Annotated in this window: 222 protein-coding genes, 3 tRNA genes and 1 pseudogene (1 of these 226 only partly in view); 107 read left to right on the top strand and 119 right to left on the bottom strand. The window is 58.6% G+C overall.

The genetic code is table 11. From position 1 onward, the window contains the following. Positions 1 to 1,012, bottom strand: the 5' portion of a protein-coding gene (locus DA915_RS01845; RefSeq protein WP_107674986.1) for a hypothetical protein. Its footprint begins 134 nt before the window's first position; the window shows 1,012 of its 1,146 coding nt (coding positions 1-1,012); its start codon is at positions 1,010 to 1,012; the stop codon falls past the left edge of the window. Between the two features lie 256 nt (positions 1,013 to 1,268). Here DA915_RS01845 and DA915_RS01840 point away from each other — a divergent pair, with 256 nt between their 5' ends. The 5 genes from DA915_RS01840 to DA915_RS01820 all read left to right on the top strand — a co-directional run bounded on the left by DA915_RS01840 (position 1,269) and on the right by DA915_RS01820 (position 4,172). Then, entirely contained in the window at positions 1,269 to 2,231 is a 963-nt protein-coding gene (locus DA915_RS01840) for a nitronate monooxygenase family protein (RefSeq protein ID WP_003503575.1), read from the top strand. 136 nt (positions 2,232 to 2,367) lie between these two features. Continuing rightward, positions 2,368 to 2,443 (top strand) — tRNA-Thr (locus tag DA915_RS01835). A gap of 548 nt (positions 2,444 to 2,991) precedes the next feature. Continuing rightward, positions 2,992 to 3,174 carry a hypothetical protein gene (locus DA915_RS01830; RefSeq protein WP_031234143.1) on the top strand — a complete coding sequence of 61 codons (183 nt, stop codon included), beginning with the start codon at positions 2,992 to 2,994 and terminating at the stop codon, positions 3,172 to 3,174. 279 nt (positions 3,175 to 3,453) lie between these two features. After that, complete coding sequence (locus DA915_RS01825; RefSeq protein ID WP_003503579.1) at positions 3,454 to 3,612, top strand: YqaE/Pmp3 family membrane protein; 159 nt, start codon at positions 3,454 to 3,456, stop codon at positions 3,610 to 3,612. A 317-nt stretch (positions 3,613 to 3,929) separates the two neighbouring features. Next, complete coding sequence (locus tag DA915_RS01820) at positions 3,930 to 4,172, top strand: DUF982 domain-containing protein (protein WP_003503584.1); 243 nt, start codon at positions 3,930 to 3,932, stop codon at positions 4,170 to 4,172. Between the two features lie 94 nt (positions 4,173 to 4,266). Here DA915_RS01820 and DA915_RS01815 read toward each other — a convergent pair whose 3' ends face one another. The 6 genes from DA915_RS01815 to DA915_RS01790 form a co-directional block, all read right to left on the bottom strand. Next, positions 4,267 to 4,659, bottom strand: a complete 393-nt coding sequence (locus DA915_RS01815) for a PRC-barrel domain-containing protein (RefSeq protein ID WP_003503587.1) — start codon at positions 4,657 to 4,659, stop codon at positions 4,267 to 4,269. Between the two features lie 129 nt (positions 4,660 to 4,788). Beyond that, positions 4,789 to 5,670 carry an AraC family transcriptional regulator gene (locus tag DA915_RS01810; RefSeq protein ID WP_162694606.1) on the bottom strand — a complete coding sequence of 294 codons (882 nt, stop codon included), beginning with the start codon at positions 5,668 to 5,670 and terminating at the stop codon, positions 4,789 to 4,791. A gap of 106 nt (positions 5,671 to 5,776) precedes the next feature. Beyond that, on the bottom strand, positions 5,777 to 7,966 hold the full coding sequence (locus tag DA915_RS01805; protein ID WP_107674985.1) for a TonB-dependent siderophore receptor: 2,190 nt from the start codon (positions 7,964 to 7,966) through the stop codon (positions 5,777 to 5,779). Between the two features lie 179 nt (positions 7,967 to 8,145). Next, complete coding sequence (locus tag DA915_RS01800; RefSeq protein WP_107674984.1) at positions 8,146 to 9,822, bottom strand: iron ABC transporter permease; 1,677 nt, start codon at positions 9,820 to 9,822, stop codon at positions 8,146 to 8,148. Positions 9,823 to 9,895: 73 nt separating this feature from the next. After that, positions 9,896 to 10,912 (bottom strand): extracellular solute-binding protein, encoded by a 1,017-nt coding sequence (locus DA915_RS01795; protein WP_003503602.1) that lies wholly within the window; start codon positions 10,910 to 10,912, stop codon positions 9,896 to 9,898. Positions 10,913 to 11,067: 155 nt separating this feature from the next. Next, entirely contained in the window at positions 11,068 to 12,117 is a 1,050-nt protein-coding gene (locus DA915_RS01790; protein WP_003503604.1) for an ABC transporter ATP-binding protein, read from the bottom strand. A gap of 359 nt (positions 12,118 to 12,476) precedes the next feature. On the opposite strand from DA915_RS01790, the gene DA915_RS01785 reads away from it, so the two are divergent. The 3 genes from DA915_RS01785 (at position 12,477) to DA915_RS01775 (ending at position 16,912) form a co-directional block, all read left to right on the top strand. Beyond that, the gene (locus tag DA915_RS01785) at positions 12,477 to 14,189 is read left to right on the top strand and encodes a long-chain fatty acid--CoA ligase (RefSeq protein WP_107674983.1); all 1,713 of its coding nucleotides are present in this window, start codon (positions 12,477 to 12,479) and stop codon (positions 14,187 to 14,189) included. A gap of 139 nt (positions 14,190 to 14,328) precedes the next feature. Next, positions 14,329 to 15,954 (top strand): glucose-6-phosphate isomerase, encoded by a 1,626-nt coding sequence (pgi, locus tag DA915_RS01780; protein WP_107674982.1) that lies wholly within the window; start codon positions 14,329 to 14,331, stop codon positions 15,952 to 15,954. Between the two features lie 88 nt (positions 15,955 to 16,042). Then, complete coding sequence (locus tag DA915_RS01775) at positions 16,043 to 16,912, top strand: ornithine carbamoyltransferase (RefSeq protein WP_107675134.1); 870 nt, start codon at positions 16,043 to 16,045, stop codon at positions 16,910 to 16,912. Positions 16,913 to 16,928: 16 nt separating this feature from the next. Here DA915_RS01775 and DA915_RS01770 read toward each other — a convergent pair whose 3' ends face one another. From DA915_RS01770 to DA915_RS01685, 17 genes are all read right to left on the bottom strand, one after another. After that, positions 16,929 to 17,657, bottom strand: coding sequence for an esterase family protein (locus DA915_RS01770; RefSeq protein ID WP_107674981.1), 729 nt, complete (start codon positions 17,655 to 17,657; stop codon positions 16,929 to 16,931). Then, positions 17,654 to 18,619: an acetylxylan esterase gene (locus DA915_RS01765; RefSeq protein ID WP_107675133.1), complete on the bottom strand. Its 966-nt coding sequence runs from the start codon at positions 18,617 to 18,619 to the stop codon at positions 17,654 to 17,656. The genes DA915_RS01770 and DA915_RS01765 overlap by 4 nt, the downstream gene beginning before the upstream one ends. A 124-nt stretch (positions 18,620 to 18,743) precedes the next feature. Beyond that, a complete protein-coding gene (locus DA915_RS01760; protein WP_107674980.1) occupies positions 18,744 to 19,670 on the bottom strand; it encodes a carbohydrate kinase in 927 nt (308 codons plus the stop codon). 99 nt (positions 19,671 to 19,769) lie between these two features. Then, entirely contained in the window at positions 19,770 to 20,468 is a 699-nt protein-coding gene (locus DA915_RS01755; protein WP_003503621.1) for an orotate phosphoribosyltransferase, read from the bottom strand. Positions 20,469 to 20,639: 171 nt separating this feature from the next. Then, a complete protein-coding gene (gene pyrC / locus DA915_RS01750; RefSeq protein WP_060727137.1) occupies positions 20,640 to 21,677 on the bottom strand; it encodes a dihydroorotase in 1,038 nt (345 codons plus the stop codon). 113 nt (positions 21,678 to 21,790) lie between these two features. Next, positions 21,791 to 22,828, bottom strand: coding sequence for a 4-hydroxyproline epimerase (locus DA915_RS01745; RefSeq protein WP_003503625.1), 1,038 nt, complete (start codon positions 22,826 to 22,828; stop codon positions 21,791 to 21,793). Positions 22,829 to 22,955: 127 nt separating this feature from the next. After that, a complete protein-coding gene (locus DA915_RS01740) occupies positions 22,956 to 24,278 on the bottom strand; it encodes an alpha/beta hydrolase (protein ID WP_003503627.1) in 1,323 nt (440 codons plus the stop codon). Between the two features lie 188 nt (positions 24,279 to 24,466). After that, positions 24,467 to 25,963, bottom strand: a complete 1,497-nt coding sequence (locus DA915_RS01735; protein WP_107674979.1) for an acetyl-CoA hydrolase/transferase family protein — start codon at positions 25,961 to 25,963, stop codon at positions 24,467 to 24,469. 291 nt (positions 25,964 to 26,254) lie between these two features. Continuing rightward, positions 26,255 to 27,055 carry a phosphodiesterase gene (locus DA915_RS01730; protein ID WP_060722845.1) on the bottom strand — a complete coding sequence of 267 codons (801 nt, stop codon included), beginning with the start codon at positions 27,053 to 27,055 and terminating at the stop codon, positions 26,255 to 26,257. 66 nt (positions 27,056 to 27,121) lie between these two features. Then, positions 27,122 to 28,414 carry an ABC transporter substrate-binding protein gene (locus DA915_RS01725; protein WP_003503651.1) on the bottom strand — a complete coding sequence of 431 codons (1,293 nt, stop codon included), beginning with the start codon at positions 28,412 to 28,414 and terminating at the stop codon, positions 27,122 to 27,124. Positions 28,415 to 28,456: 42 nt separating this feature from the next. Further along, a complete protein-coding gene (locus DA915_RS01720) occupies positions 28,457 to 29,278 on the bottom strand; it encodes a carbohydrate ABC transporter permease (protein WP_003503652.1) in 822 nt (273 codons plus the stop codon). Next, on the bottom strand, positions 29,278 to 30,204 hold the full coding sequence (locus tag DA915_RS01715; protein ID WP_003503653.1) for a carbohydrate ABC transporter permease: 927 nt from the start codon (positions 30,202 to 30,204) through the stop codon (positions 29,278 to 29,280). Before DA915_RS01715 ends, DA915_RS01720 begins: the two co-directional genes overlap by 1 nt. Beyond that, a complete protein-coding gene (locus DA915_RS01710; RefSeq protein WP_020811735.1) occupies positions 30,201 to 31,346 on the bottom strand; it encodes an ABC transporter ATP-binding protein in 1,146 nt (381 codons plus the stop codon). Before DA915_RS01710 ends, DA915_RS01715 begins: the two co-directional genes overlap by 4 nt. Positions 31,347 to 31,561: 215 nt before the next feature. Beyond that, positions 31,562 to 32,374, bottom strand: a complete 813-nt coding sequence (locus DA915_RS01705; RefSeq protein ID WP_107674978.1) for a class I SAM-dependent methyltransferase — start codon at positions 32,372 to 32,374, stop codon at positions 31,562 to 31,564. Positions 32,375 to 32,559: 185 nt separating this feature from the next. Then, positions 32,560 to 32,636: transfer RNA gene (locus DA915_RS01700), tRNA-Arg, on the bottom strand. Between the two features lie 217 nt (positions 32,637 to 32,853). After that, positions 32,854 to 34,272 carry an ATP-binding protein gene (locus DA915_RS01690; RefSeq protein ID WP_035212580.1) on the bottom strand — a complete coding sequence of 473 codons (1,419 nt, stop codon included), beginning with the start codon at positions 34,270 to 34,272 and terminating at the stop codon, positions 32,854 to 32,856. Positions 34,273 to 34,522: 250 nt separating this feature from the next. Beyond that, on the bottom strand, positions 34,523 to 36,571 hold the full coding sequence (locus tag DA915_RS01685) for a methyl-accepting chemotaxis protein (RefSeq protein ID WP_003503687.1): 2,049 nt from the start codon (positions 36,569 to 36,571) through the stop codon (positions 34,523 to 34,525). A gap of 351 nt (positions 36,572 to 36,922) precedes the next feature. Between DA915_RS01685 and rpmH the strand changes: the two genes are divergently transcribed. Genes rpmH through yihA form a run of 4 tightly spaced genes read left to right on the top strand, consistent with a single transcriptional unit; the run spans position 36,923 to position 39,941 of the window. Further along, entirely contained in the window at positions 36,923 to 37,060 is a 138-nt protein-coding gene (gene rpmH / locus DA915_RS01680; protein WP_003493611.1) for a 50S ribosomal protein L34, read from the top strand. 36 nt (positions 37,061 to 37,096) lie between these two features. After that, entirely contained in the window at positions 37,097 to 37,480 is a 384-nt protein-coding gene (gene rnpA / locus DA915_RS01675) for a ribonuclease P protein component (protein WP_003503690.1), read from the top strand. Further along, positions 37,480 to 39,291, top strand: coding sequence for a membrane protein insertase YidC (gene yidC / locus DA915_RS01670; protein ID WP_107674977.1), 1,812 nt, complete (start codon positions 37,480 to 37,482; stop codon positions 39,289 to 39,291). Before rnpA ends, yidC begins: the two co-directional genes overlap by 1 nt. Then, a complete protein-coding gene (gene yihA, locus DA915_RS01665; protein WP_003503694.1) occupies positions 39,288 to 39,941 on the top strand; it encodes a ribosome biogenesis GTP-binding protein YihA/YsxC in 654 nt (217 codons plus the stop codon). Before yidC ends, yihA begins: the two co-directional genes overlap by 4 nt. 12 nt (positions 39,942 to 39,953) lie before the next feature. On the opposite strand, the gene DA915_RS01660 is transcribed toward yihA, so the two are convergent. Further along, positions 39,954 to 40,331, bottom strand: a complete 378-nt coding sequence (locus DA915_RS01660; RefSeq protein WP_003503696.1) for a hypothetical protein — start codon at positions 40,329 to 40,331, stop codon at positions 39,954 to 39,956. A gap of 271 nt (positions 40,332 to 40,602) precedes the next feature. On the opposite strand from DA915_RS01660, the gene argB reads away from it, so the two are divergent. Continuing rightward, entirely contained in the window at positions 40,603 to 41,487 is an 885-nt protein-coding gene (gene argB / locus DA915_RS01655) for an acetylglutamate kinase (protein ID WP_003503698.1), read from the top strand. Between the two features lie 46 nt (positions 41,488 to 41,533). Here argB and DA915_RS01650 read toward each other — a convergent pair whose 3' ends face one another. Further along, positions 41,534 to 42,451, bottom strand: a complete 918-nt coding sequence (locus DA915_RS01650; protein WP_107675131.1) for a DMT family transporter — start codon at positions 42,449 to 42,451, stop codon at positions 41,534 to 41,536. A gap of 106 nt (positions 42,452 to 42,557) precedes the next feature. Here DA915_RS01650 and DA915_RS01645 point away from each other — a divergent pair, with 106 nt between their 5' ends. Next, positions 42,558 to 43,271 carry a pyrimidine 5'-nucleotidase gene (locus tag DA915_RS01645; RefSeq protein ID WP_060722841.1) on the top strand — a complete coding sequence of 238 codons (714 nt, stop codon included), beginning with the start codon at positions 42,558 to 42,560 and terminating at the stop codon, positions 43,269 to 43,271. 100 nt (positions 43,272 to 43,371) lie between these two features. Beyond that, positions 43,372 to 43,959, top strand: a complete 588-nt coding sequence (locus DA915_RS01640; protein WP_003503704.1) for an EF-hand domain-containing protein — start codon at positions 43,372 to 43,374, stop codon at positions 43,957 to 43,959. 41 nt (positions 43,960 to 44,000) lie between these two features. Here DA915_RS01640 and DA915_RS01635 read toward each other — a convergent pair whose 3' ends face one another. Beyond that, complete coding sequence (locus DA915_RS01635; RefSeq protein ID WP_003503706.1) at positions 44,001 to 44,258, bottom strand: DUF1150 family protein; 258 nt, start codon at positions 44,256 to 44,258, stop codon at positions 44,001 to 44,003. A gap of 56 nt (positions 44,259 to 44,314) precedes the next feature. Beyond that, on the bottom strand, positions 44,315 to 44,740 hold the full coding sequence (locus DA915_RS01630) for an Hsp20 family protein (protein WP_003503708.1): 426 nt from the start codon (positions 44,738 to 44,740) through the stop codon (positions 44,315 to 44,317). A 206-nt stretch (positions 44,741 to 44,946) separates the two neighbouring features. On the opposite strand from DA915_RS01630, the gene DA915_RS01625 reads away from it, so the two are divergent. After that, positions 44,947 to 45,891, top strand: coding sequence for a nucleoside hydrolase (locus tag DA915_RS01625; protein WP_003503709.1), 945 nt, complete (start codon positions 44,947 to 44,949; stop codon positions 45,889 to 45,891). 71 nt (positions 45,892 to 45,962) lie between these two features. On the opposite strand, the gene DA915_RS01620 is transcribed toward DA915_RS01625, so the two are convergent. Together DA915_RS01620 and DA915_RS01615 are read right to left on the bottom strand one after the other, a co-directional pair. Beyond that, positions 45,963 to 48,296, bottom strand: coding sequence for a methyl-accepting chemotaxis protein (locus DA915_RS01620; protein ID WP_107675130.1), 2,334 nt, complete (start codon positions 48,294 to 48,296; stop codon positions 45,963 to 45,965). A 166-nt stretch (positions 48,297 to 48,462) separates the two neighbouring features. Continuing rightward, positions 48,463 to 49,329: an LOG family protein gene (locus tag DA915_RS01615; protein ID WP_371412704.1), complete on the bottom strand. Its 867-nt coding sequence runs from the start codon at positions 49,327 to 49,329 to the stop codon at positions 48,463 to 48,465. Between the two features lie 138 nt (positions 49,330 to 49,467). Between DA915_RS01615 and dapD the strand changes: the two genes are divergently transcribed. The 3 genes from dapD to DA915_RS01600 are packed head-to-tail and all read left to right on the top strand — an operon-like array spanning position 49,468 to position 52,114. Continuing rightward, positions 49,468 to 50,322 (top strand): 2,3,4,5-tetrahydropyridine-2,6-dicarboxylate N-succinyltransferase, encoded by an 855-nt coding sequence (dapD, locus tag DA915_RS01610; protein WP_107674975.1) that lies wholly within the window; start codon positions 49,468 to 49,470, stop codon positions 50,320 to 50,322. A gap of 15 nt (positions 50,323 to 50,337) precedes the next feature. Continuing rightward, on the top strand, positions 50,338 to 51,534 hold the full coding sequence (gene dapE, locus DA915_RS01605; protein ID WP_107674974.1) for a succinyl-diaminopimelate desuccinylase: 1,197 nt from the start codon (positions 50,338 to 50,340) through the stop codon (positions 51,532 to 51,534). Beyond that, positions 51,518 to 52,114 (top strand): hypothetical protein, encoded by a 597-nt coding sequence (locus tag DA915_RS01600; protein WP_003503718.1) that lies wholly within the window; start codon positions 51,518 to 51,520, stop codon positions 52,112 to 52,114. The genes dapE and DA915_RS01600 overlap by 17 nt, the downstream gene beginning before the upstream one ends. 20 nt (positions 52,115 to 52,134) lie before the next feature. On the opposite strand, the gene truA is transcribed toward DA915_RS01600, so the two are convergent. The 3 genes from truA to def are packed head-to-tail and all read right to left on the bottom strand — an operon-like array spanning position 52,135 to position 54,428. After that, entirely contained in the window at positions 52,135 to 52,935 is an 801-nt protein-coding gene (gene truA / locus DA915_RS01595; protein ID WP_107674973.1) for a tRNA pseudouridine(38-40) synthase TruA, read from the bottom strand. Continuing rightward, complete coding sequence (fmt, locus tag DA915_RS01590; RefSeq protein WP_107674972.1) at positions 52,935 to 53,870, bottom strand: methionyl-tRNA formyltransferase; 936 nt, start codon at positions 53,868 to 53,870, stop codon at positions 52,935 to 52,937. Before fmt ends, truA begins: the two co-directional genes overlap by 1 nt. A 45-nt stretch (positions 53,871 to 53,915) precedes the next feature. After that, entirely contained in the window at positions 53,916 to 54,428 is a 513-nt protein-coding gene (gene def, locus DA915_RS01585; protein WP_003503724.1) for a peptide deformylase, read from the bottom strand. A 148-nt stretch (positions 54,429 to 54,576) separates the two neighbouring features. Here def and DA915_RS01580 point away from each other — a divergent pair, with 148 nt between their 5' ends. Then, positions 54,577 to 55,770, top strand: a complete 1,194-nt coding sequence (locus DA915_RS01580) for a DNA recombination protein RmuC (protein WP_003503726.1) — start codon at positions 54,577 to 54,579, stop codon at positions 55,768 to 55,770. A gap of 54 nt (positions 55,771 to 55,824) precedes the next feature. After that, on the top strand, positions 55,825 to 56,724 hold the full coding sequence (locus tag DA915_RS01575; protein ID WP_003503729.1) for a ribokinase: 900 nt from the start codon (positions 55,825 to 55,827) through the stop codon (positions 56,722 to 56,724). Positions 56,725 to 56,736: 12 nt separating this feature from the next. Here DA915_RS01575 and trmB read toward each other — a convergent pair whose 3' ends face one another. The 27 genes from trmB to sppA form a co-directional block, all read right to left on the bottom strand. Next, positions 56,737 to 57,435 carry a tRNA (guanosine(46)-N7)-methyltransferase TrmB gene (trmB, locus tag DA915_RS01570; RefSeq protein WP_003503731.1) on the bottom strand — a complete coding sequence of 233 codons (699 nt, stop codon included), beginning with the start codon at positions 57,433 to 57,435 and terminating at the stop codon, positions 56,737 to 56,739. Positions 57,436 to 57,545: 110 nt separating this feature from the next. Beyond that, a complete protein-coding gene (gene metK, locus DA915_RS01565) occupies positions 57,546 to 58,808 on the bottom strand; it encodes a methionine adenosyltransferase (RefSeq protein ID WP_003503733.1) in 1,263 nt (420 codons plus the stop codon). A 190-nt stretch (positions 58,809 to 58,998) separates the two neighbouring features. Further along, entirely contained in the window at positions 58,999 to 59,418 is a 420-nt protein-coding gene (locus DA915_RS01560; RefSeq protein WP_003503735.1) for a helix-turn-helix domain-containing protein, read from the bottom strand. A 133-nt stretch (positions 59,419 to 59,551) separates the two neighbouring features. Then, complete coding sequence (lnt, locus tag DA915_RS01555; RefSeq protein WP_107674971.1) at positions 59,552 to 61,141, bottom strand: apolipoprotein N-acyltransferase; 1,590 nt, start codon at positions 61,139 to 61,141, stop codon at positions 59,552 to 59,554. A 187-nt stretch (positions 61,142 to 61,328) separates the two neighbouring features. After that, positions 61,329 to 62,468 carry a hemolysin family protein gene (locus DA915_RS01550; RefSeq protein ID WP_020011047.1) on the bottom strand — a complete coding sequence of 380 codons (1,140 nt, stop codon included), beginning with the start codon at positions 62,466 to 62,468 and terminating at the stop codon, positions 61,329 to 61,331. Positions 62,469 to 62,483: 15 nt separating this feature from the next. Further along, positions 62,484 to 62,990, bottom strand: coding sequence for an rRNA maturation RNase YbeY (ybeY, locus tag DA915_RS01545; protein WP_003503742.1), 507 nt, complete (start codon positions 62,988 to 62,990; stop codon positions 62,484 to 62,486). A gap of 10 nt (positions 62,991 to 63,000) precedes the next feature. Beyond that, positions 63,001 to 64,056: a PhoH family protein gene (locus DA915_RS01540; protein WP_003503744.1), complete on the bottom strand. Its 1,056-nt coding sequence runs from the start codon at positions 64,054 to 64,056 to the stop codon at positions 63,001 to 63,003. A 40-nt stretch (positions 64,057 to 64,096) separates the two neighbouring features. Next, a complete protein-coding gene (gene miaB, locus DA915_RS01535; protein ID WP_192886379.1) occupies positions 64,097 to 65,500 on the bottom strand; it encodes a tRNA (N6-isopentenyl adenosine(37)-C2)-methylthiotransferase MiaB in 1,404 nt (467 codons plus the stop codon). A gap of 62 nt (positions 65,501 to 65,562) precedes the next feature. Then, complete coding sequence (locus DA915_RS01530; RefSeq protein ID WP_087743290.1) at positions 65,563 to 66,360, bottom strand: 1-acyl-sn-glycerol-3-phosphate acyltransferase; 798 nt, start codon at positions 66,358 to 66,360, stop codon at positions 65,563 to 65,565. A gap of 30 nt (positions 66,361 to 66,390) precedes the next feature. After that, positions 66,391 to 66,819, bottom strand: a complete 429-nt coding sequence (locus DA915_RS01525) for a Fur family transcriptional regulator (RefSeq protein ID WP_003503749.1) — start codon at positions 66,817 to 66,819, stop codon at positions 66,391 to 66,393. A 64-nt stretch (positions 66,820 to 66,883) separates the two neighbouring features. Next, the gene (locus tag DA915_RS01520; protein ID WP_003503751.1) at positions 66,884 to 67,378 is read right to left on the bottom strand and encodes a GNAT family N-acetyltransferase; all 495 of its coding nucleotides are present in this window, start codon (positions 67,376 to 67,378) and stop codon (positions 66,884 to 66,886) included. Between the two features lie 68 nt (positions 67,379 to 67,446). Then, positions 67,447 to 68,115, bottom strand: coding sequence for a tRNA (adenosine(37)-N6)-threonylcarbamoyltransferase complex dimerization subunit type 1 TsaB (tsaB, locus tag DA915_RS01515; RefSeq protein WP_107674970.1), 669 nt, complete (start codon positions 68,113 to 68,115; stop codon positions 67,447 to 67,449). A gap of 17 nt (positions 68,116 to 68,132) precedes the next feature. Continuing rightward, positions 68,133 to 68,696, bottom strand: a complete 564-nt coding sequence (locus tag DA915_RS01510) for a NifU family protein (RefSeq protein ID WP_003503755.1) — start codon at positions 68,694 to 68,696, stop codon at positions 68,133 to 68,135. 145 nt (positions 68,697 to 68,841) lie between these two features. Continuing rightward, positions 68,842 to 69,333: a universal stress protein gene (locus DA915_RS01505; protein ID WP_003503758.1), complete on the bottom strand. Its 492-nt coding sequence runs from the start codon at positions 69,331 to 69,333 to the stop codon at positions 68,842 to 68,844. A gap of 114 nt (positions 69,334 to 69,447) precedes the next feature. Further along, entirely contained in the window at positions 69,448 to 70,512 is a 1,065-nt protein-coding gene (trpS, locus tag DA915_RS01500; RefSeq protein ID WP_087743287.1) for a tryptophan--tRNA ligase, read from the bottom strand. Between the two features lie 103 nt (positions 70,513 to 70,615). Next, on the bottom strand, positions 70,616 to 71,020 hold the full coding sequence (locus DA915_RS01495; protein ID WP_020811927.1) for a VOC family protein: 405 nt from the start codon (positions 71,018 to 71,020) through the stop codon (positions 70,616 to 70,618). Then, a complete protein-coding gene (murJ, locus tag DA915_RS01490) occupies positions 71,020 to 72,609 on the bottom strand; it encodes a murein biosynthesis integral membrane protein MurJ (protein ID WP_031234217.1) in 1,590 nt (529 codons plus the stop codon). The genes DA915_RS01495 and murJ overlap by 1 nt, the downstream gene beginning before the upstream one ends. Before the next feature lie 7 nt (positions 72,610 to 72,616). Next, positions 72,617 to 75,445 (bottom strand): [protein-PII] uridylyltransferase, encoded by a 2,829-nt coding sequence (locus DA915_RS01485; RefSeq protein WP_107674969.1) that lies wholly within the window; start codon positions 75,443 to 75,445, stop codon positions 72,617 to 72,619. Between the two features lie 96 nt (positions 75,446 to 75,541). Then, the gene (mutS, locus tag DA915_RS01480) at positions 75,542 to 78,256 is read right to left on the bottom strand and encodes a DNA mismatch repair protein MutS (RefSeq protein ID WP_192886378.1); all 2,715 of its coding nucleotides are present in this window, start codon (positions 78,254 to 78,256) and stop codon (positions 75,542 to 75,544) included. A gap of 128 nt (positions 78,257 to 78,384) precedes the next feature. Beyond that, a complete protein-coding gene (locus DA915_RS01475; RefSeq protein ID WP_003503769.1) occupies positions 78,385 to 79,266 on the bottom strand; it encodes a GNAT family N-acetyltransferase in 882 nt (293 codons plus the stop codon). A gap of 94 nt (positions 79,267 to 79,360) precedes the next feature. Continuing rightward, positions 79,361 to 81,601, bottom strand: coding sequence for a hybrid sensor histidine kinase/response regulator (locus DA915_RS01470; protein ID WP_107674967.1), 2,241 nt, complete (start codon positions 81,599 to 81,601; stop codon positions 79,361 to 79,363). 55 nt (positions 81,602 to 81,656) lie between these two features. Continuing rightward, entirely contained in the window at positions 81,657 to 82,145 is a 489-nt protein-coding gene (lspA, locus tag DA915_RS01465; RefSeq protein ID WP_107674966.1) for a signal peptidase II, read from the bottom strand. After that, entirely contained in the window at positions 82,145 to 83,005 is an 861-nt protein-coding gene (locus tag DA915_RS01460; RefSeq protein ID WP_020011063.1) for an RNA methyltransferase, read from the bottom strand. Before DA915_RS01460 ends, lspA begins: the two co-directional genes overlap by 1 nt. Continuing rightward, positions 83,002 to 84,135, bottom strand: coding sequence for a class I SAM-dependent methyltransferase (locus DA915_RS01455; RefSeq protein WP_107674965.1), 1,134 nt, complete (start codon positions 84,133 to 84,135; stop codon positions 83,002 to 83,004). Before DA915_RS01455 ends, DA915_RS01460 begins: the two co-directional genes overlap by 4 nt. Positions 84,136 to 84,228: 93 nt before the next feature. Next, positions 84,229 to 84,570: a LapA family protein gene (locus tag DA915_RS01450; RefSeq protein WP_060722827.1), complete on the bottom strand. Its 342-nt coding sequence runs from the start codon at positions 84,568 to 84,570 to the stop codon at positions 84,229 to 84,231. 66 nt (positions 84,571 to 84,636) lie between these two features. Continuing rightward, entirely contained in the window at positions 84,637 to 84,963 is a 327-nt protein-coding gene (locus tag DA915_RS01445) for an integration host factor subunit beta (RefSeq protein WP_219256707.1), read from the bottom strand. A gap of 2 nt (positions 84,964 to 84,965) precedes the next feature. Continuing rightward, positions 84,966 to 85,919, bottom strand: a complete 954-nt coding sequence (gene sppA, locus DA915_RS01440; RefSeq protein WP_003503777.1) for a signal peptide peptidase SppA — start codon at positions 85,917 to 85,919, stop codon at positions 84,966 to 84,968. 234 nt (positions 85,920 to 86,153) lie between these two features. Between sppA and lptC the strand changes: the two genes are divergently transcribed. The 6 genes from lptC (at position 86,154) to ptsN (ending at position 91,382) form a co-directional block, all read left to right on the top strand. Next, positions 86,154 to 86,819 carry an LPS export ABC transporter periplasmic protein LptC gene (lptC, locus tag DA915_RS01435; RefSeq protein WP_003503782.1) on the top strand — a complete coding sequence of 222 codons (666 nt, stop codon included), beginning with the start codon at positions 86,154 to 86,156 and terminating at the stop codon, positions 86,817 to 86,819. Between the two features lie 13 nt (positions 86,820 to 86,832). After that, entirely contained in the window at positions 86,833 to 87,396 is a 564-nt protein-coding gene (locus tag DA915_RS01430; protein WP_003503784.1) for an LptA/OstA family protein, read from the top strand. Between the two features lie 9 nt (positions 87,397 to 87,405). After that, a complete protein-coding gene (gene lptB / locus DA915_RS01425) occupies positions 87,406 to 88,215 on the top strand; it encodes an LPS export ABC transporter ATP-binding protein (RefSeq protein ID WP_003503786.1) in 810 nt (269 codons plus the stop codon). Positions 88,216 to 88,480: 265 nt separating this feature from the next. Continuing rightward, entirely contained in the window at positions 88,481 to 90,031 is a 1,551-nt protein-coding gene (gene rpoN / locus DA915_RS01420) for an RNA polymerase factor sigma-54 (protein WP_099085715.1), read from the top strand. 234 nt (positions 90,032 to 90,265) lie between these two features. Next, positions 90,266 to 90,838: a ribosome hibernation-promoting factor, HPF/YfiA family gene (gene hpf / locus DA915_RS01415; protein ID WP_003503790.1), complete on the top strand. Its 573-nt coding sequence runs from the start codon at positions 90,266 to 90,268 to the stop codon at positions 90,836 to 90,838. A gap of 82 nt (positions 90,839 to 90,920) precedes the next feature. Continuing rightward, positions 90,921 to 91,382 (top strand): PTS IIA-like nitrogen regulatory protein PtsN, encoded by a 462-nt coding sequence (gene ptsN, locus DA915_RS01410; RefSeq protein ID WP_003503792.1) that lies wholly within the window; start codon positions 90,921 to 90,923, stop codon positions 91,380 to 91,382. Positions 91,383 to 91,462: 80 nt separating this feature from the next. Here ptsN and grpE read toward each other — a convergent pair whose 3' ends face one another. Continuing rightward, entirely contained in the window at positions 91,463 to 92,098 is a 636-nt protein-coding gene (gene grpE, locus DA915_RS01405) for a nucleotide exchange factor GrpE (RefSeq protein ID WP_107674964.1), read from the bottom strand. Positions 92,099 to 92,212: 114 nt separating this feature from the next. After that, complete coding sequence (gene hrcA, locus DA915_RS01400) at positions 92,213 to 93,304, bottom strand: heat-inducible transcriptional repressor HrcA (RefSeq protein ID WP_003503796.1); 1,092 nt, start codon at positions 93,302 to 93,304, stop codon at positions 92,213 to 92,215. A 135-nt stretch (positions 93,305 to 93,439) separates the two neighbouring features. Here hrcA and rph point away from each other — a divergent pair, with 135 nt between their 5' ends. From rph to hemW, 3 genes are read left to right on the top strand one after another with little or no spacing between them, the layout of a single operon-like run. Beyond that, a complete protein-coding gene (gene rph, locus DA915_RS01395) occupies positions 93,440 to 94,156 on the top strand; it encodes a ribonuclease PH (protein WP_060722824.1) in 717 nt (238 codons plus the stop codon). 17 nt (positions 94,157 to 94,173) lie between these two features. After that, entirely contained in the window at positions 94,174 to 94,818 is a 645-nt protein-coding gene (gene rdgB, locus DA915_RS01390; protein ID WP_003503799.1) for an RdgB/HAM1 family non-canonical purine NTP pyrophosphatase, read from the top strand. A gap of 5 nt (positions 94,819 to 94,823) precedes the next feature. Beyond that, the gene (gene hemW / locus DA915_RS01385) at positions 94,824 to 96,023 is read left to right on the top strand and encodes a radical SAM family heme chaperone HemW (RefSeq protein ID WP_060727139.1); all 1,200 of its coding nucleotides are present in this window, start codon (positions 94,824 to 94,826) and stop codon (positions 96,021 to 96,023) included. 231 nt (positions 96,024 to 96,254) lie between these two features. On the opposite strand, the gene dnaA is transcribed toward hemW, so the two are convergent. The 4 genes from dnaA to mutM form a co-directional block, all read right to left on the bottom strand. Further along, positions 96,255 to 97,715: a chromosomal replication initiator protein DnaA gene (gene dnaA, locus DA915_RS01380; protein ID WP_003503801.1), complete on the bottom strand. Its 1,461-nt coding sequence runs from the start codon at positions 97,713 to 97,715 to the stop codon at positions 96,255 to 96,257. An 871-nt stretch (positions 97,716 to 98,586) separates the two neighbouring features. Beyond that, complete coding sequence (rpsT, locus tag DA915_RS01375) at positions 98,587 to 98,853, bottom strand: 30S ribosomal protein S20 (RefSeq protein WP_003493474.1); 267 nt, start codon at positions 98,851 to 98,853, stop codon at positions 98,587 to 98,589. Between the two features lie 195 nt (positions 98,854 to 99,048). Then, entirely contained in the window at positions 99,049 to 99,822 is a 774-nt protein-coding gene (locus DA915_RS01370) for an enoyl-CoA hydratase (protein ID WP_003503804.1), read from the bottom strand. Between the two features lie 33 nt (positions 99,823 to 99,855). Next, positions 99,856 to 100,752, bottom strand: coding sequence for a bifunctional DNA-formamidopyrimidine glycosylase/DNA-(apurinic or apyrimidinic site) lyase (gene mutM, locus DA915_RS01365; RefSeq protein WP_107674963.1), 897 nt, complete (start codon positions 100,750 to 100,752; stop codon positions 99,856 to 99,858). Between the two features lie 143 nt (positions 100,753 to 100,895). On the opposite strand from mutM, the gene ubiE reads away from it, so the two are divergent. The 3 genes from ubiE (at position 100,896) to DA915_RS01350 (ending at position 104,361) form a co-directional block, all read left to right on the top strand. Then, a complete protein-coding gene (ubiE, locus tag DA915_RS01360; protein WP_003503808.1) occupies positions 100,896 to 101,672 on the top strand; it encodes a bifunctional demethylmenaquinone methyltransferase/2-methoxy-6-polyprenyl-1,4-benzoquinol methylase UbiE in 777 nt (258 codons plus the stop codon). 36 nt (positions 101,673 to 101,708) lie between these two features. Next, a complete protein-coding gene (ubiB, locus tag DA915_RS01355) occupies positions 101,709 to 103,283 on the top strand; it encodes a 2-polyprenylphenol 6-hydroxylase (protein WP_107674962.1) in 1,575 nt (524 codons plus the stop codon). Positions 103,284 to 103,446: 163 nt separating this feature from the next. Next, positions 103,447 to 104,361 (top strand): sterol desaturase family protein, encoded by a 915-nt coding sequence (locus DA915_RS01350; RefSeq protein ID WP_107674961.1) that lies wholly within the window; start codon positions 103,447 to 103,449, stop codon positions 104,359 to 104,361. Between the two features lie 7 nt (positions 104,362 to 104,368). On the opposite strand, the gene DA915_RS01345 is transcribed toward DA915_RS01350, so the two are convergent. The 3 genes from DA915_RS01345 to DA915_RS01335 form a co-directional block, all read right to left on the bottom strand. Beyond that, a complete protein-coding gene (locus tag DA915_RS01345) occupies positions 104,369 to 104,743 on the bottom strand; it encodes an MmcQ/YjbR family DNA-binding protein (protein ID WP_107674960.1) in 375 nt (124 codons plus the stop codon). Next, on the bottom strand, positions 104,740 to 105,945 hold the full coding sequence (coaBC, locus tag DA915_RS01340; protein ID WP_107674959.1) for a bifunctional phosphopantothenoylcysteine decarboxylase/phosphopantothenate--cysteine ligase CoaBC: 1,206 nt from the start codon (positions 105,943 to 105,945) through the stop codon (positions 104,740 to 104,742). The genes DA915_RS01345 and coaBC overlap by 4 nt, the downstream gene beginning before the upstream one ends. Positions 105,946 to 106,014: 69 nt before the next feature. Then, on the bottom strand, positions 106,015 to 107,598 hold the full coding sequence (locus DA915_RS01335; RefSeq protein WP_107674958.1) for a peptide chain release factor 3: 1,584 nt from the start codon (positions 107,596 to 107,598) through the stop codon (positions 106,015 to 106,017). 90 nt (positions 107,599 to 107,688) lie between these two features. Between DA915_RS01335 and dut the strand changes: the two genes are divergently transcribed. From dut to cysK, 3 genes are all read left to right on the top strand, one after another. Then, positions 107,689 to 108,159 carry a dUTP diphosphatase gene (dut, locus tag DA915_RS01330; RefSeq protein ID WP_020812296.1) on the top strand — a complete coding sequence of 157 codons (471 nt, stop codon included), beginning with the start codon at positions 107,689 to 107,691 and terminating at the stop codon, positions 108,157 to 108,159. Between the two features lie 141 nt (positions 108,160 to 108,300). Beyond that, on the top strand, positions 108,301 to 108,918 hold the full coding sequence (locus DA915_RS01325; RefSeq protein ID WP_107675128.1) for a LysE family translocator: 618 nt from the start codon (positions 108,301 to 108,303) through the stop codon (positions 108,916 to 108,918). Between the two features lie 141 nt (positions 108,919 to 109,059). Next, positions 109,060 to 110,028, top strand: a complete 969-nt coding sequence (gene cysK / locus DA915_RS01320) for a cysteine synthase A (RefSeq protein ID WP_107674957.1) — start codon at positions 109,060 to 109,062, stop codon at positions 110,026 to 110,028. 112 nt (positions 110,029 to 110,140) lie between these two features. Here cysK and DA915_RS01315 read toward each other — a convergent pair whose 3' ends face one another. The 10 genes from DA915_RS01315 to rsmI all read right to left on the bottom strand — a co-directional run bounded on the left by DA915_RS01315 (position 110,141) and on the right by rsmI (position 119,975). Continuing rightward, entirely contained in the window at positions 110,141 to 111,673 is a 1,533-nt protein-coding gene (locus DA915_RS01315; protein ID WP_107674956.1) for a YifB family Mg chelatase-like AAA ATPase, read from the bottom strand. Between the two features lie 183 nt (positions 111,674 to 111,856). Beyond that, entirely contained in the window at positions 111,857 to 112,816 is a 960-nt protein-coding gene (gshB, locus tag DA915_RS01310) for a glutathione synthase (protein ID WP_107675127.1), read from the bottom strand. Positions 112,817 to 113,059: 243 nt separating this feature from the next. Then, positions 113,060 to 113,572 carry a cupin domain-containing protein gene (locus DA915_RS01305; protein WP_107674955.1) on the bottom strand — a complete coding sequence of 171 codons (513 nt, stop codon included), beginning with the start codon at positions 113,570 to 113,572 and terminating at the stop codon, positions 113,060 to 113,062. Positions 113,573 to 113,681: 109 nt separating this feature from the next. Continuing rightward, positions 113,682 to 114,782: a sn-glycerol-3-phosphate import ATP-binding protein UgpC gene (locus DA915_RS01300; RefSeq protein ID WP_107674953.1), complete on the bottom strand. Its 1,101-nt coding sequence runs from the start codon at positions 114,780 to 114,782 to the stop codon at positions 113,682 to 113,684. A gap of 10 nt (positions 114,783 to 114,792) precedes the next feature. Continuing rightward, positions 114,793 to 115,635, bottom strand: a complete 843-nt coding sequence (ugpE, locus tag DA915_RS01295) for a sn-glycerol-3-phosphate ABC transporter permease UgpE (RefSeq protein ID WP_003503828.1) — start codon at positions 115,633 to 115,635, stop codon at positions 114,793 to 114,795. Between the two features lie 10 nt (positions 115,636 to 115,645). Beyond that, the gene (locus tag DA915_RS01290; RefSeq protein WP_020011090.1) at positions 115,646 to 116,614 is read right to left on the bottom strand and encodes an ABC transporter permease subunit; all 969 of its coding nucleotides are present in this window, start codon (positions 116,612 to 116,614) and stop codon (positions 115,646 to 115,648) included. Between the two features lie 83 nt (positions 116,615 to 116,697). Next, positions 116,698 to 117,996 carry an extracellular solute-binding protein gene (locus tag DA915_RS01285; RefSeq protein WP_020011091.1) on the bottom strand — a complete coding sequence of 433 codons (1,299 nt, stop codon included), beginning with the start codon at positions 117,994 to 117,996 and terminating at the stop codon, positions 116,698 to 116,700. A gap of 108 nt (positions 117,997 to 118,104) precedes the next feature. Beyond that, positions 118,105 to 118,665, bottom strand: coding sequence for a sugar O-acetyltransferase (locus DA915_RS01280; RefSeq protein ID WP_107674951.1), 561 nt, complete (start codon positions 118,663 to 118,665; stop codon positions 118,105 to 118,107). 13 nt (positions 118,666 to 118,678) lie between these two features. Continuing rightward, positions 118,679 to 119,047: a YraN family protein gene (locus tag DA915_RS01275; protein ID WP_003503837.1), complete on the bottom strand. Its 369-nt coding sequence runs from the start codon at positions 119,045 to 119,047 to the stop codon at positions 118,679 to 118,681. Continuing rightward, positions 119,037 to 119,975: a 16S rRNA (cytidine(1402)-2'-O)-methyltransferase gene (gene rsmI, locus DA915_RS01270; protein ID WP_107674949.1), complete on the bottom strand. Its 939-nt coding sequence runs from the start codon at positions 119,973 to 119,975 to the stop codon at positions 119,037 to 119,039. Before rsmI ends, DA915_RS01275 begins: the two co-directional genes overlap by 11 nt. 267 nt (positions 119,976 to 120,242) lie before the next feature. Between rsmI and dnaN the strand changes: the two genes are divergently transcribed. The 7 genes from dnaN to DA915_RS01230 all read left to right on the top strand — a co-directional run bounded on the left by dnaN (position 120,243) and on the right by DA915_RS01230 (position 125,466). Next, on the top strand, positions 120,243 to 121,361 hold the full coding sequence (gene dnaN / locus DA915_RS01265) for a DNA polymerase III subunit beta (protein WP_031233744.1): 1,119 nt from the start codon (positions 120,243 to 120,245) through the stop codon (positions 121,359 to 121,361). A 194-nt stretch (positions 121,362 to 121,555) separates the two neighbouring features. Beyond that, complete coding sequence (pmtA, locus tag DA915_RS01260; RefSeq protein WP_099085721.1) at positions 121,556 to 122,149, top strand: phospholipid N-methyltransferase PmtA; 594 nt, start codon at positions 121,556 to 121,558, stop codon at positions 122,147 to 122,149. Between the two features lie 96 nt (positions 122,150 to 122,245). Beyond that, a complete protein-coding gene (locus DA915_RS01255; protein WP_107674947.1) occupies positions 122,246 to 122,842 on the top strand; it encodes a histidine phosphatase family protein in 597 nt (198 codons plus the stop codon). 4 nt (positions 122,843 to 122,846) lie between these two features. Beyond that, positions 122,847 to 123,554, top strand: a complete 708-nt coding sequence (gene pyrF, locus DA915_RS01250; protein WP_003503850.1) for an orotidine-5'-phosphate decarboxylase — start codon at positions 122,847 to 122,849, stop codon at positions 123,552 to 123,554. Between the two features lie 17 nt (positions 123,555 to 123,571). Continuing rightward, positions 123,572 to 123,859 (top strand): DUF1330 domain-containing protein, encoded by a 288-nt coding sequence (locus DA915_RS01245; RefSeq protein WP_107674945.1) that lies wholly within the window; start codon positions 123,572 to 123,574, stop codon positions 123,857 to 123,859. A gap of 120 nt (positions 123,860 to 123,979) precedes the next feature. After that, positions 123,980 to 124,960, top strand: a complete 981-nt coding sequence (locus DA915_RS01240) for a complex I NDUFA9 subunit family protein (protein WP_107674937.1) — start codon at positions 123,980 to 123,982, stop codon at positions 124,958 to 124,960. Positions 124,961 to 125,310: 350 nt separating this feature from the next. After that, positions 125,311 to 125,466, top strand: coding sequence for a hypothetical protein (locus DA915_RS01230; RefSeq protein WP_004439462.1), 156 nt, complete (start codon positions 125,311 to 125,313; stop codon positions 125,464 to 125,466). A 102-nt stretch (positions 125,467 to 125,568) separates the two neighbouring features. Here the strand turns inward: DA915_RS01230 and DA915_RS01225 are convergent, their stop codons facing one another. Then, positions 125,569 to 126,375: an undecaprenyl-diphosphate phosphatase gene (locus tag DA915_RS01225; protein ID WP_060727073.1), complete on the bottom strand. Its 807-nt coding sequence runs from the start codon at positions 126,373 to 126,375 to the stop codon at positions 125,569 to 125,571. 158 nt (positions 126,376 to 126,533) lie between these two features. On the opposite strand from DA915_RS01225, the gene DA915_RS01220 reads away from it, so the two are divergent. From DA915_RS01220 to guaA, 13 genes are all read left to right on the top strand, one after another. Next, the gene (locus tag DA915_RS01220) at positions 126,534 to 127,226 is read left to right on the top strand and encodes a glutathione S-transferase family protein (RefSeq protein WP_003503856.1); all 693 of its coding nucleotides are present in this window, start codon (positions 126,534 to 126,536) and stop codon (positions 127,224 to 127,226) included. Between the two features lie 80 nt (positions 127,227 to 127,306). Beyond that, entirely contained in the window at positions 127,307 to 128,458 is a 1,152-nt protein-coding gene (gene queG, locus DA915_RS01215) for a tRNA epoxyqueuosine(34) reductase QueG (protein WP_107674935.1), read from the top strand. A gap of 3 nt (positions 128,459 to 128,461) precedes the next feature. Then, complete coding sequence (locus tag DA915_RS01210; RefSeq protein ID WP_107674933.1) at positions 128,462 to 129,334, top strand: SDR family oxidoreductase; 873 nt, start codon at positions 128,462 to 128,464, stop codon at positions 129,332 to 129,334. Between the two features lie 427 nt (positions 129,335 to 129,761). Then, entirely contained in the window at positions 129,762 to 130,130 is a 369-nt protein-coding gene (locus DA915_RS01205) for a septal ring lytic transglycosylase RlpA family protein (protein WP_003503862.1), read from the top strand. Positions 130,131 to 130,191: 61 nt separating this feature from the next. Continuing rightward, positions 130,192 to 131,481, top strand: a complete 1,290-nt coding sequence (locus DA915_RS01200; RefSeq protein WP_107674930.1) for an RsmB/NOP family class I SAM-dependent RNA methyltransferase — start codon at positions 130,192 to 130,194, stop codon at positions 131,479 to 131,481. A gap of 155 nt (positions 131,482 to 131,636) precedes the next feature. Continuing rightward, positions 131,637 to 132,914, top strand: a complete 1,278-nt coding sequence (locus DA915_RS01195) for an imelysin family protein (protein WP_107674928.1) — start codon at positions 131,637 to 131,639, stop codon at positions 132,912 to 132,914. Between the two features lie 126 nt (positions 132,915 to 133,040). Continuing rightward, positions 133,041 to 134,495 carry a di-heme oxidoredictase family protein gene (locus DA915_RS01190; protein ID WP_244600684.1) on the top strand — a complete coding sequence of 485 codons (1,455 nt, stop codon included), beginning with the start codon at positions 133,041 to 133,043 and terminating at the stop codon, positions 134,493 to 134,495. Beyond that, positions 134,495 to 135,616, top strand: coding sequence for an imelysin family protein (locus DA915_RS01185; protein ID WP_107674926.1), 1,122 nt, complete (start codon positions 134,495 to 134,497; stop codon positions 135,614 to 135,616). Before DA915_RS01190 ends, DA915_RS01185 begins: the two co-directional genes overlap by 1 nt. A 4-nt stretch (positions 135,617 to 135,620) precedes the next feature. Beyond that, a complete protein-coding gene (locus DA915_RS01180) occupies positions 135,621 to 136,715 on the top strand; it encodes a DUF1513 domain-containing protein (protein ID WP_060727077.1) in 1,095 nt (364 codons plus the stop codon). 51 nt (positions 136,716 to 136,766) lie between these two features. Continuing rightward, positions 136,767 to 137,219, top strand: coding sequence for a TspO/MBR family protein (locus DA915_RS01175; protein ID WP_107674919.1), 453 nt, complete (start codon positions 136,767 to 136,769; stop codon positions 137,217 to 137,219). A 79-nt stretch (positions 137,220 to 137,298) separates the two neighbouring features. Beyond that, positions 137,299 to 137,748: a PaaI family thioesterase gene (locus DA915_RS01170; protein ID WP_003503875.1), complete on the top strand. Its 450-nt coding sequence runs from the start codon at positions 137,299 to 137,301 to the stop codon at positions 137,746 to 137,748. After that, the gene (locus DA915_RS01165) at positions 137,745 to 138,383 is read left to right on the top strand and encodes a 5'-methylthioadenosine/S-adenosylhomocysteine nucleosidase (RefSeq protein ID WP_080864327.1); all 639 of its coding nucleotides are present in this window, start codon (positions 137,745 to 137,747) and stop codon (positions 138,381 to 138,383) included. Before DA915_RS01170 ends, DA915_RS01165 begins: the two co-directional genes overlap by 4 nt. 83 nt (positions 138,384 to 138,466) lie before the next feature. Continuing rightward, complete coding sequence (gene guaA, locus DA915_RS01160) at positions 138,467 to 140,044, top strand: glutamine-hydrolyzing GMP synthase (RefSeq protein ID WP_003503879.1); 1,578 nt, start codon at positions 138,467 to 138,469, stop codon at positions 140,042 to 140,044. A gap of 74 nt (positions 140,045 to 140,118) precedes the next feature. Here guaA and DA915_RS01155 read toward each other — a convergent pair whose 3' ends face one another. Beyond that, on the bottom strand, positions 140,119 to 140,607 hold the full coding sequence (locus DA915_RS01155) for a hypothetical protein (protein ID WP_003503881.1): 489 nt from the start codon (positions 140,605 to 140,607) through the stop codon (positions 140,119 to 140,121). A 143-nt stretch (positions 140,608 to 140,750) separates the two neighbouring features. Then, a complete protein-coding gene (locus DA915_RS01150) occupies positions 140,751 to 141,329 on the bottom strand; it encodes a TetR/AcrR family transcriptional regulator (RefSeq protein ID WP_107674917.1) in 579 nt (192 codons plus the stop codon). Positions 141,330 to 141,691: 362 nt separating this feature from the next. Between DA915_RS01150 and DA915_RS01145 the strand changes: the two genes are divergently transcribed. Further along, the gene (locus DA915_RS01145; protein ID WP_174014687.1) at positions 141,692 to 142,393 is read left to right on the top strand and encodes an isoprenylcysteine carboxylmethyltransferase family protein; all 702 of its coding nucleotides are present in this window, start codon (positions 141,692 to 141,694) and stop codon (positions 142,391 to 142,393) included. 91 nt (positions 142,394 to 142,484) lie between these two features. After that, positions 142,485 to 143,201, top strand: coding sequence for a 2'-5' RNA ligase family protein (locus tag DA915_RS01140; protein WP_107674915.1), 717 nt, complete (start codon positions 142,485 to 142,487; stop codon positions 143,199 to 143,201). A gap of 202 nt (positions 143,202 to 143,403) precedes the next feature. Here the strand turns inward: DA915_RS01140 and DA915_RS28780 are convergent, their stop codons facing one another. Beyond that, positions 143,404 to 143,571 carry a hypothetical protein gene (locus DA915_RS28780; protein WP_003503889.1) on the bottom strand — a complete coding sequence of 56 codons (168 nt, stop codon included), beginning with the start codon at positions 143,569 to 143,571 and terminating at the stop codon, positions 143,404 to 143,406. Between the two features lie 234 nt (positions 143,572 to 143,805). Between DA915_RS28780 and DA915_RS01130 the strand changes: the two genes are divergently transcribed. The 3 genes from DA915_RS01130 to DA915_RS01120 all read left to right on the top strand — a co-directional run bounded on the left by DA915_RS01130 (position 143,806) and on the right by DA915_RS01120 (position 145,970). Continuing rightward, positions 143,806 to 144,153 carry an ArsC family reductase gene (locus DA915_RS01130; RefSeq protein WP_003503890.1) on the top strand — a complete coding sequence of 116 codons (348 nt, stop codon included), beginning with the start codon at positions 143,806 to 143,808 and terminating at the stop codon, positions 144,151 to 144,153. A 12-nt stretch (positions 144,154 to 144,165) separates the two neighbouring features. Continuing rightward, positions 144,166 to 144,642, top strand: a complete 477-nt coding sequence (ybaK, locus tag DA915_RS01125; RefSeq protein WP_107674914.1) for a Cys-tRNA(Pro) deacylase — start codon at positions 144,166 to 144,168, stop codon at positions 144,640 to 144,642. 89 nt (positions 144,643 to 144,731) lie between these two features. Then, on the top strand, positions 144,732 to 145,970 hold the full coding sequence (locus DA915_RS01120; protein WP_107674912.1) for an aminopeptidase: 1,239 nt from the start codon (positions 144,732 to 144,734) through the stop codon (positions 145,968 to 145,970). 6 nt (positions 145,971 to 145,976) lie between these two features. On the opposite strand, the gene DA915_RS01115 is transcribed toward DA915_RS01120, so the two are convergent. Next, on the bottom strand, positions 145,977 to 146,840 hold the full coding sequence (locus DA915_RS01115; protein WP_107674910.1) for an EamA family transporter: 864 nt from the start codon (positions 146,838 to 146,840) through the stop codon (positions 145,977 to 145,979). A gap of 81 nt (positions 146,841 to 146,921) precedes the next feature. Here DA915_RS01115 and DA915_RS01110 point away from each other — a divergent pair, with 81 nt between their 5' ends. The 3 genes from DA915_RS01110 (at position 146,922) to DA915_RS01100 (ending at position 149,495) form a co-directional block, all read left to right on the top strand. Next, positions 146,922 to 147,422 carry a MarR family winged helix-turn-helix transcriptional regulator gene (locus tag DA915_RS01110; RefSeq protein WP_003503904.1) on the top strand — a complete coding sequence of 167 codons (501 nt, stop codon included), beginning with the start codon at positions 146,922 to 146,924 and terminating at the stop codon, positions 147,420 to 147,422. 108 nt (positions 147,423 to 147,530) lie between these two features. Beyond that, positions 147,531 to 148,238, top strand: a complete 708-nt coding sequence (locus DA915_RS01105) for a FadR/GntR family transcriptional regulator (protein WP_003503906.1) — start codon at positions 147,531 to 147,533, stop codon at positions 148,236 to 148,238. A 54-nt stretch (positions 148,239 to 148,292) separates the two neighbouring features. Continuing rightward, on the top strand, positions 148,293 to 149,495 hold the full coding sequence (locus DA915_RS01100) for a mandelate racemase/muconate lactonizing enzyme family protein (RefSeq protein WP_060722801.1): 1,203 nt from the start codon (positions 148,293 to 148,295) through the stop codon (positions 149,493 to 149,495). Here DA915_RS01100 and xseA read toward each other — a convergent pair whose 3' ends face one another. Next, the gene (gene xseA, locus DA915_RS01095) at positions 149,496 to 151,094 is read right to left on the bottom strand and encodes an exodeoxyribonuclease VII large subunit (RefSeq protein ID WP_107674908.1); all 1,599 of its coding nucleotides are present in this window, start codon (positions 151,092 to 151,094) and stop codon (positions 149,496 to 149,498) included. Positions 151,095 to 151,282: 188 nt separating this feature from the next. Here xseA and DA915_RS01090 point away from each other — a divergent pair, with 188 nt between their 5' ends. Both DA915_RS01090 and DA915_RS01085 read left to right on the top strand, forming a co-directional pair. Further along, a complete protein-coding gene (locus DA915_RS01090; RefSeq protein ID WP_003507480.1) occupies positions 151,283 to 151,525 on the top strand; it encodes a hypothetical protein in 243 nt (80 codons plus the stop codon). Positions 151,526 to 151,537: 12 nt separating this feature from the next. Beyond that, positions 151,538 to 151,909, top strand: coding sequence for a hypothetical protein (locus DA915_RS01085; protein ID WP_107674906.1), 372 nt, complete (start codon positions 151,538 to 151,540; stop codon positions 151,907 to 151,909). Here DA915_RS01085 and DA915_RS01080 read toward each other — a convergent pair. Beyond that, the gene (locus DA915_RS01080; RefSeq protein WP_107674904.1) at positions 151,906 to 152,889 is read right to left on the bottom strand and encodes a Gfo/Idh/MocA family protein; all 984 of its coding nucleotides are present in this window, start codon (positions 152,887 to 152,889) and stop codon (positions 151,906 to 151,908) included. The two genes, DA915_RS01085 and DA915_RS01080, sit on opposite strands and share 4 nt — an antisense overlap. A gap of 179 nt (positions 152,890 to 153,068) precedes the next feature. Between DA915_RS01080 and DA915_RS01075 the strand changes: the two genes are divergently transcribed. The 4 genes from DA915_RS01075 (at position 153,069) to DA915_RS01060 (ending at position 156,116) form a co-directional block, all read left to right on the top strand. Then, positions 153,069 to 153,629: a cysteine hydrolase family protein gene (locus DA915_RS01075; protein ID WP_107674902.1), complete on the top strand. Its 561-nt coding sequence runs from the start codon at positions 153,069 to 153,071 to the stop codon at positions 153,627 to 153,629. Continuing rightward, positions 153,629 to 154,612 (top strand): GlxA family transcriptional regulator, encoded by a 984-nt coding sequence (locus DA915_RS01070; RefSeq protein ID WP_107674900.1) that lies wholly within the window; start codon positions 153,629 to 153,631, stop codon positions 154,610 to 154,612. Before DA915_RS01075 ends, DA915_RS01070 begins: the two co-directional genes overlap by 1 nt. Before the next feature lie 108 nt (positions 154,613 to 154,720). After that, positions 154,721 to 155,671: an aldo/keto reductase gene (locus DA915_RS01065; protein ID WP_107674898.1), complete on the top strand. Its 951-nt coding sequence runs from the start codon at positions 154,721 to 154,723 to the stop codon at positions 155,669 to 155,671. Between the two features lies 1 nt (position 155,672). Then, complete coding sequence (locus tag DA915_RS01060; RefSeq protein ID WP_107674896.1) at positions 155,673 to 156,116, top strand: GNAT family N-acetyltransferase; 444 nt, start codon at positions 155,673 to 155,675, stop codon at positions 156,114 to 156,116. Here the strand turns inward: DA915_RS01060 and DA915_RS01055 are convergent. Further along, entirely contained in the window at positions 156,098 to 157,006 is a 909-nt protein-coding gene (locus DA915_RS01055) for a LysR family transcriptional regulator (RefSeq protein ID WP_087743223.1), read from the bottom strand. The two genes, DA915_RS01060 and DA915_RS01055, sit on opposite strands and share 19 nt — an antisense overlap. A 173-nt stretch (positions 157,007 to 157,179) precedes the next feature. Between DA915_RS01055 and DA915_RS01050 the strand changes: the two genes are divergently transcribed. After that, positions 157,180 to 158,178 (top strand): aldo/keto reductase, encoded by a 999-nt coding sequence (locus DA915_RS01050; RefSeq protein WP_087743222.1) that lies wholly within the window; start codon positions 157,180 to 157,182, stop codon positions 158,176 to 158,178. 52 nt (positions 158,179 to 158,230) lie between these two features. Here DA915_RS01050 and pheT read toward each other — a convergent pair whose 3' ends face one another. The 6 genes from pheT to infC all read right to left on the bottom strand — a co-directional run bounded on the left by pheT (position 158,231) and on the right by infC (position 164,182). Then, on the bottom strand, positions 158,231 to 160,654 hold the full coding sequence (gene pheT / locus DA915_RS01045; protein ID WP_107674894.1) for a phenylalanine--tRNA ligase subunit beta: 2,424 nt from the start codon (positions 160,652 to 160,654) through the stop codon (positions 158,231 to 158,233). Positions 160,655 to 160,678: 24 nt separating this feature from the next. Beyond that, positions 160,679 to 161,761, bottom strand: a complete 1,083-nt coding sequence (gene pheS / locus DA915_RS01040; protein WP_003507467.1) for a phenylalanine--tRNA ligase subunit alpha — start codon at positions 161,759 to 161,761, stop codon at positions 160,679 to 160,681. After that, positions 161,754 to 162,632 carry a lipopolysaccharide kinase InaA family protein gene (locus DA915_RS01035; RefSeq protein WP_107674892.1) on the bottom strand — a complete coding sequence of 293 codons (879 nt, stop codon included), beginning with the start codon at positions 162,630 to 162,632 and terminating at the stop codon, positions 161,754 to 161,756. Before DA915_RS01035 ends, pheS begins: the two co-directional genes overlap by 8 nt. 174 nt (positions 162,633 to 162,806) lie before the next feature. After that, positions 162,807 to 163,211 carry a 50S ribosomal protein L20 gene (gene rplT / locus DA915_RS01030; protein ID WP_003507464.1) on the bottom strand — a complete coding sequence of 135 codons (405 nt, stop codon included), beginning with the start codon at positions 163,209 to 163,211 and terminating at the stop codon, positions 162,807 to 162,809. Positions 163,212 to 163,251: 40 nt separating this feature from the next. After that, entirely contained in the window at positions 163,252 to 163,455 is a 204-nt protein-coding gene (gene rpmI / locus DA915_RS01025) for a 50S ribosomal protein L35 (protein ID WP_003493355.1), read from the bottom strand. A gap of 190 nt (positions 163,456 to 163,645) precedes the next feature. Next, on the bottom strand, positions 163,646 to 164,182 hold the full coding sequence (gene infC, locus DA915_RS01020) for a translation initiation factor IF-3 (RefSeq protein ID WP_077767695.1): 537 nt from the start codon (positions 164,180 to 164,182) through the stop codon (positions 163,646 to 163,648). Positions 164,183 to 164,369: 187 nt separating this feature from the next. Between infC and DA915_RS01015 the strand changes: the two genes are divergently transcribed. Continuing rightward, complete coding sequence (locus DA915_RS01015) at positions 164,370 to 165,158, top strand: carboxylesterase (RefSeq protein ID WP_107674890.1); 789 nt, start codon at positions 164,370 to 164,372, stop codon at positions 165,156 to 165,158. Positions 165,159 to 165,276: 118 nt separating this feature from the next. Next, positions 165,277 to 165,891 carry a transglutaminase-like cysteine peptidase gene (locus DA915_RS01010; RefSeq protein ID WP_003507458.1) on the top strand — a complete coding sequence of 205 codons (615 nt, stop codon included), beginning with the start codon at positions 165,277 to 165,279 and terminating at the stop codon, positions 165,889 to 165,891. A gap of 55 nt (positions 165,892 to 165,946) precedes the next feature. Here the strand turns inward: DA915_RS01010 and mbfA are convergent, their stop codons facing one another. Further along, the gene (gene mbfA, locus DA915_RS01005) at positions 165,947 to 166,930 is read right to left on the bottom strand and encodes an iron exporter MbfA (RefSeq protein WP_107674888.1); all 984 of its coding nucleotides are present in this window, start codon (positions 166,928 to 166,930) and stop codon (positions 165,947 to 165,949) included. Positions 166,931 to 167,069: 139 nt separating this feature from the next. Here mbfA and DA915_RS01000 point away from each other — a divergent pair, with 139 nt between their 5' ends. Together DA915_RS01000 and DA915_RS00995 are read left to right on the top strand one after the other, a co-directional pair. Beyond that, positions 167,070 to 167,543: a group III truncated hemoglobin gene (locus DA915_RS01000; protein WP_003507455.1), complete on the top strand. Its 474-nt coding sequence runs from the start codon at positions 167,070 to 167,072 to the stop codon at positions 167,541 to 167,543. Positions 167,544 to 167,721: 178 nt separating this feature from the next. Further along, the gene (locus DA915_RS00995; protein ID WP_003507447.1) at positions 167,722 to 168,825 is read left to right on the top strand and encodes a TRAP transporter substrate-binding protein; all 1,104 of its coding nucleotides are present in this window, start codon (positions 167,722 to 167,724) and stop codon (positions 168,823 to 168,825) included. A gap of 6 nt (positions 168,826 to 168,831) precedes the next feature. Here DA915_RS00995 and DA915_RS00990 read toward each other — a convergent pair whose 3' ends face one another. Beyond that, positions 168,832 to 169,926 (bottom strand): AraC family transcriptional regulator, encoded by a 1,095-nt coding sequence (locus DA915_RS00990; protein WP_192886377.1) that lies wholly within the window; start codon positions 169,924 to 169,926, stop codon positions 168,832 to 168,834. A 146-nt stretch (positions 169,927 to 170,072) separates the two neighbouring features. Here DA915_RS00990 and DA915_RS00985 point away from each other — a divergent pair, with 146 nt between their 5' ends. Further along, complete coding sequence (locus DA915_RS00985; RefSeq protein WP_107675124.1) at positions 170,073 to 171,146, top strand: alpha/beta fold hydrolase; 1,074 nt, start codon at positions 170,073 to 170,075, stop codon at positions 171,144 to 171,146. Positions 171,147 to 171,163: 17 nt separating this feature from the next. On the opposite strand, the gene DA915_RS00980 is transcribed toward DA915_RS00985, so the two are convergent. The 3 genes from DA915_RS00980 to DA915_RS00970 form a co-directional block, all read right to left on the bottom strand. After that, entirely contained in the window at positions 171,164 to 171,682 is a 519-nt protein-coding gene (locus DA915_RS00980) for a GNAT family N-acetyltransferase (RefSeq protein ID WP_107674885.1), read from the bottom strand. A gap of 19 nt (positions 171,683 to 171,701) precedes the next feature. Beyond that, positions 171,702 to 172,280, bottom strand: a complete 579-nt coding sequence (locus DA915_RS00975; protein WP_173992185.1) for a helix-turn-helix domain-containing protein — start codon at positions 172,278 to 172,280, stop codon at positions 171,702 to 171,704. 98 nt (positions 172,281 to 172,378) lie between these two features. Continuing rightward, the gene (locus DA915_RS00970; RefSeq protein ID WP_107674882.1) at positions 172,379 to 172,780 is read right to left on the bottom strand and encodes a ketosteroid isomerase-related protein; all 402 of its coding nucleotides are present in this window, start codon (positions 172,778 to 172,780) and stop codon (positions 172,379 to 172,381) included. Between the two features lie 72 nt (positions 172,781 to 172,852). On the opposite strand from DA915_RS00970, the gene DA915_RS00965 reads away from it, so the two are divergent. From DA915_RS00965 to lepA, 3 genes are all read left to right on the top strand, one after another. Beyond that, the gene (locus tag DA915_RS00965) at positions 172,853 to 173,461 is read left to right on the top strand and encodes a GNAT family N-acetyltransferase (RefSeq protein ID WP_192886376.1); all 609 of its coding nucleotides are present in this window, start codon (positions 172,853 to 172,855) and stop codon (positions 173,459 to 173,461) included. Then, positions 173,458 to 174,327, top strand: coding sequence for a carbon-nitrogen hydrolase family protein (locus tag DA915_RS00960; RefSeq protein ID WP_107674880.1), 870 nt, complete (start codon positions 173,458 to 173,460; stop codon positions 174,325 to 174,327). The genes DA915_RS00965 and DA915_RS00960 overlap by 4 nt, the downstream gene beginning before the upstream one ends. Before the next feature lie 61 nt (positions 174,328 to 174,388). Beyond that, positions 174,389 to 176,227, top strand: coding sequence for a translation elongation factor 4 (gene lepA / locus DA915_RS00955; RefSeq protein ID WP_035213098.1), 1,839 nt, complete (start codon positions 174,389 to 174,391; stop codon positions 176,225 to 176,227). A gap of 67 nt (positions 176,228 to 176,294) precedes the next feature. Here the strand turns inward: lepA and DA915_RS00950 are convergent, their stop codons facing one another. Continuing rightward, positions 176,295 to 176,702 carry a DUF2000 family protein gene (locus DA915_RS00950; RefSeq protein WP_107674878.1) on the bottom strand — a complete coding sequence of 136 codons (408 nt, stop codon included), beginning with the start codon at positions 176,700 to 176,702 and terminating at the stop codon, positions 176,295 to 176,297. Positions 176,703 to 176,796: 94 nt separating this feature from the next. Here DA915_RS00950 and DA915_RS00945 point away from each other — a divergent pair, with 94 nt between their 5' ends. Next, positions 176,797 to 177,573 (top strand): AraC family transcriptional regulator, encoded by a 777-nt coding sequence (locus DA915_RS00945; RefSeq protein WP_192886375.1) that lies wholly within the window; start codon positions 176,797 to 176,799, stop codon positions 177,571 to 177,573. Here DA915_RS00945 and DA915_RS00940 read toward each other — a convergent pair. After that, on the bottom strand, positions 177,570 to 178,463 hold the full coding sequence (locus tag DA915_RS00940) for an NAD(P)/FAD-dependent oxidoreductase (RefSeq protein WP_107674874.1): 894 nt from the start codon (positions 178,461 to 178,463) through the stop codon (positions 177,570 to 177,572). The two genes, DA915_RS00945 and DA915_RS00940, sit on opposite strands and share 4 nt — an antisense overlap. 153 nt (positions 178,464 to 178,616) lie before the next feature. Between DA915_RS00940 and DA915_RS00935 the strand changes: the two genes are divergently transcribed. Continuing rightward, complete coding sequence (locus DA915_RS00935; RefSeq protein ID WP_003507420.1) at positions 178,617 to 179,075, top strand: Rrf2 family transcriptional regulator; 459 nt, start codon at positions 178,617 to 178,619, stop codon at positions 179,073 to 179,075. A gap of 76 nt (positions 179,076 to 179,151) precedes the next feature. Here the strand turns inward: DA915_RS00935 and DA915_RS00930 are convergent, their stop codons facing one another. After that, on the bottom strand, positions 179,152 to 179,469 hold the full coding sequence (locus tag DA915_RS00930) for a hypothetical protein (protein WP_003507415.1): 318 nt from the start codon (positions 179,467 to 179,469) through the stop codon (positions 179,152 to 179,154). Positions 179,470 to 179,568: 99 nt separating this feature from the next. After that, on the bottom strand, positions 179,569 to 180,954 hold the full coding sequence (locus DA915_RS00925) for a PLP-dependent aminotransferase family protein (protein ID WP_107674872.1): 1,386 nt from the start codon (positions 180,952 to 180,954) through the stop codon (positions 179,569 to 179,571). A gap of 116 nt (positions 180,955 to 181,070) precedes the next feature. On the opposite strand from DA915_RS00925, the gene DA915_RS00920 reads away from it, so the two are divergent. After that, positions 181,071 to 181,946 carry a DMT family transporter gene (locus DA915_RS00920; RefSeq protein ID WP_107674870.1) on the top strand — a complete coding sequence of 292 codons (876 nt, stop codon included), beginning with the start codon at positions 181,071 to 181,073 and terminating at the stop codon, positions 181,944 to 181,946. 3 nt (positions 181,947 to 181,949) lie between these two features. Here the strand turns inward: DA915_RS00920 and DA915_RS00915 are convergent, their stop codons facing one another. The 4 genes from DA915_RS00915 to DA915_RS00900 all read right to left on the bottom strand — a co-directional run bounded on the left by DA915_RS00915 (position 181,950) and on the right by DA915_RS00900 (position 184,800). After that, a complete protein-coding gene (locus DA915_RS00915; RefSeq protein ID WP_107674868.1) occupies positions 181,950 to 183,062 on the bottom strand; it encodes a GH25 family lysozyme in 1,113 nt (370 codons plus the stop codon). A 178-nt stretch (positions 183,063 to 183,240) separates the two neighbouring features. Further along, positions 183,241 to 183,429 carry a YegP family protein gene (locus tag DA915_RS00910; RefSeq protein WP_003507411.1) on the bottom strand — a complete coding sequence of 63 codons (189 nt, stop codon included), beginning with the start codon at positions 183,427 to 183,429 and terminating at the stop codon, positions 183,241 to 183,243. A 58-nt stretch (positions 183,430 to 183,487) separates the two neighbouring features. Next, a complete protein-coding gene (locus DA915_RS00905; protein ID WP_192886374.1) occupies positions 183,488 to 184,213 on the bottom strand; it encodes a type 1 glutamine amidotransferase in 726 nt (241 codons plus the stop codon). Between the two features lie 137 nt (positions 184,214 to 184,350). Then, the gene (locus tag DA915_RS00900; RefSeq protein ID WP_003524478.1) at positions 184,351 to 184,800 is read right to left on the bottom strand and encodes a DoxX family protein; all 450 of its coding nucleotides are present in this window, start codon (positions 184,798 to 184,800) and stop codon (positions 184,351 to 184,353) included. Between the two features lie 145 nt (positions 184,801 to 184,945). Between DA915_RS00900 and DA915_RS00895 the strand changes: the two genes are divergently transcribed. From DA915_RS00895 to DA915_RS00860, 7 genes are all read left to right on the top strand, one after another. After that, positions 184,946 to 185,251 carry a SelT/SelW/SelH family protein gene (locus tag DA915_RS00895; protein WP_107674866.1) on the top strand — a complete coding sequence of 102 codons (306 nt, stop codon included), beginning with the start codon at positions 184,946 to 184,948 and terminating at the stop codon, positions 185,249 to 185,251. Between the two features lie 119 nt (positions 185,252 to 185,370). Then, a tRNA-Leu gene (locus tag DA915_RS00890) sits at positions 185,371 to 185,457 on the top strand. A gap of 86 nt (positions 185,458 to 185,543) precedes the next feature. Continuing rightward, on the top strand, positions 185,544 to 187,250 hold the full coding sequence (locus DA915_RS00885) for a tyrosine-type recombinase/integrase (protein ID WP_107674864.1): 1,707 nt from the start codon (positions 185,544 to 185,546) through the stop codon (positions 187,248 to 187,250). A gap of 333 nt (positions 187,251 to 187,583) precedes the next feature. Continuing rightward, on the top strand, positions 187,584 to 188,492 hold the full coding sequence (locus DA915_RS00880) for a macro domain-containing protein (protein WP_107674862.1): 909 nt from the start codon (positions 187,584 to 187,586) through the stop codon (positions 188,490 to 188,492). Next, the gene (locus DA915_RS00875; RefSeq protein WP_107674860.1) at positions 188,483 to 189,466 is read left to right on the top strand and encodes a DarT ssDNA thymidine ADP-ribosyltransferase family protein; all 984 of its coding nucleotides are present in this window, start codon (positions 188,483 to 188,485) and stop codon (positions 189,464 to 189,466) included. The genes DA915_RS00880 and DA915_RS00875 overlap by 10 nt, the downstream gene beginning before the upstream one ends. A gap of 562 nt (positions 189,467 to 190,028) precedes the next feature. Beyond that, on the top strand, positions 190,029 to 190,571 hold the full coding sequence (locus DA915_RS00865) for a hypothetical protein (RefSeq protein ID WP_107674856.1): 543 nt from the start codon (positions 190,029 to 190,031) through the stop codon (positions 190,569 to 190,571). Further along, a complete protein-coding gene (locus DA915_RS00860; RefSeq protein WP_107674854.1) occupies positions 190,571 to 190,942 on the top strand; it encodes a hypothetical protein in 372 nt (123 codons plus the stop codon). Before DA915_RS00865 ends, DA915_RS00860 begins: the two co-directional genes overlap by 1 nt. Before the next feature lie 59 nt (positions 190,943 to 191,001). Here the strand turns inward: DA915_RS00860 and DA915_RS00855 are convergent, their stop codons facing one another. Further along, positions 191,002 to 191,547, bottom strand: a complete 546-nt coding sequence (locus DA915_RS00855; protein ID WP_107675121.1) for a recombinase family protein — start codon at positions 191,545 to 191,547, stop codon at positions 191,002 to 191,004. Positions 191,548 to 191,774: 227 nt separating this feature from the next. Here DA915_RS00855 and DA915_RS00850 point away from each other — a divergent pair, with 227 nt between their 5' ends. Next, complete coding sequence (locus DA915_RS00850; protein WP_192886373.1) at positions 191,775 to 192,701, top strand: DUF2971 domain-containing protein; 927 nt, start codon at positions 191,775 to 191,777, stop codon at positions 192,699 to 192,701. A 160-nt stretch (positions 192,702 to 192,861) separates the two neighbouring features. Here DA915_RS00850 and DA915_RS00845 read toward each other — a convergent pair whose 3' ends face one another. From DA915_RS00845 to DA915_RS00835, 3 genes are all read right to left on the bottom strand, one after another. Further along, positions 192,862 to 194,010: an HNH endonuclease signature motif containing protein gene (locus DA915_RS00845; protein ID WP_107674849.1), complete on the bottom strand. Its 1,149-nt coding sequence runs from the start codon at positions 194,008 to 194,010 to the stop codon at positions 192,862 to 192,864. Between the two features lie 460 nt (positions 194,011 to 194,470). After that, positions 194,471 to 196,621: a hypothetical protein gene (locus DA915_RS00840; RefSeq protein WP_153064508.1), complete on the bottom strand. Its 2,151-nt coding sequence runs from the start codon at positions 196,619 to 196,621 to the stop codon at positions 194,471 to 194,473. Positions 196,622 to 198,487: 1,866 nt separating this feature from the next. Beyond that, on the bottom strand, positions 198,488 to 198,898 hold the full coding sequence (locus DA915_RS00835) for a pilus assembly protein N-terminal domain-containing protein (protein ID WP_020812471.1): 411 nt from the start codon (positions 198,896 to 198,898) through the stop codon (positions 198,488 to 198,490). A gap of 413 nt (positions 198,899 to 199,311) precedes the next feature. Here DA915_RS00835 and DA915_RS00825 point away from each other — a divergent pair, with 413 nt between their 5' ends. The 9 genes from DA915_RS00825 (at position 199,312) to DA915_RS00785 (ending at position 208,234) form a co-directional block, all read left to right on the top strand. Further along, entirely contained in the window at positions 199,312 to 199,497 is a 186-nt protein-coding gene (locus DA915_RS00825; RefSeq protein ID WP_003507406.1) for a Flp family type IVb pilin, read from the top strand. A gap of 122 nt (positions 199,498 to 199,619) precedes the next feature. Beyond that, positions 199,620 to 200,132: a prepilin peptidase gene (locus DA915_RS00820; protein ID WP_107674845.1), complete on the top strand. Its 513-nt coding sequence runs from the start codon at positions 199,620 to 199,622 to the stop codon at positions 200,130 to 200,132. Between the two features lie 126 nt (positions 200,133 to 200,258). After that, on the top strand, positions 200,259 to 201,065 hold the full coding sequence (gene cpaB, locus DA915_RS00815; protein WP_003507404.1) for a Flp pilus assembly protein CpaB: 807 nt from the start codon (positions 200,259 to 200,261) through the stop codon (positions 201,063 to 201,065). Continuing rightward, the gene (locus DA915_RS00810) at positions 201,062 to 202,645 is read left to right on the top strand and encodes a type II and III secretion system protein family protein (protein WP_107674843.1); all 1,584 of its coding nucleotides are present in this window, start codon (positions 201,062 to 201,064) and stop codon (positions 202,643 to 202,645) included. The genes cpaB and DA915_RS00810 overlap by 4 nt, the downstream gene beginning before the upstream one ends. A 56-nt stretch (positions 202,646 to 202,701) precedes the next feature. Beyond that, positions 202,702 to 203,394 (top strand): CpaD family pilus assembly protein, encoded by a 693-nt coding sequence (locus tag DA915_RS00805; protein WP_107674841.1) that lies wholly within the window; start codon positions 202,702 to 202,704, stop codon positions 203,392 to 203,394. A 34-nt stretch (positions 203,395 to 203,428) separates the two neighbouring features. Next, positions 203,429 to 204,712, top strand: a complete 1,284-nt coding sequence (locus tag DA915_RS00800) for a CpaE family protein (protein ID WP_107674839.1) — start codon at positions 203,429 to 203,431, stop codon at positions 204,710 to 204,712. 33 nt (positions 204,713 to 204,745) lie between these two features. Next, entirely contained in the window at positions 204,746 to 206,218 is a 1,473-nt protein-coding gene (locus tag DA915_RS00795; protein ID WP_003507399.1) for a CpaF family protein, read from the top strand. Positions 206,219 to 206,233: 15 nt separating this feature from the next. Then, positions 206,234 to 207,238, top strand: a complete 1,005-nt coding sequence (locus DA915_RS00790) for a type II secretion system F family protein (RefSeq protein ID WP_107674837.1) — start codon at positions 206,234 to 206,236, stop codon at positions 207,236 to 207,238. Positions 207,239 to 207,247: 9 nt separating this feature from the next. Continuing rightward, complete coding sequence (locus DA915_RS00785) at positions 207,248 to 208,234, top strand: type II secretion system F family protein (protein ID WP_107674835.1); 987 nt, start codon at positions 207,248 to 207,250, stop codon at positions 208,232 to 208,234. 92 nt (positions 208,235 to 208,326) lie between these two features. On the opposite strand, the gene DA915_RS00780 is transcribed toward DA915_RS00785, so the two are convergent. Then, complete coding sequence (locus DA915_RS00780) at positions 208,327 to 209,037, bottom strand: tetratricopeptide repeat protein (RefSeq protein WP_162709039.1); 711 nt, start codon at positions 209,035 to 209,037, stop codon at positions 208,327 to 208,329. Between the two features lie 256 nt (positions 209,038 to 209,293). Between DA915_RS00780 and DA915_RS00775 the strand changes: the two genes are divergently transcribed. After that, the gene (locus tag DA915_RS00775; RefSeq protein WP_077998532.1) at positions 209,294 to 210,688 is read left to right on the top strand and encodes a M17 family metallopeptidase; all 1,395 of its coding nucleotides are present in this window, start codon (positions 209,294 to 209,296) and stop codon (positions 210,686 to 210,688) included. A 109-nt stretch (positions 210,689 to 210,797) separates the two neighbouring features. Here the strand turns inward: DA915_RS00775 and pncB are convergent, their stop codons facing one another. From pncB to DA915_RS00740, 7 genes are all read right to left on the bottom strand, one after another. Continuing rightward, entirely contained in the window at positions 210,798 to 212,102 is a 1,305-nt protein-coding gene (pncB, locus tag DA915_RS00770) for a nicotinate phosphoribosyltransferase (RefSeq protein ID WP_003507389.1), read from the bottom strand. A gap of 210 nt (positions 212,103 to 212,312) precedes the next feature. After that, positions 212,313 to 212,672, bottom strand: coding sequence for a hypothetical protein (locus DA915_RS00765; protein WP_031233701.1), 360 nt, complete (start codon positions 212,670 to 212,672; stop codon positions 212,313 to 212,315). A gap of 95 nt (positions 212,673 to 212,767) precedes the next feature. Continuing rightward, positions 212,768 to 213,619, bottom strand: a complete 852-nt coding sequence (locus DA915_RS00760; protein ID WP_107674831.1) for a C40 family peptidase — start codon at positions 213,617 to 213,619, stop codon at positions 212,768 to 212,770. Between the two features lie 18 nt (positions 213,620 to 213,637). Beyond that, positions 213,638 to 213,982, bottom strand: a complete 345-nt coding sequence (locus DA915_RS00755; RefSeq protein ID WP_003507384.1) for a helix-turn-helix domain-containing protein — start codon at positions 213,980 to 213,982, stop codon at positions 213,638 to 213,640. A 362-nt stretch (positions 213,983 to 214,344) separates the two neighbouring features. Then, complete coding sequence (locus DA915_RS00750; protein ID WP_003507382.1) at positions 214,345 to 215,451, bottom strand: DUF475 domain-containing protein; 1,107 nt, start codon at positions 215,449 to 215,451, stop codon at positions 214,345 to 214,347. A 280-nt stretch (positions 215,452 to 215,731) separates the two neighbouring features. Continuing rightward, positions 215,732 to 216,658, bottom strand: a complete 927-nt coding sequence (locus DA915_RS00745) for a DMT family transporter (RefSeq protein ID WP_020809677.1) — start codon at positions 216,656 to 216,658, stop codon at positions 215,732 to 215,734. A gap of 113 nt (positions 216,659 to 216,771) precedes the next feature. After that, entirely contained in the window at positions 216,772 to 217,653 is an 882-nt protein-coding gene (locus tag DA915_RS00740) for a LysR family transcriptional regulator (protein WP_026363820.1), read from the bottom strand. 106 nt (positions 217,654 to 217,759) lie between these two features. Between DA915_RS00740 and DA915_RS00735 the strand changes: the two genes are divergently transcribed. The 3 genes from DA915_RS00735 to DA915_RS00725 all read left to right on the top strand — a co-directional run bounded on the left by DA915_RS00735 (position 217,760) and on the right by DA915_RS00725 (position 221,610). Continuing rightward, entirely contained in the window at positions 217,760 to 219,256 is a 1,497-nt protein-coding gene (locus DA915_RS00735) for a CoA-acylating methylmalonate-semialdehyde dehydrogenase (RefSeq protein WP_020809675.1), read from the top strand. Between the two features lie 223 nt (positions 219,257 to 219,479). Continuing rightward, the gene (locus DA915_RS00730) at positions 219,480 to 220,550 is read left to right on the top strand and encodes a YjgN family protein (RefSeq protein WP_060722771.1); all 1,071 of its coding nucleotides are present in this window, start codon (positions 219,480 to 219,482) and stop codon (positions 220,548 to 220,550) included. Continuing rightward, on the top strand, positions 220,540 to 221,610 hold the full coding sequence (locus DA915_RS00725; RefSeq protein WP_107674829.1) for a M48 family metallopeptidase: 1,071 nt from the start codon (positions 220,540 to 220,542) through the stop codon (positions 221,608 to 221,610). The genes DA915_RS00730 and DA915_RS00725 overlap by 11 nt, the downstream gene beginning before the upstream one ends. Before the next feature lie 24 nt (positions 221,611 to 221,634). On the opposite strand, the gene DA915_RS00720 is transcribed toward DA915_RS00725, so the two are convergent. Then, the gene (locus DA915_RS00720; RefSeq protein ID WP_035213122.1) at positions 221,635 to 222,684 is read right to left on the bottom strand and encodes a Fe(3+) ABC transporter substrate-binding protein; all 1,050 of its coding nucleotides are present in this window, start codon (positions 222,682 to 222,684) and stop codon (positions 221,635 to 221,637) included. Between the two features lie 173 nt (positions 222,685 to 222,857). Here DA915_RS00720 and rirA point away from each other — a divergent pair, with 173 nt between their 5' ends. The 4 genes and pseudogenes from rirA to DA915_RS00700 form a co-directional block, all read left to right on the top strand. Next, the gene (rirA, locus tag DA915_RS00715; protein WP_003507367.1) at positions 222,858 to 223,328 is read left to right on the top strand and encodes an iron-responsive transcriptional regulator RirA; all 471 of its coding nucleotides are present in this window, start codon (positions 222,858 to 222,860) and stop codon (positions 223,326 to 223,328) included. A 170-nt stretch (positions 223,329 to 223,498) separates the two neighbouring features. After that, a complete protein-coding gene (locus DA915_RS00710; protein ID WP_107675120.1) occupies positions 223,499 to 224,545 on the top strand; it encodes an AbrB family transcriptional regulator in 1,047 nt (348 codons plus the stop codon). Positions 224,546 to 224,694: 149 nt separating this feature from the next. Beyond that, complete coding sequence (locus DA915_RS00705; protein ID WP_003507364.1) at positions 224,695 to 225,606, top strand: ABC transporter substrate-binding protein; 912 nt, start codon at positions 224,695 to 224,697, stop codon at positions 225,604 to 225,606. Between the two features lie 79 nt (positions 225,607 to 225,685). Then, positions 225,686 to 226,077: pseudogene (locus DA915_RS00700) on the top strand (ABC transporter permease); the annotation flags it as partial.

Genomic DNA, 226,077 nt, shown 5'->3' with positions numbered 1-226,077 from the left:
CCGCGCGCTCGGCCGTGGCGGTGAAGCGGTGGCGGGAGCAATCGCCCAATGTGGCGAAATCGCAGGCGACGGAAACCTGGGTCTGCCGGTCGCTGGAGGATTGCAAAGTGATCGAAATGGTCGAGGACTTGCCCGCCATATCCCGCATCACCTCCACCGGAACCTCGACGCTGACGGCGCCATCCTGCGCCACACTTCTCGAGGTTATCTTTATAGCCTTGCCGGCGGGTGTGGCGATGTTTTCGACATTGGCGCGCTGGCCGGCCGAAACGCCGGAACTGCCACGCTCCGCATTGAAGACCTCAACCCAGTCATCGGAAAAACCCCGGCCGGCGGAAAGGCTCGGCGCAGGCTCCGTCCCGTTGAAATCCTCCGCCTGCACCTGCGCCGGCGGATTGGGTACGCTGGTATCACGTTGCTCCGGAGACAGCAGGAGGCCGGAGGAATAAACCCACCAGGCGCCGAAACCGATAAAAGCCAGAAGCGTCACATAGATAAAAAGCCGGGCAAAAAGCCCCCGGCGCTTGCGGCGGCCAACCGCGCCCTCCGGACGGAAAGCAAGCGAGGAGTCGCTGGCGCGGGAGCCTCTCTTCGGCGGCTTTCCATTGCGCTGCCCCGCATTCAGCGGCGCCGGAGCAACGGCAGCACCCGGTCGCACATCGCGCGTTTCACCGCGCAGTTCCGGCTCAATACCCAAATCGCCGTGGTGAGGCGCCTGCGAAACGGGATCGACCGCGTGATCATCCTGCGCCGGACTTTCCGGTGCTGGTGGGCGCAATTGCTGCTCCACCCTGTCCAGAAGACTGTTGCGCTCTTCATTCTCGATCTGGTGGATCAGGCCTTCAAGCCGCTGCCGCTGCTGGGCGACGACCTGCGGATCGTCTATCCCCTGCTTGCGCAGGCCTGCTTCCAGCGCCTGACGGGACGATTGGTAAATCCGTGCACGAACTTCGGCGTTCGATCTGTCCGATTTTTCCAGAGCATTTCTAATTGCCGTTTCCAGTCCGCTCACGACCGATCCTTGTTCTATTACGCTTTGCAAAAAAATATGCGGCGCTGCGCCATGGGTTCACGATTCGGTAACGGCTATACCGCCCCTCCGCAAGCTTCGTTTATGATAAAGACCGGATTGCTTTCAGGAAAATCGATCCATTGTGGCGCTACGAACGCAGATTCGAGATGCAAGTGCCACGCTGTTTTCGCTTTCAATCTGCTCCCGAACGCGATATTGACTTACGTGCGCGTAAACGTAATTCGTGGGAGGAGACATGCTACCGTCCGTGCTGAAAGACAATCTGCGTCTTCCGGTCATAGCATCACCGCTATTCATTATTTCACATCCGCAACTGACGCTGGCGCAATGCAAGGCCGGCGTCATCGGCGCTTTCCCGGCGCTCAACGCGCGACCCGAAAGCCAGCTCGACGAGTGGCTGGCGATGATCACCGAGGAACTCGACGCGCACAACCGTGCCAATCCCGAGCGCCCGGCCGCACCCTTCGCGGTCAACCAGATCGTGCACATGTCCAACCGGCGGCTGGAACACGATCTCGGCCTTTGTGTGAAATACAAAGTGCCGGTGGTGATTTCTTCGCTTGGCGCGGTGCCAGAGGTCAATGCAGCCGTGCATTCCTATGGCGGCATCGTGCTACATGACGTCATCAACGACCGCCATGCCCGCTCTGCCATCCGCAAGGGTGCGGATGGGCTGATTGCGGTCGCGGCGGGTGCCGGCGGACATGCGGGCACACTTTCGCCCTTCGCCCTCGTTCAGGAAATCCGCGAGTGGTTCGACGGCCCGCTGCTGCTGGCCGGCGCCATCGCCAATGGCGGCTCCATTCTCGCCGCGCAGGCCATGGGTGCTGACATGGCCTATATCGGCACCCCCTTCATCGCCACTCAGGAAGCGCGCGCTTCCGAAGGTTACAAGCAGGCGATTGTGGAAGCCCAGGCCAAGGATATCGTTTATTCGAACTATTTCACGGGCGTGCACGGAAACTACCTGAAAAGCTCGATCGTCGCCTCCGGCATGGACCCCGACAATCTGCCCGAAGCCGACCCCTCGAAGATGGACTTTGAAACCGCCACCGGTGGCGCAAAGGCCTGGAAGGACATCTGGGGCGCTGGGCAAGGCATCGGCGCCGTGAAAACGGTGGAACCCGTGGCAGCACTCGTCGATCGTCTGGCAAATGAATATGAAACGGCCAAAAACCGCATCTGCGGGAAAGGCTGACGCCACCGCCAAACAACGGACAGGCAAAGCTTTTTGCGGAAATTTCAAAACCGGTACATTCAAGGCTTGAAATCCGTCAGCATTGCCTGTATCAGCCCGCAATGAAGCTGATCCGCAACAAACGGGTCACAATCGGGCCGCTTTAGCTCAGTTGGTAGAGCACGTCATTCGTAATGACGGGGTCACGTGTTCGAGTCACGTAAGCGGCACCATTTCCCAGACAAAAGCACATGTCGGTCTTCCCGAATCCTCTACCCCACCTCGATACCCACATTTGTCCATGCGGTCGAAGTGGATATCGTGACATGGGAAGCCGGTGATGGCTGCCGATGAAGGGGCACGCCACCTGGGTCGATGTTCACGGCAATCCGATAGTCATCCCACTTGATAATTGCCAATCGTCCCCTTGGGCGGCTTTGTTTTGAGCCGCGCAGGTCGCAGCTCTATCCTTGCGAATATTGGATCAGACGGCAAATTCGGCTGGGCCGGGTGTTTCCTGCAGCAAGGGTACGCGGGCAGCGGTTCGAAGCCACAGAGCGCGGTCGCAACGTAGTGGCGCTCATATGACCTCTATCTTGCCGCTGAACTGAACCGCTGGTTGCCTGTTCATGCCCTGTTAAGACCGCGTGCACCAGTTTGTTCGCCAATGGAACCGCGGACTTTACCACGCGTTTTAGTCCGTTATTGGGAGTTGAAATCATGAAACTATTGAGCGCAGCAATTTGTCTGGTGTCGCTAGGGGTTCTGACTGGATGCGTCGATGAGCCTGGCTATCGCACTGGCGGCTATTATGCGACCGGTGTGTACTATCGATCCTATGACCGCGACCGTTATTACCGGGATTACGACCGCCGTCACTGGGGTGAACGACGAGAATGGCGAGATCGACGCGACCGAGATCATATCCGAAGCGATTGGCGCGATCGGAGACAGCCCCGGTTAGAGCCCGGCACCGGAAGTCGTCGCGATTCAGGTAGGGCGCCGGTCATATTACCAAACGGTCGGGCAATTTATCCAGACTAATCAAAGCGATTGGTTTTCTCAGCCCATCACAGATTTTGATATTCTGTGTTTCCCTTTGTATTATCAAAGCGTCGGTGCTTTTGCTGCTACGGCAAATTCATCGGCGCTTCCATCGGCTCCTGCGATCATCAAAACATTTGAAACCAAACCACCCACCACACGTTCTTCGGCAAATCAAACAACTGGAAAGCCTGTCACCGTGGACGTCATCCGTATCCTGATCGCCATCATCCTCCCGCCCGTCGGCGTTTTTCTCCAGGTCGGGCTCGGCCTGCATTTCTGGATCAACATTCTCCTGACACTCTGCGGCTATGTTCCCGGCATCATTCACGCCATCTGGGTAATCCTGCGCAGGTGACATAGCCTTTTATCGACAATGAGATGTTCGCAACATTTTAGTACGTGATTAAATTCTCATTAGCCGCTGGAACCTCGTCTTCTCCCTCACGTTATGGTGATGACACCAGCCAAGGAGAAAATCATGAACCAGATCATCTACATCGTCGGCCTCGTCGTCATCGTTCTGGCGATCCTGTCGTTTTTCGGCTTCCGCTGATCCCCGTTGTCAATTCGATCGCTTGCGCATATCCTAAGCAGCAGTGACACACGACTGCGTTCATGGGTTGCTTCGCTGTCAGGTGTATTTCGGGATCGCGTTGCTCTGGGAGGTGCACGATGAAGAACGAGAGATGGACAGAACCTGTAGAGGTCAATCTTGAGGCGAATGGCAAGAGTGTCATCGCCGGCCCCTTCGAAGCACTGACATTGTTGACCGAAGGCTGGCCCAAAATCGGGGGGTTGAGCTTCGTAAGAGCGAGAAGCGCCTGCCGCGCCGCTCTTGACGGGCGCAAATCGCCCGAAGAGGCACGCAAGTGCTTTACCGATGCGGTTTCCGAGATGCAGAACAACACGCATTGACGCGCCAAACGAAAAACGGCTCCTGAAAAGGAGCCGTTCCTTTATGTGAGACACTTCCGGAGATAGAACAGCCGGAAGCGCCTTTTAGCAGATTTTACATCCAGTACGGAGCGACGCCGTAATAGTCGTAGACCTTGCGGTCCCTGGCGTTCAGCAGGTCGTTATCATCCAGATTGGCGAAGTGCGGCGCGTTTTCGATCTCTTCCTTGGTAAGATCGATACGGTAGCCGTCGAGTTCTTCGTCATAATGCAGCTTTTCCCAGGGCAGTGGGTAATAGTCGTCGCCGATTCCGAGAAAGCCACCGAAGCTCAATACCGCATAGGCGACGCGGCCGCCGCGTTTTTCCAGAATGATGCGCTGGATCGAGCCGATATGCTTGCCATCAGCACCATAAACGCGGGTGCCTTCCACCTTGTCGCTGGCGATCAGGCTCGGCGTATCCTTGACATAGGGGTCCTGTCCGGCACGGGGTTCCTGATGCATCATGTGCCTTTCCTCCTTGTTTTTCCTCTTTGATGTCACGTCTGGTAAACCCCGCGACGGACAATTCGTTCCGCCGCGTTTCAGGCGCCTCGGCGGGAATTTTTTTGGAGGAAAATGGAACGAAATCCGTACCTACTGACGGATCTTCTGCCAGGCGGAGGGGGAAACACCGACCATCTTGCGAAAGACGCGGGAGAAATGCGCCTGGTCCGAAAAACCGGCGGCGATGGCGATATCGGTCAACGCCATGTCGGTCCGCATCATCAATTCCTTGACGCGATCAATGCGCGCCTGCATCTGCCACTGGTGTGGGGGCACGCCGGTAGAGGCCTTGAAGGCATGGCTGAAATGGGATTGCGAGAGGTTGGTGAGTTCCGCCAGCTCCTCCAGCCGGATCGACCGCAGGCAATGTTCGCGGATATAGTCCGTCGCCGCCCTTAATTGCCAGGCGGCGAGCTTGCTGCGTTTCTTGACCGGTTCCCGCTTCACTTTCAGGAAATCCGTGAGCAGCGCCAGCACGAGGCTTTCGCCATAGAGGTCGTGCAGCGGATCGGGATTATCGCATTCGGCAGCAATCAGTCGCGCCAGCGCCAGCAGGCGCTCATCCTCGAACATCAGATGCGGATCGAGCAGCCCGTGCGGATCGAAGCCCTGCACCAGCCGGGCACCCAGCAATCCCGCATCGAAATGCAGATCGAGGTGGCGCACGAAGGAGACATTGCTCAGTTCCGCATGAACATCCAGATCGGCGGGAACGAAGGAAATCCGGTTCGCCTTTGACGACCCGTAATTATCGCGGCGGCAGCGGTTCATCATGAAGCGGCCGTCATCCGTCCCATCCATATCGAGCAGGAAAACGAAACGCGGGTCCTTGCCGACATAACGGCCACCCGCCTTCGGGGCGCAGCGCACGTCCCAGAGATCGGCGACGATGCCGTTCCACATCCTCGAGCGCGGGCCGCCAATGACGGCAAAACCCTCGATCTCATTTTCCATCCGCACGCGGAAAGCCATGGCCTCTCGATCCCGCAGGGCGCCATGGCGCCACTATAACATGATAAATCTATTCATGTTATAGTGGCAAACCAATTTTCCCGCAACTACGGCCTTTGGCCGCCCATCACCACTTCTTGGAAAGCTTGAAAGTGATGGTGCGGCTATCGCCCCAGCCGCAGACGGAGACCCCGGCGCAGCTCTTCACATATTCCTTGTCGAAGACGTTGGCGACGTTGAGCGATGCGGTCCAGTCGTTCTTCTCATAACGGATCGCGGCGTCGAAGACGGCGGCATCCGGCACGCGCAGCGTATTGGCCGCATCCGCCCAGGATTTGCCCTGATACCGCACGCCGCCGCCAAGGCTTAGGCCTTCCAGCGCATCATTGGTAAAGGCGTAATCCAGCCACAGCGAGGCGGTGTGGGCGGGCACGATCCATGGTGATTTGCCGATCAGGTTGGGATTGGCATCCTTGGTGATATCCAGATCGGTATAGGAATAGGACGCGATGGTCTTCCAGTTCTCACTGAGATTGGCCTTGGCCTCCAGCTCGAAGCCGGTGGATTCCACCTGCCCGAACTGGCCGCTCGTGGTCACGCCCCCCGCCGTATAGGACACGATGGCATTGTCCTTGACCAGCTTGAAGACGGAGGCGGTGATGCTGCCGTCAAAGAAGGTCGGCTCATATTTGATACCCGCCTCGAACTGGTGTCCCTCCTCCGGTACGGCGGGGGTGCCGTCGGCAAGCGTATCGATGAGGGGATTGAAGAAGGTGGCAGCCGAGACATAGGGCGTCAGGCCATTGTCGAATTCATAGGCGAGACCGGCGCGGCCGCTTAACGCATCGTCATTGGAGCGGCGGGACAGGCCGGCAGGCAGCCTGTTGTTCAGTTCCGTATCGACATAATCGTAACGGCCGTTCAGCGTGACCAGCCAGCCATCGCCGAAACGCAGCTGATCCTGGGCGTAGATGCCGATCTGCTGCTGGGTCACGATATTGTCGGCATAAACGAAATTCGTTCCCTGCGTCGAGCCATAGACCGGGTTGAGCGCGCCGATCGAATTCGATCCGCAGCAGGCCTGCACCTGATCCAGCCGGTAATATTTATAGTCGAGGCCAAAGAGCAGCGAATGGTTGACCGCGCCGGTATCGAACTCGCCTTCAACACGGTTATCCACGCCGAAGCTGTCGACCTTCGACACGCCGTCATAACCGAACCGGGTCAGCATATAGTCGTTGGTGGTGGCATCGAGGATCGGCTGGCCATTGGCGTCCGCATTGGCCCAGCCGCCCGCATAGGGTCCGGTCTCGTGCTTGTAGAGGTGGCCGTAACGGGCGTTCTGGCTGATCTTCCAGCCGTTGTCGAATTCATGGCTGACTTCGTAACCCACCATCGACTGGTAGACACGGCCATTATCGATATCCGGCTCACCATAAAAGGCCTTGCGATCGAGCTTGCCGAAGGGCGCGTCCACGACCGTGCCGACATAGGGCAGGAAGCCGTTGCCGATATGGACCTGATCGAGCGCCGAGAAATAGCCGTAGAGCGTAGCGCTTGTCTGCGCATCCGGCTCGAAGGTGATCTGCGGCATGATGAAGCCGCGCAAATCCTCGGAATAGTCGGTGTAATTGTCGCCGCCGGAGACCTTGCCGGTGACGCGGTATTTCCACACGCCTTGCTCATCGACCTTGTCGCCGAGATCGAAGCCGAAGAAGGCATTGCCGAAATTATTGATGCCGATTTCCGTTTCGCGCACCGGCTCATCCTGCGTGCGCTTGCGGACCATCTGCACGATGCCGCCGGGATTGGCGCCGCCGTAAAGCACCGAGGCGGGGCCTTTCAGGACTTCCACGCGCTCCAGACCGTAGGCATCCATCTGGAAACCGCCGAAACCGTAGCTGAACAGGTTCAGACCATCCAGAAACACGCCGGTCTGGGTGGCCTGAAAACCGCGAATATAAATCCAGTCCGTGTCCGGGTCCGTGCCGAAGGGTTCCGCCGTCACACCGGGGGTGTAACGCAGCACTTCATCGATTTTTGTCACCGCGCCGCGGTCGTTCATTTCCTGGCGGCCGACGACCGATACGGATTGCGGAATATCCTTGGTTTCCGTCTCGGTTTTCGAACCGGTCGCGCTTTTCTTTGCGACATAACCCCGGACCGGACCTGTCGCGTTTTCCGCCCCCTGCCCTTCAACGGTAATCTGCTGCAGAACGGTTGTGTCCTGCGCGTGGCCCATCGCTGGCGCCAACAAAACAATGGCGGCCGTGCCCAAAGCCAGACGGCTCAAAAACATCCCATGCAAATTTTTCAAGATATGCCCCGAAACAGATCGCAGCCGATGTCCCTATCCGACAGGCCGCAGCACCTCAATTAAGATGAGTGTTTACATCAGGATTAAGTGGGGATGCTTGTCGTTTTCGGGGCGGATTTGAATCTTATTGGCTTCTCGCACAGTTTCGGACCCGTCATTTGTGAGGAAGGGCGTGGATGTCAGCCCTTGCGCCGGCCGATCCTCGCAAGCAGCACCACGGGAAGCATGCCGATGACGACAATCGCCAGGGCTGCGATAGACGCCTCCTCATAGGTGCCGCGCGCCGCTTCGCCATAAAGATGGGTGGCGAAGGTCTCAAAATTGAGCGGCCGCAGGAGAAGCGTGGCGGGAAGTTCCTTGACGCAATCGACAAAGATCAGCAGTGCCGCAGCCGCAAGCGACGCCTTGGAAAGTGGCAGATGAATCTGGCGGAATGTCTGCGTCGCGGATCGCCCGAGCGTACGCGCGGCATGATCGAAGGATTGCGGGATGCGGCTGAGGCCGGCATCGACGCCGCCCGCGGCAATGGTGAGGAAACGCGCCGAATAGGCATAGATGAGGGCCGCGCCGCTGCCGATGAAGATCAGGCCGGTGGAGATGCCGAACCAGCCACGCATAGTCTGGTCGACAACCCGGTCGAAACCGCCGAGTGCAATCAGTACCCCGATGGCGATGACCGTGCCGGGGGCAGCATAACCCACTGTCGAAAGACGATAGGACCAGAGCGCGAGACGTCCCGGTGCAAGGCGCATGGCGTAAGCAACGGCAAGGCCCAGGATAAGCGTGATCACCGTCGCCAGCCCGGCAAAGAGGATGGTGTTCAGAGCCTCATCGGCGAAACGGGCCGACAAGCCGCTGAAGAGGAAGCGCTTCCAAGCCTCAATGACGAGATAGCTCGCGGGTGCTACGAAGCCGATCAGGACCGGCAGACTGCCGAGCACGAAGGCGCCCCAGCCTTTCAGGCCGGTGAGCCGCAGCGGTTCCAGTTCCCTGCTTTTCTGTGCAGAAACCGCGTAACGTTGCTTGCGCCGCGCCCAGCGCTCGAGCGCCACAAGGGCGACAACGATGAACAGCATGGAGAGCGCAATCTGCGCCGCACCCGGAAGGTCGGATTTCGTGACCCATGTGGTGTAGACGGAAACGGTGAGGGTGCGGACGCCGAGGAATTCCGATGCGCCGATATCATTCAGCGCTTCCATCAAGGCAAGGCTGATGCCGACCGCGATCGCCGGGCGCGCCAGCGGCACCGCGACCTTGAAAAAAGCCGCGCGTCTTGAAACGCCGAGCGTGCGAGCCGCTTCCAGCAGGTTGCCCGCTTGCGTCAGGAACATGGCGCGCACGGGAATATAGACATAGGGAAACAGCACGAAGCCGAGGAGAACGATGCAGCCCGTCATCGACCTTATGTCCGGCAGGCGGAATTCTCGTGGGCTTGAATAACCGAGCAGCCAGCGGATCGCACCCTGCACCGGCCCGATGGGATGCAGGATATCGAGATAGGCATAGGCAACGATATAGGTGGGCATGGCCAGCGGCAGCAGCAGTGCCCATTCCAATAATCTGCGGCCGGGAAAATCATAGGCGGTGACCAGCCATGCGGCATAGGTTCCAATGACACCGGCCAGCAGCCCGACACCAGCGAGAAGGATCGCCGTATCCGGAAGCGCCGTCCAGAGCACGGTCGAGCCGAGATGCGCCCAAAGGCCTTCAGACCCCTGCAAAGCCTGTGAGACAAGCGCCAGAACCGGCACCATGGAGCCACAGACTGCCAGCACGGAGAGGCACAGCCACCAGAAGGAGGATGAAAACCTGGCTCGGGCACGAGGTGTCAATGGCTGGATGGCGTCTGGATTCATGTGCTTTTGGAAAATACGCGGAAAGGCGCCCGCAGATGCGAACGCCTTCCACCATGTTATCGCTGATTGGCCTTTACTTGTCGAAACCGACCTTGTCGACCAGCTCGCTCGCCTGCTTGCGATGCGAGACGATTTCCGTCAGCGGCTTGTTATCGATCTTCAGCGTGCCGAAGGAAGCGATGATCTCGTTGAGAGCAGCACCCTGCTTGACCGGATATTCGTAGTTGGCTTCAGCATAGATCTTCTGGGCTTCGTCCGAAACGAGATATTCCAGCAGCTTGACGGCTTCCGCCTTGTTCGGAGCATTCTTGGCCACAGCCGCGCCGCTGATATTGACCTGCGTGCCACCGTTCTTGAAGGTCGGCAGAACCACCTTGATGGCGTCGCCCCACTTCACCTGCTCCTCGCCGCCCTTGCCCGAGCGCATCAGGCCGACATAATAGGAGTTGGCGATGCCGATGTCGCAGATGCCACCGAGGATGTCCTTGGCAACGTCGCGGTCGCCGCCACCTGCCTTGCGGGCCAGGTTTTCCTTGACGCCGGCAAGCCACTTCTCGGTGTCCGCAGCGCCGTAATGGGCGATGTAATCGGCAAACAGCGCCGTGTTATAGGGATGCTGGCCGGCGCGAATGCAAACCTTGCCCTTCCACTTTGCATCCGCCAGATCTTCATAGTTGAAAGAGGCGAGATCGACATCCTTCGCCGCGTAGAGAACGCGGGCGCGCATGGAAAGCGCGAACCAATGGCCCTTGGCGTCGCGAAGTTCAGCCGGGATGGCCTTCGTGAGAGTCTCGGATTCAACTGCCTGGGTGACGCCCTTTTCAGCGAGATCAACGAGGTTGCCCGCATCCACCGTCATCAGAACGTCGGCCGGCGAGCTTGCGCCTTCGCTCAGAACGCGCTCCGCAAGACCGTCCTTCAGGAACACGGTGTTGACCTTGACGCCGCTCGAAGCGGTGAAGGATTCCAGCAGGGGCTGGATCAGGCCCGGTTCGCGGGTGGTGTAGATGTTGAGTTCAGCAGCGCTGGCCGTTCCGGCCGCAAAGGCAACCGTGCTGGCAAGCAGGGCAAATCTCGTAAATTTCGTCATGTTTTGTCTCCCTCTCCGATAGCGGCAATATAGGGGGAGCAGACATCATACATGACGGCCCAAATCAAGTTTTATTTCTTGGTTTTTTGAGCCGCTGCGATCACCAAGAGTTGAAAATACACAGGGAATAAAAGCACCAGTCCATTCATTCAACTTCAGGTAAAGATGAGAACCCCTTTGGGGTCTATTCCGAAGCGCACCGCCGTGGTCCGGGCGGGTGTGCGCTGCATCGTCCTGACCCGCAGGTCGGAAGGCAGTCCGGGCACGGCTATGCCAAGCTGCTCGATCTCGCCGAGAAAAACGCGGCTCGATATTTCGCCGGCAATCCCCTCTTTCGCGGCGCCGTCCTCGATGATCGAAATCGCATTGGGGCGAACATAAGCGACGGCGGCGAGACCATCGGGCAGATCGGAGGCGTCACCCAACAGCCCGAGCGGCGTTTCGACGCGACCCTCTCTCACCCGGCCCTCGATCTTGTTGAAGGCACAGAAAAAATCGGCGGCATAGCGGGTTTTGGGATTGTCGTGGATTTCGTAACCCGTGCCGCTCTGCACGATACGTCCGCGCTGCATCAGAACCACACGGTCACCTGCGGAAAGCGCCTCCTCCGGATCATGGGTGACCATGATCGCCGTCGTGCCCAGTTGCCGCAGGAGGCCGAGCGTTTCCTCGCGCACGCTGTCGCGCAATCCCCTGTCCAGATTGGAAAAGGGCTCGTCCATCAACAGCAGGCCGGGCTGCGGTGCAAGCGCACGGGCAAGCGCCACGCGCTGCTGCTCACCGCCCGAAAGCGTATGCGGATAACGTTTTGCCAGCTCCTGCAGGTGAACATGTTCGATCATCTCGGCAGCGCGGCGGCGAGCCTCCACCTTCGGCAAAGTGCGAAGACCGAACATGACATTCTGCTCGACGGTGAGATGCGGAAACAGCGCGTAATCCTGAAAGACAAAACCGATATTGCGCTTTTCCGGCTCCACGAAAACAGCGGGGCCGGCAACGACAGCGCCGTTCAGGGAAACGCTGCCATGATCCGGCGTCTCCACGCCCGCCACAATGCGCAGCAGGGTCGATTTTCCACAGCCGGAGCGCCCCACCAGACAAATGATTTCGCCACGTTCGACGGAAAGATCGATATCGGACAGCACGTCCGTATCGCCGAATCTTTTCCCAACCGATTTCAGTTCAAGCGCTGCCCTGCCTGCCATTTCCAATCCTGCCCTGCTTTGCGAATTATGTTGATCGCTCAAATCAGGATTAAAGTCAAAAAAGCCGGGAAAAATGCATTTCCCTTCACGAGTTGGCGAGATGTGCGGCAGCAATATTGACGTTTACGTTAGAGTTAAATAGGTTTTGCCGACGAGATGGACGCCAAGGGATTACGCGTCTATCATTCGTTACCGGGGAGCGAGAGGAGCGGTCGATCCGGTGACGCCACATGAGGTTTCCTCAACCCGGCCGATTGGGCCGGTTGAATGCGGGAGCCTCGTGAACATCAGGCAGCCGAAAGCGCCGTTAACGTATTTCAATGAATACGCGGCGCAACAAAGACTCTGGGAGGAGAAGCATGAGTGAACTGTCCCTGGGACACCCGGAAAATGTCGGCGCACAGAAGCGCTGGCTGGCATCCTATCCGCCGGGCGTACCTTCCGAAATCCCCGCATCCGCCCATGCATCCCTTGTCGAACTTCTCGAAAAGAGCTGTGCGCAATTTGCCGACCGCAAGGCCTTTTCCAGCATGGGAAAGTCCCTGACCTATCGGGAACTGGACGCTGAAACCCGCGCGGTCGCCGCCTGGCTGCAATCCAGAGGACTGGAAAAAGGCGACCGGGTTGCCGTGATGATGCCGAATATCCTGCAAAATCCCGTCGCCGTATACGGGATCCTGCGAGCTGGCATGGTCGTGGTCAATGTCAATCCGCTCTACACACCGCGCGAACTGGAACATCAGCTTAAGGATTCCGGCGCAAAGGCAATCTTCGTGCTGGAAAACTTCGCCCATGTGGCGCAGCAGGCGGTGCCAAAAACCGCCGTCCGGCATGTGGTCGTCGCGGCGATGGGCGATCTCCTCGGTCTCAAGGGACATATCGTCAATCTGGTGGTTCGCAAGGTCAAGAAACTGGTGCCCGCCTACACCATCCCCGGCTCCATCGGCTTCAAGGCGATGCTGAAGGAAGGTCAGGGATTTTCGTTGAAGCCGGTCAGCCTCACGGCGCAGGACATCGCCTTCCTGCAATATACCGGTGGCACAACGGGCGTATCCAAGGGTGCGGTTCTCACCCATGCCAATCTTCTGGCCAACAAGGTCCAGATCAGCCTGTGGCTGGACGCGGCCTTCAATGGCAAAAAAGATCGCCCGGAGGTTCTCAACTTCATCTGCGCGCTGCCGCTCTGCCACATCTTCGCATTGACGGTGAATTCGCTGATGGGCATTGCGCTCGGCGGCCATAACCTGCTGATCGCCAATCCGCGTGATATTCCCGGCTTCGTGAAGGAGCTGGCGCATTATCAGCCACATGTTTTCCCCGGCATCAACACGCTTTTCAACGCGCTGATGAACAACGAGGATTTCCGCAAGCTCGATCTGTCGTCCCTCATTCTGGTTCTCGGCGGCGGCATGGCGGTGCAAAGGCCCGTTGCGGAGCGCTGGCTTTCCGTCGTCGGCTGCCCGATTGCCGAAGGTTACGGCCTCTCCGAGACATCACCCGTTGCAACGGTCAATCGTCTCGATTCCACGGAATTCAGCGGCACCATCGGCCTGCCGATTTCGTCGACCGAAATCGATATTCGCGATGAGGACGGCAACAGCCTGCCAACAGGGGAAGTCGGCGAGATCTGCATCCGCGGGCCGCAGGTCATGGCCGGTTACTGGCAGCGGCCGGATGAAACCGCAAAGGCCATGACCGCGGACGGCTTCTTCCGATCAGGCGACATGGGTTTCATGGACGAGCGCGGTTACACCAAGATCGTCGATCGCAAGAAGGACATGATCCTCGTTTCCGGCTTCAACGTCTATCCGAACGAGGTGGAAGAAGTGGCGGCCAGCCATCCGGGCGTGCTGGAATGCGCGGCAATCGGTGTTCCGGATGAACATTCCGGCGAAACCGTCAAACTTTTCGTGGTCAAGAAGGATCAGTCCCTGACGGAAGCGGAGCTCAAGGCCTTCTGCGCCAAGAACCTGACGAACTACAAACGGCCGAAAATCATCGAGTTCCGCACCGAGCTGCCGAAATCGAATGTCGGCAAAATCTTGCGGCGCGAATTGCGCAATCTGAACTGATTGTCTCAGCCAATGGGGAGAGCCGGGCGACCGGCTCTTTCTTTCATCCCGGCCCTTTTCTTTTATCAAAGTCGCCTTGATTTGGCCGCCTGAAAAAGAATAGTTTCCTCATCCTTCCACGGAAGCCGAGGAGCACAAGATGCAGGCCACCATCGAAAAACTGAAAGCAACGGCGAGCAGCACAGCCGCAACCGATCTTCGCGCCGCCTTTGCGGCCGACGACAAGAGATTCAGCCGTTTCAGCGCCAAATTCGATGACCTGCTGATGGATTATTCCAAATGCGCCGTGAATGAGGAGATCGTCACGCTTCTCGAACAGCTCGCACGCGAAGGCGGCGTCGAGGCAAAGCGCGAGGAGATGTTCTCCGGCAAGGCAATCAACTTCACCGAAGACCGCGCCGTGCTGCATACCGCGCTGCGCAATCGCTCCAACACGCCGGTTCTCGTTGACGGCAAGGACGTGATGCCTGATGTGAACGCCGTTCTGGCGGCCATGGGCAAGTTTGCCGATGCGATCCGTTCCGGTTCGCTGAAGGGCGCGACTGGCAAGAAGATTACCGACGTCATCAATATCGGCATCGGCGGCTCCGATCTCGGCCCTGTCATGGCAACGCTGGCGCTCGCACCTTTCCATGATGGCCCACGCGCGCATTTCGTTTCCAACATCGATGGCGCGCATATTGCCGACACACTGAAGCTGGTTGACCCCGAGACCTCGCTTTTCATCGTCGCCTCGAAAACCTTCACCACCATCGAAACCATGACGAATGCCGCCACGGCGCGCCGTTTCATCGCCGAAAAGCTGGGTGAAGCAGCCGTCAAGCATCACTTCGCCGCCGTTTCGACCGCGCTCGACAAGGTGGCTGCCTTCGGTATCGAAAGCGACCGCATCTTCGGTTTCTGGGACTGGGTTGGCGGACGTTATTCGATCTGGTCGGCCATCGGCCTGCCACTGATGATCGCCATCGGGTCGGATAATTTCGGCAAGTTTCTGGATGGCGCGCATGCCATGGACAGGCACTTCCGCGAGACGCCGATCCGCGAAAACCTGCCGATGCTGCTCGGCCTCATCGGTTTTTATAACCGCAACGTGCTGAATTATCCAACCCGGGCGATCCTGCCCTATGACCAGCGGCTCTCGCGTTTCCCCGCCTACCTGCAGCAGCTCGACATGGAATCGAACGGCAAGGGTGTGACCATCGACGGCACGCCGGTCGAAGGCCAGTCCGGCCCGGTTGTCTGGGGCGAACCCGGCACCAACGGCCAGCACGCCTTCTATCAGCTCATCCACCAGGGCACGAGCGTCATTCCGGCGGAATTCATGATCGCCGCCAACGGTTTTGAGCCAGAACTGCGCCACCAGCACCAGCTTCTCATCGCCAATTGCCTGGCGCAATCGGAAGCGCTGATGAAGGGCCGCACGCTTGCCGAAGCGAAAGCCCAGCTCACCTCCAAGGGCATGGAAGACAAGCTCGCCGATTTCATCGCGCCGCACCGCGTCTTCACCGGCAACCGCCCCTCCATCACCTTCGTCTACGACAAGCTGACGCCGTTTGCGCTTGGCCGCCTGATCGCGCTCTACGAGCATCGCGTCTTCGTCGAAGGCGTGCTGTTTCGCATCAACTCCTTCGACCAGTGGGGCGTGGAGCTTGGCAAGGAATTGGCGACCGGCCTGCTTCCCGTCGTTGAAGGCAAGGAAAGTGCTGCCGGCCATGACAGCTCGACGCAGGGACTGGTGAAGGCGCTGGCGGGACTGGCGGGATAAACCCCACACGCCGCAATTTACGAAAGCCGGAAGGAGACTTCCGGCTTTTTCAATGCAGCGTTGGTCGAATGTCGTTTTGGAGGCGCATATGCCGTTGCAGCCGGGCAAGGACTTTCTGGAGTTTCACGACCTGCCTGCGGATGCGGTCTTCTCGATCATCGACCGCGCGTGCGCTCTGGCCCAGGACTGGTCAAAGGCCACGATGCCACAGACCCTCAAGGGAAAGCGCATCGGGCTGATCGTTGATGACACCGGCTGGCGCAATACCGCAGCTTTTGATCTTGGCATTCAGGCGATGGGCGGCATTTGCGTCACCGTTCCGATCAGCTTTAACGGCCGCGAAGACATTGCCGATCTGGCGGGCTATCTCGACAACTGGTTCGATCTGCTGATCGTCCGCACGAAAGAACTCTCGACCCTCCGGGCGCTTGCAGCCGAAATGCGCGCGCCTGTCATCAACGCGCGGACAAAGTCCAATCATCCATGCGAAACGCTTGGCGATTTGGCGTATGTCAAAAGCGTGAGAGGCCGGATAGACGGCCTCAAAATCGTCGGTGTGGCACCGGATGCCAATATTTTACGCTCATGGGTCGAAGCCTCGATTTCCCTGCCCATTCAGGTCACGCAGGTTTATCCCGATCAATGGCACGTCACCGATGCCGCCCTCATCAATCCGAACTTCCGGGTAAGCACTGAGATGGCAGAGTTGCTGGATGCGGATGTGGTCATTACCGATTCCTGGCCCACCGGCGCGGATCATCATCTGATGGATTATAGCATATCCGCATCCCTTCTCGACAGGATGCGGCCCGATGCGATCTTTTTGCCCTGCCCGCCAGTCGCGCGTGGTCAGGAGGTGACGACGGACGCCATGGTGCACCCGGCCTGCCAGAGCCGGGCAGCGAAGGCATTTCTCCTACATGCCCAGAATGCCCTGATGGAATTCCTGCTCGCCTGAGAGGTGAGGCCCGGCCTCAAATATAAAGCGCAGCCATCTTGCGCCACGCGCCCGCACGGTGGGCGCGGCCATCCCAGACATGCATCTGATGCCCCACCTGCTTGTCCGACAGAACCCGGCTCAGATGATGATTGTTGTCCAGAAACGGGTCGGCATCGCCGATGACGAAGACCATGTCGATGCGGCGCAGGTGATCAAGCCGCCATGGGCAGGCGAGGCCCGGCAGAAAATGGCTCGGCATGTGAAAATAAACATCGTCGTCGTAATAGCCGTCGAACAGGTCACCGAAAGATTCCACCTTCATCGTCAGATCATAACGACCGGAAAAGGCGACGAGCTTGCGAAAAAGATGCGGGTGGCGAAAGACGAGGCTGGCGGCCTGAAACGCACCGAGACTGCAGCCCTGCACGATCGTGTCACTATTCGGGTTTTTCTCGGCCATCAGCGGCAGCACTTCGTTCAGAATATACTCTTCGAAAGCGGCATGCCTGCGAATGCGATCGGCGGGATGATGCCCGGCCGCATAGAAGGTCTCTCTGGCCAGCCCCTCTATGCAATAGAGCTGAAGGTGGCCCGCCTCCAGCTTGTCGGCCAGACTGCCAACAAGGCCCAGTTCCTCATATTCGAAGAAACGCCCGTCGCGGGTGGGAAACATCAGCACCTTGGCGCCAGAATGTCCGAATATTAACAGCTCCATGTCGCGATGGAGCCTTTGACTATACCAACGGAGATATTCGCGTTTCATGGCACCTTGAAAAACCGTCTGACCTTGTCCTTATGGACCGCATCTTGCGATGCGCTGTCAGGGTAATCGAAATGCCCGGCGTCGAGGATGAAGATTTCATTAAATTTTGATTGTGGCAGAGCATTGGCCACGGCGAACTGGCAAGGTGGCGCCACTGCCGGATCGAAAAGCGCAGGCGCGACCAGCATCGGCACCTTTATGCGGGCGGCAGCACAGGCGGCATCGAACAGACGCAGCGTTTCAAGCACATTGGCATGGGTCTTCTGGTACGTCTGAACCGCATCCGCGCTGCCGACGGTGGGCAGCGTCAGCCAGAACGGCCGGTGGCCGAACGTCGGCACGACAAGATGGCCGCGATCAATGCGCTCGTCGAAAGGGATGGCCATGGCACCGATGCCGCCACCGAAACTGATGCCGCTACAACCCACCTGCCCTTCCAACCAGGGATAAAGGCTTATGAGCGTGGAAACGGCAACCCACAGATCATCGACGCAGCCGCCAATGATGTAGTCGTCTTTCCTGTCTATATTATAGAGAACATGGAGCGCCGGGTCGGACGAGATCGGCGGACAGGCGCTCAGCGAAAGCCCGCGAAAACAGGGAAACAGCACGGCTGTTTCTTCCACCGGCACGTCGAAATCAGGAGCCTCGCGACCGCCATAACCATGGCCCACAACGAGGCCGCGACGCACCTGCCCCTCGCGCGGCAGCAGCATCCACCCGCCGATACGAAAACCGCCGGTGGAGGTGTAGGTCATATCGAGGACATGCCAGCGGGGGTCGCTGAGCCTGCTCTTGCGCAGTACCGGTCGAGGATCCGTGGCGAGCGCGCGGCGATGGCGCTTTTTCCAGAAATCATCGAAGCCCGGCGGCGCCTCGGGCGGGGTGATGGCCAGCAACTGTTCACGCTGCATGCCATAGGTCGGGTCGAAATCAAAAGGATGGGACTTGGGAACGCTCATGCGATGCTTGTTTCGTGAAAAAACAGCGGACACAAGCTTCATAATAGCGAAATAACGGTTTTTTACGGCTTTAGCACCGGGAAGAGTGTTGAACCACCTTTTCAAAATGGTTCAACCAAACCCATCACAAACCGATTTCATGCGCAAAGGGTGGATTCGCGCCGGCCCGCGAGACCGTGACCGCAGCAGCCTTCGCACCTAGCGCCAAAGCCTTCCTGATCTGCTCTTCCGTCAGCGAGGCAACCTGCGTCTTGGTCAGAAGACCCTGCATTTTCAGCGAGGCGAGAATGCCGGCATCGAATGTATCGCCCGCACCGACCGTATCGACCACTTCCACCCGCTCGGAAGCCACTTCCACCTTGAAATTGGCGGAATAACCAACGGCACCCTTGGCGCCCCGGGTGACCACGACGAGTTTTGCGCCATGATGCAGCCAGTGGCGTGCAAGCGTCTCCTCGTCGCCTTCCACTCCGAACCATTCAAGGTCTTCGTCGGAGAATTTTACGATGTCAGACTTCGCCGCCATACGGAGGATGCGAGCCATATGCGCCTGCTTGTCCTTGATGAAACCAGGGCGGATATTCGGATCGAGCGAAATGACGCGGCTTTGGTGCTCGCGCACCAGCAGCGCCTCATAGGTGCTGCCGCAGGGTTCCGGAATGAGGCTGATGGCGCCGAAATGCAGCGCCTCGCAATCCGCACCAAGTGCCGGAAGATCGGCCTCGGTAATCATCCGCCCGGCGGTATTCTCGTCATAAAAGGCGTAGGTTGCGTGACCGTCTACCAGCTTGACGAAAGCGATCGTGGTCGGCCGCGAAAGCATTGCGCAATAGCTGAAATCCACATTGCTCGCCCGCAGGGTTGTCCGCAGGATATCGCCCATCATGTCGTCGGAAAGACCCGTGAAGAACGCGGACGGGACGCCGAGACGCCCCAGCGCAATCGCCGTGTTGAAGACCGCTCCGCCTGCATAGGGGGCAAAACCCGCCTCGCCCAGCGTCGTCTGCCGGGGCAGCATGTCGATCAGGGCTTCACCACAACACAGGATCATTACGGTCCTCCTCAAACAGCAAATCAAATGGACTTAAATCGATTTAGACGAAGATCGATCGGAAGGCCAGCCGCAAAACCGGGCTGGCCGCATCCGAAATCACGATTGCGGCAATTCGCTGACACCGCCGCGCTTTGCCGACCACGGCAGGGGGTTATCGAGGAAGGCCTCGACCTCGGACAGGGTCTCTTCGTCAAACAGTTTTTCAGCGCGGGCGACCGCCAGAACGTCGCGCCAGGTCGTCAGGTAATGCAGCTTGACATTGCCGTTGGCGAAGCGCGCTTCGGCCTCTTCGAAGATGCCGTAATAGAAGAGTGCGATGCCGTGGTCGACGATACCGCCCGCCGCACGGATGGCGTCGATGAAGGTGAACATCGAGCCGCCGGCCGTCGTCAGATCCTCGATGACGAGAACGCGTGCGCCTTCCGGCATATGGCCTTCGATCTGGGCGTTGCGGCCATGGCCTTTCGGCTTCTTGCGGCAATAGATCATCGGCAGGCCAAGGCGCTCGGCAAGGAAAGCCGCAAAAGGAATACCAGCCGTTTCACCGCCCGCGACACAGTCAAATTTCTCGAAACCGGCCTCGCGCATGACAGCCGCCGCCGCAAAATCCATTGCCGCCGAGCGGATGCGCGGGAAGGAGATGAGCTTGCGCATATCGATATAAACCGGGCTCTTCATGCCCGAAGCGAAGGTGTAGGGGCTTTCGGAATTGAAATGGACCGCCTTGATTTCCCACAACATCTTCGCAACCAGTTCCGCAACAACGGTGCGGTCAGTGAATGTGAAATGGTTCATAGGCGTTCTCCTTTTTCGGCCTTGGTTTATCGCTCCGAAAACCCGGATCGGTTTTCGGAAAGCACAGCGTCTCGATTCAGCATTGCAGGCATCCGCAGGCGGCACCGAAATTTATGGGTGGATGCCTGAGGACCATAACAAAACCGCCGGCAGTGCCGGCGGTCAAAAAAATCAGCTTACATCCCAATGAAGCGGGAACATCGGGTCGAATACGGTCACCGGCCCGGCGCCCGTCTCGATCTTGGCGGGAAACGACACCGGCTCCTCGCGTTTGATCAGCGTGATCGTCTCCTCGTTCGGTGCAAGACCATACCAGGCCGGGCCGTTGAGCGAAGCGAAGGCTTCCAGTTTATCGAGGGCGTTTTCATCCTCGAAGACATGGGCAAGGCAGCTCATGGTGTTGATGGAGGTGTAAATGCCGGCGCAGCCGCAGGCGCATTCCTTCAGCGGGTCCACATGCGGGGCGGAATCCGTGCCGAGGAAGAAGCGGGCGTCGCCCGAAGTCGCAGCAGCCCGCAGCGCCAGCCGGTGCTCCTCGCGCTTGGCAACGGGCAGGCAATAATAGTGCGGCTTGATACCGCCAACCAGAATGGCATTGCGGTTGATGATGAGGTGGTGCGTGGTGATCGAGCCGGCCAGATTGGCCTTGGACGACTTGATATAATCCACGCCGTCGCGGGTGGTGATGTGCTCCATCGTCACCTTGAGTTCCGGCAGACGCTGGCGCAGAGGTTCCAGAACCGTATCGATGAAGGCTTTCTCGCGGTCGAAAATATCGACTTCCGGTGTCGTTACCTCGCCATGCACGCAGAGCGGCAGGCCGATCTTCGCCATGCGCTCCAGAACCGGCATGGCCTTGTTGAAATCGCGCACACCCCCGTGGGAGTTGGTGGTCGCGCCAGCCGGATAGAGCTTTACGGCGGTGATGAGGCCGCTTTTTTTGCCCTCTTCCACGTCGTCGGCCTGCGTGTCTTCAGTCAGATAGAGGGTCATCAGCGGCTCGAAACGATCGCCCGCCGGAATGGCCCTGACAATGCGTTCGCGATAGGCGCGGGCATCGGCCGTGGTGACGACCGGGGGCACCAGGTTCGGCATGATGATGGCGCGGGCGAAATGGCGGCTCGTATCCCCGATCACCCCTTCCAGCATTGCCCCGTCACGCAGGTGCAGGTGCCAGTCATCAGGGCGGCGCAGGGTGAGCGACTTCATCGGGATACCTCGGAGCATGACGGAATTGGCGCCCGCTTAGCATCTTTTGCCGCGGGAAAACAGCCGCCAAAGTCCATCAGGCAGCTGTAAATGTCATTTTTTTGAGGCGTGGCTCAGATGTTACCCGCCTCCGGACCCCAGACATCGGTCATCGCGAAACCATCAGCCAGGGGGTCAAAGGGATCGAGACCAACCTGATGCAGACCGAAGGTGAAGCCGCGCCCGGCGATGGTTGGAATGACGGCAGGACGGCCCGCCACCTCGGTGACGGCGGAAAGGCCGACATCGAATTCCGAACCGATGATCGAGCGGGATTTATATTCATCTCCCACCTTCACCTTGCCGCGCGCATAAAGCGTGGCAAGATTGGCGGAGTTGCCGGTTCCGCAGGGCGAACGATCCGCCCGGCCCGGCCACATGGTGGTGCAGGTGCGGATGGAACCATCTGCATCCACATCCCGGAACATCACATAGGCGACGCCTGAGATGGCCGGGATTTCAGGATGGACGACCGTCATTTCGCGGTTGACCAAATCTTTCAGGATCATGCCCGCCGAGACCAGCTTCGCGGCATTGGCCTTTTCGATCGTGAGACCGATCTGGCGGACATCGACCAGCGCATAAAAAATGCCGCCATAGGAGATATCCATCGTCACCTTGCCCCATTCGGGCGTGTCGATGCTGACATCCAGCTCGTGCACGAAGGACGGCACCATGGTCAGCTTGACCTTTTCGCAGCGTCCGTCGCGGCAGGTGGCCGTGGCCTTTACCAGACCGGCCGCCGTTTCCAGAATGATGACGGTTTCCGGCTCCTGCATTTCCACCATGCCGCTTTCCAGAAGCGCCGTCGTTGCGCAGATGGAATTGGAGCCCGAGCTAGCATGCGCCTGATCCGGCTGGAGAATGACGAAAGCCGCATGCGCATCCGGATGTTTCGGCGGCAGGAGAAGATTGACCGAGCCCATGGGCGTGCCGCGCGGTTCCAGTGTCAGGAAGCGGCGCAGAGCCTCTCCCTGCGGATCCGTATTCATCCAGTGAAGCTGTTCAGCCACAGTATTGCCGGGAATTTTCGGCGCACCGCCGGTGACGACACGGCCGATTTCGCCTTCGCAATGGACATCGAGAAGCTGGAGAGTGCGTTTCCAACGCATAGGGTCTTACTCCGGAAGTTGAGCTGTTAACCGGACCATACAGATAAAAATACAAGCTGTATACAAAACTACGGGAGCGTGATGACAAAAACGCTTAGCGTTTCCGCCCCCTCTCTCGCATCGTAGTTTAGCGGTTACGGCATTCCGCCCGGTTTCGGTTGGCAGCAGCATCGCAGTTCACCCTTGACGATTGAAGCGCCTGATCGTCCACCACGGAGCCGGCCGTATCGCCCACCGATCCGACCGTGTTTTCCATGGAGCGACCCAGTCGTTCCACCTGCCTGCCATAATTTTCCCGCGTGCGCGGATCGAAGACTGCAATCGGTGCGCTGACCACCACGCTGGCCGCCGTCCCAACGGTTTGCGCAGCACCAATGCTGACAGCGCCAAGAGCTTCACCGAGACCGACGTCGGAATCCGTTACCGTCTGCCCGGCGATAAGGCGGTCACCAATCAGACGCACGACCTCGGGGCTCTCGGCAAATTTGCCATGGTTCAGTCGGTCGCCGGATTGCAGCTTGGTCAAATCCAGAACGGTGATACCGGCTTTTTCAAGCTCGCTGCGATAGGGCTCGACGGATGGATCGATCTGGCCGAGACGGTCGACATTGCCGGAAATGCGACGCGACAGGCTGAGCGCGCGGTCATCCTGCGAAACGAAAAGCGTGAATTTCGGCGGGGTTTTGCCGAGGCTTGCGAATTGCCGGCTGAATACGTCCACATCCAGATCCGGCGCCGCGAGGATGACATTGCCGATCTTCGGATCGACACGGCCATTGCGGATGGCCATCTGGCGCAGCGCCTCCACCGCAAGCCAGGTGCCCATGGAATGGGCCATGACCGTGACCTCGCCGATGGACCTGTCCTTGGCGAGGCGGGTCAGCATCTCCTCCAGCGCATCGCGCGAATAGTTGGTGCTTTCCTTGTCGTAGTTATAGTCAAAGATGCTCGCTCGCGACGGCCAGGTGAAGACGACGGGCACGACGTCAGTGCCGGAATCATGGACGATCTGCGCGAAGCGATAAACGGATTCCTCGTACCGGTTGTTGAAACCGTGAACGAAGACCAGCACGCGCCGGTCCTTCTGGATGTGTCTGCCGATCCAGCTTCTGGTCTCGGCTTCGGAGCGAATGGGCTCCACCGCCACCGTGGTGAAATCCTTCAGCGGATTGGGCGGCAGCTTCTTCGGCCATTGCACCTGCCCGACCTTGCGGTTGGCGTTGGGCGGAATGGAAACCGTCACCGCATCCACCTTCAGACCCGTTCCACGCTCGCCGCCAAAAAGCACGGCGGCGTTTTCCGATGGCGCACGGGTGGTGGCGACGAGAAGATTGACCGGCGTGGTTCCCGCCACGGTCTGCCCCGTCGGCGTCATGACCCCGATCGGACGCCCCCCGCAACCGGCGAGCAGGGCGACAATGGCGATTACGGCCACGAAGCGAATGGGCATCACATCACTCTCCTACAACCCAGAGGCAGCCGGAAAGCAGCCGGGGGAGAGGATTTTCTACCGGAGGCGGAACCGCCGCGCCAGCAACCTGACCACTAGAGCGGACAATTTCCGCCCCGGTGTGTCCAAACGGACCCAATTGTATGGCGGTTGAGCCGGCAGCGGGGGCACCGTTAAAAAACGACGACCTATTTCTGCGGGAGCATCGTGCCCCTTTCGCGCAGCGCCTCATGCCAGGATAGCGCCTCTTCAATGAGATGCGGCGTGTGCCCTCCCCGCGCCACCGCGCGCTGATAATAATCCGTCAGCGCATCACGATATTGGGGGTGCACACAGTTCGCGATGATAACCGCCGCGCGCTCGCGAGGTGCGAGACCGCGCAGATCGGCAAGCCCGGTCTCGGTGACGAGAATATCGACATCATGTTCGGTATGATCGACATGGCTGACCATGGGCACTACGCTGGAAATGGCTCCGCCCTTGGCGATCGATTTGGTGACGAAGATGGACATATAGGCGTTGCGGGCGAAATCCCCCGAGCCGCCGATGCCGTTCATCATGTGCGTTCCGCCGACATGGGTGGAATTGACGTTTCCGTAAATGTCGAATTCCAGCGCTGTGTTGATGCCGATAATGCCAAGGCGGCGGATGACTTCCGGGTGATTGCTGACCTCCTGCGGACGCAGGATCAATCTGCTCTTATAATCGGCCAATCGCGGCATCACCTGCTCGTTCATGGCGGAAGACAAGGTGATCGATGAACCCGAGGCAAAGGTTAGCTTGCCCGCATCAAACAGTTCGAAAGTCGAATCCTGCAAGACCTCCGAATACATTTTGAGGTCGTGAAACGGCGTATCGATGAAACCATGCATTACGGCATTGGCGATGGTGCCGATGCCGGCCTGAAGCGGCTGGAGTTCATGGGTCATGCGGCCGTGACGCACCTCGTTCAACAGGAACTCGGTGAGATGGCCGGCAATGGCCTTGGTCTCATCGTCAGGCGGCAGCACGGTTGAAAAACTGTCGCTCTTGTCGCTCAGAACGATGGCGGCGATCTTTTCCGGCGGCACCGGAATGAACGGCAGGCCAACACGGCTATCCGTTGCCACCACCGGAATGGGCATGCGGGTCGGGCGCCTGGCGGGAATGAAGATGTCATGCAGCCCCTCCAGCACCTCGGGCTGCGACAGGTTGATCTCGACGATGACCTTGTCGGCCAGAATGGCGAAGCTCGCGGAATTGCCGACGGAGGTGGTAGGAATGATGCCGCCTTCCGCCGTAATCGCCACCGCCTCGACAATGGCGATATCGACCCCGTGAATCTGGCCGCCGCGCAATTGTTCGACCGTTTCGGAAAGATGCTGATCGATGAACATCACCTTGCCGTCATTGATCGCCCTGCGCAAAGCCGGATCGGACTGGAACGGCATGCGGCGCGCCAGCATTCCCGCCTCGACCATGGTCTTGTCGAGATCGTTGCCCAGCGACGCACCGGTCATCAGGGTGATTTTCATGGGATGTGTCTTGGCGCGCTCGGCCAGCGCCAGCGGCACGGCCTTCGCTTCCCCGGCCCGCGTAAAGCCGCTCATGCCTACCGTCATGCCATCCTGAATGAGACTGGCGGCCTCTTCGGCGCTGACGATCCTGTTCAAGAGGGACGCGTTGCGGATACGCTTTTCAAGCATGCACTTCTCCATGATCTGTCATCACGATGGCACGGCATTTGGCTGGCCACCTCACGGCGACTATGGCGTGCAGTTTCATCGATGAAACTGACATAGATCAAGGGTGTGAACGGAACCATGGCTCTCGCGTATCAAATCCGTTCAACAAACCTCAAGTGACGCATCGGCGCGACAGGCCGCGGGGTCTTCTCACCACCGCAGCCTTGTAATCGGCAAAAGACCTCTCCCTCACCACCCGCAACAGGCGACGAGGCGGAGGTCATCTCTCTGCAACACGGAAATCTTCCGGCGTCAGGGGCCTTCGCAGACAGGAGCCTGACCGAGCACGACCTGCCCCACTTCCGCATCATAGGCACGCAGGCCAAATGCGCCGAGGCTTATGACCCGGTAACAGGGATTGCCGCCCGTCCACAGCGGATCGACAACATCGATATCGGTGATGAAACGGTGCGCGCAAGCCTGACCGGAGCTGTAAGCTATACCTTCCGCCGTCGTACCCGCCATCGGCACATGGATGTGGCCAAAAATGATGTGACGTATACCGGCTGGATGGGCGGAGAGGCGGCGCATGACAGCACCGTCATCATGCATGCCGATATGTTCGAAATGGCGGATGCCGCAATCCATCGGCGGATGGTGAATGAAAACCGTCACCGGCAGATCGCCTGCGCCTTCCAGCGCACTCTCCAGCCATGCCAGACGATCCGCGCCATACATGCCGCCTATGACATCGGCTTCGTGGCTGTCGAGAAACAGCAACCGGCCAAAATCCGTATCGATGAAGGACTGGATATAACCGTTATCGTCGCGCGGCTGCTCGGGAAAGGCGGCCACGAATTCCGGTCGACGGTCATGATTTCCGAGCATCAGCCTCACCGGCATGGAGACCGGTGTGAGGATATCGCGAAGCAGCTCATAGGCTTCCGGCTCGCCGTAATTACAAAGATCACCCGTCATGACAAGAAGATCAGCGTCGGCGTGTTTTTCGACAATATCGGCCACCGCCGCGCGCAGCTGCTTTTCCGGGTCGACGCCGTTTACAGCAATGCCGGGCGGTACGAGATGGGTGTCGGTGATCTGGATGATCTTCATAACGGCTCTTTCTGCGCAAAATGGCTGCGGGAACGGATTTCCCCGCAGCCTTTTCAGTCGTTCTGCTTATTTCAGCAGGGCGTTGGTCTGCTCGACGATCTGCTTGAGACCGGCTTCCGGCGTCACCTCACCGCGCATGACCGTGCCGATGATGTCGCGCTGCGTGCGCCAGATGCGGACGGAATCGCCACCCGGATAACCGGCCCAGGGCAGAGAACGGTCAGCCTGAAGCGAAGCAGTCTTCACATTCGGGTTCTCGACATAATAAGGAGCGAGGAAGTCCGGGCCGGTGGCCAGCTTGTTGGTCGGCAGGTAACCGGTGATGCGAACGATGGTGTTCTGCGCTTCCGGACCAGTGATCCACTTCAGGTACTTCCAGGCAGCGTCCTGCTTGGCCTTTTCCTGGGTCAGGATAACAGCCGAGTTGCCGCCGGTCGGAACGCCGCCCTTTTCCTTGTTGTCGAGCGGGAAGGTAGCCGTCTTCAGTTTGAAGCGGTCGCCGACCAGACCCTGGATCGTCTGAACGTGGGCGGGCGTCGAGAAGATGAAGCCGGTAAGGCCTGCACCGAACTGCTGGCGGGACTGATCCCAGTCGAGCAGGTTCTGGCCGCCTTCGGTGACGAACTGGCGGGTCATCTTCAGGGCGTTGAGGCCGATCTCGTTGTCGAAGCCAACGGTCTTGGCCTTCTCGTCAACGAGCTTGCCGCCCTGTTCGACGATGAGCGCCTGCCACAACCAGTCATCCGGCCAGCCGTTGATGTCGTAGCTCATGCCGGCGAACTTGGGGTCGAGAGCCTTGATCTTCTTTGCAAGAGCAATGAGCTCGGCAAAGGTCGTCGGCATCTTGTCCGGATCACCGCCAGCCTTGGTGACGAGGTCGGAGTTGATGTAGATGATCGGCGAGGAGGCGTTGACCGGCAGACCGTACTGCTTGCCGTCGATCTGGCCGAGTGCCGCCATCTTCGGGCTGTAGTTCTTGTCGAGGAAAGCCTGACCGCCTTCAGCCTGAATGAACGGGCCGAGATCGGTGATCTGGTTGCGCGGTGCAAGCGTGTGAACGAGTTCCGCCGTCAGGTTGTAACCCGAGAAATAAACGTCAGGCAGATTGCCAGTGACGGCAGAGCGCAGAACCTGCTGCTGGCCTTCGTTGTAACCGGCAGCCGGAGCGAGGAAGTTGATCTTCACATCAGGGTTCTTCTTCATGAATTCATCGGCCAGCGGCTGATGAAACTTGGTGAAGCCCGGGAGGTTGTAGAGAACGTTGAGCGTGATTTCATTGGCCAGAACCGGCTGAGCGAGGCCCGCAAAAGCCATGCCGAGAGCCAGACCGCCCATCACAGCGCGTCGGTTGAGTTTCATGTCAGTCTCCAGAGAGGTTGGTAGGAGGAAGTCTGAACGGCATCACTTGACGCCGGTCATGGTAATACCGGCGATGAAGTGCCGTCGTGCGAGGAGGAAGCACAGCACCATCGGCGCGGTAATCAGTGTGGCGCCCGCCATCAGCGCACCATAATTCGCGCCGGATTCGACATCCGCGAAAAGCATCATGCCAAGCGGCGGCGGGGCGAGATTGGTGTCGGAGACCACGATCATCGGCCAATACAGGTCGTTCCAGTGGGCAACGAGCGAGAAGATCGAGAAGGCGGCGAGCGAAGGCAGCGACCCGCGAAGGACCAGTCCCCAGCAAATCTCCATTTCCGAGAACCCGTCCATGCGGGCAGCCTCAATGATTTCATTCGGATAGCTGCGGAAGGACTGGTTGAACAGGAAGATGGCGAAGACCGAAAGGAAGAACGGCATCATCATCGCGAAATAGGTATTCAGAAGTTCCGTCTTGGCCAGACCGACGAAAAGCGGCAATGCAAGTGCCTGAATGGGAACGCAGAGCGCCGCAATAACGAGGCCCAGCAGCAGCTTGCGGCCCGGGAACCGGAGCTTTGCCAGCGCATAGGCAGCCGGAACCGATGTCAGCACCTGCACGACGAGAATGCCGACGCAGACAATGACGCCATTCAGCATGAAACGCGCCATCGGCACCTGACCCGCCGCCCGGGCGTAGTTATCGACAGCGTCGAATTTTTGCGGGATCGGCCAGAGCGAGACATCGAAGATTTCCGCCGGCGAGCGGATCGAGGTCAACACCATCCAGTAGAACGGCAGGAGCATCACGAAAGCGCCCAGCGCAAGCACGAGATGCGGGAAATATTTGCGCAATGCGGCCATCAGTAATGCACCTTCCGGTCCATGTGCAGCGTCTGGCCGATAGACAGGACCAGCACGATCGCGAGGAAGATAATCGTCAGCGCGGCGGCATAACCGGTGTTGGAATATTCGAAACCTTCGAGATAAAGATCGAACAGCAGGGTTTCCGATCCGAAACGGCCTTTGGTCAGCACAGCCACCGTCTCGAACACCTTGAAGGCCGAAATGGAGGTGGTGACCACCACGAACATGGTCGTCGGCCCAAGCATCGGCCAGGTCACGGTCAGAAACCGGTCGACCGGGTTCTTGGCGCCATCCAGCCGCGCCGCCTCGTGCAGATCCTTCGAAATGGCCGTGAGGCCGGCAAGGAACAGCACCATGTTGAATCCGAGGATCTGCCAGACGCCCATCAGCGCCATGGTGGGAATGAGGAGGACGGGATTGGAGAGGAAGGCGACCGGTTCGAGACCAAGCCATTTGATCGCCGCATTCACCGGACCAAGCGAAGGGTGCAGCAGGAACTGCCACACGGTCGCCATGGCGACGAGTGTTGCGGTGACGGGGAGAAAATAAGCCACTTCCCAGAAAGCGCGGCTGCGCTTGCGGTTATATACGAGCAAAGCCACGCCGAGCGCCAGAAAGACGCCGAAGGGAATGACGATGAGCGCATAGATGGCGGTGTTGGCCAGGGCGCGCAGAAAAACCGGATCCTGAAACGCCTTGACGAAGTTTCCAAGACCGACAAAGCGGGTGGAGAGCGAACCCAGCTGGTAATCGGTGACGGAAAAACCGGCCAGAACGAGCATCGGAACAATATAGATTGCCAGAAGCAGCAGGCTTGCGGGGGCTGCGAACATCAGGCCGCGCCAGATCATCCGCCGGTCCGCCTTCGACAGCCGCGGGCGAGCCTTCGCCCGTGCAGCCGAGGAGAAATCAACCGCCGTCATGCCGGCACCCGTTCGCGCACCGTCACCTTGCGACGCAGGCCATCGGCCGCGAAGAGATGCGCGCGTTCCGGCGCAAAGCCGAGATTCATGACGCCATTCGCATCGGCACCCAGCGCCTCGCCCGCGACTTGACGCAGGGTGATGGCGACGGTCTCGTCGCTCAGCAGGCGGCAGCTCACGAAACGATCGGCGCCGTGGGTTTCACTGCGCACCACGCGCACGGCAAAACCTTCTTCGCCCGGGCGCAGGTCTTCGGCACGAAGGCCGAGCGTCGCCGGGCCGGCATCACGGCCGGCACCTTCAATAGCAAGATCGCGTCCAAAAGCCGTGATCTTGCCCTGCGCATCGATTTCGACCGGCAGCAGGTTGATCGATGGCGTGCCGATAAAACGCGCGACCGTCAGCGTCGCGGGCTTGCGGTAAAGCTCGTCCGGCGTGCCCAGCTGCTCGATGCGGCCTTCCGACATCAGGGCGATACGGTCGGACATGGTCATGGCTTCGATCTGGTCATGGGTGACGTAGATGAAGGTTGCCCCAAGCCGGCGGTGCAGGCCCGCCAGTTCCTCACGCATATGGGCGCGAAGTTTCGCATCGAGGTTGGAAAGCGGCTCGTCCATCAGGAAGGCTGCAGGCGAACGCACCAGCGCCCGGGCGAGCGCCACACGCTGACGCTGGCCGCCGGAAAGCTGCGCCGGCTTGCGATCCAGCAGATGCGCGATCTGCAGCGTCTCGGCCGCCTGTTCAACGGCGGCATCGATCTGCTTCAATGTTTCAGCAGGCGCTGCAAAACGTCCGATCAGTGGCAGGCGAGCAGCGAAAGGCAGGCGCCGCATCCTGAGCGGCGTCGCGATGTTCTGGCGCACGCTCATATGCGGATAAAGGGCGTAAGACTGGAAAACCATCGCCAGATTGCGATCGCTCGGATCAACCTCTGTCACATCCTGCTCGCCGATCGAAACCGAACCGCGATCCGGCGTTTCCAGGCCCGCAATGATACGCAACAGCGTGGACTTGCCGCAGCCCGACATACCAACGAGGGACAAAAACTCGCCTGGGCGGATTGAGAGATCGATTTCTTTCAGAACATCATCGGCCCCGAAGCCTTTGCCGATGCCCGAAAGTTCAAGTGATTGTGGCGTCATTCTGCGCTCCTTTTCTGGAGCGCATATGCTTTTATTGTATGACAATATGACGAAGGTTCGGGGAAAGTTCGATGACACTCGAAAGCCCGGAAATGTCGGGTGATCGGAAAACCTTGCTGTGTAGGCCTCTACCTAAAACCACTAATATTGGGGGATATTTCCGAATATTCCCGGTGCTTGTTTATAGACTGAGAAACCAGCCTTGAGACACCGATTTATACGGCGGCGAGAATCACATGCGCCTGAATTTTGGCGGCAACCTCACCGCCGCCATGGCGCGCTTCAATGGCCGCGGCGACGTAGTCTGTCGCGGCATCCAGCTTCCCCGGAGCCCTTGCCTCGATCTCCGTCCGCAGAACAGTTCCCTGACAATAAGCGACAGCTGGAATACGCGGCGAAGAGGCGCGGCCTTGCGCCGCCACCGTCTCGATCGTCACGCGCGAAAACCCGGCATCCTCCAGTTCACGGCGGATCACGGCCACATCATGATAACCATGCGGGGTACGGGCCATGAAGCGCGGCGGATCATCGGGGAACAGGCGTGCCAAGGCGTTCGTCACATCATTCGCGAAGTGGTTTTCCTCTATGCGATCCCAGACGTTGAATAAATAATGCCCACCGGGCTTCAGCACCCGCTTTGCCTCTCGATAGGCCGACGGGCGATCACCGAAAAACATCGCACCGAACTGGCAGAAGACGAGGTCGAAAACCGTGTTTTCAAAAGGCAGGGTCTGGGCGTCCGCCTGTTGCCATCTTATGCGGTGATCCGGTGCTTGCTGCGACGCGGCAAAATCGAGCATAGGCTGATTGAGATCGGTCACCACATAGTTTGCGGCAGGCAATAATCGGGGAGCCAGTTCGCGCGTGACGGCACCGGTTCCCGCAGCAATCTCCAGAATATCAATCGGCATCAAAGCCGCCGCCCGTCGCGCCAGATCAGTGGCGAACGGCGCAAAAATCAACGGCACCATATAGCGGTCGTAATTTTCCGGAATCGAACCTGCAAATACCTTGTCCGCTTCCAACATGGCTTTCACCCCGGGCCATCTGATGACCGGATGATTTTAACATATATTCGGAAGGTTCGGAATTCGTTCGGTCCTGCCGGGTGTCGCAGCAGCCGAAGCATCTGGCGGAACGAACTCGCCGTTTCAAGCCACATGGCAAGCGAGAAACATCGCGTGTTTCAGGACCTGTTTTTTAGGAAAGGAAATGGCGCACCCGAAGAGATTCGAACTCCTGACCCCCAGATTCGTAGTCTGGTGCTCTATCCAGCTGAGCTACGGGTGCGTGCCGTTCCGGTCGTTTCCGGTGGCGTGGCGATCCTCTAAAACGTCCTCATTCCGAATGCAAGCGATTTCGTTTGGAAATTGTCATTTTTCCGCAGCAATTCCTGTATCTTATTGATTACATTATAAATTCCATGCGGCTCATTTTCCGCCGGCCTAAGACCATGTCCATTCCGGCGGAAATAATGATTTCGCGGGCCTGTCGCGGCGCGGTTTTTTCAGGCGGTTCTGGCGGCCTGCACGGAGGCGGCGCGGTCGGCGATTTCAATGCGGAACTGCGTGCCGGGACCGGGCTTTTCGACGAGCGCGATGGTGCCGCCATGGGCGAGCACCAGTTCGCGGGCAATGACCAGCCCGAGGCCCGTGCCGCCGGAGCGGGCCGAACCCCGGAAAGCGGAAAACAGGTTCTCCTTGGCCTTGCGCGGCATTCCCGGCCCATTGTCGTCGATGACGATGCTGACGACGCTGCCGGCTCTCTGGGCCAGGATGGAAAGGTGCCTCGGCGCGGCATTTGTGGCATCGGACTGCAGAGCCTGGACGGCATTGCGACAGAGATTATGGATGACCCGGAAAAGCTGTTCGGAATCCGCATCGATCGTGAGATCCGGGGGGACGCTGTCGTGAAACTCGATACCGCTGTCGGGATCGAGCGCCAGAATGTCGCGTACGTCCCGCACCAGAAGGCTCAACTGCACCATCTTGCGTTTCGGCGCGCCTTCGGTCGCCTGGCCATAGGCTAGAACCTCGCCCGTATAGGCCACGGCGCGGTCGATGGTGCGTAGCAGTTTCGGCGCGAAGCTCCTGACCATCGGGTCCTTGGCATCCACAAGCCGGTCGGACATCAGCTGCGCGGAGGAGAGGATGTTGCGCATGTCATGGTTGATCTTCGACACCGCAAGGCCGAGATCCACAAGGTTCTTCTGCTGGCGCAGGGTTTTCTGCAGTTCGGTCTGCATATCCGCAAGATGGCGGCCCGCAACCGACAGTTCGTCCGTCCCCTCCTCGGGCACGAAAATCCGCTCGGGATTGCCTGGATCCTCGGAGAAATTCTGCATGCCGAGCGTCAGCCGGCGTATCGGCCGGATCATGATGCGGTTGATGGAGATGAATATCAGGCCGGCCGTGATCAGCGACAGGACGATGGAAATCAGGAAAACGTTGCGGGCATAGGCAAGCATCGCCGCCCGCAGCTTGTTTTCGCCCAGCACCAGTTCGATGATGGTATCACTGTCGCCCACCACATCGAAGACGCGGATGACGCGGTTGCCGCCGAACAGCAGGGTGGAGAAGGCATCCCGCACCGCCGCCACCTGCGAAACATCGGAAAGATCATATTGCTCGTCGACACCGGGCGGTGTTTCCGCCACTGCGAGCAGGCGCGAGGTGCCGTCCTTTCGCAGCGCGATAAGCTTTGCCCCGGTTGCCATCAGCGTGTCGTTCTGCACGCTTCGCGGCAGTTCGGCCTGCAGGCCATCAATCACCGCGCCGGCGGCGGCAGCCGTATTCAGACGGTCCTGCAGCCAGGAAAGACGCATATTGGCGACGGAAGGCACGAAGATCAGCACTTCGGCGATCATCACGAAAATGACCGTGAGCAGCAGCAGCCGTCCGGAAAGACCGGCGGTCAATCCCGGCATGCAGTGCACCGGATCGTCTTGCGTGCGGTCCAAGCTGTCTACGCCTTTAGAAAACACCGGGCCATGATCCTGTATGCGCGCCGCTGCTTGCGTGGAACGGCTCGGTTTATATGCAGCGACGATAATAGGACCTAATGGATATTTTTCCAATGCGCTGCAAAACAAACGTTTTCATTGCCGGAAAACAAACGCCGCCCGAAAAGGGCGGCGTTCGCAACGTAAGCCTGTTTGAAGCGGAACTGCAGGTCGCCTAGAATTCCTGCCAGTCGCCATGCGCCGGTGCTGCAGCGGGCTGGGCATTGAGCGCACGACTGACGCTGTTCATCAATTTGCGGGCCGGGGACGCCACCGCAGCCGTCCTGCCGGAGACCGCAACCGGTCCGGCGGATGCCGTTACCGGTCTTGCGGGCTGCTCGAAACGGTGGCTGCGCTGCGCATTTTCGGCACCGACATTGAAACGGGTCACCAGCGTCACGAGATGATCCGCCTCGCTGCTCAGCTTGTGGGTTGCGGCCGAGGTCTCCTCCACCATGGCAGCATTGCGCTGCGTCACCTGATCCATCTGGTTGATGGCGGTATTCACCTCGTGCAGACCGGTGGACTGCTCCCTGGCCGCCGTGGCGATCGAATGGATGTGCTCATTGATCGCCAGAACGCGGGTCTCGATCTCGCTCAGTGCGCTGCCGGTTTTCTGCACCAGCGACACGCCGCGTCCGACCTCCTGGCCGGATTTGGTGATCAGCGCCTTGATGTCCTTCGCAGCCGTTGCGGAACGCTGCGCCAGTTCCCGCACTTCCTGCGCGACGACGGCGAAACCCTTGCCGGCCTCGCCGGCACGTGCCGCTTCCACGCCTGCGTTCAGCGCGAGAAGGTTGGTCTGGAAGGCGATCTCGTCAATGACGTTGATGATCTGGCTGATTTCACGCGAGGCATGCTCGATGCGATCCATGGCGGAGACGGCATCGCGCACGACACTGGCGGATTCTTCCGTCTTCTGCTTGGTTTCGGCAACCATGGCGCTGGCTTCCTGCGCACGGTCGGTGGAATTGCGGACGACGGCGGTGATTTCGTCCAGTGCGGCGGAGGTTTCCTCCAGCGCCGCAGCCTGCTGTTCCGTCCGCTTCGACAGGTCGTCGGCCGCCGAGCGCAGTTCGCTTGCGTTGCCGCTGATGCCTTCCGTGCTGCCGCGCACCTCCCTCATTGTCTCGCGCAGCTTGGTCAGCGTCTGGTTGACGTTCTCCTGGAGTTCGCCGAACACGCCGCGGAACTCGCCGTCCATCCTCTCCGTCAGATCACCCCGCGCCAGACCTTCAATGACGCGGCTGGTCTCGGATACGCCGTTATGGACCCCCGTGAGGAGCGAATTGATCGTCGCGGCGAAACGATTGAGGTTTTCGTCGCCATAATCCTTGTTGATGCGGCGGCTGAAATCGCCCTGGGCCGCGGCGTCGACGACGACGGCCATGCCAGCCTGCAGGTCGTCGCTCTTGGCGCGCATGGCGGTCTCCTGCGCATTCATGCGGCGCACCTCGCGGCCGTTGTTCTTGAAGACCTCGACGGCGGCAGCCATTTCGCCGATCTCGTCGTTGCGGCCGAGATAGGGGACTTCCGCGTCCAGATTTCCATCGGCCACCGCATTCATCACCTGCGAAACCCGGCGGATGGGCGCGCTGAGCTGCCGCGTTCCGATGTAGAGACCGAAGGCGGCTCCCGCGCCGACACCTGCAACCGTCACCGCGACGATCGCCCAGAATATGGCGGTGCTGAAAGAATCCATTCCTGCCTTTACGACTTCCAGTTCGGCAATGTCGTTTTTCACGACACCATCGATCTCCGCCTGATAGGCCTTGCGGTTGGCGCGGTTCGCCTCATTGTTGCCCTGCTGGGCGGCTGCCTGCGGCCCGCTCTCCTTCGCCAGTCGGACAGTCTCCAGACGGAAGGTCCGGAATTCCTTGGACCGGCCGACAAGCTTGTCGAAACTCGCCCGCTGTTCCGCCGGCACGAGCGGAGCCCAGCTGGCAATCAGCTTTTCCATGGCATCAAGGTTTTTGACCATGCCGTCGGCGAAGGGGGTGGCTGCGGCCACATCGGCTGCCGCATAGACACCACGCGCCTCCATGACGACCGCCGTCACCAGACGGTTAAGCGCCTCACCCTTGTAGGCCCTTTCAGCAGCCTCCTCGAAATGATGCGACCGGACCCGGAATTCGTTGATCGCATAGATGGACAGCCCGCCGATGGTGCAGGCAACAAGGCTCATAAGCCCGACAAGTAGATTGATACGACCGCGAATTCTCAATTTCGTTCCCCCAACAAAAACCAGCCGCGCAATGAAAATGGGAAGCTGGCATAACTTTTCGCGTCACAAGATTTATCAATGCGGCGTTAAGAAAGAATTTCGGATTTTATCGATTGCGCGTCGGAATCAGCCTCTATCGGCAGTCGGCGAAGGAGATTGCGGTGCGTTTTCCGCAAAAGGTGAACCGCGAAAACCCCTTCGGCAATTGACTTTGCTCGGCCTATGCCCTTATAAGCCGCGCACGCTCGGCCATTGAAAGCTCGCCCAGGCGGGGTTAGCCGTGCAAAAAACGAAACGCTCTTGCAAATAATTGCAAATTCAAGAAGGGCCGCACACCGCGGTATTAAATAAATGTCGAAGCGTACTTACCAACCGTCCAAGCTTGTTCGCAAGCGTCGTCATGGTTTCCGTGCCCGCATGGCTACCGCCGGCGGCCGCAAGGTTCTCGCAGCCCGCCGTGCGCGCGGCCGCGCACGTCTGTCGGCTTAATTGCCGAGCCTGTGGCCCGATGAAAGTCGTGGGCACATGAGCAAGACTGAAAAACACCCCGGCCGGCTTAAAAACCGGTCGGAGTTTCTTGCCGTTCAGGCGGGGGAAAAACGGCGGGGAAGCACCTTTCTTCTGGAAGTGCTTGACCGGAAAGCCCCGGAAACCGAGCCTCGCGTCGGTTTTACCGTAACAAAAAGACAAGGCAACGCGGTCGAGCGAAATCGCATGCGCCGCCGTCTCAGGGAAGCCGTCAGGCTTTCTGCCGGGGTCGCAATGAAGCCCGGTCATGACTATGTGATTGTCGCCCGCAGGGATGTGCTCGATACAGCCTTCCCGAAACTTCAGTCTCTCCTTGCCGAGCGCATTGAAGGAACGGCGAAACCGAAACGGTCCCAGGAGACCCGCTCCAGGAAAGAATGATGGAAAAGAACCGCAATTACTTCATCGCGATAGCCCTTTCGGTTGTCATCGTCCTCGCCTGGCAATTCCTTTACATGAATCCGCGTATCGAGCAGCAGCGCCGCGCCGAAGAGGCCCGCCAGGCGCAGCAGCAGCAGCAGCAGACGACGCAGCAACAGCAGCCGGCACCGGGTGCCGCGCCTGGTGCAGCCGTCGAAGGCACACCGCCCGCCTCTTCGCCGCAGACCGCCGCAACGGCGACCCGTGAAGAGTCGATTGCAAGAACCCAGCGTGTGGCCATCGACACCAACGCCATCGCCGGTTCGATCAATCTCGCCGGCGCCCGTTTCGATGACATCCGGCTCAAGGATTACCATGAGACCGTCGATGACTCGAGCCCGATCATCACGCTGTTCTCGCCCTCCGACACCAAGGACGGCTACTTCACCGAACTCGGTTTTGTTGCTGCACAGGAAGTCGGCGGCGTTCCCGGTCCGACCACCGTCTGGACGCTGGCAAGCGGCGAGAAGCTGACGGAAACCACCCCGGTCACCCTCACCTACACCAATTCCAAGGGCGTGATTTTCTCCCGCACGATTTCGATCGACGAGCATTATATGATCTCGGTCGCCGACAAGGTCGAGAACCCGGGACAGGCTGCGGTCTCCTTCGCCACCTATGGCCGCGTGACGCGCAACAACAAGCCGGCGATCCCGCCCGTCTTCGTCATCCATGAAGGCTTTCTCGGCGTTTCGGGCAAAGACGGCAGCCTGACGGAAGAAAAATACAAGGATGTTGAAGAAGCACCGGTAACTATTGCCAAGGCAACCGGCGGCTGGCTCGGCATTACCGACAAATATTGGGCTGCTGCCATCGTTCCGCCGCAGACAACACCGTTCGAAACCCGCTTTTCGCATATCACCGGCAATCAGCCGAGCTATCAGGCGGATTTCAAGAGCGACACGATGACGGTCGAACCCGGCCAGTCCATCGAGCTGAAGAGCCTTGTCTTCGCCGGCGCCAAGGAAGTGCCGCTGGTCGACCGCTATGAAAAAGAATATTCCATCCCGAAGTTCGACCTTCTGATCGACTGGGGCTGGTTCTACTTCATCACCAAGCCGATGTTCAAAATGATGGATTTCTTCTTCCGTTATTTTGGCAATTTCGGCGTGGCCATCCTGCTCACCACCATCGTCGTCAAGGCGCTCTTCTTCCCGCTCGCCAGCAAGCAATATGCTTCCATGGCGAACATGAAGCGCGTGCAGCCGAAGATGGAGGAGCTGAAGGCCAAGCATGGCGATGACCGCATGGCCATGCAGCAGGCGATGATGCAGCTCTACAAGGAAGAGAAGATCAATCCGGTCGCCGGCTGCTGGCCGATGCTTCTGCAGATTCCGGTCTTCTTCGCGCTCTACAAGGTCATCTACGTCACCATCGAAATGCGGCATGCACCGTTCTTCGGCTGGATCCACGACCTTTCCGCGCCCGATCCGACATCGCTCTTCAACCTGTTCGGCCTTCTGCCTTACGACGTGCCGCATTTCCTGATGATCGGCGTCTGGCCGCTGGTCATGGGCATCACCATGTTCCTGCAGATGCGTATGAACCCGACGCCGCCCGATCCGACGCAGGCAATGATCTTCAACTGGATGCCGCTGATCTTCACCTTCATGCTGGCCTCCTTCCCGGCTGGTCTCGTCATCTACTGGGCATGGAACAATACGCTCTCCATCACCCAGCAGGCCGTCATCATGAAGCGTCAGGGCGCCAAGATCGAGCTGTTCGATAATATCAAGGGGCTGTTCAAGCGAAAGCCGGTGCAATCGAAATGAGTGAAACCGGCACGGCAACCGAAAAGCCCCTGTTCGGGCGACCCTGGATTTTCATTCGCGGCGTTCCCGCAATGAAATTCCTGCCGCCCGAAGGCCCGCCGGAGATTGCCTTCGCCGGTCGTTCGAATGTCGGCAAGTCCTCGCTCATCAATGCGCTGGTGGGCCACAAGGGGCTTGCCCGCACGTCCAACACGCCCGGACGCACGCAGGAACTCAACTATTTCGTTCCGGATGGTTATTCCGGCGAAGCGGGCGATCTGCCGCCGATGGCGCTGGTCGATATGCCCGGTTACGGCTACGCGCAGGCCCCCAAGGATCACGTCGACGCCTGGACGAAGCTCGTCTTCGATTATCTGCGCGGCCGTGCGACGCTGAAGCGTGTTTACGTGCTGATCGATTCCCGCCATGGCGTGAAAAAGAATGACGAGGAAGTTCTGACCCTGCTCGACAAAGCAGCCGTGTCCTACCAGATCGTGCTGACGAAGACGGACAAGATCAAGGATGTCGGCGTTCCGCGGCTGATCGGCGAAACGCTGGAAAAAATCCGCAAGCGCCCTGCCGCCTATCCGGAAGTTCTCGCCACGTCCTCGGAAAAATCATTCGGGCTGGATAGCCTGCGGGCCGAGATCGTCAGAACGATCTCCCTTTGAGAGGTGCGCCCCTCAGGCGATAGTGAAAAGCAGAACGGCGGTCCACAGCATCGCCGTCAATGCCAGAAGACGCCAGAAGCGCACCGAATGCCAGACCTCCGAAAGCATGGCTGCAAACATGCTGCCACCGCGCAGCGGCTGGCTCCTGAATGGCAGGCCGGAGCGGCTTGGATCCCGTTCCAGCAGCGCGGCGACGGTCGCATTTTCGCGGTATTCGGTTTCCGCCAGATTGTCCCGCCAGCGCCTGACCATGGCCGCGAACTGGCGGTCGCGTTTGATGCGTTTGGCAAGCTCCGCCATGCTTTCCGGCGGCAAGGCACCCAGCACATATTCGCCCGCAAGGACTTCGTCCCGCAAACCGCTTTGCTTGTCTCGATCGGGTGCCGTCATGTGGTCTCTCGCTCCTCAGTCGTTCAGGTCAGCATCGCTTGCGCGGCGCGCGACATCTCCTGTCGCCCTGAATTCACCCCTCCCCTTTCCCCTGCAAGGCTGGTCCCATTGGGCCTTTATGTCAATCGCATTACAGGGCCGGGAGCGCCAAAAAAAAGAAATTTGACTGCTGCCGACACAATAAGGCCGGGAGGTTATTTCATCCGTCAAAGACTTGCTTTAGAGCGGTGACAGGCTCTCAACAGCCGCAACCACAGACCGAGGTTTTTAGATGACGTCTTCCGAAAGCGAAACTCAGGCGCGGCTGCTCGCACAGGCTCTGCCTTTTATGCAGAAATACGAGAACAAGACCATCGTGGTGAAATATGGCGGCCACGCCATGGGGGATTCCACACTCGGCAAGGCTTTCGCGGAAGACATCGCGCTGTTGAAGCAATCAGGCATAAACCCGATCGTCGTGCATGGCGGCGGCCCGCAGATCGGCGCGATGCTGACCAAGATGGGCATCGAATCGAAGTTCGAGGGCGGCCTTCGCGTTACCGACGCCAAGACGGTCGAGATCGTCGAAATGGTTCTGGCCGGATCGATCAACAAGGAAATCGTCGCCCTCATCAACCAGACGGGTGAATGGGCGATCGGCCTGTGCGGCAAGGACGGTAACATGGTCTTCGCCGAAAAGGCGAAAAAGACCGTCATCGATCCTGACAGCAATATCGAACGTGTGCTCGATCTCGGCTTCGTCGGCGAAGTCACCGAAGTCGACCGCACCCTGCTCGACCTGCTCGCCAAGTCGGAAATGATCCCGGTCATCGCCCCGGTCGCGCCTGGCCGCGATGGCGCCACCTACAATATCAACGCCGATACCTTCGCCGGCGCGATTGCGGGCGCGCTTCACGCCTCGCGTCTGCTGTTTCTCACCGACGTTCCCGGCGTTCTCGACAAGAACAAGGAACTCATCAAGGAACTCACCGTCTCGCAGGCGCGTGCGCTCATCAAGGACGGCACGATTTCCGGTGGCATGATCCCGAAGGTCGAGACCTGCATCGACGCCATCAAGGCCGGTGTTCAGGGCGTGGTGATCCTCAACGGCAAGACGCCCCATTCCGTCCTTCTGGAAATCTTCACGGAAGGCGCCGGCACGCTCATCGTGCCCTGATGTGCTTCAGGTGGCGGACGGCAAGCCTGTCCGCCACGACAGGCCTTCAACCGAATGCCAGAAGCGACAGCACACCCACCACAATCAGCAGGCAACCGGAGAGTTCGAGCCGGTTGATCTTCTCCTTGAAGAAGAGCATGGTCGAGGCGAAGGCGAAGAGCATCTCCACCTGCGCCAGCGCCTTCACCACGGCGGCCTGCTGCAGGGTCATCGCCGTGAACCAGCCGAATGAGGCCGTGGCGCCCACGAAACCGACTGCAAGCGACGGTTTCCAAACCTTGGCGATACGCCGCAATTCTTCCCGCTCGCGCCAGATGATCCACAGGAACATCGACACCGTCTGCATGACGATCACGACGACGAGCGTGAAGCCCGCCTGCATCATCGCGTCCGGAACGGGAAGGCTCGGCGCAAGCGCGAGCGACGCCGATCGGTAGGCAACCGACGACAGGCCGAAGAAAGCGCCTGAGGCGAAGCCGATGCCCGCCGTCCGGCTGAAGATCGACGTCAGGAAGGAAGCGGGCGTCACTTCCGTGCGTGCCACCGAAATCAGCATGACACCGGCGACCGATATGGCAATAGCCGCCAATGTGCCGCCATTGACGCTTTCACCGATGAAGATAAGCGCGAACAGTGCCGCCTGCGCCGGTTCTGTGCGGGAATAGGCCGTTCCCACTGCAAAGTTGCGGAAGGAGAACAGGTGCACCAGCAGGAACGTGGCGGCAATCTGCGCCATGGCCCCGACCGTCGCCCACAAAGCGAAGGACATGTTGGGCACCGGCAGCGGGCGACCGAGCCCGAAATGCAGAAAAGCGAGATAGGCGAGAGCGAAGGGCATGCCGAACACGAAGCGCACAAAGGTCGCGCCCGTGGTGCCCATCATGCCCTTGAGGTGCTTTTGCAGGGTCGAGCGCAGGTTCTGCAAGAACGCGCTTGCGAAAGTAATGCCTATCCAGAGTTCCATGGCTTTGGCGGTATCATGCGCCGGAGGCCGCAGCCAAGCCCGATTTTCTAACCAATCGTCGTCTTTTCGATTTTCTTCGGCATTCGAAACGGGCATAAAGCAGCCCATGGACACAAAGCCGAAAAACCTGCCCGAAGCCGCCGATTTCGACCATGTGAGCGAATGGGTCTTCGATCTCGACAACACGCTCTATCCGCATCACATCAATCTGTTTTCGCAGATCGATCGAAACATGACGGCCTATGTGGCGGAGCTTCTGAAGCTTGACCCCGAGGAAGCCCGCGCGCTGCAGAAACGGTATTATCACGACCACGGCACCACGCTGCAGGGCCTGATGATCCATTACGGCATCAGCCCGGACGAGTTTCTGGAACGCGCCCATGCCATCGACTATTCGGCATTGAAACCGCATCCGGAACTTGGTGAGGCAATCAAGGCTTTGCCCGGTCGCAAGTTCATCCTCACCAATGGCAGCGTGAAACACGCGCAGGCCGCCGCCGGCGCGCTCGGTGTTCTCGATCACTTCGAGGATATTTTCGATATCGTCGCCGCAGGCTATCTGCCTAAACCAGCTAGCGCGACCTATGAGAAATTCGCCGCACTTGCGAAACTCGACACGAAAAAAGCCGCCATGTTCGAGGATCTGCCGCGCAATCTTGCCGCCCCCAAGGCGCTTGGCATGAAGACCGTGTTGCTCGTGCCTTCAAATCTTGAGGGCGTCATCATGGAACGCTGGGAAATTCCGGCCGTGACGGATGAGCATATCGACTACATCACCGACGACCTGACCGGGTTCCTGACGAAAACCATCACCCGCTGAGCAGCGAACATTACCGAAGCTTCATCCACCTTACGGATGTTTAAGTGGTGAGGCTTGCTGGACGTCACTATCTTTTCTTCAGGGACACCAAAGAAAGGTAATGACGATGACCACACGCAAAATCGCCCTCTCTGCTCTTGGCGCAGCCCTTGTGCTCAGCACGGCCGCAACGGCCAGTTTCGCCGCGCCCGGCAAGGGCCACAAGGATCGCATGCCGATCCGTCCGGAAGCGGCTTTCGTTCACCTGCTGAAGGTGGCCGACGCCAACAAGGACGGCAAGATTTCGAAGGAGGAATTCGCCGCCCGTCAGGACGCGCTCTTCACAGAGATCGACAAGGACAAGGACGGCTCGATTACGCCGAAGGAAATCCGCGAATACCGCCAGGCGAAGATGGAAGCCTTCCGCGCCGCCCATCCGCGTCCGGAGCGGGAGGAAGCCAAGGCGGATGAAGGCAAGGGTCCCGAGGGCAAGCGCGCCGAGCGCGAGCATGGCGGCCGTCAGGGCTGGGGCAAACATGGCGGCAAGGGTGGAGCCTACGCACTGTTCCGCATGGCCGATACCGACGAGAACGGTCAGGTCAGCAAGGCCGAATTCACCGCCGCCGGCGAAAAGATGTTCGAACGGCTGGACAGGAACAAGGACGGCGTCATCTCCATCGACGACATGCCGGACCGCCCGTTCCTTTGATCCACTAAGCATAAAGCCCGCTCAAAAGCGGGCTTTTTTATTCAATGCAGGCTGACGGTCTTGAGATCGTCTTCGGCAGCCTTGAAAAACGTGCTTGAACGATTGTCCGTGAGGAGGATCGGCGTACCATCCGCACCGAACAGTGCCCAAAGATCCAATTGCGGATCGAGATCAGGCGCTTCCGGGAAACAGCGGCTGACGTCTTCCGCCCGGATCTTGCGGATATATCCCACTTCTCCTTCGCCGATATGGGCGAGCTGGGATTGGGTGAGACGCGCATGCGCTTCTTTCAAAAGCATATTTCAGCCTCCTTCTTCACGCCGAGCGATTCGTGTCGGATTCTGGCGTTCACGTTCTACTCTGAGACGGAAATATTAATTTTCTTCACCACGTTTGAAATTTCCGGCCGGACCAGATCGATGGAAAGAAGGCCGTTGCGCAGGCGCGCTTCCCTGACCTGCATGCCATCGGCAAGCACGAAAACCCGCTGGAACTGGCGCGCTGCGATGCCGCGATAGAGAAAATCGCGCTTCTCCTGTTCCTGCTGTCGTCCCCGAATGACGAGCTGGTTATCGGCCGTCGTCACATCCAGATCGTCCTGCGAAAACCCGGCAACTGCGATGGTGATGCGCAGGCGTTCGGGCATATCTTCGCTGCCGGGCAGGCGCTCTATGTTGTAGGGAGGATAGCCGTCATTGGCCTTCGCCATGCGCTCCAGCGTTTTTTCCATGGCATCAAAACCCAGCAGAAGCGGGTGGGTGAATGGCGTCATGCGGCTCATGTCTCTTCTGTCCTTGCAACCAAGCGACGTTTCGCGGTCCCGCTTCCGGCAACCTTGCCGGTCAATCGCACCGGCCCCAGCAATATGGGAAGCCGAACCACGATGCGCAAGACGAAACGCGGGGCAAAGGCAAGCCGCAGGAATGAGACTTGACAAGTGAGCACCCGCCGCTCGAAAAAAGCGCTCATCTCAACGGCGGGCAAGACATGGCAGAACGCAGAAAAATCATCATCGACACCGATCCCGGCCAGGACGACGCGGCGGCAATCATGCTCGCTTTCGCAAGCCCGGAGGAAATCGACATTCTCGGATTGTGCGCCGTCGCCGGCAACGTTCCGCTGAAGCTGACCAGCCGCAACATCCGCATCATCTGCGAACTGTGCGGACGCACCGATATTCCAGTCTACGAAGGCGCCGAGAAGCCACTGGTGCGCAAGCCCATCACCGCCGAACATGTTCACGGCAGCACTGGCCTGGACGGCCCGGTTCTCGACGAACCGACAATGGAGGCGCAAAAGCAGCACGCGGTCGATTTCATCATCGAGACGGTGATGCGCGAGCCCGCCGGCACCGTAACGCTCTGCACGCTCGGCGCACTGACCAATGTGGCTCTGGCGCTCCTGAAGGCGCCGGAAATTGCCGACCGCGTCAAGGAACTGGTGATGATGGGCGGCGGCTTCTTCGAGGGCGGCAACATCACACCGGCGGCGGAATTCAACATCTATGTCGACCCGCAGGCCGCCGACATCGTCTTCCGCTCCGGCATGCCTGTTGTCATGATGCCGCTCGATGTCACCCATCAGTTGCTGACGACCAAGGCTCGGGTCAGCCGCATTCGCGAGATCGGCACAAGGCCGGCCATCGCCATGGCGGAAATGCTGGAATTCTTCGAACGCTTCGACATCGAGAAATACGGTTCGGATGGCGGCCCGCTGCATGATCCGAGCGTCATTGCCTATCTCGTCAAACCCGAACTGTTTCAGGGTCGCGAGTGCAACGTCGAAATCGAGGTCCATTCCGAACTGACCATGGGCATGACCGTGGTGGACTGGTGGAATGTTACCGAACGGCCCGCCAATGCCCGCGTGATGCGCAATGTGGATGCCGACGGCTTCTTCGAGTTGCTGACGGAACGTTTCGCCCGTCTCTAACGGAAGCGGATATGAAAAAAGGGCCGCTGGCGATACCAGCGGCCCTTTTCATTTGAGGCGGAAATGGCGCGTCAGAACTCCGTCCAGTCATCCTGCGCCAGCGCGTTTGCGCCGCTGGTTCTCGGACGGGCGCGTTGCGCGGCCGGGCGGCCCGATGCCTGCGCCGGAGCGGCGGGTGCGCGCATCGCCGCGGCAGTGGCGTGCAATTGCTGGCTGGAATGACCACCGGAAACGGAGAAACCGGCAACGAGCGATTTCAGCGTTTCCGCCTCGCTGTTCAGCGTTACACTCGCCGCGGTAGTTTCTTCCACCATCGCCGCATTCTGCTGGGTAACCTGATCCATCTGGGTAACGGCGGAATTGATCTCCTTCAGACCCACCGCCTGTTCGCTGGCGGAGGCGGAGATCTGCCGTATCAGCTGGTTGATCTGCAGAACCTGATCGGCGATCTTTTTCATCGTCTCACCGGCCTTGCCGACCAGCTGGACGCCCTCGCCCACCTGGGTGGCCGAAGTGTTGATGAGGCCCTTGATCTCCTTGGCGGCGGTGGCGGACCGTTGTGCCAGTTCGCGTACTTCCTGTGCGACGACGGCAAAGCCCTTGCCGGCATCACCCGCGCGGGCAGCTTCGACGCCCGCGTTCAGCGCCAGAAGGTTGGTCTGGAAGGCAATCTCGTCGATAACACCGATGATACGGGAAATTTCGGCCGAGGATTGCGCGATGCCTTCCATGGAGTTCACGGCCTGCTGCACGACCTCGCCCGACTTGCCGGCGTCGTCGCAGGCATGGCTGACGGCGCCGGCCGCCTGTGCGGCGTTTTCCGCACTGGAATTGACCTGTGCGGTCAACTCATTGAGGGCGGCAGCGGTTTCCTCCAGGCTTGCGGCCTGCTGTTCCGTGCGGTGCGAAAGATCGCTGGCGGCGCGGGTGATCTCACCCGTGCCGTTGCCGATGCTGACGACGGTTGCGTTGACCGTGGAAACGGTTTCCTCGAGGCTGGCGAGCGCAGAGTTGAAGTCCTCGCGCAGCTTCGCATATTCGCCCGGGAACTCGTCCTCGATGCGGTAGGTGAGATTGCCCTGCGAAAGCGCATTGAGGCCTGCACCCAGCGCGCCGACAATGTGCTGCTGCATGCGGCTGTTCTCATTGCGCTCGAATTCGGATCGCTGGCGCTCCGTCTCGGCGTGACCACGCTGGGCATCGGCTTCAGCCTCCATCTCGCGGATGCCGGCAAGCTTCGCGCGGAAACCTTCAAGCGCGGTGGCCACGGCGCCCGTTTCATCCCGGCGTTCCTGTCCGGAAACCGGTACATCGTAGCGACCGTCACTCAGCGTCCTGACATCGGAAACCAGCGAGGCAAGCGGATTGCGGACGAAATAACGCACGGCGAAATAAAGCGCGGTGATGACCGCGGCGAGAATGACAATCGCGCCGATGATCATCATGTAGGTCTGTTCCTGAACCGGTGCGTTCAGGGCCTGATGGGGAATATCCACCAGCACCACCCAGGTCGCGTTGAGGCCGGGAACGGCGAAGGGATAAACGAGACGGTTATAGGGCGCGTCCGTATCAACGCCGAGATTTTCGATGAGGCCCTGCTTGCCTGACGTGATTGCCGCCTGAACGGTGCTTGCACCGTCCCCGTCATAGGCTTTCATGTTCTGCTCGGGTGTCGGCGGCACCAGCCACTGGCCGCCCTGCGAAACGAGCGTCACGCGGCCGGTCTCGAAAGGATGCAGCGCCTGCAGCTTCTGCGACAGCGAGGCCAGCGAGATATCAACGCCAGCCACACCGATCATCTTGCCATCGGACATGACGGGATAGGCAAGCGACGTCATCGTCGTCGGCACTTCCGTGCCTTCGGCGAGATAGGGCTGCGTGATCGCGCCCTTGCCGGATTTGGCGGCAAGCGCATACCACTCCGCCGCATAATCATTCTTGAACGTCGAGAACTGGATTTCGCCCTTCTGGGTTTTCGACCAGTAAGGAGCGAAGGCGCCGGTGGCATTGGTGCCGAGATCGAGCCTGTTGGCGATCTCCGTCGTCTGGCCGTCAAAAAGGCCGAGCTGCTCACAGAACCAGCTGCCAAAGGCAAAGGCGTTCTGCTCGACATTGGCCTTCAGGATGTTGACGATGCCGGGGCGATCCATTGATTTCGCCTGATGCGCACGGCCGATGACACCGGCCATGGAGCGTGCGGCGCTGCCGAGTTCACCCACATCAGCGGCGATGACGTTGGCGATGGCGCGCGCTTCGGTATTGGCCTGATCCATGGTCAGCGCGTGCACGCGCTCACTCGTCTGGGAAATGAGGAAGGAATTCGATGCAACGAGAACCGTGGTGATAGCGCAGCCGGTTACGAGGATCAGCTTGGTCGCAAGCGACTTCACTTGGAAATTGAACATTTTGGCCTCGATCAAATCGCCCGCCTGAAAAGGCTGACGTCAACGGATGATAAATCTCCGTCATGGAGGCCCGTCCCCTTGGGACAGTGCGCTGCAGCGCGACGGGGCAAAATTAGAAGAAGATTGCTAATTAAGCCCTAAAATTACTTCGTCGCGCCAAGCATAATCAGTGTTCGTAGTGGGCCGAGATGATTTTCCATGCATCGTCAGCCGTTTCAGCAAAATGCAGAAGATTCATATCTTCAGGTGCAATAGTGCCGAAGTCCGCCAGGAACTCGAAATTGATCACCGATCGCCAGAATTTCTCACCGAACAGGATGAGAGGAATTGGCTCCATGCGCTTCGTCTGGATCAGGGTCAACGCTTCAAACAATTCGTCCAGCGTGCCGAAGCCGCCGGGGAAGATCACCACGGCCTTCGCCCGCATCAGAAAATGCATCTTGCGAATGGCGAAATAGTGGAAGTTGAAGCTCAGCTCCGGTGTCACATAGGGGTTCGGCGCCTGCTCGTGCGGCAGGACGATATTGAGGCCGATGGACGGGCCACCCGCATCGGCCGCACCACGATTGCCCGCTTCCATGACGCCCGGACCGCCGCCGGTGACCACGACATATTCGAGGTGATCCGATTTTGCGGCATAGGCGGTGCAAAGACGGGCAAACTTGCGCGCCTCCTCGTAATAGACGGAGGATTGTTCCAGATTGCGCTTTTGGGTCTCGTTGCGCGCCGCCCAGGCTTCGCCGCCGGGTTCGGGAATGCGCGCGCCGCCGAACATGACGACGGTGGATTTTATGCCGCGCTCGGTGAGCGCCATTTCCGTCTTCAGAAGCTCAAGCTGCAGCCTGACGGGGCGCAATTCCTCGCGGCAGAGAAAATCCATGTCCACATAGGCGAGGCGATAGGACGGGGAGTCCGACTGCGGTGTTTTTTGAACGACCTCGGCCTGCTGCTTGTCCACAGCACTGCGCTTCAACGGGTCCCATACCCCGTCCTTGCGCCGCAACTTGCCGTTTTTCAGTCGTGTCATTTCCATGCCTTTCGTCTGACGCGCCAAATCACCCAAATCACATTGACGCCTTTCCAACACTCCCTTAGATCAAATGACCAAAGCCTTCCAGCGGCGCGGTACCATCCGTGACCATGAACACCACGCGACTTTAAGGAATTTTCCATGAGCCTTACGGATCTCACCTCCCTCGAAACCATCATCGAAACGGCGTTCGACAACCGCGATAGCGTGAACGTATCGACGAAGGGCGAGGTTCGCGACGCCGTGGACACATCTCTTCAACTTCTCGATAGCGGCAAGGTACGCGTTGCTGAGAAGCAGGCGGATGGAAACTGGAAGGTGAACCAGTGGCTGAAAAAGGCCGTGCTCCTCTCCTTCCGTCTGAACGACATGGAGATCGTCACCGGCGGCCCGGGCGAATCCACCTGGTGGGACAAGGTGCCGTCGAAGTTCGAAAACTGGGGTGAAAACCAGTTCCGCGCCGCCGGTTTCCGCGCCGTGCCGAACGCCGTCGTCCGCCGCTCCGCCTATGTGGCCAAGAACGTGGTGCTGATGCCCTCCTTCGTCAATCTCGGCGCCTATGTCGATGAAGGCACGATGGTCGACACCTGGGCGACTGTCGGCTCCTGCGCACAGATCGGCAAGAACGTGCATCTCTCCGGCGGCGTCGGCATTGGCGGCGTTCTGGAGCCGCTGCAGGCAGGCCCGACCATCATCGAGGATAATTGCTTCATCGGCGCCCGTTCGGAAGTCGTGGAAGGCTGCATCGTGCGCGAAGGCGCGGTTCTCGGCATGGGCGTCTTCATCGGCAAGTCCACCAAGATCGTCGATCGCGCCACCGGCGAGATCACCTATGGCGAAGTGCCGCCCTATTCCGTCGTCGTTGCCGGCACCATGCCGGGCAAGCCTTTCCCGAACGGCGAGCCGGGCCCGAGCCTCTATTGCGCCGTGATCGTCAAGCGCGTCGATGAAAAGACCCGCTCCAAGACCGGCATCAACGAGCTTCTGCGCGACTGATATAAAGCGACTGCCATGACCACGACCGATCCCGTTGCCAATCTCGCCGCCCTCATCCGTTGCCCTTCGGTGACGCCTGCCGAAGGCGGCGCGCTTTCCTTGCTCGACACCCTGCTTTCGCCGCTCGGCTTCAAGGTAGACAAGATAGTGGCGAGCGAGGCGGGAACGCCTGACGTGGAAAACCTCTATGCCCGGCTCGGCACCGAGGGTCCGCATCTGATGTTTGCGGGCCATACGGATGTCGTTCCCGTGGGCGACGAGGCGGCGTGGAGCCATCCGCCCTTTTCGGCTGAAATCGCCGGTGGCGAAATGTACGGTCGCGGTGCAGTGGACATGAAAGGCGGCATCGCCTGTTTCGTCGCCGCCATCGCCCGCCATATCGAAAAACATGGCAAGCCGCAGGGTTCCGTTTCCTTCCTGATCACCGGCGACGAGGAAGGTCCGTCTATCAACGGCACCTCCAAACTGCTGGAATGGGCCGCCGCCAACGGCGAGACGTGGGACGCCTGCGTGGTGGGCGAGCCGACCAATCCCGACCAGCTTGGCGACATGATCAAGATCGGTCGCCGGGGTTCGCTTTCCGGCCGCATCACCGTCCATGGCGTTCAGGGCCATGCCGCTTATCCCCATCTCGCCGACAACCCCATTCGCGGCCTGCTGCAGCTGACCCATGCGCTGATGCATCCACCCTTCGATCACGGCACGGATGATTTCCAGCCTTCCAATCTGGAAGTGACGACCGTCGACACCGGCAACGCCGCCACCAATGTGATCCCGGCGCGGGCGACAGCGGCCTTCAACATCCGTTTCAACGACACCTGGACAGCAGAAAGCCTGCGCGCGGAGATCATCCGCCGCCTCGACGCCGCTGCGGCCGAAGGTGAGCTTCGCCCCGACCGCGCGCCGGTGAAATATGAGATCGTCTGGGCCGACCGCCCGTCGCATGTCTTCCTGACGCGGAACAATGCGCTTATCTCGTCGCTCTCAGGCGCGGTTGAAGCCGTTACGGGCAGGGAACCGAAGCTTTCGACCACCGGCGGCACATCCGATGCACGCTTCATCAAGGATTATTGCCCTGTCGTGGAATTCGGCCTCGTCGGGCAGACCATGCATATGGTCGATGAACGCGTGGCCGTTGCCGATCTCGAGACGCTGACGCGCATTTACGAGACCTTTATCGAACGCTGGTTCGCCCATGCCGACGGCAAGTGAAATAAGGCTCTATCTGACCGGCCTGTGGCTTCTGCTGCTGGGTGACCACAATGGTGCGCGTTATCTTGATCTCTCCGAGCGCGGCATGTGGCGATCCTTCTATTCCGCCCTCTGGTGCCTGCCCGCCATGCTGGTTTCCTGGCTGTGGCTGCGCGCTGCCTTCCTCGCCAGCTATCCGCCGGGCACCGGAACGGGGTTCATCTTCTTCTTCCGTCTGGCGATGGTTGAGGCCATCTGCTGGATCGTGCCGCTGCTTTTGATCGGCATGCTACTATACGCCTTCGGCGCTCGGGAAAAATTCGCGCCGCTCGTCACCACCATGAACTGGCTGTCGCTGCCATTTTCCTATGCCTATGCGGTTCTGATCCTGATCGCGTTCTTCCTGCCGCCGCTGCAAGGACTGATCGCCGTTCTCTGGCTGGCACTGCTTCTATCGCTGGTCTTCGCCTTCTCGCGGATCGTGCGGTTCTTCATCCGCGATCAGTCGCTGCTCGTCTCGGCCATCGTCATGACGCTGCTGGTGCCGGGCATGCTTCTATCGGAAGCGCTGCAGCGTTTTCTCGGTGTGTATCCCGCCTGAGAACTGGCACAGCTTAAACGTCAGTCCGCATCCTCGGTCATGTCGACTTCGGGGCGCCGGCGCGGCGGAATGACGTCGGGATAATCGACCTGCATGAAATAAAGACCGTCCGGCGGTGCGACAGGGCCGCATGCCTTGCGGTCCCGTGCCTCCAGTGCGGCACGCACGTCCTCCGGCGTCATCGTGCCCTCGCCCGCCAGTTTCAGCGTGCCGGCGAAAGAGCGGATCTGGTTATGAAGGAAGCTCTGCGCCGTCGCGCGTATCTCGATGAGATCGCCATCGCGCGTCACATCCAGCCGGTCGAGCGTGCGCACGGGGCTGTTCGCCTGGCAATGGACCGAGCGGAAGGTGGTGAAATCATGCCGGCCGACGAGCATCTGGGCGGCTTCATGCATGCGCTCATGGTCGAGGTCCTTCGACACCCACCATGCCCGCTTGTGCTCCAGCGCCAGCCGGGCCTTGCGGCAAATGATGCGGTAGAGATAGTGCCGACGAAGGGCGGAAAAACGGGCGTCGAAATCCTCGGTCACGGAAGCGGCATCGAGAACGGCCACGGCTTCGCCCGCCATGGCGAGATGCGCATTGAGGGCGTTGCGAAGCTTGTAGGGCTCCCAGTCGCGCAAAAGATCGACATGGACAACCTGCCCAACGGCATGCACACCGGAATCGGTGCGGCCGGCGCCGCGAATGGAGACGCTCTCTCCCGTCAGCGAGCGAACCGCAGCCTCCAGCGCACCCTGAACCGAGGGGCCGTTATCCTGTCTCTGCCAGCCATAATAGGGCGTGCCGTCATATTCGACGGTCATGCGGAAACGCGGCATCAGCCGAGCCTCGTTGTGGCCGGAACGGGGGTGCCGCGCACGAAATCGGCCGCCGACATCGGTTTGCCGCCCGCCTTTTGCAGGCGGGTGAGCCGCACGGCCCCGCTGCCGCAGGCAATGGTCAGAGCATCGTCGAGCGCTGCGCCCGCTTCTCCCATGCCGCTAGCCAGTTCGGAGGCGAGAACCTTCACGCGCTCCGTCTTGCCGCCGATGTCCATTTCCAGCCATGCGCCGGGAAACGGCGAAAGGCCGCGAATGTGATTATGCACATCCTGCGAGGGCCGAGAAAAATCGATGCGAGTCTCGCCCTTGTCGATCTTCGCGGCATAGAGAACACCCTCTTCCGCCTGTGTGACGAGCGGCAGGTCATCTGCTTCCAGCTTGTCCATAGCCTGCCGCATCAACCGCGCGCCTGTTAGCATCAGGCTGTCATGCAACTCGCCGGCCGTCATGTTCTCGCCGATCGCGACTTTCGCGGTCAGCGCGACGGGACCGGTATCGAGCCCCTTTTCCATTTTCATGACCATCATGCCGGTTTCGGGGTCGCCGGCCATGATCGCCCGCTGGATGGGAGCAGCACCGCGCCAGCGCGGCAGTAGCGAGGCATGACCATTGTAACAGCCGAGACGCGTACCGGAGAGGATCGCTTCGGGCAGCAGCAGCCCGTAAGCCACGACAACCGCCACATCAGCATTGAATTCCCGGAACTGCTGACGATCTTCCTCAGCCTTGAAATTCACGGGCGTAAACACCGGGAGCCCCAGCAGTTCGGCAGCCTGATGCACCGGTGACTTCTGCAGATCGAGACCTCGGCGGCCGCCGGGGCGCGGCGGCTGGGTGTAGACAGCGACAACCTCGTGGCCCGCCTCCACCAATGCACGCAATGTGGGAACGGAAAAATCCGGTGTGCCCATAAATATGATGCGAAGAGCCATTGTCGCCCCCTGCCCTGTCGTCCATTCCGGTCCAGAGAGGACGGATCAGATCTTTGCGCGGGCCGCTTTCGTGAATTTCTTGATGACCATGTCGCGCTTCAGCCGCGAAATATGGTCGATGAACAGAACACCATTGAGGTGATCGATCTCGTGCTGCAGGCAGGTAGCGAGCAGACCATCCGCCTCGACCGTCTGCTGCTTGCCGTCACGGCCGACATATTGCACCGTGAGCGAGGCGGGACGCTCGACCTCGGCGTAGTAGTCGGGAATGGAGAGGCAGCCTTCCTCATAGGTCGAGACATCGTCCGACACCTTGAGGATTTCCGGGTTGATGAAGACGATCGGGGTCTTTTCCTCGCCTTCACGCGCAACGTCGATCACCAGCATGCGGCGCGCCACGCCGATCTGGATAGCGGCAAGACCGATACCCGGCGCATCGTACATGGTTTCGAGCATGTCGTCGGCAAGACGCAGAACCTCTGCATCCACCTTTTCGATGGGCTTCGATTGCTGGCGCAGCACGGGATCGGGCAAAATGATAAGCGGTTTGATGGTCATGGCTTCCCATAACGTATCTCTTGCGCGGAGGAAATAAAAAACACGAGGTTCAAATCGCCTCGGGCATCCACCCCGCCCGACTCATTTCCGCCACAGGAATGTTCTTGTTTTGATCTTCCGAATCACTGGAAATCTGCTAGATTTAATCATGAGTATAGATTTCTCCGTTCTCCTTGATCCCGCGCTGCGGGCCGGCTCCGTCGATATCAGCTTCGGCGCGCTGCTCGCGGCTCTGGTTTTCGGTCTGGTCACAACCTGGCTGGTCACGACAAACCGCGTGAAAAAAGCGGGAGCCGACGGTGAAATCTCCGATCTTCTGAAAACACAGTCCGAACTGCATGGCCGTATCGCGGCCATGGCGGAAACGCTCGGCACCCGCCAGACCGAGATGAGCCAGACGCTCAACCAGCGCCTCGACGGCATGTCGCAGCGCATTGGCGAAACACTGACGGAACAGACCCGGTCGACCCATGAAAATCTGAGCCGACTGCAGGAGCGCCTCGCGGTCATCGACGCCGCGCAGGGCAATATTCAGGATCTCGCCAAGGACGTAGTCGGACTGCAGGCCATCCTTTCCAACAAGCAGACCCGTGGCGCCTTTGGGCAGGCACGCATGGAAATTCTGATCGCCGATGCCCTTCCCGCCGGCGCTTTCCAGCTTCAGCCGACGCTTTCGAACGGTTACCGGCCGGACTGCACCATCAAGATGCCGAACAATGCGCCGCCGCTCGTCATCGACGCGAAGTTTCCGCTGGAGGCATGGAATGCCATCAAGGCGGATGAGACACCGGAAACCAAACGTGCCGCCGTTCAGCAGTTCCGCCGTGATATGGAAGTGCATATTCGCGATGTGGCCGAGAAATACCTCATCCGTGGCGAAACACAGGATACCGCCTTCATCTTCGTGCCGTCCGAATCGATCTTCGCCGATATCCACCAGCATTTCGAATATCTGGTGCAGCGCGCTCACCGCGCCCGTGTCGTCATCGTTTCGCCGTCGCTTCTGATGCTGTCGGTGCAGGTCATCCAGTCCGTGCTGAAGGATCAGCGCATGCGGGAGCAGGCGCACCTCATCCAGGGTGAAGTTGCCCTTCTGATGGACGATGTGCGGCGGCTGGACGACCGGACGCGCAAGCTGCAGGCCCATTTCGGGCTGGCGCAGAAGGACGTCGACATGATGCTCATCTCCTCGGACAAGGTGCTGGCACGCGGCCAGAAGATCGAAGGACTTGATTTCTCGCCAACGGAAAAAGACGCCCCGCATGGTGAAATCGAGCAGGCGCGCCGCTTTGCCGAAAACAGAGCCGGTGCGGCCAAATTGCGGGTAGTTGACGACGAGTGATCGTCTCGGGCAAAGTCGCCGCCTTGCTCAAATTTCATATGGACCCAGCGCCCCATGATTACTGTTTTCGGCTCCATCAACATGGACCTCGTCGCGACCGCCAAACGCCTGCCCAAGCCCGGTGAAACCGTAACGGGAGAGACATTCTCCACGGCCGCCGGCGGCAAGGGAGCCAATCAGGCGCTGGCCGCACGGCGTGCAGGCGCCGCAGTCAAGATGGCAGGGGCTGCGGGCGATGATACTTTTGCCGCACCGGCGCTGACATTACTGCGTGATGCTGGCACCGACCTGTCTCTGGTCAAGACTGCGCCCGGCCCGACGGGAACGGCGGTGATCCTGATCGGTGAAGGCGGAGAGAACATGATTTCGGTCATTCCCGCCGCCAATGGCGAGGTCTCCGCCTCCGATGCCGCAAAGACCGTATCCGACATGGCCGCTGGCGATATTCTGATGCTGCAGTTCGAGATACCGGCCGCAGCCATCGAAGCGGCGCTGACGGCCGCCAAGGCAAAGCGCATCACCACCGTCATCAACACAGCGCCGCTGACCGCAGACGGTCCGCGTCTTGCTGGCCTTGCCGATATCGTCATCGCCAATGAAACCGAGTTCGAGCTGCTGATCGGCAAGAATGGCCTCTCCAGCGTCGAGCGGGAAAACGAACTCAAGACCCTTCACGACAGGACCGGCCAGACATTGATCGTGACGCTTGGGGCGGACGGCGTGATCGCCATGCGCAACGGCAAGGTCTACAGGGCTTCCGGCCTCAAGATCGAGCCGGTCGATACGGTTGGTGCGGGCGATACCTTCTGCGGTTATCTCGCCGCCAGCCTCGATCAGGGGATGGATTTCGAAAGGGCGCTGAAGCGTGCCGCCGTTGCAGGCTCGCTCGCCTGCACGCGTGCCGGTGCCCAGCCTTCCATTCCGCTGGCAGCGGAAGTGGATGCGGCCCTCTGAGGGCTCAATCGCTCAACGACGGATGAAGGTGAGATAGGCCGAGCTGCGGCCTTCTCTTTTCGCCTTGTTTTCGTAGCGCGTGCCCGGCCAGTTGGCATAGGGCGTACGCCAGTCGTCAGCGCTCGTCGCCGTCCATTCAAAACCGCCATGCCGGGCGCAATGCTGCAGCGTCCAGTTGACGTATGTATCGATATCCGACGCAAAGCAGAATTTGCCGCCGGGTTTCAACACGCGATGGAAACGGGCGAGATTGACGTCCGAGACAAAACGGCGCTTCCAATGCTTCTTCTTTGGCCACGGATCGGGATAAAGCAGATCGATGTGATCGATCGACCCTTCCGGCAGCCAGTCGAGCAGCTGCGTCGCGTCATCGTCATAGAGCCGGATATTCATCAGCTCGCGTTCGCGCACGGTGGCGAGCAGTTTGGCCATGGAGTTAACGAAGGGCTCGACCCCGATGAAACCCGTCTCTGGGTTCTCAACCGCGCGGTGGGCGAGATGTTCGCCGCCGCCGAAACCGATCTCCAGACGGATCGATCGCACATCCGCCGGAAAAAGAGCGGCGAGATTTTGCGGCGGAGCGCTTTCCAGATCGATTTTCAGCAAAGGCAGCAGGTTCTCGATCGTATCGACTTGCTGATTGCGCAGGGGCTTGCCCTTGCGTCTGCCAAAAAACGCTTCCGTTGCGCGCGAACGCCGTTCTTCCGTCATCTCATACTCTCAAGAACAAATAGATTTAACCCGCACAGCGCCACATGAGGCATTGTGCGGGTTACAAAAGTTGGTGACGGTATCTCTCAATCGCCGTCAAATAACAAGTGTTAGGCGCTCAAAGCTTCCTTAAGCGGCTTCACCAGATCGAGCTTCTCCCAGGAGAAAGAGCCGTCACGGCCGGCCTTGCGGCCGAAATGGCCGTATGAGGACGTCTTGGCGTAGATCGGCTTGTTGAGATCGAGATGACGGCGGATACCCGACGGCGAAAGGTCCATGACCTTACGGATCGCGTTCTCGACCTGATCTTCACTGACCTTGCCGGTGCCATGCAGATCGACATAGATCGACAGGGGCTGGGCGATGCCGATCGCGTAGGAAATCTGGATTGTGCAACGCTCGGCAAGGCCGGCAGCCACGACGTTCTTGGCAAGATAGCGGGCGGCATAGGCGGCGGAACGGTCAACCTTGGTCGTGTCCTTGCCGGAGAATGCGCCACCGCCATGGGGGGCAGCGCCGCCATAGGTGTCGACGATGATCTTGCGGCCGGTGAGGCCCGCATCACCATCGGGACCGCCGATGACGAACTTACCAGTCGGATTGATATACCACTGGCAATCGTCGGCGATCTTCAGGTCGCCCAGAGCTTCGCGGATATAGGGCTCGACAACGGCGCGAACCTTCTTCGAATCCCAGCTTGCATCGAGATGCTGCGTGGACAGAACGATGGATACGGCTTCCGAAGCCTTGCCGTCGACGTAGCGAACCGTCACCTGGCTCTTGGCGTCGGGGCCAAGTTTCGCCGCTTCACCTTCGCCGCTCTTGCGGGCGGTGGCGAGCAGCTGGAGGATACGGTGAGAATAATAGATCGGCGCCGGCATCAGATCCGGCGTTTCCTTGCAGGCGTAACCGAACATGATGCCCTGGTCGCCGGCACCCTCGTCGCCCTGCTTGTCGGAAGCATTGTCCACGCCCTGTGCGATATCCGCCGACTGCGGGTGCAGGAGAACGTCGATCTTGGCGGTCTTCCAGTGGAAACCATCCTGCTCGTAGCCGATGTCACGGATCGCCTTGCGGGCGGCGGACTTGAACTTCGAAGGGTTGATGACCGGATGGCCGGCGGCGTCCTTGATGATCTTGCCGTCCTTGTCCTTTTTCAGAAGCGTATCGGGAACCCGAACCTCACCGGCGATAATAACGCGGTTGGTCGTCGCAAGCGTTTCACATGCGATGCGCACGGTCCACGGGTCAACACCCGTCTTGGACGCTTCACGATAAATAAGATCCACGATTTCATCAGAAATACGATCACAAACCTTGTCCGGATGACCCTCGGCCACGGACTCGCTGGTGAACAGGTAATTGGCACGCATGCGGGATTCCCCTCAAAGAACGGTCTTGGAGTTTGTTAGTCATTTCAGCCGCGAAAAACAAGGACACAACCACATAAATATATCTTTATGTGAGAATTCCTTTCCAATCCGGCACAAAAAAACGGTCCTTGCGGACCGTTGAGTGCCCGGCATCCCGTGCCGGAAATTTTCTGCGCTGTGCGGCCAGGCTCTACTCGGCATCGCCCTCGGCGGCGAGCGCCTTGACGAGATCAACGAGGCGACGGCGAACCTTGGGGTCGGCGATCTTCACGAATGCGCGGTTCAGCTGCAAACCTTCAGCCGAGGACAGAAAGTCGACCACGTAGTTGGAGCTCGACGCTTCCGCCATGCCGGTCGTACCGCCGACCTGATCGCCGGGCGCATCTTCGAAAAAAAAGGAAACCGGTACATTGAGGATCCCGGAAATATTCTGCAGGCGGCTGGCGCCGACGCGGTTGGTGCCTTTTTCATATTTCTGGATTTGCTGAAAGGTAATTCCAAGACTTTCACCCAGCTTCTCCTGGCTCATTCCGAGCATGGTTCTGCGAAGGCGAATTCGGCTTCCGACATGAATGTCGATGGGGTTAGGCTTTTTCTTATTCTCGGTCATCATGCGGTCCTGACACTCGGAAAGGGTTGATATCTCGCTTCAGTACTATTCGAAGAAATGAGCCGGTATTTCGACAACGGCTAAACTTGTTTTACGACTGACGTATTCACTATGCAATTGTGGGGGTTCGCGGTCAATTCTGGCGCCGCGCAAAACTCCACGCAGGCAATACCGCGACGATTATCAAGATGGAAAAAATCAACCAGAAATACGTCCGATGTGTGTCGTAGGTAAATGCGTCGTTTGACCCACCACTCAAAGTGGCGTCAACAATTCCGACCCGACCGTAGTCCAGCCCTGCAATAATGCGGCCATAGGGATCGATGATGGCAGAAATTCCGGTATTGGCGCCGCGAATCACCGGCACGCCCGTCTCAACGGCCCGTACTCTCGCCTGCAGAAAATGCTGATAGGGGCCGGGCGTATCACCGAACCAGCCATCATTCGTCACGTTCAGGATGGCGGCCGAGCCGGCCAGCCCGGGCGTCATCTCGCCCGGGAAAATGATCTCGTAACAGATCAATGGATAGAAGGTCTTGCCCGAAGGCAGCGTGAGCGGCGTACGCGAAGAGGCCGCGGAAAAACCTCCCGGCAGGGCAATGACATTGTCGATACCGAATTCCCGCAGGATGCCTTCAAAGGGGACATATTCGCCGAAGGGGGTCAGATGCACCTTGTCGGTCGCACCGATGATCTCGCCCTGGCTGTCGATCGCATAGACCGAATTATAATAACGCGGCGGCCGGCCGGCCCCCTGATCTTCCATTCTGACAGCGCCGGTGAACAGCACCTGTCCATCCTCCAGCGTTCTGGCGATTTCCGCCAGAGCATCCGGGTTTTGCGTCAGGATGAACGGGACGGAGGTTTCCGGCCAGACGATGATATCAGGGCGTTTTTTCCCTGCGCCCGGCGGCAGGGCCGTCAGCCGCAGATGCTCGCTGAAAATCTCGGCGCGGTCGTCGTTCAACATCTTGCGGGACTGATCGATGGAAGGCTGAACGATCCTCACCGTCAGGGCGTCCGCCGGGATCTCCGCCGGCGTCTGCAAGCGATAAAAGCCATAACCGAAGTGGGCGGCCAGCAGCAGACCCGCCAGCGCCAGCCCCGGTCCCATGCCTTTTTTCGTACCGATCAGCGCCGGTGCAGCGAAGATGAAAACCGCCAGCGTCGTGATACTGAAAAGACCGAGCAGATGCGCTGACTGCATCATGATCGGGATGGGCATGATGCCGTAACCGATGGCGTTCCAGGGAAAGCCGGTCGCCAGAAAACTGCGCAGCCACTCCGTAAAACCGAAAGCGGCGGCAAGCGCCGCGATGCGGCCAAGGCCATCCGACCAGAGGAGATTGGCGGCGGCAACCGCAAAACCGTAAAACAGCGCCAGAAACGCCGGCAGACCGAGGATGGCAAGTGGCAGCGCCCAGGCGAATTCATCCGCTTCCAGCAGAAGCGCATTGCCCAACCACCACAGGCCGGCCACGAAATAGCCAAGTCCGAAACACCAGCCGATGCCAAAAGCGGGCAGGATTCGGCTAAAGAGGCCGCCGCCGGGCTTTCCCGTGCAGCCGTCCACGAGCCAGACGAGCAGGGTAAAAGACAGAAATAGCGCCGCAAAAAAGCCGAATGGAGGCAAGGCAAGCGCCCCGACCGCACCTGCAGCAATCGCCATCACTGCGCGGCTCATGCCGCCGGCCAGCATTACCCTGCCTGCAAGACGCTCCATGCCATCTCCGTTTATGCGCGTGTGGAAAAGCCCGCAGCCACGGAATTTCCCCTCAGACTCGACGTAAAGGAAAAAAGATTCGCAGTCCACAGGAGGGATGGCAGCCAGAGCGCCGTGCGGCCTTTTGGCCGCTCCGACCTGTCAAATTGCTGCGTGGCGGAGGTGACGGGGCATCCCGTCACCTTTCCTAATCGGCGTTCTGCTGGTGCGTGATGAGGCGAACATCCGGCGCGGGCAGCGCAATGACCCCGTTGGCTTCGCCCGGAGCGCGGTCATCCTCACCTTCGGAGCCATGATCCCGGGCGATACGAACGCCCTTGATGCGCCGGCTATCCGCATCGAGAATCTGGAACTCGAAACCGGGCACTGCCCGAACCACCTCGCCCTTGGCCGGAATGCGGCCGAGTGCAAAGAAGATGAGGCCGCCAAGCGTGTCGATTTCTTCGAGATGTTCGCGCACGTCGAATTCCGGCCCGATCACCTCGGCAAGTTCGGTGAGTTCCGCACGAGCATCGGCAACAAGCACATCGGCGGAAAGGCGCGAGAACATCGCCTCGTCCTTGTCGTGCTCGTCATCGATATCGCCTACGACCATCTCAACGATATCCTCGTGGCTGACGAGGCCGTCCGTGCCGCCATATTCGTCGATAACAAGTGCAAGCTGTGTTCTCTGCGCCTGCATCGTCTTCAAGAGATCGGAAGCGAGCATCGAGGGCGGTGCGAATAGAATTTTGCGCACCAGCCCGGCATCGGCGACCGTCTGCTCAAGATCCACCCGAGCCAGATCGAAATTGGGCCGCGGTGAGCGCGGCGCCTTCACCTCGCCATAAGCGACGCTTCGCGATCCGGCGCGGCGCTTGTTGCGGGCCTGCTTGGCGACATAGGCCAGCAGATCGCGAATGTGGATCATACCCTTCGGGTTATCCAGCGTCTCATCGTAGACCGGCATCCGGGAACGTCCGGTTTCCTCGAAGAGGATCAGCGCGTCGCCGATCGTCATGTTCTGGTCGAGACCATCGATATCGACCCGCGGGATCATGATATCTTCGACCCTGATCTCACGGAAACGGAGGATATTGTTCAGCATCGCCCGTTCTTCAGGCGAAAAGGCCGCACCGATTTCGGTGTCGTCCATCAGTGCATCGGTCAGATCCTCGCGCAGGCGTTCGCCCTGGGATGGTTTCAGCAACCGTGCGATGCGTGACCAGATGGTCGATTTCGGCTTGGCATTGTAGTCGTGACGTAAGTGACTACTGCCCTCCTCCGAAGAGGACTGCTCGCCGTTTTCTCTGCCCTCATTGGCAGGTCGTGCAGAATGTTCGTTCATGGCTCCAGACAATATTTAAAGCGGTTCCTGACCCGCGTAGGGATCAGATAGGCCAAGCACCGCCAAAATGCGAGTCTCAAGCGACTCCATTTCTTCCGCTTCTTCCTCGTCCATGTGGTCATAACCGAACAAATGGAGGAACCCGTGGACGAGAAGATGGGTCAGATGATCCTCGAAACTCTTCTCAAGTTCAAGAGCCTCGCGTTCAACCGTCTCGCGCGCGATGACGATATCGCCCAGCATCGGGCCCGGCATACCGCCCGGTTCCAGCGGAAAAGCGGGGAAAGACAAGACATTGGTCGCCTTGTCCTTGTCGCGCCACTCGGCGTTGATTTCCCGGATATTTTCATCGTCGGTGAAGACCAGCGAAAGTTCCACGGGCATTTTCGGGAAGGGTTGCTCCTCTTCCCGCTTCAAAAACTCAACCGCCGCATCCAGCACTTTGGTTGCAAAGGCAAGCAGGTCCTCTTCCGAGGACCAGCCTTCGGCCTCGACGCTGATTTGAATATCCAGAGCTGTCATTGTTTTTGCGTCAGTCGCCCTTCACGAGGCTTTCGTCCGGCACGGCCGTGTGGGATTCGTAAGCCCGGACGATGCGCGCCACCATCGGATGACGCACGACGTCGACATCCTTGAAGCGGACGACGGACACGCCTTCGACATCGGTGAGGATTTGCAGGGCCTCGACAAGACCGGATTTTACGCCGCGCGGCAAATCCACCTGGCTCGGGTCACCGGTCACGATCATGCGGCCGTTTTCGCCAAGACGGGTCAGGAACATCTTCATCTGCATCGTCGTGGTGTTTTGGGCTTCGTCCAGAATTACGGCGGCGTTGGCGAGCGTGCGTCCGCGCATGAAGGCCAGCGGCGCGATTTCGATGACGCCCGCCTGAATGGCGCGCTCCACCTTGTCACCCGGCATCATGTCATAAAGCGCGTCATAAAGCGGGCGCAGATACGGATCGACCTTTTCCTTCATGTCGCCGGGCAGGAAGCCCAGACGCTCGCCTGCCTCAACGGCGGGGCGTGAGAGGATGATGCGGTCGACCGCGCCGCGCTCCAGCAGCTGCGCCGCATGCGCCACTGCCAGATAGGTCTTGCCGGTGCCGGCGGGACCGACGCCGAAAACCAGCTCGGACTGTTCCAGTGCCCGCATATAGACATCCTGCGTCGGGGTGCGGGCAGCAATAGTCTTCTTGCGGGTGGAAATCTGCGCCATGGAAATCTTCGCCTTGCGCTCCATGGTCGGCAAGGTCAGCTGGTCGTCTGCGGCCATGGCCATGCGGATCGCGCCTTCCACGTCGGAAACCTCGGCGGTGCCGCCCTTGAGCAGGCGCTCGTAAAGGAAATCCAGCGCCCGGCGGGCCTGGTTGGTAGCAACCATATCGCCGGTGATGGCAACGGAATTGCCGCGCGGGCGGGCGTCGATATTGAGGCGCTGCTCCAGGAGCTTCAGGTTCTGATCGAACTGACCGAATAGCTCTCCCGCTATCCTGTTATTCTCGAACGTGAGGACGAAGTGATTGGCGTCGGTCGCGGCTTGGCGTGGCTGGCGCGATGAATTTGATACCAATTCGTGTGCGTTCAAGCGGTCAGGCTCCTGTCCCAATCAGTGTCGGCTCCCCACTCTAACTCCCTGCCACCTCGGCAAACAAGCTGTTTGGACCCGTTGCGGTGATTCGTACATTAACAATGTCACCGATTTTCAACGTCTTTGCATCAAGATTCACGGATTGCAGCCAAGGAGAGCGACCTATCAACTGCTCATGCATGCGGCCGGGCTTTTCCAGCAGCACATCCATGGTTTTTCCGACCAGCGATTCCGCAAATTCCTTCTGCTGCCGCAGCAACAGCGCCTGCAATCTCTCCAGCCGCTCAGCCTTCACGTCTTCCGCAACCTGATCCGTGAGATCGGCACCCGGCGTGCCGGGACGGGTGGAATATTTGAACGAAAAGGCCTGCGCGTATTTTACCGTCTCGACCATCGCCATCGTATCTTCGAAATCGCGATCCGTCTCACCGGGGAAACCGACAATAAAGTCCCCCGACATGGCAATATCAGGGCGGGCGGCGCGGATTTTTTCGATAAGCTGGATATATTCCTCACCCGTATGGCGGCGGTTCATCGCTTTCAGAATGCGGTCTGAACCGGACTGCACCGGCAGGTGTAGATAGGGCATGAGGATACGCAGATCGCGATGCGCGCCGATCAGGCGGTCATCCATGTCGCGCGGATGGCTGGTGGTATAGCGAAGCCGCGCAAGCCCGGGAATTTCCGCCAGCCGATACAGCAATTCGGCAAGGCCCCATTTCTCGCCCTTCGGGCCTTCGCCCTGCCAGGCATTCACGTTCTGGCCGAGCAGAGTGATTTCGCGCACGCCGGCATCGACGAGCTTCATCGCTTCATCGACGATCTGGCGCACGGGGCGCGAGACTTCCGAACCGCGCGTATAGGGCACGACACAGAAGGTGCAGAACTTGTCGCAGCCTTCCTGCACCGTCAGAAACGCCGTGACACCGCGCGTGCGCAGCGTCGCCTTTTCGGCGACCGGAAGATGCTCGAACTTGTCTTCGACGGCGTATTCGGTTTCGATGACGCGCTCGCCGCCGCGTACGCGCTTCAGCGCATCCGGCAGGCGGTGATAGGTCTGCGGGCCGATGACGACATCGACGGCAGGCGCACGGCGCAGGATTTCCTCGCCTTCCGCCTGTGCCACACAACCGGCAACGCCGATCATGAATTCGCGGCCCTGCTCTTCGCGGGATTTTTTCATGTCACGCAGTCGGCCGAGCGCCGAATAGACCTTTTCAGCCGCCTTTTCGCGGATATGACAGGTGTTCAGTAGAACCAGATCCGCCTCGCCCATATCCTCCGTCTGAACGTAACCATCCTTCGCAAGCGCATCGCTCATGCGGACGGAATCGTAGACATTCATCTGACAGCCATAGGTCTTGATGAAAACCTTACGGTTGTTCGAGCCCTCGCGGGCGATCATGGGTGTGGCGTCAAGGCCAAGCGTTTCCTGGGTCATGGCGGCTATCTAGTGTTTTTCCCGGCCAGATTAAACAGAAAAATGCCGGAAAAGCTACGATCTCACGAATTCCGCCAGCCGCCGCGCAGGCTGAAGGCCAGCATGGAGCGGATAGCGGCGGCAACATCGGTCGCCAGTCGCTTGCGGTTGTCAGCGCTGTGAAACGCAACGCTGTCACCGAATGTCACGTCGACATCAATGGCACCGGCCCTGATGATGCCGAGCAGATGCGGCACGAGCGTGATGCTGCCCGGCCAGGCGGCAATGACGCGGTGGTAACGACCCATGGCCATGCCATGCACCCGCGTATAGGCGATAGCGACCGGCTGCACATACACCAGCTTGCCCGGAACCTGTTCAGCCGCAGTGGAAGCCGCGCCGAACAACGAGGATTTGACGGCGAGCATGCGGTTGCCATCCGAGGTGGTCCCTTCGGGGAACAGGACGACAATCTCGCCATCGGCCATGCGGCTGGCGATCTCGCTCACCTGCGCGCCGGTGCTGCGCTTCTGCTCGCGCTGCACGAAGATGCTTTTCTGCAGCCGGGCAAGCCAGCCGAAAACCGGCCAGTCACGCACCTCCGTCTTGGCGATGAATACCACGTCGGCAATGCTGCCCAAAACGAGGATGTCTTTCCACGAGGCGTGATTGACCGCCAGCATCAACGGTTTCGCGCGCTCCACATCCCCGTGGACGTGAACGCGGATGCCCAGAACATGGCAGGCGATGCGGTGCCAGAGGCGCGGAATGCGGCGGCGAAGCCGCCAGTCGAAGGCAAGGCCCAGCAATTGCAGCGGCAGCAAGACGAGCGTGACGATCAGGAGAACGATCGCAATATAGGCTGTCCGCAGCCACATCATGATGGGAACGCCCGCTTGCTCACCGGCGTCTCAGTGTTCGCCGGGCTTCAATGGCACGCCGTAAAGTTCCAGCCGGTGATCCACGAGCTTGAAGCCGTGTTCGCGGGCGATCTTTTCCTGCAGGGCCTCGATCTCGGCCGAATGAAATTCGATGACCACGCCGTTCTTCAGGTCGATCAGATGATCGTGATGCTCTTCGGGCACGGTCTCATAACGCGAGCGGCCATCGCGAAAATCGTGACGCTCGATGATGCCGGCATCCTCGAACAGCTTCACCGTTCTATAAACGGTGGAAATCGAGATGCGCGGATCCACGGCGGAGGAACGACGGTAAAGCTCCTCGACATCGGGGTGGTCCGCAGATTCCTGAAGGACACGGGCGATGACGCGGCGTTGGTCGGTCATCCGCATGCCGCGCTCGGCACAAAGCTCCTCCAGCGTTTTCGAAAGGTCTGTCACGTCTTCTGGCCTTTTGAGAATTCCGGTTTGCGGCTTTCGCCGAAAAAATGCCTGTCGCAGGGAACTAGCGAAGATCGCGACGCATGACAAGCGCCGTCGACTTCGTTCCATCCTTGGCGGTGTAATAGGCCTTGCGTTCCGCGACGGTTTTGAAGCCGAGCTTCCTGTAGAGCCCGAGAGCGGAAACATTCTTATTGTCCACCTCGAGAAACATGGTTTCAGCGCCACGCATCATCGCCTCGCGGATCGCCGACTGCATCAGACGCCAGCCGAGACCCGCGCGTGCGAACTTGTCGGCCACGGCAACGGTGAGGATTTCCGCCTCGCCCGCCACTTCCCGCGCCAGCACGAAACCGCCAAGCGGCTTGCTGAAAAATGCGTTGGTCTGGCGTGCGACGGCGCCGAAAACCGACCCTTGCGTCAATAGTCCGGAGAACTCCCCGTCGTTCCACGGGCGCGGGAAGCGCAAGGCATGCAAATCCGACACCGCGGCGCAATCCTCATGCTGCATCGGCACGATCTCGAAATAGGGTTTCCAGGTCAGATAATCGTCAAACATCACAAAAATCAGGCATCACAAAAATCGGGCATCACGGGAATCAACGGCATGCATCAAGGCTTGCCCTATCAGGCAACGCCCTGACGTGCCAGCGCAAAACCAGTCTGTGGCCGGGCGTCCGGCCCGCGCAGATAAAGCGGCGCGGGTTTCGGCTGGCCCGCCGGCTTGCGCGCGGCCGCACGCGCCACCGAGGCAATCGGGAAATGATCCGGCCCGGAACCGATCTCCGCACCCGCGAAAAGGGGTGCAGCGGAACCGATGACGGCGCCATCGAAACCTTCGATGACCATCCTGGCGTCTTCAAGCGACAGGAGGCCGGCATCGCGAAGCGGCGATCCGTCAGCCGAAAATGTCTGGAGATAGGTTTCGCCGCGCTTGGCATCCAGCCCGACAGCCACGGGCCGGTCGGGGTTTTCCAGCAGGTGATGCAGGGCAAGCGTCTCGAGCGTGGTCACGCCCATTGCTTCAATGCCGAGCGACAGGGCAAAACCACGCGCAGCAGCAACACCGACACGGATACCGGTGAAAGACCCCGGCCCGATCGTCACGGCAATGCGTTCGACATTCTGGAGCGACAGTTGCGCCTGCTCCAGAGCCCCGTCGATCACGGCCATCAGCCTTTCGGCATGGCCCTTGCCGATCGTTTCGCAGACCTCTCCGAGCACCCTGTCTGAGGTGCTGTCATAGATGCAGGCGGAACAATCCACACCTGAGGTGTCGAGTGCGAGAACAATCATGACCTGGCTTTACAGCATTATACCGCTTCGACTTCGCGCACTTCCGGCACGAAATGGCGAAGCAGGTTCTGAACGCCATGCTTCAGCGTGGCGGTGGAGGACGGGCAGCCCGAGCAGGCACCCTTCATGTTCAGGAACACCGTCCCGTCGCGGAAACCACGGAAGGTGATGTCGCCGCCATCCTGCGCCACGGCGGGGCGAACGCGGGTATCCAGCAGTTCCTTGATGGTCGCGACGATGGTTTCGTCACCCTCTTCGAAGAACTCGCCTTCTTCATCCGACACTTCGGCCGCAATAGCCGTACCCATGATCGGGCGGCCAGACATGAAGTGCTCCATGATCGCGCCCAGAATGGCCGGCTTCAGGTGCTGCCATTCCGCGCCGTCCTTGGTGACGGTGATGAAATCGAAACCGAAATAAACGCCGGTAACCCCCGGAATGGTGAAGAGGCGCTCCGCCAGGGGCGAAGCCTGCGCCTGCGAAGGATTGAGAAACTCCACCGTCCCGCTTTCCAGCACCACCTTGCCCGGCAGGAACTTCAGCGTGGTGGGGTTCGGCGTGGCTTCCGTCTGAATGAACATCGTCTTCTCCTTCGAGGTCGCCGTTCACGCCCCGTAATTTAGAATTCTTCCAAAAAATACGCCCGGCGAAGCTTCACTTCAAGCCCTGACATGATAATTACATTCAAGAAATCGTCAGCCCCTAAATCTTGCCTGAGCCCCGGGGTCAGCAGAGTGCGTCGATTTCCTCGTCCGATAACGTATCCGGCAGCACGGTGACGGGGATCGGGAAGGCTGCCCCTCGCCCGGCAATGGAGGAAACGAGCGGTCCCGGCCCTTCTTTAGTCGATCCCGCCGCCAGAACGAGAATCGCGATATCGCGGTCTTCCTCGATCAGCCCGTGGATCTGCTCGGTGGCGCTGCCTTCACGAATGACAGCTTCGGGCTCGATGCCGATGGTCTCACGAACCTTCTGGGCGATCTTGGCGAGTGTGGCTTCCGCCTCCTCCCGCGCTTCCGCCCGCATGATCTGCTCGACACCAAGCCATTGCTGGAAGTCGCCTTCGGGGATCATGTAGAGCAGCACAAGCCCGCCATTGGAATTCTTGGCGCGACGACCGGCATAGTGCACGGCCCTTTCGCATTCCGGTGTGTCATCGATAACAGCGAGAAACTTGCGACGATGCCCTTCCAGACGCGACAGCCGTTTTGAAACCATTCCGCACTCCCTAGGTCCGCCGTGATCCGAGAAGCCGCCCGACGGTTCGGGCGGAGATTATATCAAATCACGGCAGGCGCAAACCGCCCACCGCATCCGCGCAGCAGCGACCTGTCAGCGCAGGAAGCCGATGATATCGCGCACCTCGTTCATCGTCTTTTCGGCGATGGCACGCGCCCGCTCGCCGCCTTGGCTGAGGATGGCGTCGATATGGGTCGGGTCATCGAGAAGACGGCGCATCTCATTATTGACCGGTGCCAGGACATTGACGGCAAGCTCGACGAGGGCCGGCTTGAAGGCCGAGAACTGCTGTCCGCCGAATTCCGAGAGCACATCGGCCTTGGTTCTGTCGGACAGGGCGGCATAGATGCCGACGAGGTTTTCGGCTTCGGCACGGCCTTTCAGGCCTTCCACTTCGCTCGGCAGCGCGTCCGGATCGGTCTTTGCCTTCCTGATCTTCTTCGAAATCGCATCGACATCATCCATGAGGTTAATGCGCGACAGATCGGAGGGATCGGACTTCGACATCTTCTTGGTGCCGTCCTTCAACGACATCACACGCGGTGCCGGACCGCCGATCAGCGGTTCCACCATCGGGAAATAGGCGTGCACCGGCTCATCGCCGACCGTGATATCGAGCCCAAGCCCCGCCTTGCGGATATGATCGCTGAAATCGATGTTGAATTTCTGGGCGATGTCGCGTGCGAGTTCCAGATGCTGCTTCTGGTCGTCGCCGACCGGAACATGGGTGGCGCGATAGACGAGAATGTCGGCGGCCATCAGGCTCGGATAGGCGAGCAGACCGAGCGAGACCTGCTCGGCATTCTTGCCGGACTTGTCCTTGAACTGCGTCATACGCTCCATCCAGCCGATGCGCGCCACGCAGTTGAACACCCATGCCAGTTCCGCATGTTGCGGCACGGCCGACTGGTTGAAGACGATGTGCTTCACGGGGTCGATACCGGCTGCGATGAAGGCGGCCGCAATCGAGCGGGTCTGCGCCTTCAGGTCGGCGTGAACGAGCTGGGCGGTGATGGCATGCATGTCGACGACGCAATAGATGCAGTCGTTATCTTCCTGCAGCGCCACGAATTTGCGGATCGCGCCGAGATAATTGCCGAGATGCAGATTGCCGGTCGGCTGGACGCCCGAGAAAACCAGCGGCTTGAATGCGTTCATTGTCGTCCTCGAAAAGGCTTGTGGAGGGCCCCGCCCCATGGTTGGAATTGCACGCGCGCTTATGCACCCGCAGCCCCCCGCAATCAAGCGGTTTCAGGGCTTGTCAGCCGCGCGGTTCCAGAAGATCCCAACGATTTCCGTAAGGGTCAACAAAGACCGCAACGGAGCCGTAAACCTCATGGCGCGGCTCCTCCAGAAAGCCCACACCACGGGCAAGCATGGTCTCGTAATCGCGCTGGAAATTGTCGGTATGCAGGAAAAACCCGACACGCCCGCCCGTCTGGTTGCCAATGGCAAGCCTTTGCTGCTCGCCATCCGCCTCGGCAAGCAGCAGGGCGCCGCCCTCGGTCCCTTGCGGCTTCACCACCAGCCACCGTTTGCCGTCGCCAAGCGGCTGATCGGAAAGGCATTCGAACCCGAGAACGTCGCAATAAAACGCCTTCGCCCGGTCGTAGTCATCCACGACAAGCGTGACGAGCGCGATGCGGCGGTTTTCAGCAAAGGACATCAGCCCGCCTCCGTCTCGACGTTCTTTTTGCCGCGCTTGCGAATGGCTCTCTTCACCATGCCGATATCGGCCCCACCCGAAACGAAAGCCAGCACGAAATAAACCAGCATGGCCGCGAAGACGAGAGCCATGATGGTGCCGGCCCGGATGAAAATGGACGAGGCGGAAGACAGCTCGAATGTCAGCCAGGTCAGCGCATAGTGCACGAAACCGGCCATCAGGGCCGCGGCCAGCAGCAAACGCGGAATGCGGGTCAGCAGTGGAATATCCACATGCCAGTGACCGCGCCACAACAACATGCCGAACAGCAGAGCGGCATTGACCCAGCCGGCAGTGATTTCGGCAATGGCGATGCCGGGACCGCCAAGGCGCGGGAAGAGCGTCAGCGCCAGCGAGACATTCACGACAACGGAAATCGCCGCGAAGATCATCGGCGTGCGGGTATCCTCACGAGCGAAGAAACCGGGAATAAAGGCCTTGATCAGAACGAAAGCCGGCAGGCCCAGACCGTAAATGCCGAGAATTTGCGCAACGGTGATGGTGGCCGAGGGCGAGAAATTGCCGCGCTCGTAAAGAAAACGCACGATGGGCTCCGCCATGACGAGAAGGGCCGCGGCGGCGGGCAAGGTCAGAAACAGCACGAATTCCACCGAGCGGTTCTGCAGGCTTCCCGCCTCGACCATATGGCCGCCGCGCAAAGCCCGCGCCAGTTCCGGCAAGAGCACGGTGGCCACCGCAATGCCGACGACGCCGAGCGGCAGCTGGTAAATCCGGTCCGCATAGGCAAGCGAGGAGATCACCCCTTCACCAGCAGAAGCGATATTGGTGTTGATCAGCAGATTGATCTGGGTAATGCCGCCGGTGATCGCGGCGGGCAGGGCAAGAACCAGAAGCCGCTGCACATTTTTGGTCATCCGCGGCCTGCGGAAGCCTATGCGCATGCCGGCATTGCGCACGGCGATCCAGACGATGGCAAGTTGCACCACCCCTGCCACCATAACACCCCAGGACAGGGCGTAACCCACCTGCAGAGGATCGTAATTCTTCCACCACGCCAGAGCGAGAACGCCGATGAGGATGATGTTGAGGAACACAGGCGCGATCGCGGCCGCAAAATAGCGGTGCAGCGAGTTCAGCATACCGCCCATCATCGCCGCCAGAGACATGCAGGCGAGATAGGGGAACATGATGGTCGCGAGCCGGACGGTGTTGTCGAATTTTACCGGATCTTCCAGGAAGCCCGGTGCAATCACGGTGCGCACGATGAACGGCATCGACAGTTCCATCAGGATCGTCAGCGCCAGGAGCACGGTGAAGAGAACACCGAAGACCTCCTCGGAAAAGCGCCTTGCGCCCTCCATGCCATTTGCCTCGATTTCCTTGGCGAAAAGCGGCACGAAGGCCGAATTGAACGCGCCTTCGGCAAAAAGTCGCCTGAAGGTGTTCGGAAAACGGAATGCTGCGTTGAAGGCATCGGCCACCGGCCCGGTGCCGACGGCGGCGGCCATCAGGGTTTCGCGAAGGAAACCGAAGATGCGGCTGCCGAGCGTGGCGGTGCCGACGGTGGCGAACTTGCCGATCAGACTCATGGGCGCTTCAAGCCTTTGCCGTGCGCGCGGCAGGCAGGGCCGCCACGTCTGGATGGGCGATGATGCCGTTCGGCATGCGGTCACGCAATTCGTCTTCCTGTTCGCTCATCACGGCCTTCAGGCGCTGCGCAATGCTGGCCTGGCGATTGTCGTTCGTCACCTTCTGGCCGAAGAGATCGGTCACATAAAAGGTGTCGATGACCTTTTCACCGAAGGTGGTGATGCGGGCGGAGTGAATATCGAGCGACAGATCGGCAATGACAGCCGTCATATCAGCCAGAAGTCCCGGCCGGTCGAGGCACTCGACCTCGATGACGGTGAACTTGTTCGACAGCCCGTTGGAAATGATGACCGAGGGCGGAATGGTGAAAGCGCTTTTCTTCCTGCGGCTCTTGGTCCGCGTGGCGATCATTTCCGGAAGACGCTGCTTGCCGGAGAGAACCTCCTCGATGAGCTTGCCGACATTGTTGCCGCGCCGGGTCTCATCCTCGTCGATCGGAAATTCGCGATTGATCAGGATCGTATCCAGCGCCCGCCCGTCGGAGGTGGTGAAAATCTGCGCATCCGCGATATTGGCGCCAGCCGCCGCACAGGCGCCGGTGATGATCGAAAGCAGGCGCGGATGGTCCGGCGCCAACACGGTGATTTCCGTGATGGCATGGAAGGAATGGGTGCGCACCATGGTCGACAGCGCCTTTTCCTGCTTGTCGGCCTCGCGGATGAAGCGGGTGTGTCGCACCTGGTCTTCCAGCGCCACCGTCAGCAGATAGGGCTCGTAATGCAGCTTGGTGTATTTGCGCCGCGCCTTCTGGCCCCAGTCATCGAGAGCATCGTAAAGCGCCTGCCGGGCAATCTGCGCCCGTTCCTTGCGGGAGACTTCCGAGAAGCCGCCTGACAGAAGCAACTCGGTCTCATAATAGAGCGAGCGCAGCAGCTGCCCCTTCCAGCCGTTCCAGACCCCTGGACCAACAGCGCGAATATCGCAGACCGTCAGGATGAGCAGCATCTTCAGCCGCTCCATGGACTGCACCTTGTCGGCGAAATCGGTGATGGTCTTGCGGTCATGCAGGTCGCGCGTCTGGGCGACCATGGACATCAGAAGATGCTGCTCGATCAGCCAGACGACCATTTCGGTCTGCTTGCCGGTCAGCCGGAAGCGCTGGCAAAGCTTGCGGGCCACGCGCGCGCCAGCAATCGAGTGATCCTCCTGCCGGCCCTTGGCGACATCGTGCAGCAGCACGGCCACATAAAGCGCCTCGCGTTCCTCCACGCTCGGCATCAGCTGGTTGGCGAGCGGGTGGGCGTCGACAGCCGTTCCCTTGTCCACTTCCGACAACACGCCGACGGAGCGGATCAGATGCTCGTCCACCGTATAGTGATGATACATGTTGAACTGCATCATCGCGACGATCTTGCCGAATTCGGGGATGAACTTACCGAGCACGCCGGCCTCGTTCATGCGCCGCAGCGTCAGCGCCGGGTCGCGCCGCGAGGTGAGGATCGACAGAAACAGCCGGTTCGCCTCCTCGTTCTCGCGAAGAGCGTCATTGATGAGCGACAGCGAGCGGGTGACGACGCGCAACGCATCCGGGTGCAGTTCGAGATTATTGATATCGGCGATGTGAAAGAGCCGGATCAGATTGACCGGGTCGTTCTTGAAGACATCAGGCTTGGCGAGCGCAATGCGCCCCCGGTCCTCGACAAATTCCACCGAGCCGGGAATCTTGCGCACACGATGGGCGAAGCGGCTGAGAACGCCGGAAAGGCCCGGCACGTCCTTTGCTTGGCGATCCTCAAGTGCTGCGCAGACAATGCGGGTCAGGTCGCCCACATCTTTCGCCACGAGGAAATAGTGCTTCATGAAACGCTCGACGGCGGAAAGGCCCGGGCGCGGCTGGTAACCCAGCGCATCGGCAATTTCGCGCTGAATGTCGAAAGAAAGGCGCTCTTCCGCCTTGCCGGTGATGAAGTGCATCTGGCAACGGACAGCCCAGAGAAAATCATCGGCCTTTTCGAATAGCCGGAGTTCCGGCCGTGACAGGACGCCGAGCTTGACCAGATCGGCCGTATCACGGACGTGGTAATAATATTTGGCGATCCAGAACAGCGTGTGCAGGTCGCGCAACCCGCCCTTGCCTTCCTTGACGTTCGGTTCCACCAGATAACGCGTATCGCCCGCCTTGCGGTGGCGCTGGTCGCGTTCAGCAAGCTTGGCGGCTATGAATTCCGGGCCGGTGCCGGTGACGACTTCCGACTCGAAACGCTTTTCGAGATCATCGGTCAGGGATTTTTTGCCGCAGATCGCCCGCACTTCCAGAATGGCGGTGCGGATGGTCATGTCGGATTTGGAGAGGCGGATGCATTCATCCACCGTGCGGGTGGCGTGGCCGACCTTGAAGCCGAGATCCCAGAGGAAATAGAGTACGAACTCCACCGCCTTGTGCATATCAGGCGTGTTCTTGGCCGGCAGCAGGAACAGGAGGTCGATATCGGATCCCGGCGCCAGCGTGCCGCGGCCATAACCGCCGACTGCCGCGACCGCGATCTGTGGCGCATCCTTGGGATAGACATATTGGCAGGCGAGATCATAGAGGATTTCGATCAGCCGGTCCTGAAGCCAGGAGATGCGCCGGGCGCAATCAATGCCGCTGCCATCGGCCTTCAGCAGTTCTCTAGCCTTTTCCCGGCCTTCCGTGCTGGCCTTGCGGAAAATCGGCAGCAGGTCGGACCTGATATCGGCGGTGCGTTTGCCGTCTTCCTTAAAGATGATGTCGCATTCGCGCTTCAGCGCCGATACATCGAGAATGTCGGAAAAATCCAGGTCCTTGATGGCCATCTATGCCGGTATCCATGTCCTGTGGGATAATCCCACCGCTTGCGATGGGAGTGTCCTATAGCGAGTTTTAAAGGCGATGGACAGGCAATCTATCCCTTACGCCTTGCCAAGTTCTTTCTTCAACGCATAGAGCGCGTCCAATGCCTCTCGCGGCGTCATTTCGTCGGGGTTGAAGCCCTTCAGAGCCTCCTCCACCTTCGATGGCCCGACCTTGCGACCCTCCTCGCGGCGAACCGCGATCTGGAACAGCGGCAGATCATCGATCAGCTGGCTGGCCGGGTTCTTGCGGTCGGCATCTTCGAGCTTCGTCAGCACCTCGCGGGCGCGCTCCACCACCGATGCAGGCAGGCCCGCAAGCCGCGCCACCTGAATACCATAGGAACGATCCGCAGCGCCCGGCCCGACTTCGTGCAGGAAGATGACATCACCTTCCCACTCCTTCACCCGCATCGTGGCATTGGAAAGGCGGCCGAGCTTTTCCGACAGCACCGTCAGCTCGTGGAAATGGGTGGCGAAGAGGCCACGGCAACGATTGACCTCGTGCAGATGTTCCACCGCCGCCCAGGCGATCGAAAGTCCATCGAAGGTCGCCGTGCCACGGCCGATTTCATCCAGAATGACCAGCGAACGATCCGTCGCCTGATTGAGAATGGCGGCGGTCTCCACCATTTCCACCATGAAGGTCGAGCGGCCGCGCGCCAGATCGTCTGACGCACCAACGCGGGAAAACAGCCGGTCGACGACGCCGATATGCGCGGCTTCCGCCGGAACGAAGGAGCCGATCTGCGCGAGGATGGCGATCAGCGCATTCTGGCGCAGGAAGGTCGATTTACCGCCCATGTTCGGGCCGGTGAGCAGCCAGATCGCACCATTCTTGCCGCCGTTCATGGCCGACAGATCGCAATTATTGGCGATGAAGGGTCCTGCCGACTGCCGCCGCAGCGCCTGCTCCACCACCGGATGACGCCCGCCCTTGATCGCGAAGGTCATGGAGGCATCGACGATCGGACGGCAATAGGCCTGTTCGGTTGCGAGATAAGCAAGGCTTGAGGCGACGTCGATAGTCGCGAGCGCGAAAGCACCGGCCTTGATCGCTTCCGCCTGCTGCACCACAGCCTCGACCATACGCCCGAAGGCTTCCAGCTCCATGGTCAGAGCCTGCGCCGCGGCATTGGCGATGCGGCTTTCGAGATCGGCAAGCTCGGTGGTGGTGAAGCGCATGGCACCCGCCATGGTCTGGCGGTGGATAAAACGCGCCTTGGCCTCATCCGTCGCCATCATCACATCTGCGTTGCCGGCCGTGACCTCGATGAAGTAGCCAAGCACATTGTTGTGCTTGATCTTGAGCGACTTGATGCCGGTCTCATCGGCATATTTCAGCTGCAGCCCGGCAATCACACGGCGCGACTGGTCGCGCAGCGCCCGCACCTCATCGAGTTCGGGATTGGCACCATCGCGCAGGAAACCGCCGTCCCGCTTCAAAAGCGGCAGGTCGTCGGCCAGCATCGAGCCAAGCATGGCTTCCAGCCCACTCGGCAGCGCTTTCAAATCCGCGAGCGCCGTCGCCAGCTCATCCGGCAACAATCCCTGATCGAGAATCGCGGCTATCCTTTCGGCCGAAGCCAGCCCCTGCCTGATGGCGCCCAGATCGCGCGGGCCGCCGCGCTCCAGCGCAAGGCGCGAAAGCGCACGCGGCATATCCGCAACCTGTTTCAGCGCATCGCGCAGGCCATCGCTGAGCGACACGTCATCGATGAGATAGGCCACCGCATCGAGGCGGGCATTGATCTTCTCCGGATCAGTCAAAGGCGACATCAGCCTCTCGGCCAGAAGCCGTGCGCCGCCGCCCGTGACAGTGCGGTTAAGCGCATGCAGCAGCGATCCGTCCCTTTCGCCCGACAGCGTCTTCACCAGTTCCAGATTGGCGCGGGTGGCGGGATCGATGAAAAGGGTGGAGGCCGCACTTTCACGCTCCGGCGCGCCGAGCGGCGGACGTTCCGCGATCTGGGTTTTTTCGACATAAGCGACGGCCGCAGCGGCAGCGGCCATTTCCACCCGCGAAAACGTGCCGAAACCATCGAGCGTCGAGACGTTGAAATAACGGGCGATGCGCCCTTCCGCAGTAGCGCTGTCGAAAAGAATCGCCGGCTGCGGCACGGCCACACGACCGAGCACATCAAACACCGGTCGCAATTCCTCGTCATGGAACAGGCTGTCGGCGACAATCAACTCCCGCGGATCAATGCGCCAGATATCGGCGAGAAGCCGGGTCAGCGTGGTTTCCGCCAGACGGAAGACGCCGGTGGAAATATCGATCCAGGCGAGCGCAAACTGCGCCTCGGCACTGCCGCGAATACGGGCGAGCGCCATCAGATAGTTGGATTCCGTCGGCGACAGCAGTTTTTCTTCGGTCAGCGTGCCGGGGGTGACGAGCCGCACGACATCACGTTTGACCACGGATTTCGATCCGCGCTTCTTCGCCTCGGCCGGGTCTTCCACCTGTTCGCAGACGGCGACGCGATAGCCGCGCAGGATGAGCTTCTGCAGGTAGTCATCCGCCGCATGGACGGGAACGCCGCACATGGGAATATCGTGCCCCATGTGCTGGCCGCGTTTCGTCAGCGTGATGCCGAGCGAACGGGAGGCTTCGACCGCATCGTCAAAGAACAATTCGTAAAAATCGCCCATGCGGTAGAACAGCAGCGAACCGGGATTGTTCGCCTTGATCTCGATATATTGCTCCATCATCGGAGTGGCCGTCGCGCGGCTCTCTTCCGAGATCAGGGAAGCGGTTGTCAGAACGTCCGTCAATGGCCTGCCGATGTCATATCGTGTTGCGGAAAAGGAGCGCCGACACTAGCGGCAATGCCCGCCCCTGCACAACACGCACCGAACAGCTGCCCACAGGAACATCCCGAAAGGTTCCGATCAAAAACCGGTCAGCCGTTGATGCGCTCGGTCTCACCGCCATAATAGCTGATGTAGCGGCCGGCGATGGACGATACGGGCAGGACCACGAGAACGTCCGTCGTGTTGAAGGCATGGTCAACAACCGCGCCGGAGCCGAACATGGCGCCAAGACGCATATAGCCCTTGATCAGCGGCGGCATGGCGTTCAGCGCCTTGCGGGCGTTGAGCGCCTCGGCCGGCACGAGGTCCATCTCATGATAAAGCTCGGGAAGGGCGGAAGCTGCCCACTCGCCCTTGGCCACGCAATTATGATGCAGGAAGGACAAGGCAAGCGCATGGGCCTCCGGCTGCACGCCGGGGAAGGAAGCGCAGCCGATCATGGCATCCATGCGGTGTTTCACGGCATAGGCCCAGTTGCCCTGCCAAAGAAGCTCGACGGTACGCTTGGTGCGATATTCCGGCAGCACGCAGGAGCGGCCAAGCTCCATGAAGCGCTTGCCCGGATGGCGCGCAACGAGCCCGGCAATGTCGAACTCGCTTGCGGAATAGAAGCCGTTATTGGCGAGCGCCGTTTCCTGCCGCAGCAAACGATAGGTGCCGACGATCTGGTCTTCGCTGTCGCCTTCGATCGCCTTGTCGAGCACCAGCAGATGATCGCAGACGCTGTCCCAGGCATCGATGTCGCGCTTGCGGCGCATCGCATCTGCGGGAAGGCGCGCCTTCATTTCCTCGACGAAAACCCGGTAACGCACGGATTGCGCGGCATCAATTTCGCGTTCATTTCTGGCGAGCCGTGTTTCCAGCGTGCCTATACGACCGAAAAGACCCTCATTGTCCTGAGCTGTCTCGGGACGAGGACTAATGACAACATTGCTTTCACAAATGTCGTGATTGAGGATTTCGGCAACCATGGGGAATCGCTCCGCCACCAAAGAATTTTCCTGTCATAAATCACTAATTGACGACAGAATAGTGACAAAATGTCACCAGCGCGAGTCTGTCAAGTTATGATGGCAACAGGCGTTTCGCCTCGAGCAGCCGACGGATTTCCTCTACCAGCCGTCGCGGGTCGGCAGGCTTGGTCAAAACTGCGCCGGCACCGGCCTTCAGCAGGATTTCGGCGGTCGCGTCACTCGTATCTCCGCTGAGCACGATGACGGGAATATTCCTTTCCCCCTTCAGCGTATGGAGAAGGTCGGGAAGCACGTCCAGCCCCTCGCCGCCCGGCATGTTGAGATCGGAGACGATGAGGTCAGGCAAACGGGATGCGCCTGGCTCCAACGATTGCCGCAACGCCTCAAAGTTCTCGACAACACGGACGATAAAGCCGGTTTTCTCCAGAACGGCGCGGACGATGCGCTGATTGACGGCATCGTCTTCGGCCACGAGTATCTCGATACCGCTCGCACCCTCCGCCACCCGCGCCGAAAATCCCACATCCGGATGGTTGTCGTTGATCGCGTCCCGTCGCTCTATGCCGCGCAGACGGCCGCACAGGACGTCGATCAGCGATTTTTCGCGCAGCGGCCGGATCAACCAGGCATCGAAGGAAACATGCATCGTCGACGGCCGTTCTTCCGGGCTGACCAGCAGCGTGCGGCGAACATTCTGTTGCGGCCAATCCTTGAGCGCGTCCCTGAACAGCGCCGAAATGCGTCGGTCGACAATGATATCGGTGAGATCATCCGCCCGGGTGGCAGACTCCTTCCGCAGCTTTTCAAGATCTTCAGGCTGGTGGATGAGAGTACATTGACCGCCGAAGGCTTCGATAGCCTCCATCGTCACCGCCGCCGCCACGCCCTTTGGCGCGATGAGCAGGACATTTGTATGCCGCAGGCAATGACGCCGTCCGGGATCCGCCATTTCGGCGGGTGCGCCGCCCGGCCGGAACGTCAGTTTGAAAGTGCTGCCCTTGCCCTTTCGGCTGGAAACCGTGAGGCTGCCGCCGAATTCCCGCACGATACGGGCGGAAATCGCAAGGCCGAGACCTGTGCCTGCGCTTCGCTGCGACAGCGGGCCTGCCTGTTCGAATTCACCGAAAATACGGGCCTGCTCGGCCTGGCTCATGCCCGGACCGGTATCTTCGACAGTGATGTGCAATTCGCTGTCGACCATGCGCGCCCGGATGACGACGCCGCCTTCCCGCGTGAATTTGACGGCATTGCCGAGGAGATTGAAGAGGACCTGACGCAGCCTTGCCGGATCGAAATCGAGATGATCAGGCACGTCAGGCGTAACGAAGGAGGTGATTTCTATGCCTTTTTCATGGGCCCGATGGGCCAGCATCTCAACGATGCTCTCGATCAGCCGCCGCAGGTTTTCCGCGCGCGGATTGAGCCTGAAGCGACCCGCTTCCATCGTCGAATAATCCAGCAGATCCTCGACCAGCTGCACCAGCGACTGGCCGGACTGCTTCATGCCATCGAGATAATTGCGCTGCTCCTCATTGAGCTTCGTCTGCGACAGAAGATGGTTCATGCCGAGCATGCCGGAAAGCGGCAGGCGGATTTCGTGGCTTACGGTGGCAAGCAGCCTCGCCTTTTCGGCATCGGCCTTTTCGGCCCGCAACCGGGCATCTTCCCGCTCACCGAGCGCAAGTCGCTCTTCGGTCACGTCTCTGGCGATACTGCTGATGAGGAGCCGGCTGCTTGCCAGATCGCGGGTCACGACATCATGCCAGGAAAAAATACGCTGACCGAACGGGGTCGCGATCTCGACATCATAGGCATGGACCTTGTCACCCGGGCGGAAAGCGATGCCGATTTCCTCGCAGCTCAGCCCTTCGGGAGCCGCACAGCCGGTCATTTCACGAAAGACGCGGTTCGCCTCAACGATGCGCCGGTTCATGTCGCGGATCACGACGATATCGCCCATGAATTCCTGCATTTCGGCAATCAGCGAGCGGTTTTGCGTTTGCCGCAGCCGGAGATCGGAATCTGCAACCAGTGCGCCGGGATGCCGGGAGGATTCGCCGAAGAGCGCGTAGAGCAGGACACCGACCAGCACGGCGCCAAAGAAGGTTGCCAGCGCGACGGTAACCGCATAGGGCACCGCAAGCGCGATCAGGGCTGCGGAAAAAGCCCCAACTGATAGTGAAACGGCGACATAAAGCGCAATCGATCTGGCATCGGTCGCATGTTCTTCATCCCCATGGTGCGTTGTCGTATCGACACGATCCGCCGGCTGCGCCGCCGTGGCGGCCAGGCCATCTGAAACTTTCTGTCGAAGTCTTGCCAGTTCGCTCATAGGCAACCGCTACCACGGCAGCGGTTTTGATATGTTTGGCTGAAACCTTAAAATTTTACTTTTTAGCCGCCCGGGCGTGCAAAAACTCGTCGAGAATGACGCAGGCTGCGCCGATGGTTATGAAACTGTCGGCCAGATTGAAAACCGCGAAGGACCATGTCTGCGTGTAAAACAGGATATAGTCGATGACGTGACCGTAGAAAAAGCGATCGAGAAGATTGCCGGCAGCGCCTGCGATGATGAAGGCGAAACCGAGATGGGCAAAGGTGCGGTCCGTCGCCGTCTTGCGCCACAGCCACAGAACGAAGACCACGATGACGAGCCGCATGCTGACGATGAACCAGCCGTGCATATCCTCCAGCATCGAAAAGGCCACGCCGAGATTGTAGGTGCGGTACAGCGCCAGGAACGGAGCAACCGGAACCATCTCCTGCAGCGGCAGATAGGCTTCGACCAGCTGCTTGACGATCTGGTCCAGCACCAGTGCGGCAACGATCAGCGCAAAGGCCGGACCGAATTTCGAGAACAATGCCGCTTTGGCCATTACGTCACCGGTGCGAGTTCGAGGAGATGCCGCCGTGCTTCAAACAGCATGACGGCGGTTGCGATGGCGAGATTGAGGCTGTCGGCGCGGCCCTGTTGGGGAATGCGCGCCAGCTGGTCGGCCTTCCCGGCGAGTTCCGGCGGCAGGCCGGATTGTTCGTTACCCATTAAGATCACGACCGGCTTTCCGGCATAATCGATCTTTCGATAATCAACCGAACCCGCCAGATGGGTGGCGACGACGCTGACCTGCGCCGATTTTTTCCAGGACAGGAATTCTTCGACCGAAGCGCGGGCAACGGGCGTGGCGAAGACCGAACCCATGGTGGCGCGCACCGTTTCCAGCGAAAACGGATCCGTGCAATCACCCACGAGAATGACGCCTGAAGCGCCCGCCGCATCCGCCGTGCGGATAATGGTGCCGAGATTGCCGGGATCACGCACCCGGTCGAGCGCGATATAGGTCTCGCCCTTTTCCGGGCGGATATCCTTCAGCGGCTTCCATTTCTGTTCGAAAATGCCGACAACCATCTGCGGATTATCGCGGCGGGTGATCGAGGCGATGACCTTTTCGCTGACTTCGAGCACGAGCCCGCCCGTGGCGACCGTCTTCACCGCCGCCTGCTCCACCAGCGGCTTGCCCTTGGCGGCCTTGGCATAAACCAGCGTCTTGATCGTCCAGCCGAGTTCGAGCGCGTCGATGACCAGCTTCAGGCCTTCAGCCATGAAGGTGCCGGTCTCTTCCCTGCCCTTTTTCTGGGTGAGCGCCTTGATATCCTTGATGATGGGATTGGCAAGGCTGGTCACTTCCTTGACCTGGCCAACCCGGCGCGCGGTGTTTTCACGCATATCCTTCATCATTTCGGCTCCCAGCGGCTGAACAGCGATGTGGAAAGCACGCGGCCTGGCGTCTTGCCGTCGAGCCCGGCTTCACGAATGACAAGCTCGCCTGACGCGACGACGCCACCGGCGCCGCGCATGGTTTCGCGCATCAGTTCATGCATCGAATAGAAGCTCGCCCGGATCGAATAGGCCGTCAGCACAAGGCCGAGCGCCTTGGGCGAGAGGATTTCGCGGCAGATATCCAGCATCAGCGGCAGATGGTCGAACAATTGCCAGACTTCACCATGGGTGCCGCGGCCGAATTTCGGCGGGTCGGTGAGGATGATATCGTAGTTGTTGCCGCGGCGCTCCTCACGCTGGATGAACTTCATGGCGTCTTCGCAAATCCAGCGGATCGGTGCCTGTTCGAGCCCGGCAAGCGCCTGGTTCTCCTTCGCCCAGCCAATCGCTTTCTTGGAGGCGTCGACATGGGTCACTTCCGCGCCCGCTGCGGCCGCAACCAGCGAGGCGACGCCGGTGTAACCGAAGAGGTTCAGCACTTTCAGCGGCCGGTCGGCCGTTTCGACGGCATGTTTCAGCCATTCCCAATGCACGATCTGTTCGGGAAAGACGCCAACATGCCGGAAGGCCGTGAAGCGGCCGAGAAATTCGACCCCGAGCAAGAACAGCGGCCATGTCTCGCCGAGCGCTTCCTTCGGAAAGCGCCAGCGGCCCATGCCGTCCTCATCGGTATCGCCGGTAAAGACGGCATCCGCATTCTGCCATACGCGGTCCGGGATCGAAGGCTTCCAGAGAGCCTGCGCTTCGGGACGGACGATGCGGTAATCGCCATATTGTTCAAGCTTCAGGCCGTTGCCGCTATCGATCAGATGAAAATCACCCGCGCCGCTCGATTCCAGAATGACCGGAACCTGTTCCGCGGGAAGCGCCCCGGTGCGCTGCATAAGTGCGCGCGCAGGGGCCTGTTCAACGGCGGTCGCTACGACGGGTTTTTCCTTCGGCGCGGCCTTCTGCACGCTGCGCACGGCATCCGGCTCGCGCTTTTTCGGCGCGGCATCCGCGCGACGCGCCGGCTTTGCGGCATGAACCTGTTTTTTCTCGTTCCCGGCTCGCACACGATTGCCCGGCCGGCTGTCTTTTTTCTTCAATGGAAATCTTTCCGCTTTTGCCCGCGTCTTATTGCGCCAGCAAATAGCATTCCATGCGCCGCTCGCCTAGAGCCGGAACGAATGTCGGCGCCATCACTTTGCCGGGAGTTGGCCCGCCTGCGGCAGCTGTCCGGCGGCGGCCGCCTTCTGGCGGTTCGCCTCATCATGCCAGCGCACAGCCTCCTTGGCTTCGATACGGGCACGCTTGCGATGTTTGCCCTGCGCAAACCAGGTGGCCGCCGATCCCAGCAGCACGCCGAAAATCACCGCCAGGAACAGGAAGACGAAAAACGGCGCGGTGAAGGAAAGAACGCCGTCTTCCGGCCGGAACGGATTGAGCGCCAGCGTCACGGACTGGCGGTTGGCCACGCACAGAATGACGAGGATGACCGCCAGCGGAAGCAGGATGATGAGATTGATGATTTTTTTCGACATCCGACAATACTCCATCGCAGCGGGCGTTCCACCGGCTCCTTTTCAGTCGCCAGGCGGCAGGGACGATCAATCGTCCTCTTCGTCGCCCATACCGGGGTTCAGGCGCTCACGCAGTTCCTTGCCCGTCTTGAAGAAAGGCACCCATTTTTCCTCGACGAAAACCGACTCACCCGTGCGCGGGTTCCGGCCGGAACGCGAAGGACGGTTTTTCACCGAAAATGCGCCGAAACCACGAAGCTCGACACGATTTCCTGCCGCCAGGGCGTCGGTGATTTCATCCAGCACCGCATTGACGATGTTTTCCACGTCACGGTGATAAAGGTGCGGGTTACGCGCAGCAACGATCTGCACCAGTTCAGACTTGATCACGGTTGCCCCCTGAAAGAATTGGATTTTTAACGCGGCTCAACCTGCCAAACGGAAACAAGACCGTCAAGAAACAACTTGTCCGCACCGAGCTGGCCGGGGCCTGCGAAGGGAATTAAATCGTCATATCCCAGAAACTTCGCTATTTGCGCAACACTGAAAAGCGAAAAAGGCGAACGGGACGATGGCGCGCGCCATTCGACGATCGGCAAATCCTTGGCAACACCACGGGTTTCGAAATAGCTGCGAATTTCCTTTTCGCCGCCCAGCGTATCGACCAGCTTGTTGGCGAGCGCCTGTCTGCCGGTGAAAATCGATCCATCCGCCAGTGTCAGCACGTCTTCGCGCGGCAGCTTGCGGCGATCAGCCACAAGGTCGACAAACCAGCCATAGCTGTCCATCACCATGGCGCGGATCATCGACTTTGCCTCTTCCGGTGCCTCGTGGAACGGCGAAGGCTCCGCCTTCATCGGCGACGACTTGATTTCCTGCAACGAAACGCCGAGCTTTTCCATCAGCTGGCCAAGCTGGGGATACTGGAAGATCACGCCGATCGAGCCGGTGATCGAGGTTTCGCCGGCAACGATGACATCACCCGCGGACGCGATCATGTAACCTGCGGAAGCGGCGAGCGTGCGCACATCCGAGACAACCGGCTTCTTTTCCGCCACGCCTCGAATGGCCTTGAAGATGCGCTCACCGCCATAGGTGGTGCCGCCTGGCGAGGAAATCGACACGATCAACCCTTTGACATTGTCGCTCTTGGCGATCTTGTCGAGCCGCTCGAGAAGTTCGGTATTATCGGTGATCAGGCCGGAGACCTCCACGCGGGCAATATGGGGCTTCGCACTTTGCTGCGGTCCATCCCATAAAAACCGGTAAAGACCGAAAGCGCCGGCGACGAGCAGAAGAACGGCCGCAATCCGCCAGAAAGTCAGCTTGCGGCGCAACCGCCTGCGATCCGCTATCGCCATATTGTCCATAGAAACCTCTGTCATCCGCTTTTGCGCTTTAGGCCATATGGTTCTTCTAACGCGAAGCCGCAAGGAAACAATAAGGAAACCAGAATTACGATAAAATTCGCATTTCCCTTGCACCTCTCCAGACAAAAACCATATTGGCAGGACAAAGCACTCATGCCAAAGACATTTAGATAGAGACACAAGCTTCGATTGTGCGCCAGAATGGCGCCGGGGAAGCATTCCGGACCCACTCTTATGCTCGAAAGACTCCGCGAACCCGCGCCAGCATTCTCGCTGCCCAATGACCAGAACGGTGCCTATGACACCGCGCTGAGGCATTCTGCGCGCGTGAAACGGCTGAAAATCATTCTGCCGCTCGGCGCAGCCATCGTTTCGCTCGCCTTCATCGCCGTCTCGGTTATCCGAACCTGGGCGCCCGATGAGGTCTCTCTGGAGAGCGCGCGAATTGAAGACGGCAAGATCGTTATGGAAAAACCTGCCGTTGCCGGCCGCAACGAGAAGGGGATCGATTATTCCATGAACGCCGACCGTGCGTTGCAGGACATCGCCAACCCCAACCTGATGACGCTTGAGAAGGTTCTGGCCGCAGTGCCGGTGAATGACGGTATCGCCCAGGTGATCGCCCATGAAGGCATTTTTGACCGGGCCACCAACAAGCTGAAGATGACCGCCCCTTTTGACATCAATCTCAGCAATGGCATACAAGCGAAGTTCCAGTCTGCGGATGTCGATCTGAAGGCCGGGAAAATGAGCAGCCAGGAGCCGGTTTCGATCAAAACAAACGACGGCTCGATTGTTGCGCAATCGATTGACATCGCCGATAATGGCAAGACAATTACATTTTCGGGGCAGGTACGGGCACGTATCGCTGCATCCAATATCAAGAATGAAGGCAAGTGAGAGCCCGGTCCAGATGATGCAAATTTCCCGTCCCGTTTCCCTTGGCAAATCCGCCGGCCTCGCAGCCGCAGGTCTTGTTTTTTCGTGTCTTGCAACTGTGGCTTTCGCCCAGAACACCACCAGCAACATGCAGGGTGTCAAGCTCTCCGGCGACCAGCCGATCGCAATTGAAAGCGATCAGCTCGAGATTCGCGATCAGGAGCGCAAGGCCTATTTCACCGGCAATGTGAAGGTGGTGCAGGGAACGACCACCCTTCAGGCCGGCAAGATGACGGTGAACTACAAGGGCGAGGGTTCATCGCTCACCAGCGGCGACGCCAATATCGAAAAAATCTTCGTCGACAATAATGTCTATCTGACGTCCGAGACCCAGAAGGCGACGGCCGATCACGGCGAATTCGACATGGCGGCGCAGACCTTCATTCTCACGGGCAAGCAGGTCGTGCTGTCCGAGGGCACGAATGTCTTCACCGGCTGCAAACTGACCGTCCTGATGAATACGGGACAGGCCAAGCTCGAAAGCTGCGGCGGCCCTGTTCGGATCATGCTTGATCCGAAATCCCAGAAAAAACAGTAGTCTTTCCTCGTGAAGATACCCTCGATCTCAAAGATATTCGGCGGCGGACGCAGCCGATCCGCGGACGCGGTCCCACCGGCGGACAAAACCCCCTATCAGGGCACGCTGATCGCGCATGGCCTGACGAAGACCTATAATACGCGTCGTGTCGTCAACGGGGTTTCGCTGGTCGTGCGCCGTGGCGAGGCCGTGGGACTGCTCGGCCCGAACGGCGCCGGAAAGACCACCTGTTTTTACATGATCACGGGCCTGGTACCCGTCGATACCGGCAAGATCGCCATCAACGGCAATGATGTCACCACCATGCCGATGTATCGTCGCGCCCGTCTCGGCGTCGGTTATCTGCCGCAGGAAGCATCGATTTTCCGCGGCCTCACCGTTGAGGAAAACATCCGCGCCGTGCTGGAAGTGCATGAGCCGGACGCAGCCAAGCGCAACCACAAGCTTGATGAGCTGCTGGAAGAGTTTCACATCGCGCAGCTGCGCAAATCCCCTGCCGTGGCGCTTTCGGGCGGCGAGCGGCGGCGTCTGGAAATCGCGCGCGCTCTTGCGACCGATCCGACTTTCATGCTGCTCGACGAACCTTTCGCGGGCGTTGATCCGATTTCTGTCAGCGATATCCAGAATCTGGTGAGACACCTGACAGCGCGCGGCATCGGCGTTCTCGTGACCGACCACAACGTCCGTGAAACGCTCGGTCTCATCGACCGCGCCTACATCATCCATGCCGGCGAGGTTCTGACGCATGGGCGTCCAGACGATATCGTCAACAATCCGGATGTACGCCGTCTCTATCTCGGCAACAATTTTAGCCTTTGAACCCAGAGCGGGATAGCGAAAAGTGTGTGCGGTTTTTGCTTGAAATCCCGCTCTAATTATATGATCTAGATCATGATTTAAGATTTTAGGTCGTTTCGACCTAAAATCATCATGATCGGCGCGCGAAAGATTCTTCATCGCGCCCCGCCCTGACGCTTGACCAAACAAGATAAAAAAGCAATTTTTGGGCCAAGTTCCATCGCCTCCGCAAAATTTATGAAAACTGTGGCCATGGAGAAGCTGTAAGGGGAGTTTCGCGTCCGCCATGGCATTGTCTGCCAGCCTTTTGCTGCGTCAAAACCAGTCTCTTGTAATGACACCGCAACTGATGCAGTCCATCCAGCTGCTTCAGATGACGCATTTCGAGCTGACGCAGTTCATCGCGCAGGAGGTGGAGCGCAATCCATTGCTGGAAATTGCGGCAAACGATGGCGATTTGAGCAGCGATGCCCCGGTAGAGGCGGAGAGTTTCGGCGACGCGGACAGCGAAGGCTCGGAGAGATCCGCCACGGTGACATCAGACAGTGACGATTGGTATGGCGATCGCGCCGCAAATCTCGGCGAGCAACTGGATACCAGCTTCGAAAACGTCTTTCCCGACGATGCTGAGCCCCGAAAAGCCGATGCGCCTGAACTGGCCGGCCAATGGAAATCCATGCCCGGTCAGGAGTCCGGGGAAAGTTATGACCTCGATGATTTCGTCGCGGCCAGACAGAGCCTCGGCGACCATCTCAATCAGCAATTGCCGCTCGCCATATCAGCCGCCGAGGACCGGATGATCGCCGATGCGCTGATCGGCCAGCTCGATGAAACCGGCTATATTGCGGCTGATGCCGTCGATGATGTCGCCGAACGGCTGGGAGCGGCGCCGTCGGCAGTCGAGCACGTCCTGAAGACGCTTCAGGGCTTCGACCCACCGGGTGTATTTTCCCGTTCCCTGAGCGAATGTCTGGCGATCCAGCTGGCCCAGAAGGATCGGCTAGACCCGGCCATGCGGGCTTTCGTCGATAATCTGGAACTTCTCGCGAAACGCGACTTCGCTTCCTTGAAAAAAATCTGCGGTGTCGATGAGGAAGACCTCCTCGATATGCTGGCGGAAATCCGCACGCTCAACCCCCGCCCCGGCGCAGGTTACGACTCGATGGTTTCGGAGACCATCGTTCCCGACATTATCGTTCGCCCCTCCTCCACCGGCGGCTGGCTGGTGGAAATCAACCCCGAGACCCTGCCGCGCGTGCTCATCAACCAGAGTTACTTCGCCGAGGTGTCGAAACATAAGGCGCGCGCGGGCGAGGATCAGGATTTTCTGGCCGAATGCATGCAGACGGCCCATTGGCTGACCCGCAGCCTAGACCAGCGCGCCCGGACAATCATGAAGGTGGCGACGGAAATCGTGCGCCAGCAGGATGCCTTCCTCGTCAATGGTGTCGACCAGCTACGCCCGCTGAACCTCAAGACGGTGGCCGACGCCATCAAGATGCATGAATCCACCGTCAGCCGGGTAACGTCCAAAAAATACATGCTGACGCCACGCGGTCTGTTTGAGCTCAAATATTTCTTCAGCGTCTCAATCAGCGCCGTGGAAGGCGGAGACAGCCATTCGGCGGAAGCGGTGCGTCACCGCATCAAGGCCATGATCGCGCACGAGGCCGCCGAGGCAGTCCTTTCCGACGACGACATCGTCGACAATCTGAAAAAGAGCGGCATCGATATCGCCCGCCGCACGGTCGCCAAATATCGCGAGGCGATGAACATCCCCTCCTCCGTGCAGAGGCGCCGGGAAAAGAAGGCGCAGGCCAAGCTTTCCGCCTTCTGAGCAACGAGCCCGTTCACGTTTGGGGCGGTTTTTTGCCGCACCATTGACTCTTGCCACGCCAGGGGCTAGAAGCCCGCCGCACACGTAAGCAAGGTCATTTGTAACGGATTCATCTCCACCGTCCATGGGCGTAAAATTCAAATGGAGGCTTTTTAAGGTCTTCGAAACGCTTGGATGCGCGCGCGGCTTGACGTAAGCTGGTACTCGCAAATCACTACAAAAAGGAAAATTTCCATGAGTGTGCGTGTATCTGGTAAACATATGGAGATCGGTGAATCTTTCCGTCAGCGGATCGAGGACAATATAGGTCTGGCAGTTACCAAATACTTCGATGGGGGGTATTCAGGCCAAGTGACCGTGGAGAAGTCCGGATCGCGTTTTGCCGCCGACTGCAAGCTGCATCTCGATACGGGCGTTGTATTGCATGCGGCGGGTCAGGCAAATGATCCGCAAGCCAGCTTCGACGCCGCCGCCGAGCGGATCGAGAAGCGCCTGCGTCGCTACAAGCGCAAGCTGAAGGACCACCACAGTGGTTTGAATGGCGTGTCGCAGGAAATCGCCTATACGGTGATGGATGCTGTTCCCGATGAGGACCACGAGGTTCCTGAAGATTACGCACCCACCATTGTGGCGGAGAGTTCGAAACAGATTAAGACCATGTCAGTCGCCAGCGCCGTGATGGCGCTCGACATGACCGACGAACCGGTTCTGCTCTTCCGCAGCCCCGGCAAAGAATATCTCAACATCGTTTATCGGCGTCATGACGGCAATATTGGCTGGATCGACGCGGAAACGATCAAGAGCTGAACAGTCTGACAAGACGTGGGAGGCAGAGCGCGAAAATGCATCTGCCTCCTGCATCGTCTCGATGGCATGAAGGAAAAAGAGAATGGCGTTGGCAGATTTGCTGCAACAAGATGCGATTATTCCCGCCCTCAAGGTGAATTCCAAAAAGCAATTGCTTCAGGAGCTGGCTGCAAAGGCAGCCAGAATTACCGGAGTCTCGGAACGGGAAGTTTTCGACGTCATCCTCCAGCGCGAGAAGCTCGGCTCCACCGGTGTGGGCCACGGCATTGCCATTCCGCATGGCAAGCTCAACAGTATTCACCAGATCACCGGCGTTTTCGCACGCCTTGAAACGCCGGTCGATTTCGAAGCGCTGGACGACCAGCCGGTCGATCTGGTTTTCCTGCTGCTTGCGCCCGAGGGCGCCGGCGCGGATCATCTGAAGGCTTTGTCCAGAATTGCACGCGCCCTGCGCGACCCTGAACTGGTGGCCAAGCTGCGTGCGACCGATTCCGACACAGCAATCTACGCCTTCCTCAATCAGGAACAGGCGACGGCGGCTTGATCGCAACCCGCCCCCTCAGTTTAACGGCAATAAAAAACGCGCCCTGAAGGCGCGTTTTTTATGACGTAAAGACAGATGCCTTACGCGTCTTTTTCATTGAGAGACGAGGTGCCCGGCTCGGCAGAGGCGGCTGTCTCCACCTTCGGGCCACCCTTGGCGACACCGACCATGGCGGGGCGCAGCACGCGATCGCCGATGGTGAAACCAGCCTGGACCACCTGCAGCACCGTATTGTTCGGAACCGCCGTATTCGGAATTTCGAACATGGCCTGATGGAAATTCGGGTCGAACTTCTGGCCCTCGGCATCGATCTTCTTCACGCCGTGGCGTTCCAGCGTCGACAGCATCGAACGTTCCGTCATCTCGACGCCTTCGATGAGGCCGTTGAGACCGGCTTCACCATTGGTCTTGAGCTCATCGGGAATGGCTTCGAGCGCACGGCGAAGATTATCGGAAACGGCGAGCATATCGCGTGCAAAACCGGCCAGGGAATAGGCCTTGGCATCCTTGACATCGCGTTCGGTGCGACGGCGAAGATTGTCCATCTCGGCCGCAAGTCGCAGGAATTTATCGCGCAGATCGGCGTTCTCAGCCTTGAGCTGCTCGACCGGATCGGGTTCTGCCGTTTCGGCCTGTTCTTCACCTGCCTGGGCAAGATCGACAAAATCTTCCGCGACGTCCGCGTCAGGTCCGGGCTTTTTTGTATCGTCGGTCATGACGTTCTCCAGATTTGAATATTGTTGGTTGCGCCCGATATCGAGCTTTGACGGGCAAAAATCAAGGCTTGCGGCGAAAAGCTTGCCGCATTCTCTGACCTTTGCGGGCTTGTCCTATCTTTGCTTGCGGGAAAGGCGCGCCATGATCTGCGCGGTATAATCCACCATTGGCACGATACGGGCATAATTCAGCCTGGTGGGGCCGATAACGCCGACCGCACCCACCACACGGTTGTCCTCATCGCGATAGGGCGCGACGATCAGAGAAGAACCGGAGAGCGAAAATAGCTTGTTTTCAGAGCCGATGAAAATCCTGACCCCGGAGCCGCTTTCCGCGAGGTTGAGGATTTCGATGAGGTTTTCCTTGCGCTCCAGATCATCGAACAGCAGGCGCACCCGATCGATATCTTCTTCACCGGCGAGACCCTCCAGCAGGTTGGAGCGTCCGCGAACGATGAGGCGGCCAAGCTTGCCCTCCTCATTGTCACCCGCCCAGACGGCCAGACCGCGCTCGATGAGATCCTGCGCCAGCGTGCCGAGTTCCGATTGCAGTTCCGCCTGCTGCTTCTGGAATTGTGTCCGCAATTCCTGCAGCGTCTGGCCGGACAGATGGGCATTGATGAAATTCGCCGCCTCGATCAATTGCGATGACGAAATGCCGGCGGGCAATTCAATGATGCGGTTTTCGACCTGATTGTGATCGCCGACCAGCACGGCGAGCGCCTTGGTGGGCTCCAGCCTTATGAATTCCACATGTTTGAGGATGACATCATTCTTGGCGGTCAGCACCAGGCCGGCGCCGCGCGACATGCCTGACAGCATGCGGCTTGCCTCGGTCAACAACCCTTCCAACGACTGCTCGTGGCCGGCGACCGGCCCGATCTGACGGTCGATATTCGCCCTTTCTTCCGCAGGCAGATCACCCACCTGCATGAAGGCGTCGACGAAAAAGCGCAGCCCCGTCTGGGTGGGCAGGCGCCCAGCGCTGATATGCGGCGAATAGATGAGGCCGAGTTCCTCAAGATCGCTCATGACATTGCGGACGGAGGCGGGCGAAAGCGACATCGGCAACAGCCGCGACAGGCTGCGGGATCCGAGCGGCTCACCCGTATCGAGATAGCCTTCAACGATGCGCCGGAAAATTTCCCGAGACCGTTCATCCAGCAATGATGCCTGATCTTTTGATAGCGGTGCGGAAAAACCCATTTCGTCCGTTCTTTGTCGTTCAAACCAGCTCGCATCAATATAATGCGTTGCAACGCCGCGGCAAAATGGAAATTGGCTTTGCAAAAGCCCGGAGCGCGCCTTAGAAGGCAGGGACCAACATGGAGAGTGGATCATATGCGGCCTTCAGGCAGAAAAACCGACCAGATGCGCAAGGTTTCCTTCGAGCGCAATTTCTCGAAACATGCCGAAGGTTCCTGTCTGGTGAAATTCGGCGACACGCATGTGCTCGTCACCGCAAGCCTGGAAGAAAAGACGCCGCCATGGCTGCGCAACAGCGGCAAGGGCTGGGTCACCGCCGAATACGGCATGCTGCCGCGCTCCACCCATGAGCGCATGAAGCGCGAAGCCGCCTCCGGCAAGCAGGGCGGCCGCACGCAGGAAATCCAGCGCCTCATCGGCCGCTCGCTGCGCGCCGTTGTTGATCTGCAGGCACTCGGCGAACGCCAGATCAGCATCGACTGCGACGTCATCCAGGCCGATGGCGGCACCCGCACCGCTTCCATCACCGGCGCATGGATTGCGCTCCACGATTGCCTGAAGTGGATGGAAACCCGTAACATGATCAAGGTCGAGAAGGTTCTGAAGGACCATATCGCGGCGATCTCCTGCGGTATCTTCGCAAACCAGCCGGTGATCGATCTCGATTATCTCGAGGATTCCTCTGCCGAGACCGATGCAAATTTCGTCATCACCGGTTCCGGCGGCATCGTCGAGGTTCAGGGAACGGCGGAAGGCGCGCCCTTCTCCGAGGAGGAATTCCTGACGCTGCTCGGTCTTGCCAAGGCGGGATGCAGCGAACTGGTCACCCTTCAGAAACAGGCCATCGCCTGAGCCGACAGGAAAACGTGATGCGCAAGCTCGATACCAGAACGATCGTCGTCGCCAGCCATAACAAGGGTAAGATCGCCGAAATCGCTGATCTGATCGGGCCTTTCGGCTTTTCCGCCAAATCGGCGGCGGAGCTGAATTTCTCGGAGCCGGACGAGACGGGCACCACCTTCGAGGAAAATGCCGCCATCAAGGCGCTTGCCTCCGCAAAGGCATCCGGTCTTCCGGCTTTGTCCGACGATTCCGGTCTGGTCATCGACGCGCTTGACGGTGCGCCTGGCGTCTATACCGCCAATTGGGCGGAGACGGCCGACGGCACGCGCGACTTCGCCATGGCGATGCAGAAGGTCGAGGATGCGCTTGCCGAGCGTGGTGCATCGAAGCTGGAAGATCGCACCGGCCGCTTTGTCAGTGTGCTGTGCCTTGCCTGGCCGGACGGGCATGTCGAATATTTCCGTGGCGAGGTGGAAGGCGCTGTCGTTTGGCCACCGCGCGGAACGAGCGGCTTCGGTTATGATCCCATCTTTAAGCCCGAAGGTTATGACACTACATTCGGCGAGATGAGCTCGGATGAAAAACACGGCTGGAAACACGGCGATGCCTTTGCGCTGTCGCACCGTGCCCGCGCCTTCAAGAAATTCGTAGAAACCTGCCTGGAGGCATGAACCCGATGGTCGGGGAGCATCAACTTTCTGCCCCCGGCGCATCGCTTCTGCCGGATACGGGCGATCCCGGTTTCGGGATCTATCTGCATTGGCCCTTCTGCGCGGCCAAATGTCCCTATTGCGATTTCAACAGCCATGTCCGCCACCGGCCGGTGGATCAGGAACGGTTTACGGCTGCCTTTCTCCGTGAAATGGAACATATGCGGACGCTGAGCGGCCCGCGCGTTGTGACCAGCATCTTCATGGGCGGCGGCACGCCATCACTGATGGACCCGCAGACGGTCGGCGCACTTCTCGATGGCGTCGCGCGCTTCTGGCATGTGCCTGACGGTATCGAGATCACCATGGAGGCCAATCCTTCCAGCGTCGAGGCGGAACGTTTTCGCGGTTATCGCGCGGCTGGCGTCAATCGTGTCTCACTCGGCGTGCAGGCGCTCAACGACCGCGACCTGAAGTTCCTCGGCCGCCTGCATGATGTTGCCGATGCCTTGAAAGCCATTCGGCTGGCGCGGGAGATTTTTCCGCGTATGTCCTTCGATCTCATCTATGCCCGCCCGAACCAGACCGTCGCCGAATGGGACGCGGAGCTAAAGGAGGCTGTCTCCTATGCCGTCGACCATCTGTCGCTCTACCAGCTGACCATCGAGGAAGGCACGCCTTTCTACGGCCTGCACAAGGCCGGCAAGCTCATCGTGCCGGATGGCGAGCATTCGGCCGTGCTTTATGAGGCAACCCAGGAAATCACCGAGCGTTACGGCATGCCGGCCTATGAGGTTTCCAACCACGCCCGGCCCGGCGCCGAAAGCCGCCACAACCTTACCTACTGGCGTTATGGTGACTACGCCGGTATTGGCCCCGGCGCGCATGGACGCCTGACGAGAGGCGCTTCCAAGCTCGCCACCGCCACCGAACGCCACCCGGAAAACTGGCTCGAAACCGTTGAGCGGGAAGGCCACGGCATGGTCGATCAGGAACTGCTCGGCGTCGACGAACAGGCCGACGAATTGCTGCTGATGGGCCTTCGCCTGCGCGAGGGCATCGATCTTGCGCGCTGGAGCGACCTTTCCGGCCGCGATCTCGATCCGGAAAAGGAAGAGTTCCTTCTGCAGCATGGTTTCGTGGAAAGGCTCGGCAATTCCCGCCTGCGCTGCACCCCTTCAGGCATGCTTATTCTGGATGCCGTGGTGGCCGATCTCGCCTGCTGATCCACAGCATCGACAACGCCTCTAACCACCAATAAAAAAGCGGCCCGAAAGCCGCTTGAGGGTGATGACGAAGTCTGAAAACTTGCCTTCATCATGCTCTGGCCAGTCCCGAGGATCTGCAACCTATTGATTTTACCATACGTGACCTGATCCTCGGGACAGGCCCGAGGATGACGTCGAATATGAGTGGGACTTGCCAACGGACTGAAGCGGCCCGAAGGCCGCTTCTTTTTATGCGTTGTTTTCGTTGATCAGGCGCTTTAGCAGCTCAACCTCATGGCCAAGCTTGGTGTCACCGGAAATCAGTTCCTCGATCTTGCGCACGGCATGCAGAACCGTGGTGTGATCGCGACCGCCGAAACGGCGACCGATCTCGGGGAAAGAACGCGGCGTCAGCATCTTGGCCAGATACATGGCGATCTGGCGCGGCTTGACGATGACGCGGGTGCGACGGTTGGACACCAGTTCCTGCCGCGACACATTATAGTGCTTGGCGACGATGCGCTGAATATCCTCGATGCGCACGCGCTTGGCCTCACCCGTCCCGACGAGATGTGACAGCAGTTCATCGACACGGTCAACCGAGAGGTTCGGCTCAAAAGAGCGACGGAACATCAGCTGGTTAAAGGCACCTTCCAGTTCGCGTCCGCTCGCCGTCACGCTTTTGGCAACGTGGGTCAGGATTTCGTCCGAAATCTCGAAAGACGGATCGTCCTGGCGCGCCGAGCCGAGGCGGCGGTTGAGCATTTCGTAGCGCATGTCGTAATCGGGACCTTCGATCTCGATCGCCATGCCGCCCTGAAGACGGGAACGGACACGCGGATCGAGCGATTCCAGCTCCCATGGCGCACGGTCAGCAGCGACCACGACCTGCTTGGCGCTGTCGAGCAGCATGTTCAGCAGGTGGCAGAATTCATGCTGGATCATCTTGCCCTGCAGGAACTGCATGTCGTCGATGACGAGCAGGTCGATATTGCGTAGCGTGTCCTTCAGCGTCAGGGCATCGTTGTCGCGGATTGCGGTTGCAAAACGCCACATGAAATATTCAGCTGTCAGATAGACCACGCGCGGATTGCGCGGGCTGTCGATGGCGGCATTGGCGATTGCCTGCAGAAGATGCGTCTTGCCGAGACCAACACCCGCATGGATGAACAGCGGGTTGAAGCGCACGGCGCCGGCACCGGCTTCGGCGATCGTCTTTGCCGCCGCAAGCGCGACGCGGTTAGACGAGCCTTCAACAAAGGTATCGAAGGTGAAACGCGTGTCGAGCGGCGAGCCGAACAACGGCCCGGAACCGCCCTGACGCAGGGTCGCCTGCGAAGCCGCGGGCTGCGCGGCAGGCGTGGCGGGCTGCGACGGTATAAAGGACTTGTTCCGCGGAGCCGCACCAACCTCCGCAACGGGCTGCACCCTCTCCTCGGTCTGAGCCGGACGGATCGGGCGGCTGGCCGAGCGGACCAGAATCTCCACCTTCAGCACATCCGGATCCTCGCTCTGGACGAGGTTGGTGATCAGGTCCATGTAACGGTTGTTGATCCAGGACTTCAGAAAGGTCGTCGGAACGGTAAAACGGACGACGCTTTTCGAAACGGTATGGAGTTTGAGCCGTGCGAACCAGCTTGCATAGACCTCCGGACCAACCTGTGCCTTGAGCCGCGCGCTAAAACGTTCAAACAGCGCATCGTGCGTCATTGCCGATTTGTCCCCTGCCGCATCTGAGCAAGCTGCATCACGCGTCTTTGGTGCGCGGTCCCCATCAGCCACCGCACCCATCGCCAAATTCAATTGCATATTGCCGCCTTTCAAATTGCCAATCATAGCCTGACGATCAAAGATCGACCGCCAGGGATCCCCCTCGTTTATTTCTGCCCCCAAGCGTTCCCCTCGAAAGAACGCCAAAGGCGACTACTTGTTTGCGAGCCGGTTATCCCATTTCCCTCCCCCTCATGGAGAGGCCTGCGACACGCTAAAAACGCTCCTTTCGCTACAACCTTAAGGCGCATTCTTGAGGGCAAAAAAACCCCGCCCGTTCCGGAGACCGAAACGGCACAAAAAGCTCCATGACCTGAAAAAACGGACCTCGAAAGACCCGTCAGCAAGAAGGTGAATATCGTCGATACGATCATCGAGATAATCTGTGGACTGAGATCCGCACCCCTTGTTGAAATGCATTTAGGCAGGATCGTGGGGAGAGATCAATGGCGTTTTTTCTGCAAAAACTCAGATCGGCCATTGACTCGCAAAGGCCGTTTTGCATCACCGACAGGGTGCGAAGCAGAATCGCTTATGAATCAATGAGATTCAATTTTGGCAATTTTTAAGAGCGGATTTTGGCAAAAAAATAAAAATCTTCTTGACTCAAAACTAGCCGCGACTTCCGTAGAGAAAGCCCCTGAGTTTTCCAGAGACCTCCAGCAAGTTATTGTTTTTACTGCAAATTTCCTGTCGTCCATCTGACATGCGTTTGTCACGTTACGGCAGCAATGGTTAACGGGCAGTTAGAATCACAAAAAGCCCGGTCAAAAGACCAGGCTTTTTGAATAATTATTTGTGATTAGCCGGATTAGGCGGAAAGAGCCTTAACGCGCTGTGCGAGACGCGACACCTTACGGGATGCGGTGTTGCCGTGCAGAACGCCCCGGGTGGCGGCGCGCTGGATCTCGGGCTGAGCTGCCTTCAGAGCTTCGGTGGCGACTGCCAGATCACCGGAAGCGATGGCTTCCTCGACCTTGCGGATGAAGCCGCGAACGCGCGAACGGCGAGCCTTGTTGACTGCGGTACGGCGAGCGATCTTGCGGGTCGCCTTTTTCGCCGAAGTTGTATTGGCCATGTATGCCTCTCTTCGAATTCAAACCAAATTCCGCAACCATAGGATCGGGTCGTTAGAAGACCTCACGTAACCCAAGAATGCGGGAGTAATTTCGGACAAGCCGGATGGCTTTCCTTAACCGTGGGCGGGCATATACCGCTAAAGCTTACGCCCGTCAACGCGCAAAACGCTTAAAAGCGCCGATATTCCGAATCCTTAGCGATTCCGGAAAGCGGGTTTGCGCTTTTCCACGAAGGCGGCCATGCCCTCCTTCTGATCCGCCGTGGCAAAGAGCGACTGGAAGGAGCGTCTTTCAAATCTCAGACCTTCTGAAAGCGGCACCTCGAAGGAACGATTGACGCTTTCCTTGGCCATGAGCACGGAGGCACGCGACAGGGAAGCTATGCGGGTTGCGGCCTCAACCGCCTCGTCCATCAGATTTGCAGCCGGCACAACACGCGACACGAGACCGGCGCGCTCGGCTTCCGCTGCATCCATCATGCGGCCGGTCAGAACCAGGTCCATGGCCTTTGCCTTGCCGACTGCCCGTGTCAGCCGCTGCGAGCCGCCCATGCCGGGGATGACGCCGAGGGTGATTTCCGGCTGACCGAACTTCGCCGTATCAGAAGCGATGATAAAATCGCACATCATCGCCAGTTCGCAGCCGCCGCCGAGCGCAAAACCGGAAACGGCGGCGATAACAGGCTTGCGGGTGGCAGCAACCTCGTCCCAGCCGCCGAGAAAATCGCCGACATAGGCATCGACAAAATCCAGCCCCTGCATTTCCTTGATGTCGGCGCCAGCAGCAAATGCCTTTTCCGAACCGGTAATAATGATCGCACCGATGGAATCATCGGCGGAAAACGAAGACAGAATGTGCCGCAGCTCTTTCAGAAGCACCGAATTGAGAGCGTTGAGCGCCTTGGGGCGGTTGAGGGTGATGACACCCACCTCATCGCGTTTCTCGACCAGTATCGTTTCATAGTCCACGGCAGTCTCCCCTTCTCCGTTACTCCGACAGCGTTACTTCTGGCAGGCGGCGCAATAAAAGGTCGAACGACCGGCCTGCACCACCCTTTCAACCGTACCCCCGCAGCCGGGTGTCCGGCAAGGCTGGCCTTCCTGATCGTAGACCGAAAAGGAATGCTGGAAATAACCGAGCGTTCCGTCCGTCTGTATATGGTCTCGTAATGAGGACCCGCCGGCGGCGATGGCGTCGGCGATGACATCGCGGATTTTCTCCGTCAGATCGGCGAGTTGTGCTTTGGGCTTGCCACCTTTCGTTACCAGCGTTCCCGCGGCCCGCAGGGGCGAAAGATGCGCGCGCCACAGCGCCTCACAGACATAGATATTGCCGAGGCCCGCGATGACCTTCTGGTCCAGCAGCGTGCTTTTCAGGGGCTGGCTTTTGCCCTCAAACCGGCTCGCCAGATAATCCGCGCTCAGCGCATTACCTGTCGGCTCCGGGCCAAGCTCGGCAAAGGCCGGGTAAAGATCGAGCTTGTTGCGCTCCACCAGATGCATGAAGCCGAAGCGGCGCGGATCATTATAGATGACGCAGACACGCTCTTCTCCTTGATCGAGATGAAAGACGACATGGTCGTGCTTGCCGTCCTTCGAGCGGGCGTGATGAAACGCGCCGGGCGTCTTGTCAGCCTCATCCGTTTCCGCCTCGATACGAAACGAACCGGACATGCCGAGATGGGAAACGATCGTCAGCCCGTCTTCCAGCTCGATGAGAAGATATTTCGCCCTTCGTCCGAGCGATATGATCGTCTTGCCCTCGATCAGCCCCGCGAAACCCTCCGGGAAAGGAAAGCGCAGATCCGGGCGGCCGAGATGCAGCCTGCGGACCCTTGCCCCTTCCATAGCAGGTGCAAGGCCACGTCTGACGGTTTCGACTTCTGGCAATTCTGGCATCTGGCTTATCCGACAGTTTATCGTTAGGACCATGTGGTCTATACAGTGCACGCGAAATGTCGCGCCCAGGCGATGCGGCAACAGATAGCGTTGCCATGGCGTTTCCGCTATGGTCCGCCACGCAATAAATATGGAGACAGACGATGACCGACGCCCGTACCACTGCCCAAGGCGGCATGGAAACGTCCTATGGCTTCCACAAGGTGGACGAAGGCAAAAAGCAGGGGCTGGTCAACGAGGTCTTCCATAAGGTGGCCAAGCGCTACGACATCATGAATGACGTAATGTCGGCTGGCCTGCACCGGCTGTGGAAGGACGCGATGGTCTCTTCGCTTTCGCCGCGCAAGGACCCGTCCTACAAGATTCTGGACGTTGCGGGCGGCACCGGCGATATCGCCTTCCGTATCATCGAAGCCTCCAACCGTCTGGCGCATGCCACCGTTCTCGATATCAACGGCTCGATGCTGGCCGTCGGCGAGGAGCGCGCGGCAAAAAAGAAGCTTTCCGACAATCTGACCTTCGTGGAGGCCAATGCCGAGGAGCTGCCCTTCGAGGCGAATAGTTTCGACGCCTATACGATCGCGTTTGGCATTCGCAATGTGCCGCGCATCGATGTCGCGCTGAAAGAGGCACACCGTGTCTTGAAGCGTGGCGGGCGGCTGCTGGTGCTGGAATTTTCCGAAGTCGATATGCCGCTGCTTGACCGTGTTTATGACGCCTGGTCGTTCAACGCCATTCCGCAATTCGGCAAGATGATCACGGGTGATGCCGAGCCCTATCAATATCTGGTCGAATCGATCCGCAAATTCCCCAATCAGGAAGATTTCGCGACGATGATCCGCACCGCCGGCTTCTCCCGCGTGACCTACACCAATTACACCGGCGGCATCGCCGCCCTGCATTCCGGCTGGAAGCTTTAAGACCATGGCCGGTAAAAGCAGGAGACAAGCATAAGCATGAGTACTTTGGGCGCATATTTCCGCCTCGCGAGGGTTGGCTGGGTTCTCGTGCGCGAAGGCGTCGTGCTGGCCCTGCCGTCCGACGACCTGCCTGCTCCCGCCCAATTAATGAAAGCGCTGCTGAAGCCATTCGCCCGCAGCAAGGCGAAACGGGCGCAGCGCAGCGACCGGCTCGCGGTGGCTGTGGAGCGACTCGGGCCCTCCTATGTGAAGATGGGTCAGTTTCTCGCCACCCGGCCGGATGTGGTAGGCGCCGACTTCGCCGACGATCTCGCAAGCCTTCAGGACCGCATGGCCTTTTTCCCGGCCGCTGCGGCGAAGGCCAATATCGAGGGCTCGCTCGGACGGTCGGTGTCTGAACTCTACAGGGAATTCGGCGATCCGATCGCCGCGGCTTCCATTGCCCAGGTGCACCCGGCAATGGTGGATACACCAAAAGGGCCGCGCAAGATGGCCGTCAAGGTCATCCGTCCCGGCGTGCGCCAGCGTTTCCAGAACGATCTGGAGGCGATGTATCTGATCGCCGACCTGCAGCAGCGTTTCGTCCGCTCCGCCCGCCGCCTGCGCCCCGTCGAGGTGACGCGCACGCTGGAGCAGACCACCAAGATCGAGATGGATCTGCGGCTAGAGGCCGCCGCCCTTTCCGAACTTGCCGAAAATACCAAGGACGATCCGGGTTTCCGTGTTCCGGAGGTGGATTGGGAGCGCACCGGTCGCGATGTCGTCACCATGGAATGGATCGACGGTGTCAAGATGTCGGATATCGAGGGCCTGAAGGCCGCCGGCCACGACCTGAACAAGCTCGCCGATACGCTGATCCAGTCCTTCCTACGGCATACGCTGCGCGATGGCTTCTTCCACGCCGACATGCATCCCGGCAATCTCTTCGTGGATGCGGAGGGCGAGATCGTTGCCGTCGATATGGGCATTGCCGGACGCCTTGGCAAAAAGGAACGCCGCTTCCTTGCCGAAATCCTCTACGGCTTCATTACCCGCGACTATATGCGGGTGGCTGAGGTGCATTTCGAGGCAGGTTATGTGCCGGGCCACCACGACAAAGCCAGTTTCGCGCAGGCGATCCGCGCCATTGGAGAACCGATCCACGGCCAGCCGGCCGAGACGATCTCCATGGGCAAGCTTTTGACCCTGCTGTTCGAAGTGACCGAGCTTTTCGACATGGAGACGCGGCCGGAACTCGTCATGCTGCAAAAGACCATGGTGGTGGTGGAAGGCGTGTCGCGCATGCTCAATCCACGCTTCAACATGTGGAAGGCGGCAGACCCGGTCGTTGGCGGCTGGATCAGGGACAATCTCGGACCGAAACGTGTCGTCACCGACCTGAAGGATGGCGTGAAAGCCGCCCTCAAGCTTGCCGAGGCAGCACCGGAGATTGCCGCCAAGACGGAAAAACTGCATTCCGAATTGATGTATATGAGCGAGAACGGCCTGCGTTTTGATGCGCAGACGGCGGAAGCCATTGGCAAGGCGGAAGCGCGCCACACCAAATGGGGACGGATCGCTCTCTGGGTCATTGCGCTGACGCTTCTATATATTGCGATCAGGGTGAGCTGAGCATTTCGGCACCGCTATGTGCCATGTTTGTGTAATGCATTGGAGCGATAAGGGTCTGATCTCTAGCCAAGACAGGTGATTGGTGCGGGTAAGGGTTGCTCGGAAGCCTGCGCGGAAGTGCGCCGATGGTAGAGACGGATACGCCGGACAGGATTTGATTTTGATGGCAAAAGCGCAAGTACTAAAAGCAGCCCTTTCCTATACCTCCTGGCCACTGGTGTTCGTCGGCGGCCTCATCGGGTCCTATTTCGCTTTTACGAGCAGTCATCCGATCGCAGCCTTTCTCGCCGTTTATGCGGGCGCGGTTCTCAGCCTGTTTCTCCTCGAGCGCTATATTCCCTATGAAGTCGAATGGCTTGAGGGGGATGGTGAGACCATCAACAGCATCGGTCACACGCTTCTGACGAAAGGGCTCGTACAACTCGCTGCCGCCGCCGCAGCGATCTTCCCGATGGTAGCCGCGAATGTTCTGCAGCCGCTGGCGGCGATGCGGTTCGACCTGTGGCCTTCCCATTTGCCAATGATCGTCCAGGTCGCGCTTGCGGTGACGATTGCCGAATTCGGTCTCTACTGGGCCCACCGCATTGCGCATGAAACGGTATTCTTCTGGCGGTTCCATGCCCTGCATCACAGCGTCGTGCGGCTCTGGGTCGTCAATACCGGTCGGTTTCATGTGGCCGACTCCCTGTTCAAGATCGCGCTCAGCCAGATTCCGCTTTATTTCATGGGTGCGCCGCTTCAGGTTTTCTGGTGGCTCGGCGCCGTGACCGCCTTCATCGGTATTTTGACCCATTGCAATGTCGATATGAAAACGGGGCTGCTCGATTATATCTTCAGCACGCCGCGCCTGCACCGCTGGCACCATTCGAAGCAGCTTCCGGAAGGCAACACCAATTACGGCGAAAACCTCGTCATCTTCGATCTCATTTTCGGGTCCTACCACAACCCCGACCGGCCCTCTTCCACCGATATCGGCATCAAGGGTGAGATCGCAAAGGGGTTTGTGCCGCAGCTCCTGCAGCCCTTCACCAAAGAAGGCGTCCGCCAGATCATTGGCAAGGACAAGAAGGTCAACTGACGGTAAATTATAAACGGCGCGCGGTATCGATCACGATGCCGAGTTCGCCCCGCAGCTTTTTTGTCAGGCCGGCGGCGACAAGCTCGTAGGAACGGCGCAAATAGTGCTCCAATTCCTCCTGCTCGAGCGGTGAATGATCGGCAATCGACACCCATTTGCGTTTCGCAAAATAGGGCGCCTGAGCGATGCCCTCGAGTGAGGTCAATATTTCGAAGCTCTCTTCCGAGCATTTCACCACCAGCCGCCAGTCCTCCCGTTCGCCAAGCACGGCAAAGACCTTGTCGCCCACCTTGGCGACATGTGAATCCCATTGATCGACGAACCGGACGCCCGGCCATTCGCCAAGCACCCTGTCGAATGTCTTGCGATCGAACAGGCTCATGCGAGTTTCTCCGCGATCAGTGCCGCCAGACGTTTTGCGACTTCGGTCTTGTCGAGATCCGGCCAGGCCTCGACACCGTCAGCTGAAATGATTTTCACGCTGTTGCGATCCCCGCCCATGATGCCGGTTTGCGCCGAGACATCGTTAGCGACGATATAATCCGCTCCCTTGCGTTCCAGCTTCGCCCGGCCGTTCTTCTCGATATCCTGCGTTTCGGCGGCAAAACCCACCACCAGCGTCGGACGCTTTTCATGATGGCCGACGGTTTTGAGAATATCGGGATTTTCCGTCAGCTGCAGCGCCAGCGGCGCATCGCCCGGCTGCTTCTTGATCTTCTGTTCCGATGAGCCCGTCACCCGCCAGTCGGCGACGGCGGCGACCATGACGGCGATATCCGCCGGCAGCCTAGAGATGACCGCATCGCGCATCTCCTCGGCGCGCTCGACATGCACCGTTTCAACACCTGCCGGATCCGCAATCGTGACGGGACCGGAAACCAGCGTGACCTTTGCTCCCAGCTCCGCCAGAGCCGCCGCAATGGCGTGGCCCTGCTTGCCAGAGGAACGGTTGGCGATATAGCGCACGGGATCGATCGGCTCGTGCGTGGGGCCGGAGGTGACGATCGCCGTTTTGCCATTCAGGGGCTTTCGCCCCTCATCCAGCAGTGCGGCGACGGCTTCGACGATCTGCAATGGTTCGGCCATGCGGCCAAAACCAGCCTCGCCCTTCTCTGCCATTTCACCGGCCATGGGTCCGATGAAAAACACCCCGTCTTTTTTCAGCGTTTCGACATTTCGTACCATCGGTTTGGCAGACCACATTTTCGGGTTCATCGCCGGAGCCACCAGCACCTTACGATCCGTCGCAAGAAGAATCGTGGAGGCAAGATCATCTGCCAGACCGTTCGCCATCTTCGCCATCAGATCGGCTGTGGCGGGAGCCACCAGTACGAGGTCGCAGTCGCGCGCCAGCCTGATATGGCCCACATCCTGTTCATCCTGTCGGGAAAAGAGCTCTGTGAAGACATGGGTGGCAGACAGTGCGCCGACGGCAAGCGGGGTGACGAATTCCTGCGCGCCCTTCGTCATCACTGGCGTCACCTTCGCGCCGCGCTCTTTCAGGCGGCGGATGAGATCAAGGCTCTTATAGGCCGCGATGCCGCCGGAGATGATGAGGAGAATATGTTTGCCTGAAAGCGTCATGATGCCGGACCAGTTTCCCGTTTCAGGGGAAACTAAGCCCTTGGCATTCAAAGTGCAATCCGGCTAATATCACGCCGCCTTGGCGACGTGATATTCCTTGATCGCGACCATCTTGATCGCCGGAAAACGCTCGGATTCGTAACGTAGCGAGAAGGCGTCCTGCGCCAGAAACACCGGGTCGCCGTCCAGATCGCGAGCGATATCGCCGCGTTTGACGTTGAGGAACTTGTCCATTTCCGCCGGCTGATCGGAAGAAATCCAGCGGCAGACCGAAAAACGCGACATTTCGAAGGAGACCGGCAGGCCGTATTCGCCCATCAGGCGCTCCTTCAACACATCGAGCTGCAGCGCGCCGACGACGCCGACGATGGCGGGAGAGCCGTCTTCCGGCGAAAAGAGCTGCACAACGCCCTCTTCCGCCATCTGCTGCAGGGCTTCCTTCAGCTTCTTCGCCTTCATGGCGTCCTCAAGACGTACGCGCCGCAGGATTTCCGGCGAGAAGTTCGGAACGCCCTGGAAAACAAGATTTTCACCTTCGGTCAGCGTATCGCCGATGCGCAGCGTGCCGTGGTTGGGAATGCCCACCACGTCACCCGCAAAGGCGGTATCGGCCAGCTGGCGCTGCGAAGCGAAGAAGAATTGCGGCGCGGTCAGCCCCATCTGCTTGCCGGTGCGAGCAAGCCGCGCCTTCATGCCACGCTCCAGCTTGCCGGAGCAGATGCGGGCGAAAGCGATGCGGTCGCGGTGGTTCGGATCCATATTGGCCTGAATCTTGAAGACAAAGGCCGTCATTTTCTCTTCAGCCGCATGTACGATACGGGTATCCGCCACCTGATCGCGCGGCGGCGGCGCGAAATCGCCAAGCGCATTGATGAGGTCACGCACACCGAAATTGCGCAGCGCCGAACCGAAGAACACCGGCGTCATGTGGCCTTCGAGGAACGCCTGACGATCGAAAGGACGGCAGGCTTCCAGCGCAAGCTCCGTTTCCTCGACAAAAAGCTGACGTTCATTTTCCGGCAGGCGATCGGCAACCGCCTGCGGGCCGTTGACCGGCAGTCCGTCAACCTGGGTATCGTTACCGCGGAAGGTATTTTCGGCGAGATTATAGGCACCGCAGAAGGTTTTGGCGCGACCGACCGGCCAGGTGATGGGCGCGGTATCGAGCGCGAGCTTCTCCTCGACCTCATCCAGAATCTCGAAGGGGTCGCGGCTTTCGCGGTCCATCTTGTTGATGAAGGTGATGATCGGAATATCGCGCATACGGCAGACTTCGAAGAGCTTCAGCGTGCGCGGCTCGATACCCTTGGCGGCGTCAATGACCATGATTGCCGCATCCACCGCCGTCAGCGTGCGATAGGTGTCGTCGGCAAAGTCCTCGTGGCCGGGCGTATCGAGAATATTGAAGACCCGGTCGTTATATTCGAAGGTCATGACCGAGGTGACGACCGAAATGCCGCGCTCGCGCTCGATCTTCATCCAGTCCGAACGGGTCTGGATGCGGTCCTTCTTTGCCTTCACTTCACCGGCAAGCTGGATCGCTCCGCCGAACAGCAACAGTTTTTCGGTAAGCGTGGTCTTACCCGCGTCCGGGTGCGCGATAATAGCAAAGGTGCGGCGGCGGGAGACCGCCTCGGCAAGTGTTTCGGCCATCTGACAAATCCTGTGGAATTGCGGGCTATCTAGCGTTTCAGGCCCGCATTTGCAATTGACCTTGCCGCGATCTCGGCAAACTAATGCCGCATGACCGTTCAAAATGACAATAGCCCCCTTCTCCGGCTCGTCCGTCTCGCCAATGGCGCAGACCTCGAATTGCCGTCCTACGAAACCCGTGGCGCCGCCGGCATGGACCTGCGCGCTGCCGTGCCCACCGGTGAACCGCTTACCCTGCAACCGGGTGAACGCGCGCTGGTCCCGACCGGTTTCATCTTCGAGGTTCCGCAAGGCTACGAGGCACAAATCCGCCCCCGCTCCGGCCTCGCCATCAAGAACGGCATCACCTGCCTCAACTCTCCCGGCACGGTGGACAGCGATTATCGCGGCGAAGTGAAAGTCATTCTCGCCAATCTGGGCCAGGACGTTTTTGTCATCGAACGCGGTATGCGCATCGCGCAAATGGTGATTGCGCCGGTAACCCAGGTTATCGTGAGCGAGGTGACGGAAACCTCCCAGACGGCGCGAGGCGCCGGCGGTTTCGGCTCCACCGGCGTTTAGCCACACCGCTTGGCCGGCAAGCTGTGCGGCCCGCTTTATCAGACCCCCATCCTGCCGTTCCGGCAGGATGGGGGATGTGACCAATTGTCTTTGCCCGACGATTTCGCTATGGATCTGGCGGATTTTCCGGGAAACACGATCATGACGCTGACGACCCTTTTCGCCTATGCAACCGCCCTCTTCATCGCCGCCGCCATTCCCGGCCCCGGCATGACGGCGATCGTGGCGCGAGCTCTGGGTTCAGGCTTTCGGGAAACCTTCTTCATGGGTCTCGGACTGGTGCTGGGCGACATGATTTACCTGACCGCTGTGATCCTGGGGCTGGCCTTCGTTGCGCAAAACTTTCAGGAAGCCTTCATGGTGCTGAAATTCGCAGGCGCTGTCTATCTCCTCTATATCGCCTGGAAGCTTTGGACCGCGGGCCTGCTGCCACAGGAACTCAAGGCCAAGAAAAGCATCAGCATGCCGATGTCCTTTCTCTCCGGCCTGCTGATCACACTCGGCAATCCGAAAACCATGCTGTTTTATGTGGCGCTGGTGCCGACGCTGATCGATATCCGCATGATCGGCCCTTCGGAATATGCGACACTTCTCGCCATCACCTTCGTCGTGCTGATGGCGGTTCTCCTGCCTTATATCCTGCTTGCGGCCAAGGCGCGTAACCTCCTGAAAAGGCCGAGCGCCTTGACGATCCTCAACCGCACGGCGGCGGGTATTCTGGCGGGAACGGCGACCATGATCGCGATCCGCAGCACGTAAAACAAATTCGTGCATTTATGCGATTTATCGTGAAATTATTCCTGTAATTCAGGGATATTAGGACGAACGTTCGCTAGCTTGAGAAAGCTATTGCTCCTATTCTGCCGCTCAAATCTTGCGGTCTTTACACAGGAGAATATCATGCCCGAAGCCAGAAAGCCCGGACGCGGACGCGTCTATTCCTCTATTACGGAAACAATCGGCGATACGCCGATCGTGCGGCTCGACAAGCTGGCGAAGGAGAAGGGCGTGAAGGCCAACCTTCTCGCCAAGCTCGAATTTTTCAATCCCATCGCTTCCGTGAAGGACCGCATCGGCGTCGCCATGATCGAAGCTCTGGAAGCGCAGGGCAAGATCACCCCCGGCAAGACCACGCTGGTGGAGCCGACCTCGGGCAACACGGGTATTGCCCTCGCCTTTGCCGCTGCCGCGAAGGGCTACAAGCTGATCCTGACCATGCCTGAAACCATGTCGGTTGAACGCCGGAAAATGCTGGCCCTGCTCGGCGCCGAACTGGTGTTGACCGAAGGTCCGAAGGGCATGAAGGGCGCCATCGCCAAGGCGCAGGAACTGGCCGAGACCCTTCCCGACGCCATCATTCCGCAGCAGTTCGAAAACCCTGCCAATCCCGATATTCACCGCAAGACGACGGCGGAAGAAATCTGGAACGACACCGAAGGCACGGTCGATATTCTCGTCTCGGGCATCGGTACCGGCGGCACCATCACCGGCACGGGCCAGGTGCTGAAATCACGCAAGCCTGAAGTGAAGGTGATTGCCGTCGAGCCCGCCGACAGCCCGGTTCTTTCCGGCGGCAACCCCGGCCCGCACAAGATTCAGGGCATAGGCGCCGGTTTTGCCCCCGCCATCCTCGACACCGGCATTTATGACGAGATCGTCACCGTCACCAATGACGAGGCTTTCGAAATCGCACGTCTGGCGGCGAGGCTGGAAGGCGTGCCTGTCGGCATCTCCTCGGGTGCGGCGCTGGCGGCGGCCATCAAGGTTGGTGCGCGTGCGGAAAATGCCGGCAAGAACATCGTTGTCATCATTCCTTCCTTTGCGGAACGCTACCTTTCGACGGCGCTTTTCGAAGGCCTTGGGCTTTAAGCCAGGCTTTCAAGCGCAGCGCGACCCCGCATCCGATTAGCGAATATCCCGATGTGCCGCCGGCCCCGCTGGCGGCACAATGGTTTTTAGGCAAAGCACAAAGGGCGACCTTTTACGCCGCCGCCGTAAGCCTTTCCCCTGCGATACGATAGGACACAGCTTCCGCCACATGGATGCGGCCAACCGTCTGCTTGCCATCCAGATCGGCCAGGGTGCGGGCAACCTTGAGAATGCGATGATAACCGCGCGCGGAAAACTTCAGCCGCTCGGCGGCATCGCGCAGCAATTGCAGCCCGGACGCATCCGGCTCGGCATATTTTTCTATCAGGGTCGTCGTGCAGCGAGCGTTCGTGCGAATGGCGGCAAATCCCGCCGCCGCGTAGCGTTCCTGCTGCGCAAGGCGTGCCCGGGCGACACGCGCGGCCACCACCGCACTCGGCTCGGCCATCACGGGGCGAATGAGATCGGCGGCGGAAACAGCGGGAACGTCGATGCGGATATCGATACGGTCTAGCAACGGTCCGGAAATGCGGGCCTGATAATCGGTTACACAGCGCGGGCCTCGGGCGCAGTTGAAACCCGGCTCTCCCGCCATGCCGCACCTGCAGGGGTTCATGGCCGCAACGAGTTGGATTTCTGCCGGATAGCTGACGCGGTGATTGGCTCGTGCAATGATGCATTCGCCCGTTTCCAGCGGCTGGCGAAGCGCATCCAGCACCTGCGGCGAAAATTCCGGGAACTCATCCAGAAAAAGAACCCCGTGATGGGCAAGCGAAGCTTCGCCCGGTTTGGCGCGCAGCCCTCCGCCGATCAGCGCCGCCATGGTGGCGGAATGGTGCGGGGTGCGGAAAGGCCTGCGGTCCGACAGCTTGCCACCCGACAATTGGCCGGCGATGGAATGGACCATGGACACTTCCAGCAACTCCGCCACTTCCAGCGGGGGCAGGATGGAAGGCAAGCGGGCTGCGAGCATGGATTTACCCGAACCGGGTGGGCCGACCATCAGCAGATTATGGCCGCCAGCGGCGGCCACCTCCAGCGCGCGCCGGGCACTCTCCTGTCCCTTGATGTCAGCTAAATCAGGCAGATTAACCGGATTGGCGCGGATGGCGGGCGTCGGGCGCGCGAGAAGCTGTGCGCCGCGAAAATGATTGGCGAGTGCAATGAGACTGCGCGGGGCGAGAATATCGATACTGGCTCCGGCCCAGGCCGCTTCCGGCCCGCTTTCAGCCGGGCAGATCAGCCCCTTGCCGAGTGCATTGGCGCCGATAGCCGCCGGCAGGGCGCCCGAAACCGTACCGATGGTGCCATCAAGATTGAGTTCGCCGAGAACCACATAACGTCCCAGCATGTCTGCCGGTATCGCCCCCAAGGCAGCCATGAGGCCAAGCGCAATGGGAAGATCAAAATGCGATCCTTCCTTGGGCAAATCCGCAGGCGCGAGATTGACGGTGACTTTTTTCGCCGGCAGCGCCAGACCCGAAGCATGCAGGGCGGCCTGCACCCTCTCGCGGCTTTCGGCCACCGCCTTGTCCGGCAGGCCGACAATCTGGATGCCGACCTTTCCTGGTGCGACCATGACCTGCACCTCGACGGGCACACCCTCTATGCCCTGAAATGCAACCGTATTGACCCTTGCCACCATGGCCTGCCCCGCAAACCGGCCGCATCACCAGAGCTTCATGCCCTGTTGCGGCCACCCGCAAGCAACGTGCCACAGGGCAAAGAATAAAACAAGAACATCCAGCGAACAATTTCCCGCTGACGATGTATTTTAGTTGTATCTAGTTGTACTCATGGAACAAAGCTGGATCGGCAACAGGTCGCGTCAGAAATCCTGAGCTTCGCGCTTTTTCTCGATCGCGTCCCACAAAAGGCTTGCGACATCGGCGCCGCCGAATTTGCGTACTTCGCGAATGCCGGTCGGCGAGGTGACGTTGATTTCCGTCATATAGTCGCCAATCACGTCGATGCCGACGAAGAGGAAACCGCGCTCCCGCAAGGCGGGACCGATGCGGCGGCAGATTTCCTTCTCCCGCGCCGTCAGTTCCGTCGGTTCCGGCCGGCCGCCGGCATGCATGTTGGAGCGGGCATCGTTTTCCGCCGGTACGCGGTTGATTGCGCCCACGGGTTCGCCATCCACCAGGAGGATGCGCTTGTCGCCCTTTCGGACGTCAGGCAGATATTGCTGGGCGATGTAGGGCTCGCGGAACATCTGGCCGAACATCTCCAGAAGCGAGGAGAAATTGCGGTCGTCGCGCGCGGAATGGAAAACGCCCGCGCCGCCATTGCCATAAAGCGGCTTCAGAATGATATCGCCCATTTCATTGCGGAAGCGGGCGATTTCCTCCACGTCCTTGGTGATCAACGTCTTCGGCATCAGATCGGCGAATTCAGTGACGAAAATCTTTTCCGGCGAGTTACGGACCCAGGCGGGGTCATTGACGACAAGCGTTCTGGGGTGAATGCGCTCCAAGAGGTGGGTGGACGTGATGTAAGCCATGTCGAAGGGCGGATCCTGACGCAGATGGATGACATCCATGGTCGAGAGATCGACACGCTCCGGCTCCGACAGGGAGAAATGGTCGCCCTTGATGTCGCGCAGTTCCATCTGCTCCACCGTGGCGTAAATCTTGCCATCGCGCATGGAAAGGCGCTCAGGTGTGTAATGGAACAGCCGGTATCCGCGTGCCTGCGCCTCGAGGCTCATGGCGAAGGTGGAGTCACCGGCGATATTGATGCCGGAGACATGATCCATCTGGATCGCGACGTTCTTGATCTTCGCCATGCGCATGTTCCTCTTGCAGCATGCGGACGCTTTCCCGGCCCGCCGTGCCCATTGCCTCGCCTTTTCAAGCTTCCCTGCAGTACCGGGAGGGACCCGGAAACGCTTCAGAAAACCCTGAAGATGTAGGGCAGCGATCATTCAAAGGCAACTGCTGCAAGCGGTGGTTCGTGTGAGTTTTATTGAACCTTCACAATTCCGTTGGCGGCGCCGCACCGGCCCCGCCCACCGGAAGGTTTTGTGGGTTCAGGCCGCCAGCTTATAGGAGCGGCCGGCAAACAGCTTGTTCTTGACGCGATAGGCGAAGGCCAGCGCCTTGGGGAACGGGCGGCGCATGAAAGCGACCTTGCGGACATAATCATCCACCCGCCAGGTGGCCCATGTTCCCGCAGGAAAATAGGCGACATCGCCGACCCGCAGGATGCTGATGGAACCGTCTTCCGCGGTTACATGCACTTCGCCTTCCAGAATATAGACGGTTTCATCCCAGCCGAAGAACCAGCGGAATTCCCCCGCCGTGCAATCCCACATGGCGGTGCTGGAAGCACGGTCGCCGCTTCTGGAGTGATCCGCCGCGCGCGCCTGGGGGTTACCGGAAATGATCCAGTCCGGATTGATGGGGGCCGCCTGAAGCCGCAGATCGGTGCAGGATGCGCTGACGACAGCCTCGTCTTTTGACCGACGCAAATAGGCCGGCAATATCGGCATTGTGCGGACCGCCATGGTTGCCGCGGCAGCGAACATCATTTTGAAGGACATATTAGAAAACCCCCGTGAAATATTGGAGGTCTTCTATCATCGGGATCGTAACAAAGCGGTTTTGACAATCGGCGCAATTTTAGTCATCGCGCCGATTTCTGTGATGCGCTCAGGCCGTCGCCATCTGCGCGGGCTGCGCCGCCAGCTGCTCCGCTTTGCCGGCAATGCGCTTGCCGGTTTCGCTGGAGAAGAAATGCAGTTTTTCCGGCGCGATCGTCACGGAGAGCGCAGAGGGAACCTCGACATCCGGCGGGAAAGCAACTGTCAGGCTCTGGTCGCCGATCACGCCGTGGATGAGACGCTGCGAACCCAGTTCCTCGATATAATCGACCCGAAGCGGGAAGCCCTGTTCACCTGCCGCAGCGAGGCGGAAATCTTCCGCCCGCATGCCCACCGTTATCGGGCCGGAGGTGGGTGCAAAACCGTTGAGCGCAACGAGTGCCGGACCGACGGCAAGGCTATCGCCATGCAACTCGGCGTTCAGCAGGTTCATGGCGGGAGAGCCGATGAAACTCGCAACAAAGGTCGAGGCAGGGGTGTGGTAGACATCAAGTGGCGCGCCGATCTGTTCGATACGACCGCCATTCAGCACAACAAGACGATCGGCCAGCGTCATGGCCTCCAGCTGATCGTGGGTGACGTAAATAGAGGTGGTGCCGAGACGCTTTTGCAGACGCTTGATCTCGCCGCGCATGGAAACGCGCAGCTTGGCATCGAGGTTGGAAAGGGGCTCGTCGAACAGGAAAGCCGCCGGTTTGCGCACGATGGCGCGACCCATGGCGACACGCTGCCGCTGGCCACCGGAAAGGGCGCGCGGCTTGCGCTCCAGATAGGGTTCAAGCTGCAGCATACGCGCAGCTTCTGCCACGCGCGCATCGATTTCCGCCTTCGGTGTCTTGCGGTTCTTCAACCCGTATTCCAGGTTCTCGCGCACCGACATATGCGGGTAAAGCGCGTAGTTCTGGAACACCATGGCAATATCCCGATCGGCGGGATCGGTCTGGTTGACCACCCGGTCGCCGATCTTCACCGTGCCTTCGGAGATGTCCTCGAGCCCGGCGACCATGCGCAGCAGCGTGGACTTGCCGCAGCCGGAGGGGCCGACGAGCACGATGAACTCGCCATCCCTGATGTCGATATCGACGTGATGCACGGCGCGCACGCCGCCATGATAGTCTTTGCAGACCTGACTGATTTCTATCGCGGCCATTTCGGTTTCCTTATTTGTCGCTTTCGGTGAGGCCCTTGATGAACCAGCGCTGGAAGATCACGACGATCATCACAGGCGGCAGCATGGCCAGAACGGCAAGCGCGAAAGCTTCGTTGTAATCGGGAATTTGCGAACCGACCCAGACCTGCAGGATCGACTTGATGCCACGCATCAGGGTGAAGAATTTTTCGTCATTCGTCATCAGCATCGGCCAGAGATACTGGTTCCAACCGTAGACGAACATGATGATGAAGATCGCCGCCATCATGGTACGGGAAAGCGGGATGATCACATCGATGAAGAACTTGACCGGACCCGCACCGTCTATGCGGGCGGCTTCCAGCAATTCCTCCGGAATGGATTTGAAGAACTGCCGGAAATAGAAGGTTCCGGTCGCAGACGCCAGAAGCGGCACGATGAGGCCGGTGTAGGAATTCAGTAGACCGAGTTTGCTCATGACCTCATAGGAGGGCATGATGCGCACTTCCAGCGGAAGGAGCAGCGTGGTGAAAATGATCCAGAAGGCGAGCGTTGCAAAACGGAAGCGGAAATAGACAATCGCATAGGCGGCCGTCATCGACAGGACGATCTTGCCGACAGCAAAACCGATGCCGAGGATCAGCGAATTCAGCACCATGTTGAGGCCCGTCACCTGTCCGGTGAAACCACCCTTCTGGGTCAGGACCTTTTCGTAGGTCTCGATGAAATTGTCGCCGGGAACGATCGCCAGACCGCTGCGGTGGATTTCCGCCGCCGTGTGAGTGGACGTCATGAAGGCAACGATAACAGGCAGGATCAGAAACAGCGCGCCAATGATCAGCACCAGATGATCGAGGGGTTTTGTCTTGTACATTGGTTTTCCCTCAATTGTAGTGGATGCGCTTTTCGATGAAGCGGAACTGGATGATGGTGAGAACAAAGACGACCAGCATCAGGATGACGGACTGGGCCGAAGAGCCGCCGATGTCATTGCCGCGGAAACCGTCCAGAAACACCTTGTAGACCAGCGTGATCGGGTTGTTGGCTGCCTTGTCCTTCACCATCACGTCGATGACGCCGAACGTGTCGAAGAGCGCATAGGTGATGTTGATGATCAGCAGGAAGAAGGCCGTGGGTGCCAGAAGCGGCATGATGACAGTCCAGAACCGGCGAAAGCCGGAGCGGCAGTCGATGGAGGCGGCTTCTCGCACGGAGACCGGCACACCCTGGAGACCGGATAGGAAGAAGATGAAGTTGTAGGGGATCTGCTTCCAGACCGCGACGACGATCATGGCGAAGGCCGTATCGAAGTAATTGAGGCCGACCTTCATGTCCCAGCCGAGAAACGCAGCCATCTTCACGAAGGGGCCTATATGCTGGTCGAAAAACATCATGCCAATGAGGCCGGCGACGGGCGGCGCGATGGCATAGACGGAAATCAGCAGCGTCTTGTATGTCGAGCTGCCGCGAATGACCGCATCCGCCTTGACGGCGAGCAGCAGGCCGAGCGCCAGCGAAAAGAAAGTGACCAGCACCGTGAAGACAACCGTGAATTTGGCGATGCTGAGATATTCGGGGCTGAAGATCGCATCCGAATAATTGGCAAGTCCGACAAAGGAAGCGCCAAACCCGAACGGGTCTTCGATATAGAAAGACGAATGTATGGCCTGAACCGATGGCCAGTAGAAAAAGATGAAAATCACCGCAAGCTGCGGCGCCAGAAACAGATAGGGCACAAAGGACGAGGAGAACTGCACGCGCTTCATGCCGGCTTCTGCGGGCTTGGCGGGTTTTCCAGCCTTTGCGGACCGACCGGAGAAAAACCGGCGCGGTTGAGACGATGTATAGGCCACGCTTGCGCCTCCTTATCCAGAAGCGAGCCTCCCTTCCGTTGGAAAGGAGGCTCGACAACGGTCATTGGTTTCGAAAAGATCGATCAGCCAGCCGTCTTGGCGAAGCGGGCCAGAAGGTCGTTGCCTTCCTTCTCGATGATCTCGAAAGCAGCCTTCGGCGTGACTTCGCCGGAGAAGATGCGGTTATATTCGCGTTCCATCACGGCGCGGATCTGCGGGTAGAAGCCGAGGCGGTAACCCTTCGACCATTCGCCGCCCGGCAGCGACAGCTGCTGGATACCGACTTCCGCAACCGGCTTTTCCTTGTAGTAGCCTTCAGCCTTGGCCTTTTCGTAAGCGGCCTTGGTGATGGCGACGTAACCGGTTGCCTTGTGGTAGAAGACCTGGATTTCCGGCGAGGTCAGGAACTGGAAGAAGTCAGCCACGCACTTATTTTCGGCTTCAGACTTGCCCGACATTGCAAAGAGAGCTGCACCGCCGATGAAGGAGTTGGTGCCGGCGCCCTTGATGGAGCCCCAGTAGGGAAGGAAGGTTGCCGAGAACGGCATGGTCGCCGTCTTCTGCAGGCCGCCGAAGGAGCCCGAAGAACCGATCCAGAAAGCGACTTTACCTTCTTCGAACGGCTTCTGGTTGTCGTTCCAGCCGGCGCCATAATAGGCGAACAGGCCCTTGTCCTTCCAGTCCTTCAGCTTGTCGAACATCATGACGAGGTTCGGGTCGGTGACCTTGAGCTTGGTGTCAGTGACGCTGTCGTAACCATTGTTGTTGGTGGCGAACTGGATGTTGTTACGGGAGAAGAAGTTCTCCGTGAACTGCCAGGTCAGCTGCGACTGAACGAGCGGAATGTAACCGGCTTCCTTCAGCTTCGGCGCAACCTTCTCGAACTCTTCCCAGGTCTTCGGGGCTTCGACGCCGGCCTTCTTCAGGGCTTCGTCGTTGACATACATGATGGGAGCGGAGGAGTTGAACGGCATGCCGACAAACTTGCCGTCAGCGGCAGCGTAGAAATAACGCACGCCGTTGATGAAGGCGTCGCGGTCGAACTTGTAACCGGCCTTGTTGATGAGGTCTTCGGCAGGAATGACAGCGCCCTTGGCGTTGATGATGGTGGCAGCGCCAGCGTCAAAAACCTGGAGGATGTTCGGCTGTTCGCCAGAGCGGAAAGCAGCGATGCCGCTGGCCAGCGCTTCTTCGTAGGAGCCCTTGGAAACCGGCGTCAGAGCGCATTCCTTCTGGGCTTCGTTGAACTTCTGCGAGACTTCGTTGATGACTTCGCCGTTACGGCCGCCCATGCCGTGCCACCAGGTGATGTTGGTAGCAGCCATGGAAGACGTCGCCGAAATGCTGACGGCCACTGCGGCCATGGAAATCTTCTTCAACATTACTAAATCCTCTCCACCATTTATTGGGATGAGGATGCGAATAGAGGCGTTCCATGACGCCTCTTTGACAGTTCCATGTCAGATTTATTACAGCGGCTGGCGAAAATCTCAGTCGGCTATACGCTTTATGGGCCGAGCCGGATTTCCCACCACCGTCGCGCCCGGCAGCACATCGCGCGTCACCACCGAACCTGCGCCGACAATCGCACCGTCACCAATGGTGATGCCCGCCAGAAGGGTCGCTCCGCCGCCGATCCAGACATCTCGCCCGATCGTCACAGGCTTTGCGATTTCAATGCCTTGCGCCCGCGGCACCGGGTCCAGATGGTGTTCGGCACAATAGATCTGCACCGCAGGCCCGAGCATCGCGCCGTCGCCTATCGCAACCTTCGCGGAATCGAGAATGGTGCAGCCGGCATTGAGATAGACATTTTTGCCCAGCGTGATGTTGAAACCATAAGCGCAATGAAACGGCGCTTCAAGAAATGCGCCTTCACCGACAGAGTTAAAGAGCACGCGCAGCAGCGGTGCAATCGCCCCGCGCTCATCCGGCGGCATTGTATTGTGCTGGTGGACGGCCTTTCGTGCCCGCCAGCGCAATATATCCAGCTCCGTATCCATGCAGCTGTACCATTCGCCCGCGGCCATTTTTTCCCGTTCGGTGGACATTGTTTCCCTCCCCTCAAAAGGCGTCGATGAAATGCTGCGGCAGGCGATGCGGCAGGACCGCGACAATATCGAAACGCAGTGAAAACCGCGCGGCATCCTTGCGGCGGGCGAGCCAGAGATCGGCCGCCGCCCGGATGCGCTGCTGCGAATGGAAGCCGACAGCATCAACCGCACCGGCGCCTGAGGACCGCGCCTTGACCTCGATGATGGCAACGAGGTCCTTCTTGCGGGCGATCAGATCGATTTCCCCCAGCCGGGTGCGATAACGAATGGCGAGGATGCGATATCCCTTCAGCAGCAGATATAGTGCCGCCCAATATTCCGCAGCATGGCCGCGTCGTTCGGCTTTGCGCCTTTCATTGCTTCGCCCGTCAGCGGCCATCCGTTTCCTTCATATCCAGCAGCCTTTGATAAAGCTCCTTGCGCGGCAGGCCCGTCAGCTTCGCCGCTTCACCCGCGGCCTTGGCGGCCGACATGGTGGCGACGAGATCCTTCAGAAGCTTCTCGACATCCTCGATATCGGGGATCTCATCATAGGAGGGCGGCTCCACCAGAAGCACGATCTCGCCCTTCACCACCCGGTCGCCATCATAATAATGCGCAAGCTCGCCGAGCGTGCCACGCCGGAATTCCTCGAAAGTCTTGGTCAGTTCACGGCAGACCACGGCGCGGCGGTCGCGGCCGAGCACCTCCGACGCGACCTTGACGGAAGCACCGATACGATGCGGCGATTCAAAGAAGATCAGGGTTGCGGGGATTTTCGCCAGCGCGGCAAAACGGTCGCGCTTGCCGCGATCTTTCACAGGCAGAAAGCCTGCAAACAGGAAGGCGTCACTCGGCATGCCCGAGCCGACGAGGGCGGCAAGCGGCGCAGAAGCGCCCGGCACCGGCACGACGCGATGCCCGGCTTCAAGCGCCAGTTGACCGAGGCGATAACCGGGATCGGAAACCAGCGGCGTTCCGGCATCCGATACCAGCGCCACGGATTTTCCGGCCTCGAGAGCTGCGATGAGCTTCGGTCCCGCTTCGTTGGCATTGTGCTCGTGATAGGAGAGCGGGCGGGTGCGGATACCGTAACGTTCGAGCAGGATGCGGGTGACGCGGGTATCCTCGCAGGCGAGAACATCGGCCGAGGCCAGCGTTTCCAGCGCACGAATGGTGATATCACCGAGATTGCCGATGGGCGTGGCCACGAGATAAAGGGCGGGCTCCAGCGGTCGTGCCGCAATGGTGGCCGTGCCGATCCTGAAGCTCTTCTTATCTCTGTTGTCGCTGTTCGATATTTCTTCCGTCACACGGCTTCCAATCATTCTGGCCGATCATTCCCGGCCGGTCGCTCCGGTTTTCCCTCTTTATGGGCAATAGAAAACCGGCGAACAAGCTCCATGGATGGTTCAAGCCTGTGGATCATGCTGTATAGCAGCAAAATGAGCGGCGGCAGACGCACTCGGCTCTTGCATTTTCTGCAATAACTCTGCCATTTTGCCCGTCCACATTGTCCGGCTTTGCGGCCGGTGAAGACTCTTCTTGCCGATCCGGCGGTGGCCGGTTCGCAACGGTTGAAAGCGGTAGCGTCCATGCGTATTACTCTTGAGCGGTCGAACCTTCTGAAATCGCTGAACCACGTCCACCGGGTTGTCGAGCGTCGCAACACGATCCCGATCCTGTCCAACGTCCTCCTGCGCGCATCCGGCGCCAATCTGGACATGAAGGCGACCGACCTCGATCTGGAAATCACCGAAGCGACCCCGGCCATGGTGGAGCAGGCGGGCGCCACCACCGTGCCGGCGCACCTGCTTTATGAAATCGTGCGCAAGCTGCCTGACGGTTCCGAGGTGCTTCTGGCGACCAACCCGGACGGCTCCTCGATGACCGTTGCCTCCGGCCGCTCGAAGTTCTCGCTGCAATGCCTTCCGGAGACGGATTTTCCCGACCTGACCGCCGGCACCTTTAGCCACACCTTCAAACTGAAGGCGACCGACCTGAAGATGCTGATCGACCGGACGCAATTTGCGATTTCGACCGAAGAGACGCGTTATTACCTGAACGGCATTTTCTTCCACACCATTGAAAGCAATGGCGACCTGAAGCTGCGCGCCGTCGCCACCGACGGTCACCGTCTGGCGCGCGCCGATGTGGATGCGCCCTCCGGTTCCGAAGGCATGCCTGGCATCATCATTCCGCGCAAGACCGTCGGCGAGCTGCAGAAGCTGATGGACAATCCGGAACTGGAAGTCACCGTCGAAGTCTCGGATGCGAAAATCCGCCTGACCATCGGTTCGGTCGTTCTGACCTCGAAGCTGATCGACGGCACCTTCCCCGATTACCAGCGCGTGATCCCGACCGGCAATGACAAGGAAATGCGCGTCGATTGCCAGACTTTCGCGCAGGCTGTCGACCGCGTCTCGACCATTTCTTCCGAGCGCGGCCGCGCCGTCAAGCTCGCGCTCACCAATGGCCAGCTGACGCTGACCGTCAACAACCCGGATTCGGGCAGTGCGACGGAAGAAGTGGCCGTCGGTTATGACAATGATTCGATGGAAATCGGCTTCAATGCCAAATATCTCCTCGACATCACCTCGCAGCTTTCCGGCGACGACGCGATTTTCCTGCTGGCCGACGCCGGCTCGCCGACGCTGGTTCGCGACACCGCTGGCGATGATGCGCTTTATGTTCTGATGCCGATGCGCGTTTGAAAACGCGCATTTCTCATCAGTTTCATCAAAAACGCCGGGGAACTGCTTCACCGGCGTTTTTTTGATTCGGCCGAAGAAGTTTCACGTCGAAAGCGAATTTTTCCAGTTACGACATTTTGCCTTGTTTTTGCGCCAAATGGGATCAACAGTACGTAACAGTTTTTTGATAATGACCAAAAGCATCTGAGGGAACTATGGCACTTAACCTGAAGCAACGGCTTGAACAGAAATTTGAGGAAGAAATCCGCTTTTTCAAGGGCATGGTCAGCCAGCCGAAAAAAGTCGGAGCCATTGTGCCGACGTCGTCCATCACAGCGAGAAAAATGGCGAGTGTCATCAATCCCCATTCCGGCCTGCCGGTTCTCGAACTCGGCCCCGGCACCGGCGTCATCACCAAGGCCATTCTGGCACGCGGCATCAAGCCGGAGAACCTGACCGCCATCGAATATTCGACCGATTTCTACAATCAGCTGCTCAGGAGCTATCCGGGCGTCAATTTCATCAATGGTGACGCCTTCGATCTCGATGCGACGCTTGGCGAGCACAAGGGCCAGATGTTCGACAGCGTCGTCTCCGCCGTGCCGATGCTGAATTTCCCCATGGCCGCCCGTATCAAGCTTCTCGACGAATTGCTGAAGCGCGTGCCCCACGGCCGTCCCGTCGTGCAGATATCCTACGGTCCGATCTCCCCGATCGTCGCGCAGCCGCACCTCTACCATATCCGCCATTTCGATTTTATCGTGCGCAATATTCCGCCGGCGCAATTGTGGACCTATACGCGGGCCTGATTGCCCGACAGGATAGGCAAGGCCGTCATTTCCCGGTCGCGACGAATGGTTAGGGTGTTGATTTGCCCTTTCCATCGCCTTTGAGGACCGATTGCCATGCATGCGCTCTACATCACCCATCCCCAGGTCAAGATCGATGCGGATGTTCCCGTTCCCGAATGGGGGCTTTCGGAGAGAGGGGCCGAGCGGGCACGGGAGGCGAGCCGCCTGCCCTGGGCGCGGTCATTGCGCCGCATTGTTTCCAGCGCCGAAACCAAGGCGATCGAAACCGCCCGCATCCTCGCCGAAACCTCCGGAGCGGAGATAGAGATCGTCGAGGCGATGCATGAAAATGACCGGTCTGCCACCGGCTTCCTGCCACCGCCGGAATTCGAGAAGGCGGCGGACTGGTTCTTCGCCAACCCCGAAGAAAGTTTTCACGGCTGGGAGCGCGCAATCGATGCGCAGGCGCGGATTGTCGGGGCCGTCAAAGCCGTTTTCGAGCGACACGATCCGCGGCAGCCGATCGCCTTTGTTGGTCATGGTGGCGTGGGCACGCTCCTGAAATGCCATATCGAAGGCCGTGACATCAGCCGCAGTAAGGACCAGCCGCCCGGCGGCGGCAATCTTTTCCACTTTTCCATCGCCGAATTTTCACTTGCAGCCGCGTCCCCCACATGCGACTGGACGGCGATGGAAACATGGCAGGGATAAGACAATGACCGCGCGCGAAAAACTCATCGTCGGGCTGGATGTTCCGACTGTGCAGCAGGCCGAAGACATCGTCTCGAAAATCGGCGATGAGGTTCTGTTCTACAAGATCGGTTACCAGCTGGTATTCGCCGGCGGTCTCGAATTCGCGCGTGACCTTGTGCAGAGCGGCAAGAAAGTCTTTCTCGACATGAAGTTGCTCGACATCGACAACACGGTTGCTTCCGGCGTCGAAAACATCGCCCGCATGGGCATGTCGATGCTGACCCTGCACGCCTACCCCAAAGCCATGCGCGCCGCAGTGAAGGCTGCTGAAGGTTCCGGCCTCTGCCTGCTGGGCGTCACCGTGCTGACCTCGATGGATGACGTTGATCTGGCCGAAGCCGGTTACGCCTCGGACGCCCGTTCGCTGGTGCTGCGCCGGGCGGAACAGGCGCGCGAAGCGGGCATGGGCGGCATCGTCTGTTCGGCAGAGGAATCGACCGCCGTGCGCGAAATTCTCGGTCCGGATCTTGCCGTCGTTACCCCCGGCATTCGCCCGGCCGGCGCAGATCTTGGTGATCAGAAGCGGGTGATGACACCCTACGACGCCATCAAGGCCGGCTCGAGCCATCTGGTCGTCGCCCGCCCGATCGTTCGGGCGGAAGATCCGAAGGCGGCGGCCCGCGCCATTCTTGATGACATGCTGCGCGCCAGCTTTCCGGCCAATCAGTAACGACAGGAGCAGATGAAATGGCAAAGGGATATTGGATCGCCCGCGTCGATGTACGCGACAGTGAGCGCTACAAGGACTATGTCACGACGGCAAAGCCCGCCTTCGAGCGGTTCGGTGCCAATTTCCTGGCCCGTGGCGGTGCCTTGACCGAGCTGGAAGGCAAGGCGCGTGCCCGCAATGTCGTCATCGAGTTCCCGTCAGTTCAGCACGCCATCGATTGCTACAACTCCCCCGAATATCAGGCAGCCGCCAAAATCCGCCAGGAAATCGCGGATGCGGAGATGATAATCGTCGAAGGAATTTGACGGGCGTCAATCGCATTTCCAAAACCGGCCCCTGCCCTGCGACAACATCTCTTCACGCGCGCGCGGCTTTGGGCTAAGAGACTGAAAAACGCTTTATCGACAGCTTCTGAGGAGCCTCCCATGACCTTGGCCAACCTTCCACCCCTCGTCACCGTTTTTGGCGGTTCGGGTTTTGTCGGGCGGCATGTCGTGCGGATACTTGCGAAGCGCGGTTATCGCATCCGTGTCGCCGTACGTCGCCCCGATCTTGCCGGCTTCCTGCAGCCGCTCGGCAATGTTGGTCAGATTTCCTTTGCTCAGGCGAACCTGCGTTATCGCGATTCCATCGTCAAAGCCGTGGAAGATGCTGATCACGTGGTCAATTGCGTCGGCATCCTGACCGAAAGCGGTCGCAACACCTTTGACGCCGTTCAGGAATTCGGTGCGAAAGCCATTGCCGAGGCGGCCCGCGATGCTGGCGCCACGCTGACGCATATTTCCGCCATCGGTGCGGAAGCGGGTTCGCCGACCGGTTATGGCCGTACCAAGGGCCGCGCCGAAGCCGCCATCCATTCCATCCTGCCGGGCGCCGTGATCCTTCGCCCGTCGATCATTTTTGGACCGGAAGACGATTTCTTCAACAAATTCGCCAAGATGGCCCGCAGCATGCCCTTCCTGCCGCTGATCGGCGGCGGAAAAACCAGATTCCAGCCGGTCTATGTCGAGGATGTCGCCGAAGCCGTCGCCCGTGGCGTCGATGGCAAGCTGAAGGCCGGCGCCATTTACGAACTCGGCGGCCAGGACGTGATGACGTTCCGCGACTGTCTTGAGGCGGTTCTTGCCGCAACGTACCGCCAGCGTCCTTTTGTCGACCTGCCTTTCGGTATCGCCTCAACGATCGCCAAGCTCACTTCGCTGGTGCCGCTGATTAAGCCGCCGCTGACGGTCGATCAGGTGACCATGCTGAAAAAGGACAATGTCGTCTCCGCCGAGGCGGAAAAGAACGGCCTGACGCTGGAGGGTATCGGCATCACCCCCGTTCGCGTCGCCTCCATCCTGCCGTCCTACATGGTGCAATATCGCACCCACGGCCAGTTCTCAAACGCAGGTAAAGCGGCCTGAAGCTCAGGCCTGCAGCGCCAGCGATTTCAACGAAAGCGGGAGCCATTCCCGCTTTTTGTTTTTGCCCAATTCAATTGCAACCAAACCGCTATTCGTGCATTTTCTCCTCAACTGTAGGGGAGGTGTAGAATGAACTAAGGCAGATTTCTAAAGCCGGGTAAAAGTTAACGGCCGTCCGGCCGCCACAGGCAAGCGTGGCACAAGCGCAACTGTGGAAAAGACTTCGCATTAACCCGGTATTCAACAAGCTGCTTTATTGATATTCGCCACATTCCAAACATATCCCGAACCCTCACTTCACACACGGCGGCACGATCCGCGCGAACGAACGTCTGAAAGGCAATAATAAAATGGGCAGATCTATCGCACTCTTTTTTGCGTGTGCGGCTTTGGTGGTTCTGGCGGGTTCTTTCATGGCGCCGGGAACGGTTGCAGCGGGCAAGAGCGGTTGCGCTCCCGCCTACGGCGTCGACCCCTGCGCAACGGCTTCGATCAGCACCAACTGATCGGCCTTTAAAAGTTTCAAAGAAAAAGCGCCGCCGGTTCTCCGGGGCGCTTTTTCTGTTTTTGTTCGTTCATTACGGACGAGGGTTATTCCCGTCCTCGGCTCAGCCGAAAACCAGAAGCGCGATCAGCCCCAGCGAACCGATGGCGATGCGCCACCAGGCAAAGGGCGCAAAGCCCCGACGCGACACAAAATCCAGCAGAGAGCGAACAACAAAGAGGCCCGAGACAAAAGCGGCGATGAAACCGACGGCAATCAGCGCGCCGTCATCAAAACTCAGCGCATCGCGGTTCTTGTAAAGGTCGAGCGTGAAAGCGCCGAGCATGGTCGGCATCGCCAGAAAGAACGAAAATTCGGCGGCGGAGCGCTTATCCGTGCCCATCAGCAGCGAGCCGACGATTGTGGCGCCGGATCGCGACGTGCCGGGAATCATCGCAAGGCACTGGAAGAGGCCGATCTTGAAGGCAAGCGACGGCGGATAATCCATGATGTCGGTATATTTCGGTTTCAGCGGCATGCGATCGACTGCAAGCAAAATGACGCCGCCGATGATCAGCACCACGCAGATGAGCATCGGCGTTTCAAACAGCACGGTCTTGATGAAATCATGCGCCAAGGCGCCGATTATCGCCGCCGGCAAAAAGGCGAGAGCGACGGCCAGCACGAAACGACGCGCCTTGGCGCTGGTTGGCAGGGCCAAGGCTATAGACATAAGCTTTTGAAAATAAACGAGAAGAATCGCAAGGATCGCGCCGAGCTGAATGAGGACGGCAAAGGTGTTGCCGGGTGATTTGAAGCCGAGGAAATGCCCGGCCAGCAGCACATGTGCCGTTGAGGAAACGGGAATGAACTCCGTCAGACCCTCGATAATGCCCAGCAGAAGCGCGCTGATGATCGATTGGTCACCCATGAGGTATCCTTCTTTTCAGGGGGAAGTGGCAATGGAAGGCAATTGCGTTAAACTTGTTTTAAAGTAGCCAAGCTCTTATAGCGTCTTGATGAAGCGAAACTGAAAAAGTTTTCCGGCAAATGCCGATCATGACAACCAATCGTAAAAATTGAGTACCGATGCCAACTCTCTATCACTCTCCGATGTCGACCGCATCCCGGTTCGTTCGTCTGATCCTTGCGGAATACGGGTTCCAGACCGATCTCGTGGAGGAGCAGCCGTGGGAAAGACGGCGGGAGTTTCTGGCGCTCAATCCGGCCGGCACCCTGCCGGTCTATCTCGATGACAATATGCGCTCGCTGAGCGGGCCTTATGTGCTTGCCGAATTTCTCGACGAAACGCATGGCGTTCTGAAGCGCGACCGCCGGCTTCTGGCGGAAGACCCGTTTCAGCGCGCGGAAATCCGTCGCCTGACGGAGTGGTTTCTGCAGAAGATGGAAAATGACGTGACCCGGCCGCTGGTGCGGGAACGGGTCTATAAATTGCAGATGACGGCGGCCCAGGGCGGCGGACCGCCGGATTCCAAGCTGCTGCGCACCGCCCGCAACAATATCCGCCAGCATATCAAATATCTGGAATGGCTGGCCGGTTCGCGCACATGGCTCGCCGGCGATCGGTTGAGCTATGCCGACCTTGCCGCAGCGGCCGGCGTTTCGGTGCTGGACTATCTCGGCGAGATCAACTGGCTCGAAGCGCCGATTGCCAAGGAATGGTATCAGCGGCTGAAATCGCGCCCGTCCTTCCGGCCGTTCCTGAGCGAGCGCATTCCGCGCCTTGCCCCCTCCTCCCACTACGCCGATCTGGATTTCTAAGTTCCAGTCCTGCTGGTTGTTTGCTGTGGCCTGCGGCTCAGCCTATATATGCCGCAGAATAGCCCGCAGGAGAAACGACCATCGACGTCGCGAGCGAAAAGCAGCGGATACGCGCGCACAAACTGACGGACTTCGTTCGTCAGGAAGCGCTTTCGCTCGGCTTCGATCTCTGTCGCATCACCGCCCCAGACAGCATTCCGCTCACGCCGGAACGGCTGAGACAGTTTCTCGACAACGGCTATCACGGCACGATGGCGTGGATGGAGGAAACGGAAGCACGGCGTGCCGAACCGAAAACGCTGTGGGGCGACGTGCGCTCCATCGTCATGTTCGGACTGAACTACGGCCCGGAAGAAGATCCGCGCGACCTGCTTTCCAAACCGGACAAGGCCGCCATTTCGGTCTATGCCCGCAACCGCGATTATCACGACATCATCAAGGGGCGGTTGAAGGAGATCGCAACCCGTTTTGCCGCGCGCGCCGGCGAGGATGTGAAGGTCTTTGTCGATACCGCGCCTGTGATGGAAAAGCCGCTCGCCGCCGCAGCCGGTCTCGGCTGGCAGGGCAAGCACACAAACCTAGTAAGCCGCACCCATGGCTCATGGCTGTTTCTCGGCAGCATGTTCACCACGGCCGAACTCTGTTTCGATGAGGCCGAAAAGGATCATTGCGGTTCCTGCCGCGCCTGTCTCGATGCCTGTCCGACGGCTGCCTTCCCCGCGCCCTATCAATTGGACGCTCGCCGCTGCATCTCCTATCTCACCATCGAGCACAAGGGGCCGATCCCGCACGAGTTCCGGCCGATGATCGGCAACCGCATCTATGGCTGCGACGATTGCCTTGCCGCCTGTCCGTGGAACAAATTTGCGGCCAGCGCCTCCGAGATGAAACTGCAGGCGCGCGAGGATCTGAAGGAACCTTCCATCGCCTTCCTGCTCACGCTCGATGACGCTGCGTTTCGCAGTTTCTTCAGCGGCTCACCGGTCAAGCGCATCGGCCGCAATCGCTTCATCCGCAATGTGCTGATCGCGGCGGGAAACTCCGCAGACCGGCAATTCGTGGAACAATGCAAGGCGCTTGCGGAAACTGACCCTTCGCCCGAGGTGCGCGGCATGGCCGCATGGGCTTTGTCACGGCTTATGGACAGGGACGAATTCCGTACATACTCTGCCGGTCGCGCCCCGGAGCCTGATCCGGAGGCGGAAATGGAATGGCAACTGGCAGAGGCGTGAACCATGCATGTGATGATTTTTGGCGCGGGATATTCGGGCAAGGCCATTGCAAACGCGCTGAAACCCGAGGCCGCAAGCCTTTCCGGCACCACACGCAGCAAAGACAAGTTCGCAAGCCTCGCCGCAGCGGGCATGACGCCGTTCCTCTTTGACGGGGTCGACCTCAATGACGAGCTCATCGCCGCCATGGGCAATGTGACGCATCTCGTACAATCCGTCGCGCCGGGCAAGGATGGCGATCCGTTGCTTGCGCTTCTGGGTGGCGATCTGAAAAAGTTCCTGCCCAATCTGACATGGGTCGCTTACCTTTCCACCGTCGGCGTTTATGGCGACCATCACGGCGCCTGGGTGGACGAGACGACACCCTGCCGCCCTGTTTCCGCGCGCTCCGTGGAACGGGTAGCCGCTGAGGCTGCCTGGACTGAAGCAGCCCAAAAGGCGAATGTGCCGCTTTCCATCCTGCGCCTGTCCGGAATATATGGCCCGGGACGTAATGCCTTCATGAATTTCGAGAAGGGAACTGCGCGGCGGCTTGTGAAGAAGGACCAGGTGTTCAATCGCATCCGCGTCGAGGATATCGGTGCCGCACTTGCCTTTCTGGCACGAAAAAACGAACGCGGTATCTTCAACGTGACAGATGATGAACCCTGCCCGCCGCAGGATGTGGTGAGCTTCGCAGCGACGCTGATGGGCGTGGAACCGCCGCCCGAGCAGGCTTTTGAAACCGCCGATCTGACGCCGATGGCGCGCTCTTTCTATGGCGAGAACAAGCGCGTTTCGAACGCCAGAATACGCGATCTTGGCTTCGATTTCCGCTTTCCGGAGTACAGGCTCTCCCTGAAACAATTGTGGGAAAACGGCCTCTGGCGAGGCTGAGAATGGTCCCATCGAAAGCGATGAAAAATCCTTCCAATCCGGCTTTTGCGGATGGTTTTCGTCTTATTTCAGCTAATTAGGACTTTATTAACCATCCAAAAATCACTAAAATCGTAGTCATTAGAAAAATATTTCACTCACATTTCGTGAAGTGGATTCACGAAGCCGTGACTTGCAACAACATTTCCATTGAGCGTTGATTCTGCATTATTTTTTCCGAATTGTGACAGGGATGGCCAGACGACGCCTTTCCGGCTAACGATCACGAATATTACAGACTGTAACAGTTCGTGATTTGAGATCAGCTTTTTTTCGCCATTTTTCCCTCGCCCTACAATCTCGCATCAAAAGGCGTTTAGGCCAGTTCATGGCCGTTTAGCAAGGGCACAATCAATCGGCGCGGGGCCGATTTTCAGGGAAGCACAGTTTGTTGAATATCCGTCGTATAACTTTCACCGCTGCAACTATCGCCGCCTGTTCCATCATTGCGCCTCTTCAGGCGAATGCGGCAAATGGTTGTGGAGGCGCATCGTGGTATGCGTTGACCTCCAAGACTGCTTCTGGCGAGCGCATGAACGCCGCCAACCTGACCGCCGCCCACCGCTCGCTGCGGTTCGGCACCAAGGTCAAGGTGACCAATGCCCGCAATGGCAAGGCCGTTGTGGTGCGCATCAACGACCGCGGGCCGTTCATCAAGGGTCGCGTTCTCGATCTTTCCAAGGCGGCCGCCAAGAACATCGGCATGATCAACTCCGGCACCGCCAAGGTTTGCTACGAGATCGTCAAGGCCGATTGAGCCTTGCCCTCGCCGCCATTCGCGTCTACCAACCGGGCTTATCAGAAGAACGAGGTAGACAATGCGTTTAGGCGGGCGTTTGGCCGGAGCAATCGAAGTATTGGCGGATATTGAGGGACGCAGGCGTCCCGTCGCCGATGCTCTGAAAGATTGGGGCCTTGCCCATCGTTTTGCCGGTTCCGGCGACAGGGCCGCAATCGGCAACATCGTCTATGACGCGCTGCGCATGAAACTGTCGCACGCCTGGCTGATGGATGACGATAGCGCCACCTCTCTCGGTTATGCGGTTCTGCTGCGCCAATGGGGCAAGAGCTTTTCGGACCTTTCGGCAGAATTCGACGGCGACAAATTCGCCCCCGCCGCACCGGACGAACAAAGACAGCAGGCCTTTCTCTCCCGCTCCCTCGCTGACGCACCGGCCCATATTCAGGGCGACATACCCGAATGGGTACAATCTTCCCTCGAAACGGCATTCGGAGAGCGCTGGCTCACTGAGGCTCAGGCGCTGAACGAGCGACCCACGCTTGATCTGCGCGCCAATACCTTGAAAGCGACGCGCGACAAGGTGCTAAAGGCTTTGGAAGAAAGCGGCGCGGAAGCCACACGTATCGCCCGGCAGGGCGTGCGCATTCCCGCCGGCGAGGGCCCTTCCCGCCTGCCGAACGTCACCGCCGAACTGTCCTTCCAGAAAGGCTGGTTCGAAGTGCAGGACGAGGGCTCGCAGATTGTTGCCGATCTTGCAGGTGCGCATGAAGGCGAACAGATCCTCGATTATTGCGCGGGCGGCGGCGGCAAGACGCTGGCCATGGCTGCCAGCATGAACAATAAGGGCCAGGTCCACGCCTTTGACGCCGACCGCAAGCGCCTTGCGCCGATCATCGAGCGGCTGAAGCGGGCCGGCACGCGCAATGTGCAGGTCCATGACCGCGCATCAGGCCTTACGCCGTTTCAGGGAAAATTTGACCGCGTTCTGGTGGACGCGCCCTGCACTGGTACCGGAACCTGGCGCCGACGCCCCGATACCAAATGGCGGCTGACGGCGCGCAATCTGGAAGAGCGCGTGCAGCAGCAGGGCGAGGCGCTTTCGCAGGCCAAGGGTTTCGTGCGCCCGGGCGGAGAACTGCTTTATGTCACCTGTTCGGTTCTGCCCGAAGAAAACGAGCAGCAGGTCAAGCGCTTCTGCGCGGACAACCCGGAATTTTCCATCGGCTCTGCACTGGAACGCTGGCAGACAACTTTCGGCGGCAATGCGAATAAACCGCATTCTTCCGACGGCAGGACAGTGACGCTGACGCCTGCAACCACAGATACGGATGGCTTCTTCTTCTGCTTGATGAAACGCAAAGCATAGTACCCTCTTTGCAAGCACTGATTTTACTTGAAAAACAGCCCTCGATCTTGTTTCAAAGCATTCTAAACTAGAATGTTTGACACAAGTTTGTGATTGGGTCAGAACTCGCTTGCCGCGGCGCGAAGTCATTTCGCGCCTGCCGAAGGAGAGGGATCATGATCCGCAAAACCATTCTCAGCGCTTCTTTTGCGCTTCTTGCCGCATCTGCGGCTTTTACCGCGCTCCCCGCACAGGCCGCCACTGACGCGGCCGCCGTCGTCAAGCATTATGCTGATGTCGCGCATGCGAAATACGAGGATTCGCTGACCACGGCGAAGGCGCTGGACAAGGCCATCGATGCGCTGATCGCAACGCCGAGCGAAGAAACCCTGAAAGCCGCGCGGGAGGCATGGATCAAGGCCCGTGTTCCCTATCAGCAGTCGGAAGTCTATCGTTTCGGCAACCCGATCGTCGATGATTGGGAAGGCAAGGTGAATGCCTGGCCGCTGGATGAAGGTCTGATCGATTACGTCGACGGTTCCTATGGCACCGAAAGCGACGAGAACGAACTCTACGTTGCCAACATTATCGCGAATCCGAAGATCAAGATCAGCGGTGAAGAGGTCGACGCCTCCAAGATCACCCCCGAGCTGATCGAAAGCCTGCACGAGGCGGGCGACGTCGAAGCCAATGTGACGACCGGTTACCACGCCATCGAGTTCCTGCTTTGGGGTCAGGACCTGAACGGCACCGGACCGGGCGCGGGCAACCGCCCCTATACCGATTATGACAAGGCGAAATGCACGAACGGTAATTGCGACCGCCGGGCCGATTACCTGAAATCCGCCTCGACCCTGCTGATCAAGGATCTTCAGGAGATGGTGGATGCCTGGGCGCCGGAAGGCGAAGCCACGAAGACAGTGGAAGCCGATCCCAAAGCGGGCCTGACCGCCATTCTCACCGGCATGGGCTCACTCTCCTATGGTGAGCTGGCCGGCGAACGCATGAAGCTCGGCCTTTTGCTGCATGATCCAGAAGAGGAGCATGATTGCTTCTCCGACAACACCTATAATTCGCATCTTTACGACGCCATCGGCATCGCGTCGGCCTATACCGGCGACTATACCCGCGTGGACGGGACGAAGATGACGGGCGCCTCGCTGTCTGAACTGGTCGGCGCCAAGGACAAGGCACTGAACGACGAGATGCTGGCGAAGCTGAACAAGACACTCGACGCCATGCACGCGATGGAAAAGCGCGCCCAGACCGTTGAGGCCTATGACCAGATGATCGGCGAAGGCAACAAGGAAGGCAACGCCGTGGTTCAGACGGCCATCGATGGCCTTCTCGACCAGACGAAGACTGTCGAACGCGTCATAGCGGCGCTCGATCTCGGCAAGATCGAGCTTGAAGGCTCCGAGAGCCTCGACAATCCGAACGCCGTCTTCAAATAAGCGGCAAAGCGGGCCGCAGATTGCTGCGGCCCGTTGCTCTCCATCGCCCCTGTTGTCATGCAATTTTTGCTGCCGCCGACCCCTAAGCCGTTCTTCTTAACCGGGGCAGCCTGCCTTGTGGCGTCGATGGCGCTTGCCGAACCGCTGCGTAGCGATCTGACGGAGACAGATCGAGGCCGCGTCCTGGCCGTGACCACCCCAACGACGGATTTTACCAGGCCGGAACCTTTCGAGGCCATGTCCGGCGGAGCAACGACCAGCACCGGCAAACCCGACAGCGGCGCGTTTTCGCATCCTTCCGCCACAATGCCGCTGGAGCGGAAACAGGATTTCAAGCTTGGCAACGCGCTGTTCCAGAAGCTCTGGGTCTCTTCTCCCTCCTCCACACAGGCCTCGGACGGTCTGGGGCCGCTTTTTAATGCCCGTTCCTGCCAGACCTGCCATGTGAAGGATGGCAGGGGTCGACCGCCCCTTGCCGGAGAAGAGGCCGTCTCCCTCTTCCTGCGGCTGGCGCGACCGGCCCGCGATGAAGCCGAACGACAGGCCATTGCCAGCCACCAGGTCTTGAATTTTTCCGACGAGACCTATGGCCGGCAGCTTCAGAACCTGGCCATTCCCGGCCTCGCCGCCGAAGGCAAACCGCTCATCACCTATACGGAAAAGCCGGTTCAGCTACCGGGGGGCGAGGTGGTGATGTTGCGCAAGCCCGACTATGCCGTGGCTAATCTGCAATATGGCCCGCTTGGCGCCGACACGACGCTTTCGGCGCGCATTGCCATGCCTACCCTTGGGCTTGGCCTGATCGAGGCCATTGCCGAGACCGATATTCTGGCCAACGCCGACCCAGACGACAACAATGGCGACGGCATTGCCGGGCGTCCGGCATGGGTCAAGGATCATCGCACTGGCGAGATAAAACTCGGACGGTTTGGCTGGAAAGCGCAGAATGCGAGCGTGCGCGACCAGAGCGCCAGCGCCTTCTCCCATGATATCGGCATTTCCACGCCGGATGCGCCGAACGCCTATGGCGATTGCACTGAAGCCCAGAATGACTGTCTGGCCATGCCGACCGGCGTGCAGCCCAGGCTCGGGCCGGTAGAAGCGCCCGACCCGGTTCTCGATCTCGTGACCTTCTACACCGAAAACCTCGCCGTACCGCGCCGCCGCAATGTCGATGATCGGGTGGTTCTGCAGGGGAAGCAGCTTTTCTATGCCTCCGGCTGTACCGCCTGCCATACCCCAAAATTCGTCACCCGACGCGATGCCGCCGACCCCATGCATTCTTTCCAGCTGATCTGGCCCTATTCCGATTTTCTGCTGCATGACATGGGCGAAGAGCTTGCCGACGGCCAGCAGGTGGGTGAAGCAAGCGGGCGGCAGTGGCGTACCCAACCGCTCTGGGGCATCGGCCTGACACAAAAGGTCAATGGCAACGGTTTTTACCTGCACGACGGCCGGGCGCGCAGCCTGCCGGAAGCGATATTGTGGCACGGTGGCGAAGCGCAGAAAGCGCGCGACGCCTTTGCCGCCTTGCAAAAATCCGACCGGCAGGCTTTGCTGGCCTTTCTGGAGTCCCTTTGATGAACAATGCCATGCGAAAAATCTCCGGCCTCTTTTCCGTGCTGCTGCTTCTGGCCAATCAGCCGGCAAACGCACAGGACGTGGAACTGATGCCGCCACCGCCGCTTGACCCCATGCAGGTGCGGGGTGTCATGGAAAAGGCTGTGAACGGTTTCATCCGTCCCGGCTATGACCACTTCCGGCAATCGGCGGAGACGCTGGAAGGCCGTATGAAAGCGTTTTGCGCCGCTCCGTCCCAAACGACTGAGACGGCAGCGCAGGCGGCTTTTGCCGATACTGTCTCGAGCTGGTCGACCATCGAGATCGTGCGTGTCGGCCCTGTCATCGAGAAGAACCGTTTCGAACGCGTGCTTTATTACCCCGACAAGAAGAGTCTGGGCCTGAAACAGGTGCAGCGTTATCTCGCCGAAAAAGATGAAAGCGTCACCAGTGCCGAACGCCTGAGCGGCAAGAGCGTTGCGGCGCAGGGGCTCGGCGCTCTCGAATTCGTACTTTACGGAACCGGAGCGGAAGAGCTGCTCGACAGGAAGGGTGATTTCCGCTGCCGTTATGGCGCCGCCATCGCCGGCAATATCGCCAATGTGGCGGCGGAACTTTCCGACAGCTGGAATGCACCTGATGGCGCGCAGAAGAACTGGACTGAGCCCGGTGCGGACAACCCCGTCTTTCGTGACGAGCGCGAGGCGCTTGTTGCCCTGCTAGGCATTCTCGTCCACGGCTCCGAGGCCATCCGCGACCAGCGGATCGAAACCTTCTACAAGGGGCCGGACAAGGCAAGATTTCCCCGCACCGCCATTTACTGGCGCTCCGGCCTGACCTGGAAGAGTATTTCAGCCAACATCAAGGCGGTTCAGACCCTGCTGCGCACGGCCGATATGGTCGAACTCGTGCCGCCTGACCAGCGCTCCATCGTCAACTCCATCGATTTCATCGCCAAATCGATGATCCGCGTTGCCGGAACCATCGATACGGATGTGCAAAAGGCGCTGGATCAGGACGATCAGCGCGCCAAGGTGGATTATCTGCTGCTCAACGGCAAAGACCTGATCTACCGCCTGAACGATCAATATGGCGGCGCAATCGGCCTCAGCTCCGGCTTTTCCTTCGCCGACGGAGACTGAGCCGATGATCTCAGGCAAAAAGCCGATGCTGATGGACCGGCGAAGCTTCATCAAGGCGGCGGGCATTCCCTTCCTCGCCACGCTTGCCCCCGGCTCGCTGCATGCGCTGGAACGCGCCGATGCCGTCTTCGCTTCAGCCTTTCGCGCCCGTGACGGCTCCTACGGCATCGCGACCATCAGCGAGCGCGGCGAGATCATCGACCGCGTCGCGCTTCCCGCCCGCGCCCACGGAATGGCGACGAGCCACGCGACCGGCATGACAGTGGCCTTTGCGCGCCGACCCGGCACCTTCTTCATGGCCTTCGACCCCGCGCGGCGTCACGAGCCGATCGTGATGCACACGCCGGAGAACCGTCATTTCTATGGCCACGGGCAATTCTCACCCGATGGCGCAATCCTTTATGCCAGCGAAAACGACTTCGACGGCAATCGTGGCGTCATCGGGCTCTATGACGCCCGCAACGGCTTTGCCCGCATCGGCGAATATGACGCGCATGGCATCGGCACGCATGACATGACGGTGAGCGATGACGGGCGGCTGATGGTGATCGCCAATGGCGGCATCGAGACCCATCCGGATTTCGGACGAACCAAGCTCAATATCGACAATATGCAGCCCTCTCTTGTGCTTCTCGATACGGCGACCGGCCAGTTGATTCAGAAACACGCAATGCCGGATCGTCTGCGGCAGCTTTCCACCCGCCATGTGGATCTCGGCGATGACGGACGCATCTGGTTTGCCTGCCAATATGAGGGACCGCGCAACGACCTTCCGCCGCTTGTCGGACATTTCTCGAAGGGTGAGGATGTGTCCCTCGTGGATTTGCCCCAGGAAACGACGATGCGCCTTGCCAATTACGTCGGGGCCATCGCCGTCAACCGGCGCGATGGGCTGGTGGGCCTGACATCGCCCAACGGCAACGCCGCCGTGACGCTGGATGCAAAAACCGGGCGCGTTTTATCCGAGACGACGGTGCGGGAAGCCGCGGGCGTCGCCCCTGCCGCGAACGGCATTGCTGTTTCTTCCTATGACGGATTTTTCGAGACCGTGCGAAGCGACGTGGCATGGGACCAGCATATCGTGCGTCTCTCCAGCTAAAATACTGAAAAGGCACGGGAACAAAAGCATGGTCGGCGCATTGGATGCGTCATGAAAAACCTTACCGTGTACATTGTTTTCGTAGTTGCAGTTGTTGCCGTTGGAGCGCTGATCGGCGTCAACAATGTGCCGGGCGAATGGTATCAATCGCTGCAGAAACCATTCTTCAATCCACCCAACTGGATTTTCGGGCCGGTCTGGACGGCGCTTTACGTGCTGATCGGCATTGCCGGCGCCCGCACCTGGATCAGGAAGCCGATGGGGACGCGTATGCGCCTCTGGTTCACGCAGATGATACTGAATTTCCTGTGGTCGCCGATCTTTTTCGGCATGCAGAGCCCGGCAGGCGCACTCGTCATCATCATCCCCATGCTGATCTGCATCATCGCCTTCATGGCGCTGACCTACCGCCGTGACCGCATATCGATGTGGCTTTTTATGCCCTATGCGCTGTGGGTCGCCTTTGCCACGGTGCTCAACGCAAGCATCAGCATGCTGAACTAATTCGGCTGCAAGCCCTTGCCTTGCCCGCCGCCACGCGCCATGTCAGTCTGCGACAGGGCAGAAGGCAGGCAGGTAAGCCATGGAGATCACGGATCCCGGCGATTTTCGTCAGCGGATAGAAAGCAGCTTTGCGCGCCAGGGCGTGGTGCAGGCGATCAACGCCGAGATCACCCGTATCGAACACCGGCTGGTGGAAATCGAACTGCCTTTTCATGAAAAGCTGACGCAGCAGCACGGCATATTACATGCGGGCGTCATCGCCGCCGGTCTGGATACGGCCTGTACCTATGCGGCCTATACGATCATCGAGCCTGACGCCTCGCTGCTGACCATCGAGTTCAAGGTCAACCTCATGTCGCCCGGACGCGGCGAACGGTTCCTGTTTCGTGGCGAAATCATCAAGCCCGGAAACAACCTGATCGTCGCCGATGGCCGCGCTTATGCGCTTTCGGACGGGCCGGCAAAGCTGATCGCCTCCATGACCGGCACCATGATGGTGGTAAAGGGTCGCGAGGATATTACCGGATGAACTACCGGCTTTTGCATGTTGCGGATAAATCCGTCCTCTTCGTCATGGCGGCTTCCGCCGAATACGGCCCCCATCTACAGGCCCGCATTGCGCCGCTGATGACCGGCGTCGGCCCGGTCGAGGCTGCGATTTCGGTAACGGCCGTTCTTGCCGGTCTCGATGCGGCAGACCATTTGCCCGACCTCGTCGTTTCTCTCGGCTCTGCCGGTTCACGCACTCTGGACCAAACGGGCGTCTATCAGGCGATTTCGGTTTCGTATCGCGATATGGACGCCTCCGCCTTCGGTTTCGAAAAGGGTCGCACGCCCTTTCTTGACCTGCCGGCCGATGTGCCATTGCCTTTCCTCATACCCGGCATTGCCGAGGCACGTCTTTCCACCGGCGCCAACGTGGTTTCCGGTGCGGCCTATGGGGCGATCAACGCCGACATGGTGGAAATGGAAACCTACGCCGTGCTCCGTGCCTGCCAGCGCTTCGGCGTACCGCTCGCCGGTCTGCGTGGTATTTCCGATGGCAAGGCGGATGTGAACCATGTGGATGACTGGACGGAATATCTGCACATCATCGACGAAAAGCTGGCGGAGGCCGTCGACGGGCTTTGCCGCGCCATTGAAGACGGTACGATCGCCCTTTGAAACCTTGCGATTTTCGCAAATTTCCGCTGTTTGACACCCGCTTCCGGGTTGCCTAAAGCCGCCATTTTCTTTAAAGGCTCGCCATGACCCAGATAGCCCATCCCGACAGCATTCTCATCATCGATTTCGGCAGCCAGGTGACGCAGCTGATTGCGCGCCGCATCCGCGAAGCCGGGGTCTATTGCGAAATCCATCCGTTTCAGAATGCCGCAGAGGCGTTTGAGAAGCTTCAGCCCAAGGGCGTGATCTTCTCCGGCGGCCCCGCATCCGTGACGGCGGAAGGAAGCCCGCGCGCGCCGCAGGCCGTGTTTGACAGCAAGGTTCCGATCCTCGGCATCTGCTACGGCCAGCAGACGCTCTGCACGCAGCTCGGCGGTGTCGTCGAGGGCGGCCATGCGGCGGAATTCGGCCGGGCCGATATCGACATCAAGAAGGCAAGCCCGCTTTTTGAAGGCTTCTGGGAACAGGGCAAGAGCTATCCCGTCTGGATGAGCCATGGCGACCGTGTAACGAAGCTGCCGGAAGGTTTCGAGGTCATCGCGACCTCCGAGAACGCGCCTTTCGCCATCGCCGCGGACGAGACCCGTCACTACTACTCCACCATGTTCCACCCGGAAGTGGTGCATACCCCTGACGGCGGCAAGCTGCTCTCCAACTTCGTGCACAAGATCGTCGGGCTTAAATCCGACTGGACGATGGCGGCTTATCGCGCCGAGATGATCCGCAAGATCCGCGAGCAGGTCGGCACCGGCCGCGTGCTCTGCGCACTCTCTGGCGGCGTCGATTCCTCGGTTGCGGCTATTCTCATCCATGAGGCGATCGGCGACCAGCTCACCTGCGTTTACGTCGACCATGGCCTGATGCGGCTTGGTGAAAGCGAGCAGGTGGTCGGCATGTTCCGCGACCATTACAATATTCCGCTTGTTCATGTTGACGCCGCCGATCTGTTCCTCGGCGAACTCTCGGGCGTTTCCGATCCGGAAGCGAAGCGCAAGACCATCGGCCGCCTGTTTATCGAAGTCTTCGAGGCCGAAGCGGCCAAGATCGCCGCCGACGGCAAGGGTGCTCCGAATTTCCTCGCACAGGGCACGCTTTACCCTGACGTCATCGAGAGCGTCTCCTTCTCCGGCGGCCCCTCTGTCACCATCAAGAGCCACCACAATGTCGGCGGTCTTCCCGAGCGCATGAACATGCAGCTCGTGGAGCCGCTGCGTGAACTTTTCAAGGACGAAGTACGTGCGCTTGGCCGTGAACTCGGCCTGCCGGACAGCTTCATCGGCCGCCACCCCTTCCCAGGTCCTGGTCTGGCGATCCGCTGCCCCGGCGCGATTACCCGCGAGAAGCTCGATATTCTGCGTAAGGCCGATGCGATTTATCTCGATGAAATCCGCAAGGCTGGTCTCTACGACACCATCTGGCAGGCTTTTGCCGTGCTGCTGCCGGTGCAGACCGTCGGCGTCATGGGCGATTACCGCACCTATGACTTCGTCTGCGCGCTGCGCGCCGTGACCTCGGTAGACGGCATGACGGCGGATTTCTATCCCTACGACATGAATTTCCTCGGCCGCGCGGCAACCCGCATCATCAACGAAGTGCGGGGCATCAATCGCGTTGTCTATGACGTGACGAGCAAACCGCCCGGCACGATCGAGTGGGAATAGGACTATAATCGACACAGTGGCGTTGCTACCGCAACGCCGCCATGTCGAAGGCAGTTTAAACGATGACGCCGCGACTAGTTCGCGGCGTTTCTGTTTTGTCGTGTGAGATAGATCATCTGGGCGGCCAGGCCGACCACGAGGATCGCCAGCAACCCTGCCTGAACACCGAGAAGCAGCGGTGATTTCAGGTCCGTAACCAGAGGGTGACCGTCCGGAACACGACGCAGGATTTCGCTGGCCGTCGGGACCATCAAAAGAAACGCAGTGATGCTGAGACAGATGGTTTCAATATATCTGGCCAGGCGCGTTGAACCAAGAACGCGTTCGATGCCGTAACCTGCAAGCAGGAAAAGGATGGTCAGGACGCCAACGCCATAGCTGATCGGCTGATGCGCGACGAGGAAGACCGTCGCAGCTCCAATCAGCATGGAAACAAGATAGAGGGTGCCCGGCGCTGATCGCGGAACGATTCGACCGTAGCGGGCAAACATGTAAATGGCGGCGGGAATGGCCGGCAGGCTTCCAAGTGTATGGATCCAGCCAAGCGGAGAAATTCCGAACATGAGAGATTGCCTTTCTTGTCCAAAAGGACGGGGTGGTTCGGGAAGCAGACTGTCATCAACAAATCTGCCAGCTTAATGCTGTCTGTTGTTTCGGTGGCATGCCGCCCGGGCCACGCCTTCACGTTCCCCGCGAGGCCCCGATTTTAAGCGGTCATGCGCTCCAGCAGGGGGCGGGTTATTGCACCAAAAGTCGTCGCATCACCGTGAGCACGGGCGGAAAGCATCGCGCCATGCACGGTGGCCATGAAGATTTCAGCATTGGCTCTGGCAGTTCCGCTCAGCGCGATGCGCCCTTGGGCAACGCCGCGTTCCAGAACGGTGGTGAGCCAGTCCGAGAGACTTCGAAAATGCGCGCGCACTTCAAGAGCGACTGCTTCAGGCAGAACCGGAATTTCACTGGCGAGCAAAGCGCAGACGCAGAAGGGATGAGTGGCCTCGGCGATACAGCCCTCCCAATAGCCGATATAGGCGCGAAGCTGTTCGAGCGGATCGGAAACGTTTCGCTCCAGTTCGGCGATACCGGCTTCCGCCTCCTGCCTGTATTGCGCAACCAGTTTTTGGACCAGGTCGGTCTTGCTGGGAAAATGGTGGTGAATGCTCGCATTGCGAATACCGACCACAGCGGAAATATCGGCATAGCTGAAACTGTTGTAGCCGCCCTTTATGATCAGGAAGCGTGCGCAACGAAGAATTTCATCCGCTTTGGTTTGTGGATTTTTCATAGTAATTACCTACCAACTAGTAGGTAGAATGTCAACCCGAAGCCGTTTGCCTTATGGCTGCTGACGGAATCCCGCCGGAAACCAGATGTGCGCGGGGCCGATATTACGGGACGTACCGACTGCCGAAAGCGACTAAAAAATGAACCACCAAACAGTGATCGCCCATTCCGGTCCGCAAGCAGCTGTCGCGCGGTCGGCTAGACCCGACACCGCTTATGCGTTTGACTTTCTGCGCTTTTTTGTCAGTATTCGACTGTCTTTCGCAGAGTACCGCCGGCCCCGCACCGCTTTAAGGGGTGTAATCAGTCCACCAGGACAGGCTGCCGTTCGTCCTATCGAGGACAATAGAAGGAAGCCCATCGATGACATCCGATGCCGATCCGAAGCCTATGTCACGCGCCGCCGCGATCCTGTACGCCATCAGTTTGCCGCTGGGCCTGATGGCCTTGGTTTTTCTGCCTGCGGGCAGGATCAACTGGTGCCCGGGCTGGATTTTCGTCGTGGTCGTCGTCGTTTCTTTTGGCCTTTCCGCGCTGGTATTGGCGCGTGTGAACCCGGTCATTTTCCGCGCGCGCAGCCGGTTCCAGCCGGGTACCAAGAAATGGGACCTGATTCTGGTCTCCGTGATCCTTTTGGCTTTTTTTGCTGAAATCCCGGTTGCGGCATTCGATGCCGGCCGGATGGAGTGGTCTGCCGTGCCGTTGTGGGTCGTGCTGCTCGGCTACATCCTGCTTGTCGGCGGTATTGCGGTTACGGCCTGGGCCCAGGCCGTCAATCCGTTCTTCGAGCCCGGGGTCCGAATCCAAAGCGAGCGCGGGCAGCGGGTGGTCACGTCGGGCCCATACCGTATCGTGCGCCACCCCGGTTACACGGCCGCAATCGGCATGTTCACTGGCATACCGCTCGCATTGAGTTCCTGGATAGCCCTGCTCCCCGCGGCTTTGGCCATCGTGCTGCTAATCATCCGTACCGGCTTGGAAGACCGCCTGCTGCAGGCCGAATTGCCCGGTTATTCTGAATATGCCCGTCAAAGGCGCTATCGGCTGTTTCCCGGTATCTGGTAAACGTCACAAAGCTTTTGTTCTCTTTTTGTTCTTTCAATTTTAACCGGTGATGGTAATATCGCGGCCCTGGCAAAGGCCATGGAGCATCGTCATGAGTTTCGAGTTGGCAGAGGAAGGAAGCTCAAAGCAGCTTTGCTTCGAAGGGTGGGAGTCGGAGAAAATACGGCGTTTCAATCCGCGATTAAGCAGCAAGCTCCTGATCATGGTGAAACCGCCGGCAGCCTTGGCGGAACGAATTTTTGCCGATGCGTCGTGCCATGCTGCGGGGCGGACGAAGCGTGAGGCCTATCCGCCGGAGCTTCTGCATATAACCCTGCTCTGTGTCGGATGTTTTGAGACCGTGCCTCACGGGCTGGTACATCGGCTGAAGGCGACGCTCGGGGAAATCAAGGCGCGGCCTGTTCCGATCACATTCGATGGATCGTCGCTCTTCGGCAATCGCAACAGTCTGGTGCTACGCAGTGGCAGCGAGATGCAGGAGCTTAAGGCTCTGGCGAAGATGGTGCAGCGCTCCCTTTGGCGAGCAAACCTGCCCTATGTCGCCGCATCGTCTTTTACACCGCATCTCACCATGATCTACGGCTGCGGGAAAATCGAGCTGATGCAGGTTGAGAAACCCTATAGCTGGCTGGTGGGGAACTTCGAACTTGTGTTCAGTCACAATGGCGAAACGCGGCATGAATTGCTCGAGCGCTTCGCACTTTCGCCGAAAGCAGACCGTTATGAGCGGCCTGAAAGCCAGTTACATTTGCCGGGAAAAGTGATCGGACCTTCGAAACGGCCGATGCAAAGGGTGGCGATGCGGTAAGATGCACCCGAAGTGGCATAGCACTTCCCACGCCGATAGTCATTTCCGCATCCGCTATTGAAAGCTATACGGAACCTTGTTTTGCGAAGCCGGGGCGCTTTTCGCGCCATCCGCGTATCCACCGCGCCCGTAGAAAACCGATCCGGTTGTCGATCCTGAGCGCAAGCGAGGCGGTATCGCCTCGCAACGGATAATGACCAGCTTAGAGCTGTACCTTGTCGAAAGCCTTACCGTCGATACCAAGAGCTTCAAGATCGGCACGGGCGGGCTTGCGATGTGCGCGAACAGCGGCCGAAACCGAGAGCGCTGCACCGAGAACGGCGAAAGTTTCACCGAAGAAGTTACGCGATGTCTTTGCAACCTGACGCATTTTTCTCTCCATCTTTGATGCCCAGATAATGGGCATTTCGGCCCCGTTCTACAACTCATGATGTAGCAGGGAAGCCATGCAGCTTTGCTCGCGCTCGTTCGGATATCAGCCATTGCGATTTTGCATGACTTAGCATCAAGACGGGGCAAATGCGCAGGGGCAATTCAGCGGGCGGGTTGAATAAGGCGGATATTTTGTTATGCCGGAGAGCTTGAAGACAAAGAGGCTGGCAGCATGACGATCACCATTTACGGCATCAAGAACTGCGACACGATGAAGAAGGCCAGAAGCTGGCTGGAGACCCATGGCGTCGACTATTCTTTCCATGACTACAAGGCGTCGGGCATCGACCGCGCCCATCTGGAAACATGGTGCGATGCCGCGGGCTGGGAAACGGTTCTCAACCGCGCCGGTACGACCTTCAAAAAACTCGACGACGGCCAGAAGACCGATCTGAACCGTGAGAAGGCTATCGCGCTGATGCTGGAGCAGCCCTCCATGATCAAGCGTCCGGTGCTGGAGGCGAAGGGCAAGATAACTGTCGGTTTCAAGCCTGAAACCTACCAGACCCTTTTTGCGTGACTGCAACCTGTCATGTCCAAAACAACACGCGCCACCCAGATGCTGACCAAGGCAGGCGTTGCCTTCACCACTGTCACCTATGATTACGATCCGAATGCAGACCGCATCGGTCTGCAGGCGGCCGAGGCGATCGGTGAGCCACCGCATCTGGTGTTGAAAACGCTGATGGCGGAGCTGGATGGCAAGCCGGTCTGCGTCGTCGTCCCTTCGGATCGTGAGGTCAGCATGAAAAAGCTGGCCGCCGCCTTCGGAGGTAAATCCGCCAGCATGATGAAGCCTGCCGATGCGGAGCGCGCCACCGGTTACCATGTCGGCGGCATCAGCCCTTTCGGGCAGAAAAAACAGGTGCCGACGGCCATCGAGGCCGGGGCGATGACGCATGATTATGTCTACATGAATGGCGGGCAGCGTGGCCTGCAAGTGAGGCTTTCGCCCCGCGATGCCCAAATGGCGCTGAAGGCCATCGCCGCACCGCTGGTCGCCGATTGAAGTGCCGGAGGGCATGCCTGAAAGCATTTGGCTTTCGGGAGGAATGGGCTATGGTCGGCGCCTCCGATTGAAATAGACGAAGGCAGATCATGACCGTTTCTCCCATCGATCCCGTCAAACTCGAAAAACTGGCCGAAGTCGCCATCAAGGTCGGCCTGCAATTGCAGAAGGACCAGGATCTGGTGATTACAGCGCCGCTGGCAGCCCTGCCGCTGGTGCGATTTTTGACCAAACACGCCTATCTGGCAGGTGGCGGACTGGTCACCACCTTTTATTCCGATGAAGAAACCACGCTTGCGCGCTATCGCCATGCCAGTGACGCCAATTTCGACCGGGCTTCCGGCTGGCTTTATGAGGGCATGGCAAAGGCTTATGCCAATGGCGCAGCGCGGCTGGCGATTGCCGGCGACAACCCCATGCTGCTGGCCGAACAGGACCCGGCCAAGGTTGCCCGCGCCAACAAGGCCAACTCCACGGCATACAAGCCGGCGCTGGAGAAGATTTCCAATTTCGACATCAACTGGAACATCATCTCCTATCCCAACCCGTCTTGGGCAAAGCAGGTCTTTCCTGATGTGACGGAAGACGAAGCGGTCCGCAGGCTTGCCGACGCCATCTTCGCCGCCTCGCGGGTGGATTTGGCCGATCCGGTCGCGGCGTGGGCGCAGCATAATGCCAATCTCGCCAAGCGCTCGGCATGGCTGAACGGCGAACGTTTCGCTTCGCTGCATTTCACCGGCCCCGGCACGGATGTGAAGATCGGCCTCGCGGACGGCCACGAATGGCATGGCGGCGCCTCCACCGCCAAGAATGGTGTGACCTGCAACCCGAATATCCCGACTGAAGAAGTGTTCACCACACCACATGCGCTGCGCGTGGATGGTTACGTCTCCAGCACCAAGCCGCTGTCGCATCAGGGAACGCTGATCGACGATATCCAGGTGAAGTTCGAGGCGGGCCGTATCGTCGAAGCCAAGGCTTCCAAGGGCGAAGCTGTATTGAACAAGGTGCTCGACACCGATGAGGGCGCGCGGCGTCTGGGCGAAGTGGCGCTGGTGCCGCATTCCTCACCGATTTCGGCAAGCGGCATCCTGTTCTACAACACGCTGTTCGATGAAAATGCCTCGTGCCACATCGCGCTCGGCCAGTGCTATTCAAAATGCTTCCTTGACGGCGCCTCGCTGTCGCAGGAGCAGATCATGGCGCAGGGCGGCAATTCCAGCCTGATCCACATCGACTGGATGATCGGCTCCGACAAGGTGGACATTGATGGCGTGAAGCCGGATGGCTCCTCGGTTCCAGTGATGCGAAAGGGCGAATGGGCCTGACGGGACCTATCTCGGCAACTGACTGCGCTGACTGAGCCAGATGCTGAAAAGCACCGCGACGAAACCTGCGATCTGTGCTGGCGTGAGGCTTTGGCCAAGCGCCAGCCAGCCGAGCAGGGTTGCAACGACCGGGCTTAGAAAACCGAGCGATGCGGCGGCGGAAGGTTCGACGCGGGTCAACCCGCGGAACCACAGAAAATAGGTCAAGGCGGCGCCGATAAGTCCCAGATAGGTCATGCCAAGGATATTGGCCGCTGTCGGTGTCGGCAGGGCCGGTTCCAGGAAATAGGCGACCGGCAGCAGCAGGATACCCCCGGCCGTCAGTTGCCAGGCGGTGAATGTGAGGTTCGACACCGGTGGCCGCCATTTGCGGGTCAGCACCGTTCCGAAAGCCATGGATACGGCACCGGCAAGACCTGCTGCCACCCCGATACCATCCAGCGCAGCACCCGGCGCCAGAACCAGAAGAGCGACACCGACAATACCCAGAAAACCGGCCGCGATGGCCAGCGGCCGAACCGGTGCTGCGAGAAACAGCCGGGAGAGGCCAATCACGATCAGGGGCTGGACCGCGCCCACCGTTGCCGCCACGCCACCCGGCAGCCGATAGGCTGAAACGAAAAGCATCGCCCAGAAGAACGAGAAATTCAGCGCCCCCAGAATGAAGCTGCGCGGCCACCAGATGCCCTGCGGCAGCTTTCTCACGAAAAGCAGCAGGAGCACGCCGGCCGGCAATGCGCGCAGCATGGCGACATGCAGGGGATATCCCTGCGGTAAAAGTTCCGTCGTGACGAAATAGGTGGTTCCCCAGATGGCCGGGGCAAGGGCGGTCACCAGCACATCGGCGGCATAGGTCGTATTTTTCTTCATTTCAAGAATCTCTATATCAAGATAAATGCAATCTAGCTGATTTTATCTTGACGTCAAGATACCAGTTGTTATGCCTTGGGGATGAGCAAAGAACCGTTTGACCGCGTCGATCACATTCTGGCGCAATGGCACAGGGAGCGGCCCGATCTCGACGTCGGCCCCATGGGGCTCCTCGGGCGCTTGAACCGTCTCACCACCCATCTCGGTCGAGAGGTGGAGGCGGTGCTGCTGAAGCATGGGCTTTCCTCCTCCGCTTTCGATGTTCTGGCGACATTGCGGCGCTCCGGTTCGCCCTACCAGCTCTCCCCCGGCGATCTGCTTGCCATGGCGATGGTAAGCTCCGGCACCATGACCAACCGCATCGACCAGCTTGAAAAAGCGGGGCTGGTGGAGCGCATACACAACCCAAATGACCGGCGCAGCGTCCTGATATCGTTGACGGAGCGGGGGTTTGCCATTGTCGAGGAAGCGGCCGGCGCTCACGTCGAAAACCAGCACCGTCTGGTTGCCGGCCTCAGCGAAGAAGAGCGTGCGACGCTGAACCAACTGCTGAAACGGTTTTTGCGAGATTTCGAAGAATAGGCTTTCCGGGCCGGGCAAACACGCAATGGCCGCGTGATGGCGCTTGTTTCGCCCCAGAAAATCCTGTAAGCAATTTTCCATAAACCTGTACTACAGGTTGGAGGAAAAATGTATAACGCCATTTCCCACGAAACCGGTCTCGTCAGCAGCACGATCGGCGCGATCACCCGCCACATCAGGGAAAACGAACTTGCCCCCGGCGCGAAACTCCCCAGCGAGCTTTCGCTCTCACAGCAGCTCGGCGTCTCCCGTACCGTCGTTCGCGAGGCCTTCAGGTCTCTGTCCGCCATGCGGCTGATCGATGTCAGCGCCGGCAAGCGCGCCACGGTGGCGACACTGGATCATGGTGCGATGTCATTGATGTTTGAACATGGCATTCACACCGAACAGATCAACATCCAGCAGATCTACGATGTGCGCCGTACGATCGAAGTCCGAACCGTGACCCTCGCGGCGCTGAGGCGCACGGATGCGGAAGCGCTCACCATTCTCGACCATGCCAACAATATGGAGCGGGATTTCGGCGACAACGACAAGGTCATGGAACACGATCTTGCCTTCCACCTCGCCGTTGCCAGAGCGTCGAAAAACCCGGTTTTCGAACTTATTCTCGGTGCCTTCCAGAATGTGACGCGCCAGACATGGCCGATCGGCTGGAAAAGCCGCACATCCGACGCGCAGCGCCATGCCGCAGGTGAACTTCACATCGCCATCGGACAGGCCATTGCCGCAGGAGACCCGCAAACGGCCTCAACGCTGATGGCCCGGCATTTCGATGAAAGCGTGCACGCGCTTCTGGCGGCCGGCATCGCCTGATTTTTTCAACACAGTTCCAGACGGAACACGACTTGCCTCTGGAGGAGACACTTCATGAAAATTACGAAACTTGAGACCGTCCGCGTGGCGGAACGGGCAAACTTGCTCTGGGTTCTGGTCCATACGGATGAGGGCATTACCGGGCTTGGAGAAACCTTCTATGGCGCCGAGACGGTGGAAACCTATGTGCACGAATATATCGCACCCCGCGTGATCGGCCGCGATCCGCTGCAGATTGATCTTCTGGCGCAGGACCTCGTCGGTTATCTCGGTTTCCGCTCTTCGGGAGCGGAGGTACGGGGCAATTCCGCTTTCGATATCGCGCTGTGGGATATTTTCGGCAAGGCCACCAACCAGCCGATCGCCCAGCTTCTCGGTGGTTTCAGCCGCAAGGAAATCCGCACCTACAACACTTGTGCGGGCACCGAATATATCAAGAAGGCCACCGGCCAGCAGACAGCCAATTATGGCCTGTCCGGCGGCAAGGATTATGACGATCTGAACGGCTTCCTGCACCGGGCCGACGAGCTGGCCCACTCGTTGCTCGAAGACGGCATCACGGCCATGAAAATCTGGCCCTTCGATGCGGCGGCGGAAAAGACGCGTGGCCAATATATTTCGATGCCGGACCTGAAAAGCGCGCTCGAGCCTTTCGAAAAAATCCGCAAGGCGGTGGGCGACAAAATGGATATCATGGTGGAGTTTCACTCCATGTGGCAGCTTCTGCCCGCGATGCAGATCGCCAAGGCGCTCACTCCCTACCAGACCTTCTGGCATGAAGACCCGATCAAGATGGACAGCCTTTCCAGCCTGACCCGTTATGCCGCCGTTTCGCCAGCACCTATTTCCGCATCCGAGACGCTCGGTTCCCGCTGGGCCTTCCGCGATCTCTTGGAAACAGGTGCTGCCGGCGTGGTGATGCTTGACATCAGCTGGTGCGGTGGGCTTTCCGAAGCGCGCAAGATCGCTTCGATGGCAGAAGCCTGGCATCTGCCGGTCGCGCCGCATGATTGCACCGGCCCGGTGGTGCTCTGCGCCTCAACGCATCTGTCGCTTAATGCGCCGAATGCGCTGGTGCAGGAAAGCGTGCGCGCCTTCTACAAGACCTGGTATCGCGATCTCGTCACCGCATTGCCGGAAGTGAAAAACGGCATGATCACCGTGCCGCCAGGTCCCGGCCTCGGCATGGAGCTGCATCCCGATATCGAAAAGACCTTCACCGTCAGCCGCCGCTTTTCGGATGCGGCGTCGATCTGATCAGAACAGATTGCCTTGATCCGTCGGGCCAGAAGAAGCCGGTTTTGCCGGCTTCTTTTTTGGCGCGGCTGACGTATCCGAGGGCGGCGTCCCCTCTCCCGTTGTGATGGCAGAAACGCGGCCATCGGCAAATTCCATCGATACCGCAGCACCAGACGCGATGGCGGCAGCACGGGTCAGCGGCCGGTTCTCCTCATCGCGGATGACGGCATAACCGCGCTTCAGCACGTTCTTATACGACAGCGATTGCAGGATGCGGTCATGGGCGGCAAGGCCCGCGCGGTTCTGCGTCATGCGGTGCAGCACGGCTGTATCGGCACGGCGTGCAGCAGTGACAATGCGTTCCTTCTGCCGCTCCAGCTGGCCGAGCAGGCGGGCGGGAAGCGAACGCAGCGAAGAATCGAAGGCATCGACACGGCCTTTTCCCTGCAGCAGTCGGCGCTCAACCAGGGTCTCGGCCCGATGCATGCGCTCGGTAATCCGCTGCCTGTGCTGTTTGAGACCGTTCAGCAGGGTTTCCGGCCTGAGACCCGAGGCTGAACGTTCGAAGGCGCGGCGTTTGTTCAGCGTGGTCAATTCCAGTCCCCGCCCGAGACCGCTCGCGGCCTCATCAAACCGGCGGCGCGGCAAAGCGAGAAGCTGATCGAGCGAGGGCAGCGCCCGCACCAGCGCCCGCACGCCCTGACGGCGATTGTCCATCTGCCGCGATACCGAGCCGGAAAGGCGCGCGGCAAGGCCGGAAAGCTGCGCTTCCAGCTCGGCCCGCACCGGCACAGCCATTTCGGCAGCGCCCGTCGGCGTCGGCGCGCGCACGTCGGCGGCATAATCGATCAAGGTCGTATCGGTCTCATGCCCCACGGCGGAAATCAGCGGGATTTCGCTCTCGGCAGCGGCACGCACGACGATTTCGTCGTTGAAACTCCAGAGGTCTTCCAGACTGCCGCCGCCACGGGCGACGATCAGCACATCCGGCCTTGCAATTTCACTACCGGGTTGAAGCGCATTGAAGCCGCGAATGGCGTTCGCCACTTCCTCGCCCGAACCTTCGCCCTGCACCTTGACCGGCCAGACGACGACATGCACGGGAAAGCGATCCGAGATGCGGTGAAGAATATCGCGGATGACTGCGCCCGTCGGCGAGGTCACGACCCCAATGACGCGCGGCATGAACGGCAGGCGACGCTTGCGTTCCGCATCAAACAACCCTTCCGCCGCCAGACGTCGACGGCGATCTTCGAGCAACGCCATCAGCGCGCCGGCACCTGCCGGTTCGAGGCTTTCTATGACGATCTGGTATTTCGAGGAGCCGGGAAAGGTGGTGACCTTGCCGGTGGCAATGACTTCCATGCCCTCTTCCGGACGGAACTTCAGCCGCGAGAAAGTGCCTTTCCAGATCACCGCATCGATGCGAGCGCGATCATCCTTCAGCGAGAAATAGGCATGACCCGAAGAATGCGGACCGCGATAGCCGGAAATCTCGCCGCGCACCCGCACCTGCTCGAAAGCCGTCTCCACCGTGCGCTTGATGGAACCCGAAAGTTCGGACACCGAGAACTCGGCAAGATTGCTCAATGCTGCGTGGGAGAAGATATCGCTCATGCCCGTTTGTAACCAAAACCCGTCGATTCGGAAATGCCGGCACCGGCCCGGCCCATTTTAACGGCGATGAAACCATATCCTCAACTAACGAGTTAGGAAAATGGGGATTGGAGGAGAAAACAAGGGTTCGTTAGGGAAGACGGCGTTACGTCTGTCCCAGGCCCGGCAACCAAAGAGGAGGCGGCATCATGATTTTTCTTACCGCCACAGTGCTCGGCGTAACCGCAGTTGCGTTGCGTTCGGTTTTCAGCATCGTTTTCATCTGCATGATGATTATCGGTGCCTATGGCGTGGCGATTGCACTTTCTTCCACGGCCGTGCCCCTGATGTCGCTGCTTCTGGCGCTTGCCGGTTACAATTTCGGTGTCGTGGGTGTCGTTATCAGCCTTCTGGTGCTGCAGCGCCCACGTTCCACCCAGCCAACCCTCTAAAAGTCCACGGCCTTGAGGCTTCCGCACTTTGCGCTAACCGAGATTTGCGGACTGGCCACTGACCTCACCGTTACCTGTGTGCTTATTTTCTATCTCGGCGTCGATCCGCTCGCCGCCCGTTTGCCGGGCGCGGCAGCGGGGCTTGCAACAAGCTGGCGGCTGAACCGTTCGAATGGTGAGGCATCAGCCGCGCTGAACAGCTTTCTGACAAATGCCGTCACGCTTACCTCGCGTATCGTCAGCGTCGGGCTGTTTGCCCTGCTGCAATGGCGCAACCCGCTGGTGCAGCCGGTCGTCCCGCTTGCCTTTTCAGCACTCGCAGCACTGTTGCTGGCGCTTTACGGCTATTGGCGGCTTCAAAGGCAACGGCAAAAGTCGGATTAAACCGTTTCCCACCCGTCCTTTTCCGCCGCCCGGTAAATGGCGTCGATGAAAAGCTGGTTCTTCCTCGAGTTTTCCAGCGTAACGACTTCGCCCTCACCCTTCGCAGCACGGGCAAAGGCCTCCGCCTCCAGCTTATATTGGCGGCTATCCTGAAACCGGAAGATTTGCGACTGGTTATGGGCCTGATTGGTCAGCTCGATCTCTTCCGCACCCCAGCGATTGGCGTTGAAGGGAGATTTGACCTCGATATAACCGTCAGTGCCATGGAAAACCATCAGCTGGCGGGCGGCAAGCTGTGTGGCCAGATAAAAACTCAGTTCGAAACCGCCGAAATCGGCCCTGACGCTGGAATAGATATCGGTGCCAAATTCCGTGTCGCGCTCGACGGTGGCCTGCACGCGCCTCGGCTCCACACCGGTGACGAAGCGGGTCACGATGGTGGGGTAGACGCCGATATCGGGCAAGGCCCCGCCACCCAGTTCGGGAATATTGCGCATATTGCCGGGATCGCGGTTGAAATAGCTGAAAGCGCCCTGCACATGTTTCAGTGTTCCGATCGCGCCCGAGGCCAGCAACTCCTTCACCTTTGCCCAGACCGGCGCATAAGTAACCATGAAGGCTTCCGAGACGATGACGCGGTTGCGGTCACGCGCGGCGATGAGGGCGTCGATCTCCTCTGCCTTCAGTGCAATCGGCTTTTCGCACAGAACGTGTTTGCCGGCATCGGCGGCCTTGATGGTCCACTCCACGTGCTGCGATGTCGGAAGCGGAATGTAAACCGCGTCGATGGCATCGGAAGCCAGCATTTCCTCATAGGAACCGAAGGCGTGGGGCACGGAAAAACGATCCGCCACCGCGCGCGCCCTGGCGAGATCCCGGCTGGCTATGGCGCTGACCACGCAGTTCTGCGCATCCTGTATCGCCGGAATGACGTGATCCTGCGCGATTTTCGCCGTTGAGATTATTCCGAAACGCAGCATTCCGTTCTCCTGCTCTGCCATTCAGCGGAAACTTACCACCGTCACACGTCATGGCAAGCCGCAGATGCGCGATAGATCAAAGATGGCTGAATTTGTCCTGTCTTTGTCGGGATATCTGCTTTTCTCCGTACTTTATAGAGGTAATTATGCTATGCATGAACCCAATGGAGATACATGAAATGTCCTCTTCTCATACAGCACTGCTGGTCATCGACGTTCAGGAATCCTTTCGGCATGCCCCCTATTTCGAGGAAAGCGGTTTGGCCGCCTATCTGGAGAAACAGCAGGCGCTGATCGATGGCGCCAAAGCCGCGGGAATCCCGGTCGTGCAGATATTTCATGTCGATGGCGACAGGGCCTTCTCAAAGGACAGTGGCTATATCCGGGCGCTGGAGGGTGTGCGGATCACGCCTGATGTCACCTTTCACAAAAACCGCCATTCGGCTTTTGCCGGCACCGGCCTCGAAATCTGGCTGACACAGAAGGGCATCAACCGGCTGATCGTCTCTGGTATCCGCACCGAGCAATGCTGCGAAACCACCACGCGGCACGCTTCCGATCTTGGTTACAGCGTCGATTACGTCACCGAAGCGACGCTGACTTTCCCGATGACACATGCTTCCGGCACCACCTTCAGCCCGGACGATATCCGCAAACGGACCGAACTGGTGCTGGCTGGCCGCTTCGCGCGCATCGTAAGCGTCAATGACGCATTGGCCACCGTCAAAGAGGCCGCCTGATGGATAGAGGCGGCACGCGCATCATTCCCTTTTATACGCTTGTGCCGCCACATGCGCTGTTGCTGGACATTGCCGGTCCGCTCGAAGTGATCCGTTATGCCAACGCGGAACAGCGGGACATCCACTTCGACTACCGATACATTGCTGCGAGTGGCGAACAACAATCTTCCATCGGCCTTGGACTTTCCGGGCTGGAGAGCTTGCCCGCGACCCTGCCGGAAAATGCTTTCCTGCTGATCTCGGGCAGCACGTCACGCTTCGACAATGATCCGCAGACACAGCGAGAGCGGCAGGCGCTGGCGGCATGGCTGCGCCGCGCGGTGCGTGCCGATACGACAGTCATTTCCATCTGCTCCGGCGCGCTGCTGGCGGGCGAAGCGGGACTTTTCGACGGGCGAAACTGCACAACGCATGCCGATTGCGTTGAAGGGCTGCGCCGCATCGCGCCACTGTCCCAGGTGGCCGAAAACCGCCTTTTCGTCGAGGATGGCAACCGCTTCTCGAGTGCCGGCATTTCCACCGGCATCGACCTGATGCTGCATGTGGTTTCCCGGCTGACATCCCCGGCCGTTGCGGCCCGCATTGCCAAAACCATGGTGGTCTATCTCAGGCGCAGCGGCAGCGATCCACAAATCTCCCCCTGGATGACCGGCCGCAACCACATCCACCCCGCCATTCACCGGGTTCAGGACCGTGTGATGGCCGAGCCGGCGCAGGACTGGTCGCTGGAGCGGCTGGCCGATATTGCCGCGCTCAGCGAAAGGCATCTGTCGCGCCTGTTTCGCGAGCATACCGGCATCAGCGTCATCGACTATGTCAACCTGATGCGGGTCAATCTCGCCCGCGACATTCTCGCAAACAGCCGCCTGGATATGGAAGCCATCGCGGAAAGGGCGGGTTTTGCCTCCGCCCGGCATTTGCGGCGTGTCTGGCAACAGCACAATCGCCATCCGCCCAGCCATTATCGCGGTTTTCAGGCCTGATTTTCGCAGACCTTGCCGCTGCCTGATGAATGCCATCAAAGGAATTGAATGGTTATGCCGGCAGGCAGTTGCTACCTTGCCATAAAGACAGCAACAGGAGCATTTCCCGTGGAAAAACGAAGTCTCGGCCGCACCGGCCTCTCCATCGCCCCGATCGTCTTCGGCGGCAACGTGTTTGGCTGGACAGCGGATGAGAAGACTTCCTTTGCCCTGCTCGACGCCTTTTTCGATGCCGGGTTCAATGCCATCGACACGGCGGATGTCTATTCCGCCTGGGTGGATGGCCATGTGGGCGGAGAGTCCGAGGCCATCATCGGCAAATGGCTGAAGCAGTCCAGCGTCAGGCGTGAGGATGCGGTGATCGTCACCAAGGTCGGTTTTGACAATCGCGGCCAGAAGACCGGTCTCAGCGCCAGGTGGATCGCGGAAGCCGTCGAGGCTTCCCTGAAGCGGCTGCAGACCGACTATATCGACCTCTACCTCGCCCACAAGCCGGATGCGGATGTGCCGCTGGAGGAAACGCTCGCCGCCTTCGCAAAGCTGAAGGAACAGGGGAAAATCCGCGCCATCGGCTGCTCAAATTATTCCGCAAGCCAGCTTCAGGACGCGCTGGACACGGCCGCAAAGAACAATCTGCCGCGCTACGACGTGCTGCAGCCGGAATATAATCTCTACAACCGTGCGGATTTTGAAGGTCCGCTTGCCGATCTCTGCGTCAGGCAAGAGATCGGGGTGATCAACTATTACAGCCTTGCGGCCGGTTTCCTTACCGGCAAATATCGCGCCAAGGCCGACACCGAAGGCGTTGCCCGCAGCTACCGGGTAGGCGACTACGTCAACACACGCGGCCTTGCCATTCTTGGGGCCATGGATGCGGTTGCCGTGGAAACCGGTGCCAAGCTCGCCGATATCGCACTGGCCTGGCTGCTGCGGAAGAGTGCCGTGACGGCTCCAATTGCCAGCGCCACCAGCCTGTCGCAGCTCGAGAGCTTCAAACGCGCCGTCGATCTGAAGCTGACAGACGAGATGATGGCTCTTCTCGACAAAGCGGGTGCGTGACATGGATCTTACAATTCGTGACGCACAGCCGAGTGACCGGGCGGAATGGCTGCGCCTGTGGAACGACTATCTCGCCTTCTACGATGTCCGCCTTGCCGACGACGTGACCGAGCATACTTGGGCGCGTATTCTCGACCCAGCGTCGCGTGTTTCCATGCGTGTGGCCTTGCTCGGCGACAAGATGGCCGGTTTCGCCATCCATCACTTCCATGATTCCACCTGGGTCAAAACACCCGATTGCTATCTGGAAGACCTGTTCGTCGACGGCGCGATCCGCGGCAAGGGAACAGGTCGGGCGCTGATGGATGATCTCATCGCCATCTGCGCCGAAAAAGGCTGGTCACGGCTTTACTGGAACACGGACGAGCACAATCACCGGGCCCAGAATCTCTATAACAGCTACGTGAAAAGCGATGGCCATATCCGCTATCGCATCAAGTTCTGATCACCCCTGAAGCGGAAGAAATCTACGAAAGCCCTCAGCGCCGGGCGCATCTGCCGGCGCGAGGGATAATAGATATAAAAACCGTCAAAGGGCGCGCACCAATCCTCCAGCACGCGGATTAACCTGCCCTCTTTGATATCGTCCTCTACGCGCTGTTCGAAAACGAAGGCAAGGCCCGCCCCATCTATTGCCGCCCGGCGAATGAGGCTCTGGTCCGACAGGATCAGCGGTCCCTGTACATCCACCACCAGCGGCTTGCCATTCTTCTCCAGTTCCCAGCGATAGATAAGGCCGCTCGCGAAACGCCGGCGGATGCAGCGGTGACGGATGAGATCCCTCGGATCGGATGGCGGCGGGTTTTCTGCGAAATAGGAGGGCGCGCCAACAATCGCGCCGCGCCATGCACCACTCGCTTTCACCGCAATCATATCCGCATCGAGGTGCTCTCCGAGCCGCAGACCGGCATCGAAGCCTTTCGCGACGATATCTTCGAAGCGATCATCCGTTGAGATTTCGAGTGATATGTCGGGATAGAGCCGCAAGAACTCACCCAGCCGGGGCACGATAAGGTCCTCGGCCGCAAGCCGAGGCAGGGTGATGCGCAGAGGACCCGCAGGCCTTCCGCCGTGCTCGGCAAGCGTCTGGATGACCGTATCGATATCGGCAAGAGCCGGTCCCAACGTTTCGAGCAGCAGTTTACCCTCCTCCGTCGGAGAAACGCTGCGGGTGGTGCGGTGAAGCAGCCGCAGGCCAAGGCTTTCCTCCAGCGAAGAGACCGCATGGCTGACGGCGGAAGGCGCGATGGCCAATTCGGCCGCGGCCTTGCGGAAGCTGCGGCCTTCGGCAACGGCGGCGAGAACGGCCAGCTGGGAGAGTTGCACACGGTTCATTGTTCTAAATGATAGAACAACCCAAGCGGATTTGCAGCGGTTATTTTTACCACCGATGGGCAGTATGTTTTGCCCGTACCCACTCCCAAAGGTATATTAAACCGTCTTGGACACATGCTCCGCCGCAAACCGCGGGATAGCTTTCAAGGCGTGCTCTGACAAAGGACAGGCAGATGAAACACAGAATCCTCGGAAAAGACCTCTCCGTTTCCGCACTCGGGCTTGGCTGCATGGGCATGAGCCATGCTTATGGACCTTCGGATGAAAGCGGTTCTATCGCGACGTTGCATCGCGCCGTCGAGCTTGGCGTCACATTGTTCGATACGGCGGAAGTTTATGGGCCGTTCAAAAACGAAATCCTCCTTGGCAAGGCTTTGAAGCCCTATCGCGATCAGGTGGTCATCGCCACCAAATTCGGCTTCCGCATCGACGGCAGCAAACCTTCGGCGGAAATGATCCAGGGTGTTGACGGTTCGCCGGCAAATGTTCGTGCCGTCGCCGAAGCCTCACTGAAAAGGCTGGGTGTCGATGTCATCGACCTCTATTACCAACACCGCGTCGATCCGGACGTGGCAATTGAAGAGACGGTCGGCGCAATGGCCGATCTGGTGCGGGAAGGCAAGGTGAAGGCGCTCGGCCTTTCGGAGGCGAGTGCGGCGACCCTTCGCAAGGCGCATGCCGTTCACCCGATTGCAGCCATTCAGAGCGAATATTCGCTGTGGACCCGCGATCCCGAAGAAAATGGCGTGCTGGAAACCTGCCGTGAACTGGGCATCGGTTTCGTACCCTTCAGCCCGCTCGGACGCGGCGCTTTGACAGGTGCGCTGAAGTCGCTCGACGGGCTTGCCTCCGACGATTTCCGCCGCAGCCTGCCGCGCTTCCAAAGCGAAAACTTCGATGCCAATCTGGCCCTCATCCAGCTGCTGGAAGACATGGCGGCAGAAAAAGGCGTTACAGCCGGGCAGCTGGCACTCGCCTGGGTCATGGCGCAGGGCGATTTCATCGTGCCGATCCCCGGCACCACGAAAATTGCCAATCTGGAGAAAAACGTGGCGGCAGCGGATGTCGCGCTGACGGCCGACGAAGTTGCCAGCCTCGGCGCATTGCTCTCTCCGACAAAGGTTGCGGGGGAACGTTATCCGGAACGAATGACGCGATTGGCCAATCGCTAAAAACAAAAAGCCGCGGCAACCGCCGCGGCTTTTGTCATTCCATCAGCTACTTTCAGGCGCGCAGAACGCCGCCCGTCGACTTCTCGACATTGCCGACGATCTTGGCCGTCAGCGCTTCGAAATCCTCATCGGTCAGCGTCTTGTCGACCGGCTGGATCTGGACTTCGATGGCCACCGACTTGCGGTCTTCGCCGAGCGATGGGCCTTCGAAAATATCGAAGACGTTAACGCCGGTGATCAGCTTGCGGTCAGCACTCGTTGCGGCCTTGATGATGGCTCCCGCCTCGACAGACTTATCGACCACGAAGGCGAAGTCACGCTTGACCGCCTGGAACGGCGAAAGCTCGAGCGCAGGCTTGGTGCGGGTCGCCTTCTTCTTCGGCTCCTGCATGGCGTCGAGATAGACCTCAAAACCGCAATAGGCGCCAGAAACATCCAGCTCGGACAGTGTCTTCGGGTGGAATTCGCCGAAATAACCGAGCACGACCTTCGGACCCATCTTGATGGTGCCGGAGCGGCCGGGATGATACCAGTCGGGGCCGCCGGCCTCGATCTGCACATTGGCCATGGGCAGGCCGCAGGCTTCCAGCACCGCCAGCGCATCGGCTTTGGCGTCGTAGACATCCACGGGCTTGCCGCCGCCTTTCACAGCATTGGACCACATGCGGCCGCTGCCCGCCATCGAGGCCGTGCCACCGCGGACACCGCCGGCAACGCGGCGCTGCGTATCAGGCGTATCGCCCTCATAGGTGCCGGAGACCTCGAAGATCGCGACATCGCCGTAGCCCTTGTCTGCATTGCGCTGTGCGGCAGTCAGCAGGCCGGGCAGCAGCGAGGGCCGCATATCCGACATATCGGCCGCAATCGGGTTGGCGAGTTTCAGCGCGGGCGAACCGCCGCCGAACAACTTCGCCTGCGCTTCCGGGATAAAGGACCATGTGACGGCTTCGAGCATGCCGCGGCTCGCCAGCGCACGGCGCGCGGTGCGGGTGCGGATCTGCAGCGTGGTCAGGATACGGCCGTTGACAGCGCCGAAGCTCTCGAGCGGTTCCGGCTTGATATTGTCGACGCCATGGATGCGCATGACTTCTTCAACCAGATCGGCCTTGCCGTCGACATCAGGACGCCAGGAGGGGACGGTCACGGAGACTCGCTCGCCCGTTCCCTCGACACCGAAACCAAGACCCTCGAGAATGGCGAGGCTCTCCTGCGAGGAGACCGCCAGACCTGTCAGGCGCTTGACTTCCGCCAGCGGGAAATCGACGACCTTGGGCTGATGGCCCTTATAACCAACGACGCGGGCTTCGCCGGCAACGCCGCCGCACAGTTCCAGAACCAGTTCGGTGGTGCGCTCCAGACCCGGAACCATATATTCCGGATCAACGCCACGCTCGAAACGATAACGCGCATCGGTGATGATGCCGAGCGAACGGCCGGTCTTGGCAATGTTGATCGGATCCCAGAGAGCAGCCTCGATCAGCACATCAACGGTGTTTTCGTCGCAGCCGGAATGCTCCCCGCCCATGATGCCGCCGATCGACTCGAGGCCCTTTTCGTCGGCAATGACGACATTGTTCGGGCCGAGCTTGTATTCACGCTGGTCGAGCGCGAGGATCGTCTCACCATCCTTCGCACGGCGGACCGTGAGATCGCCCTTGACCTTGGCGGCGTCGAAGACGTGCATCGGCCGGCCCTGATCGAAGGTCATGTAGTTGGTGATATCAACGAGAGCATTGATAGGACGCAGGCCGATCGCCATCAGGCGCTGCTGCATCCATTTCGGGCTGGGGCCATTCTTCACGCCGCGCACGATGCGCAGCGAAAAGCCGGGGCAAAGCGCCGCATCATCCAGTTCCAGCTTCACATCGACGGGGGTTGCGCCTTCAACCTTGAAGGACGGCGCAGGCTTCGTCTTCAACTTACCCAGACCGGAGGCGGCGAGATCGCGGGCGATGCCGTAGATCGAAGTGCAGTCCGGACGGTTGGGCGTGAGGTTGATCTCGATGATCGGATCGTCGAGGCCGGCATAGGATGCGAAGGAAGTGCCGACAGGCGCATCTTCAGGCAGATCGATGATGCCGTCGTGATCGTCGGAAATGTTGAGCTCCTTTTCGGAGCACATCATGCCGTGGCTTTCGACGCCGCGAATCTTGCCGACGGCCAACGTCACATCGATGCCCGGAACATACATGCCGGGACGAGCGAGCGCACCAACGAGGCCGGCGCGTGCATTGGGCGCGCCGCAGACGATCTGCACCGGCTTGCCGTCACCGGCATCCACCATCAGCACCTTGAGGCGGTCAGCCTCGGGATGTTTTTCAGCGGAAACGACCTTGGCGATGACGAATGGCTTGTAGGCCGCCTTGTCATCGACGTCCTCGACCTCGAGGCCAATCGCCGTCAGCCGCTCGCAAATCTCGTCCAGCGTCGCATCCGTTTCAAGATGCTCTTTCAGCCAGGAAAGAGTGAATTTCATGTCTTTGCTCCTTGGCTAACCGGATTAAACGCTCAGACCGCCGAACAGCGTCGGCATGTCGAGCGGGCGGAAGCCGTAGTGGTTCATCCAGCGGACATCGGCGTTGAAGAAATCGCGCAGATCAGGCATGCCGTATTTCAGCATGGCGATGCGGTCGAGGCCCATGCCCCAGGCAAAGCCCTGATATTCATCCGGGTCCAGCCCGCCGGCGCGCAGCACGTTCGGGTGCACCATGCCGCAGCCGAGGATTTCCATCCAGTCCTTGCCTTCGCCGAACTTGACGATGGGGCCGGAACGGTCGCACTGGATATCCACCTCGAAGCTCGGCTCCGTGAAGGGGAAGAAGGACGGGCGGAAGCGCATGACGACGCTGTCGACCTCGAAGAAGGTCTTGCAGAATTCTTCGAGAATCCAGCGCAGATTGCCGACATGCGCCTTCTTGTCGATGACAAGGCCTTCGACCTGATGGAACATCGGCGAATGGGTCGCGTCGGAGTCCTGACGATAGGTCTTCCCGGGAATGACGATGCGGATCGGCGGCTTCTGACTTTCCATGGTGCGGATCTGCACCGGCGAGGTGTGGGTGCGCAGCACCTTGCGCTCGCCGTTTTCATCCGGCTGGAAGAAGAAGGTGTCGTGCATTTCGCGGGCCGGATGGCCTTCGGGGAAATTCAGCGCCGTGAAGTTGTAATAGTCGGTCTCGATGTCAGGACCTTCGGCGATCGAGAACCCCATATCCGCGAAGATGGCAGTAATTTCATCGACGATCTGGCTTATGGGATGAATGCGACCGCGCTCGGCCGGAGACTGACGAACCGGCAGGCTGACATCCACCGTTTCCGCTTTCAGCCGGGCGGTAATGGCGGCGTCCTTCAGCGCGTTCTTGCGCTCGCCGATGAGGTCGGTGATTTCGGTCTTGAGCTGGTTGATGGCCGCGCCGCGGGTCTGGCGCTCTTCCGGCGTCATGCTGCCAAGCGTCTTCAGAAGCTCCGAAACCGAGCCTTTCTTGCCAAGTGCGGAAACACGCACGGCCTCGATGGCCGGCTCATCGGCAGCAGTGGCGATCTCCGACATCAATTGCGATTTCAAGGTATCAAGTTCAGTCATCTTTTCCTGCCTTGCCGGTATTTTTAACAGCGGCTTCGGGGTTCACAGCATTCATCAAATAGTCGGTCGCCATGATAAAGCGTCGCAGATCACTACCCATCCGCACGCGCCCGATCAACCGGGCAACCGGTAAAAAACGCCCCAGAATGCCGGTCAGACGGCACAATTCTTCCAGCGCCCGGGGCGGGGCGTTTTCGCGCCAGCGGGCAAAGGCGGCATCACAGGTTTTCGGCGCATCGCAGGCGCGGGTCGCGACCTGCAGAAACAGCAGCCAGATATCGCGGGCCTGCGCCGTCTCAAGCGGCATGACGTCCTGCGGGCGTTCCTCGAAATCCATGAAACCGACACGGCCGTCTGCGAGAAAGAAGTCACGCACATGCGGACGTCCATGGCAAAGACCTGCTGCATGCAGTTCGCCGAGCGCCTCGGCGGATTTTACCAGCAGGGCGTCATGCTCCACCGGCATCGCGGTCTTTATCGCGTCCATGCGTTCCATGATGGTGGGACCGACATCCCCCAGGACAACGGCCGTCAACGAAGAATAGATGATGGGCGGAACCGGAAAACCACGGGCCTTGAAAGCCTGCAGCGTTTCGAGTTCACGGCGCATCAGGCCGGCGCCATCGAGCGGCGGCGACGGGCGCATAAAAGTGTAGGGGAGCAGCTTTGCGAGAAAGGTCTGCAACTTTATCCACCAGGACGGCGTTTCCGTGCCCTGGCGCTTGATCCAGACGGTCGTCGAAGAAAGTTCGAGTTTCTGCACACGGCGCTCGCTTTTAAGCAAAGCCCGCATCAAGGCTGCGATATCGCTATCTTCCAGATGGACGTGGAAACCCTTCGCCTTTTCCGCGTCGCTTGCGGCAACCAGCATTTTCTGCCCCAATGGAGCCTGCCGGCCAAAAGCCGGATGCCCCACCCTTTTGGCAACCTCGGCGCAAAAGCGTTACGCGCCTTTGCCGAAACTGCCGTGAATTCCAAAAAACGAAAACCCGCGCCGGAGGACCGGCGCGGGTTTCAAATGAACAACAGATTGTCCGCGCCGTAATTACTTTACAGCGGTTTCAAACTCGTTGGTCGTACCAGCATCCTTGAGGTACTCAAGCGCCTTCTTCGCTGCTTCGACGAGCGCGCCGAATGCTGCCGGCTCATGGATAGCCATGTCGGACAGAACCTTGCGGTCGACTTCGATGCCAGCCTTGTTCAGGCCGTCGATGAAGCGGCCATAGGTCAGGCCGAATTCGCGAACAGCAGCGTTGATACGCTGGATCCACAGAGCGCGGAAGTTGCGCTTGTTGACCTTGCGGTCGCGGTAAGCGTACTGCTTGGAACGATCCACGGCAGCCTTTGCTGCGCGGATGGTGTTCTTGCGGCGGCCGTAGAAGCCCTTGGCTGCCTTGAGTGTCTTGGTGTGCTTGGCGCGGGAAGTTACGCCACGTTTTACGCGTGCCATGTCATGATCTCCTTAAAGTGTCCAAAAGTGCGGAAAAGTCTCAGAGACCGTTCGGCAGGTAGTTCTTGACGACTTTCTTGCCGTCAGCTTCGGCGAGAACCATGGTTCCACGCGCGTCGCGAATGAACTTGTTGGTACGCTTGATCATGCCGTGGCGCTTACCGGCGGCGGCTGCAACAACCTTGCCGGTGGCGGTGATCTTGAACCGCTTCTTTGCAGCGGACTTCGTCTTCATCTTGGGCATTTTGCTACTCCGTTTTTGTATCGAAACAGGCAGACGAGGCCTATTTCAAGCTATTCAGGAACGGCCACGGCATGCCCTGCCGGACCGTTCGGACGCGCGCTTATAACCGCAGTCGGCTAAAAGCGCAACGGGGAATGAGAATTTCCCCTTGCGGTGGGATACGCGCCAGTGATGTGAACGCGTAAAAAGATTATTTCGGTGCGAGAACCATCATCATCTGACGGCCTTCCAGCTTCGGCTCGGCTTCAACCTTGGCAATCGCCTGGGTGTCTTCCTTCACCTGGAGGAGAAGCTTCATGCCGAGTTCCTGGTGGGCCATTTCGCGGCCGCGGAACTTCAGCGTTACCTTCACCTTGTCGCCATCATCAAAGAAACGGCCCATCGCCTTCATCTTCACGTCATAGTCATGCGTGTCGATGTTCGGGCGCATCTTGATTTCTTTAACTTCGACGATCTTCTGTTTCTTGCGCGCTTCAGCGGCCTTTTTCTGGGTCGAGTACTTAAGCTTGCCGAGATCGAGGATCTTGCATACCGGCGGCTCAGCGTTCGGCGAAATCTCGACGAGATCGAGACCGGCCTCTTCCGCCATTTTCAAAGCCTGATCCGTCGGCATGCTACCGAGGTTCTGGCCCTCTTCATCAATAAGCTGAACTCTGGGAACCCGAATTTCCCGGTTGGAGCGCGGGCCCTCCTTGACGGGGGCATCGGCTTTGAAAGGTCTGCGAATGGTCGTATTCTCCTGATCTGTTTCTGGATCACGTCAGCAAAAAACAGCTTGTTTGGTACAAGCGGCGGAAATGTCGTTATTGCCGTGGCGAAGTCAATAGCATATCTGCCCGAAAAGATCACCTGTTGCCACGGTTTTTGCAAATACGCCGCCGATATTGCACGAAAATCAGGAGAATTGCATATACATGACCGAACAAGCTGCTGAATTCCTGCATATAGGAGCGGGTGACGACGCCCGCAACATCGCTTTCCTCCATCGCTCCCCAACATCCCAGCCGAACGCACCAACGCTCGTCTGGCTCGGCGGCTATCGCTCCGACATGACGGGAACCAAGGCGGTTGAGCTCGATCGTTTTGCAGCGGAAAACGGCCTTGCCTGCCTGCGGCTCGATTATTCCGGGCACGGGGCTTCCGGCGGTGATTTCAACAAAGGTACGATCTCGAGATGGCTCGAAGAGGCACTTGCGGTGGTGCGTGCAAAGGCGCCGTCGCGTGTCGTTCTCGTCGGCTCGTCGATGGGCGGGTGGATTGCGTTGCGCATGGTCGAGGAGCTGCGCAAGGCGGGTGGCGCGCCCTCCGTCGCCGGTCTGGTTCTCATTGCGCCTGCGCCGGATTTCACGCAGGAACTGATAGAGCCCAGCCTGTCGGATGCGGAAAGGACCTCTCTCGCAGAACGGGGTTACTTCGAGGAACATTCGGAGTATAGCCCCGAGCCCAACATCTTCACCCGCGCGCTGATGGAAGACGGAAAGCAGAACCGGGTGCTCACCGGCATCATCACGACCGGCTGCCCGGTTCATGTTCTGCAGGGCATGCGCGATCCCGATGTTCCCTATCAGCATGCTCTGAAGCTCATCGAACATCTTCCCGCCGACGACGTCGTGCTGACGCTGATCCGCGATGGCGACCACCGGCTTTCCAGGCCGCAGGATATCGAGCGGATGCTCGCGACCATCAAAGCCCTTGCAATATAGGCATTTGCGCAACGCTCTTAACCATATTCAACGAGTCTTGCGCATCGCCGATTGCTAGAGATTGACTCAAACCCCCTATCCCTCTTAACTTTTCGTTAAGAATTAAGGGACGGGTTTCATGATGAACGCACCGCTGGCGCGTGCTCTGCTGTTTGCAGTTGCTGCCGGGCTAATGACTGCTGCCTCCGCCATGGCGGAAATCAAAGGAAGCCCTTCCATGGTGACGGGCGGGATCACGTCCCAGCCGATCGGACATTACGAGTTCTGTCAGAAATACGCCGACGAATGCAATATTCGCAGCAAGGCGACACCGCCCCCGCGCGTCACAGATTATGGCTGGGATGTCATTCGCGAGGTTAATACGTCCGTCAACACCACGATCGTGGCGATGACCGACCAGGAAATCTACGGCAAGGACGAAGTCTGGGAATATCCGACGACCGCCGGTGACTGCGAAGATTTCGTGCTGCTGAAGCGCAAGAAACTGGTCGAGCGCGGTTTTTCCGTTGCCGATCTGCTGATCACCGTCGTGCGTAAACCGGATGGTGAAGGCCATGCGGTGCTGACGCTTCGCACCACTGATGGCGACTATATTCTCGACAACCTCACCGACGATGTGAAGCTCTGGACCGATACTAACTATACCTATCTGAAGCGGCAGGCGTCCTTCAATACGGGCCGTTGGGTCTCCATCGAAGATGGTCGCGACGTTCTGGTTGGCGCATTACGCTGACGCTTGGCCCACGTCTGACAGATTGAGAGCCCGCCATCGCGGGCTCTTTCTTTTTTCATCCGTTGCCGATGATAATGCCGGCCGCCAGCACCAATGAGCCGCCGAGGACCACCTGAAACACCGCGCGCAGGAACGGCGTTTCCATGAAGCGGTTCTGAATGAAGGCGATTGCCCAGAGTTCCACGAAAACGACGACGGCCGCAATCGCCGTTGCTGTCCAGAAATGCGGGATGAGATAGGGCAAGGCATGGCCGAGACCGCCGATGGCCGTCATGATGCCCGAGGCCAGACCCCGCTTTACCGGAGAACCGCGACCCGAAAGCTTGCCGTCATCATGGGCCGCCTCGGTGAAGCCCATGGAGATACCAGCGCCGACGGAGGCTGAAAGGCCGATCAGGAAAGTCTGCCAGGTATCCTGCGTGGCGAAGGCGGCCGCAAAGATCGGCGCGAGCGTCGAGACGGAGCCATCCATCAATCCCGCAAGACCCGGCTGCACATAGGTCAGAAGAAACTGCCGCTTTGCGGTTTCCGCCTCTTCGGTCTTGCCATCTTCATCGAGATGTTTTTCTTCCAGCATTTGCGCGATCTCTTCGTGACCCCGCTCCGCCTCGGCCAGATCGCCGAGCAACTTGCGCGTAGAGGCATCGCTGGTGCGCTTGACGGCCTCATCGTAAAAACAGATCGCCTGTGCTTCCATCAATTCGGCCTGGGCACGGATTTTCTCGAGCGACAGGTTCTTCACGAGCCAGTCTGGTGTGCGCTCGTAAAAACCACGCACGTGTTCGCGACGGATCAGCGGGATCGTCTCTCCGAAACGGCGACGATGCATGTCGATCAGGACATTTCGATGCTGCTGCTCGACCTCCGCCATATCGTCGAAGACTTTGGCCGATTGCGGATATTGCGCGCGCAGGTGATCGGCATAGGAACGATAGATGCGGGAATCGTCTTCTTCGGACGAAATGGCGAGTGCGAGGATTTCCTGTTCGCCGAGAGAGGAAAAGGGGCGTTTGGACAGGGAAAAAAGACTGCGAAACATGGCTGAAACCTTTTTAGAATAATTCTAAATACATCCGCCCTGCGCCGAGATCAAGTCATCTTAGAATAATTCTAATAAGGCAAAGGGTCGCATTGCAGGCCGCCTCGCAGCGGGGTAAATTCGCGGAAAAGGAAGCACCATGCAGGAAGACGTTGCGGCGAGAGCCGCCCACAGCGCGGAAATTCAGGACAGGGCGGAAAAGGCCATGGCGGAAATCGGCGTGGATGCCGGTTTCATCGACCTGCTGGTGGAAACATTCTACGGCCGCGTTCTTGAACACTCCACGCTTGGCCCGGTTTTTGATGCGCGACTCGCCGGGCGCTGGCCGGAGCATATGGCCAGGATGAAACAGTTCTGGACGGCCGTCGCCTTCAAGAATGGCGGTTATGGCGGCAAGCCCGTGCAGGCCCATCTCGGGGTAAAAGGCATGTCGGCGGAGCTTTTTCCGCAGTGGCTCACGCTGTTTTCCGCCACGCTTGATGATATTGCGCCGAGCAAAGAGGCACATGACTGGTTCATGGAAACGGCGCAACGCATCGCCAGAAGCCTGACGCTTTCGCTGTTTTACAATCCCGCAATGGATGACCCGGCCTTAAAGCGCAGCATGCCTTAGCCGCAGCCGCGCCGAACAGCGAAAGGCCGGTACAAGCAACAATTGCCAAGCCGTGCGTAAGATCACGCAAGTTTCAAACATTCCCTCTTGATGGCCGCAGGGATAAATGTTTAGTAGCCGGCGGGAGGCGTACCGTGCGGTTCGCCTGTAATATGCAGACATATCAGGGCTTATCAACATGGATCGCAGATCATTTATCCGCAAGGCGGGCGCCGTTGGCGCTGGTGTTACCGCAACGGCGCTGGCCGCTCCGGCCATTGCACAGGAAAACCCCAAGATCACCTGGCGCATGACGTCGTCCTTCACCAAGGGCCTCGACATTCTTTTCGGCGCGGGCCAGATCGTCGCAGATCATGTCAAGGAAGCCTCCGGCGGCAACTTCGTCATTCAGCATTTCGCCGGCGGTGAAATCGTGCCGGCGCTGCAGGCAGCGGATGCGGTGACGGCCGGAACCGTCGAAATGGCGCATACCTGCTCCTATTATTACGTCGGCAAGGATCCGACCTTTGCGCTCGGAACGTCGGTTCCCTTCGGCCTTAACGCACGCCAGACGAATGCCTGGTTCAACCAGGCCGGTGGCAACGAGCTGCTCAATGAATTCCTTGCCCAGCACAATATCTACTCGATCCTGCTCGGCAATACCGGTGCCCAGATGGGCGGCTGGTTCCGTAAGGAAATCAACACCATCGACGACCTCAAAGGCCTGAAGATGCGTATCGCCGGCCTCACCGGCCAGGTCATGCAGAAGGTTGGCGTGACACCGCAGCAGATCGCCGGCGGCGATGTCTATGCCGCGCTGGAAAAGGGCACGATCGACGCCACCGAATTTGTCGGCCCCTATGACGACCAGAAGCTCGGTTTCTACAAGGTCGCAAAATATTACTACTACCCCGCATGGTGGGAAGGCGGCCCGGCCGTTCATGCCTTCGTGAATCTGCAGAAGTTCAATGAGCTGCCCGAGAATTACAAGCGCATCCTGAAAGACGCCTGCGCCGCCGGCAGCGCCAGCATGCTGGAACGCTACGATGCGCGCAATCCGAAGGCGCTGAAGGAACTCGTGGCGCAGGGCGCTATCCTGCGCCCCTTCAGCCAGGAAATCCTCGATGTCTGCCACAAGGCGGCGCAGGACACCTATGCGGAGATTTCGGCCAAGAACGAGAGCTTCAAGAAGATCTACGAGAGCCAGCAGGCCTTCAAGAAGGACGCTTATCTCTGGGCGCAGATCGCCGAATATACCTATGACACCTACATGATGATCCAGCAGCGCAACGGCACGCTCTGATCCCCATCATTTCCCGACGATCTTCAAACGGTCATCCGGCATCTGCCGGGTGGCCGTTTTGTTTGGTGAGACCAGTTTCCACACTTCACGCTCCCGCCAGTCAACCGGGCTCATGCCGGTGACGCGGCGAAATTCGCGGTTGAAGTTGGATTTGGTCTGAAAGCCCGAGGACAACATGATCGCGGTTACCGATTGCTCCGTTTCCTCAAGCAGCCGGCAGGCTTCGCGGATGCGCAACTGGTTGACATATTGCGAGACATTGACGCCGAGCGAGCGATTGATCGCGCCTGATATCTGCCGGCTCGGCAGCCCGAGGCGTCTTGCAAGCCGCGACAGGTTGAGGTTCTCATCACGGTAAAGCGCCTGCGCCGCCATCAGCCGATCGACCCTTGCAATGATGTCCCGGTCCTGCTCGGATGGCTCCGGCGGCGGCGGCAATTCCGCGACCGGATCCATGGCCGTTTGTGGTGCTTTGCTTTCACCGGCCAACGCAGCCATGAGGCCAATCAACAACAGTCCGAAAAGATTGGCATTGCTGACGAGCGCTGCAACATTTTGCCCGTGCGCCCATTCGAAATCGAAAAACACCAGAAGATCGAACAGGGCGGAAACGCACAGGGCTAAGGCGGCGATAATCAGCGCCCGGTGCGCGGAGGCGACGCTGGCGAATTGCGCCTCATCCAGCCCATCCGGCCCTTTTCTGCCAAGAAGAAGCAGGGCGACGGCGTGGCCGACGAAGATGACGATCAGTGCAAGATCGATCGCCATCGGCAAGGTGACTTCCATGATGACAATGAGCAAAGGCGACAGGACGAGATTGGCGAGCATCACTCTCCTGCTTTCCGCCGCCACTCCCATCAGTCCGCGAAAGGCAATGTAGACGAGCGGCGGCAGGCAGGCTGCGAGGATCGGCAGAACATAACGCGTTTCGATGACGCCATACCCCCAGCGCAGGCCGACAAGGACGGATTGCACGGCACAAAGCACGATCAGCGCCAGAAAGGCCCGGTTGGTCCGCACATCGTCTCCACCTCGAAGGAAAACAATGAACATGACGACCAGCAGAAGCGCCACGACGAAAGGCAGCGGAATGAACAGCACGAATGATATCCCCGGAACACAACGACTTATATTGCCAGTTCATGGACCAGATCGCGTTTCGGGACGACCTTTAACGTGATCAAGGACGCGAAAAATATGTGGCAGCGCAGATTGAACCCTGTTCTTCCCAACCGCACGAGGTTTTCATGCGCCCTATCAGCACCATCACGACCATAATGTTTTCCGCTCTCGTCACCCAGCCTGTTTTTGCGGGCGGGGTGGTTGGCGCCAGCGAAACCACCATCCATTCGCCGGCACGCGGCAAGGACCTTGCCGTCACTGTCTGGTATCCATCCGACGGAAAGGGCACACAGACGCTTTCCGGCGAGGACCGGATTTTTCAAGGCACGCCCGTGTTCAAGGATGGCGCGGTGAAACCGGGTCGCCTGCCGCTTGTACTTCTGTCCCACGGCTCGGGTTCAAGAGTGTCCGGTATGGCATGGATCGCCGCAAAGCTTGCGAGCGAAGGTTTCATTGTCGCCGGAACCAACCATCCCGGCACCACCAGCGGCGATTCCATGCCCGCCGATACGCCGAAAATCTGGGAGCGAACGGACGATCTCTCCACGATCGTTACGGCCCTGACGGCAGAGGGCAAATGGTCGAATGCGATCGACACGAAGAGGATCGGCGTTCTCGGCTTTTCGCTGGGCGGCAGCGCGGCGATGGAGATTGCGGGTGCGCGCGCCGATCTCGATGCCTATGCGCGCTATTGCGAAGACCATGCCACGATGATGGATTGCCAATGGTTTGCTGGCGGCCGGGGTTATCTCGATAATGAGCCGGTCAACGTGCCGAAGCTTGACCTCAGAACCCTCGACAAGGCTCGTTTCGAGCAGCAGAACCGTGATCCCCGCATCCGTTCCGCCGTACTGATCGATCCGGGCCTGGCGCTGGCCTTCAAACCGGACAGTCTGAAAGAGATCGATATTCCGCTGACCTTCATCAATCTGGGCAGCAAGGGCAAAATTCCCGCGGCTGTGCTTGCGGATAAACTCGCGGACGAAGTACCCGGCGCGACCTACCAGCAGGTGGATGACGCCAATCATTTCAGCTTCCTGCCGCTGTGCAAGCCGGATGCCGATGCGTTCCTCAAATCCATCGGCGAGCGCGACCCGATCTGCGAGCCGGCCGGACCACGGGACCGCGCCGATATTCACGCACAATTGGAGACGATGATTGTTACCGCCTTCAACCGTACGCTGAAGCCGGGCCAGTGAAACGGAAGTTGAAAAGACTAGCCGATCCGCTTGTAGAACAGGGTGGTGCCGCAAAAGCGTCCATCCGGAAACAGGGCGTAATCGGGAATGACGCCGACCCGCTCCCAGCCAAGACGAGGATAAATCGCCTCGGCATCGCTACCCGTGGCCGTATCCAGAACCAGAAGGGTTCGGCCACGTTTTACCGCCTCCTCCTCCACCTTTTGCATGAGCATACGGGCAAGTCCGAGGCCGCGTGCGGATGGGTGCACGAGAAGCTTCATCAGATCACCGCGATGCGGCTGATTGGGCTTCGAGGCAAGGCCGACCTGCACGGTGCCCACCACCTTGCCATCCACCTCCGCCGCCACATGAATGGTCGCACCCTCGCCTGTCGTTTCCGCCACGGATCGCCAGAAGGGTTCAGCATCCTGTGGGGAAAAGGGCAACATGAAGCCGACGGACGCGCCGCCGTTCACGCAGGCGGCGAGGACTTCGCAGAGTTCAGGCAGGGCATCGATCGTCTCTTGCCGGTTCAACACGCGGATAGTGGCCATAAAAACTCCTGTGGGGAAATCAGCGCTGTCTTTGATCCAGCACGACGGCGTAACGGGCAGGTTTTTCGGAAGGATTGTGGAAGACGTGCCCTTCTCCCACCGGCATGAAAAGGCAATCGCCGGGCTCCAGCCGGTGAACGTCTCCGCCGCTTGTCATTTCCAGCACACCTTCGAAAAGCCAGACATATTGCGTCATCCCCCGGCTTGCCGCATGCGGCGGGAAACCGACGCGCGCACCGGCCGGAAATTCCACCTCGACGATATCGACATCGGAACCCACACGCGGCGGGGAAATGGCGCGGCGGACATAGCCTGTCTCGGGGTCTTTCCAGACCTGCTGGTCACGCTTTCTCACCAGCGGGGAAACAGCCTCTTCGTTTTCGGCGAAAAAGCCGGAGAGCGACAGACCAAGGGCTGCGCAGATGCGGGCAAGCAGCGACGCGGTTGGGCTCGCCTCCCCGCGCTCGATGCGGGAAATCATGGCGCGGCTGACGCCGGATTCGGACGCAAGCCTGTCCAGCGTCAGGCCGTTTTCAGCCCGCAATGTTTTGATCCGCTCACCGATCGAGCGCTCAAGAATATGATCTTCGTTTTCCATCACACGAGAATTGCATTCTCATATGATGGAGTCAATATCCATGATAATGGAAACCAGGATTATCTCTTGCCCGCCGATTGCGGGCGAGAAATCACGCCTTAAGCGCCGACCTGGGCAATCCAGTCGTTCAGATTATAGTAGTTCGTTACTCGGCTAACTTTTCCGTCCTTCAGGTCGAAAAAGGCGCCGGCCGGCAGCACATATATCTGACCATTCGCCTCGGGCAATCCCTCGTCGGTCTTGAGATATTCGCCATTGACGATGAATTCGGCGGAAGCACGCTTACCGTCATCACTCGCCATGATGACCATCTCGGTGAGGTTTTCCTTATAGCAGCGGTTCATATGGTCCATGAAGGAGGCGAAGGCGGCCTTGCCGGTCTGGCGCTCGCCCTGATTGATGTCGTGCACCACCTCGTCATGCAGAAGCGCCAGAAAGGCATCCATGTCCTGACGGTTGAAGGCTTCGTAATAGGCCCGGATGGTCTCGGCAGCGGTCATCGTCTTCTCCGTTCAATGCTTGCGCGGGTTTTCCATGACGATATAACCAGTGCAACCGAAAGTGAAATGCCCATGACCGTCGAAATCAAGTCTCTTTCCGGCATTGACGCCACACCCTATTTCGATGATCTCGCGCGCCTGCGGATCGAGGTGTTTCGCGCTTTTCCCTATCTCTACGACGGTTCGCTGGATTATGAGCGCAAATATCTCGCGACCTATGCCGATACGGACGGCGCGGTCTTCGTGCTGGCGCTCGACGACGGTACAGTGGTCGGCATGTCCACCGGCATGCCGATGGCGGCTGAAACCGATGAGGTGAAAGCGCCCTTCGTCGAAGCGGATTATGATCCGGACGGGATATTTTATTTCGGTGAAAGCGTGCTGCTGCCCGGCTATCGCGGTCACGGCATTGGAGTGCGCTTCTTCGAGGAGCGGGAGGCGCATGCAAAGAGGCTCGGCTTTAACCGATGCACCTTCTGCGCGGTCGAGCGGCCTGCCGACCATCCCCGCCGGCCGGCGGATTACGTGCCGCTCAATGCCTTCTGGGAAAAGCGCGGTTATCACCATCACCCTGAACTGCGCACCAGCTTCACATGGCAGGACCTCGACGAAAGCACCGAGAGCCCGAAACCCCTGTCCTTCTGGATGAAGACCATTCTTGCCGGAGACGGAGATAAATGACACGCCTCGCCGCCAGCCAATATGCCATCGAACTGATCGAGACATGGGAGGCTTATGCCGCGCATCTTTCCGCCATCGTCCGCGAGGCCAAGGAAAAAGGCGCTGAGTTGCTGCTGCTTCCTGAATATTCGGCCATGGCGCTGACCGGACAATTGCCGCCCGACGCGCGTTCCGATCTGCATCGTTCCATCGAAGAGATACAGCCGCTGATCCCTTCCTGGGTGGAGCTTTGCGAGGAACTGGCGCGGCAACATCAAATCCTCTTCCAGCCGGGCAGCGCGCCAGTGAAGGACCCGGACGACAAGTTCCGCAACCGCGCATGGCTGTTCGGCCCGGATGGGCTGATCGGTTATCAGGACAAGCAGATCATGACCCGTTTCGAGCGGGAGCAGTGGAACATTCATGCGGGCGTCGAGGGACTGAAAGCCTTCGAGACGCCGATCGGCAAGCTCGGCATTCTCATCTGTTACGACAACGAGTTCCCGATGCTGGGCCGCAGGCTGGCGGAGCTTGGCGTCGAACTCGTTCTCGCCCCCAACTGCACCGACACGCTGGCAGGTGCTTATCGAGTGCGGATTGGTGCGCAGGCTCGGGCATTGGAAAACCAATATGCCATCCTCTCCTCTCCCACCGCGGGCGAGGCCCCTTGGTCTCCTGCGGTTGATGAAAATCGCGGCCGCGCCGCACTTTATGTGCCTTCGGATTACGGCATGCCGGCATCCGGCATCATCGCGGAAAGCGAGAGTGATGCGGTGACGCAAAGCAGCCTTCTCATCGCCGATATCGATCTTGCCGCCGTTGCAAGGCTCCGCACCGAAGGGCAGGTTGCCACCCGCCGCGACTGGCCAGAGCAATTTGCGATCTAAAAAGCCCATTTTAAAAGGCTTTTAACCAAATTCCCGCTTTGCGGCATGAGAAGCCCCTGCTATAGCGCGGGACATGAGCACAAATTCGACCCGCACGCCCCTGGACCATATCCGCAACTTCTCGATCGTTGCCCACATTGATCACGGCAAATCGACGCTGGCCGACCGGTTGATCCAGTCGACAGGCGGTCTTGCCGAACGCGACATGTCGGAACAGGTTCTCGACTCGATGGATATCGAGCGCGAGCGCGGCATCACCATCAAGGCTCAGACCGTGCGCCTGCACTACAAGGCGAATAACGGCGAGACCTATGTGCTGAACCTCATCGACACGCCCGGCCACGTCGACTTCGCCTACGAAGTGTCCCGCTCGCTTTCGGCCTGTGAAGGTTCGCTGCTGGTGGTCGACGCATCGCAGGGCGTCGAAGCCCAGACGCTGGCGAACGTCTATCAGGCGATCGACAATAATCACGAGCTGGTCACCGTGCTCAACAAGATCGACCTGCCGGCGGCCGAACCCGACCGCATCAAGGAGCAGATCGAGGAGGTGATCGGCATCGATGCGTCCGACGCCGTGATGATTTCGGCGAAGACCGGGCTTGGCATTCCCGATGTTCTGGAAGCCATCGTCAATCGCCTGCCACCGCCGAAAAGCGAAGTCGGTGAAAACGGGCCGCTGAAGGCGCTGCTGGTTGATAGCTGGTACGACACCTATCTCGGCGTCATGGTTCTCGTGCGCGTCATCGACGGCGTGCTGAGCAAGGGTCAGCAGATCCGCATGATGGGTTCGGGCGCGAAATACGGCATCGAGCGCGTCGGCGTGCTGACCCCTAAGATGGTCAATGTCGACAGCCTCGGCCCCGGCGAGATCGGTTTCATCACCGCCTCGATCAAGGAAGTCGCCGATACGCGTGTTGGCGATACGATCACTGACGACAAGCGCCCGACGGCGCAGGCCCTGCCCGGCTTCAAGCCCGCGCAGCCCGTGGTGTTCTGTGGCCTCTTCCCGGTCGATGCGGCAGACTTCGAAGACCTGCGCGCTGCAGTGGGCAAGCTTCGTCTCAACGACGCCTCCTTCTCCTTCGAAATGGAATCGTCCGCCGCCCTCGGCTTCGGTTTCCGCTGCGGCTTCCTCGGCCTGCTGCATCTCGAAATCATTCAGGAACGCCTTGAGCGCGAGTTCAATCTCGATCTCGTCGCCACTGCCCCGTCGGTCGTCTATGAAATGACGCTGACCGATGGCACGGAAAAGGAACTTCACAACCCGGCCGACATGCCCGACGTTGTGAAGATCAAGGAAATCCGCGAGCCGTGGATCAAGGCGACGATCCTGACGCCCGACGAATATCTCGGCGGCATCCTGAAACTCTGTCAGGACCGGCGCGGCCTGCAGACCGAGCTGACCTATGTCGGCAACCGCGCGATGATTACCTATGAGCTGCCGCTCAACGAAGTGGTGTTCGATTTCTACGACCGGCTGAAATCCATCTCCAAGGGTTATGCCTCGTTCGATTACAACATCATCGACTACCGCGAAGGCGATCTCGTGAAGATGTCGATCCTCGTCAACGGCGATCCCGTGGATGCGCTGTCCATGCTGGTCCACCGCTCGGCGGCAGACCGGCGCGGACGCGGCATGTGCGAAAAGCTGAAGGAACTCATTCCGCCGCACATGTTCCAGATCCCGATCCAGGCGGCCATCGGCGGCAAGGTCATCGCCCGCGAAACCGTGCGCGCGCTGCGCAAGGACGTGACGGCGAAGTGCTACGGCGGCGACGCAACGCGCAAACGCAAGCTTCTGGACAAGCAGAAGGAAGGCAAGAAGCGCATGCGCCAGTTCGGCAAGGTGGAAATTCCGCAGGAAGCCTTCATCGCTGCGCTGAAGATGAACGACGAATAAGCGGCAATCACATTGCCATCGCTCTTGAAGGGAGGCCCACAGCCTCCCTTTGCGTTTTAGGGTCCGATCACCCGTGCAGCTTCGCGCCCTTGGTGATCTTGTCGACGATCTTCTTGTCGGCCCTCAGCGCCATGCCGACCACCTTGGCGTTGTCAGGAGAAAACTCCGAAAATACCTGGCGATTGGCGACGTCGTGCCCGGTAGCGAACATTTCCTCGATATAAAGCGATGTGGTGGTGTCGCGCTCGAGGGATCGCTGGTGGATTTTGCGCAGCGTCTCCTGATCCGTGGCCATGACGACGACAGGCTGGATGGATAGGGGATTATAGACGTTGCCTGCCCCGTCGCGGTATGGTTCTCCAATGATCTCCTTGGTCTGGGCGACGATCCCGGACATGAGGAATGCGGTAACGTTCAGTTTTTGCCACACGGCAAGGTCATCGCGAAGGATGACGGCGATCTTGGTATCAAACATGCGAACTCAATCTGGCTGTGGTTACGAAAGAGAAGCGACCCTAGCGCCTCGGGGCGGCGGCGATCTTGAACGTTCGTGCAAATTCGAAGGGATCGTGCAGGCGCCCTCCAGCGAGGGCATCGAACGCATAGACGCGCGTTTTCACGGCAATGCCTATGCCCCGCATCGCCATGATACTTATGCGATTGGCGTCACGCTTTCCGGCGTCCAGACCTTTTCCTATCGTGGCACATCGCATTTCAGCATGCCGGGAAATGTCATCGTCCTGCATCCCGACGAGGTTCACGATGGCGGCGCGGGCACTGACGAGGGCCTGCACTATCGAATGCTCTACCTCCCGCCGGAAAAAACGACGGAGGCGGGATATAGCGCGCTGCCCTTTGCCCGAAATGCCATCATCGAGGACGAAGAATTCCGGCAATGCCTCATCGAGGCACTCGGCAATCTCGAAGGCGAACCGGACAATCTACTTCTCACCGACTGGCAATCGAGACTGGCGGATCTGCTCTGGAAACATTCAGACGGAAGCACCAGAACCATCAAGCGGATTGACCGCATCGCGGTTTTGCGATGCCGGGACTATCTGCTGGAGAATAGCGCCGACACCGTCGGTTCTGAAGAACTGGAACGGATAAGCGGGCTCGACCGCTTCACGCTTTTCCGGCACTTTCGTTGCCTGTTCGGCACGAGCCCGCACCGTTATCTCATCATGCGGCGGCTGCAGAAATGCAAGGACATGATGCGCGCAGGTACGGGTCTTGCCGAAACGGCCTTTACCTGCGGTTTTGCGGATCAGGCGCATTTCACCCGGCATTTCAAAAATGCCTTCGGCATGCCTCCGGGCCGCTGGCTGAACCTCGTCTCACCCTAGAGCATTTCCGGAAAGAGGATCGACCGGTGAGCCGCAGCGCCCGCCATCGCGCCGTCGCCCACCGCAAGGGCGACCGAGCCGGCGGGTCTCGCCACATCGCCGCAGGCGAAGATGCCGCGTGTGGTAGTCTGTTTCATCGGGTCTGTGACGATGGTTGATCCCATCGGTCCCTCCTCCACCGCGCAGCCGAGTTTTTCGATCCAATCGGCGGTGATCCGCAATATCGGCTGGGTGAAAAGGCCGGCCAAGGCAATGCTGCGTCCATCTGTCAGGACGACATCCGCATGCCCCGCAATTTCCCTGATGCCGGTTGTTTCCATCCGGACGCCCCGCGCTGTCAGCATCGAATACTGGTCCTCGTCCGGCTCGAATACGCCGTTGGTGAAAAAGGTCGTCTCACCCCAGTCCGGAAGCATCAATGCGTGGTGAATGGCCAAAGGTGAAGCGGCGATAACGCCAATCTTTTCCTGATTGAGCTCGTAACCATGGCAATAGGGGCAATGGAAGACTGAAGAGCCCCAACGCTCCTTCAGCCCGGCGATACCAGGCAATTCATCGGTGACACCAATGGCGAGGATCAGCCGATCCGCAGTCTCACGGCGGTTGCCATCGATCTCGATTGCAAAATCACCAAAGGAGCCTTCGGCATCGGTCACCCTGCCTTCGGCCCATTTTATGGTCGGGTAACGTTCGATCTGGCGGCGCGCCTCGGCGATAATCTCGCCTGGCGCCTTGCCGTCCTGGCCGAGAAAACCGTGGGAATGGTTGGCGAAACGGTTTCTCCATTCACCGGCATCCACCACCAGAATGTTTTTTCTGGCGCGTCCAAGCTGCAGGGCGGCTGAGAGACCGGCATAGCTACCGCCGATAATGATGACGTCGAATTTCATGATGCACCCATCGTTTCAGGAGGAGGCGGAAGTGCCCGTTCATTTCACGATACTTATATTGTTACATGATTTTGGGAGTCAATGGTCACGCAACTTATATTGTTACGTCATCTTGAAGGTGATAGCGTCGATGCAAACAGACGGGTTTGGGCAATGAGACACGACACGCGCCTTTCACGGGTGCTGCATATTCTGATCCATATGGAAAAACATGAGGGCGCCGCGACCTCCGAGAGCATTGCGGCGATGCTTCAGACCAATCCGGTGGTGGTGCGCAGAACCATGGCCGGCTTGCGCGAGCATGGTTATGTATCGTCGGAAAAAGGCCATGGCGGCGGGTGGGTGCTGGCGCGGCCGCTCAGCGAAATCACGCTGCTCGATATTTACCGGGCGCTTGGCGCACCGGAACTGTTTTCAATCGGGCTGGCAGGCGACAATCCGAACTGCGTCATCGAACAGGCCGTCAACACGGCGCTTTTTGACGCCATGAAAGAGGCGGAAAACATTCTGCTGTCGCGCTTCGGAAGCATTGCCCTCTCGCAACTGGCACAGGAGTCCATTAGCCGCTGGTCCCGTCTTTCCAACGACCCTTCCGCGATGGAAAGGCTCTAACGGCGGGTGACGGTCACTCTTGCAAGGAAAAACCGCCTGCGCGGAGGCAGGCGGTTTTATCCTATCAATAAGCCTATTACGGCTGGGTCTGCGTGCCGCCGGTAGTCGGGCTTGCCGGTGCGGTATTGTTCGCAGGCGGTGTTGCCGGAGTGGTCGGAGCCATCGGCGCCGGTGCCTGATCCGTTGCTGCAGGCGGCGTGGTGGAGGATGTCGTTGCCGGATCGGTGGTCGGGCCGCTCATCTGCGACCAGGCGAAAACGCCTACCAGAACGACAACGATGATCGCCAACCACGGCACCCAGGACGACGACGTGCGGGCACGCGGTTCATTACTGATATTCACTTCCGGACGAAGATCGCGGTCCGGACGCGGGTTGTTGGGATCGAATGTCATGGTATTTCCTCCTCTTCATTCTGCGGAGAAAACGACGTTCACGGGATTTTGTTCCGATTCCTTCCAGAACGCCTACAACCGACGAGGTTCGGGCCCTTGCTAAAGTGCCTCCGCCAGCACCGTCATGACCTGCGGATCTGCCATTTGCGACACATTGAAACGCATGAAACCGGAGGCACTTTGCGACGAGCTGAACACATTGCCGGGGGCTAGCACCACCTGCCGCGAAAGCGCCCGGCGCGCAACATCGGCGGCATCGCTCCCCTCTGGCAGGTGACACCACAAAAACATGCCCGCCTGCGGCTTGATCCACGGCACACATCCGATCGATTTCAAACGCGCCGCCACCTCCGGCATCGCTGCCGCAAGACGCTGCCTGAGTGCCTCGACATGTTTGCGGTAACTGCCATCGGTCAAAAGCGAGAGGATCAGCGCCGCCGAAAAATGTGTTCCGCCAAAAGCGGTGGCGATCTTGAGATCGGTCAAGGCTTCCACCCACGCGACAGGTGCTGCAATGAAACCGCACCGTATGGAGGCCGACAGTGTTTTTGAAAAACTGCCTATCTGGACGACACGGTTCAGACCATCGAAGGCCGCCAGCCGGGGCGCAGCCTGGGTTTCGAAATCGGCAAATATATCATCCTCGATGATGGTTAGACCCACCTGTTCGGCCAGCATCAGCAGCCGATGGGCGGAAACGGCGGAAAGCCTTGCACCTGTCGGATTATGGATTGCGGAATTGGTGATATAAAGCCGGGGCTGATGGTCTTTCAGCGCCTGTTCGAAAAGCGCCAGGTCCGGTCCGGTTGGCGTATAGGGTACGCCGATGATCTTCACCCGATGCGCCCGCAGGAGGGCGTGGAAATTGAAATAACAGGGGTCATCGACAACAACCGTATCCCCCGGCTGCAGCAGGAAACGGCACAGAAGATCGATCGCCTGCGTGCCGGAGTCGGTGAGCATGATCTGGCTGGCGCCCGCCTGCACCCCGTGTTCGGCCAGCCGGCGCGACAGAAGCTGGCGCAGCGGCAACAGCCCCATCGGGCTGCCATAATCCGTCAGCAGGGCGGCGTCGGCGCGGGCAAGCCCGCGCATGGCTCGCCTCAATGCCTCTTGCGGCATCCACGATACGGGAAGCCAGCCGCAACCGGGTTTGGCGAGAACGGAACTTTCATCCAGCGCCTGCCGCGAAACCCACAAGGGATCCACCGCCCTGTCGAGCTGCGGCTCGATATCGGCGAGCGAGAGGGGTGCAAGCGGACCTGAAACGAAAAAACCGGAGCCGGGGCGCGAGCTTATTGTACCCTCCGCCACAAGCCGGTCGTAGGCCTCGACGATGGTGGAGGTGGACACCTGCATGGTCTTCGCCAGAGCCCGCACCGATGGAAGACGCGCGCCCGGCACGAGGCTGCGCGAGGCGATGCGTTGCCGAACGCTTGCCATCACCTTTTCTATGCGCGTGCCAACAGCGACCTGTCCATCCATGATTCTCTCCAACCGTACCGCTCATGAAACCATAACAGTTTGTTGAAATTGTATATGATTGTCGCTGTTCCCACCAGCCATTCGGGATCATGAAAGGCAAAAAGCAGGAGTTGACGATGGACAAGACGACGAGCGGCTGGCTGAGCGGCCTGACAGGCGTGGTAATATTCAGCGGTTCGCTGCCCGCGACGCGCATCGCGGTAACGGGTTTCGATCCCGTGTTCCTCACCGTCGCCCGCGCCAGCATTGCCGGCCTGCTGGCGCTGGCGCTGCTGTTTCTGTTCAGGCAAAAACGCCCGGCGCGCAATGACCTGACATCGCTTTTCATCGTCTCGCTTGGTGTCGTGGTGGGTTTCCCGCTATTGACCGCGCTTGCTCTGCGGCACGTCACCTCGGCGCATTCCATCGTTTTCGTGGGGCTGCTGCCGCTCGCAACCGCGATCTTTGCGGTGCTGCGCGGCGGAGAACGCCCACGCCCGGTCTTCTGGCTCTTTTCCTGTCTCGGCAGTGCGCTTGTTGCGGGTTTTTCGCTCTCGAATTCGTTTGCCGCCGGGATCGAGGCCTCGCTTGCCGGCGATCTTCTGATGCTCGGCGCAATCATCGTCTGCGGGCTCGGCTATGCGGAGGGCGCTGCCCTTTCCCGCAAGCTGGGCGGCTGGCAGGTCATTTCCTGGGCGCTGGTTCTTTCCCTGCCGGTGATGCTGCCGCTTGCCTTTTTCAGCGGACCGGAAACGCTTGCCGGCATAGACCCGCAGGCCTGGGCTGGCCTTGCCTATGTTTCCCTGTTCAGCATGCTGATTGGCTTCATCTTCTGGTATCGCGGACTGGCGCTTGGCGGCATCGCCGCCGTGGGGCAGCTGCAATTGCTTCAGCCCTTCTTCGGGCTCGCGCTTGCCTCCACCCTGCTGCACGAAGAGGTGAGCCCGGCCATGATCGGCGTGACGCTGGTTGTGGTGCTGTGTGTTGCGGGCGCGCGAAAATTCGCGCGCTGACCATCAGCTCGAGCGGCGATCCACCCAGCGATGCCATGCGTCTTCGCTGCCATTGAAGACATTGAGATCGATACGGCCATCGACGCCATGCGACAGGCCGGAACCGGAATATTGCCAGAACAGCCACTTGCGACCGGGATAAACCACCGACGGATGCTGGGCGACGGCGCGTAGCCAGAAGGGATAATCCTGGAATTCGCCCTGGAGGTTATCCTTGTAAAAATCGGGCGCCGTATAAATGATCGGCCGCTGGCCGTAATGGCGCTCAAGCTTGTCCATGAAGACGCGCATCTTTTCCAGCACGCGTTCGCGGGAATGGCGCATCTTGCAGCTCGATTCGCCGTTGTATTCCACGTCGATGACGGGCGGCAGCGCGTCCGGATCACGCGGTACATTACGAATGAACCAGTCCGCCTGTTCGCTGGCGTTGCGGCACCAGTAGAAGAAATGGTACGCGCCACGGCGAATGCCGGCTTCCTTTGCGCGCTGCCAGTTGGTGCGGAACATCGGATCAAGATGATCACCACCATCCGTCGCCTTGATGAAGGCGAAATTGGCGCCGCGCGTGCGCAGCTGCGGCCAGTTTATATTGGCCTGCCAGCGGGATACATCCACCCCGTGGACCTGGAAATGACGGGGCTGGACCCGGCCGAAATTGATGGGCTTGGCATCACTGAAGCTGGAGCGGAAAATGCGCGAGCGGATCTGAGCACCGGCGCTTGCCGCCGGAGCCGCCGCCATGGCCAATTGCACCGGACGCTCCATCTGGTTGATCGTGGGGCGCTCCGCCGGCCGCACCATTCCGGCCGCCTGTGGCGGAACCGGCAAACGGATTTCAGGCGCATCCTGCGTTAAGGACGCCTTGGGGGTGACGGCGGAAAAGGCCTTGGGCTCGTCAGGCACCGGCCCGCCCCATGCAAGAACTTGCTGCCGCGGCTGGGCGGCGATGGCCTGGGTGCCGACGCCTGCCTGAGGCACCGGCGCGGATGGCGTGACCGAACTCGTCGTTTCCTTCGAAGGCAAGCCGGCCATCAGGCTTTCCGGCCCGGAACTGGACGTGCAGCCTCCAAGCAGGAGGCAACCGAAGAGAAGTGCTGGCATAGCCGATGAACGCATGAGAACCCGTACGCAAAACAAATCGGGGGCACTCTGATGCCGCCCGGAGACCTCGAAATACAAATGCTAACGGAAGATTATCAAAAAAGACTGAATCTTATCTTTACGTCGGCACCTGCCGATGCGCCCATCATTTCTGGCAGGCGAAACGCTTCGAGTTCTCGCGCGGCGCCGCGGCTCAGGCCGTCATGGCGGTCAGATCGACAGTGTCCGCACCGGGAGAATTTCTCTTTATCGATTCGATCGCATGAATAGCCGATGCCTTCGCCTGGTATCCTTCCGAGGAGAACATCGTTTCGCCGTTGGAAGCCTTGAAGCGGAAACGATATTCGCCGGCCTTGTCCTGATAGATTTCGAATTTGTACATGATCTCTGCGCCTCCTTGCGCACGACAGTCCGTCCGCTGCAACTTTGTTCGGCCTCGATCACTTTCGCAACGGAAAATCGCCACTCTGGATGAGGCGTACCCAAGCTCGGGCAATTTCCAGCCCGGCTGCATCGGCCATTTCTGCGCGCAAGCTGCGATGGTCGTGATAATTCTCCAGCCATCCCGGCGACATTCTTTCGACGGAAGTGGGGAACGTCTGACACCAGCCGTCAACCACGGCAGCGGAGGCTTCGAAATGGAATTGTGTGCCATAAACCGCCCGGCCGATGCGAAAGGCCTGGTTTCGCGTCGCGCCATTGGTCGCAAGTCGCGTGGCGTCCGGCGGAAGCGTAAATGTATCGCAATGCCACTGAAAAATGGGGAATGTCTTTTCCAGCCCAGCCAATAGCGGATCGGACACGCCCTCTTCCGTCAGGGACACCTCTTCCCAGCCGAACTCCGGCGGGCCGGAGAGAATGTTCTCTCCGCCATAGGCGCGCGCCAGCAACTGGCTGCCAAGGCAGACGCCCATGACTGCCTTGCCCGCATCGCCAAAGGCTTTCATGAGAAGGGCAAGATCGGGAAGATAGGGATAAAGCGCATCATCGAGCGCGTTCTGTTCGCCGCCCAGAACGACAAGCGCATCATGATCGGCCGCATCCTTGGGGAGAGGCTCACCCGCATAGGCGCGGATGATATGGACTTCCGCCGCCGCTTCTTTCAGCGCGACGCCGAGGTGCCCATGCGGCGTACCCGCCATGTTTTCTATGATTGCAACGCGCATAAAACCTCGTGGCGACGACAAAGGATTCAATCGGCAAGAAATGCCGATCGAATCCAGCTTCACCACGAGAAAAATCGATTCTCAAGAGCCGCTACATCATCATTGTGACAATAGCGGATAATCTGACGCGATACGCCCTAGAATTCACGCGCAAGCTTGGCGTCTGCCGAATGCCGGTTGCCGCCGCGAACGGCGAAGAACAGGAAAATCGCCGCCCAAAGGATCGACTTTTCCGCCCCGCCCAGACCTTCCGCCTTTACGATGCCGTGAAAATAAACCGTTACCAGAAGGACGATCATGGCCGCGAAGGATGCCGGCCGCGTGAACAGGCCGATGGCGACCAGAATTCCGCCGAAAAATTCCGTGGCGGCAAGCAGCGGTGACCAGAAGACGCCGGGGTAAAAGCCGAGGCTTTCCACCATGCCGACAGCACCAAAAGGATTGACGATCTTTCCGAACCCATGGGTGACGAGAAGAAGCCCGGCCGTGACACGAAGAATGGTCTCTACCAGATCATGCGTCGCATTATAAAGCGGTGCGACCGCCGGAACGAAAAGACGCTGACGATTATTCTCGAACTGGGCCATAGGATCTCCACGTTTCAGCCTTCGACAGCTTCTCTGTTCGCAAAGCCGCATGATAAGAACAAGCATGCGCCCGGTAAAAACATGAGTATTATAGTTGACATTATCGTGAACATTATTGTCGCCGGGCGATGAAGGAGACCTGAGGATGACCAAGACCAAACCCCGCATAACCATCCGCTATTGCACGCAGTGCAACTGGCTGCTTCGGGCCGGCTGGATGGCGCAGGAAATCCTGCAGACCTTCGCTTCCGATATCGGCGAAGTCAGCCTCATCCCCTCGACCGGCGGTCTGTTCGAGATCTCCGTTGACGGCACGACCATATGGGAACGCAAACGCGATGGCGGTTTTCCCGGCCCAAAAGAACTCAAACAGAGAATCCGTGACATCATCGACCCGGAGCGTGACCTCGGTCATGTGGACGGAACGAAGCATGAAGGGCTCGACACCTGACCCGGCGACATGTTTCAACAGCCACAACCAAGTTTTTTCCCTTTAAAATCAATGGTCGTCATAAAAGTTCAAAAAGTCTGTTGACACCGGGCGGCTGCCCTCGTACATCGCTCTCCGTCGCCCAGATGGCGGAATTGGTAGACGCGCCAGCTTCAGGTGCTGGTACTCGCAAGGGTGTGGAGGTTCGAGTCCTCTTCTGGGCACCATTCCATTTGATCCCCTTTGAAATTGTTATTCTTTTAGCATTTCAAAGGGTTGATCGCTCCCAACTGATACACGGGAGCGCCACACAATGGTAATGATGATGGCACGCCCTGCTGAACGTCTCGGAACGAAGAACAAGCAATTCAGACAGCGAGTGCCTACTGACTTGCTCCCTATATTGCGTGGGCAATCGCTTACTGTCGATCTTCCCGAATCAATCGAACCCGACAGCGATACGTTCAAAGTTTCCGTCACCATTTCCGCTGAGGTGATCTTCTCTCTTCGAACGTCTGAAAAGCGTCTTGCAACTGTACGCCACGCGGCAGCACTGAGAAGCGTTGAAATGTTTTTCGATGCTGCGCGGCGCGGGCCACAAGACCTCACTCACATTCAGCTTATGGCGCTTCTAGGTGACGCCTACCGCCAGCTAGTAGCAGAGCATCGCGAAACCCCTCCCTCGATTCTTAAACAGGATGGGCGGGTCGTGTGGTCAGAGTTTGAGGTGTGGGACGAATTCGTTCGAAAAGCTGAAGAAGACATTTCCATTCAAACCGATGAAGCTCGGAAACGGGCAATCGCCGCGCTTCGACCTATAATCGACGTGTATGGCTTTTTGTCCAGCAAAGCCGCGCACCTCAGCGAGACCAGCTTCAGGGCATTTATCGACGGTCTTCCGGCAGTCATTCATAACGTGATGGAGGCTCTTGCCGCGAATGCGCAAGGCAACTACGCCGATAACGGTATGGAAAATGCTTACCCCAAATGGTCAGCGGAAAACCCCGCGATAGGTCTAGCGAAACGAGAGCGACAAGCTGCTCGTGGTACGCTTCCTGACGCTGTATCGTTGACTGGTCTCGTCGATGATTGGTGGAAAGAAGCACAGGCATTAGGCAAATCTGAAAGCACGTTTGAAAGCTATTCAAACAGCTTCCGACTTCTCTCTAATTTCCTAGGGCACGACGATGCAGCGCGTGTCACACAAGAGGACATCATACGATACAAAGACCACAGACTGACAACGACCAATGAGAAGACAAAGAAGCCCGTGTCGCCCAAGACCGTCAAGGGGAGCGACCTGACGGCTTTCAAGAGCGTTTTCGATTGGGCTGTTGCTAACCTCAAGCTGTCCTCTAATCCAGCGTCAGGCGTCACCGTGAAACTTGGCAAGAAGATCAAAGTCAGAGAACGCGATTTCACCGATGACGAAGCGCGCTCTATTCTAAGGGGAGCTAATTCGGTCGATCTAGGTCCAGAGCCAGCGCGCTCTTTGGAAACGCGTTTGGCCAAGCGTTGGGTGCCTTGGCTTTGTGCTTATTCAGGATCGAGACTAGGCGAGCTCATTCAGCTGCGTAAGGAAGATTTCAGACAGGAATCAGGGTCGTGGATCATCAAGGTTACACCTGAAGCTGGCACTGTTAAAAACAACCAGTACCGCGATGTGCCGCTCCATCCACATCTTGTTGAGATGGGCTTTATGAAATTCGTGAAATCGTCAAAGGGCGGCTACTTGTTCATGACGATCAAAGGCGACGCCACCTTCAGAGGCGTATGGCAAAGCAAAAAGAACAGACTTGCGGAGTTTGCGCGTGAGTATGTGAAAGACCGCAACGTCGCGCCCAATCACGGATGGCGTCATACGTTCAAAAGCAAAGGCTTTGAGGCTGGCATTCAAGAGAAGGTCTTAGATGCGATATGCGGACATGCCCCGGTTTCGGTCGGACGCAGCTATGGATCAGTGTCGTTGAAAACCAAGATCGATGCGATGGCGACATTTCCGCGATTTGACGTCCGCTGATTTCCAAACTGAAATACCGTCTATCCGAATTATTCGAAATTTGTTCGGGCTGGCCCCCGCTTCAAATCGCTTGCACGATGTTTAAGTTTTTGAGGCAGACATTTTCATCCCTCGCATTCGCCTAATCGTCCAGCCGCGCACAAGGCATCTGCACAAAGCTGTGATAAAGCGTCGGAATGACTTGACTCGAAGAATCAAATGGCGGCGTAACAGAATGAATCGGCAGAAAAGCGCGTAGCTCCCTACGCAAATGGGACTAGAAAACTCGGAGAAACATCCATATGTTCCTCTTTTGTTCTTTGTCCGCACCTCGCGAAAATGGAAAGGTCACATATGCTCGTATACCGGCGCACAGACTTATTTTCATCTCCTGCCCAAACCTTGGTCAACACTGTCAACTGCGTTGGCGTGATGGGCAAGGGCATCGCCAAGGAGTTTAAAGCTCGCGACCCGGAGATGTTCGCAGCCTACAAGCGAATCTGCGACCAGAAACTACTTTCGCCGGGTAAGCTTTGGCTGTGGCATGGCTCGAATTATATGACCCTGAATTTCCCCACTAAGATGCACTGGAAGGGTCCATCTAAGATCGAGTGGATTGAGGCTGGGCTGAAGAAGTTCGTTGCGACGTACGAAGAGGTGGGGATCAAGGAAATCTCGTTTCCTCGCCTTGGGTGCGGCAATGGCGGTCTTGATTGGGAAGAGGTCCGTCCTTTGATGGAGCGATACCTTTCCCCGCTGTCGCTCGACACTTACATCCATGACTATGCAAAAGACATTGGCCTACCTGAACACTTGGAACATGTTGCCGAGAGGATAAAGCAGCAGACCTCTCCTGCTCTCTCGTTCGACGCTTTCATGTGCGATCTAGATTTAGCCGTGGATATTTCTGGGGCTGACCTTATCGACATTAATACAGGGCAGCAAATATCGGCACGAATGGTTGATGAAACCTTACAACTCGAAACATCAAAATCTTGCTGGACCTTTGAGAGAGACGATCTCCGCACGGTCTGGATGACCCTCTTGAAAGGTCTTCTGACCAAAGAGAAGGCTAGTTGGCTGAATGATGGTAGTGGAAGCGCCCTTCTATCTTTAGTGAGTGTGCTTCCTCAAGTCCGTCCAATCGAGATTTTGTATCAGCATCGAGAAGAGCCAGAGGTGGCACTTGAGTTGGTCCCTACCAGTCGCGGAAGCGTAGTTGTTCCCGCGGCTAATGCTCAAGCAGAGTTGTCATGGCACTGAGTTCTGGATTCGCGAAGTCCCACATTTCCTTATGGCAGGAAAAGCTTTCGCAACCCTACTACCCCCACAGAAAGCATTGGCCACGTTACCTTTTTCATCACAGCCCTTTACAGAACGCTGTGCCGATAATTCGCTCTGGTATCCTTTGCTCCAGGAATGATGCTTCGAACTCCCGCCCGGTAGATGTAGCGGCCCCCGGCGTAATAGATAATAATCTCGAGGCCCATGATTACGTCAGAACATACTTTCGACCGTGTACACCAACACAGTACCGAATAGAGGGCATCAGAAAGCCCGGTGAAAGCAAATATGGAGACAATTCCCACGCGCCATTTTTGGTAATGTTCGTGCTAGACGCAGAAAAGATATTGACGCGCGCGGGAACACATTTTAGCGACCGCAATATGCAAATCCCGGGTGTCGCATGTAGCGAGGAAGAAGCCTATTTTGCCACGATTCCCTTCGATAAAGTTTTCCACGTAGGGTACACATCCGGCGACACATCAATAATCCAGCATCGGTGCGCTGAGGTTCTCGCAGCCTCTCCTCTTCCTCTAAGCGAAACACTGCAATGGATTTATTGCCGCTCGGTAGCTGAACGCGAAACGCTCCTCTACCTTCTAGGAGACGTAGCTTCGGACTGGGCGCATCGCATACAGGTGTCCGATGACTTAAAGGTGTTCCAGAGGGAGTACACATTCGTAGACGCCGTTCGGCTAAGCAGAGAAGGAATAATCTTCAAACTCAACCCCCGAACGGATTCGAAAAACGTCACAATTGACCTGCGTCTATCTGCACAAAATGGCTCGTCGGTCGCGCACTTTTTCCACAACGATTTCGCTCCACGCCCTCCCGGTCATCTGCAATGGATGCATGCCTGCTCGTTGAACCCGGGCATTTATCACCTTACCATCTATCTGGAAGGACATCTGGCTTATAACAGCGATTTAGAGTTGAACGACACTCTACTTTAGGCCGAAATCTGTCTTTGTTGCGGCGACGTTTAGATGCCGCCTCTCCGCGTTGTTATTCAATCTGGCCCATAACCGAGCGACTTGCCTTCTTTTACTTCTCTAGCAAGGGGTGGCACAAGATCTGCTTATTACGGAGCGGCAGTACCATCAGGCAGAGTTTCAGTCGTCTACGCTGCTGGTGAATCACCTGCATTGTCTTCAATCTCCATGCCAGCCTCATGCTCAGCAGAACGTCTATGTTCAAAGTTTGTAACGGTCCTTGATGCACCTCCCGTGTCGCCAGCCTTACGGTTCTTCCAGACGGCTCCACCGGCTTGAGCGAACCAGTGAGAGCCGCATCCAACCGATACTCTGCATCGCGCTCTTCACACGGCCTCATTGCTTCGCTATCTGTCGGTCGAAGTTGTGGCGGCGGTTTCATTGAGAACAAAGTCTGATGCGCTTTTGATCCTCCCTTTCTTTGCGCTCGACTAGCTAGTTTCGCGCCGCTCTTTCAACTTCATGTTGTAGATATGTTAATTTTCTCACTGTTAAGGAGCGTTGACTGACGAGAGGGAAATCTATGCGCATTGGATTAATAACCGCGAGTGTGCTGCCGCTGCTTATTTTGATGTGCGGGTGGATATTTAAGTGGCCCATCTTCCCAAACACGGCGATATCGAAAGCAGACACATGGACAATAGCCGGTACAGCGCTGAGCTATCTGGGCTTCCTCTTTTCTGCCTACGCAGCTTACGGAGTGGGTGCGTTGTCGCGCAAGTACTTCGCCAAAACACGGTTTCCTGAAATCCGTAGCAAACTCATCAACATTACTACCGACATGGCAAAGGTCGCGAACAAGCGCGCCTTAGACCTACGCGCGGAGCGTTTTCCCTCTCAGATTCCAGTAGCTCTGGGAGAAATTGAAAGGATACACGGCCACAAGCTATCGAAAAAAACTAATGCGACTACAAACCAGTACAAACTTTTCATTGAGTGGATTAATTACCCGGGCAATAGGGATCGGGTTGGAAACGACGCAACGGTTTACTGGGATTTGTTTAGAGCTTTGAACGAAATATCGGATGAAATTACCGCGTTCTTACGCGAGCAGGAGTCCAAGTAATGGCGTATAGCAATCAGGATTGGGTGAACGCGATCACAAAGCTGATCGAACTTTCGTCGAAGCAGGAGGTTGTATGGGATCTGACGTCCGAATACGAAGCTGATCCTTGGACCGAAGTCGACCGGGCGTACGACGCAAGCCTCAACGGTATGAGATATGTCGTTAAATCCTCAAGGTATCGACACTACACCGATGTTGACGACTGGTATTGGGCCAACAGATTTGAGTTCGAGATCTACAAACTCACGGCATCAAAGGCATATGTGAGAATTGCGAAAGCTCCAGACTTGACAACAATCTCAAATCTTTATGCCATGGTCGAAGATAATTATGCTTACAAGGAGGGTGCCCTTAAGGGTCTCCTAACATAAAAAAACAGATGCTCTTGGACACGCAGCGGATCAGGCTCCGCTTGCGGCGGCGACCTAATCTAGTCTTGGGAAAGCACGCGATACACACTGGCTCTGCCGATGCCTAAAGCCTTAGAGATGGCCGTCGCTCCATGCCCTTGTTTATGCATAGCATGAACCTGATCAACGTCGATGCTAGGCTTACGACCCGTGTACACGCCAGCGGCTTTTGCTTTGGCAATCCCTTCCATTTGACGCTCTTTTCGAAGGTTCGTCTCGAACTCAGCAAAGACACCAAGCATATCGAGGAAAGCTTTCCCGGCTGCTGACGTCGTGTCGATAGGCTGTTCCGTTGCCTTGAGCGAAACGCCCTTAGCTTTGAGCCTCCTAACGATATCCTGAAGATCGCCAATGGAACGCGCTAGCCGGTCAACACGCGTGACCATGATCGTGTCGCCAGCGCGCATGAACGACATCAACGTGTCTAGCTCTTCGCGTCCTTCTACAGTGGTGCCACTTCGCTTCTCTTCTCGCACAAGTTCGCAGCCAGCTTTAAGCAAAGCTTCTCGTTGAATGGTCAAGTCTTGTTCATTCGTAGATACGCGTGCATAGCCGTAGGTGGTCATGATGATAGCCTCAAGTGTCTCGTTAGGGTTTAGAGCCATCACAGCTATCGTCTCATAATTGCGAAGTCAACCCATACAAGACACAGAAACTGTCTCACGCGAACGTCTCTCTGTGGTATACCCATAAGAGGCGATCAGTGTTTGTGTGGACAATGCGTAGATCGTCCTATGATTGAAAGCCGACAAGCTGAATAATGAGGCCAAGCGCAAAGCCGGGACCATTGAAATTGAGTGAACCGTTCGACATCGTTAAGTTCGGGGAAGAGCCGACACCGCCATCGCTCGTGTACAAGTATCTGTCCCCAGATCGCGTGACCGATGTTCTCGAAAATCAAACTGTACGATTTATGCGGCTTCTCGATACCAATGATAGCTTTGAAGTTCGAGCAACTTTTCGACGGTTTGCAGGTCCGCGCTTCATTAAGCTAATGGAAGACTTCGTTACGGAGAAGACAACTGAAGCTCATGTGGACAAAGCTCTTGCGCGAAAGCTCCGTGAAATTGGCATGGGTAGTCTGCCGCCAGTGATGGCTAAGGTGCTGTTCAAAAAGAAATTTGGAAAAGACCTATCCGCATATATGAAAGATGAGATGAAAGCCCGACTTCCGGCGTTAACCGAGACATTGAACGCATTTAAAACGCCGGAAGATTTTTTAAATGAGTTAGGATCGTCTTTGTTGTGCTTTTCTCTTTCGGAGACGTATACAAGCGCTCCGATGTGGGCACACTATGCAGTGAACCATACAGGCTTTGTATTAGAATTTGATGCAGCCCATTCATGGTTTCAGCATAACAAAGACAAACAAAGAAGCCTTCTGAGGCAAGTGAAGTATGTTGATGGGCAGTTGGATGAGGCGTTAGATGACCCTCATGCAGCGTTCGGGTCGAAGACATTAGATTGGGCATACGAAAAAGAGTGGCGTGTCTACTGTGGCTTCGAACAAGTCGAGAAGACAGTCGGGAGCGTATCCGACCCCATTCATCTGAAATCGTTTCCTGCGGAAGCAGTCGCATCAATCATAATTGGCCACCGGGCGACAGACACGACCGTTGCGGCAATCAAAGCAATTGCCCAAGACAAGTACGCGCATTGCAAACTTTTGAAAGCGCGCGCCAATCGCACAACACATTCATTCGATCTCACACCGCTTTAGTAAGCAGCTGCAAGCGATTGAAGCGGGGCATAGGGGGAATTTCACGCGGTTTATTTATGGATAACCTCGGACATTTTTGCCGATAAAAACATCCGGGGAATATCCGTAAAAAAATTCGACGAAAGAATAACGTGCGCGATGCAATCAAGGGAAATGTCGGTCACGGAGAGGGGAACGATGGTATGTGGAATGCCGGCTGGTCCTTTTGGGATTGCGACTTCTCCGTAACAAATCCCGCTTTATGCAGAACGTATCGCACCTTCGAAAGCCTGCATTCAAGCGCATGCGCAATGTCTGTCGGGGTCTTGCCTTCATCACGCAACGCGATAACGAGCTTCTGAAAAGCTGGCTTCCGCCCCCTCAGATACTTCGAAACGCTGGACTCCGACACCGACATGCTGGCCGCAATTTCTTTGTTTGTCATTCCATGGGCTGCAAGCTTTTGCACTCTGTCGCCGTCAACAGGCAGACGTGCAGCCCGCTTCACGCTGTCGATAAGCCCCTCTCTGCGCATGTCGTCGAGAATGCGCGTTATTGTGTCAGGGGCACAGCCTATTGCCTTGCTAATGGAGGTGTTTGTGTGGCCATCGGCATGAAGCTGCATGATCGCGTCGCGGTCTATAGGCTCCCATCGTGGAGCGATTGAAACCCCGGCATTGCGGAGCGCGCTGCGAACGGTGTTAGTCGTACAACCGATCTTTGTGGCGATTGCTACGGCATCGAGACCGTCTCTATGAAGCCTAAGAATCTCCGTATTGTCGAAGCGCGCAGTGCCTTGCCGCGTAACGCTGATACCCGCGTCTCTGAGGATGCGCTTAACTGTTCGAACGCCACAACCTAAAACCTTTCCAACGTCACGGATGGTAGACCCGTTGAGGTAAAGTTCGCACACCCTTGAGGGGTCTATTCCACGTTTATGATCGTGTCGAGCATTACGCAAAGCAACGCGATCAGCCCGGCGTCTAGCAATGCCGTTCGCCTTCTTTGTATTCCAGTGAAGATTATCGATAGAGTTATGCGTGGGTGTGTCGTCAAGATGAAGCGCCTCCATATTTGGAGGGCATGGGCCACGGAATGCTTCGAGCACCAGCCTATGGACTTGGCGCGGTGTGTGACGCCTTGTCTTCCCAGTCTCGTCAGTAAATGGCAGGATAATGTAGACATAGCCGGTTTTATGGACATAGCTTTCCATAAGCGTATGGCCAGTAGCGCAGCGAATGCGACCAAGCGAGCTTGCTTCAAATGCAGACAGGCTAGGGATCACGCGCCAACGTTCGCTCGACACAACGTCGAGGTGGTCTTTGTTCATATCAGTTTCCAAGAGAAAAGCGCGAAGAGGTGCCCTATGCCGGTCAAGGAGACCACAGCGCGGATTGCTTCGGCGGAGTTGTAAGAGGAAAAGCCTGACGCAGTACCTGCAACGGTGAGGCAGCTATCTAAGCTACGGCCTTATATAATTTTATCTCATGATGAATGAGACAAGTAACTCAGACTTACGTAAGCCCTTCAAGCACGCGTTAAGCTAGGCATGTGGCTATACATATAGCTTACCTCTCGCTGTTCTAGTGGGTCACTCTTATTGAAAAACAGGGAGCTACCAAGCAAGCGAAAGACGTGGAAAGAGGAAGTAGTGGCCGCACCTGTAGGGGTTCAGACGCAGCCACTGCCCTGCCAATCCTATTAAGGAATGCCAGGGCGATCTTAGAGCCAGCCCCACCGTTGGGACTTACGTATCCCGATCCAAAGGGATCGCGGTGCGACGTTTTGCTTTATGGAGACATCTGTCGCATCTCGCGAGCGGTTCTCTTGTCGTTTGACTTCTTGATATTCTGATCGAAGTTGCGTTGAGGATCGGCTTTCACAGCTTCGTTGTACGTCCGCTGGATTTGCTTGAAGGTGTACCGGAGGCCGGGAATGGGCGTAGGAATACCCTTATAGAGGGCCATAGGGACGAACGATGTGTCCTGCCCATTGCGGAGATAAGTAATCTCCATGTCCTTGTACTTTGGGTCGGCCTTGATCGTCGCCGTCACGGCGTCCAGCATTGCGTTGAACTGGCTAGGATTGTTCACAGGAAGACCCTGCGTGTTGACCATGAAGCCGTTGTACTTCGTAGCGTTGGACTTGATGACACGCGCAACTGTCTCTGCAAGTGCATCACCGCTAAGCTCGATGCCTTGCAATGCGCGGACCTGCTTCTTGATCATACCGCTGACGTCGTTGCCCCACGTACTCTTTGTGTCGAAGACGTAGCCTTCCTGATCAACTTTCAGCAGTTCCGTAACCTTATCGACTGTCTCGTCGAGGACTTTACCGGCGAGCGGAGTACGCGTGTCGTAGTTCGCACGGGCCTGACGCGCTTGCCGAATGGCATCGTCAACCGGTCCAATCGAAGCAAGAGACGTCAAGGTGTAGACGAAAGCCTTGTCCTTGCCGGTCTGTACAACTTCGTCGATCAGCCCATCGGCGTGTCGAGTGATGCGCATGAGGTCGCCCACGCCAGCGCGATCTGCATCCGTGATTTCGATGTCAAAGTTCGAGCGGCGAAGCAGCGCCTGAGCGCTTTTCTTCTGCGCCTCAGGGAGAAGGCTGTTGGCAGCATATACCTCAATCTCAGCGTCAGCCTTCGCAGCGGCCTGTTGCTCAGGTGTTGCGTCTTTGCCAAGGGCTTCGACTTTGAAACGAGAGCGCTGGTCAACTGCACCAGCCAGACCGCGCGCCACTTTGTCTTTCGACGTGACAGTGACGAACGTTCCGTCAGGTTGCGGCAACACTGTGTCTTCAGACTGAAGCGCGGGCAAGGTGCCGTCCGCCGCTTGCTGAATAAGGTCAGGTTCGACTTGCTGTATGTAGTTCGAGCCAGCCAATCGCTTCTGCTGTTGGTAAAGTTCGGCGCGCTGCTTCTCTAGGGCGTTATGGTTCTTCGAGATGATTTGCGAGTACGCAGCGCGCGTGATGTTCCCGGCTTTCATCTCTTTGTCCATTTGGTGCATCGTTACCATATCAAGCGCGCCCACTTCAGCAGTGAACTGCCAATCAGAAATGAGCGGTTGCATCCGCTTTTGACGATTGTCTTCGGAGCGGTTCGCGGCCTGAATACTCAGATTTTCAAACACCGGACCCATTATGTTCTTCAGCTTCTGGCCGCTTACATCGAACTCGCCGAGAGCTTGAACCTGCGTCGGATCGCCAGACATTGACGCTTGCGTCAGAAGGTTCTTCAGGACGTCGCCTTGCTCCTGAAGTGACATGCCGAGGAACTGTTCGTTCTCTTTAGCCATCTTGGTGATAGCCGCGAGACCAGCTTGAGGATCGCCGGGACTAGATGCCGACACCTTCGCCCATTCAGACGAGAACACCGCTTGTACGGTCGATGCTCTCTGTGTCAGTTGCTCCTTGACGCCGTCCTTGAATACGCCCTGCTTCATGTTTCCTAGAAATGGATCCATGGTTTCCGCCCAGCCGCGCATAGCTGTGGTGTTTCCAGCGAACTGCTTATTCGCTTCCTGCTGGTACTTGTCGTACAGCTGGTCCACATTGACCGAGCCGGGAGGCGCGTTGGCAATCTCCTGTTGAATCTTTAGCTGCACTTCGTTGGCGTAAGCCGTGCCTTGCCGAAATCCTAACGCCCGCGTCTCGCGTTCGTTCATGCCACGTGTGTCAATTGACGCAATGTCACCAGCCGATTTACCCATCGTTTGGAACTGGATACGCGCAGCTTCGTCCTGACGGCCCTGCGGGTCATTTTCTTCAGCTTGTAGAGTGTTAGCGAATTGCTGAAGGGTAGGGTTCAGCTTGCCGAGACCGGAGAGAAAATCTCCGATCCCTGAGCGCTCTACCACTTGTTCTGCGCGGACCATAGGTCGTGCTACTGCGTTTGCTGAAGGTGCAATGTTCACACCTTGAAGACGATCTGCCATTTATTTGAGCCTTGCGAGTTCGGATTTTCGAATGAATATTCCAGTGGGGAACTCTTATTGCGCAAATCGCTGAAAGCCGCCGCTTCTAGGCCAATAGCCATTTCCAGCGCTACCTGCGGGCGGCTGCGCGCAAGTTGGCCTGTGCAATTCCTAGGGAAAAGTCGTTAATCGATGCAAATGTTTGCAACAATGAAGGGCAAGGCTGGACCAAGATTAAAGCGACTGACGACGCTTATCCCACGAATGAGCTAGACAGAGACGCAATCGCACCCCGTTCGGAGCATTTTTAGGAGGAGCGAATGCGCAATCCGTTCAGCGCCTCCCTTTTCTGCTCACGGATATATCTTGCGAATTTTCTTGAAGACTTTCCCCGATGTCCACAGCTGGCTCTATTGACTAAAAATATCGACGCACCGACCGATTTTTAAGTCGCTGGATTTCAAACCAAATTTACATGATTTTTTGCGGTGGATAATTGACGTCAAGGGGTTGACTCGATTTGCTCTTGTCAAGATTCGCTCTACCCGTTATTAATTTTGCATTCTGATTTGAATATCAGAACGAAAAAGCCCCGCCTAAGCGGGGCAAGTCTCGGGATATCCGCTGGGTTTCAGGCGTTGTTCGCGGTGGTGCGCGGCCAGCGTCGGCAGTGTGAAATTACATGTTCCCACTGCCCCAGTCGGAACCGCCAGTAGTCAATGACTGAAACTGGACGGTATAAAGGGCAAGCAACTCGCATGGCCCTCTCCTTTCCTTTACAGGACAAGATAGGCTTGCCGCCTCCACGGTGATGACTTCACCGAAGCTCTCCTAAACGTCACCGTTGTGGGTGAAGCCGAAGGCGGGCATTTGCTTGCATTTTCTTAAATACCTTTAACGGCACCTGCTTACAAGCGACATTTCAAAGATACCCGCTAGAATCGTCATAAACGATCACTGAGGCGCACGGTGAAATACGCACATGTTTTCGTATTGAGTGGTCCATGCGCCTCTCACGGCCATTCTGGATGCGTTTTGAAGGCATTCTATGGATTGCGTCCCACGGACATTACCCACCGAAGCGCTGAGCGAAGGTTTGTTCTCTTTTTGGTCATGGTCTCGCCGTAAGGGAGCGATTCGCCCTACGTCAAGCAAAAGCTGGGAAACGTTCACTGCCTGTGCGCGTCGATGCCACACCCTCGAAAGAGCCTTCAAACGAAGTTGAGACACAGCGCTAGACTCTCCCCCTCTTTGAGCCGCTTCGCTCCCTTCAACAGAGGATATGATAAAGGCCACAGCTCAAATCAGCGTGGCCTTTCGTTTCTTAGATTTGTAATCAGCGAATAAGCAGCGCTAGTCAGTCGCGAACTAAGCCCATTCGAAAGACACCTGATTTATATGTGCGGGTTTTTAATGAGTAATACGATATCGTCAGTCCAAGGCTTTTATTCCAACAAATTTCATTTCTCCCAAACCGAACATAAATGCCGCCATGGCCCACCTCAAGAACTGCGACGTCACCCACTTCAATAGTCATAAGTATGTACCCCTACACGTGAACCAGCGCACTGCGCTGCTGAGTTGACGTGATACACATAACTGATACACACTGCAATTCAAAAATTAGGAAAAACTCAATAAAATCAATATCACTATCGAGAGTGAGACCCGTCCTCTTCTGGGCACCATTCCATTTTTGATCTTAGCCAGATCAAGAACTTAGCCGAAAAAACAGCAACATATAGCCGACCGGCAAACGCCGGGAAGCGTGTTGCTTTTTTCACTTTTAGCTACTCCCAGAAAAGCTGCAGGCACTCAGGGACAAGCGGCCTTCGTCCTCTTCGGAAGCCTCTATTCACAGCACAGACTCTTATGTGACCTGTCTCGTTACGGCTGAGCGTCTTTGTCGCCACTATTTTGCGAATGCTGTTCGCAGTTCGGCGTACAGGACAGAACGGTCCGCTCCGTCTGGCGGAAAACTCGCACCGTATTACCCTCATCGATAGAGACGAGAATGCGTTCATCCACGATTGGATTGCCGTCGGCATCCAGAAGCACGAGATTGGTCGTGCCGAAACTGCGACCCGTCAGAACAATCGTGGTGGCATCGGCAACTGTGGCATCGGCGACCTTGGAGTTGCCGACAATAACCTTGCTGACGGCGCGGTCGAGACGAAGGACACGGGCGTGATTCATCGAAACACGCAATATGTCATCTTCAGCAAAAGCGGGCTGCAGCGAACCTGATAGAAAGACGGACAAGCCGACCACAATTTTCGCCAGTTTTCCGGATGACACGCGTTTGGTCCTTGCTCACTACCCGCACTTATTGCTCCGCAGAATGCGCGGTTTTAGTGAATGAAGCGTTAAATGGCAGAAATCCGCGAGGCGGATGGTAACCATGCGTAATGTATTGATATTGCCGCGCCTCTCCGCCCCGCCTCAAAACTGAACATCTGCACCTCTTCCCAAGGAAACTTGGTCGGAAAAGACAAACTGCCAGCAGTTGAATATATTTGTTTATCCGCAAATATAAAAATGCAGGCAATACTTTTTGGTTTTATTTACCAAGAGAAACTCATCCTGCCGTTTACTTTGAGTTAATCGTTTTTTTTAAGCGCTTGGAAATCGCTCGGCTGTAGTTTGAACGCAACCGAACAACGGAGAACAGTTGTCGGCGTGCTGAACCAACACAAGTTAGGAGAGACCCTATGACCAAGATTTTCGCTCGTTTCCTCAAGGATGAATCCGGTGCTACTGCAATCGAATACGGCCTGATCGCTGCTCTGCTTTCAGTGGCAATCGTAGGCGGTGCAAGCATGGTCGGTACGCAGCTCGACGCACTCTTTGACGGCATCGGTACGACGATGCAGACGGCCCGAAACACGACGTTCTAATAGTTTTCGACCGCTGAATTGGGAATGCCGCTCAACCGTGAGCGGCATTTTCGTATTATACTGAATACCCGGATTCGTCTTCAATCCACCTGGAATTGGCCGAGTAAAAGGGAGTCTCCCTCGTGGTTATAGCCGCCATTTTTCTGACGCTTCCGCTCTGCCTTGCCTTCGCGGCATTCACAGACCTCTTGAGCATGACGATACCCAACCGGATATCGCTCATTTTGCTGCTGTCATTCATTTTGATCGCGCCTTTTTCCGGTATGGACTGGCAGACTTTTGCAATGAGCCTTGCAGCTGCCGCCGCCGTGTTTTTTGCCTGCTTCGCACTCTTTGCAGCCAATGTTATGGGTGGAGGAGATGCCAAGCTATTGACTGCCGCAGCAGTATGGTATGGCTTCAACCTGTCCCTCATAGAATTTTTACTTTCGGTGACCTTCGTTGGCGGCCTGTTGACTCTCGGCATTCTGCTCTTGCGGTCGCGCTCGCAGGAAATCATGGCCAGCGGCATTCCCATCCCCGATTCCTTGCTCGCAGCAAAAAAAATTCCCTACGGGATCGGCATCGCCATCGCCGGTTTTTTGACCTATGGCAACGCACCGATCGTAGAAGCTGCCATCGCCAGTCTTTCCTGAGCGAATACTGTAATTGCCGAAATTAAAGGCCTGTTAACCACAAATCCACGCATAATATTAACCATAATTATACCAATAGCGCGTCATCCTGAGGGGAGAAGAATCTGATTCCTTCAAGGATCGAGCATGAAACCGTCGCGTATCGTCATTCTATCCGTTGCTTTGGTAGCCGCCGGTCTTGCCGGTCTTGTCGCCATGAAAATTTCCGGCACAAAGCAGGTTATCGAAAAAGCAGAAACGATCATCCAGAAAGAACCGACGGTCAACGTTCTCGTTTCCTCGGTCAACCTGCCGGTCGGCAGTCGCCTGAATGATAGTTCAGTGCGCTGGACTCCCTGGCCACAGGGCAACGTCGTCGATAGTTTCATAACGGAAACGAAAAGCCCGAACGCAATCATCGAACTTTCCGGTGCCGTCGTACGGCTCCCGTTATTCGAGGGCGAGCCGATCCGACCGGAAAAAGTCGTCGATTCCAGCGCTCGCATCATGTCCTCGCTTTTACCCGCCGGCAAACGCGCTGTTTCGACAGAGATTTCGGTTTCAACCGGGGCAGGCGGTTTCGTGCTGCCGAATGACCGTGTTGACGTGATCATGGTCCGCAAAGGCGACAACGGTAACTTTTTGACCGAGAATGTTTTGAATAACGTTCGTGTTCTGGCCATCGACCAGCAGATCAAGGAAGGCGAAGACGGTACGTCGGCAGTGGTTGGCGCAACCGCGACACTGGAACTGACGCCGGACCAAGCCAAGATTATGACCGTGGCGCAACAGATGGCGGATCGTCTCACGCTGGCTCTGCGCTCGGTTGCCGATGCGCAGGAAAACGACACGCTTTCGGCTGATTATCTTCTCAATGGCGGCGCCGGGCAGCCCGAAATTCAGGTGATCAAATCCGGCTCGATCGTCAAGGGCGGTCAAGGAGCATCACAATGATCAAGGGGTTCATGGCAAGGCGTTTCAAACAACACCTGCGTTCGTCGATGCTCGGCGGGCTTGCGTTCTGCGTGGCTTTTTCCGGCATTCCCGGCCAGCGTTCATCCGAATTTTTGGGTATCGGCGAAGCCGAGGCGCAAAGCGCGAGCATTGTGCGCATTACTGAGAGCGGATCAGGCATTCGCAAGCGCCTGAAGCTTGGTCTCAACAAGGCGCTGGTCATCGACCTGCCCGAGGACGCGCACGACATTCTTGTCGCCGATCCCAGCCTTGCCGATGCGGTAACGCGCACGTCCAGACGGATCTATCTCTTCGGAAAAACGGTAGGACAGACAAATATCTTTATTTTCGGCGATGGTGGACGTGAAATTGTCAGCCTCGATCTGGAAGTAGAGCGGGATATCGTTGGTCTTGAAGACAATATTCGTCGCTTCATTCCTGAATCCGACATCAAAGTCGAGATCGTCTCCGACAACATCGTTCTCACCGGATCTGTGCGCACGCCGCAGGATTCCGCGCGTGCAGTGCAGCTTGCCGAAGCCTTTTTGAAAGGTGGTGAAGCCACCACCCGCAATATCTCGCTGACGGGCGGCGACAACGGGGGTGACGCCGCGATTTTTGCCGAAAACCGCCAATTATCGCAGATCGTCAACATGCTGACGATCGAGGGCGAGGATCAGGTGACACTGAAGGTGACCGTCGCCGAAGTCAGCAGGCAGGTGCTGAAGCAGCTGGGCTTCAACGGTTCCATCAGCAGTTCGACAAGCAACAACGGTTTCGAGTTCTCAAATCCTTCCAATCTCGGAAACGCAATCGACGGCGCGACGCGCATAGCCAGCGGAGCTATAGGCTCCGGCTCACTGAGATTTGCCTCCTACCTCAATGCCATGGAACAGGCAGGGGTGATGCGGACATTGGCGGAACCGAGCCTGACGGCGATCTCCGGCGAGCAGGCTAAATTTTATGTCGGCGGAGATTTTCGAATTGCTGCCGAACAGGATGTTTCGCTCGATAAGGAAACAGGCGTCGCGACCGTCAAACGCGAAACGGAAACAGTCGACTACGGTATCACGTTGAACTTCAGGCCAGTGGTGCTTTCACCCGGCAGGATAAGTCTCAAGATCGAGACGAATGTGTCCGAGCCGACCTATGAAGGCAATGTCGTAACCGGAAATTACGGTCGGGGCATTCCGGGCTCAACCTACATGTCTGTCCGCAAGCGAGAAACATCCACAACGGTCGAGCTTCCTTCTGGTGGCTCGATCGTGATCGCAGGGCTCGTTCAGGACAATATCCGTCAGGCCATGTCCGGGCTTCCGGGCATGTCAAAGATCCCGATTTTCGGCACGCTTTTCCGCAGCAAGGACTTCCTGCGCAACGAAACGGAGCTGGTCATCATCGCAACGCCTTATCTGGTTCGGCCCGTGGCCCGCAACCAGATCGCCCGGCCGGATGACAACTTCAACCCGGAAAACGATGCCGCCATGTATTTCATGAACCGCGTCAACAAGGTCTATGGCCGCAAGGACCAGGTTCAGGCGGCGCCCTATCAGGGGTCAGTGGGGTTCATCTACAAATGACGACACGCACACAAAATCCCCTCTTCACAGTAAGCCCGGTCAGGGCAGGAAACGTCATGAAGGAAACCTATTCCTCCTTTTTCCCCTGCCAGTCCGGAAGAAGGACCGGCCTCGTCGTCGTTGCCGCGCTTGCCGCCGGCCTGTTACAGGGCTGCGCACGCGATCCGATGACCACCAACGCCATTCCCGACGATTATCGCACACGCCACCCGATCACCCTGTCGGAGGCGGAGCATTCGCTGGACATTCCGGTCTCGGCCAGCGACAGCCGGCTGACCACGGCGATGGCGGATAACGTCCGCGGCTTTGCTCAGAATTATGCGTCGATGTCGACTGGTATCGTTAATATTCAGACCCCGTCGGGATCGGCCAATTCAGCGTCCGCATCACGTATGGCGAAACAGATTCGCTCGACGCTTTCCGGTGCGGGTGTGGCACCGGGCAAGATCATGGAAACGCGCTATGCCGCTTCCCCGAATGGCGACGCCGCCCCTATCCGCCTGAGCTATGTCGCCGTTACGGCCATGACCGGCCAGTGCGGTCAATGGCCAGAGGACCTGTCAGACAATACCTTCGCAAACAAGAACTGGTACAATTTCGGGTGCGCTTCCCAAAGTAATCTCGCGGCGCAGATCGCCAATCCAATGGATCTGGTCGGTCCGCGCGGTATGAGCGCAATCGATGCGGAACGTCGCGCGGTAGTCATCGACAACTATCGACAAGGCAAGACAACGGCGACGCCGAATTGATGCGGCTCCAACAATTGTTACGGCAGGAAAGACCATGAGCGCTGTAGAATACGATATCAAGCCAAGTGGCGGCGGCGAAGCCGAGCCGCCATTGCGCGCTGCCGATATGGACCACCTCCGGCCCCTGCCCCGCATTTCCGTTCACGCTTTCTGCGTCAGCGACAATATGCAGGCCGTCATGGATGCACTGTCCAGCGACCGGCGCATGAGCAAGGTTACCCTGCGGGTGACGAAGGGCGACATCAATGCGGCCGCCACGATGTTTTCCGCGTCGCCCACGCCCAATCTCATCATTCTTGAAACGGCAAGCTCAACCGCCTCGTTGCTGAACGATCTCGCGCCCCTGGCGGAGGTTTGCGATCCCTCCACGCGTGTCATCATCGTCGGCCGACACAACGACATAACACTTTATCGCGATCTCATCCGCAACGGCATTTCCGAATATCTCGTCGCACCGATCAATATGGCCGATCTCTTGGCTTCTATCGCCGCGATCTTCGTCGATCCCGAAGCGGAGCCGCTGGGTCGCAACATCGCTTTCATTGGCGCCAAGGGCGGCGTGGGTTCGTCGACCATTGCGCATAATTGCGCTTTCGGTATTTCGAGCCTCTTCTCCACCGAAACCATTCTGGCGGATATGGATCTTGCCTATGGCACTGCCAATATCGATTTCGATCAGGATCCGGCCCAGGGCATGGCTGAAGCGGTCTTCTCGCCGGAACGGCTGGACGAGGTGTTTCTCGACCGCCTGCTAACCAAATGTTCCGATCATCTGTCGCTGCTCGCGGCACCGTCGCTTCTCGACAGGACCTATGATCTCGATCGGCAGGCATTTCTGCCGATCCTCGAGGTTTTGCAGCGCAGTGCGCCCATTGCGGTTCTCGATCTTCCACACCAATGGTGCGACTGGACCCGGGCAGTCCTTGCGGAAGCCGACGAGGTGATCATTACGGCGGTTCCCGATCTCGCAAATCTGCGCAATACGAAGAATCTCTTCGACGCGCTGATCAAACTGAGACCCAACGACAAATTGCCGCATCTCGTTCTCAATCAGGTCGGCATGCCCAAACGTCCGGAAATCGCGCCTGCGGACTTCCTCGAGCCGCTGGAAATCGAGCCGATCGCGATCATTCCATTCGACGCACAATTGTTCGGAAATGCCGCCAATAGCGGCCGCATGATCAGCGAGATGGATGAAAAATCCCAGACGGCGGAAACCTTCTCGCAGATCGCCCATACCATCACAGGCCGCTCCGTTCTGCGCAAAAGCAAACGCGGCGGCCTGGAAAAACTGAAGAATATTCTCAAGCGCAAGTAGGTCTTCTGCCTGCGTCCTTAGACGGAAACGCCGATGTTCGGAAAACGCGGGCCTGAAGGCCCAGCCAGAAGCACGAAGCCGGAACCTGTTGCACCTGTGCCCATGCAGGTGGCGACAGTGTCTGAGCCTCGCTCTCTTGCAATTGACACTCTTGAGCCCGGCCAATCACCCATCACTCGTCAGGCTGCGGCGAGCCCACCGCCAGCGCAGAGAAAACGCACCCGCACGGAAGACTACTATAATACCAAGAGCCAGGTATTTTCCGCCCTTATCGATACGATCGATCTCTCGCAGCTCGCCAAGCTCGACGCGGAAAGCGCGCGCGAGGAAATTCGTGATATCGTCAACGATATCATCACGATCAAGAACTTCGCCATGTCGATTGCCGAGCAGGAAGAATTGCTCGAAGACATCTGCAATGACGTTCTGGGCTACGGGCCGCTGGAGCCGCTTCTCGCACGCGACGACATCGCCGATATCATGGTCAACGGCTCTGGCCAGACCTTCATCGAAGTCGGCGGCAAGACGATCGAGTCCGATATCCGCTTTCGGGACAATGCACAGTTGCTCTCCATCTGCCAGCGCATCGTCAGCCAGGTCGGCCGCCGCGTGGATGAGTCGAGCCCGATATGCGACGCGCGCCTGCCGGACGGATCGCGCGTCAACGTCATCGCGCCACCGCTTGCCATCGATGGCCCGGCGCTGACGATCCGAAAATTCAAGAGGGACAAGCTGACGCTCGACCAGCTCGTGCGTTTCGGAGCGATCACGCCCGAAGGCGCGACATTGCTCAAGATCATCGGTCGCGTCCGCTGCAATGTCGTCATCTCGGGCGGCACCGGCTCGGGCAAGACAACACTTCTTAACTGCCTGACGAGCTTCATCGACAAGGATGAACGTGTCATCACCTGCGAAGACACCGCCGAACTGCAGCTGCAGCAACCGCATGTGGTGAGGCTCGAAACGCGTCCGCCGAATATCGAAGGGGAAGGCGAGATCACCATGCGCGATCTCGTCAAGAACTGCCTTCGCATGCGGCCTGAGCGCATCATCGTCGGCGAAGTGCGCGGGCCGGAAGTTTTTGACCTGCTTCAGGCCATGAACACCGGCCATGACGGTTCGATGGGAACGCTGCATGCCAATACGCCGCGCGAATGCCTTAGCCGTATCGAATCGATGATCGCTATGGGTGGCTTCACCCTGCCGGCCAAGACCGTGCGCGAAATCATCTCAGGCTCGATCGATGTCGTCATTCAGGCCGCGCGTCTGCGCGACGGCTCGCGCCGGATAACGCAGATTACGGAAGTGATCGGCATGGAAGGCGACGTCATCGTTACCCAGGATCTGATGCGGTACGAGATCGAAGGCGAGGATGCCCAGGGTAAGCTGATCGGCAGACACGTATCAACCGGTATCAGCAAGCCGCATTTCTGGGATCGTGCACGCTATTACGGCGAAGAGAAACGCCTGGCGACCGCGCTCGATGAGATGGAAAAGACATCCTAAGGGAAAGTGACTGCCATGGACCCGACAATAATATTACTGGCCGTACTCGTCGCCATCTCGGCAGGAGCGCTCGCCTATGCCTTTCTTTTCCAGCAGATAGAGGTCGAAAAAAAGACCAACAACCGCTTCAAGCGGGTCCAGGCCGCCGAGACGGATCATACAAATATCAAAGCTGCACGAGACCGAGTCCAGGAACTTAGCAAACGCCGCAAATCCATGCAGGACAACCTGCGGGAAATGGAAAAGAAACAGAATGAAAAGGCGAAAAAAGCGAAGAATATCGGCCTGCGCGACAAACTGGTTCAGGCGGGACTGGTGCTTTCCGCTCGGCAATTCCATCTGTTGAGCGCCGGCGCGGCTGTTTTCTCTGCTCTCATGGCCCTTCTTTACGGCCTGTCGTTGCTTCTCGCTCTGCTCATAGGAATTGTCGTGGCGCTGGGGGTACCACGGTGGGCGTTGGCGTTTATTCTCAAGCGCAGGCAGAAAAAATTTCTTGAAGAGTTTCCAAATGCGCTTGATGTCATGTGCAGGTCGATCAAATCCGGCTTACCGCTGAACGACGCGGTACGACTGATCGCATCGGACGGCCAGGAACCGGTGAAAACGGAGTTTCAGCGCGTCGTCGATGCGCAACAGGTCGGCATCGGGATCCCGCAGGGGATCGAGCGTATGATGCTGACCATGCCGCTTTTTGAGGTAAGCTTTTTCGGCACGGTCATCAATATTCAAGCACAAGCCGGCGGCAACCTCTCGGAAGCGCTGTCCAATCTTTCAAAGGTCTTGCGTGACCGCAAGAAGATGCGCGCGAAGGTAAATGCCCTTTCGATGGAGGCGAAGGCTTCCGCAGTTATCATCGGCTCGCTGCCCTTCGTCGTCATGCTGCTGGTGCATTTCACATCGCCCGACTATCTGTCGGTACTTTTCACCGACTTGCGCGGCCACATTATTCTCGGAGCATCCGCGATCTGGATGCTGATCGGAATATTCATCATGCGCCAAATGATCAATTTCGATATCTAGGGGCGTGGTATGACAGGAAATCTTCTTTCTCGCCTGACTGACCCACAAACGATCATCGCTATTCTTGTGACGCTCGCTGTTTTTGCGACCTTTTATACCCTCATTATGCCGGTTTTTGAGCGGAAAGATTTCGCCAAGCGCATGAAAGCGGTATCATCGGAACGCAACCTCATCCGTAGCCGCGAGCGCGACCGCATGGCGACCGTCACCAGAGACGGCAAAACCTCCCTGCGAGGCAACAATAACAAATCCGCCCGCCGCATCGTCGAGAAATTCAACCTGCAAGAAGCGCTGGCCGATAAGAACACAATGAACAGGCTCCGGGCAGCCGGACTTCGTTCACAAAACGCGTTCAACACGTTCCTTGCCGCACGGTTTGTCTTGCCGTTTATTTTTCTGGCCATCGCCTTCACTTGGATCTTCATTCTCGGAAACCTCGCCGACAAAGCGTTTATCATCCGGCTAATGGCTGTGCTTCTTTTCGGTTATATCGGTTTTTACGCTCCCAATATTTACGTATCAAATCGCATGACCAAGCGTCAGGCATCAATCAAGCGGGCCTGGCCGGACGCGCTCGACCTCATGCTGATCTGCATCGAATCCGGGGTATCTATGGAAGCTGCCATGCGCCGCGTGGCGGAAGAGATGGGCGAGCAGTCACCCGAACTGGCGGAAGAAATGATGTTGACGACGGCGGAATTATCTTTCCTTCAGGACAGACGCGTCGCTCTTGAGAATTTCGGCACGCGTACCCAACTCGAAACCGTCAAAAGCGTGGTACAGGCGCTTATTCAGGCGGAGCGATACGGCACGCCGCTCGCCCAGGCGCTCCGCGTTCTCGCACAGGAAGGCCGCGACGAGCGCATGAATGAAGCCGAAAAAAAAGCTGCCGCGCTACCACCGAAACTGACTGTGCCGATGATCGTCTTTTTTCTGCCGGTACTGATCGCAGTCATTCTTGGACCGGCTATCATCCGCGTTCTGGACACATTCTGATAGAAAAATACCGCAAGGCGATTTGGGGCGATATTTGCGCCCCGGAGGCGACTGCTTGTCAGCCAGCCGCTGCACGCGGATGATCGAACGCATCAACCAGCCGGTTTGCCGTCTTTTTTCGCCAGCTGCTGCCAGGAGTTCTGCTGCGAAAGCATCGCACGCAGATAGGTGAGGTTCGCCTGTGCCTGCTGCGCAGAGAGTTCCTGAACCGCGATGCGTTCGGCCTCGGCAAAGCGGCCCTGAAGACCGACCACGAGCGCGAGGTTCTGGCGGACGCGGCTATCGGCGCCCGGCTGGGCGATGGCCGATTGCAGATATGTTTCGGCAGTGCGCGGATCGCTCGACAGGACATAGGACATGCCGAGGTTGGACAATACGCTCGGATCGTTCGGCTTCAGGTCAAGCGCCTGCCTGTATCGGGAACGTGCCTCGTTCGAGCGTCCAAGCTGATCGAGCACGGCACCCTCGGCGGAATATAGCCGCCAATCCGGCCGGTCCGGCGTCTGTGCCCGCTGGATGGTCGAAAGCGCCTGCTCCAGCTGGCCGGCGGCGGCCTGCGACTTGCCATAGGCCGCAAGGACATCGCGGTCGGCCGGATTGGCGATGGCGATCTGCTGCATGACGGCGAGAGCCTGTGTGTTCTTGCCGGTCATCATCAGCACGCTGGCATAATTCATGCCGACCGATTTATCCTTGGGGCTACGTTCATAGGCTTTGCCGGCGCTCTCTTCCGCCTGGCGAAGCTGCTCCATGTTCATGTTGTCATAGGAGCGTGTGGCGGCGGGAATGGAGCCGGTGGACATGCGATCCGGCTTGTTGGTGCTCGCGCACCCTGAAACCGCAAGAACCAATGCGGCAAGACATGCTCCCCGCAGCAACCCTGTCCGGCCTGTCTCGCCCAAAGAAAATGCAGTCATGGCAGCGCCCCCGCCCAAGAATGATCAATCTTGCGCCCGACAAACGACAGACTCACACGACGCAACTTTCGCTTAAGCAATAATCTGTTAACCCTAACAGAGCGTTAATCGCACCGATTCTCGACATTTACGGAAGCATACAATGGCGCCCTACCAGTTCATCGAACGCCCGACCCCCTTCAGCTCCAAGGCCGGCAGCACATTGCCGGTTTTCGCCGTCACGCCGGCCCATATCGAACAGGGTGCTATCGACCCTGTCGCACTGGACTGGGCAAAGAAGGCGGGGTTCAAGGCAGAGGCAGGCGCCATCCTGCTCGTTCCCTCCGCCGATGGTTCACTGGGCGGCGTGCTTCTCGGCCTCGGCGGCAATCCGTCCGAAATTCCCTTCATCACCGGGAAACTTGCCCGTGAGCTGCCGGAAGGCGAGTGGCATATCGAAACCGCACCGCTGACGGCAAATCGCCTCGCTCTCGGTTTCGGCCTCGGCAGCTATCGCTTCGACAAATACAAAACCACGAAAACCAGCGGGGCAAAGCTTCTCATTCCGCAGGATGCGGAAGACGGCGAGATCAAGCGCGTTCTGGCCGGCGTTTTCCTCGCGCGCGACCTCATCAATGTCCCGGCCAACGATATGGGGCCGGACGAGCTTGAGATCGCCTTCCGTGCGCTTGCCGCCCATTACAAGGCGAAGGTGAAGGTCACCACCGGCGACGATCTGCTCAAGGAAAACTTCCCGCTGATCCATGCCGTCGGCCGGGCCAGCGAAAGCGCGCCGCGGCTTCTGGAGATGAACTGGGGCAAGAAGGGCAATCCTCGCCTCACCCTCGTCGGCAAGGGCGTCTGCTTCGATACAGGCGGCCTCGACATCAAACCCGCCGCTTCCATGGCGCTGATGAAGAAGGATATGGGAGGTGCGGCCAATGTCCTCGGTCTTGCGCTGATGATCATGGATGCGAAGCTGCCGGTCGATCTTCGCGTTCTCGTGCCCGCTGTCGAAAACTCCATCTCCGCCAATGCTTTCCGTCCCGGCGATATCTACCGCAGCCGCAAGGGGCTCACCGTGCAGATCGACAATACCGACGCCGAAGGCCGTCTTGTTCTCGCAGATACACTAGCCTATGCGGACGAAGATGCGCCGGACCTGATGATCGACATGGCGACGCTGACGGGTGCTGCCCGCGTCGCGCTCGGCCCGGATCTGCCGCCCTTCTACACCGATGACGAGGATCTGGCGCATGATATCGCGGAAGCCAGCATCGATACGGACGATCCGCTGTGGCGCATGCCGCTCTACATGGGCTACGACAAGGATATCCGCTCACGCGCAGCCGATATCACCAACGCGCCTTCGGGAGGCATGGGCGGATCGATCACCGCCGCCCTGTTCCTGAAGCGTTTTGTCACCAATACCAGACGCTGGGCGCATTTCGATATTTACGGCTGGTCTCTGAGCGAGAGGCATCATTCATCGATCGGCGGGGAGGCGCAGGGTATCCGCGCACTATTCCATTACATCGCACACCAGTTCGCGAAGTAATCTGCTGATAAGTTCGGGCTTCCACGGGCGCTTCCTCAACAGAAGCGCCCGTTCTCAATTCAGAGCATTTCCGGACGGAAAACCGGGCTCCACTTTTCCTGGAAAAGCTTTAAACCAGAACCTTCTGTTCCTTGTGGTCCTCTTCACCAAAGAACTTCAGGTAACGCTCCACTTCGGCCGGGTCACCGGTTGCCTTTTGCGGATTGTCCGAGAGCTTCACGGCCGGACGGCCATTGGCGTCGCTGACCTTGCAGACGATGGAGATCGGCTTGAGGCTGGCGATGGTCTTCGGCGCGCAGCCGGCAAAATCATTCGTCAGATTGGTGCCCCAGCCGAAGCTCATGCGCACGCGGCCTTCGAAGTGCCTGTAGGTGTCGATAATGGCGTCGACATCGAGACCATCGGAGAAGATCAGCATCTTCTTGCGCGGGTCACGGCCCATCTTCTGCCACCACTCGATAATCTTTTCCCCGCCTTCGATCGGCGGCGCGCTGTCGGGGCGGAAACCCGTCCAGTCTGCCACCCATTCCGGCGCATTGCGCAGGAACGCGGCGGTTCCGAAGGCGTCCGGCAGCACGATCAGCAGGTTGCCGCCGTAAAGCCGGTTCCAGTCCTTCAGGACCTGATAGGGTGCTGCGGCCAGCTCCTCATTTGTTTGCGCCAGCGCCGCGACCACCATCGGCAGTTCATGCGCGTTCGTGCCCACGGCTTCGAGATCGGAATCCATGGCGAGCAGAACATTGCTCGTACCGGTAAAGGCAGGCCCGATGCCTTCCTTCAGCGCCTCGACGCACCAGCGCTGCCAAAGGAAGCTGTGGCGGCGGCGGGTGCCGAAATCGGAAATGCGCAAGCCAGGCAGCTCCCGCAGTCGTTCGACCTTCTCCCACATCTTGGCCTTTGCGCGGGCGTAAAGCACATCAAGCGTGAAATAACCGAGCGAGCGCATGGCGCTGCGCGAGCGCAGTTCGTTGATGATCGCGAGCGCCGGGATTTCCCAGAGCGTCGTATCCATCCAACGGCCATGAAAATTCAGTTCATATTGCCCGTCGCGCTTGAAAAGTTCGTATTCCGGCAATTGATAGCTCGAAAGCCAGGAGAGGAATTCCGGCTCGAAAATCTGCGAGCGGCCGTAAAACGTGTTACCCGCAAGCCAGATATTTTCTTTCTTGGAAAGACGCAGGGTGCGCGCATGATCCAGCTGTTCGCGCAACTCCATCTCGTCGATCTCTTCCGCCAGCCGCACTGTCTTCGTGCGGTTGATCAGCGAAAACGTCGCGTCGACTTCCGGATAGAGCTTCCAGATCATCTGCAACATCAAGAGCTTGTAGAAATCCGTATCAATCAGGCTGCGGACGATCGGGTCGAGTTTCCAGGTATGATTATGGACACGGGTGGCTATATCGGTCTTCGTCATACTCGCATTCCCCAATATCGGCCAAAGGTCAGAACAGCCGATGTCACTCCGCACCCCGGCAGGTATCAACCTGTCATGCGGAAAGATTTATCTGAAAAAGCGACAACAAGTCCAGAGCACTGGCCCGGCAAATGCCCGCCGCGACCGCCCGCGCATCGATTTTCCGAAGACCACAATGGGGTTTTCGGTCCGGTGTTCAAACATGCTGCTTCAAAAGGTCGGGTCTACGGGGTTTATGCCGGGATACCAGTCCTTGGAGACGGGATTTCTGCCGCCGAAACTGGAAATGCCGTTTTCGTCGGTGCAGCGATATCCCTGAACAGGAAGCCCACGGCTGCCGAAAACATCCCTGTAGGGACCTCGGGAATATCCGGTCACGCCGAGTGCGCTATGGCAGTTGTAGCGGACCTTTGGCTGCAGCGTGCGCGGATCCTTGACGCCGGGCAGGTTTGCATAGGCATCCGGAGCGGGGGCAAAACCGTTCTGGAAAACAGTCTGTGCCTGCGCCGACGCGCTCAGCAAAGCCGCCGTGAGGATCGCTGCCAATCGTGTCGCCGTTCTTGTCTTCATCGATGCCGGTCCCGTACCATCATTCAACCGATGTAGGCTGTCGGCGACCTCCACACAAAGGGCGTGGCAGGCACAATTTCGTGAAAGCCGCAGTCTCAGTCCTCCAACCGGCGGTAAGCAGTTGGCTTTTCATAAAGCCAGCCAATGCGCTCGATGGCCGCATCGAGATTTTCGCGTGCGACATTCATCGTATGGCCATTGGCATGGAGCAGCGTTTCCTCGTTTTCCATAAGGCCGACATGACCCTTCCAGAAGACGAGATCGCCGCGCCGCAATTCATCCCGCTCTATTTCCACGCCGAGCGACTTCACCTGCATGTCGGTATCGCGCAGGACCCGCCGGCCCGTCATGGCCATGGAAAGCTGCACGAGGCCGGAACAATCGATACCAAAACCGGAGCGGCCGCCCCAGAGATAGGGCGTTTCGATAAAGCGCAGCGCCACCGCCACATAATCTTCCTCAAGCGCCGCGTCGACGGCCTGGCAATGGGCAGCGATGATGCCTTCGCTCTTTTCGGTCAGCAGGTAACGGGTGCCGCGCGTCTCCGCTTCGCCGACGATGCGGATCAGGCTACCCATGGACAGCGCTGCGACCGGCGGTTTGCGCAATTCAGCGGCTGGGTAGAGAAAAGTGCGCGGTGCAATCACCCTATGGGTGGCGACAACGACATCGCCGATCGCCGTTTCCGGCACGTAACCGGCATACCCGTCCGCATCCGCCTGCACCCATGCCCAGCCGCTGGCCCTGTCGAAAACGCGGATGGTTTCGCCAAACAGCAACTCGGTATCGATGCCGGCGGCAAGATCGGGCGTCGGCCGCAGACCAGTAACCGGCAACACGATCTGGGCGGCCGTGCCGCTGACAAAACGTTCGGCCTGCACCACGCCCTGCAGTTTTTCATCGGCGAGGTCGGAGCGGAAGACATTCAGGCGGCGGTCGAGCATCATGGGTTTCACATCCAGAGGTTAGATCTTGCGCGCCTGATCAATAATCAGATCGCCGATTTTTTCCAGATAAAGCGCACCGGCCACCGTGCGTTTTATCACAACATTGCGCCTGTCCCGCTCATCCCGAACCCGATCGACCAGCCCGAGCGCGCCGAGACTGTCGAGCGCGCGGGTAATGACCGGCTTGGTGACCCCCAGCATGGCGGCAAGACCCCGGACAGTGTGCGGCGGCGGCACGAGATAAATCTGCAGCAGGATGGCGGTTTGACGCAAGGTCAAATCCGGCTGATCGTCAACGACCTGCGCCGTGGATACACGATGCCAGAGCCCCAAGGCCTCCGTGGGCGACAATTGTGCAGGCAAGCCGTGACCCTTCCAGTCGTTGTCCTACCGTTTTCATTCAACAGAGCGAAAAACTCAAGAACCATCCCGCACAAACAAAACCGCCGCACGGCGCAGATCCGAAAGATCGCGCGGCGCGGCGGCGTTTGTTGACCCGTTTTCGAGCCATAATGTCCCCTCTGGACTTGCAGAATGAGATGCAGGAAGCGTGCCAGTTTTGCTGCGGCGCACAAATATTCGCAAAAACAGAGACTTAAGGAGTATATTCTGCTTATGGCGAAATTTTCCGCAAAGAATTAATCGCAAGAAAAACAGGCAAAAAAGAATTTAATGCTTAAAAACTGCCTTCCGCCACGACAGCGGAAGGCAAGGACAATCGCGGATCAGATTTCCGCGCCGCGTGCGGCATCGACCGCATCGGCATTCTGCTGCCGGTTATAGCGGATCGACGACCAGAGCGAGATACCGATCAGGCCTGCACCGCCAAGGCCCGTGATGACCTCGGGTATATGCACCATGGTCTGCACGTACATGATGACGGACAGGATAAGGATCGCGTAGAAAGCGCCGTGTTCCAGGTAGCGATATTCGGCCAGTGTTCCCTTCTCGACCAGCATGATGGTCATCGAACGGACGTACATGGCGCCGATGCCGAGACCGATGGCGATGATGAAGAGGTTTTGCGTCAGCGCGAAAGCGCCGATCACGCCATCGAAGGAGAAGCTGGCATCCAGCACTTCGAGATAAAGAAACGCGCCGAAGCCGCCCTTTGCTGCACCTTCCAGCATTTCCTGGCTGCGGTCGAGAATGCCGCCAACGACTTCCACCAGCAGGAAGGTCAAAAGACCCCAGATCGCCGAATGGAAGAAGGTGTTGGCCGCTACCGGACCAAGCGCCGGATCATCGCTTGCGCCGATGATGCGGGAAAAGACCAGCATGACGACAAGCACGAAGGCGATCTCGATGCCCTTGACAGAGGAATAGATCGCCGCCTTTTCTTCGATCCAGCGCACCCAGTGCACGTCCTTTTCATGGTCGAAGAAGAAGTTGAGGCCGACCATCATCAGGAAGGTGCCGCCGAATGCCGCAATCGGCAAATGGGCGTCCTGCATGATTTCCGCGTAACGTTCCGGCTGCGTGGCCGCCATCACGATTGCCGTCCACGGGCCGACATTCGCGGCAACGACGACGATGAGCAGCGGGAAGACGATACGCATGCCGAAAACGGCAATCAGGATACCCCAGGTCAGGAAGCGGTGCTGCCAGACCGGCGTCATATCCTTGAGCTTGTTGGCGTTGACGATGGCGTTGTCGAAGGAGAGCGAAATTTCCAGCACCGCCAGAACGACGCAGATGAAGAAGATCGTCGCCGTGCCGCCTACCGTTCCGGTCATTTCCCAACCGAGATAACCGCCGAGGATCAAACCGACCACGGTGACGATAAAAGCCCATTTGAAGTAGGAAAGCGTTTTTTTCTGGGTGGCGCTCATGTCCGGTCGCCTCCCAAAACGAGGGCGTTTGCAGACCGACGCGGGGCGTCAGGCCGCACGCAGAAAGCACGCGCGCGAAGCACATTCAGGTTTTTCATAGTTTTTAATCCGCCGGCCAATTTTTGCAGGCGGTACCGACATCGCGAGAGCGCCGTAAAACTCTCGCCAGAGGGGCCCGGCACCTTTGTTTCCTCTGCCCTTGCGAGACAAATCATCGCAGGGCCCCTTCTTACTCCCTGAAGATCACGCCGTCGTCAAGTCCCGTGATTGTGACCAAAGATCAAACCTGCTCCGCAGCCAGTCTTTCGGCGGTTTCAAGGCGGCGCTTGAGCGTATTTTCGCGAAAGAAGATGTAAAGACCCGAAAGAACAATCAGGCCCGCGCCGACGACGATACTCGTCTGCGGCACATCACCGAAGAACAGCCAGCCGAAAATCACCGCCCAGAGCAGCAGCGTATATTGCAGCGGCGCGACGGTGGCGGCATCGGCGAGTTTAAGCGCCCGGTTGACCAGCACATGCGCCGCCATGGCGACGACACCGAGCAGGCCGAGGAAGGCCAGATCGAAACTGGACTGAACCGGCAGCCAGCCCGAAGGCGTGAGGAACACCGCGACAATGCCCGCAAGAGCCGCACCAATGATCTGCCAGAAGGCGAGCACCGTATCGGGCGTATTGCGCAGCTGGCGGCCGGACAACATCATGAAGGCGAAGGCGGCGCTGCCGAGGATGGAAAAGAGTGCGGCGGAGGTGAGGCTTGCCGAGCTGGGTTTGAGCGCGATGAGAACGCCGACAAAACCGATGGCGATGGCCGTCCAGCGACGCCAGCCGACCTTTTCTCCGAGCAGAAACGGCGAGAGCGCCGCCACGTAAATCGGAGCCGCAAGCCAATAGGTCATGACGTCAGCCAGCGGAAGAGACGCAACCGCGAAATAGAAACAGAAAAGCTCTGCGGTGGAGAAGAAGACACGCGCCACCTGAAGGCCGGGCCGCTCGATTTTCACGAGGCCGGAAAGGCCGGCTCTCCAGACGATCGGAACAAGGATGACAAGCGCTGCGGCGCTGCGGATGAGGATCACCTGACCCTGGCTATAGGTAGAGACGAGCCATTTTCCCATGGCGTCGTTCAACGCGAAAAGCAGCATTCCAAGCAGCATGACGGCCACGCCGAGGCCCGTCGGCGAAAGCTTTCGTATCATAGTCGACATGTCAGTTCCGATCTCCCAATGGTTGCATTGGTCGTCCAACCAGCCGTCCTTTGTCAAGCCCCGAACGGCCGGGTCCGTACAATTAATAGTACTAATATATCGGCATGCAGATATCAGGTGAAGATGCGCCGCTCTTCGGCCACGAGTTCCTGGAGAAAGTCGACCACCGTTCGGACCCGGACCAATTGACGGGCGGATTCGTGATAGGCCGTCCAGTAGGATCGGCTGATGGTGAGATGGGGCATGATCCGCAGAAGCTCGGGATATTGCCCGGCGATGTAATTATGCAGGATGCCGATACCCGCACCTGAACGTACTGCCTCGGTCTGACCGGTAGCGCTCGAGATTTCAAAGGCGGCATCCCAGTCACGCATGATCTCGCCGGTAAAATTCAGCGAGGGCGAGAAGATCAGGTCTTCCACATAACCGATCCGCCGGTGGCGCTTCAGCGCTTCAATATCCGCGGGCGTTCCATATTCGGCCAGATAATCCGCCGAGGCGTAGAGACCCAGCGAATAATCGGTGAGCTTTGAAAACATCAGCCTGCCCTGCTCCGGCCTTTCGATGGTGATGGCGATATCGGCCTCACGCTGCGACAGGGAGAAAGAGCGCGGCACCGGAACGAGCTGGATTTTCAGATCGGGATAACGCGCCGTCAGCCGGCCAAGTCGCGGCGCGAGGAAGGAAACACCGAGGCCATCTGGCGCGCCGATGCGCACCGTTCCCGCCACTGCCGTGTCGACGCGGCCGAGATTGGCCTGGGCGTTCAGCATTTCGGTTTCCATGCGCTCCGCCCCGGCAAGCAGACGCTGGCCTTCCTCCGTCAGCTCGCAGCCATTGGTGCTTCGCAGGAAGAGTTGCGTGCCGATCGCCGCTTCAAGTGCTGAAATCCGCCGGCTGAGGGTGGCGTGGTTGACGCCGAGCTTTCTGGCGGCGGAAAGAAACTGGCCGCTTCGTGCCACGCTTAGAAACAAACGCACATCATCCCAGTTCACAGCACTCTCCTTATGTGCATTTTTGCACAATGGATGCTTATTTCAGGCGATTGATTTGTGCAAATCGAAAGGTAATGCTGCGCCATCACATTCTGGAGGAAAACCCATGAAGGAAATCGGTCATTTCATTAACGGCAAGCATGTGCCCGGCACCAGCGGCCGCACATCCAATGTCTACAACCCGGCCACGGGGGAAGTGCAGGCGACTGTCGCACTTGCGAGCGAAGCCGAGCTGCGCGCCGCCGTGGAAAGCGCCAAGGCTGCGCAACCCAAGTGGGCCGCCACCAACCCGCAGCGCCGCGCCCGCGTTTTCTTCAAGTTCGTCGAACTTCTGAACCGCGACATGAACGAGCTGGCGGTGCTGCTCTCCAGTGAGCACGGCAAGACCGTCGAGGATTCCAAGGGCGATATCGTCCGCGGCCTCGAAGTCTGCGAATTTGTCTGCGGCATTCCGCATCTGCAGAAGGGCGAGTTCACCGAGGGCGCAGGTCCGGCCATCGACATGTATTCGATCCGCCAGCCGGTCGGCATCGGCGCGGGCATCACGCCCTTCAACTTCCCCGGCATGATCCCGATGTGGATGTTCGCCCCGGCGATTGCCTGCGGCAACGCCTTCATCCTGAAGCCATCTGAACGCGATCCGTCGCTGCCGATCCGCCTTGCCGAACTGATGATCGAAGCCGGTCTTCCGGCCGGTATCCTCAACGTCGTCAACGGTGACAAGGGTGCCGTCGATGCCATCCTGACCGACCCTGACATCGGCGCGGTCTCCTTCGTCGGTTCGACGCCGATCGCCCGTTACGTCTACGGCACCGCCGCCATGAACGGTAAGCGCGCACAGTGCTTCGGCGGCGCGAAGAACCACATGATCATCATGCCGGATGCCGATCTCGACCAGGCCGTGAACGCATTGATGGGCGCAGGCTATGGTTCGGCCGGCGAGCGCTGCATGGCTGTTTCCGTTGCGGTTCCGGTTGGCGAGGAGACGGCAAACCGCCTCGTTGAAAAGCTCATCCCGCAGATCGAAAGCCTGAGGATCGGCCCCTATACCGACGACAAGGCCGATATGGGCCCGCTCGTCACCAAGGAAGCGCAGACGCGCGTCAGGGGCCTGATTGACAGCGGCGTTGAACAGGGCGCGAAGCTGCTGGTCGATGGCCGCGACTTCAAGCTGCAGGGTTATGAAGACGGTTATTTCGTCGGCGGTTGCCTGTTTGACCACGTCACCCCTGACATGGACATCTACAAGACCGAAATCTTCGGACCGGTTCTGTCGGTCGTTCGCGCCAAGAATTACGAAGACGCGCTCGAACTGCCGATGAAGCATGAATATGGCAACGGTGTTGCGATCTACACCCGTGACGGCGACGCTGCCCGCGACTTCGCAAGCCGCGTCAACATCGGCATGATCGGCATCAACGTTCCGATCCCCGTTCCGCTCGCCTATCACTCCTTCGGTGGCTGGAAGGCTTCGAGCTTCGGCGATCTCAACCAGCACGGCACGGATTCGATCAAGTTCTGGACGAAGACCAAGACGATCACCTCGCGCTGGCCGTCGGGCATCAAGTCGGGTGCCGAATTCGTCATGCCGACGATGAAATAAACCGAAAAGCCGGCAATCGGAAAAAAGCCCCGCTGTTTTTGCAGCGGGGCTTTTTTGATTAAAAGAAAACCAAAATCATCAAGTTTTTCCTTCAAAATATTTCCACTTAAAGATGTTATGGCGTAAGACAGCCGTTGCGGCGTGGGGACGCCGCCAAACCGACGATAGCGGGGAAGCCTGCAACTCAATCTGCCCGGAGAGGGGCATGCCATGAGGGACCATTATGAGTGACATCTCTGTCAGCGTGGATCAGCGCGCAATCGAACGCGGCTCGTTCAGCGGAAATGCCAAGGAATATTTTGGAATCTGGATCGTCAATATTCTCCTGACGATCGTCACCATCGGCATTTATTCCGCTTGGGCGAAGGTGCGCCGCAAGCGTTATTTCAACGGCAACACCGTGCTGGCCGGCCGCGCTTTCGGTTACCACGCCACCGGCGGGCAAATCTTCAAGGGCCGCCTGATCGCCTTTGCCTTCATCGTCATCTCGCAGCTCATCGGTCTTATCCATCCGTTTCTGGTCTTCGTACCGGCAATCCTGCTGATGATCTTCTTTCCATGGCTGATCACGCGCAGCATTCGTTTCAATGCGCGGGTGACGAGCTATCGCAATGTGCGTTTTGATTTTGTCGGCACGGCGTGGGGCGCTTTTGTCTCCATCCTGCTTGGCAGCCTCGTTGCGTTCTTCTCCTTCGGCATTCTGGCGCCGCTGTCCAGCCGCTGGGCAAACCGCTATATTTTCGGCAACCTGCGTTATGGCGACCGCCCCTTCAGCGCCGACCCCAAGATTGGCAAGCTCTATCGCGCCTGGATCATTCCCGCGATCATGGTGGTGATCGGCGGCATCGTGGTCGGCTTCTTCGGCCTTGCAGCCTTTGCGGCGAACAGTGCGATGCTCGAGGACGAGACTACCGCCATGGCCACGGCGCTCGCATCGCTCTATGTGGGCGTTTTCGGCGCATTTCTGGTCTATGGCCTGGCCGGCGTGGTTTATCGCACCGGCGTTCGCAATGTCGTCATTTCCTCCATGCTGCTGGATGGAAAGCATGACCTGCACAGCGACCTGCATCGCGGCCGCTATCTCTGGATCGTCATCTCCAACCTGATCGTCACCGTTTTCACCCTTGGTCTGATGCGGCCGTGGGCGGCGGTGCGCGAAGCGCGTTATACCGTGGAGCGCACGGCAATCCGTTTCAACGGCGATGTGGGCGAGGTCCTCTCCTCGATGGAAGCAACGGGTGCCGCCGTCAGTGCCGAATATATGGATATGGAAGGTTTCGAATTTGGTTTCTGACACCGGAGAAACCGTTTCGGGCGAGTGGCATGCCGTTCGCTCCAACCTTTCCAGTGCCGCCAGGCTGAAGCTTGGCGGCACGGTCCTTCTCGTGCTCGATGCGAAGGACAACCACGTCAGAACCCAGGCCGAGATAAAAACGGTGGAGATCAGCCACCGGGTCGGCACCATCCCGCGGGAGTTGCATTTTCCCGACGGGTCGCTGTTCGAAACCCGCGACAATGACGGCGTGGACCGGCTGCTTGGCCAGCACATTACCAAGCGATCCGGTTTCGTGCACTGGCTGGAACAGTTTCGCCCGCGGCTGATCGGCATCACCGCCGCAGCCGTTCTTCTGGCTTACGGCACCTACAAGCTGGCGCTTCCGGCACTCGTGGAACTGGCGGTCGCGGTAACCCCGCCGATCGTTCCGCGGGTCATGTCGGCCAGTACCATGCAGGCCCTCGACCAGGCAGTCTTCTCTCCAAGCGAACTTCCCCAGGAAGAGCAGGACGCCATCCGCTCTGAATTTGCCCGGATCGCCGCCCATGCGGAAGGTTCGCCTGACGACTACAAGCTGAATTTCCGCAAGGGCGGTTACATCGGCCCCAATGCCTTTGCACTGCCGGATGGCACGCTGGTATTGACGGACGAGCTGGTGGAGCTGGCCGGCAACGACAGGCAGATGATCACCGGGGTTCTCGCCCATGAAATCGGCCATGTCGAATATGAGCACAGCCTGCGGCAGCTATACCGCGCCGCCGGGGTTGCCGGTCTTGTCATGCTGATTGCCGGCGATGTCGGTTCGGCCATGGAGGACATTCTTACCCAGGGCGGCGGCCTTCTGGCGCTATCGCACTCGCGCGATGCCGAGCGGCAGGCGGATCAGCGCTCCGTGGAACTGATGCGCAAGGCCGGGCTTGACCCCACTGCCATCGAACGCTTCTTCGCGCTGCTGGAAGAAAAACTGGGCGACAAGGGCGGCACCAGCATTGTCTCCACCCATCCCGGAACGCCGGAAAGGCGCAAGGCTATCCTCGACTACAACGCTTCACTGGACAACAAGCCGGCGGGTAACTGACCCGCCGGTATCCGGAAAACGGCGTCAGTTGGTCGGGCCGTCGTTGAAACCGACTTCATCCACCAGTTCGGATGCCTGCTTGCGACGGGCGGCGATGTCCGTCAGCGGCAGCTTGTCCGGATGGATGGGACCGAAACCCTTCACCACGTCGGAAGGCTCGGCACCGGGCAGCACCGGATATTCGAAGACTTGTTTAGCGTAAATCTCCTGCGCCTCGCGAGAGGCCAGGAATTCCATGAGCTTCAGCGCGTTGTCCTTGTTGGGTGCGTATTTCGTCAGCGCCATGCCGGAAATATTCACATGTGTGCCGCGATCGCCCGCATTGGGGAAGATCACCCGCACCGATCCCGCCCATTCCTTTTCTTCCGGTTCGCGATCATTGGTCAACATCAGGCCTACATAATAGGTATTGCCAAGCGCGATATCGCACTCGCCGGAAAAGATCGATTTCGCCTGGCTGCGGTCTGTTCCGTCAGGCTTGCGGGCGAGATTGTTCTTCAGACCCGTCAGCCACGTGCGGGTATAATCGACGCCGTGATGGGCGATCATCGAGGCGATCAACGCGATATTGTAGGAATGCTGGCCGTCGCGAATGCAGATCTTGCCCTTCCACTTGGAATCAGCAAGCTCCTCATAGGTAATGTCCTTCTGTGTCACCCGCTCCTTCGAAGCGTAGACAACCCTACCGCGCGTCGTGAGACCAAACCATTCGCCCTCGGGATCACGCAGGTTGGCGGGGATATCCTTTTCGATGACGGGATCGCCCAGAACCGGCTGGGTAACCTTGCCTTCCTTCGCCTCGACGAGGCGGGCGATATCAACAGTCAGCAGCACATCTGCGGGTGAATTGACACCCTCGGCCTGGATGCGTTCGACCAGCCCCTTGTCGAGGAAAAGTACATTCGCCTCTATGCCGGTTTCTTTGGTGAAGGCATCGAGCAGCGGCTGGATCAATTCAGGCTGGCGATAGGAATAGACGTTAACCTCCCCCTCTGCCAGAGCGGCGGGCGCGAAGGAAAGGATCGTCAGCCCTGAAAAAACGGCAGCGGAAAAGTATGATTTCAAGCTTGCCATTATGAATGCCTCCATTACATTCCAATTCTTGACTTGTTTGTTCATGAATCATCAGGACGGTCAACACGGCTGTTTAAGAAATATCTGATGGGTGCCAGTTTTTTCAGTTTCTGGAATTGTTCTAAACTGAAAAAGAGACTATATAACTCCACATTGAGAGTTAGGAGACCAGCATGCGCTTGACCAAACAGACCAACTATGCCGTTCGCATGTTGATGTATTGCGCCGCCAATGAAGGCCATCTGAGCCGCATTCCTGAGATCGCCAGAGCCTATGGCGTTTCGGAGCTGTTCCTGTTCAAAATCCTGCAGCCGCTCAACAAGGCGGGCCTGGTGGAAACCGTGCGCGGCCGTAACGGCGGCGTGCGCCTTGGCAAACCCGCTGAAAAAATCAGCCTGTTCGACGTGGTGAGAGTGACTGAAGACAGCTTCGCCATGGCCGAATGCTTCGAGGATGGCGCTGTGGAATGTCCGCTTGTGGACAGCTGCGGCCTCAACTCGGCGCTTCGCAAGGCGCTCAATGCGTTTTTTGACGTTCTGGCGGAATACTCGATCGACGATCTCGTCAAGGCCCGGCCGCAGATCAACTTCCTGCTTGGCCTGGACACGGAAATGCCGAAGGTCGCTGCCCTTCCGGCTGCCTGATCATCCCATTTCCTCCTCGGCAATTGTCATAGCCCGTGTCCTTGAGGTCACGGGCTTTTCTTTTATGGAAGACGCGCGAAATATAATATTTTTGATCCCGCGTGTTGACGTCGCGAACGGAAGCGGCGCATTTGGTCACGAGCTTTTTCAAGCAACCAATCAGCGTCGCAATGATCATCAAGCCTGAATTCCATACATTTGCGCTTACCGCGCTCATCGGCAGCATAGGTGCGCTGCTCGCCAGCCTCATCGATATCCCGGCACCCTTTCTGTCCGGCCCGGCGCTTGCGGTGACGATCACGGGGCTCGCCGGCATAAGGCTTGGCGTTCCCGCTTTCATCCGCAATGCCTGTTTCGTCGTCGTCGGCATTTCGATGGGAACGAGCGTGACGCCCTCCGTGATCGACGCCGCAAAGACCTGGCCCGTGAGCTTCGTCGTCGTGCTCGTCGCTGTCGTCATCATGCTCTATATCGCTTACTGGATCCTGCATTACGGCTTCGGTTACGACCGGACAACGGCGATGCTGGGCGCCTCTCCCGGTCATCTCAGCTATATCATCAGCCTTGGTGCCGAGACGAAAAGCGACCTTGCAACCGTCAGCATCGTGCAAAGTGTGCGGGTGCTGGCGCTAACACTTTCCGTGCCGCTGATTGTGGAATATTTCGATCTCGTCAGCACGGAACCGCTTGTCACCAACCCGCCAATGGGCCTGTTCACGCTGGCGCTGACCATCGGCGCCTCGCTTCTGACCGGCTGGCTTTTCCTGCGCTGGAAGTTTCCGGCCGCACTGCTGCTGGGCGGCGTCGCCATTTCCATCAGCACCCACATTACCGGCCTTACCGAGGGTGGTGTTCCCACCTGGCTCAGCCTGCCGGTTTACGTGCTGATCGGTTGCCTTATCGGCACACGCTTTTCGAATGTCTCGCTGATGGACGTGCGGAAAGGCTTTCTGGCGGGTTTCGTCGTCACAATCGCCGTGATGCTGATTGCCGGCAGCATTGCCTGGATGATTTCCGGTGTGACCGGCGTCCCGCTCAATGCCGTCATGATCGCCTATTCACCGGGTGGCCTGGAAACCATGGCGGCGATGGCAGTGATGATGCATGCCGATACCGCCTATGTCGGCTCCCACCACGTCATCAGGCTTCTCTTCCTCTCCGTTCTCATGCCGCTCGTCATGGGCAAGGATGCGCGCAAGCGGGACGACGAAGCCTGACGAAAGCGGCCATCGGCACCGACGGGAGCCATCGACGCGAAAATGCGGATGGCGTGCAACCTTTTTTCTTTCCGGTCGTTGATACTCCGCCGCAATTGCGGCGGCGATCTTTCGCCTGTTCGGCAGGCTGACCCACCGGAGGAACATTCATGAACCGCTTGATGACGTTGACGGGCGCCGGACTTGCGCTTGCCTTTTCTGTTTCCATCGCTCAGGCGCAGGTGGTGGTGTCGTCGAAGATCGACACGGAGGGCGGCGTTCTTGGCAACATCATTCTCGCTATCCTGAACCAGAACAAGATCGAAACGACAGATCGCATCCAGCTTGGCGCCACACCGGTTGTGCGAAAAGCGATCACCGCGGGCGAAATCGACATTTATCCTGAATATACCGGCAACGCCGCCTTCTTTTTCTCCAAGGCGGACGATCCACTCTGGAAAGATGCCGCCAAGGGTTATGAAGAGGCCAAAACACTCGATTACGATGCCAACAAGATCGTCTGGTTGACACCATCGCCGGCCAACAACACCTGGGCAATTGCGCTACGCAAGGATGTCGCGGACAAGAACAATCTGAAGACGCTTTCCGACTTCGGCAAATATGTTGCCGATGGCGGCGAGGTGGTCCTTGCCGCTTCTTCCGAATTCGTCAATTCCGCCGCAGCGCTGCCTGCATTTCAGACCACTTATGGCTTCACCATGAAGCCTGACCAGCTGATCACGCTTTCCGGCGGCGACACCGCGGCCACGATCGCCGCCGCCGCCAACCAGACGAACAACGCCAATGCAGCCATGGTCTATGGCACGGATGGCGGCATCGCCCCCTCCGGCCTTGTGGTGCTGGAGGACGACAAGCATGTGCAACCGGTCTATCAGCCAGCACCGATCATTCGCGAAGAAGTTCTCAAAAAGCACCCCAATATTGAGGAACTGCTGAAACCGGTGTTCGAAAAGCTCGATCTGGCAACGCTGCAGGATTTGAACGCCCGCGTGCAGGTGGGTGGCGAACAGGCCAAGACCGTGGCGCTCGACTTTCTGACCAAGAACGGTTTCGTCAAGTAACACTCGCGGCGCTGGAGCGGGCTTCGGGAACGGAAGCGTTCTCCTGGTCCCGCCCTAACCTAGGGGAGGGAAGCTGGATTTGACGAAATGGCCTGACAAGGTGGGCATACTGATTTCGTGCCTGCTTCTTTATGCGCTTTTTATATCACCCTTCATGACATTCCGCGCAAACCGGATCGTTCAGGGCGAAACAAGAACGGTCTTCGAAGCCCTTCCGGCTGCGGCTGCCGCCGTTCTCACCACCATCATTCTCCTTGCGGCTTTCATCGCATTTTTCCGCTTTCCCGCGCGATTGAAGCTCATAGTCGCGCTGGCCGGCCTTGCTGCACTGGCGGTTTTTGTCGGCCAGGCGGCGTCTTTCCTCACGCCGCAGGGTAATGGTTTTGCCCGGGTTTCGCCCGCCAGCGGTTTCTGGCTGATATTTGCCGGACTGGCTCTGCTCACCACGGATTGTATTGCCCGTCTCCAGCC

Origin of the sequence: Agrobacterium sp. LAD9 (genome assembly GCF_003031125.1) — a bacterium.
GTDB lineage: Bacteria > Pseudomonadota > Alphaproteobacteria > Rhizobiales > Rhizobiaceae > Agrobacterium > Agrobacterium radiobacter.
The sequence above is the reverse complement of the archived record's forward strand: the minus strand, read 5'-3'. Positions and strand labels throughout refer to the sequence as shown.

What these genes read in the sequence shown, in the direction of transcription:
- DA915_RS00825 (WP_003507406.1), top strand. Translation starts at nt 199,312, where the DNA reads ATGACCAAGATTTTCGCTCGTTTCCTCAAGGATGAATCCGGTGCTACT.
- DA915_RS01155 (WP_003503881.1), bottom strand. Translation starts at nt 140,607, where the DNA reads ATGTTCGGAATTTCTCCGCTTGGCTGGATCCATACACTTGGAAGCCTG.
- sppA (WP_003503777.1), bottom strand. Translation starts at nt 85,919, where the DNA reads ATGGACAATATGGCGATAGCGGATCGCAGGCGGTTGCGCCGCAAGCTG.
- DA915_RS01740 (WP_003503627.1), bottom strand. Translation starts at nt 24,278, where the DNA reads ATGCCCATTCGCTTCGTGGCCGTAATCGCCATTGTCGCCCTGCTCGCC.
- yidC (WP_107674977.1), top strand. Translation starts at nt 37,480, where the DNA reads ATGGAAAAGAACCGCAATTACTTCATCGCGATAGCCCTTTCGGTTGTC.
- DA915_RS01795 (WP_003503602.1), bottom strand. Translation starts at nt 10,912, where the DNA reads ATGACGAAATTTACGAGATTTGCCCTGCTTGCCAGCACGGTTGCCTTT.
- DA915_RS01550 (WP_020011047.1), bottom strand. Translation starts at nt 62,468, where the DNA reads ATGAACGAACATTCTGCACGACCTGCCAATGAGGGCAGAGAAAACGGC.
- dnaN (WP_031233744.1), top strand. Translation starts at nt 120,243, where the DNA reads ATGCGTATTACTCTTGAGCGGTCGAACCTTCTGAAATCGCTGAACCAC.
- rpoN (WP_099085715.1), top strand. Translation starts at nt 88,481, where the DNA reads ATGGCATTGTCTGCCAGCCTTTTGCTGCGTCAAAACCAGTCTCTTGTA.
- DA915_RS01010 (WP_003507458.1), top strand. Translation starts at nt 165,277, where the DNA reads ATGATGAACGCACCGCTGGCGCGTGCTCTGCTGTTTGCAGTTGCTGCC.
- DA915_RS00880 (WP_107674862.1), top strand. Translation starts at nt 187,584, where the DNA reads ATGCTCGTATACCGGCGCACAGACTTATTTTCATCTCCTGCCCAAACC.
- miaB (WP_192886379.1), bottom strand. Translation starts at nt 65,500, where the DNA reads ATGACCCAGGAAACGCTTGGCCTTGACGCCACACCCATGATCGCCCGC.
- DA915_RS00805 (WP_107674841.1), top strand. Translation starts at nt 202,702, where the DNA reads ATGAAGGAAACCTATTCCTCCTTTTTCCCCTGCCAGTCCGGAAGAAGG.
- def (WP_003503724.1), bottom strand. Translation starts at nt 54,428, where the DNA reads ATGACCATCAAACCGCTTATCATTTTGCCCGATCCCGTGCTGCGCCAG.
- DA915_RS00995 (WP_003507447.1), top strand. Translation starts at nt 167,722, where the DNA reads ATGGATCGCAGATCATTTATCCGCAAGGCGGGCGCCGTTGGCGCTGGT.
- DA915_RS00875 (WP_107674860.1), top strand. Translation starts at nt 188,483, where the DNA reads ATGGCACTGAGTTCTGGATTCGCGAAGTCCCACATTTCCTTATGGCAG.
- DA915_RS01620 (WP_107675130.1), bottom strand. Translation starts at nt 48,296, where the DNA reads ATGTTCAATTTCCAAGTGAAGTCGCTTGCGACCAAGCTGATCCTCGTA.
- DA915_RS01520 (WP_003503751.1), bottom strand. Translation starts at nt 67,378, where the DNA reads ATGTTTGACGATTATCTGACCTGGAAACCCTATTTCGAGATCGTGCCG.
- DA915_RS01600 (WP_003503718.1), top strand. Translation starts at nt 51,518, where the DNA reads ATGCCGACGGCAAGTGAAATAAGGCTCTATCTGACCGGCCTGTGGCTT.
- DA915_RS01120 (WP_107674912.1), top strand. Translation starts at nt 144,732, where the DNA reads ATGACCGTTTCTCCCATCGATCCCGTCAAACTCGAAAAACTGGCCGAA.
- DA915_RS01530 (WP_087743290.1), bottom strand. Translation starts at nt 66,360, where the DNA reads ATGATGTGGCTGCGGACAGCCTATATTGCGATCGTTCTCCTGATCGTC.
- DA915_RS00920 (WP_107674870.1), top strand. Translation starts at nt 181,071, where the DNA reads ATGGACAAGACGACGAGCGGCTGGCTGAGCGGCCTGACAGGCGTGGTA.
- DA915_RS01230 (WP_004439462.1), top strand. Translation starts at nt 125,311, where the DNA reads ATGGGCAGATCTATCGCACTCTTTTTTGCGTGTGCGGCTTTGGTGGTT.
- DA915_RS00845 (WP_107674849.1), bottom strand. Translation starts at nt 194,010, where the DNA reads ATGAACAAAGACCACCTCGACGTTGTGTCGAGCGAACGTTGGCGCGTG.
- DA915_RS01820 (WP_003503584.1), top strand. Translation starts at nt 3,930, where the DNA reads ATGAAGAACGAGAGATGGACAGAACCTGTAGAGGTCAATCTTGAGGCG.
- dnaA (WP_003503801.1), bottom strand. Translation starts at nt 97,715, where the DNA reads ATGACGCACGATGCGCTGTTTGAACGTTTTAGCGCGCGGCTCAAGGCA.
- rnpA (WP_003503690.1), top strand. Translation starts at nt 37,097, where the DNA reads ATGAGCAAGACTGAAAAACACCCCGGCCGGCTTAAAAACCGGTCGGAG.
- DA915_RS00950 (WP_107674878.1), bottom strand. Translation starts at nt 176,702, where the DNA reads ATGTTTGATACCAAGATCGCCGTCATCCTTCGCGATGACCTTGCCGTG.
- DA915_RS01350 (WP_107674961.1), top strand. Translation starts at nt 103,447, where the DNA reads ATGGCAAAAGCGCAAGTACTAAAAGCAGCCCTTTCCTATACCTCCTGG.
- DA915_RS01710 (WP_020811735.1), bottom strand. Translation starts at nt 31,346, where the DNA reads ATGACGCCACAATCACTTGAACTTTCGGGCATCGGCAAAGGCTTCGGG.
- mutM (WP_107674963.1), bottom strand. Translation starts at nt 100,752, where the DNA reads ATGCCAGAATTGCCAGAAGTCGAAACCGTCAGACGTGGCCTTGCACCT.
- DA915_RS01760 (WP_107674980.1), bottom strand. Translation starts at nt 19,670, where the DNA reads ATGATCCTGTGTTGTGGTGAAGCCCTGATCGACATGCTGCCCCGGCAG.
- pyrC (WP_060727137.1), bottom strand. Translation starts at nt 21,677, where the DNA reads ATGAAGTCGCTCACCCTGCGCCGCCCTGATGACTGGCACCTGCACCTG.
- DA915_RS01255 (WP_107674947.1), top strand. Translation starts at nt 122,246, where the DNA reads ATGCATGCGCTCTACATCACCCATCCCCAGGTCAAGATCGATGCGGAT.
- DA915_RS00775 (WP_077998532.1), top strand. Translation starts at nt 209,294, where the DNA reads ATGGCGCCCTACCAGTTCATCGAACGCCCGACCCCCTTCAGCTCCAAG.
- guaA (WP_003503879.1), top strand. Translation starts at nt 138,467, where the DNA reads ATGACCCAGATAGCCCATCCCGACAGCATTCTCATCATCGATTTCGGC.
- dut (WP_020812296.1), top strand. Translation starts at nt 107,689, where the DNA reads ATGACCGTTCAAAATGACAATAGCCCCCTTCTCCGGCTCGTCCGTCTC.
- DA915_RS01450 (WP_060722827.1), bottom strand. Translation starts at nt 84,570, where the DNA reads ATGTCGAAAAAAATCATCAATCTCATCATCCTGCTTCCGCTGGCGGTC.
- cpaB (WP_003507404.1), top strand. Translation starts at nt 200,259, where the DNA reads ATGAAACCGTCGCGTATCGTCATTCTATCCGTTGCTTTGGTAGCCGCC.
- pyrF (WP_003503850.1), top strand. Translation starts at nt 122,847, where the DNA reads ATGACCGCGCGCGAAAAACTCATCGTCGGGCTGGATGTTCCGACTGTG.
- DA915_RS01080 (WP_107674904.1), bottom strand. Translation starts at nt 152,889, where the DNA reads ATGCTGCGTTTCGGAATAATCTCAACGGCGAAAATCGCGCAGGATCAC.
- coaBC (WP_107674959.1), bottom strand. Translation starts at nt 105,945, where the DNA reads ATGACGCTTTCAGGCAAACATATTCTCCTCATCATCTCCGGCGGCATC.
- DA915_RS00750 (WP_003507382.1), bottom strand. Translation starts at nt 215,451, where the DNA reads ATGAGCGCCACCCAGAAAAAAACGCTTTCCTACTTCAAATGGGCTTTT.
- DA915_RS01300 (WP_107674953.1), bottom strand. Translation starts at nt 114,782, where the DNA reads ATGGCCGCGATAGAAATCAGTCAGGTCTGCAAAGACTATCATGGCGGC.
- DA915_RS01015 (WP_107674890.1), top strand. Translation starts at nt 164,370, where the DNA reads ATGACCGAACAAGCTGCTGAATTCCTGCATATAGGAGCGGGTGACGAC.
- DA915_RS01210 (WP_107674933.1), top strand. Translation starts at nt 128,462, where the DNA reads ATGCATGTGATGATTTTTGGCGCGGGATATTCGGGCAAGGCCATTGCA.
- yihA (WP_003503694.1), top strand. Translation starts at nt 39,288, where the DNA reads ATGAGTGAAACCGGCACGGCAACCGAAAAGCCCCTGTTCGGGCGACCC.
- DA915_RS01625 (WP_003503709.1), top strand. Translation starts at nt 44,947, where the DNA reads ATGGCAGAACGCAGAAAAATCATCATCGACACCGATCCCGGCCAGGAC.
- pheS (WP_003507467.1), bottom strand. Translation starts at nt 161,761, where the DNA reads ATGACTGAACTTGATACCTTGAAATCGCAATTGATGTCGGAGATCGCC.
- DA915_RS00900 (WP_003524478.1), bottom strand. Translation starts at nt 184,800, where the DNA reads ATGGCCCAGTTCGAGAATAATCGTCAGCGTCTTTTCGTTCCGGCGGTC.
- mbfA (WP_107674888.1), bottom strand. Translation starts at nt 166,930, where the DNA reads ATGTTTCGCAGTCTTTTTTCCCTGTCCAAACGCCCCTTTTCCTCTCTC.
- DA915_RS01615 (WP_371412704.1), bottom strand. Translation starts at nt 49,329, where the DNA reads ATGGAAATGACACGACTGAAAAACGGCAAGTTGCGGCGCAAGGACGGG.
- dapE (WP_107674974.1), top strand. Translation starts at nt 50,338, where the DNA reads ATGACCACGACCGATCCCGTTGCCAATCTCGCCGCCCTCATCCGTTGC.
- ubiB (WP_107674962.1), top strand. Translation starts at nt 101,709, where the DNA reads ATGAGTACTTTGGGCGCATATTTCCGCCTCGCGAGGGTTGGCTGGGTT.
- DA915_RS01575 (WP_003503729.1), top strand. Translation starts at nt 55,825, where the DNA reads ATGATTACTGTTTTCGGCTCCATCAACATGGACCTCGTCGCGACCGCC.
- DA915_RS00840 (WP_153064508.1), bottom strand. Translation starts at nt 196,621, where the DNA reads ATGGCAGATCGTCTTCAAGGTGTGAACATTGCACCTTCAGCAAACGCA.
- DA915_RS01335 (WP_107674958.1), bottom strand. Translation starts at nt 107,598, where the DNA reads ATGGCCGAAACACTTGCCGAGGCGGTCTCCCGCCGCCGCACCTTTGCT.
- DA915_RS00980 (WP_107674885.1), bottom strand. Translation starts at nt 171,682, where the DNA reads ATGGCCACTATCCGCGTGTTGAACCGGCAAGAGACGATCGATGCCCTG.
- DA915_RS00710 (WP_107675120.1), top strand. Translation starts at nt 223,499, where the DNA reads ATGATCATCAAGCCTGAATTCCATACATTTGCGCTTACCGCGCTCATC.
- DA915_RS01660 (WP_003503696.1), bottom strand. Translation starts at nt 40,331, where the DNA reads ATGACGGCACCCGATCGAGACAAGCAAAGCGGTTTGCGGGACGAAGTC.
- DA915_RS00985 (WP_107675124.1), top strand. Translation starts at nt 170,073, where the DNA reads ATGCGCCCTATCAGCACCATCACGACCATAATGTTTTCCGCTCTCGTC.
- dapD (WP_107674975.1), top strand. Translation starts at nt 49,468, where the DNA reads ATGAGCCTTACGGATCTCACCTCCCTCGAAACCATCATCGAAACGGCG.
- trpS (WP_087743287.1), bottom strand. Translation starts at nt 70,512, where the DNA reads ATGAACGCATTCAAGCCGCTGGTTTTCTCGGGCGTCCAGCCGACCGGC.
- DA915_RS01720 (WP_003503652.1), bottom strand. Translation starts at nt 29,278, where the DNA reads ATGGCCGCATTGCGCAAATATTTCCCGCATCTCGTGCTTGCGCTGGGC.
- DA915_RS01755 (WP_003503621.1), bottom strand. Translation starts at nt 20,468, where the DNA reads ATGAACCATTTCACATTCACTGACCGCACCGTTGTTGCGGAACTGGTT.
- DA915_RS01810 (WP_162694606.1), bottom strand. Translation starts at nt 5,670, where the DNA reads ATGGCTTTCCGCGTGCGGATGGAAAATGAGATCGAGGGTTTTGCCGTC.
- DA915_RS00860 (WP_107674854.1), top strand. Translation starts at nt 190,571, where the DNA reads ATGGCGTATAGCAATCAGGATTGGGTGAACGCGATCACAAAGCTGATC.
- DA915_RS01690 (WP_035212580.1), bottom strand. Translation starts at nt 34,272, where the DNA reads ATGCCGGGATTGACCGCCGGTCTTTCCGGACGGCTGCTGCTGCTCACG.
- lptC (WP_003503782.1), top strand. Translation starts at nt 86,154, where the DNA reads ATGCTCGAAAGACTCCGCGAACCCGCGCCAGCATTCTCGCTGCCCAAT.
- DA915_RS00970 (WP_107674882.1), bottom strand. Translation starts at nt 172,780, where the DNA reads ATGACCGCTGCCGAGACCATCCGGGCCTATTACGAAGCCTTCAACCGT.
- DA915_RS01105 (WP_003503906.1), top strand. Translation starts at nt 147,531, where the DNA reads ATGTATAACGCCATTTCCCACGAAACCGGTCTCGTCAGCAGCACGATC.
- rpmH (WP_003493611.1), top strand. Translation starts at nt 36,923, where the DNA reads ATGTCGAAGCGTACTTACCAACCGTCCAAGCTTGTTCGCAAGCGTCGT.
- DA915_RS00735 (WP_020809675.1), top strand. Translation starts at nt 217,760, where the DNA reads ATGAAGGAAATCGGTCATTTCATTAACGGCAAGCATGTGCCCGGCACC.
- cysK (WP_107674957.1), top strand. Translation starts at nt 109,060, where the DNA reads ATGCCCGAAGCCAGAAAGCCCGGACGCGGACGCGTCTATTCCTCTATT.
- DA915_RS00720 (WP_035213122.1), bottom strand. Translation starts at nt 222,684, where the DNA reads ATGGCAAGCTTGAAATCATACTTTTCCGCTGCCGTTTTTTCAGGGCTG.
- metK (WP_003503733.1), bottom strand. Translation starts at nt 58,808, where the DNA reads ATGCGTGCCAATTACCTGTTCACCAGCGAGTCCGTGGCCGAGGGTCAT.
- DA915_RS00795 (WP_003507399.1), top strand. Translation starts at nt 204,746, where the DNA reads ATGTTCGGAAAACGCGGGCCTGAAGGCCCAGCCAGAAGCACGAAGCCG.
- DA915_RS01630 (WP_003503708.1), bottom strand. Translation starts at nt 44,740, where the DNA reads ATGAGCCGCATGACGCCATTCACCCACCCGCTTCTGCTGGGTTTTGAT.
- hpf (WP_003503790.1), top strand. Translation starts at nt 90,266, where the DNA reads ATGAGTGTGCGTGTATCTGGTAAACATATGGAGATCGGTGAATCTTTC.
- DA915_RS01495 (WP_020811927.1), bottom strand. Translation starts at nt 71,020, where the DNA reads ATGTCCTTTGCTGAAAACCGCCGCATCGCGCTCGTCACGCTTGTCGTG.
- DA915_RS01070 (WP_107674900.1), top strand. Translation starts at nt 153,629, where the DNA reads ATGGATAGAGGCGGCACGCGCATCATTCCCTTTTATACGCTTGTGCCG.
- DA915_RS00780 (WP_162709039.1), bottom strand. Translation starts at nt 209,037, where the DNA reads ATGTCCACCGGCTCCATTCCCGCCGCCACACGCTCCTATGACAACATG.
- argB (WP_003503698.1), top strand. Translation starts at nt 40,603, where the DNA reads ATGACGTCTTCCGAAAGCGAAACTCAGGCGCGGCTGCTCGCACAGGCT.
- DA915_RS01240 (WP_107674937.1), top strand. Translation starts at nt 123,980, where the DNA reads ATGACCTTGGCCAACCTTCCACCCCTCGTCACCGTTTTTGGCGGTTCG.
- DA915_RS01035 (WP_107674892.1), bottom strand. Translation starts at nt 162,632, where the DNA reads ATGCTGGTTGCCGCAAGCGACGCGGAAAAGGCGAAGGGTTTCCACGTC.
- DA915_RS00765 (WP_031233701.1), bottom strand. Translation starts at nt 212,672, where the DNA reads ATGAAGACAAGAACGGCGACACGATTGGCAGCGATCCTCACGGCGGCT.
- DA915_RS01475 (WP_003503769.1), bottom strand. Translation starts at nt 79,266, where the DNA reads ATGGTTGCCGAAATCCTCAATCACGACATTTGTGAAAGCAATGTTGTC.
- rpsT (WP_003493474.1), bottom strand. Translation starts at nt 98,853, where the DNA reads ATGGCCAATACAACTTCGGCGAAAAAGGCGACCCGCAAGATCGCTCGC.
- DA915_RS01280 (WP_107674951.1), bottom strand. Translation starts at nt 118,665, where the DNA reads ATGTCCACCGAACGGGAAAAAATGGCCGCGGGCGAATGGTACAGCTGC.
- DA915_RS01775 (WP_107675134.1), top strand. Translation starts at nt 16,043, where the DNA reads ATGCCGTTGCAGCCGGGCAAGGACTTTCTGGAGTTTCACGACCTGCCT.
- DA915_RS01640 (WP_003503704.1), top strand. Translation starts at nt 43,372, where the DNA reads ATGACGATGACCACACGCAAAATCGCCCTCTCTGCTCTTGGCGCAGCC.
- DA915_RS01165 (WP_080864327.1), top strand. Translation starts at nt 137,745, where the DNA reads ATGAACTACCGGCTTTTGCATGTTGCGGATAAATCCGTCCTCTTCGTC.
- DA915_RS01175 (WP_107674919.1), top strand. Translation starts at nt 136,767, where the DNA reads ATGAAAAACCTTACCGTGTACATTGTTTTCGTAGTTGCAGTTGTTGCC.
- DA915_RS01315 (WP_107674956.1), bottom strand. Translation starts at nt 111,673, where the DNA reads ATGGTGGCAAGGGTCAATACGGTTGCATTTCAGGGCATAGAGGGTGTG.
- DA915_RS01560 (WP_003503735.1), bottom strand. Translation starts at nt 59,418, where the DNA reads ATGACCGAGAATAAGAAAAAGCCTAACCCCATCGACATTCATGTCGGA.
- DA915_RS01000 (WP_003507455.1), top strand. Translation starts at nt 167,070, where the DNA reads ATGCAGGAAGACGTTGCGGCGAGAGCCGCCCACAGCGCGGAAATTCAG.
- DA915_RS01510 (WP_003503755.1), bottom strand. Translation starts at nt 68,696, where the DNA reads ATGTTCATTCAGACGGAAGCCACGCCGAACCCCACCACGCTGAAGTTC.
- rpmI (WP_003493355.1), bottom strand. Translation starts at nt 163,455, where the DNA reads ATGCCCAAGATGAAGACGAAGTCCGCTGCAAAGAAGCGGTTCAAGATC.
- DA915_RS00895 (WP_107674866.1), top strand. Translation starts at nt 184,946, where the DNA reads ATGACCAAGACCAAACCCCGCATAACCATCCGCTATTGCACGCAGTGC.
- gshB (WP_107675127.1), bottom strand. Translation starts at nt 112,816, where the DNA reads ATGGCGAAGATCAAGAACGTCGCGATCCAGATGGATCATGTCTCCGGC.
- DA915_RS01730 (WP_060722845.1), bottom strand. Translation starts at nt 27,055, where the DNA reads ATGAAGATCATCCAGATCACCGACACCCATCTCGTACCGCCCGGCATT.
- DA915_RS01800 (WP_107674984.1), bottom strand. Translation starts at nt 9,822, where the DNA reads ATGAATCCAGACGCCATCCAGCCATTGACACCTCGTGCCCGAGCCAGG.
- DA915_RS01200 (WP_107674930.1), top strand. Translation starts at nt 130,192, where the DNA reads ATGCGTTTAGGCGGGCGTTTGGCCGGAGCAATCGAAGTATTGGCGGAT.
- hrcA (WP_003503796.1), bottom strand. Translation starts at nt 93,304, where the DNA reads ATGGGTTTTTCCGCACCGCTATCAAAAGATCAGGCATCATTGCTGGAT.
- DA915_RS01130 (WP_003503890.1), top strand. Translation starts at nt 143,806, where the DNA reads ATGACGATCACCATTTACGGCATCAAGAACTGCGACACGATGAAGAAG.
- pmtA (WP_099085721.1), top strand. Translation starts at nt 121,556, where the DNA reads ATGGCACTTAACCTGAAGCAACGGCTTGAACAGAAATTTGAGGAAGAA.
- rirA (WP_003507367.1), top strand. Translation starts at nt 222,858, where the DNA reads ATGCGCTTGACCAAACAGACCAACTATGCCGTTCGCATGTTGATGTAT.
- DA915_RS00760 (WP_107674831.1), bottom strand. Translation starts at nt 213,619, where the DNA reads ATGATGCTCGACCGCCGCCTGAATGTCTTCCGCTCCGACCTCGCCGAT.
- DA915_RS01735 (WP_107674979.1), bottom strand. Translation starts at nt 25,963, where the DNA reads ATGCTTGAAAAGCGTATCCGCAACGCGTCCCTCTTGAACAGGATCGTC.
- DA915_RS01285 (WP_020011091.1), bottom strand. Translation starts at nt 117,996, where the DNA reads ATGTTGAAGAAGATTTCCATGGCCGCAGTGGCCGTCAGCATTTCGGCG.
- lnt (WP_107674971.1), bottom strand. Translation starts at nt 61,141, where the DNA reads ATGGAGCGTCTTGCAGGCAGGGTAATGCTGGCCGGCGGCATGAGCCGC.
- DA915_RS01770 (WP_107674981.1), bottom strand. Translation starts at nt 17,657, where the DNA reads ATGAAACGCGAATATCTCCGTTGGTATAGTCAAAGGCTCCATCGCGAC.
- pncB (WP_003507389.1), bottom strand. Translation starts at nt 212,102, where the DNA reads ATGACGAAGACCGATATAGCCACCCGTGTCCATAATCATACCTGGAAA.
- DA915_RS01110 (WP_003503904.1), top strand. Translation starts at nt 146,922, where the DNA reads ATGAGCAAAGAACCGTTTGACCGCGTCGATCACATTCTGGCGCAATGG.
- DA915_RS00745 (WP_020809677.1), bottom strand. Translation starts at nt 216,658, where the DNA reads ATGTCGACTATGATACGAAAGCTTTCGCCGACGGGCCTCGGCGTGGCC.
- DA915_RS01470 (WP_107674967.1), bottom strand. Translation starts at nt 81,601, where the DNA reads ATGAGCGAACTGGCAAGACTTCGACAGAAAGTTTCAGATGGCCTGGCC.
- rplT (WP_003507464.1), bottom strand. Translation starts at nt 163,211, where the DNA reads ATGGCACGCGTAAAACGTGGCGTAACTTCCCGCGCCAAGCACACCAAG.
- DA915_RS00885 (WP_107674864.1), top strand. Translation starts at nt 185,544, where the DNA reads ATGGTAATGATGATGGCACGCCCTGCTGAACGTCTCGGAACGAAGAAC.
- DA915_RS01190 (WP_244600684.1), top strand. Translation starts at nt 133,041, where the DNA reads ATGGCGCTTGCCGAACCGCTGCGTAGCGATCTGACGGAGACAGATCGA.
- lspA (WP_107674966.1), bottom strand. Translation starts at nt 82,145, where the DNA reads ATGGCCAAAGCGGCATTGTTCTCGAAATTCGGTCCGGCCTTTGCGCTG.
- DA915_RS01715 (WP_003503653.1), bottom strand. Translation starts at nt 30,204, where the DNA reads ATGACGGCGGTTGATTTCTCCTCGGCTGCACGGGCGAAGGCTCGCCCG.
- DA915_RS00855 (WP_107675121.1), bottom strand. Translation starts at nt 191,547, where the DNA reads ATGACCACCTACGGCTATGCACGCGTATCTACGAATGAACAAGACTTG.
- DA915_RS00730 (WP_060722771.1), top strand. Translation starts at nt 219,480, where the DNA reads ATGAGTGACATCTCTGTCAGCGTGGATCAGCGCGCAATCGAACGCGGC.
- DA915_RS01840 (WP_003503575.1), top strand. Translation starts at nt 1,269, where the DNA reads ATGCTACCGTCCGTGCTGAAAGACAATCTGCGTCTTCCGGTCATAGCA.
- ugpE (WP_003503828.1), bottom strand. Translation starts at nt 115,635, where the DNA reads ATGTACAAGACAAAACCCCTCGATCATCTGGTGCTGATCATTGGCGCG.
- pgi (WP_107674982.1), top strand. Translation starts at nt 14,329, where the DNA reads ATGCAGGCCACCATCGAAAAACTGAAAGCAACGGCGAGCAGCACAGCC.
- DA915_RS00810 (WP_107674843.1), top strand. Translation starts at nt 201,062, where the DNA reads ATGATCAAGGGGTTCATGGCAAGGCGTTTCAAACAACACCTGCGTTCG.
- grpE (WP_107674964.1), bottom strand. Translation starts at nt 92,098, where the DNA reads ATGACCGACGATACAAAAAAGCCCGGACCTGACGCGGACGTCGCGGAA.
- rdgB (WP_003503799.1), top strand. Translation starts at nt 94,174, where the DNA reads ATGCGCAAGCTCGATACCAGAACGATCGTCGTCGCCAGCCATAACAAG.
- DA915_RS01305 (WP_107674955.1), bottom strand. Translation starts at nt 113,572, where the DNA reads ATGTCCTTCAAAATGATGTTCGCTGCCGCGGCAACCATGGCGGTCCGC.
- DA915_RS00865 (WP_107674856.1), top strand. Translation starts at nt 190,029, where the DNA reads ATGCGCATTGGATTAATAACCGCGAGTGTGCTGCCGCTGCTTATTTTG.
- pheT (WP_107674894.1), bottom strand. Translation starts at nt 160,654, where the DNA reads ATGAAATTCACTCTTTCCTGGCTGAAAGAGCATCTTGAAACGGATGCG.
- DA915_RS01345 (WP_107674960.1), bottom strand. Translation starts at nt 104,743, where the DNA reads ATGAGCCTGTTCGATCGCAAGACATTCGACAGGGTGCTTGGCGAATGG.
- DA915_RS01745 (WP_003503625.1), bottom strand. Translation starts at nt 22,828, where the DNA reads ATGCGTTGGAAACGCACTCTCCAGCTTCTCGATGTCCATTGCGAAGGC.
- DA915_RS01195 (WP_107674928.1), top strand. Translation starts at nt 131,637, where the DNA reads ATGATCCGCAAAACCATTCTCAGCGCTTCTTTTGCGCTTCTTGCCGCA.
- DA915_RS01090 (WP_003507480.1), top strand. Translation starts at nt 151,283, where the DNA reads ATGATTTTTCTTACCGCCACAGTGCTCGGCGTAACCGCAGTTGCGTTG.
- DA915_RS01430 (WP_003503784.1), top strand. Translation starts at nt 86,833, where the DNA reads ATGATGCAAATTTCCCGTCCCGTTTCCCTTGGCAAATCCGCCGGCCTC.
- DA915_RS00965 (WP_192886376.1), top strand. Translation starts at nt 172,853, where the DNA reads ATGACCGTCGAAATCAAGTCTCTTTCCGGCATTGACGCCACACCCTAT.
- DA915_RS01650 (WP_107675131.1), bottom strand. Translation starts at nt 42,451, where the DNA reads ATGGAACTCTGGATAGGCATTACTTTCGCAAGCGCGTTCTTGCAGAAC.
- ubiE (WP_003503808.1), top strand. Translation starts at nt 100,896, where the DNA reads ATGACCGACGCCCGTACCACTGCCCAAGGCGGCATGGAAACGTCCTAT.
- rph (WP_060722824.1), top strand. Translation starts at nt 93,440, where the DNA reads ATGCGGCCTTCAGGCAGAAAAACCGACCAGATGCGCAAGGTTTCCTTC.
- DA915_RS01765 (WP_107675133.1), bottom strand. Translation starts at nt 18,619, where the DNA reads ATGAGCGTTCCCAAGTCCCATCCTTTTGATTTCGACCCGACCTATGGC.
- DA915_RS00960 (WP_107674880.1), top strand. Translation starts at nt 173,458, where the DNA reads ATGACACGCCTCGCCGCCAGCCAATATGCCATCGAACTGATCGAGACA.
- DA915_RS00790 (WP_107674837.1), top strand. Translation starts at nt 206,234, where the DNA reads ATGGACCCGACAATAATATTACTGGCCGTACTCGTCGCCATCTCGGCA.
- DA915_RS00935 (WP_003507420.1), top strand. Translation starts at nt 178,617, where the DNA reads ATGAGACACGACACGCGCCTTTCACGGGTGCTGCATATTCTGATCCAT.
- DA915_RS00915 (WP_107674868.1), bottom strand. Translation starts at nt 183,062, where the DNA reads ATGCGTTCATCGGCTATGCCAGCACTTCTCTTCGGTTGCCTCCTGCTT.
- DA915_RS00705 (WP_003507364.1), top strand. Translation starts at nt 224,695, where the DNA reads ATGAACCGCTTGATGACGTTGACGGGCGCCGGACTTGCGCTTGCCTTT.
- DA915_RS00910 (WP_003507411.1), bottom strand. Translation starts at nt 183,429, where the DNA reads ATGTACAAATTCGAAATCTATCAGGACAAGGCCGGCGAATATCGTTTC.
- DA915_RS01815 (WP_003503587.1), bottom strand. Translation starts at nt 4,659, where the DNA reads ATGATGCATCAGGAACCCCGTGCCGGACAGGACCCCTATGTCAAGGAT.
- DA915_RS01325 (WP_107675128.1), top strand. Translation starts at nt 108,301, where the DNA reads ATGACGCTGACGACCCTTTTCGCCTATGCAACCGCCCTCTTCATCGCC.
- DA915_RS01725 (WP_003503651.1), bottom strand. Translation starts at nt 28,414, where the DNA reads ATGAAACTCAACCGACGCGCTGTGATGGGCGGTCTGGCTCTCGGCATG.
- DA915_RS01830 (WP_031234143.1), top strand. Translation starts at nt 2,992, where the DNA reads ATGAGCCTGGCTATCGCACTGGCGGCTATTATGCGACCGGTGTGTACT.
- DA915_RS01785 (WP_107674983.1), top strand. Translation starts at nt 12,477, where the DNA reads ATGAGTGAACTGTCCCTGGGACACCCGGAAAATGTCGGCGCACAGAAG.
- DA915_RS00785 (WP_107674835.1), top strand. Translation starts at nt 207,248, where the DNA reads ATGACAGGAAATCTTCTTTCTCGCCTGACTGACCCACAAACGATCATC.
- DA915_RS01100 (WP_060722801.1), top strand. Translation starts at nt 148,293, where the DNA reads ATGAAAATTACGAAACTTGAGACCGTCCGCGTGGCGGAACGGGCAAAC.
- DA915_RS01505 (WP_003503758.1), bottom strand. Translation starts at nt 69,333, where the DNA reads ATGGTTTCAAAACGGCTGTCGCGTCTGGAAGGGCATCGTCGCAAGTTT.
- DA915_RS01180 (WP_060727077.1), top strand. Translation starts at nt 135,621, where the DNA reads ATGATCTCAGGCAAAAAGCCGATGCTGATGGACCGGCGAAGCTTCATC.
- hemW (WP_060727139.1), top strand. Translation starts at nt 94,824, where the DNA reads ATGGTCGGGGAGCATCAACTTTCTGCCCCCGGCGCATCGCTTCTGCCG.
- DA915_RS01225 (WP_060727073.1), bottom strand. Translation starts at nt 126,375, where the DNA reads ATGGGTGACCAATCGATCATCAGCGCGCTTCTGCTGGGCATTATCGAG.
- trmB (WP_003503731.1), bottom strand. Translation starts at nt 57,435, where the DNA reads ATGACGGAAGAACGGCGTTCGCGCGCAACGGAAGCGTTTTTTGGCAGA.
- DA915_RS00930 (WP_003507415.1), bottom strand. Translation starts at nt 179,469, where the DNA reads ATGACATTCGATCCCAACAACCCGCGTCCGGACCGCGATCTTCGTCCG.
- tsaB (WP_107674970.1), bottom strand. Translation starts at nt 68,115, where the DNA reads ATGATTGTTCTCGCACTCGACACCTCAGGTGTGGATTGTTCCGCCTGC.
- ybeY (WP_003503742.1), bottom strand. Translation starts at nt 62,990, where the DNA reads ATGACAGCTCTGGATATTCAAATCAGCGTCGAGGCCGAAGGCTGGTCC.
- ptsN (WP_003503792.1), top strand. Translation starts at nt 90,921, where the DNA reads ATGGCGTTGGCAGATTTGCTGCAACAAGATGCGATTATTCCCGCCCTC.
- DA915_RS00905 (WP_192886374.1), bottom strand. Translation starts at nt 184,213, where the DNA reads ATGCGCGTTGCAATCATAGAAAACATGGCGGGTACGCCGCATGGGCAC.
- DA915_RS01075 (WP_107674902.1), top strand. Translation starts at nt 153,069, where the DNA reads ATGTCCTCTTCTCATACAGCACTGCTGGTCATCGACGTTCAGGAATCC.
- DA915_RS01115 (WP_107674910.1), bottom strand. Translation starts at nt 146,840, where the DNA reads ATGAAGAAAAATACGACCTATGCCGCCGATGTGCTGGTGACCGCCCTT.
- DA915_RS01635 (WP_003503706.1), bottom strand. Translation starts at nt 44,258, where the DNA reads ATGCTTTTGAAAGAAGCGCATGCGCGTCTCACCCAATCCCAGCTCGCC.
- DA915_RS01140 (WP_107674915.1), top strand. Translation starts at nt 142,485, where the DNA reads ATGAGTTTCGAGTTGGCAGAGGAAGGAAGCTCAAAGCAGCTTTGCTTC.
- murJ (WP_031234217.1), bottom strand. Translation starts at nt 72,609, where the DNA reads ATGAGTCTGATCGGCAAGTTCGCCACCGTCGGCACCGCCACGCTCGGC.
- DA915_RS01050 (WP_087743222.1), top strand. Translation starts at nt 157,180, where the DNA reads ATGAAACACAGAATCCTCGGAAAAGACCTCTCCGTTTCCGCACTCGGG.
- DA915_RS01185 (WP_107674926.1), top strand. Translation starts at nt 134,495, where the DNA reads ATGAACAATGCCATGCGAAAAATCTCCGGCCTCTTTTCCGTGCTGCTG.
- DA915_RS00940 (WP_107674874.1), bottom strand. Translation starts at nt 178,463, where the DNA reads ATGAAATTCGACGTCATCATTATCGGCGGTAGCTATGCCGGTCTCTCA.
- DA915_RS01145 (WP_174014687.1), top strand. Translation starts at nt 141,692, where the DNA reads ATGACATCCGATGCCGATCCGAAGCCTATGTCACGCGCCGCCGCGATC.
- DA915_RS01220 (WP_003503856.1), top strand. Translation starts at nt 126,534, where the DNA reads ATGCCAACTCTCTATCACTCTCCGATGTCGACCGCATCCCGGTTCGTT.
- DA915_RS01460 (WP_020011063.1), bottom strand. Translation starts at nt 83,005, where the DNA reads ATGATGAAGGATATGCGTGAAAACACCGCGCGCCGGGTTGGCCAGGTC.
- DA915_RS28780 (WP_003503889.1), bottom strand. Translation starts at nt 143,571, where the DNA reads ATGCGTCAGGTTGCAAAGACATCGCGTAACTTCTTCGGTGAAACTTTC.
- truA (WP_107674973.1), bottom strand. Translation starts at nt 52,935, where the DNA reads ATGCCGCGTTTCCGCATGACCGTCGAATATGACGGCACGCCCTATTAT.
- rsmI (WP_107674949.1), bottom strand. Translation starts at nt 119,975, where the DNA reads ATGATTGGAAGCCGTGTGACGGAAGAAATATCGAACAGCGACAACAGA.
- DA915_RS01790 (WP_003503604.1), bottom strand. Translation starts at nt 12,117, where the DNA reads ATGGCAGGCAGGGCAGCGCTTGAACTGAAATCGGTTGGGAAAAGATTC.
- ybaK (WP_107674914.1), top strand. Translation starts at nt 144,166, where the DNA reads ATGTCCAAAACAACACGCGCCACCCAGATGCTGACCAAGGCAGGCGTT.
- fmt (WP_107674972.1), bottom strand. Translation starts at nt 53,870, where the DNA reads ATGGCTCTTCGCATCATATTTATGGGCACACCGGATTTTTCCGTTCCC.
- DA915_RS01275 (WP_003503837.1), bottom strand. Translation starts at nt 119,047, where the DNA reads ATGGCCGCTGACGGGCGAAGCAATGAAAGGCGCAAAGCCGAACGACGC.
- DA915_RS01150 (WP_107674917.1), bottom strand. Translation starts at nt 141,329, where the DNA reads ATGAAAAATCCACAAACCAAAGCGGATGAAATTCTTCGTTGCGCACGC.
- DA915_RS01705 (WP_107674978.1), bottom strand. Translation starts at nt 32,374, where the DNA reads ATGTTGGAAGCGGACAAGGTATTTGCAGGTTCGATTCCGGAAAATTAC.
- DA915_RS01485 (WP_107674969.1), bottom strand. Translation starts at nt 75,445, where the DNA reads ATGGCCATCAAGGACCTGGATTTTTCCGACATTCTCGATGTATCGGCG.
- DA915_RS01060 (WP_107674896.1), top strand. Translation starts at nt 155,673, where the DNA reads ATGGATCTTACAATTCGTGACGCACAGCCGAGTGACCGGGCGGAATGG.
- DA915_RS01580 (WP_003503726.1), top strand. Translation starts at nt 54,577, where the DNA reads ATGAGTATAGATTTCTCCGTTCTCCTTGATCCCGCGCTGCGGGCCGGC.
- DA915_RS00800 (WP_107674839.1), top strand. Translation starts at nt 203,429, where the DNA reads ATGAGCGCTGTAGAATACGATATCAAGCCAAGTGGCGGCGGCGAAGCC.
- DA915_RS01170 (WP_003503875.1), top strand. Translation starts at nt 137,299, where the DNA reads ATGGAGATCACGGATCCCGGCGATTTTCGTCAGCGGATAGAAAGCAGC.
- xseA (WP_107674908.1), bottom strand. Translation starts at nt 151,094, where the DNA reads ATGAGCGATATCTTCTCCCACGCAGCATTGAGCAATCTTGCCGAGTTC.
- DA915_RS00925 (WP_107674872.1), bottom strand. Translation starts at nt 180,954, where the DNA reads ATGGATGGACAGGTCGCTGTTGGCACGCGCATAGAAAAGGTGATGGCA.
- DA915_RS01245 (WP_107674945.1), top strand. Translation starts at nt 123,572, where the DNA reads ATGGCAAAGGGATATTGGATCGCCCGCGTCGATGTACGCGACAGTGAG.
- DA915_RS00975 (WP_173992185.1), bottom strand. Translation starts at nt 172,280, where the DNA reads ATGGAAAACGAAGATCATATTCTTGAGCGCTCGATCGGTGAGCGGATC.
- DA915_RS01645 (WP_060722841.1), top strand. Translation starts at nt 42,558, where the DNA reads ATGGACACAAAGCCGAAAAACCTGCCCGAAGCCGCCGATTTCGACCAT.
- DA915_RS01055 (WP_087743223.1), bottom strand. Translation starts at nt 157,006, where the DNA reads ATGAACCGTGTGCAACTCTCCCAGCTGGCCGTTCTCGCCGCCGTTGCC.